At 56.4% G+C, this 230,686-nt stretch carries 180 protein-coding genes, 4 tRNA genes, 1 pseudogene and 1 riboswitch (2 of these 186 running past the window's edge); of the genes and pseudogenes, 55 read left to right on the forward strand and 130 right to left on the reverse strand.

From position 1 onward, the window contains the following. Positions 1-236 carry the 5' portion of an exodeoxyribonuclease I gene (gene sbcB, locus LRR79_RS15435; RefSeq protein ID WP_231758062.1) on the reverse strand. The gene continues 1,204 nt to the left of window position 1, outside the view, so only the first 236 of its 1,440 coding nucleotides appear in the window; its start codon is at positions 234-236; its stop codon lies beyond the left edge, outside the window. A 173-nt stretch (positions 237-409) separates the two neighbouring features. Here sbcB and argS point away from each other — a divergent pair, with 173 nt between their 5' ends. Continuing rightward, positions 410-2,146: an arginine--tRNA ligase gene (argS, locus tag LRR79_RS15440; RefSeq protein ID WP_231758063.1), complete on the forward strand. Its 1,737-nt coding sequence runs from the start codon at positions 410-412 to the stop codon at positions 2,144-2,146. Between the two features lie 12 nt (positions 2,147-2,158). Here argS and LRR79_RS15445 read toward each other — a convergent pair whose 3' ends face one another. After that, positions 2,159-2,416: a DUF2007 domain-containing protein gene (locus LRR79_RS15445; RefSeq protein ID WP_231758064.1), complete on the reverse strand. Its 258-nt coding sequence runs from the start codon at positions 2,414-2,416 to the stop codon at positions 2,159-2,161. Between the two features lie 236 nt (positions 2,417-2,652). Beyond that, positions 2,653-4,401, reverse strand: coding sequence for a diguanylate cyclase domain-containing protein (locus tag LRR79_RS15450; protein WP_231758065.1), 1,749 nt, complete (start codon positions 4,399-4,401; stop codon positions 2,653-2,655). A gap of 492 nt (positions 4,402-4,893) precedes the next feature. On the opposite strand from LRR79_RS15450, the gene gcvP reads away from it, so the two are divergent. Then, the gene (gene gcvP, locus LRR79_RS15455; protein ID WP_231758066.1) at positions 4,894-7,785 is read left to right on the forward strand and encodes an aminomethyl-transferring glycine dehydrogenase; all 2,892 of its coding nucleotides are present in this window, start codon (positions 4,894-4,896) and stop codon (positions 7,783-7,785) included. A gap of 85 nt (positions 7,786-7,870) precedes the next feature. Here gcvP and LRR79_RS15460 read toward each other — a convergent pair whose 3' ends face one another. The 5 genes from LRR79_RS15460 to purU form a co-directional block, all read right to left on the reverse strand. After that, positions 7,871-8,605 carry an MHYT domain-containing protein gene (locus tag LRR79_RS15460; protein WP_231758067.1) on the reverse strand — a complete coding sequence of 245 codons (735 nt, stop codon included), beginning with the start codon at positions 8,603-8,605 and terminating at the stop codon, positions 7,871-7,873. A gap of 192 nt (positions 8,606-8,797) precedes the next feature. Continuing rightward, a complete protein-coding gene (locus LRR79_RS15465) occupies positions 8,798-9,535 on the reverse strand; it encodes an MHYT domain-containing protein (protein ID WP_231758068.1) in 738 nt (245 codons plus the stop codon). A gap of 67 nt (positions 9,536-9,602) precedes the next feature. After that, positions 9,603-10,022: a V4R domain-containing protein gene (locus LRR79_RS15470; protein ID WP_231758069.1), complete on the reverse strand. Its 420-nt coding sequence runs from the start codon at positions 10,020-10,022 to the stop codon at positions 9,603-9,605. A 1,004-nt stretch (positions 10,023-11,026) separates the two neighbouring features. Continuing rightward, complete coding sequence (locus LRR79_RS15475; protein ID WP_231758070.1) at positions 11,027-11,386, reverse strand: hypothetical protein; 360 nt, start codon at positions 11,384-11,386, stop codon at positions 11,027-11,029. Positions 11,387-11,558: 172 nt separating this feature from the next. Beyond that, complete coding sequence (gene purU, locus LRR79_RS15480) at positions 11,559-12,395, reverse strand: formyltetrahydrofolate deformylase (protein ID WP_231758071.1); 837 nt, start codon at positions 12,393-12,395, stop codon at positions 11,559-11,561. Between the two features lie 111 nt (positions 12,396-12,506). On the opposite strand from purU, the gene pepQ reads away from it, so the two are divergent. The 5 genes from pepQ to LRR79_RS15505 all read left to right on the forward strand — a co-directional run bounded on the left by pepQ (position 12,507) and on the right by LRR79_RS15505 (position 17,781). Beyond that, positions 12,507-13,817 carry a Xaa-Pro dipeptidase gene (gene pepQ, locus LRR79_RS15485; RefSeq protein ID WP_231758072.1) on the forward strand — a complete coding sequence of 437 codons (1,311 nt, stop codon included), beginning with the start codon at positions 12,507-12,509 and terminating at the stop codon, positions 13,815-13,817. Positions 13,818-14,010: 193 nt separating this feature from the next. Then, positions 14,011-15,279, forward strand: coding sequence for a hypothetical protein (locus LRR79_RS15490; protein ID WP_231758073.1), 1,269 nt, complete (start codon positions 14,011-14,013; stop codon positions 15,277-15,279). Beyond that, positions 15,279-16,160: a hypothetical protein gene (locus LRR79_RS15495; protein WP_231758074.1), complete on the forward strand. Its 882-nt coding sequence runs from the start codon at positions 15,279-15,281 to the stop codon at positions 16,158-16,160. The genes LRR79_RS15490 and LRR79_RS15495 overlap by 1 nt, the downstream gene beginning before the upstream one ends. Before the next feature lie 108 nt (positions 16,161-16,268). Further along, complete coding sequence (locus LRR79_RS15500; protein ID WP_231758075.1) at positions 16,269-17,201, forward strand: LysR family transcriptional regulator; 933 nt, start codon at positions 16,269-16,271, stop codon at positions 17,199-17,201. Between the two features lie 31 nt (positions 17,202-17,232). Then, positions 17,233-17,781: a cytochrome b gene (locus LRR79_RS15505; protein WP_231758076.1), complete on the forward strand. Its 549-nt coding sequence runs from the start codon at positions 17,233-17,235 to the stop codon at positions 17,779-17,781. 312 nt (positions 17,782-18,093) lie between these two features. Here the strand turns inward: LRR79_RS15505 and LRR79_RS15510 are convergent, their stop codons facing one another. The 23 genes from LRR79_RS15510 to gltX all read right to left on the reverse strand — a co-directional run bounded on the left by LRR79_RS15510 (position 18,094) and on the right by gltX (position 48,166). Next, the gene (locus LRR79_RS15510; protein ID WP_231758077.1) at positions 18,094-19,854 is read right to left on the reverse strand and encodes a DEAD/DEAH box helicase; all 1,761 of its coding nucleotides are present in this window, start codon (positions 19,852-19,854) and stop codon (positions 18,094-18,096) included. A gap of 291 nt (positions 19,855-20,145) precedes the next feature. Then, positions 20,146-21,396 (reverse strand): capsule biosynthesis protein, encoded by a 1,251-nt coding sequence (locus tag LRR79_RS15515; protein WP_231758078.1) that lies wholly within the window; start codon positions 21,394-21,396, stop codon positions 20,146-20,148. A gap of 173 nt (positions 21,397-21,569) precedes the next feature. Beyond that, a complete protein-coding gene (locus LRR79_RS15520; RefSeq protein ID WP_231758079.1) occupies positions 21,570-22,601 on the reverse strand; it encodes a phytanoyl-CoA dioxygenase family protein in 1,032 nt (343 codons plus the stop codon). A 73-nt stretch (positions 22,602-22,674) separates the two neighbouring features. After that, positions 22,675-24,744: a capsular polysaccharide biosynthesis protein gene (locus tag LRR79_RS15525; RefSeq protein ID WP_231758080.1), complete on the reverse strand. Its 2,070-nt coding sequence runs from the start codon at positions 24,742-24,744 to the stop codon at positions 22,675-22,677. Next, positions 24,735-25,730 carry a glycosyltransferase family protein gene (locus LRR79_RS15530; protein WP_231758081.1) on the reverse strand — a complete coding sequence of 332 codons (996 nt, stop codon included), beginning with the start codon at positions 25,728-25,730 and terminating at the stop codon, positions 24,735-24,737. The genes LRR79_RS15525 and LRR79_RS15530 overlap by 10 nt, the downstream gene beginning before the upstream one ends. Positions 25,731-25,768: 38 nt before the next feature. Further along, entirely contained in the window at positions 25,769-27,235 is a 1,467-nt protein-coding gene (locus LRR79_RS15535) for an MBL fold metallo-hydrolase RNA specificity domain-containing protein (protein WP_231758082.1), read from the reverse strand. A gap of 60 nt (positions 27,236-27,295) precedes the next feature. Then, complete coding sequence (locus LRR79_RS15540; RefSeq protein WP_231758083.1) at positions 27,296-29,542, reverse strand: glycosyltransferase family 2 protein; 2,247 nt, start codon at positions 29,540-29,542, stop codon at positions 27,296-27,298. Positions 29,543-29,571: 29 nt separating this feature from the next. Further along, positions 29,572-30,525, reverse strand: a complete 954-nt coding sequence (locus tag LRR79_RS15545; protein ID WP_231758084.1) for a sulfotransferase family 2 domain-containing protein — start codon at positions 30,523-30,525, stop codon at positions 29,572-29,574. A gap of 249 nt (positions 30,526-30,774) precedes the next feature. After that, a complete protein-coding gene (locus LRR79_RS15550) occupies positions 30,775-31,860 on the reverse strand; it encodes a hypothetical protein (protein WP_231758085.1) in 1,086 nt (361 codons plus the stop codon). A 158-nt stretch (positions 31,861-32,018) separates the two neighbouring features. After that, the gene (locus tag LRR79_RS15555) at positions 32,019-33,224 is read right to left on the reverse strand and encodes a hypothetical protein (protein ID WP_231758086.1); all 1,206 of its coding nucleotides are present in this window, start codon (positions 33,222-33,224) and stop codon (positions 32,019-32,021) included. A gap of 36 nt (positions 33,225-33,260) precedes the next feature. After that, entirely contained in the window at positions 33,261-34,502 is a 1,242-nt protein-coding gene (locus LRR79_RS15560; protein ID WP_231758087.1) for a glycosyltransferase family 4 protein, read from the reverse strand. 10 nt (positions 34,503-34,512) lie between these two features. Then, entirely contained in the window at positions 34,513-36,375 is a 1,863-nt protein-coding gene (locus LRR79_RS15565; protein ID WP_231758088.1) for a glycosyltransferase, read from the reverse strand. A gap of 32 nt (positions 36,376-36,407) precedes the next feature. After that, the gene (gene rfbB / locus LRR79_RS15570) at positions 36,408-37,514 is read right to left on the reverse strand and encodes a dTDP-glucose 4,6-dehydratase (protein ID WP_231758089.1); all 1,107 of its coding nucleotides are present in this window, start codon (positions 37,512-37,514) and stop codon (positions 36,408-36,410) included. A gap of 152 nt (positions 37,515-37,666) precedes the next feature. Further along, positions 37,667-38,527, reverse strand: a complete 861-nt coding sequence (gene rfbD / locus LRR79_RS15575; RefSeq protein ID WP_231758090.1) for a dTDP-4-dehydrorhamnose reductase — start codon at positions 38,525-38,527, stop codon at positions 37,667-37,669. A gap of 158 nt (positions 38,528-38,685) precedes the next feature. Further along, positions 38,686-39,234, reverse strand: a complete 549-nt coding sequence (gene rfbC / locus LRR79_RS15580) for a dTDP-4-dehydrorhamnose 3,5-epimerase (protein ID WP_231758091.1) — start codon at positions 39,232-39,234, stop codon at positions 38,686-38,688. Positions 39,235-39,360: 126 nt separating this feature from the next. Further along, on the reverse strand, positions 39,361-40,275 hold the full coding sequence (gene rfbA, locus LRR79_RS15585; protein ID WP_231758092.1) for a glucose-1-phosphate thymidylyltransferase RfbA: 915 nt from the start codon (positions 40,273-40,275) through the stop codon (positions 39,361-39,363). A gap of 148 nt (positions 40,276-40,423) precedes the next feature. Continuing rightward, a complete protein-coding gene (locus tag LRR79_RS15590; protein ID WP_231758093.1) occupies positions 40,424-42,058 on the reverse strand; it encodes a polysaccharide biosynthesis/export family protein in 1,635 nt (544 codons plus the stop codon). A 45-nt stretch (positions 42,059-42,103) separates the two neighbouring features. Then, positions 42,104-43,315: a hypothetical protein gene (locus tag LRR79_RS15595; protein WP_231758094.1), complete on the reverse strand. Its 1,212-nt coding sequence runs from the start codon at positions 43,313-43,315 to the stop codon at positions 42,104-42,106. 19 nt (positions 43,316-43,334) lie between these two features. Further along, positions 43,335-44,030, reverse strand: coding sequence for an ABC transporter ATP-binding protein (locus LRR79_RS15600; RefSeq protein ID WP_231758095.1), 696 nt, complete (start codon positions 44,028-44,030; stop codon positions 43,335-43,337). Then, on the reverse strand, positions 44,027-44,818 hold the full coding sequence (locus tag LRR79_RS15605) for an ABC transporter permease (protein ID WP_231758096.1): 792 nt from the start codon (positions 44,816-44,818) through the stop codon (positions 44,027-44,029). The genes LRR79_RS15600 and LRR79_RS15605 overlap by 4 nt, the downstream gene beginning before the upstream one ends. A 284-nt stretch (positions 44,819-45,102) precedes the next feature. Then, positions 45,103-45,178, reverse strand: a tRNA-Ala gene (locus tag LRR79_RS15610). A 122-nt stretch (positions 45,179-45,300) separates the two neighbouring features. After that, on the reverse strand, positions 45,301-46,212 hold the full coding sequence (gene galU / locus LRR79_RS15615; RefSeq protein WP_231758097.1) for a UTP--glucose-1-phosphate uridylyltransferase GalU: 912 nt from the start codon (positions 46,210-46,212) through the stop codon (positions 45,301-45,303). Positions 46,213-46,690: 478 nt separating this feature from the next. Next, entirely contained in the window at positions 46,691-48,166 is a 1,476-nt protein-coding gene (gene gltX, locus LRR79_RS15620) for a glutamate--tRNA ligase (RefSeq protein WP_231758098.1), read from the reverse strand. Positions 48,167-48,503: 337 nt separating this feature from the next. Here gltX and LRR79_RS15625 point away from each other — a divergent pair, with 337 nt between their 5' ends. The 4 genes from LRR79_RS15625 to LRR79_RS15640 are packed head-to-tail and all read left to right on the forward strand — an operon-like array spanning position 48,504 to position 53,807. After that, complete coding sequence (locus LRR79_RS15625; protein ID WP_043318841.1) at positions 48,504-49,070, forward strand: hypothetical protein; 567 nt, start codon at positions 48,504-48,506, stop codon at positions 49,068-49,070. A 25-nt stretch (positions 49,071-49,095) separates the two neighbouring features. Further along, complete coding sequence (locus LRR79_RS15630) at positions 49,096-51,612, forward strand: TcfC E-set like domain-containing protein (protein ID WP_231758099.1); 2,517 nt, start codon at positions 49,096-49,098, stop codon at positions 51,610-51,612. Position 51,613: 1 nt separating this feature from the next. Next, positions 51,614-52,684 (forward strand): spore coat U domain-containing protein, encoded by a 1,071-nt coding sequence (locus tag LRR79_RS15635; protein WP_231758100.1) that lies wholly within the window; start codon positions 51,614-51,616, stop codon positions 52,682-52,684. A gap of 19 nt (positions 52,685-52,703) precedes the next feature. Beyond that, the gene (locus tag LRR79_RS15640; protein WP_231758101.1) at positions 52,704-53,807 is read left to right on the forward strand and encodes a hypothetical protein; all 1,104 of its coding nucleotides are present in this window, start codon (positions 52,704-52,706) and stop codon (positions 53,805-53,807) included. 3 nt (positions 53,808-53,810) lie between these two features. Here the strand turns inward: LRR79_RS15640 and LRR79_RS15645 are convergent, their stop codons facing one another. The 6 genes from LRR79_RS15645 to fliK all read right to left on the reverse strand — a co-directional run bounded on the left by LRR79_RS15645 (position 53,811) and on the right by fliK (position 57,248). Continuing rightward, entirely contained in the window at positions 53,811-54,509 is a 699-nt protein-coding gene (locus LRR79_RS15645; RefSeq protein ID WP_231758102.1) for a fimbrial biogenesis chaperone, read from the reverse strand. Between the two features lie 647 nt (positions 54,510-55,156). Further along, on the reverse strand, positions 55,157-55,723 hold the full coding sequence (gene flhC, locus LRR79_RS15650; protein ID WP_231758103.1) for a flagellar transcriptional regulator FlhC: 567 nt from the start codon (positions 55,721-55,723) through the stop codon (positions 55,157-55,159). A 10-nt stretch (positions 55,724-55,733) separates the two neighbouring features. Then, entirely contained in the window at positions 55,734-55,967 is a 234-nt protein-coding gene (locus LRR79_RS15655; protein ID WP_231758104.1) for a flagellar transcriptional regulator FlhD, read from the reverse strand. Beyond that, positions 55,921-56,064, reverse strand: coding sequence for a flagellar transcriptional regulator FlhD (locus LRR79_RS17415; protein ID WP_407665217.1), 144 nt, complete (start codon positions 56,062-56,064; stop codon positions 55,921-55,923). Before LRR79_RS17415 ends, LRR79_RS15655 begins: the two co-directional genes overlap by 47 nt. A gap of 516 nt (positions 56,065-56,580) precedes the next feature. Then, complete coding sequence (locus LRR79_RS15660) at positions 56,581-56,826, reverse strand: EscU/YscU/HrcU family type III secretion system export apparatus switch protein (RefSeq protein WP_231758105.1); 246 nt, start codon at positions 56,824-56,826, stop codon at positions 56,581-56,583. After that, entirely contained in the window at positions 56,823-57,248 is a 426-nt protein-coding gene (fliK, locus tag LRR79_RS15665) for a flagellar hook-length control protein FliK (RefSeq protein ID WP_231758106.1), read from the reverse strand. Before fliK ends, LRR79_RS15660 begins: the two co-directional genes overlap by 4 nt. A 319-nt stretch (positions 57,249-57,567) precedes the next feature. Between fliK and LRR79_RS15670 the strand changes: the two genes are divergently transcribed. Further along, entirely contained in the window at positions 57,568-57,708 is a 141-nt protein-coding gene (locus LRR79_RS15670; protein ID WP_231758107.1) for a hypothetical protein, read from the forward strand. Positions 57,709-57,722: 14 nt separating this feature from the next. Here LRR79_RS15670 and LRR79_RS15675 read toward each other — a convergent pair whose 3' ends face one another. The 3 genes from LRR79_RS15675 to fliD are packed head-to-tail and all read right to left on the reverse strand — an operon-like array spanning position 57,723 to position 59,895. Beyond that, positions 57,723-58,109: a flagellar protein FliT gene (locus LRR79_RS15675; protein ID WP_231758108.1), complete on the reverse strand. Its 387-nt coding sequence runs from the start codon at positions 58,107-58,109 to the stop codon at positions 57,723-57,725. Next, positions 58,099-58,518 (reverse strand): flagellar export chaperone FliS, encoded by a 420-nt coding sequence (gene fliS, locus LRR79_RS15680; protein ID WP_231758109.1) that lies wholly within the window; start codon positions 58,516-58,518, stop codon positions 58,099-58,101. Before fliS ends, LRR79_RS15675 begins: the two co-directional genes overlap by 11 nt. Positions 58,519-58,539: 21 nt before the next feature. Continuing rightward, on the reverse strand, positions 58,540-59,895 hold the full coding sequence (gene fliD / locus LRR79_RS15685) for a flagellar filament capping protein FliD (protein WP_231758110.1): 1,356 nt from the start codon (positions 59,893-59,895) through the stop codon (positions 58,540-58,542). Between the two features lie 257 nt (positions 59,896-60,152). Between fliD and LRR79_RS15690 the strand changes: the two genes are divergently transcribed. Then, complete coding sequence (locus LRR79_RS15690; protein ID WP_231758111.1) at positions 60,153-61,283, forward strand: FliC/FljB family flagellin; 1,131 nt, start codon at positions 60,153-60,155, stop codon at positions 61,281-61,283. Positions 61,284-61,359: 76 nt separating this feature from the next. Here LRR79_RS15690 and fliE read toward each other — a convergent pair whose 3' ends face one another. Continuing rightward, positions 61,360-61,710 carry a flagellar hook-basal body complex protein FliE gene (fliE, locus tag LRR79_RS15695; protein ID WP_231758112.1) on the reverse strand — a complete coding sequence of 117 codons (351 nt, stop codon included), beginning with the start codon at positions 61,708-61,710 and terminating at the stop codon, positions 61,360-61,362. Between the two features lie 237 nt (positions 61,711-61,947). On the opposite strand from fliE, the gene fliF reads away from it, so the two are divergent. The 14 genes from fliF (at position 61,948) to fliR (ending at position 72,914) form a co-directional block, all read left to right on the forward strand. Continuing rightward, positions 61,948-63,657: a flagellar basal-body MS-ring/collar protein FliF gene (gene fliF, locus LRR79_RS15700; protein ID WP_231758113.1), complete on the forward strand. Its 1,710-nt coding sequence runs from the start codon at positions 61,948-61,950 to the stop codon at positions 63,655-63,657. A gap of 40 nt (positions 63,658-63,697) precedes the next feature. Next, positions 63,698-64,684 (forward strand): flagellar motor switch protein FliG, encoded by a 987-nt coding sequence (gene fliG / locus LRR79_RS15705; RefSeq protein ID WP_231758114.1) that lies wholly within the window; start codon positions 63,698-63,700, stop codon positions 64,682-64,684. After that, positions 64,677-65,348 (forward strand): flagellar assembly protein FliH, encoded by a 672-nt coding sequence (locus tag LRR79_RS15710; protein WP_231758115.1) that lies wholly within the window; start codon positions 64,677-64,679, stop codon positions 65,346-65,348. The genes fliG and LRR79_RS15710 overlap by 8 nt, the downstream gene beginning before the upstream one ends. 17 nt (positions 65,349-65,365) lie before the next feature. Further along, positions 65,366-66,739 carry a flagellar protein export ATPase FliI gene (gene fliI / locus LRR79_RS15715; RefSeq protein WP_338146950.1) on the forward strand — a complete coding sequence of 458 codons (1,374 nt, stop codon included), beginning with the start codon at positions 65,366-65,368 and terminating at the stop codon, positions 66,737-66,739. Further along, entirely contained in the window at positions 66,736-67,200 is a 465-nt protein-coding gene (fliJ, locus tag LRR79_RS15720; RefSeq protein ID WP_231758116.1) for a flagellar export protein FliJ, read from the forward strand. Before fliI ends, fliJ begins: the two co-directional genes overlap by 4 nt. Positions 67,201-67,228: 28 nt before the next feature. Continuing rightward, positions 67,229-68,434: a flagellar hook-length control protein FliK gene (locus tag LRR79_RS15725; protein WP_231758117.1), complete on the forward strand. Its 1,206-nt coding sequence runs from the start codon at positions 67,229-67,231 to the stop codon at positions 68,432-68,434. Positions 68,435-68,657: 223 nt separating this feature from the next. Beyond that, the gene (gene fliL / locus LRR79_RS15730) at positions 68,658-69,143 is read left to right on the forward strand and encodes a flagellar basal body-associated protein FliL (RefSeq protein ID WP_231758118.1); all 486 of its coding nucleotides are present in this window, start codon (positions 68,658-68,660) and stop codon (positions 69,141-69,143) included. Positions 69,144-69,154: 11 nt separating this feature from the next. Beyond that, a complete protein-coding gene (fliM, locus tag LRR79_RS15735) occupies positions 69,155-69,943 on the forward strand; it encodes a flagellar motor switch protein FliM (protein ID WP_231758119.1) in 789 nt (262 codons plus the stop codon). Between the two features lie 44 nt (positions 69,944-69,987). Next, positions 69,988-70,203, forward strand: a complete 216-nt coding sequence (locus tag LRR79_RS15740) for a FliM/FliN family flagellar motor switch protein (protein ID WP_231758120.1) — start codon at positions 69,988-69,990, stop codon at positions 70,201-70,203. Beyond that, positions 70,200-70,667, forward strand: a complete 468-nt coding sequence (gene fliN / locus LRR79_RS15745) for a flagellar motor switch protein FliN (protein ID WP_407665218.1) — start codon at positions 70,200-70,202, stop codon at positions 70,665-70,667. The genes LRR79_RS15740 and fliN overlap by 4 nt, the downstream gene beginning before the upstream one ends. Continuing rightward, a complete protein-coding gene (gene fliO, locus LRR79_RS15750; RefSeq protein WP_231758121.1) occupies positions 70,664-71,077 on the forward strand; it encodes a flagellar biosynthetic protein FliO in 414 nt (137 codons plus the stop codon). The genes fliN and fliO overlap by 4 nt, the downstream gene beginning before the upstream one ends. A 35-nt stretch (positions 71,078-71,112) precedes the next feature. Further along, positions 71,113-71,850, forward strand: a complete 738-nt coding sequence (gene fliP / locus LRR79_RS15755; protein ID WP_231760044.1) for a flagellar type III secretion system pore protein FliP — start codon at positions 71,113-71,115, stop codon at positions 71,848-71,850. After that, on the forward strand, positions 71,847-72,116 hold the full coding sequence (gene fliQ / locus LRR79_RS15760) for a flagellar biosynthesis protein FliQ (RefSeq protein ID WP_231758122.1): 270 nt from the start codon (positions 71,847-71,849) through the stop codon (positions 72,114-72,116). Before fliP ends, fliQ begins: the two co-directional genes overlap by 4 nt. Before the next feature lie 15 nt (positions 72,117-72,131). Next, on the forward strand, positions 72,132-72,914 hold the full coding sequence (fliR, locus tag LRR79_RS15765) for a flagellar biosynthetic protein FliR (RefSeq protein ID WP_231758123.1): 783 nt from the start codon (positions 72,132-72,134) through the stop codon (positions 72,912-72,914). 33 nt (positions 72,915-72,947) lie between these two features. Here the strand turns inward: fliR and flgL are convergent, their stop codons facing one another. From flgL to flgB, 11 genes are all read right to left on the reverse strand, one after another. Next, positions 72,948-74,144 (reverse strand): flagellar hook-associated protein FlgL, encoded by a 1,197-nt coding sequence (gene flgL / locus LRR79_RS15770; RefSeq protein ID WP_231758124.1) that lies wholly within the window; start codon positions 74,142-74,144, stop codon positions 72,948-72,950. A 43-nt stretch (positions 74,145-74,187) separates the two neighbouring features. Further along, entirely contained in the window at positions 74,188-75,807 is a 1,620-nt protein-coding gene (gene flgK / locus LRR79_RS15775; protein WP_231758125.1) for a flagellar hook-associated protein FlgK, read from the reverse strand. Between the two features lie 77 nt (positions 75,808-75,884). Next, complete coding sequence (locus LRR79_RS15780) at positions 75,885-76,259, reverse strand: rod-binding protein (protein WP_231758126.1); 375 nt, start codon at positions 76,257-76,259, stop codon at positions 75,885-75,887. Continuing rightward, positions 76,259-77,374, reverse strand: coding sequence for a flagellar basal body P-ring protein FlgI (locus LRR79_RS15785; RefSeq protein WP_231758127.1), 1,116 nt, complete (start codon positions 77,372-77,374; stop codon positions 76,259-76,261). The genes LRR79_RS15780 and LRR79_RS15785 overlap by 1 nt, the downstream gene beginning before the upstream one ends. 30 nt (positions 77,375-77,404) lie before the next feature. After that, positions 77,405-78,079, reverse strand: coding sequence for a flagellar basal body L-ring protein FlgH (locus LRR79_RS15790; protein ID WP_231758128.1), 675 nt, complete (start codon positions 78,077-78,079; stop codon positions 77,405-77,407). Then, complete coding sequence (gene flgG / locus LRR79_RS15795) at positions 78,079-78,861, reverse strand: flagellar basal-body rod protein FlgG (RefSeq protein ID WP_231758129.1); 783 nt, start codon at positions 78,859-78,861, stop codon at positions 78,079-78,081. Before flgG ends, LRR79_RS15790 begins: the two co-directional genes overlap by 1 nt. A gap of 25 nt (positions 78,862-78,886) precedes the next feature. Continuing rightward, the gene (locus LRR79_RS15800) at positions 78,887-79,642 is read right to left on the reverse strand and encodes a flagellar basal body rod protein FlgF (protein ID WP_231758130.1); all 756 of its coding nucleotides are present in this window, start codon (positions 79,640-79,642) and stop codon (positions 78,887-78,889) included. A gap of 26 nt (positions 79,643-79,668) precedes the next feature. Continuing rightward, positions 79,669-80,859 (reverse strand): flagellar hook protein FlgE, encoded by a 1,191-nt coding sequence (gene flgE / locus LRR79_RS15805; RefSeq protein WP_231758131.1) that lies wholly within the window; start codon positions 80,857-80,859, stop codon positions 79,669-79,671. A gap of 42 nt (positions 80,860-80,901) precedes the next feature. Continuing rightward, positions 80,902-81,576 (reverse strand): flagellar hook assembly protein FlgD, encoded by a 675-nt coding sequence (flgD, locus tag LRR79_RS15810; RefSeq protein ID WP_231758132.1) that lies wholly within the window; start codon positions 81,574-81,576, stop codon positions 80,902-80,904. Next, positions 81,576-81,944, reverse strand: coding sequence for a flagellar basal body rod protein FlgC (gene flgC, locus LRR79_RS15815; RefSeq protein ID WP_231758133.1), 369 nt, complete (start codon positions 81,942-81,944; stop codon positions 81,576-81,578). The genes flgD and flgC overlap by 1 nt, the downstream gene beginning before the upstream one ends. Before the next feature lie 98 nt (positions 81,945-82,042). Further along, a complete protein-coding gene (flgB, locus tag LRR79_RS15820) occupies positions 82,043-82,477 on the reverse strand; it encodes a flagellar basal body rod protein FlgB (protein WP_231758134.1) in 435 nt (144 codons plus the stop codon). Between the two features lie 177 nt (positions 82,478-82,654). Between flgB and flgA the strand changes: the two genes are divergently transcribed. From flgA to LRR79_RS15845, 5 genes are all read left to right on the forward strand, one after another. Next, positions 82,655-83,353 (forward strand): flagellar basal body P-ring formation chaperone FlgA, encoded by a 699-nt coding sequence (flgA, locus tag LRR79_RS15825; RefSeq protein ID WP_231758135.1) that lies wholly within the window; start codon positions 82,655-82,657, stop codon positions 83,351-83,353. Between the two features lie 126 nt (positions 83,354-83,479). Continuing rightward, on the forward strand, positions 83,480-83,764 hold the full coding sequence (flgM, locus tag LRR79_RS15830) for a flagellar biosynthesis anti-sigma factor FlgM (protein ID WP_231758136.1): 285 nt from the start codon (positions 83,480-83,482) through the stop codon (positions 83,762-83,764). Then, a complete protein-coding gene (locus LRR79_RS15835) occupies positions 83,761-84,210 on the forward strand; it encodes a flagella synthesis protein FlgN (protein WP_231758137.1) in 450 nt (149 codons plus the stop codon). The genes flgM and LRR79_RS15835 overlap by 4 nt, the downstream gene beginning before the upstream one ends. Before the next feature lie 86 nt (positions 84,211-84,296). Beyond that, positions 84,297-85,541 carry an EAL and HDOD domain-containing protein gene (locus LRR79_RS15840; protein WP_231758138.1) on the forward strand — a complete coding sequence of 415 codons (1,245 nt, stop codon included), beginning with the start codon at positions 84,297-84,299 and terminating at the stop codon, positions 85,539-85,541. A 201-nt stretch (positions 85,542-85,742) separates the two neighbouring features. Continuing rightward, positions 85,743-86,129, forward strand: a complete 387-nt coding sequence (locus LRR79_RS15845; protein WP_231758139.1) for an energy transducer TonB — start codon at positions 85,743-85,745, stop codon at positions 86,127-86,129. 68 nt (positions 86,130-86,197) lie between these two features. Here LRR79_RS15845 and LRR79_RS15850 read toward each other — a convergent pair whose 3' ends face one another. The 13 genes from LRR79_RS15850 to motA all read right to left on the reverse strand — a co-directional run bounded on the left by LRR79_RS15850 (position 86,198) and on the right by motA (position 101,546). Beyond that, positions 86,198-86,980 (reverse strand): RNA polymerase sigma factor FliA, encoded by a 783-nt coding sequence (locus tag LRR79_RS15850; RefSeq protein ID WP_231758140.1) that lies wholly within the window; start codon positions 86,978-86,980, stop codon positions 86,198-86,200. Positions 86,981-87,043: 63 nt separating this feature from the next. Then, positions 87,044-89,128, reverse strand: a complete 2,085-nt coding sequence (gene flhA, locus LRR79_RS15855; RefSeq protein ID WP_231758141.1) for a flagellar biosynthesis protein FlhA — start codon at positions 89,126-89,128, stop codon at positions 87,044-87,046. 5 nt (positions 89,129-89,133) lie between these two features. Next, the gene (flhB, locus tag LRR79_RS15860) at positions 89,134-90,270 is read right to left on the reverse strand and encodes a flagellar biosynthesis protein FlhB (protein ID WP_231758142.1); all 1,137 of its coding nucleotides are present in this window, start codon (positions 90,268-90,270) and stop codon (positions 89,134-89,136) included. Positions 90,271-90,398: 128 nt separating this feature from the next. Next, on the reverse strand, positions 90,399-91,091 hold the full coding sequence (gene cheZ / locus LRR79_RS15865) for a protein phosphatase CheZ (RefSeq protein ID WP_231758143.1): 693 nt from the start codon (positions 91,089-91,091) through the stop codon (positions 90,399-90,401). 40 nt (positions 91,092-91,131) lie between these two features. After that, positions 91,132-91,518: a chemotaxis response regulator CheY gene (gene cheY / locus LRR79_RS15870; RefSeq protein ID WP_231758144.1), complete on the reverse strand. Its 387-nt coding sequence runs from the start codon at positions 91,516-91,518 to the stop codon at positions 91,132-91,134. 48 nt (positions 91,519-91,566) lie between these two features. Next, on the reverse strand, positions 91,567-93,330 hold the full coding sequence (locus tag LRR79_RS17320; RefSeq protein ID WP_269455087.1) for a methyl-accepting chemotaxis protein: 1,764 nt from the start codon (positions 93,328-93,330) through the stop codon (positions 91,567-91,569). 55 nt (positions 93,331-93,385) lie between these two features. After that, positions 93,386-94,441 (reverse strand): protein-glutamate methylesterase/protein-glutamine glutaminase, encoded by a 1,056-nt coding sequence (locus tag LRR79_RS15885; RefSeq protein WP_231758145.1) that lies wholly within the window; start codon positions 94,439-94,441, stop codon positions 93,386-93,388. A gap of 197 nt (positions 94,442-94,638) precedes the next feature. Then, entirely contained in the window at positions 94,639-95,475 is an 837-nt protein-coding gene (locus tag LRR79_RS15890; RefSeq protein ID WP_231758146.1) for a CheR family methyltransferase, read from the reverse strand. 5 nt (positions 95,476-95,480) lie between these two features. Then, on the reverse strand, positions 95,481-97,154 hold the full coding sequence (locus tag LRR79_RS15895; RefSeq protein ID WP_231758147.1) for a methyl-accepting chemotaxis protein: 1,674 nt from the start codon (positions 97,152-97,154) through the stop codon (positions 95,481-95,483). Beyond that, complete coding sequence (locus LRR79_RS15900; RefSeq protein WP_231758148.1) at positions 97,155-97,652, reverse strand: chemotaxis protein CheW; 498 nt, start codon at positions 97,650-97,652, stop codon at positions 97,155-97,157. Beyond that, on the reverse strand, positions 97,649-99,817 hold the full coding sequence (gene cheA, locus LRR79_RS15905) for a chemotaxis protein CheA (RefSeq protein ID WP_231758149.1): 2,169 nt from the start codon (positions 99,815-99,817) through the stop codon (positions 97,649-97,651). The genes LRR79_RS15900 and cheA overlap by 4 nt, the downstream gene beginning before the upstream one ends. Continuing rightward, a complete protein-coding gene (motB, locus tag LRR79_RS15910) occupies positions 99,814-100,686 on the reverse strand; it encodes a flagellar motor protein MotB (RefSeq protein WP_231758150.1) in 873 nt (290 codons plus the stop codon). Before motB ends, cheA begins: the two co-directional genes overlap by 4 nt. Continuing rightward, positions 100,683-101,546, reverse strand: coding sequence for a flagellar motor stator protein MotA (gene motA / locus LRR79_RS15915; protein WP_231758151.1), 864 nt, complete (start codon positions 101,544-101,546; stop codon positions 100,683-100,685). The genes motB and motA overlap by 4 nt, the downstream gene beginning before the upstream one ends. Positions 101,547-101,812: 266 nt before the next feature. Between motA and LRR79_RS15920 the strand changes: the two genes are divergently transcribed. From LRR79_RS15920 to LRR79_RS15940, 5 genes are all read left to right on the forward strand, one after another. Beyond that, positions 101,813-102,505, forward strand: a complete 693-nt coding sequence (locus tag LRR79_RS15920) for a glycerophosphodiester phosphodiesterase family protein (protein WP_231758152.1) — start codon at positions 101,813-101,815, stop codon at positions 102,503-102,505. Next, on the forward strand, positions 102,489-103,697 hold the full coding sequence (locus LRR79_RS15925; protein WP_231758153.1) for a glycerol-3-phosphate dehydrogenase/oxidase: 1,209 nt from the start codon (positions 102,489-102,491) through the stop codon (positions 103,695-103,697). The genes LRR79_RS15920 and LRR79_RS15925 overlap by 17 nt, the downstream gene beginning before the upstream one ends. Positions 103,698-103,907: 210 nt before the next feature. Then, complete coding sequence (gene dusA, locus LRR79_RS15930; RefSeq protein WP_231760045.1) at positions 103,908-104,843, forward strand: tRNA dihydrouridine(20/20a) synthase DusA; 936 nt, start codon at positions 103,908-103,910, stop codon at positions 104,841-104,843. Positions 104,844-104,886: 43 nt separating this feature from the next. Further along, positions 104,887-105,831, forward strand: a complete 945-nt coding sequence (gene tal / locus LRR79_RS15935) for a transaldolase (protein WP_231758154.1) — start codon at positions 104,887-104,889, stop codon at positions 105,829-105,831. A gap of 24 nt (positions 105,832-105,855) precedes the next feature. After that, entirely contained in the window at positions 105,856-106,326 is a 471-nt protein-coding gene (locus LRR79_RS15940; protein ID WP_231758155.1) for a tellurite resistance TerB family protein, read from the forward strand. Here LRR79_RS15940 and LRR79_RS15945 read toward each other — a convergent pair. The 7 genes from LRR79_RS15945 to hrpA all read right to left on the reverse strand — a co-directional run bounded on the left by LRR79_RS15945 (position 106,320) and on the right by hrpA (position 115,878). Next, on the reverse strand, positions 106,320-106,973 hold the full coding sequence (locus LRR79_RS15945; protein ID WP_231758156.1) for an STAS domain-containing protein: 654 nt from the start codon (positions 106,971-106,973) through the stop codon (positions 106,320-106,322). The two genes, LRR79_RS15940 and LRR79_RS15945, sit on opposite strands and share 7 nt — an antisense overlap. 286 nt (positions 106,974-107,259) lie before the next feature. Beyond that, the gene (locus LRR79_RS15950) at positions 107,260-108,519 is read right to left on the reverse strand and encodes a PP2C family protein-serine/threonine phosphatase (protein ID WP_231758157.1); all 1,260 of its coding nucleotides are present in this window, start codon (positions 108,517-108,519) and stop codon (positions 107,260-107,262) included. Beyond that, a complete protein-coding gene (locus LRR79_RS15955; RefSeq protein WP_231758158.1) occupies positions 108,503-109,453 on the reverse strand; it encodes an MlaA family lipoprotein in 951 nt (316 codons plus the stop codon). The genes LRR79_RS15950 and LRR79_RS15955 overlap by 17 nt, the downstream gene beginning before the upstream one ends. A 161-nt stretch (positions 109,454-109,614) precedes the next feature. Continuing rightward, a complete protein-coding gene (locus tag LRR79_RS15960; RefSeq protein WP_231758159.1) occupies positions 109,615-110,448 on the reverse strand; it encodes an HvfC family RiPP maturation protein in 834 nt (277 codons plus the stop codon). Beyond that, positions 110,438-111,322 (reverse strand): HvfB family MNIO-type RiPP peptide maturase, encoded by an 885-nt coding sequence (locus LRR79_RS15965; RefSeq protein WP_231758160.1) that lies wholly within the window; start codon positions 111,320-111,322, stop codon positions 110,438-110,440. Before LRR79_RS15965 ends, LRR79_RS15960 begins: the two co-directional genes overlap by 11 nt. Before the next feature lie 28 nt (positions 111,323-111,350). Continuing rightward, entirely contained in the window at positions 111,351-111,671 is a 321-nt protein-coding gene (locus LRR79_RS15970) for an HvfA family oxazolone/thioamide-modified RiPP metallophore (RefSeq protein ID WP_043318922.1), read from the reverse strand. Positions 111,672-111,954: 283 nt separating this feature from the next. Then, on the reverse strand, positions 111,955-115,878 hold the full coding sequence (gene hrpA / locus LRR79_RS15975) for an ATP-dependent RNA helicase HrpA (RefSeq protein WP_231758161.1): 3,924 nt from the start codon (positions 115,876-115,878) through the stop codon (positions 111,955-111,957). A gap of 172 nt (positions 115,879-116,050) precedes the next feature. On the opposite strand from hrpA, the gene LRR79_RS15980 reads away from it, so the two are divergent. Then, positions 116,051-117,532 (forward strand): peptide MFS transporter, encoded by a 1,482-nt coding sequence (locus tag LRR79_RS15980; RefSeq protein WP_231758162.1) that lies wholly within the window; start codon positions 116,051-116,053, stop codon positions 117,530-117,532. 333 nt (positions 117,533-117,865) lie between these two features. On the opposite strand, the gene LRR79_RS15985 is transcribed toward LRR79_RS15980, so the two are convergent. The 10 genes from LRR79_RS15985 to dnaX form a co-directional block, all read right to left on the reverse strand. Next, positions 117,866-119,047, reverse strand: a complete 1,182-nt coding sequence (locus tag LRR79_RS15985; RefSeq protein ID WP_231758163.1) for a vWA domain-containing protein — start codon at positions 119,045-119,047, stop codon at positions 117,866-117,868. A gap of 202 nt (positions 119,048-119,249) precedes the next feature. Continuing rightward, positions 119,250-120,095, reverse strand: a complete 846-nt coding sequence (locus LRR79_RS15990; RefSeq protein ID WP_043320331.1) for an AAA family ATPase — start codon at positions 120,093-120,095, stop codon at positions 119,250-119,252. Between the two features lie 137 nt (positions 120,096-120,232). Beyond that, entirely contained in the window at positions 120,233-120,928 is a 696-nt protein-coding gene (locus tag LRR79_RS15995) for a YEATS-associated helix-containing protein (protein ID WP_231758164.1), read from the reverse strand. A gap of 221 nt (positions 120,929-121,149) precedes the next feature. Continuing rightward, positions 121,150-121,515: a hypothetical protein gene (locus LRR79_RS16000; protein WP_231758165.1), complete on the reverse strand. Its 366-nt coding sequence runs from the start codon at positions 121,513-121,515 to the stop codon at positions 121,150-121,152. A gap of 35 nt (positions 121,516-121,550) precedes the next feature. Beyond that, on the reverse strand, positions 121,551-122,009 hold the full coding sequence (locus LRR79_RS16005) for a YcgN family cysteine cluster protein (protein WP_231758166.1): 459 nt from the start codon (positions 122,007-122,009) through the stop codon (positions 121,551-121,553). A 24-nt stretch (positions 122,010-122,033) separates the two neighbouring features. Further along, positions 122,034-122,327 carry a YcgL domain-containing protein gene (locus tag LRR79_RS16010; RefSeq protein ID WP_231758167.1) on the reverse strand — a complete coding sequence of 98 codons (294 nt, stop codon included), beginning with the start codon at positions 122,325-122,327 and terminating at the stop codon, positions 122,034-122,036. After that, the gene (gene rnd, locus LRR79_RS16015; protein ID WP_231758168.1) at positions 122,324-123,466 is read right to left on the reverse strand and encodes a ribonuclease D; all 1,143 of its coding nucleotides are present in this window, start codon (positions 123,464-123,466) and stop codon (positions 122,324-122,326) included. The genes LRR79_RS16010 and rnd overlap by 4 nt, the downstream gene beginning before the upstream one ends. Positions 123,467-123,469: 3 nt before the next feature. Beyond that, positions 123,470-124,084, reverse strand: a complete 615-nt coding sequence (recR, locus tag LRR79_RS16020; RefSeq protein WP_231758169.1) for a recombination mediator RecR — start codon at positions 124,082-124,084, stop codon at positions 123,470-123,472. Positions 124,085-124,170: 86 nt separating this feature from the next. Further along, positions 124,171-124,518, reverse strand: coding sequence for a YbaB/EbfC family nucleoid-associated protein (locus LRR79_RS16025; protein ID WP_231760046.1), 348 nt, complete (start codon positions 124,516-124,518; stop codon positions 124,171-124,173). Between the two features lie 89 nt (positions 124,519-124,607). Further along, positions 124,608-126,812 (reverse strand): DNA polymerase III subunit gamma/tau, encoded by a 2,205-nt coding sequence (gene dnaX / locus LRR79_RS16030; protein ID WP_231758170.1) that lies wholly within the window; start codon positions 126,810-126,812, stop codon positions 124,608-124,610. Positions 126,813-127,132: 320 nt separating this feature from the next. Between dnaX and LRR79_RS16035 the strand changes: the two genes are divergently transcribed. The 6 genes from LRR79_RS16035 (at position 127,133) to LRR79_RS16055 (ending at position 137,389) form a co-directional block, all read left to right on the forward strand. Further along, positions 127,133-127,663 (forward strand): RNA polymerase sigma factor, encoded by a 531-nt coding sequence (locus LRR79_RS16035; RefSeq protein WP_231758171.1) that lies wholly within the window; start codon positions 127,133-127,135, stop codon positions 127,661-127,663. 478 nt (positions 127,664-128,141) lie between these two features. After that, complete coding sequence (locus LRR79_RS16040) at positions 128,142-129,179, forward strand: FecR family protein (RefSeq protein WP_231758172.1); 1,038 nt, start codon at positions 128,142-128,144, stop codon at positions 129,177-129,179. 125 nt (positions 129,180-129,304) lie between these two features. After that, positions 129,305-132,211 carry a TonB-dependent receptor gene (locus LRR79_RS16045; RefSeq protein WP_231758173.1) on the forward strand — a complete coding sequence of 969 codons (2,907 nt, stop codon included), beginning with the start codon at positions 129,305-129,307 and terminating at the stop codon, positions 132,209-132,211. Positions 132,212-132,565: 354 nt separating this feature from the next. Further along, on the forward strand, positions 132,566-134,602 hold the full coding sequence (locus tag LRR79_RS16050; protein ID WP_269455088.1) for a TonB-dependent receptor domain-containing protein: 2,037 nt from the start codon (positions 132,566-132,568) through the stop codon (positions 134,600-134,602). Between the two features lie 4 nt (positions 134,603-134,606). Then, positions 134,607-135,341 (forward strand): TonB-dependent receptor domain-containing protein, encoded by a 735-nt coding sequence (locus LRR79_RS17325; protein ID WP_269455089.1) that lies wholly within the window; start codon positions 134,607-134,609, stop codon positions 135,339-135,341. A 305-nt stretch (positions 135,342-135,646) separates the two neighbouring features. Further along, positions 135,647-137,389 carry a TonB-dependent receptor plug domain-containing protein gene (locus LRR79_RS16055; RefSeq protein ID WP_231758174.1) on the forward strand — a complete coding sequence of 581 codons (1,743 nt, stop codon included), beginning with the start codon at positions 135,647-135,649 and terminating at the stop codon, positions 137,387-137,389. On the opposite strand, the gene LRR79_RS16060 is transcribed toward LRR79_RS16055, so the two are convergent. After that, complete coding sequence (locus LRR79_RS16060; RefSeq protein ID WP_231758175.1) at positions 137,344-138,306, reverse strand: transglutaminase domain-containing protein; 963 nt, start codon at positions 138,304-138,306, stop codon at positions 137,344-137,346. The two genes, LRR79_RS16055 and LRR79_RS16060, sit on opposite strands and share 46 nt — an antisense overlap. Positions 138,307-138,491: 185 nt before the next feature. On the opposite strand from LRR79_RS16060, the gene LRR79_RS16065 reads away from it, so the two are divergent. Further along, positions 138,492-140,030 (forward strand): peptide MFS transporter, encoded by a 1,539-nt coding sequence (locus LRR79_RS16065; RefSeq protein WP_231758176.1) that lies wholly within the window; start codon positions 138,492-138,494, stop codon positions 140,028-140,030. A 103-nt stretch (positions 140,031-140,133) separates the two neighbouring features. Here the strand turns inward: LRR79_RS16065 and LRR79_RS16070 are convergent, their stop codons facing one another. From LRR79_RS16070 to LRR79_RS16115, 10 genes are all read right to left on the reverse strand, one after another. After that, positions 140,134-140,958 carry a sulfite exporter TauE/SafE family protein gene (locus tag LRR79_RS16070; protein ID WP_231758177.1) on the reverse strand — a complete coding sequence of 275 codons (825 nt, stop codon included), beginning with the start codon at positions 140,956-140,958 and terminating at the stop codon, positions 140,134-140,136. 105 nt (positions 140,959-141,063) lie between these two features. Continuing rightward, the gene (pnp, locus tag LRR79_RS16075) at positions 141,064-143,181 is read right to left on the reverse strand and encodes a polyribonucleotide nucleotidyltransferase (protein ID WP_231758178.1); all 2,118 of its coding nucleotides are present in this window, start codon (positions 143,179-143,181) and stop codon (positions 141,064-141,066) included. Between the two features lie 190 nt (positions 143,182-143,371). Continuing rightward, complete coding sequence (gene rpsO, locus LRR79_RS16080) at positions 143,372-143,641, reverse strand: 30S ribosomal protein S15 (RefSeq protein WP_043318965.1); 270 nt, start codon at positions 143,639-143,641, stop codon at positions 143,372-143,374. Positions 143,642-143,841: 200 nt separating this feature from the next. Continuing rightward, the gene (gene truB / locus LRR79_RS16085) at positions 143,842-144,792 is read right to left on the reverse strand and encodes a tRNA pseudouridine(55) synthase TruB (protein ID WP_231758179.1); all 951 of its coding nucleotides are present in this window, start codon (positions 144,790-144,792) and stop codon (positions 143,842-143,844) included. Next, a complete protein-coding gene (gene rbfA, locus LRR79_RS16090) occupies positions 144,792-145,190 on the reverse strand; it encodes a 30S ribosome-binding factor RbfA (protein ID WP_231758180.1) in 399 nt (132 codons plus the stop codon). Before rbfA ends, truB begins: the two co-directional genes overlap by 1 nt. 234 nt (positions 145,191-145,424) lie before the next feature. Then, on the reverse strand, positions 145,425-148,247 hold the full coding sequence (gene infB, locus LRR79_RS16095; RefSeq protein ID WP_231758181.1) for a translation initiation factor IF-2: 2,823 nt from the start codon (positions 148,245-148,247) through the stop codon (positions 145,425-145,427). 142 nt (positions 148,248-148,389) lie between these two features. After that, complete coding sequence (gene nusA / locus LRR79_RS16100; RefSeq protein WP_231758182.1) at positions 148,390-149,892, reverse strand: transcription termination factor NusA; 1,503 nt, start codon at positions 149,890-149,892, stop codon at positions 148,390-148,392. Positions 149,893-150,045: 153 nt separating this feature from the next. Then, the gene (rimP, locus tag LRR79_RS16105; protein WP_231758183.1) at positions 150,046-150,516 is read right to left on the reverse strand and encodes a ribosome maturation factor RimP; all 471 of its coding nucleotides are present in this window, start codon (positions 150,514-150,516) and stop codon (positions 150,046-150,048) included. Between the two features lie 445 nt (positions 150,517-150,961). Beyond that, a tRNA-Met gene (locus LRR79_RS16110) sits at positions 150,962-151,038 on the reverse strand. A 54-nt stretch (positions 151,039-151,092) separates the two neighbouring features. Beyond that, a tRNA-Met gene (locus tag LRR79_RS16115) sits at positions 151,093-151,169 on the reverse strand. Positions 151,170-151,481: 312 nt separating this feature from the next. Here LRR79_RS16115 and LRR79_RS16120 point away from each other — a divergent pair. Continuing rightward, complete coding sequence (locus LRR79_RS16120) at positions 151,482-153,584, forward strand: TonB-dependent receptor (protein ID WP_231758184.1); 2,103 nt, start codon at positions 151,482-151,484, stop codon at positions 153,582-153,584. A 91-nt stretch (positions 153,585-153,675) separates the two neighbouring features. Next, positions 153,676-154,866: a PepSY-associated TM helix domain-containing protein gene (locus LRR79_RS16125; protein WP_231758185.1), complete on the forward strand. Its 1,191-nt coding sequence runs from the start codon at positions 153,676-153,678 to the stop codon at positions 154,864-154,866. 67 nt (positions 154,867-154,933) lie between these two features. On the opposite strand, the gene LRR79_RS16130 is transcribed toward LRR79_RS16125, so the two are convergent. From LRR79_RS16130 to LRR79_RS16230, 21 genes are all read right to left on the reverse strand, one after another. Then, positions 154,934-160,075 carry an OmpA family protein gene (locus tag LRR79_RS16130; RefSeq protein WP_231758186.1) on the reverse strand — a complete coding sequence of 1,714 codons (5,142 nt, stop codon included), beginning with the start codon at positions 160,073-160,075 and terminating at the stop codon, positions 154,934-154,936. A gap of 122 nt (positions 160,076-160,197) precedes the next feature. Beyond that, positions 160,198-174,177 carry an isopeptide-forming domain-containing fimbrial protein gene (locus tag LRR79_RS16135; RefSeq protein WP_231758187.1) on the reverse strand — a complete coding sequence of 4,660 codons (13,980 nt, stop codon included), beginning with the start codon at positions 174,175-174,177 and terminating at the stop codon, positions 160,198-160,200. Positions 174,178-174,451: 274 nt separating this feature from the next. Further along, positions 174,452-175,831, reverse strand: coding sequence for a TonB family protein (locus LRR79_RS16140; RefSeq protein WP_231758188.1), 1,380 nt, complete (start codon positions 175,829-175,831; stop codon positions 174,452-174,454). A 9-nt stretch (positions 175,832-175,840) separates the two neighbouring features. Then, a complete protein-coding gene (locus LRR79_RS16145) occupies positions 175,841-176,416 on the reverse strand; it encodes an ExbD/TolR family protein (RefSeq protein WP_231758189.1) in 576 nt (191 codons plus the stop codon). Continuing rightward, positions 176,413-177,006, reverse strand: a complete 594-nt coding sequence (locus LRR79_RS16150) for an ExbD/TolR family protein (protein ID WP_231758190.1) — start codon at positions 177,004-177,006, stop codon at positions 176,413-176,415. Before LRR79_RS16150 ends, LRR79_RS16145 begins: the two co-directional genes overlap by 4 nt. Further along, positions 177,006-177,797, reverse strand: a complete 792-nt coding sequence (locus LRR79_RS16155; protein WP_231758191.1) for a MotA/TolQ/ExbB proton channel family protein — start codon at positions 177,795-177,797, stop codon at positions 177,006-177,008. The genes LRR79_RS16150 and LRR79_RS16155 overlap by 1 nt, the downstream gene beginning before the upstream one ends. Before the next feature lie 102 nt (positions 177,798-177,899). Further along, the gene (locus LRR79_RS16160) at positions 177,900-178,199 is read right to left on the reverse strand and encodes a hypothetical protein (protein ID WP_231758192.1); all 300 of its coding nucleotides are present in this window, start codon (positions 178,197-178,199) and stop codon (positions 177,900-177,902) included. Further along, positions 178,199-178,795, reverse strand: coding sequence for a tetratricopeptide repeat protein (locus LRR79_RS16165; protein WP_231758193.1), 597 nt, complete (start codon positions 178,793-178,795; stop codon positions 178,199-178,201). Before LRR79_RS16165 ends, LRR79_RS16160 begins: the two co-directional genes overlap by 1 nt. Next, a complete protein-coding gene (locus LRR79_RS16170; RefSeq protein ID WP_231758194.1) occupies positions 178,795-182,061 on the reverse strand; it encodes a tetratricopeptide repeat protein in 3,267 nt (1,088 codons plus the stop codon). Before LRR79_RS16170 ends, LRR79_RS16165 begins: the two co-directional genes overlap by 1 nt. Beyond that, complete coding sequence (locus tag LRR79_RS16175; RefSeq protein ID WP_231758195.1) at positions 182,054-184,108, reverse strand: tetratricopeptide repeat protein; 2,055 nt, start codon at positions 184,106-184,108, stop codon at positions 182,054-182,056. Before LRR79_RS16175 ends, LRR79_RS16170 begins: the two co-directional genes overlap by 8 nt. A 2-nt stretch (positions 184,109-184,110) precedes the next feature. Next, positions 184,111-184,620, reverse strand: a complete 510-nt coding sequence (locus tag LRR79_RS16180; RefSeq protein ID WP_231758196.1) for a hypothetical protein — start codon at positions 184,618-184,620, stop codon at positions 184,111-184,113. Between the two features lie 415 nt (positions 184,621-185,035). Next, on the reverse strand, positions 185,036-185,530 hold the full coding sequence (locus tag LRR79_RS16185) for a molybdenum cofactor biosynthesis protein MoaE (protein ID WP_231758197.1): 495 nt from the start codon (positions 185,528-185,530) through the stop codon (positions 185,036-185,038). 2 nt (positions 185,531-185,532) lie between these two features. Continuing rightward, a complete protein-coding gene (gene moaD / locus LRR79_RS16190; RefSeq protein WP_231758198.1) occupies positions 185,533-185,781 on the reverse strand; it encodes a molybdopterin converting factor subunit 1 in 249 nt (82 codons plus the stop codon). Further along, positions 185,778-186,272, reverse strand: coding sequence for a cyclic pyranopterin monophosphate synthase MoaC (gene moaC, locus LRR79_RS16195; protein ID WP_231758199.1), 495 nt, complete (start codon positions 186,270-186,272; stop codon positions 185,778-185,780). The genes moaD and moaC overlap by 4 nt, the downstream gene beginning before the upstream one ends. 30 nt (positions 186,273-186,302) lie before the next feature. Further along, entirely contained in the window at positions 186,303-186,818 is a 516-nt protein-coding gene (gene moaB, locus LRR79_RS16200; protein WP_231758200.1) for a molybdenum cofactor biosynthesis protein B, read from the reverse strand. A 197-nt stretch (positions 186,819-187,015) separates the two neighbouring features. Continuing rightward, positions 187,016-187,999, reverse strand: a complete 984-nt coding sequence (gene moaA / locus LRR79_RS16205) for a GTP 3',8-cyclase MoaA (RefSeq protein WP_231758201.1) — start codon at positions 187,997-187,999, stop codon at positions 187,016-187,018. Further along, positions 187,984-188,123: riboswitch (molybdenum cofactor riboswitch) on the reverse strand. It overlaps the preceding gene by 16 nt. A gap of 43 nt (positions 188,124-188,166) precedes the next feature. Next, positions 188,167-189,642 carry a pyruvate kinase gene (pyk, locus tag LRR79_RS16210; protein ID WP_231758202.1) on the reverse strand — a complete coding sequence of 492 codons (1,476 nt, stop codon included), beginning with the start codon at positions 189,640-189,642 and terminating at the stop codon, positions 188,167-188,169. A gap of 99 nt (positions 189,643-189,741) precedes the next feature. Next, the gene (locus LRR79_RS16215; RefSeq protein WP_231758203.1) at positions 189,742-191,052 is read right to left on the reverse strand and encodes a glycerate kinase type-2 family protein; all 1,311 of its coding nucleotides are present in this window, start codon (positions 191,050-191,052) and stop codon (positions 189,742-189,744) included. 253 nt (positions 191,053-191,305) lie between these two features. Beyond that, the gene (locus LRR79_RS16220; RefSeq protein WP_231758204.1) at positions 191,306-192,616 is read right to left on the reverse strand and encodes an NCS2 family permease; all 1,311 of its coding nucleotides are present in this window, start codon (positions 192,614-192,616) and stop codon (positions 191,306-191,308) included. A 147-nt stretch (positions 192,617-192,763) separates the two neighbouring features. Further along, a complete protein-coding gene (locus LRR79_RS16225) occupies positions 192,764-193,507 on the reverse strand; it encodes a TetR/AcrR family transcriptional regulator (RefSeq protein ID WP_231758205.1) in 744 nt (247 codons plus the stop codon). Positions 193,508-193,623: 116 nt separating this feature from the next. Continuing rightward, entirely contained in the window at positions 193,624-200,181 is a 6,558-nt protein-coding gene (locus tag LRR79_RS16230; protein WP_231758206.1) for an outer membrane protein assembly factor BamB family protein, read from the reverse strand. 274 nt (positions 200,182-200,455) lie between these two features. Here LRR79_RS16230 and LRR79_RS16235 point away from each other — a divergent pair, with 274 nt between their 5' ends. Continuing rightward, complete coding sequence (locus tag LRR79_RS16235; RefSeq protein ID WP_231758207.1) at positions 200,456-201,178, forward strand: YebC/PmpR family DNA-binding transcriptional regulator; 723 nt, start codon at positions 200,456-200,458, stop codon at positions 201,176-201,178. 37 nt (positions 201,179-201,215) lie between these two features. Here the strand turns inward: LRR79_RS16235 and LRR79_RS16240 are convergent, their stop codons facing one another. Beyond that, complete coding sequence (locus LRR79_RS16240; protein ID WP_231758208.1) at positions 201,216-201,380, reverse strand: hypothetical protein; 165 nt, start codon at positions 201,378-201,380, stop codon at positions 201,216-201,218. A 135-nt stretch (positions 201,381-201,515) separates the two neighbouring features. Here LRR79_RS16240 and LRR79_RS16245 point away from each other — a divergent pair, with 135 nt between their 5' ends. Next, positions 201,516-203,153 carry a thioredoxin domain-containing protein gene (locus LRR79_RS16245; RefSeq protein ID WP_231758209.1) on the forward strand — a complete coding sequence of 546 codons (1,638 nt, stop codon included), beginning with the start codon at positions 201,516-201,518 and terminating at the stop codon, positions 203,151-203,153. A gap of 161 nt (positions 203,154-203,314) precedes the next feature. Here the strand turns inward: LRR79_RS16245 and LRR79_RS16250 are convergent, their stop codons facing one another. Then, entirely contained in the window at positions 203,315-204,244 is a 930-nt protein-coding gene (locus tag LRR79_RS16250) for an SGNH/GDSL hydrolase family protein (RefSeq protein WP_231758210.1), read from the reverse strand. A gap of 275 nt (positions 204,245-204,519) precedes the next feature. On the opposite strand from LRR79_RS16250, the gene LRR79_RS16255 reads away from it, so the two are divergent. Next, positions 204,520-205,335 carry a metallophosphoesterase gene (locus LRR79_RS16255; protein WP_231758211.1) on the forward strand — a complete coding sequence of 272 codons (816 nt, stop codon included), beginning with the start codon at positions 204,520-204,522 and terminating at the stop codon, positions 205,333-205,335. A gap of 314 nt (positions 205,336-205,649) precedes the next feature. On the opposite strand, the gene LRR79_RS16260 is transcribed toward LRR79_RS16255, so the two are convergent. The 9 genes from LRR79_RS16260 to rlmE form a co-directional block, all read right to left on the reverse strand. Continuing rightward, a complete protein-coding gene (locus LRR79_RS16260; protein ID WP_231758212.1) occupies positions 205,650-208,763 on the reverse strand; it encodes a DUF3427 domain-containing protein in 3,114 nt (1,037 codons plus the stop codon). Positions 208,764-209,199: 436 nt separating this feature from the next. Beyond that, positions 209,200-210,504 (reverse strand): IS4 family transposase, encoded by a 1,305-nt coding sequence (locus LRR79_RS16265; RefSeq protein ID WP_407665234.1) that lies wholly within the window; start codon positions 210,502-210,504, stop codon positions 209,200-209,202. Positions 210,505-210,669: 165 nt separating this feature from the next. Beyond that, positions 210,670-210,755 (reverse strand) — tRNA-Leu (locus LRR79_RS16270). 34 nt (positions 210,756-210,789) lie between these two features. Next, positions 210,790-211,221 carry a preprotein translocase subunit SecG gene (gene secG / locus LRR79_RS16275; RefSeq protein ID WP_043319027.1) on the reverse strand — a complete coding sequence of 144 codons (432 nt, stop codon included), beginning with the start codon at positions 211,219-211,221 and terminating at the stop codon, positions 210,790-210,792. A 56-nt stretch (positions 211,222-211,277) separates the two neighbouring features. Further along, positions 211,278-212,015 carry a triose-phosphate isomerase gene (gene tpiA, locus LRR79_RS16280; protein WP_231758214.1) on the reverse strand — a complete coding sequence of 246 codons (738 nt, stop codon included), beginning with the start codon at positions 212,013-212,015 and terminating at the stop codon, positions 211,278-211,280. A 129-nt stretch (positions 212,016-212,144) separates the two neighbouring features. After that, positions 212,145-213,491: a phosphoglucosamine mutase gene (glmM, locus tag LRR79_RS16285; RefSeq protein WP_231758215.1), complete on the reverse strand. Its 1,347-nt coding sequence runs from the start codon at positions 213,489-213,491 to the stop codon at positions 212,145-212,147. Between the two features lie 88 nt (positions 213,492-213,579). Continuing rightward, a complete protein-coding gene (folP, locus tag LRR79_RS16290; RefSeq protein ID WP_231760047.1) occupies positions 213,580-214,425 on the reverse strand; it encodes a dihydropteroate synthase in 846 nt (281 codons plus the stop codon). Between the two features lie 135 nt (positions 214,426-214,560). Further along, the gene (ftsH, locus tag LRR79_RS16295; protein WP_231760048.1) at positions 214,561-216,480 is read right to left on the reverse strand and encodes an ATP-dependent zinc metalloprotease FtsH; all 1,920 of its coding nucleotides are present in this window, start codon (positions 216,478-216,480) and stop codon (positions 214,561-214,563) included. Positions 216,481-216,651: 171 nt separating this feature from the next. Beyond that, a complete protein-coding gene (gene rlmE / locus LRR79_RS16300; protein ID WP_231758216.1) occupies positions 216,652-217,272 on the reverse strand; it encodes a 23S rRNA (uridine(2552)-2'-O)-methyltransferase RlmE in 621 nt (206 codons plus the stop codon). A gap of 71 nt (positions 217,273-217,343) precedes the next feature. On the opposite strand from rlmE, the gene LRR79_RS16305 reads away from it, so the two are divergent. Further along, a complete protein-coding gene (locus tag LRR79_RS16305; RefSeq protein WP_231758217.1) occupies positions 217,344-217,649 on the forward strand; it encodes a YhbY family RNA-binding protein in 306 nt (101 codons plus the stop codon). A gap of 78 nt (positions 217,650-217,727) precedes the next feature. Here LRR79_RS16305 and LRR79_RS16310 read toward each other — a convergent pair whose 3' ends face one another. The 5 genes from LRR79_RS16310 to mobA form a co-directional block, all read right to left on the reverse strand. Further along, positions 217,728-219,710, reverse strand: coding sequence for a hypothetical protein (locus LRR79_RS16310; RefSeq protein WP_231758218.1), 1,983 nt, complete (start codon positions 219,708-219,710; stop codon positions 217,728-217,730). 178 nt (positions 219,711-219,888) lie between these two features. Beyond that, positions 219,889-221,286, reverse strand: coding sequence for a Re/Si-specific NAD(P)(+) transhydrogenase subunit beta (gene pntB, locus LRR79_RS16315; RefSeq protein WP_043319039.1), 1,398 nt, complete (start codon positions 221,284-221,286; stop codon positions 219,889-219,891). Positions 221,287-221,298: 12 nt separating this feature from the next. Next, the gene (locus tag LRR79_RS16320) at positions 221,299-222,840 is read right to left on the reverse strand and encodes a Re/Si-specific NAD(P)(+) transhydrogenase subunit alpha (protein ID WP_231758219.1); all 1,542 of its coding nucleotides are present in this window, start codon (positions 222,838-222,840) and stop codon (positions 221,299-221,301) included. A gap of 672 nt (positions 222,841-223,512) precedes the next feature. After that, the gene (gene modA / locus LRR79_RS16325; protein ID WP_231758220.1) at positions 223,513-224,385 is read right to left on the reverse strand and encodes a molybdate ABC transporter substrate-binding protein; all 873 of its coding nucleotides are present in this window, start codon (positions 224,383-224,385) and stop codon (positions 223,513-223,515) included. 46 nt (positions 224,386-224,431) lie between these two features. Beyond that, entirely contained in the window at positions 224,432-225,058 is a 627-nt protein-coding gene (mobA, locus tag LRR79_RS16330) for a molybdenum cofactor guanylyltransferase (protein WP_231758221.1), read from the reverse strand. A gap of 697 nt (positions 225,059-225,755) precedes the next feature. Between mobA and LRR79_RS16335 the strand changes: the two genes are divergently transcribed. The 4 genes and pseudogenes from LRR79_RS16335 to LRR79_RS16350 all read left to right on the forward strand — a co-directional run. Beyond that, positions 225,756-226,358: an ANTAR domain-containing response regulator gene (locus LRR79_RS16335; protein ID WP_231758222.1), complete on the forward strand. Its 603-nt coding sequence runs from the start codon at positions 225,756-225,758 to the stop codon at positions 226,356-226,358. Positions 226,359-226,449: 91 nt separating this feature from the next. Then, positions 226,450-227,526 (forward strand): CmpA/NrtA family ABC transporter substrate-binding protein, encoded by a 1,077-nt coding sequence (locus LRR79_RS16340; RefSeq protein ID WP_231758223.1) that lies wholly within the window; start codon positions 226,450-226,452, stop codon positions 227,524-227,526. Between the two features lie 470 nt (positions 227,527-227,996). Further along, positions 227,997-229,191, forward strand: a pseudogene (locus tag LRR79_RS16345) (MFS transporter). A gap of 60 nt (positions 229,192-229,251) precedes the next feature. Next, on the forward strand, positions 229,252-230,686 hold the 5' portion of the coding sequence (locus LRR79_RS16350; protein ID WP_231758224.1) for a NarK family nitrate/nitrite MFS transporter. It continues 32 nt past the right edge of the window; the window shows 1,435 of its 1,467 coding nt (coding positions 1-1,435); its start codon is at positions 229,252-229,254; its stop codon lies beyond the right edge, outside the window.

Raw genomic sequence — 230,686 nt, forward strand, 5'->3', positions numbered from 1 at the left:
AATTCGATCTCCGGCAGGCCGTCCGCGAACGCCTTCTGCGGGGCTAATCCGGTCACCAGTGCCGCCATCGGCTGCGGCAGACAGTCGCTGGCGGGCCTGGCATAGATCATCAACGGGTCACCGACCTCGTTGAGGTCTTCGTCGGTACGAATACCGGCAAACTGGGAGGGCTTGTCTGCCCCCGGGTCGACACCCCAGGTTTCATAATCGTGCCAATACAAGGTTGTCCCAGACAAAGCGCTTCCCCTCTTCTCATTTTCCTGTCTGCAGGTGACTGCACGCACTGCGCGCCATGGTAACCCACCGGGCAATTGTCGCGCAGGTTGCAATGCCCTCACCGCCCATTAAAATCCCGCGTTCTTCGATATACTCGCATTTTCAAGAACCGCCACGGGATAACGCCCCCCTTATGAATATTCGCCAGCAGCTCAACGACATTTTCCAGACCGCCATGACCGCCGCGGGTATTCCCGCCGAGTGCAGCCCGGCGGTGGCGCCAGCCAAAAAAGCGGGCTTTGGTGATTACCAGGCCAATGGCGCCATGGCGGCGGCCAAGAAAGTGGGGACCAATCCCCGCGAGCTGGCGGCAAAAATCATCGAGAACCTGGGCGAACAGCCCATGATCGAGAAAGTGGAAGTGGCCGGCCCCGGCTTTATCAATATCCACCTGAGCGAATCCTGGCTGGCGGACACCCTCGCCGCTGCCCGTGCAGATGAGCGCCTGAACATCCGCAAGGCAGGCGAACCGCAAACCGCGGTTCTGGACTACTCCCACCCCAACCTCGCCAAAGAAATGCACGTGGGCCACCTGCGCACCACCATTATCGGCGATGCGCTGGCGCGTCTGCTGGAGTTTCAGGGCCACACGGTTATCCGCCAGAACCATATGGGCGACTGGGGCACCCAGTTCGGCATGCTGCTGGCACACCTGGCCGACAAAATGGAAAACCAGGACGCCGAGGTGGCACTGAAAGACCTGGAGGTCTTCTACCGCGAAGCCAAAGTCCGCTTTGATGAAGAGGACGGCTTTGCCGATCGGGCGCGGGAATACGTGGTGAAACTGCAGGGCGGCGACGAAGACTGCCTGAAACTGTGGCAGCGCTTTATCGACATCTCCATCAGCCACGCGGAAGAGATTTACGAGAAGCTCGGGGTTACCCTGCAGCGCTCCGATGTGTATGCGGAGAGCCAGTACAACGACGACCTGCCGGTACTGGTAAAAGACCTGGTGGACCGCGGTATCGCGGTGCAAGACCAGGGAGCCATTGTCGCCTTCCTGCCGGAAATGGCGGACAAGGAAGGCAACCCCAGCGTGGTGATTATTCGGAAGAAGGGCGGTGGATACCTCTATGCCACCACCGACCTGGCTGCCATCCGCTACCGTGCCAACGTATTGAACGCCGACCGTATTCTATACGTGGTTGACGCACGCCAGACCCTGCACCTGCAGCAGGCCTTCACCGTCGCGCGCAAGGCCGGCTATATCGCCGACAGCCAGACGCTGGAGCATTGCGCCTTCGGCACCATGATGGGTGATGACGGCAAGCCGTTTAAAACCCGCACCGGTGGCACCGTGAAACTGGCCGAGCTGCTGGACGAAGCGGTGGAGCGCGCCACCGCACTGGTCGCCGGCAAGAACCCGGAACTGAGCGCGGAAGAACGGAGCGAAATCGGCCGCGTGGTGGGCATCGGGGCGGTGAAATACGCCGACCTCAGTAAAACCCGCACCAACGACTACGTGTTCAACTGGGACGCCATGCTGGCCTTCGAGGGCAACACCGCACCCTACCTCCAGTACGCCTACACCCGTGTGCGCAGCATCTTCCGCCGCGCAGGCGTGGAACCGTCTGATTTACAGGGCGATATCCGTCTCGGCACCGACGCAGAACGCGCGCTGGCGATCAAGCTGAACCAGTTCGGTGAAGTGCTGGATCAGGTTGCCAAAGACACCTTCCCACACGTGCTGTGTACCTACCTGTACGAACTGGCGAGCGCCTACATGGGCTTCTATGAAGCCTGCCCGGTACTGAAAGACGGTGTTAGTGAGGAAGAGAAGGTAAGCCGTCTGCAGCTGTGCGACCTGGTAGCACGCACCCTGTCTACCGGCCTGAACCTGCTGGGTATCGAAACCCTGGAGAAGATGTAAAACCCGAGTGTGTCAGGCGCTTTCGCGGGAGAGTGCCTGCTGCAAAAGCTGCTGGGCGCTGGCCAGATCTGCATCGCGGATCAGCCAGAGCTCGGATTGCCAGTCCAGCTGTTCCTGCGGGCTGTGATCTTTCCCCGCCCCTTCTTCCCCCCCCATGGCAGGCTCCACTCGGGTTTGTTGCGTCAGTACCGGGTAACCGGCAGATTGCAGAAGATTGCGTAGATAGCTGCTGAGAAGCTGGTCGTCGGTGGTGTAGATTTTGCTCGCCATAGTGCGGACTGGTTAACCCTGCAGACCCTGAATACCGGGCTTGTGGCTCGGTGCCAGGTCGAACATCCGTTGTGAAAAAGTATTCCGCCGTTCCAACACTCTGGGGGTACATCCGCGTGGAAAAACGGATCGGGATAAATTAAAGATAGACCAGTCAGACAAACGCCGCTGCCTTATCGCGAAAGAAATTCGCGGCAGTCAGGACCGGACGACGCGCGGCCGCACACCGTGTAGTGTCAGCGGTGCTTCGAGGAAGTAACCAGCTCCAGCGGCCGTGCGACTTTGGTGAGCGACGGCTCTGCGCTCTGCGCCGAATCCGCCGCTAGCGATTCCGAATACAGCTGGTATTTATTTTTGCCGTGGCGCTTGGCGTGGTACATCGCCATATCGGCTTTCTGCAGAACCCCTTCCAGGGTTTCTTCCCGCTCCTCTACCGCAACCACCCCCACGCTCATGGTGACGGTAACGAGGTTGTCGACAATTTTTACCGGTTGCGCCACGGTATTCAGCAGTTTTTCTGCCAGGGTGCGATACGCCTTTTTACCTTTTACGCCACGCACCAATACACAGAATTCATCACCCCCGAGACGCGCGACAATATCACCGCAGCGCATCACACTGAGCAGGCGCCGGGCGATAACACACAGCAGCTCGTCACCACCCTGGTGCCCCAGGGTGTCATTGACCTGCTTGAAATCGTCCAGATCAATAAAAAACAGAAAACACTGTTCACGCACATCTGCCGGCTGGTGTCGCGCAAGTTCCAGATGAAACTCCAGCTGCTCCAGCAGGCTGAGCCGATTCGCCAGCCCCGTCAGACTATCGTGCATCGCAATCTGCTCCAGCTGAGCAGTCTTGCGCGTCACCATGTCATTCATGTCCTGCAGCTGATCGCAGACGGTCAGACCGGTGTTATCCAGCACATCCAGTTCATCGTATTTTTCCAGGCTTTTGTGCACCGGGCGAATCAACTGACGTGCATCGTCAAAGCGGCCATTGGTCAGCAGCGGCAGTGCCTGCGCCAGCCGTCGCAAACGTACGATCGGTCCCCACAGGGTGCCGGCGACTGCGGCACTGAAGATCAGTGCACCAAGCACCGAAAACAGCAGCAGTAACTGCAGCGAATCATCGATGTGCCCGACCTGGTCCGACACATCTTCAATAAATACAAACTGCGCGCCATCGTCCTCCGCGCCCACTGTCATGGTACGGATATCAAACTGGCGATTGTCCAGCTCGTACACCCGCGCGCGGTTATGCAGATTTTCAACAGCCGCCACCTCCCCGGCCAACTGCTTCAATAAAGGCAACATTCGCTCGCGGGACGTGAGAGACAGCACTTCCCGCCCCCAACCCGGCAAGTAAGCGCCACTCCCGCCGCTCACGGGCACCGCGCGCACCGCCGACAGAATACCGATGTCAGAACCACTCATTTCACGGAAACGCTGCAGTTGTTGCGCCAGCGGGCGCTCGATCTGCAGTACGTAATCCCCGCCGCGGGCGCGCATGGGCACGGACAGGCTCTGAACACAGCCCGGGTCACAGGCAACCCGCTCCAGTGGTTGGTTGCGCATCAATACCCGCGCGACCTGTTCCGCACTCAGCTGACTGTAAGGCGCCCCCCAGCTCAATACCGGCTTGCTGTTGGCATCGTAGATTTTTAACGAGTGCAGATCCCAGCTCTGCTGAAGCAGTTCCCATTGACGATCCAGCGCCTGCTGCAGTTCTTCCCGGGTGGAGATTCGCCCGCGCGGGCTGAGGGCAATCAGTTCTGCCAGCCGCGCCATTTCAAGACGGGACTGCTGTAACAGGCCAGAGACCTGAAACTGAAAATTGAGGTGCCGATGTTCGCGATTTTTCGCCAGCAGAGACTGCAGGTTGCCGTTGCCGAGCAGGATAAAAAACAGGCACATTGCCACGACCAGCAGTGCGGAAAGCAGGCAGGCTTTGAAGCGCAAAGTGTTGACGTTTGCCTGAGGCAACACGGTGAGTCCCCTTAATTCCCTGGGTCTATGGCTGTACGCAACTCCGGCAACAGCTTCTTATCAATCATTGAGTATGGCGCAAATCTTCAGGCCAGCCCGCTCAGGCGCATGCGCACAGACAAAAATAGCGCCACAATGCCAAAAACAGGATTTATGTCACAAAATTGTCCCGCTTTCAGCATAAGTTTGACCGCATAGTGCCCCAATTGCCCACACACACTGCGGTTGCTAAGATGCGCGCCTTCTGGCAACCGGTATTACCCCACCGCCCGTGCTTGTCTCTCTTACGCTGCGGTGCCGGTAACTGGGCATGTTCACTCTGCCACACCATTATTACCGAATGCCGAACGCAGGAATCGCCGGTCACCGGCCTGCGCGTCCCGCGAACTTAGACGGATCCGCTTTCCCGATCCACTTTGCTACTTTTGAGCGTTCGCGTTTACCGGCAATACTCCGGCAAGCGCCGTCAGCGTTTACAGGAATCCAACCACCATGACCCAACCTTCCCTCAAGCAGTTGGAACAGCACGACGCCTTTATCCGCCGCCATATTGGCCCGGACGCCGCGCAGACTCAGGCCATGCTCGACACCCTCGGCGTCGCTACCCTGGATGAACTGATTGCAAAGACCGTGCCCGCCGCCATTCGCAAGTCCGATGATCTTGCCCTGGCCGATGCGGTGGACGAGCAGGAAGCGCTGGCGGAACTGAAAGCCCTGGCCCAACGCAACAAGATCTTCCGTACCTTTATCGGTATGGGTTACCACGACACCATCACGCCCAATGTCATCCTGCGCAATGTGCTGGAAAATCCGGGCTGGTACACCGCCTACACCCCCTACCAGCCGGAAATCGCCCAGGGCCGTCTGGAAGGCCTGCTGAACTTCCAGCAGATGATCATGGATCTCACCGGTATGGAACTGGCCAATGCCTCCATGCTGGACGAAGGCACCGCCGCGGCGGAAGCCATGGCCATGTGTAAGCGCCAGGCCAAGCGCAACAAGTCCAACGTCTTTTTTGTGGACGCAGACTGCCACCCGCAGACGATCGCGGTGGTACAGACCCGCGCCGAACACTTCGGCTTTGAGGTGGTGGTGGGTAACCCGGAAAGCGACCTGCCGAAAGAACTGTTCGGCGCCCTGTTCCAGTACCCGGGTTCCACTGGTGTGGTACGCGACCTCACCGACCTGATCGCCAAGGTGCACGAGGCCAACGCCCTGGTCACCGTCGCCGCGGATCTTATGAGCCTGGTCGCCCTGAAAGCCCCGGGCACCATGGGTGCAGACGTGGTGGTGGGTTGCAACCAGCGCTTCGGTATCCCCATGGGTTATGGCGGCCCCCACGCCGGTTTCTTCGCCTTCCGCGAAGCCTACAAGCGCTCCGCACCTGGCCGCATCATCGGCGTATCCGTCGACAGCAAAGGCAAGCGCGCCCTGCGCATGGCCATGCAGACCCGGGAGCAGCATATCCGCCGCGAGAAGGCCAACTCCAACATCTGTACCTCCCAGGTACTGCTGGCGGTCATGAGCGCCTTTTACGCGATCTATCACGGCCCCGAAGGCCTGAAAACCATCGCCGCGCGCATCCAACGCCTCACCGATATTCTCGCCGCCGGCCTGAAAGAAAAGGGCCTGGATCTCACCCATGACAGCTGGTTCGATACCCTCACCGTTGCCGTGGGTGACAAGCAGTCTGAAATTTTTGATCGCGCCATCGCCGCAGAAATCAATCTGCGCAAAGTGGGCAGTGACGCGCTGGGCATCAGCCTGAACGAAACCACCAAGCTGACGGACGTATCCGAACTGCTGAACATTTTTGTCGGCGGCGACCACGGGCTGGACCTGGACAAGATCGACAGCGGACTGTCTGCCAAAGGCGTAGCCGGCGTACCGGCGAACCTGCAGCGCGACACCGAATTCATGACCCATCCGGTGTTCAACACGCATCATTCCGAAACCGAAATGCTGCGCTACCTGAAAACCCTGGAGTCCAAAGACATCGCCCTGAACCACAGCATGATTCCGCTGGGTTCCTGCACCATGAAACTGAACGCCACCGCGGAAATGATCCCGGTGACCTGGCCGGAATTCGGCAAGCTGCACCCGTTTGCCCCGGCCGATCAGGCCGAAGGCTACCGCGCGATGTTCACGCAGCTGGAAGCCATGCTGGCGGAATGTACCGGTTACGACGCCGTGAGCCTGCAGCCGAACGCCGGCTCCCAGGGTGAGTACGCGGGCCTCGTCGCGATCAAGAAATACCTGGAAGCCAAAGGTGAAGGCCAGCGCGATATCTGCCTGATCCCCGCCTCTGCCCACGGTACCAACCCCGCCTCCGCGATGATGGTGAGCATGAAGGTGGTTGTGGTTGCCTGTGACAATAAGGGCAACGTGGACGTGACCGACCTGAAAGCGAAGATCGAAGAACACGGCGACCGCATCGCCGCGCTGATGGTCACCTACCCGTCCACCCACGGTGTATTCGAGGAAGGTATTCGCGAGATCTGCGAGCTGGTCCACAACGCTGGCGGCCAGGTGTATATCGACGGCGCCAACATGAACGCGCTGATTGGTGTCGCGGCTCCGGGCAAGTTCGGTGGTGACGTATCCCACCTGAACCTGCACAAGACCTTCTGTATCCCCCACGGTGGCGGCGGCCCCGGCATGGGTCCGATCGCCGTCGGCGAACACCTGAAGCCCTACCTGGCCGGTCACCCGGTGACCGAGGTACCGGGCAACGATCCGGTCAACGGCACCATTTCCGCAGCCCCCTGGGGCTCTGCCAGTATCCTGCCGATCAGCTGGATGTATATCCGTATGATGGGTAAACAGGGCATGAAGCTGGCCACCGAGACCGCAATCCTGAACGCCAACTATGTGGCCAAGAAGCTGAGCGAGCACTACCCATTGCTGTACAAAGGCAGCAACGGTTTTATCGCCCACGAATGTCTGATCGACCTGCGTCCGCTGAAGGAAGCCAGTGGCATCACCGAAGAAGACATTGCCAAGCGCCTGATGGATTTCGGTTTCCACGCGCCCACCATGTCCTTCCCGGTAGCCGGCACCCTGATGATCGAGCCCACAGAGTCCGAAGCCCAGGAAGAACTGGACCGCTTCGTGGAAGCCATGGCGACCATTCGCCAGGAAGCGGAAGACGTGGCCAGCGGCAAATACTCTGCAGAGGACAACCCCCTGCACAATGCGCCCCATACCCAGGACGACGTGATGACCGACGACTGGACCCACCCCTACAGCCGCGAAGTCGCCGGCCGCCCGGCGGCCTGGCTGAAGCACCACAAGGTGTGGCCCGCGTCGAACCGTATCGACAATGTGTATGGGGACCGCAACCTGATCTGCTCCTGCCCACCGGTTGAGAGTTATATGGACTGAGTCCGGGACGACAGGCACAAAAAAGCCGGAGCATTGCTCCGGCTTTTTTGTTTGCGCTGTCCCGTCTTGAAATAGCACAAAATAATTATGCGGGGACTAACGGACGATTCCGGTACCAGTGATTGACCCGCAGTGCCAGCGCGATGATGCCGATACTGATCACCACCGTCGCCATGGTCAGGTATTCACTACTGAGCGCCCCCAAAAAACCGGATTCGGGAACGGTGTCCGTGTGCTGATAGCTGGCCGCCGCCATCCCCGTGTAATGCATCCCGCACACCGCAACCCCCATCACCAGTGCACTGCCAAATTTTTGCCAGGAGCCATGCAGATGGAACGCCATCCACAGCGCCGCAAATGACGCCGCCACCGCGATAAGCACGGAAATAAGCAGAATATTCAGGTCATACTCGATTTCCGCCGGCATCAGCATGGCGTCCATCCCCATGTAATGCATGCCAGCCACCGCGCCCCCCATAAACACAGAGGTAGGCATCAGCTTTTCCAGGGTAAAACGACGCGCGCCGAGAATCGCGAGGCCCGCAGTACAGGCGGCTACCGCAATGACGACTGAGAGCAGAGTTTTAAACACGTCGTAAGACATGGGCATATGCGACTCGAGCGCCAGCATACCCACAAAATGCATGGACCAGATAGCACCCCCGCCCATCGCCAGACCGGCAAAAGCGATAGCCCGCCAACGGTCGGCCTGGAGAATCGCCTCGCGGATACCGGTTACCAGTTGCAGCGCCGCAAAGGACCCCAAAACGGAAATTGCGTAAGACAGAATAACCAGTGGCAGGCTGTACTGATCAAGCATTAAGTTTTCTCCCTAAAAATTAGTGCCAAGGCAAAAAGCCGCGGATTATAGGGAGGGCAAAATGTGACCGTCGGGCCTTAACAGTTCTTTACACTAAACTGGTCGACCAGATGATCGCGATGCCAGTAAGACGATATTTGCGCCAGATCCGGAGCATGGCTCCGGCGAATTAGGCTGAGAAGTTAGCGACAGTCAGATCGCGAGCTCTTCCCGCTGGCGACGGCGGTGGCTGCCAATGGCCAGGGTCAGCACCAACGAAGTGGTCACAACCAGAAAGATGCTGATACCCAGATATTCACCGCCCAGCGAGCCGGCAAACCAGGCCTCATTGACAATATTGGTGTGCTCATAGCGCGCGGCCGCCATACCGGTATAGTGCATGCCGCAAACAGCCACACCCATGAGCAGGGAACTACCGATCATCTGTAACTTGCCGCGCATATGGAATGCCATCCACAGAGCGGCACAGGATGCGACTACACCGATAATTACGGAGATAATCAGGATGTTCAGGTTATAGGAAACCTCCATCGGCATAATCATTGCCGCCATGCCCATATAATGCATTCCCGCGACACCACACCCCATAAAGATACCGGCCGGTAAAAGCTTATCAAAACTGAATAATCCAATACCGGCAATACCAAGGCCAATAGAGCAGGCAGCCATCGCAATCACTGCGGACAATACTGTCAAGAATACATCGTAGGTAACCGGCATCCCCATGTCATACGCCAACATGGCAATAAAATGCATTGTCCAGATAGCACCGCCGCCCATCGCGGCACCGGCTTTTATAATTGCCTTTTTCTTTTCTGCTTCATCCTGCGCAGCGGGAATTGCCACTGCCAACTGTAAAGCGGTAAACGAACCTAATACCGCCACCAGAAACGAAAGTCCTACCAGTACTGGATTGTATTCTGCGACCATTTCCCTTCCCCATCTTAGGATTTATTTTTCGATCAAATAAGCAACCAACCACCCTGTTAAGAACCGGTCAATCAACCACTTCAAACACACATTCAGATGCACCCTCACTCCGACACTGCACTTCTCGCACCACCACCCGGCTACTTGCGCCCGATTCGTGCAGCAGGCCCTGCAGGAAGCCACAGAAGAAATCGCCATTGCGGCAGTGTGACCCCGGAAGACAGAATGGATTGTTTTTCACGTGCACCGCAAAATCGTGCGTTTCCGCGGGTAGCAAGGCGCGCAGAGCCGGTTGCGCAATCTGGCGCAGCGCACTTTTTAGATCCAGCTGGCCGCCCAGAGCGTAATCCCGCTTGTAGACCCAGGCTCCAACCCGCACGCCGATAAATTTCAGACTGGGGCCCCACTGGGCATCGCTGACCTGCTGCTGTAGCTCCAGGAGTTGAGGAAAAATTTTCGGATAGCTTTTCGCCAGCTTGGGTAACACCGGTTCAACGATGCTGATATCCGGTGTGGATGTGGCAGGCTTTCGACGCGGCGCGGGGGGCGTCTGTGCCGGTCTGGGCGCCGCTGCTGGGCTCCTACGCGCGGTCCCCCGTGCGGCCGGAGATGGAGCCGCACTCGTAGCAGGAGTCGTTTGCACCGCAGGAGCGTGGTCGGCTTCAAATCCGGTCACCAGGGGATGAGAGCTCAACTGATCTTCAAGCTCCAAAAGCCGGCTCCGGTCCCCGCTCAACTTCAACCACAATTGCACTCCGCTCGGAGTCGACATCATGCGCTGACGATGCAGGGTAAAACCGCACGCAATAACAACACTCCCCATTTCCCGCAATAAGCCATCTTTGATGTCAGAAAATACAGTTACTTCAATATCCATATTGCCGCCTGTTTCTTTTAATAATCTTTTTACTTCACGCTAATCGCTATTTTTGTTACTGCGTCCGGTAATGACACAAGGCCATACCTGTGACCGGAAAATACGTTCGATTCAAAAGAAATGACTTTACGGTGTTAACCAGCTCACTAATTTAATAATTAGTTATAGCACTTATTTCCTATTTTTTAGTCCGCGCTTTATCGGTCGTCAAATGAGAGGAAAAAAGCGGCGAGCGAGGTAATGATCGGCCGATAAAACCGAATATGACCAGACAGTCCAAGTTGACTTTCTATTAGCTACAAATAGCTACAAATGGTTCAAGTGGCAGCAAATTAATTAAAATAGCGCCACTTTTGTAAATTGAGACGCCGCAAAAAATGGCAAAAAAATAATTAAAAAAATATGAAAGCCGCGAAATCATCCTAAGGAGTGGACCGGAATGAAATTCGGGAGATAGAAATGCCCGTCTCAGGCAAACGAAATGACAATAATGGTAATAGCTTTTGGCTATCAGCCTCTTCCCACAGACGCGATCTGAACGCCACCTGCTCATTAATCGAACAGGCTTTAACCTGCCGTCAGGCAAACTAGTTAATCACTCCTCAGTACGGGGGTCACCTGACAACGGGGTCGCGGCACTCGCCTCTCACCTCACCACCCAGCTGTGAAACCGCGCGATCGATCACGAAATACCCATCCCGGCAAAAGCCGGTTTCCTTCAGTTTCAATTCCAGTGCGTAATCAAAGTTCACACGCTGCCCGCGCCCGGCACGCCCCCGCCCGAGATCCTGTTGTCGCACCATTCCGCCGCGCGTTTGCGGGCTTTCGGTATAAGGGCCACGCAGTTGCGGGGCGGCCATCTCCAGGGTGTAGGTAAAACGCTTGGACCCATTGGCCGCTACCTCCGTATGAAAAGATTCTTTCAGGCCCGGATTGGGTGCAGTGGGTTCACTGGCACAACCGGCCAAAATCAAAGCGGAACATGCGATTGCACAACGAGTAACCAAGTTAGCCCCCAATTCAAAAGTATCTCGACAACCTTCATGCCGGACCCGTTCCGGATTCCGGCTCCAATACAGCACATGCACTGTGCTGTGCTGTGCTGTGCTGAATACCGGCCTTCACCGACATGGCACAAATAAACGACTATTTAAACACCACGGTGCGGTTCCCGTGAATAAACACCCTTTCTTCCAGCACCAGCTGCAATGCCCGGCTCAACACCTGTTTTTCCACATCCCGGCCAGCGCTGGCCATGGACTCCGCTGAGTAGCCGTGGTCCACATGGATAATATCCTGCTCAATGATCGGCCCCTCATCCAGATCATCGGTAACAAAGTGCGCCGTGGCACCGATGATTTTCACACCGCGCTCAAACGCCTGCTGATACGGCTTCGCGCCAATAAATGCAGGGAGAAAAGAGTGGTGGATATTGATAATGCGGCTCTGGAAATGCGCAACGAACTGCGGAGTAAGTACCCGCATATACTTGGCCAGGATCAGGTAATCCGGCGCGTACCGGTCTACCAGTTCAACCACCTGCGCCTCGTGCTCAGCCCGCTCCAGGTTATCGGCAGGAACCCAGTGAAATGGGATATCGAACTTTTCCACCAGCGGCTGCAGCACTTGGTGGTTACCAATCACCGCGGCGATCTCCACATCCAGAGCACCGGAGTAGCACTTCATCAGAATGTCGCCCAGGCAATGTGATTCCTTGGTGACCATCAATACCAGCCGTTTGCGCCCGCTGGCTACCAGCTTACGGGTTGCGCCTTCGGGTAATGTCAGGTCCAGATCTTCCAGTAGCGTCGCATCGTTGAAAATGCCTTCCAGCGCAGTGCGCATAAAAAACCGGCCCTGGGCCCGATCGACAAACTCGTCATTCTTAATGATATTCAGCTGGTGCTTGTAGCAGATGTTGGTGATCTTGGCGATCAGGCCCTTCGCATCGGGGCAATCCGTTAGCAGTATCTTCTTTTCCATCGTCAAAAATCAGACTAATTGTTCAGAGGGCTGACTATACACTATGCGCATACCTGTACCTGCCTAACAGGACAAACTTTACACAATTTCGGGGTTAGAACCGGGAGATTTATGGATAAGCAACTCTTCGCCGACCATTTGGCCACACTCTGCAAGCGCTACGACGACATCCTCGAGCAGTGCGGGTTCGACACACTCAACGTCTTCAGTGGGGCACCATCAATACAGTTCCTTGATGACAATTACTACCCGTTCCGAGTGAACCCCCAATTCAAGGTACTGGTTCCGGTTACCGACAACCCCCACAGCTGGGTGATCTATCGTCGGGGACAGAAACCCAAACTGCTGTTTTACCGCCCGGTAGACTTCTGGCACTACGTCCCCCCCGCCCCCCAGACATTCTGGAGTGACGAATACGACATAGAACTGCTCGCCAAACCAGACGAAGCCAAAGCGTATCTCACCGGGGAAAACGCCGCGTTTATTGGCGAGGCTGCCAGGTTTGACGGCTGGGAAATCGGCCAGCGCAACCCGCAGCACCTGATCGCCCAGCTGCACTGGGCTCGCGCCTATAAAACCCCCTATGAGTTCACCTGCCTGCGCGAAGCCAACCGAATCGCCGTTCGCGCCCACCAAGCCGCAGAAGAAGCCTTCCGCGCTGGCGCCAGCGAATTTGAAATCAATCTCGCCTATCTGAAAGCCGCGGGGCAAGGCGAAAATCAGATGCCCTATGGCAATATCATCGGCCTCAACGAGCACGGAGCCATCCTGCACTACACCCACTTGTCGACGGAGCCACTCCCGGAAAGTGAAAGGCGCAGCTTCCTGATCGACGCCGGTGCAGACTGCAATGGCTACTGTGCCGACATCACACGCTCCTACGCCTACCGTGAAGGCGAGTTTGCGGAGCTGGTAAGTGCAATGCACGACAAAGAACAGGAACTGGTGGCGGGCCTCACCCCGGGCGCTTCCTATGTCGAGTTGCACAAAAGCTGTCATCAAAAGATCGGTCAGCTTCTGCAACAGTTCGGCGTAATCAAAACCTCTCCGGAGAGCGCAGTGGAATCCGGCCTCACCCGCACCTTTATGCCTCACGGCCTCGGCCACTTCCTCGGCCTGCAGGTTCACGATGTGGGCGGCCATCAGGCCGCTCCCGAAGGCGGCACCACACCACCGCCAGCGGAATACCCGTTCCTGCGTACCACCCGCACCATTGAAGAGAACCAGGTCTTTACCATCGAGCCCGGCCTGTACTTTATCGACAGCCTGCTGGGAGAGCTGAAAGAATCCCAACTGGCCGATGAAGTAAACTGGGACAAAGTAGAAAAACTGCGCCCGTTCGGTGGTGTGCGCATTGAAGACAACGTCATCGTACACGCAGATCACGTGGAGAATATGACGCGGGATTGCTACGGCAACTAATCCCCCCCCGTAGGGGGCCTGCTTGCAGGCGAACAGAGTGCCCCGACAGGTTCGCCTGCGGGGCAAGCTCCTATATCCGAATCTATATACGGCCCCAACCAAAACGGCCGTACCAATTTCGCGCAAATAATAGCCAAGAGTAACGCTCTTATATATGATTCCTCCCAATCAGAAATTCAAAGGGAGTTGAATCATGTTTGCCAAAAAAGGCTTCAAGCAAGATATCGTGATTGCCGGCAAATCCGCCGGTAAAATAGTCTCCATCACTCCACAAGCGGAACCCGTATACAACGAAATCCGCAATCTCGCCAAACAGGGTAACTACTGGGCCCAGATCACCGTCAATGCCCTGCACCAACTAACCTCCGGCCGCCTTCACCAAGATAATATCTTTATCAAACCCGGTCCCGTACACCGCGGTGGTGAAGAAGAGTTCGTGATGATCCTGCCCGGATGCAAAGTGACTGTGGAGAAGCAGTCCAAGGATGCGTTCAAGGTTGTTTACTTTGAGGCGGATGCTGGGTATGCGGAGTTGCAGAATAAAGATGAAACACCAGGGCTGTTTCATGCGACTCACCTCGCAAACAAAGGATGGACAGCCAAAAAGAGTAAAACAGGAACACTAAAGGGGAATGAAGGGAGGCTCGTCGCAATAGGGAATTCACGGTATTCGAATAGTACAATTGCCGCCCAAACAGCTGCGCCATATATAGCAGCAAGCCACTACAGCGCATCAGTGGGTGAACGAGACCTAAGACAGAATGGTTTTGACCTACATTACACACCGAGTGAAAAAAGAATTGGTGGGCTACGAAATCTCAAAGGTGCTTTAAAACCCCTGCAGGCGCAGGATATCCATTCATCGGCTTTACTTCTTGCGCGAACAATGTACAAAGCAAGAAAAATCGCCAATGTAAGCTGGATTTCCGAGAACGGCGGATCGGCAGTGCTGACACAAGCAATGAAGATACTGGCGGACCAAGGCGTAAAGCTCTCGAAGCACAATATATTCTTGTATCAGCCCAAGACTTCGCAGGTTGAAACTTTATCCGTTGCTCGTAAGCTTGAAATAAACGTAGAACGAAAGTTCACTGAAGTTTCCGCTTTAAATTTTGCCGGTGTGCTTGGACAACCAGCAGCCTCGTTGAACCGGCTCGTAAATGAAAAAAATTATAAACTTGGACATTTGATAGGTGACGGAGCAACCTTTAGCGGGCTTGTCGCTACTGCTGGAGGAGTCGCAGCCACCACAGCAGGTCTTGCTGGAGTTAATATTGGTGCAATTGCTGGAAGCCTTGGAGTTGCAGGTGCCGCTGCAGTTCCCGCACTTGGTGCTTTCTTACAAGCGCTCTCTAATGCCACTCCGTACTTCAAGAAAGCGAAAGAAATTGGAGACTCAGCGATGAAAGCAACTGAGCAGTTTTCCCCTAGACTGCACAACAAAATCAAGAGCAAATTCTAATGCTGAATTTTATCAAATATAACAGGATCAAGCTTAGGGACTTGAATACCCCCTGTGTCCCACATGGGCCTGACTTTCTTAAATCAAAAAAATTTTCCTACAAATTTCGCTCCAGTGAGCTAAAGTTTCAGGCTCCAACGCAACATCATCTTTTTCGATCCGGCATGGAACAGTGGACACCAAAATGGAAAGAGGATGAGTTAGATCAGCTACATAACAGTGATATCTATTCCCATGACTACACGTGGGAATCTCGAATTATTTTCCAACGAAAATATGCATTCTTCGGACCTTGGTTTAGCGGTGAAAAAGCTAGGGCGACCTTCGTTATAGGGGTCACTACGCCGGCAAAGCCAAATGGAAAAATAAACTTTCTGCACCCCAAAGCGTTCGAAGTGGCAATCTCAGGCTATTTAACCGCAACGGTCGGGCATTTACATCATGACTCGGATGGGGAACCGTACTACCACGGCCCAGTCAGTTGGAAGCCTCGCTTAGACTTTCCGGTTCCTGCGGTAGAATTTAAAATTGAAGACTTCGAGAGTCATCAACCAGATTACTACTTATGCTTCGCGATCGATAAAGATCGGATCATGACTGTTGAACTTACATACTCTCAGCATGCATCAGGAAGTATGAGTGAAGTAGATGCAGTTATCAGCCCAAAGCCAGCACAAGATTTGATTGAAAACATTATCAACAGCGTAGAGTTCTCGCCGTCCCCTACGCTAGAACATGAGCTGGCCGAGCTACGCAAGACCTGCCCGGATTTATCGGTAAGTAAAGACTTCCCACCCCTCAAGTGGCCAGCAACGGTTGATGAGACCGGTTTGAATATCGTGGAACTGAACGCGGAGCGCCGAAAGGCATTGGCAGGATAGAAATTAGCAGGCTCCTACATGATCCATAGACTTCAGGGTTGATTTTACTGGCCATGTAATATTCAATCATTTTCATGTTTTCCTCACCAAGCATGAAAATGGCTAAAGATGATTGAACTGCGACACCTGAAGGCTCTGGTTACCCTCCGAGAGACCGGTAGCATGGTGCGGGCGGCTGAGCGCTTGCACCTGACCCAGTCGGCCCTGTCTCACCTGTTCAGGGAGATGGAAGACCGCCATGAACAGGCGCTGTTTGTGCGTAAGTCCCGTCCCCTGCAATTTACCACTGCGGGATTGCGGCTGTTGCAGTTGGCGGACGAAGTACTGCCCCGAGTCGCCGTTGCCCAGCGGGATATCGCCCGGCTTGCCTCCGGTCAGGCGGGGCGGTTGAATATCGCCATCGAATGTCACAGTTGCTATCAGTGGCTGATGCCAACCCTGGATGCCTACCGTGACGACTGGCCCGAGGTCGAGCTTGACCTGTCCAGCGGCTTCCACTTTGCCCCCCTACCCGCCCTCACCCGTGGCGATCTCGATCTGGTGGTCACCAGCAACCCCGACGATTCACTGAAAGGCATCCACTACGAGCCGCTGTTCAGTTTCGAGATGTGCCTGGCTGTCAGCCGCAAGCACCCACTTGCTGACAAGAAGTGGGTCACACCGGAAGATCTGGAAGATGAAGTGCAGATCACCTATCCGGTAGAACGGGAACGGCTGGATATATTTCAGAACTTTCTCGACCCGGCGGGTGTGGAACCACATTCGGTGCGCACAGCGGAGTTGACGGTGATGACGGTACAGCTGGTAGTGAGTGGGCGCGGTGTGTGCGCGCTTCCAAATTGGGCACTTTACGAATATTTACAGAAAGGTTTGGTACAACAGCTTAGACTGGGCAAGAGTGGTCTATGGAGTACACTCTATGCGGCCGTGCGCGAAGAGATGCTGGAACAGGCGTTTCTGCAGGATTTTTTCACCACCGCGAGAGATACCTGCTTTGCCAACCTCAATGGCGTGCGCGCAGCAACCACTGGCGTAACCTGAACGATAAAACGAACACCATAAGGGGAAGTTTATGGCCTCCACTCCCAATAGCTGGAGCAAAGCACTCAAAACACTGCACTGGCTGATTGCCTTTTTTATTCTGTTTGCCTGGGCATCCGTCGAGCTGCACGAGTTTTATGAGAAAGGCGACCCCATGCGCGGCTGGTGGATGGTGGTGCATTTCTCTCTAGGCTTTTCAGTACTCTTCCTGGGCCTGTTCCGCCTCTACTGGCGCGCCACCCATGGGCGCCCGACTCTCTATGGCAGTGGGCTGCAGAAACCCGTATCGCTACTTGTACAAAGCCTGATGTACATCATCATGATCGGCATGCCCCTGTCCGGACTGATGATGCGTCAGTTCGCCGGCCGCGATACACCGCTGTTCTGGCTGTTTGATCTGCCGTCGTTTGTGGAGAAAAACATCGATCTGGCAAAGCAGCTGGCATTTATCCACAAGGAGTTTTTGTGGAACGCGCTGCTGGTATTACTGGTACTGCATATTGGCGGGGCACTGTGGCATCACTTTGGCACCAAGGACAATACCTTGCGGCAGATGTTGCCGTTTGGGAAAACGAAATAGCAGGTATGAATTTCGGATAAACAAAAAGGGCACCGCAAGCGGTGCCCTTTTTGTTTGGCTGGATACCGGCCTTCGCCGGTATGACGGAAGCCTGCGCCATGACGGGAGCGCGTCATCCCGGACTTGACCCGGGATCCAGATGACTCGAAGTGCGGAGCTTCGCTTCCCTGGATACCGGCATTCGCCGGCATGACGGGAGCCTGCGGCATGACGGGAGCGTGTCATCCCGGACTTGATCCGGGATCCAGATGATTCGAAGTGCGGAGCTTCGCTTCCCTGGATACCGGCATTCGCCGGCATGACGCTTGAGGCTTAATCCCGCGGTTTTTTCGGCTTGCGTTTCTTGGCCTCGAACGGCGGCTTGCCGCCCTTACCGCTACCGCCCTGCTCCGCAAACTTGGAGATATTCATGGGGCGGCCGTTTACGCGTACTTTTTTCAGGTGCTGGAAGATCTCTTTGGGCATGCCTTCCGGCAGATCCACGGTGGTGTAGTCCGGGTAGATCTCGATGCGCCCGATGTAGGAGCTGTCCAGGTCCACTTCGTTGGCGATGGCACCCACAACACTGCCGGGGCGCACACCGTGTTCGCGACCGACTTCGATGCGGAAGCGCTCTTTGCCTTCGTCCGGCGGGCCAACGTGCTTTTCTTTGTCGAAAGACTTTCGCTCGCGCTTGTTGCGCTTGCGATCGTCGCGGTCGCCACGGCGGTCATCGCGATCATTAAAGTCGCGCTGTTTGGGTTCGCGCTCGTCCAGCAGCAACGGCTGGTCGCCCTGTGCCATAGCCGCGAGGGCTGCGGCCACGTTCAGCGGATCGACTTCGTTATCGGCAAGAAACTGTTCCACCAGATCGCGGAACGGGGCCAGATCGCTGTCGCCTTCCAGGGTATCGCTGATACGCTGACGGAATTTTTCCATGCGCGACGCGTTCACCGCCTTGGCGGTAGGCAGCTCCAGACGTTCAATCGGCTTTTTGGTGGCCTTTTCAATCACGCGCAGCATACGGCGCTCGCGGGGGGCCACAAACAGGATGGCATCGCCCTCGCGCCCGGCACGACCGGTACGGCCGATGCGGTGAATATAGGCTTCGGTATCGTAGGGAATATCGTAATTGATCACGTGACTGATGCGTTTTACATCGAGGCCACGGGCGGCAACGTCGGTGGCGACCACGATATCGAGGCGACCTTTTTTCAGCTTGTCGATCACCTGCTCACGCAGATTCTGCGCCATATCCCCGTTCAGGGCGGCACTGGCAAAACCACGGGCGGCGAGCTTGTCGGCGATCTCTACGGTGGCGTTCTTGGTACGCACAAAAATAATGGTGCCATCCACCGGCTCGGCTTCCAGAATCCGGGTCAGCGCATCCATCTTGTGCAGTCCACCTACCGGCCAGTAGCGCTGGCGGATGGTATCGGCGGTCTCGGTTTTCACCTTGATTTTCACGTCCACCGGGTTGTCCAGGTGGTCACGGGCGATCTTGGCGATCTCCCGGGGCATGGTGGCGGAGAACAGCGCAATCTGGCGCTCGTCCGGAATCTGCTCCAGTACCCATTCCACATCGTCGATAAAGCCCATGCGCAGCATTTCGTCGGCTTCGTCAAGTACCAGGGTCTTCAGGTCGGACAGGTCCAGGGTGCCCTTACGCATATGGTCCATCACCCGGCCGGGGGTGCCCACAACCAGTTGCACGCCGCGCTTCAGCTGCTGGATCTGGCCGCGGTAGTCCGCACCGCCGTATATCGGAGCGACGTGGAACCCCTTCAGATTGGCCGCATAGGATTGGCAGGCTTCTGCCACCTGGATGGCCAGCTCGCGGGTTGGCGCCAGCACCAGTGCCTGGGGACGCTTTTTCTTCAGGTCGAGGCTCGCCAGTAACGGGAGCGCAAAGGCCGCTGTTTTGCCCGTTCCTGTCTGTGCCTGGCCCAGCACGTCGCGGCCTTCCAGCAGTGACGGAATAGTCTGCGCCTGGATGGGGGACGGGGTTTCGTAGCCAAGTTTGGTGACAGCGTCGAGAATTTCAGCGGGCAGGCCCAACTGGTCAAAACCAGTGGCCGTAGGGGTATCGGTCATATTGGAGTTCACTTGAATGTACATAAGGCCGGGCCGGGCCACAGGACCCGTCAAGGGTAACCATAGCGCACGGCGGAGGATTGCTGGGCAAGGCGAAGAAGCCCATTAATAGCACCGGCTATTTCAAGCTTTTTCAACTCTGAGACAGGGGCCTGTGGCGAGGAGGTCTGTTACCCAATACATCTTTTGTCCCGCTGGTGGCCACATCAGGGCTGGGGGGACAAAAGGCTGCGCAGTCTACCAGTTTGACAGCAGACTGCCAGTTTATTTTTTGACCGGGTAAGCCTAAGGTCACGCCGCCGCGTATTCTTTCTCGCCGGCAACTTCAGCGGCATCACTTTCGATATCAGCCACCAGAGAGGGAGACATACGCACCCAGGCGAGTGCGACCGCGTGGTCCAGGTTCCTGAAAAAGCTACCATCCAGCTGGGTCTGCTCATACAAATAGGTGCGAAACACCTCAAACAATTCACGGTCCACGGGCTGGGCGCACCGCCAGAAGCCATCAAGCCCACCTTGATGCGTCAATCCGCGCTGGTCGTACAGAGCGCGGCCGAGGGTGATGGTTGGCACGCCGTGCAACAGTGCCGATATACCGACCGTACTGTTTATGGTGATAAGCCCCTTGGCGTGATCCAGCAGGGTGGGGAGATGCAGGTCATGGCAGTACACAATCCGCCCGGAAACTCCGTGGGCGCGAGCCAGCCGCTCAATCAAGCCGCCATAGTGACAAAACCCCCGATCCATCGGGTGGTGCTTGATCACCAATAGTTCATTCTGGGCAGCGCCTTCAGCAAACGAACGGACGACTTCGCCAATAGAATCCTCTATGCCCGAATAATTCGAGTGCTCCCGGATCTGGAAATCATCCTGGGTCTGCAGCGCGTACAGATAAAACTCACCGCTATGACGCCCCGTCAACGCGCGCAGATACTTGCGCTGAGTGAGCTTGTACACACCTTTCCGGTACCCGCTTTTTAGCCAGCAGATACCCTCTTGAAGCCAGTTACGCGGGCGGTGGTGACGGTAATGGGGAAATTCTCGCTGGGCGATTCTGGCTGAAATGTAATAGGCGACCGCGAAATAGGCGCGCTGCCAGAAGGTGCGGCCAATATGCACATTGGTGCTACGGTTGTGGGGTTGGTAACGTCGAACGGTTTCTGGGGCCCAGTCCGTGGGAGAAAAGCCGTTGACACCGCCCTGTTCCAGGGTCACAAAATCCGGACGCAGGTATCCTTCCTCAAATACCCAGAAAGCCACCCCCAGCTGATCACAGACTGAGCGGGCGTCACGGTGGTATTCGCGGCAATCACCGTAGACCACCACGGAGCGAATATCATTCTGGCGCAGGTAGCCTGCAAAATACTCCGGCCAACTGGCGCGGCCACCGGTGTAGTCCACCTGGTGATCCGCCCAGGCAAAGAACCGATCTCCGCCGTTAAAATTGATCTTGTGCGTGGCAATACCACACGCAGAGAAATAACGGGCGCACCGCGCAAAAAATGGACCGTGCGGCCCCTGCAAGAATACGATCCCTGTCATTCCCACCCCCAATCCACCCCAATGTACTTATCAGTACTTAGCGGGGCGCAAAAAATACCGCTGGATATTAATTGGCCGATGAAAATCGAATATTCTTATTCACAGCACAATTAAGGTGCGAAACTATATCGCACAGAGTGAAACATGTCTCGCTTCAAAATGGCTCGTTAGAGCTATCGGGAAAATCGCCCGCTATAGCTTCGCTGCTCTCCACTCGCGAGTCGTGCACTATCCAGTTTTTGCAGCACCCTGGACCAGCCCCACTCAAACGCGCGCGCCGTCGATTTCGGCCACAACGTGAACAATGGGTTGAACGGATTGTCCCGTGCCTGCATCCATACGGTCATGCGATGCGAGCGTTCGGCCGCCTCACCCCGGCGGTGGAAGCCGTATACATTGGCCACCACCAGCGTATTTGCCGGCACATGAAAGGTTTTCGGCTGTAAACCCATTTTCTGAAGGTCTGTGGTACTTACCCGAAAGGACCCGTCCCAGTAGCGCGCAGGATCCCGTGCGGCCCCCTGCTTGCTGGCTTCCAGACTCTGGCGATACTCCCATCGCAGGCGTCGCCAGCTCAAGCGGTGGGAACCGGGAACATAGACGAAGGGGCCATTCCGGCGATCGGTATCGTCAACATACAGCCACCCCTTTACACAGGGATGAAATGTATCCGCGTGCATATCCCGTTGCGGATCGGGCCTCGGTACTACATTGGCCTGATTACACAGGTTCTCAATGTAATATAACGGCCTTCGGTTTTTGGACGAGCAGTAGCGCATCAGGCGATCAAGTGCTGGATTTTCAACCAGCGCCCGCATTTCAGGCATCTTCGCACGCTCAGCGCCGGTAATAAACAGCCGCTGAGTCAGTGTCGTACCCTCCACAAACTCGCGTACGGCGCCCTCGTATTCGTGCAATTCCTGCGCCAGGCGCTGGAAATCCGCGGCAGGCAGGAAGTCGCGTTTCAGAATAAACCCGTACTTGCGGAATTGGCGGCGGTCCGCCGCCGATACCAGCGGGGACAGTAAAAAAAGACGAAAACGGAACAGCAGATGCGCCATCACGACACGCCCCACATGCAACCCGCACCGATTCAGCCAGTAGCTGCCAATAATCGGGTTGTGCTTGAAGCTCTTGCCCCAGGACACCAACTCCAGCAACCACTTGGGTAACAGAACAAGCTTTTTAACAGATTTCGAACCCACGAGCCCTCCAATCCCCCGACACCGCTGCTTCCCGGTACACAACCGCCTCGGCCCATTCAGTGTTATTAAAATCTCATCGTTTAAAGAAGCGATTGCGCACCAACCGGTAGAGTCCGCGCTCCCAGCCACGCGGGTTTGATCTGGCGCGCTGCGCCTCCAGAATCTGCACAGCCGTTTCTGTATCCACAATATCGCCGCTTTTTGGGTCCACATAAGTGGGATACAGAATCAGGGTGGCCGCTACCAGTTCATCGAGGGTACGCCTGCGACCTCGCGCCTTCATGCAACGGCGCACGGCCGCAAGCTCCAGTAGGCCATCGGGTGCGGCATTGGCTCCATTGCCCAACAAGCGGTCCTCGGTCAGCCCCCAACCGGCATAAAACGGCAACCCGTAAGTGACCACTTTTACTCCCCGAAGCAACGCCTCAAATCCGCTCAGAGAACACAGCGTATGCACCTCGTCCACCTGTTCAAGGATTGCCGGCATGGGCACATCGGTCAGCAGCTGGTCGTACAGCTCGCCAGAATCTGCAGCCAGTTCCCCTACCCGGCCGCCGGCCAGCACATCCGGGTGCGGTTTATACAGAACATAGGCCTGGGGATTTGAACGACGCACCTGCGTCAATAATTGGCGATTACTCTTTAACCAGGGCGAGCCCTTTGCGATCGACGCATCGCTCTCCACCTGCCCGGGCACGAGAATAATGGTGCGATTTTCTGGCAGCACCAGTTTCGCCTCCTGGCCGGACAGGTTGTATTTGCTTAACTGCCGGCAAACCAATCGCTCGCGCAATGCCGCAGCACGCGTGCGCAGTTCCGAACTGATTTCCGAATTACGCAGAATCGACTCCAGGTCAGACGGTCGCGACGCATCGTAATAAATGCCCTGGCTATCCAACACCAGCGAGAGCGGCCGCACCAGGTCAGAGCCCAACCCCACAGAGCGTAAAAAACCATCCTCCAATTGCCATAAGGGCAACCTGAATTTTGCACACACCTCTCTCTGGGCATTGCGTAACCCACTGGCCCAAACCACCGCCCGGGTACCGGGTTCCTGGTCGGGAACAGAATTCGCATCGCCACCAACAAAACGCATCTGCCCCGGGCGGCCAAGAAAATCCGGCACGAACTTTCGCTTCCAGGGCGAAAAACCGAGCCCGAGCCAGGGGCCGGCCAACAGGCGATGTCGGCGCACCTGTTCCGCCAGCAGACGGATCGTGTCTTCCAGGGAACAGCGTTTGCCCGTATACGGGTTGATATACCGGCAATAGCGCAGGTAGGCCGCGGCAAACACCTGCTCCAGAGACCGCGCCTGACCACGTCGCGGGCATTTCTGTGCGTCTTCGGTAAGCCCCCAACCGGCAAAAAATGGCAGACCGAAACAGCGCACCGGTTTGCCGGCCAGCAATGCCTCGAAACCAAACTGGCTGGTTACCACGTAGACCCGGTCTACCGCATCCAGTAACGCCCAGGGATTGATATCCTGCGACCACACCCGGCAATTGTGGGTGCGTGCCGCATCCAGCAGGTATCCACGTTTATGGCCGGCAATCACGTCCGGGTGTACCTTCACCACCACCTCGGCGTTTGGGTTTTCCGCGATCGCCGTCTCAAGCATACGGGTGAACGTCGACGAATCCGCAGCGCCGCAGGTGACCGCCGCATCGCCAAAGGTCTGGTCAATCACCAGCACCCGCGGCCGGTCATCGGGCCAGGTGACGGGTGTATCCGGTGCACCGTTGTATTTTGACAGACGGTGTTCCCGTAGCAGGTCGATCCCGGCACGGGCGCGGCTCAGCTCCGATTCGGAAAACGCCGCCGCGAGGATCAGATTCTCCAGGTCACTGGGGCCGCTCGCGTCGTAATAAATTCCCGTGTGATCCACGATCAGGCTGTGCAGGGGGGCGCCCCCGACCCCCAGCCCGAAAGAACGCAGAAAACCATCTTCAAGCCGGATAAATGGCAGCCCGGACCGCGCGGCAATTTTGCGCGCGCGCGCCGCCGTGGGTTTGTGTCCCCAACCGGCGATATGGGTGGTGCCCTGGCTGGGCCGCAGGGCAAACCAGTAGCTGGACGCGTCCAGCAGGGTATCCAGATACGGGATGCGCTTGAGACCGCGGGAGCAAAAACCGACTAGAGACACGAGCGGGCCTCACTTAGCATCCGCGCGCGCGCACCCTTGTCGGCCGCCAGCCCCAAGATCCGTTCGATCCAGACGTCCTGTTCCATCGGCAACAGCAAACCATTCTCGGCGTGGCGCACGATACCGCCATACACCGGCCCGGCGGCATACACACCCACACCACCCGCCAGGGTGATATCCAGAAACTTGGTGTGGGCACGGGCGCGATTAAATGGCAGGTCCAACAGCGGTGCCAATCCAATGGTACGCCCTGGGCGTAGCAGTAGGGACTGGTAAGCGTTCCATTTCATGGGATGCAGCACATGCACTCTCGGCAACCCCTGAAACAGCCGATTGACGCTCGCATTACCAATGACCTCAAACACCATCTGCCCGTTGGCCGACAGAAGCTGTTCAATGACAGGGCGCAACCACTTGAGATCCTCACCGTGGGACGCGGAGCCGTGATAAAACAGCGTTATGGGAGCCCCGTCCGACGGCGCAGCATCATTGCGCACCAATAAAGGCGCGAGCGATCCCGGCACTTGCGGTGGCAACAACTGCGGATGCCACTGTGCGTATCGCTGTTGCAGATACGGTGTGGCCACTAACAGGTTAATTCCCATTGCACGCAACCAACGCTGGTGCCGCCAACTCAGGTGCAGCAGCTTCCATTGATAGCGCAGTGGCATACGCGCAAACGAAGACCAGTTGAACAGATCATCGTCCACAAAGAAGTGCACACTCGCCGGCGTGTCAGGGTGCGCCGCAAGCAAGCGACGCCAGCCTTTGGACATATAGCGAACGAAGACCAGGTGCCTGTCACGAAGCTGGTCCGCTTGCGGTACATCCGCCAAAGAACGGTATTCGACGGAATTACCCTGGGCCTCCAGGTAGGGGCGCAGAAAGTAGTCTGTTGAGGGGTTTGCCCCCTCCTCCACCACCACCCAGCGACCTTCCGGCAGTCGGGTATGCTGAATAGCCTGCGCGTTGTGATTGGCGTTCAAAATGCTAAGTCTTCAAATCTGGCTCGAACAAGTGCCAATTATGCCGAATCACATCGCGAAGTGCCCGCTCCGGGAACGACTACACATTCTGCCAGCCCCTCCTGCTCGATCTTCGCTTTCAACACAGCCTTCGCCCGATCATCACCGTGAACAACCCGCACCCGCTGCGGACGCTTTTTCATTTTGCGGATAAAATCCAACAGGTCATCCATATCCGCATGGGCGGAATAGCCGCTGATCGTGTCCACTCCCGCTGCGATCTGGTAACGCTGCCCATCGAGATCCACATATCCATTATCGGGACCATACGCCTGAATATCACGACCAGGTGTGCCCCGCGCCTGGTAGCCCACAAACAGAATATTGTGGCGCTTTTCTTCCAGCATCGCCTTCAGATAATTCACTACCCGACCGCCGCTGCACATACCGCTGGCCGCAATGACAATCGCCGGGCGCCGGCTATTGGCGAGTTCTGCCACCACTTTGCGGTGGGCACCGTGCTCGTCCACGGTAATCAACTGCTCAAAACTCAAGGGGTGGCGGCCACGGCTGAGCAATTGGCGCGCTTCCGCATCCCAGAACGGCCGCAGCCGCCGGTACACTTCGGTAAACCGGCTGGCCAGAGGGGAATCCACAATGACCGGCAGATCCCGCCACGGGTTCTGCCCGCGCTGACGCCCGGCCTGCGTGTGAAAAATGCCCTCCAGCTCGTACAGTAATTCCTGAGTACGCCCGATACTGAATGCGGGGATCAAAACACTGCCCCCATCTTCCAGGGCAGATTCCACAGCCCGCTGCAGGGTACACACCCGCCCCGCGCGGTTCTGATGCAAACGGTCACCGTAGGTACTCTCGATCACCAGCTCATCACAACCCCAAGGCGCCGTTGGGGCATACAGTAACGGGGTATTGGGCGCCCCCAGATCACCAGAAAAAATAATACGGCGTTTGGGGCGAGAAAGTTCACACTCCACATAGGCAGAACCAAGAATATGACCGGCGCGCTGCAGCCGAATCTGGAGATTACCCTCCGAATCACTCGCCACCGCTTGCCAGCGGTTATAGGCCAGAGGGCGCAATTGCTTTCTGATATAGCCGAGAAACTGCTCGATCAGCGCCCGGTCCCGGGTAAAACCGATCTTTAGAGCATCTTCCAGCACCAGAGGCAACAGCTCCGCCGAAGGCTCGGAGCAATAGATTGGCCCGCGAAAACCCGCCGCGATCAGATAGGGAATCCGCCCCACGTGATCAATATGTACATGGGTAACCACCAGCGCCCGCACAGTGCCGATATCAAACTCAATATGCAGACTGTGCTGCCCCCGGCCGCCAGGTGACGTCTCTGCGCCCTGGAATAAACCGCAGTCTATCAGTACGGAATTGTGTGCATCGACAAACAGCTGATGACAGGACCCGGTTACACCGGTTACGGCACCGTGGTGGGTGAAATGGCCGGGGGAATTGAGGCTTGTGGACGACGTACAAGGCGTTGCGATTTCGGACATGGCCAAATCCTTTTGGTCATTACTTAGGAAATGCAAGCTTACCTGATAGAGGCCCGTGGATCACGCCAGGGAGAAGTCTTCGTGAATCAGTGTTAGGTTTGGGTTGTACGCTGGATCGTTGTCCAGTTGCTCTCCCCATCGCTTGCGCATGTATTGCGCTTCACGCTGTGCGCGATTTCGCTTTGCATTCGTATTATCTGATCCCCGGGACACGGACTCATGGTGGTACAGCTCTGCCTGCGGGGTCCAAAGGTTCCTATAGCCAGCCTCTCTCACCTTCAAGCATAGATCGACGTCGTTAAATGCGATGGCAAGATCTTCTTCATTGAGACCACCAACTTCCTCAAAGACTGACTTTCGCAGTATCAAACATGCGCCAGTCACAGCAGAAAGATTCTGGACAAGGTGTAAGCGAGAGAAATAACCATAGTCATCGCGATGAAAATACTTGTGGGAATGACCTGCCACACCGCCTATACCTAAGATCACACCGCCGTGTTGGATAGTATCGTTGGGGTAATACAACTTAGCTCCGACGCAACCAATTTCGGGCCGACAGGCCTGACCTACCATCTCCCGTAGCCAGTCTGCGTTGATTGGTTCGATATCATTATTGATAAGCCCCAGGATCTCTCCCTTTGCTAGTCGCGCAGCAAAATTATTAATAGCAGAATAATTGAACGGATAATTCCAGCGATGTATGGACACACGAGAGTCGTGACTGACAGCCTCCAGATAATGAAGGGTTTTAGCACAAGAGCTCTGGTTATCTAAAATCAACAATTCGAAATTGGGATAATCCGTTCGGGAAAGGATTGCATCCACACAGGGCTGAAGAACATCGTAGCGATCTCTCGTCGGTACAATCAAACTAACCAGCGGTGCAGGCTCCGGGACAGACCAACGTACGCTATAAGTATTCGGAGTAGGGCCGGGTTCGACGCGAGCCGATAACCGCTCCCGCTGTAAGTAATCGGCTACAGCACGTAGCCCGGACTTCATCGTGTAGGCTTTATTTGCCCCTGCCAATGCCGTTGACCCTTCGGCCGCCCTCCAGTGATAAAGCACTTCGGGTATATGTACTACCGTTTCCTCACTAAGCTGAGGTAGGCATCGAAGCAGAAGATCATGATCTTGACTACCCTCAACCCCTACTCGAAACCCACCGACCTCTCGAATCATCTCCGTTTTCAGCACCATAAGGTGGCAGATATAGTTCTGTGATAGCAATAGGTCTGGATTCCAAGCGGGCTTAAAATGTGGTTCAAACCGCACACCTAGAGCATCAATCTTGTCCTCGTCAGAATACAGTAAGCTTACCCTTGGAGATTTATCTATCGCTTCGACCACTCTGGCTAACGCGTGGGGTGCTAACACATCATCATGATCTAAGAGTGCAACATAATCTCCAACTACCATCTCCAATGCGCTGTTACTTGCCGCACAAATATGTCCGTTCTCCTGACGAAACAGCACTTTAATCCGGTCATCACACGACGCAAAGTAACGTAAACTTTGTACCACCTCTGGATTGGTGGATCTATCATCGGCAATGCACAACTCCCATTTTCTATACGATTGATTTAAAACAGAATCAACACATTCCCGAAGTAATTTTGGATCAGTATTATATACAGGCAGCAATACAGAAATGAGAGGGCCATCTTCACACACGGCTGGAGCACCATGCGCAAGAGAAGACTCCACTTCCGAAATCCAGTCTCGATACATTCTCTCCTGTTTATTACGGACAAACGTTTCCCCGTAACGATCTAGTGCAAAATCAAGCCAACCTTGCTCACGTTCTTCACAATCACGCTTGATATCGTGGGCGACTTGGGATTTCGACCGTCCGCGGTACCGGATATGCATATTTGCAATTCGTTGAACCAATCGATTCTTTGCAAAAGATTCACTTAGCCAAACAATTTGGAAATGACTGATTGAAAATAATCCGGGGCACTCAAGTGGATCAAATCGCATCGAAGATACCGCCCTGCGGAAATAGACAATGCGTTTGGAAAGCTTACCTGTACGCAGCGGCAAAGAATACTTCTCGATCTCGTTAAAGTCGTCACCAGTATCCACATATAAAGAGGCATCACTATCACTGAGCTCACAGTCCAGCTGCAGCTCGATCATATACCAGCCAGCCCTGAGCTTTCCGGGAGAGACTAAAAACTGGGGATCCCCTCCCGTTGAACACCACTGATAACCTTCCGGGTTTTCTGGCGCGTGCAAATCATGGGCAGGCTGGAGGCGAGAAAGAAGGTCTTTACGGAAAATGGACTTAATTAATCTAATCACAAGGTTCGGCTTAATAAAATTCTAACAAATCACGATTTCGGGAGTAGCCGCGGAGACTGCACTAACGGCTGCCCCGTTTCAGCCACCAAACACTCGATGCTACTTCCGGGGCGATACCCTGAAACATCAAATGTAAAACCAACAAACCCCCCGCGCTTGACCCCTTTCTCCCTAAGCCCGGGGCGATCCTCATTCGCAATGGCCTCACCAACAACCTTACCGTCAATCTTGATATGTAGAGCGACCGGTTCATCTCCTTCATCGGCCACAGCCCAACCACCTAGACGACCATCTTTTGGCTTCATCACCACTCCTGCCACAAAGCTGCCCATTCCTGAAAGTGTTTTGCGCCATTCGAACTGCTCCCGTGCCAACCCATAAAAGTGCAGCTCGGCAGCGTTCAACTTGCGCAGCTCCATTTCTTGCTCTTCAGTGATTTCATATGGGTCAGCATAGGAATCACGACTTAGATTCTCGGTGAGCTCGGGGATTGCCAAATTAAACTTTCTATTCAGGAGGTTTAGCGATTGCTCATACTGATCCGTAAAACCGATAAAACCTAACCCCACCCAAGGCAAATTCCCTAAAATACGGAACTGACGATTGATATTCTGCTTAGCACGGTAAAACTCCTCAAACGTCCCTTCAAACCCATTATTGCGAACAAAGTGTGTGTACTCAGAAACCGTTCGCTGAAGTGGGTTCCGGAGAAACGTTACCATTCTCTGAACACCAAATACGGAGACATAACGTGCAGCGTGAAAATGCCCCGCCAACAATTGATAGCCTTCTCTCTCGAAAGCTTTTCGAAACATCCAGTTGTCAGGCGAAAGGTTCATCCACTGACGAACGATACCACTAGTTTCCGCGGCCTCTGCGCCGTAATCACGACAAACACGCCCGGAACCAAAGAAAGCATCCGCACCTGACCGAAAACTGGTTCCGGCGGTCTTTGGCACGTGAATAAATACAATAGGATCCACTACAGAAAGCGCCCTCTCAGAAAAAAACTTGAATTACCGGCAACGGCAATCTTTCTAAAAATCACCAAAAATAAAAACTAAATCACACCGAACATTCCGCACATAGACCGTCAACTTGAAACCAACAATATGCGTCACCGCGGTACGCCTAATAGCTTCACGCGCTCTAGTGACTGGGGCGGCCCCGTTTTGCCTACAGCCTTCAATCTAAGGGACAAAAGGGGCACAACCATCACTGTAATCCTTAAATCAGGAAACAGGCTCTTTCAACTCGCCAAGTTCGACCGAATCAACTTGGGGTTCAACATTCTCGAACTCAGAAACGCGACTCGATAGCTCTGCTATTTGAGACTGCTGCCTGACGATCATCTGAAGCGCAAATCCGAGCAACTTTTCGGGGTCGACATTCACGACGCGCGGTTCAATTGGAGTATTGTCTAGCTCTGGCTGCCCACAAGCTTTGAGTAGCGCATTAGTCGAATCAATATCATCTGATGCCTCTTCGACTACAGATCTCAGGTCGTCGGCAGTCGGCATATATGAACTCAACCACTCCCCCGGTCCTCTCGTCAGATCGATAGAATCCAGCTTAAATACCCGGTCAAACTCACGAACAGCTACCTTCTTACGCTTCGCGCTATTGAATAATGCTCTAAGATATAGCTCTTCATCTGAAAGCCTCTCATTAACACGAATGGACGGTAGTGAAAACGGGATTCTGGCCTCCAATTGGAAGCTTGCAACTACGTTCTCGACTTCATCAAAATTAACAACCTTGAAATCACCACGGAATGTGTCACTCCATGTCTTCAGTGAACTATAAAATGAAACAGGGGACCTTTTGATATAGTCCGAGAATCCGCGTAATGGCCCCAAGTAACTTTTATGTTTTAAGCCCCACTGCCCATAAGCTGATTCGGCCCAGGAGTCGTATTTCCGAACATAAGACAGCACTTTAAGGTTCACACCGACCTGTTTAAGCTTCACAAGTACTGGAAGAATGTTCTCATGCCTCTTCAACAGAAACTCACTACTCCAAATCGCCATGTTAAGGCCAGCCTCGATACTGGACTCTATTGACGACAGCAAAACATCTTCTAGCTCACGGTGCGCATCCACCGGATCCAAAGCCAAGAAAGGCTTTGTACCGCTTGCCTTCTGCCAATCATATTTTTTCTCAGGGGCAAACTCCAGCATAAGCCCCCAGTAATCGATCTTCGCACCGGCCAATTCAGCACGGGCCTCCTTAAGAGACTTTTGAATTGATGATGTTCCGGTTTTTCCGGCACCAATATGGACTAGCAATGTAAAATTTGAAAAATCAGCATTCTGCACAGTTAAAATCCCCTGATGATGTTAACGCTCGGATCGCCAGAAACCACTAGAACCACATGGCGCCAAACTAAATATCGGCTCAACCTAAACAGGCAAACCACCTTGTAAAAAAGCACAAACTGGGCGCAACGAAAACGCACCAGCTCGACCGTCGTAAATCAAGCCTTTGAAGCTTCTTTCAGCAACTTCTCGTAACTACGGAGCTTCTCCCTTATCTTCGGGCCTCGCGGCCTAAACATTGCTGCCAGCTTCATTAGTCGATAAGATTTTTCAACGTCTACTTCCTCCAATAAAATAGCGGCATCTCTAAGGTCATCGACAAAAGGAGAGGCCAAACCAGCACTTTTGGAGTTGACTACCATACCTAAAACGCTATCAAGCAGCTCTACGTGCTCCTCCGAAAGCATTCGATTTTCGTCACTCGGTAGTGCACACTCGAAAACATTAGATTCCTGTGAAAAATATTCTTTTGATAGGCAAAGATTGAGCTCATCGAAACGTGCTTGAAGTGCAGAGTACTCCTCCGCACCTAGCGATAACCCCTTCCCGGGGCACTCACTCGCAACTAAGCGACCTAAACTAAGATTAAGCTTATTAATCCCTTTATTGGGAAGAAATCGCGGCAGATGCCTATTTATCAACTTAATGAGAACTTGACCAAAATGATTTATGGATTCATTTTTTTTTGGAACATCAAAATCACACCGCTCCACGAGCGCCTCATTGATACTGAACGCAAAGTCTCTTAAGAGGTTACCTTGATAAAACCAATCTTTTCTAAAAACTTTGGGGGTAACGGATCCGTCACCAAATATCTTATTCCAACGCTCGAGAAGAGATTTATAGTCGTAATATTCATTACTCGGCACACACTGCCGCTCTACAACATCGGAGAACTCAGCATCATTCCCACTTCGCAAAGTAGTTGAATACAAAGACAATGCAACATCTGCCTGAGGGCGGAGATACACCAAAATCTGCACCGAATCAAAGTACCCATCGAGTATATTTTTTAGCTTTTTCACTTCATCCTCATAAGTCAAACGAGAGTGAAAATGCTCACTAGAACAGACTACTGTGTGGACATTGTTCGGGATTGTCTCTATCTCTTCCTTGAATTTTTTTAAAAACTCCTCCTCATAAGATTTCCGCTCATCAGCCGACACCACCCCTTTTTCAATGAAAAAGTCATCGGTCTTATCAGCCCGCATACAAATAGAAGGCAGCGCGCGGTTATTCTTCTGGCCCGGCGACTGCAAAAAATAATAACCGTTCCCACCCAAAACCGATCTATTCTTAAAAAGAAATTCCTGGATTGATGTCGTGCCGGTCTTTTCAGTTCCAATATGGAGTAGGATATTCATATCATTAGTTGCCCAAAATCGTAGAGCGGAGCAATATTAGCTCCCAAAATAGACTTTCAAATGACTTTCTGCACACTCACGCACCGACATTGGCTTCGGCAATGTCGCAACAACGTCATTGTAGACAGATTCGTCCAGTACCATCTCACTCAGCTTCTTCGCCAATGAGATCCCGCTACGTGCCCTGAATAGCAAATCGAAATGTTCACTCTTTATTTTTTCTGCCATACCGCCAATATCACTACCGATGACCGGCCGACCATGATTAAAGGCCTCCTGAATTACCATCGGGGAGTTTTCCCACCACACAGAGGGTATAACAACCCAGTCAACTTGCTCCATTAACAACCCCATTTCATGGGAATCATAGGAGCCATGGAGTGTAACTAAGCCTTCAAGCTCATCCAGAAGACTATGAATTTTTCGTTGAAAATCAGAACTTTGCGACTCAAGATTGGCGCCATGGATATCCAAGTGAACTTTATCTTTCAAGCTCTCGGGGATAGCTTTAAAAGCCTCAAGAAGAACGTCCACTCCTTTAAAAGGATTAATCTGGCCAAAAAACGCAAAGCGACCACGAAGCTCTCCTTTTGCTAACGCTCTAGGTCCAGGCAAAGGCACGTTGGGCTGACCATTCTCAATCATGTGCATTCTCTCTGGAGAGATACCCCATGCGATATATCGCTCGATCAAAAAGTGACTTGGAGAGATAAACTGATCCACCAAATCAAAAATTGACTTAATATATTTTTCACGCAGGAAGAAATCAGATGGAGAACGGTCCGGAAAACATTGCGCACAATCAGTGGGCGATGATTTATAGCAAAGTTTCATCTGTTTTCCGGGCTTCACCATCTGCCCATTGTTTGCGCAAATGGCAAGATATTCATGGAGAGTCAGAATAATACGAGCACCTGGAAGGGTGTTCTTCACCTCCCTGATTAGCTCCAAGCCCATATGTATATAGTGATGAAAGTGAACAACAGAAGGGCGATAGCGCTTCAATAAAGCTCGAAATTCCTGCCACACGTGCCTTTTGTTTCCAGACTGAAACAAAAAGAAATCCGACATATGTGTATGAAACAAGATCTCACGCTCAGAATTTACTGTTGAGAAAGCCGATCCGCCATGAGAGGGACGGTTAGTCCTAGCCAAGAATACACTATCTACCCCCTGCAACTTATATTCTTTAAATAGATTGTAGGCAGCCACTTCGGCTCCGCCCTTGCTATGGTCTGGGTGACCATGAGAAATCACCAATATTTTTTGTTCTCTCACTAATTTCACCCTATCGCATCAGATCTTCGATAACACCGCCCCAGCGAACTGTATGTTGCCATGCGTTGTACAGAGTAATTTTGAACTTCCAATCTCTATTTTCAAACAAGTCTTGAGACTGCCTCTCCAAGTGATATAACTTTTCGTTCGCAATCAAATAGTGGCGATATCCATTCTTACGAAGTTTTAGACACAAATCAGTGTCCTCAAAATCTCCCAAAACATAACTTTCATCAAGACCACCAACTGTCTCATACAGAGACTTGTCGATAAACATACAAGCACCTGTTACCGCCTTAGCTTCAGAAACATCCTCTAAGTCCAAAAGCCATTCGGGGTTACCTTTACCGGGGTACTCATTGAACCACAAGTCACCAAAGCTTGGATTCTTCGCAAAGCTAATTCCTACATGCTGAACAGTATCGTCCTCAAAAACGAGTTTCGGGGCAACTACCCCCACATCACTCAGAAACTGACACTTTCGCTCAATACGAGAAAGCCAACCTGATTCGCTCGGAATCACATCAGAATTAAGCAAAACTAATTTTTCTGACCTTGCGAACCTGGCGCCGAGATTATTAGCGCCTGCATAACCCTGGTTCCGCCCACTATAGATCACACGAAAACTTACAGGGAACAGGTTGGCAACATCATGACAAAATGGAATAAATTCATTGTGCAAGCGAGGATCATCGAGCACATAAATTAACTCGGTATCATCAAAGTCCGAATCTTTAGAAAACTGAGCGACCTGATGTAGTAAAAAGTCAAAACGCCCATAAAGCGGAACTATGAGCGTTCGCCTGGGGACTTCAATCTCTTCTCCGAATTGCAGCGTTTCAACCTTCGGGTCAGATAAACTTTCATTCCTGTGTTGCCACAAAGCAGCTAACGCTGGACCAACGTGATTTTGCATAGAATCTTTATAATCAGGATCTTCAACTTGAAAATTCACCAAAACTTGTTGACTAGCAAATGTAATATCAGAGCCTACTACTTCCGGCTCAAATGGAGCCTCGTAAATCGCCCCATCATGAGTTACGAATACAAGCTCCAATCTCCCCTTTTCCATCAAGTGGGGCATTTCTACCCAACTGTATAGGCCCGGCTTACAACTTGCATCACTACGCCCCGGAAACGCCTCAAGCACGTCATCACGAGGGTAACGAACAGAATTCTCAAGTAAGTTTTCACTGTAACTACCATCTGACGTCCGCACTACTACAGCGGATAAGTTTCGCTGACGATCGAGTAGCCATCCACTTAAGAACACCCCCCTTCCCGGCACACAAAGGAGGCTTTCCCAGTGCCAATTTAGCTGTTGTTTTAGCTGCTCCTCACTAATTTTTCGCAAACCCGGAAGCTCAAATAGCTCGCCCCCCATACTCTTATAGAGCACACGCTTCAACTTCCGCTTTTCTTCGCCACGCCAGTTAGCGCAATGACCAAACAAGTCCTCTCCTGAAAGGGGAGAGAATGGTTTCAATTTAGCTGGGAAGCTTCCTGTATCTGCTGCAACAACATTAAGATCAAATTTCTCATGGCTAGGCACATCACTACTTGGCCACTCAACAAGTAAGCTATATCCCCACTGGCTGTTCTTTGCATCGCATGAGAAGTGCTTACTGACATCCAAGCGTGTAGCTCGAATCACTGTATGAGGTACTGCGGTAACTATTTTTTCAGGAAGATTTTCGCCTTCCTCAATTAGCGTAAGGCTAAAATCTACGTCACTATGAGATGGATGATACGCCCAACCTTGAATCAACAGGTACCTCTCATTGACGACACCACAGACATCCACCCAAACCACCACTGGCTTCGGTTCAGATTTACCCTCAACATGCTCAGATGGACCGCCTAAACTGTTCACGCTACTCTCCATTTCCCAATCTCCCTGGCGAATTACAGCTGGTTATGTTCTTCGAACGTCCATGTTTGATAGCTTCCATCCAACACATCCTCCCACCATTCGCGACTATTAAGGTACCAGGCTATCGTTTTTTTTAAACCCGACTCAAATGTTTCTCTCGGCGAGTAATCAAGTTCACGAACTGATTTATCAGGGTCAATTGCATATCGTTGATCATGACCAGGTCGGTCGCGAACAAACTGGATCAAAGATTGTGACCTAGAGTGGGTAGCGCTTCTAGCCGCCGGGTACTTCGCTGCAAATTCACGGTTGCTCGCAAACTCTTCATCTATATATGCGCAGATCGAGCGAACGATATCAATATTCTTCCACTCATTGACGCCGCCTAAGTTGTAGCTATGCCCCAGCCGGCCTTTTTTTATTACAAGCTCGATTCCTCGCGCGTGATCTTCTACATAAAGCCAGTCGCGAATCTGCTGGCCATCGCCATAAATCGGCAGCGGCTTATCCTGAAGGATATTGGTGATCACCAGAGGGATCAGCTTTTCCGGAAAGTGGTAAGGACCATAGTTATTGGAACAATTGCTGGTGGTAACGTTCAGGCCGTAGGTGTGGTGGTAGGCACGCACCAGATGATCGGACGCGGCCTTACTCGCGGAGTACGGGCTATTGGGCGCGTACGCTGTTGTCTCGCTAAAGGCGGGATCTTCCGGCCCCAGGGTGCCGTACACCTCGTCTGTTGATACGTGGTGGAAGCGGTGGTTTTCTTTGTTGAGTCCTTCGTCCAGCCAGATTTTTTTGGCGGCCTTGAGCAGGCTGTGGGTGCCGATGATGTTGGTTTCAATAAAGGCATCCGGGCCGGTGATGGAACGGTCTACATGGCTTTCTGCAGCGAAATGCACCAGGGTGTCGATGCGGTGTTCTTTGAGCAGGGTTTCTACCAATTCGGTATCGCAGATATTGCCGTGGCTGAATACGAAGTTGGGGTTATCCGCCACTGGATCCAGGTTGGCTTTGTTGCCGGCATAGGTGAGTGCGTCGAGTACTATCACTTTGTCCTGGGGGTAGGTTTTCATCCAGTAGTGGACGAAGTTTGCGCCTATGAAGCCGGCACCGCCGGTTACTAACAGGTTGCTCATTTTCTTTTGTCGTTCCGTTGTGCTGGATTCCGGCCTTCGCCGGAATGACGGCACTGTTTAAATAGTTAACTCTTTCTTTTTTGGCTTGTGGCGGGCCCGCGATGGCTACGCTCCGTGTCTCTGGGTCCCGGCCTTCGCCGGGACGACGGGGGTCAGGTAGCGAGAATTTTGCGGAGCACCGGGCGCCAGTGATTTAGCTCGATGCCGGAGTCCTCTACCAACCGGGACTTATCCAGAACGCTGTAGGCTGGGCGTTTTGCCGGAGTTGGGAAGTCGGCGGTGGTAATCGGTTTGATCTGTACCGATTTTTCACTAGGGATCAGGCCTGCGGCTTTACCTTCTTCATAGATGGCTACGGCAAAGTCGTACCAGCTGGCGACGCCGGCGTCGGTGCAGTGGTAGATGCCCATTGCTTCCGGGTTCTGTGCCAGTGCGTAAATGTTGTTTGCCAGCGTGCCGGCCCAAGTGGGTGTGCCTATCTGGTCTGCGACCACACCCAGTTGGTCGCGCTCATTCATGAGGCGCAGCATGGTGTTGACGAAGTTGCCACCCTCGCGGTCGTAGACCCAGGCGGTGCGGACGATAATGGCTTCCGGGAGGATCGCCTCGATCGCTTCTTCACCACGGGCTTTGCTTTCGCCGTATACACCCAACGGTTTTCTGGTATCACCTGGCAGGTAAGGGTGGGATTGCTTGCCGTCAAATACAAAGTCGGTGGAGACATGGATCAGGCGGATGCCCAACTCACGGCAGGCCAACGCCAGGTTTTCCGGGCCGCGGGCGTTAACTCGGTGGGCCTGGTCAGTATCAGACTCCGCTTTATCTACGGCGGTGTAAGCGGCGGCGTTGATGACCAGATCGGGTTGCGCTTGCTGCAGGACGGTGAAAACCTGCTCTTTATCGGCAATATCCAGGGTGTCGCGACCGTGGGCAATGATGGTGGTGTGGGCTGGGGCCTGTTTTTGCAGTTGTTGGCCCAGTTGGCCGTTTTTGCCGGTGACTAGAATTTTCATATTTTTGGGGCTCCGGTGCGTGCCGGGGTCTCTATGGTTTTCCTGGATCCCGGATCTAGTCCGGGATGACGACGCGGTGCTTCTGGATCCCGGATCCAGTCCGGGATGACGACGCGGTGCTTCTGGATCCCGGATCCAGACCGGGATGACGACTCGTCCTAGTCGAAGGTGACGGCGTCTTTCAGCAGTTTGCCTTCGGCGTCTTTGGCGGAGAGTTTTGGGGGCTCTCCGTTGACCAGGGGCCAGTCGATGCCGATTTCAGGGTCGTCCCAGCGGATGGAGTGCTCGTGCTCCGGGGCGTAGTAGTCAGTGCATTTGTAGACAAACTCGGCGCTTTCACTGGTCACGTAAAATCCGTGGGCGAAGCCCTCCGGCACCCACAGCTGGCGCTTGTTCTCTTCATTGAGTAGCACGCCTACCCATTGACCGAACGTCGGGGAGCTGCGGCGCAGATCTACGGCGACATCGAAGACTTCGCCGGCGGTGACGCGGACCAGTTTGCCCTGGGTACTCTCAGTCTGGTAATGCAGACCACGGAGGATGCCCTGGCTGGATTTACTGTGGTTGTCCTGCACAAAAGTGCGTTCGGCACATGCGCGATCAAAAAAATCCTGGCGGAAGGTTTCCAGGAAGAAGCCACGTTCGTCCCCAAAGACTTTGGGCTCCAGGATTTTTACGTCTGGGATCCTGGTTTCAATTACTTTCATAGCGACCTCTTAGGGCCTGGCAGATTTATGCACTCTGCACAATTGGCATTCCGCTGGGCGGCACTCCGCTGGGCGGCATCCCGCCGTCCCTGGCGGTCAGGCTTCTACAACAATCTTTTGGGTGACTTAACGCGCAAATGCGTGGTCGATTTTGGATTCCGCCAGAGTCTGCATCAGATATTCCCCATAGCCACTTTTCATCAGCGGCTGGGCCTGGATTTCCAGAGTTTCTGCATCGATAAACCCTTTGCGGAATGCGACCTCTTCCGGACAGGCGATTTTCAGGCCTTGCCGGCGCTCGATGGTCTGCACAAAATGTGCGGCTTCCAGAAGGTTGTCGTGTGTGCCGGTATCCAGCCAGGCTGCGCCGCGGCCCATCAGCTCCATATTGAGCAGGCCAAGGTCCAGGTAGATACGGTTGAGGTCGGTGATTTCCAGCTCGCCACGGGGGCTCGGACGGATCTCCCGCGCCAGGTCGCACACCTGGTTGTCGTAGAAATACAACCCGGTAACGGCGTAGTTGGATTTGGGTTGTGCGGGCTTTTCTTCGAGGCTGACCACCTTGCCCGCGCTATTGAATTCGGCAACACCGTAAGCCCGTGGGTTCGCTACGTGGTAGCCAAATACCGTAGCCCCTTCATTGCGCTGGTCCGCGCGGTTGAGCGTTGCGGAAAAGTGCTCGGCGTAGAATATGTTGTCCCCCAATACCAGCGCACTGGGGTTATTGCCCACGTGTTCGCGACCAATCAGGAAGGCCTGGGCAAGGCCATCCGGTGATGACTGAACCGCATAAGACAGGTTGATGCCCCACTGGCTGCCATCTTCCAGCAAACGCTGGAACAGTGGTTGCTCATCGGGAGTGGTAATAATCAAAATATCGCGGATACCCGCCATCATTAGCGTGGTCAGCGGATAATAGATCATTGGCTTGTCGTACACCGCCATCAGCTGCTTGCTCACCCCTTTGGTGAGCGGATACAGGCGAGTGCCGGAGCCACCGGCCAGAATTATTCCCTTTCGTGACGTATTCCCTGTTTTCATTCACTCCCCCTATTAAACTTTAATTTAGAGCTTCCGTACCACGTTGCGCGAGCTTCGGGCAAAAGCTCCCCCCTCACCGACGTGACTCCGTTGTCAAAAAATTTAAAACCCTGCGGCCCTCCCCTTCAGGCCACAGAGCAATCCCCCATTAGAAAGACAGTACGGCCGCAGTGCCAACCGCAATACGGTAAAGTATTTCGGTTACATCTTTTGTGACCTGCAACTCGCTGGCCTGAATTTTTGGCATCACCATGATCTCATCACCGGGACGCAGTACGCCTTTCAGGCGATTATCAAATTTGCTCTGCTTGATACGGCTGATGGTGCCATCCATATGCAGTACCACCAGCTCTTTAGTGTCCGCATTGTTGGAAAAACCCCCGGCCAGCTCAATGTAGTCATCCAGTGTGTTGCGCTCGTTAAATACCAGCGAGGTTGGGAAGATAACCTCCCCAACCACGGAAACGGTCGAGGCCCGCAGCGGGACAACCAGTTCGTCACCGTCTTCCAGCAACATGTCACCGGCGTTGTCATTGTTCGCCAGTACCACCTGCCCCCGGGGCCGCGCCTTGCGCGCCTTGGTAATAAAATTCTGGATCATCGCCGCGGTGTCTTTTAACGAGGTTTTATCCGCAGTTGTTGTGGGCTGGCGAGTAAGCGCTTCCATTTCCAGGGCATCCAACGAGCGCTCCAGCGCGACCTTCTGTTTTTTGGCCACACTTTTCCGGTAGAGCTGAATGGCGAACGGGTCTGCGTTATTGCGATAGCGCAGTTTGTCCAGCAGATCTTGCAAGGTGGCGCCGTAAGGCAGCACATACGCAGCAGGGCCATCCACCTCACCATTGACTCGCACAGAAATACTGCTGATGTCACTGTCACTCACCAACTCCACATGGGCGCCCGGGTGCAGCGGCGCCAGCAATGCTTCCTGAAGCGGGATATAACTTGCCTGCTGTTCGTCGTCGATCACCTGGGTGATGCGTGCGTAGTTGGCTTGCGGGTCCGGCTTGGCAACCATCAGCATTTCGCCAAGCTGCGTGGTGGGGCCGATAAACTCGATCTGCCCGGATTCCTGCACGGCACCTTCAATACTGATAAAGCCCTGCCGCGCGCCTACAACGATGGAATCGCCGTTGCGCAACTGCAAGGCGGGCATACGCCCCTCGACCAGGAAGTTATACAGATTGATGCGCTGGAGCTCCTTCCCCTGGCGCAAGACCTTGATGTCGATAAAGCTTCCGCTCTCGCGGCTGATACCGCCGGCGCTATCCAGGTAATAGAGCACGGAATCGGACGAGAAGCCGGGATATAGCCCGGGGCTCTCCACATAGCCGGTAACAAACACTTTTACCGGCTGGCTGGCCTCAAGATTGGCGTAGGCCTGCACATTGTTTTTGAACACCCGCTTGACGTGGCGCAGCACGAAATTATTCAAGTCGCCATTCTCGACCCCGGCCACACGTACCGGCCCCACTTCGGGGATAAAGATATTCCCCTGGGCATCTACGGTGAGGACGGCATTAAAGCTGTAGGCTCCCCAAAGCTGCAGTGCGATCTGGTCGCCTACGGTAACCCGGTAACCCCCGTTGAACCCGCGAAACGGCTGGTCTTTGAACGCGCCCTTGAACAGGGACTCGCCAAACGCGGGCAGGTGATCGCCCAGTTCTACCTGCTGGTGTTTTTTGTCCAACTGCTGCGTGTCGAGAGACCATGCGCCCGCAGCCATCGCCCAGGATATCAGCAGTAAAAGTACCCGGCCCGTGTGAGTAAGGAGTGTTGCCATAGGGAATGCCGACGTTGATAAATCCATTGTTTTCATGTTTTGCCACTAAACGCGATGGTCGCGAATACTGGCGACCAGCATTTTTCCAATGCCATAGATCAGCAGCAAAATCACAGCCAGGCTGGCGAGGTTGTAGAGTTTATGCGGGTATTCCGCTTCCTCGGCCACGGAGGGCTGACTGATAACCATCAGGTGCTTGAGCCTGCCTGAAGCTTCCATACGCGCCGTTTCCAACGCCGTCAGTGATGCTTGATACGCATCCATTGCAAACTGGAGGTCTAACTCCAGATTCTGAAAATGGGCATTGAGACTGTTTAGCCGCTCTTCGCCGTCGTCGGCGGAGACGCCCACCAGGCGCACTTTTTCCGCTTCAATCTGTTGCTCGATCGAGTGGATTTCCGCCTGTAGTGAAACCACTTGAGAGGAGTCCGCGTGGAGATAGGTTTTTGCGGCCGTGAGCTTGGCGCGCCGCTCGGCAAGTGTGGCCTCCAGGCTCTGGATAATGGCACTGATGCCTTTGGTCAGTTCTTCCGGGCTGACGACCTGATTGCGGTTCTGGAAATCCAGAATACTCTGCTTGCTGGTGCGCAGTTTGGCCTGCGCCAACTCCAGCTCACTGCGCACAAACGCCACCTGCTTGTCCGCCAGCTGATTACTGATGGCGTTGACAAAATCCTCGGATTTACGCACCACGGTATCCACCAGCTTGCGGGCGAATTCCGGTTCAAATGCCTGCATTTCGATGGTGATGATGCCGGTGGTTTCATCGTGCCCGATTGCAATATGGTTGCGGTAGTACTCCAGGTAATCTTCCTGGGTGGCATCGACCGCCAGGCGGGAGAACATATCGTAGCGGTCGCTTTTGTAGTAATCGGCCAGCTCCAGCGTTTCATCGAGGTATAGGGCCATATCCAGCGACTGGATGTAATTAACAACAAGAAAGGCATCCTGGTTATCCGACCCCATGCCGGGCACCAGAAACCCCAGCGTTGAGGACATGTTCGGGGTGCTGCTGTTGTCCTTGACGATCAGCTGCGTGATGCTGACATAGCGGTCAGACACCCAGAACAGGTAGTAACCACTCACCACAAGCAACGGCATAAGCACCACCAGGGCGATGCCGCCGAAGCGTTTTACCCAGGCGGGACTCCGGCCACTGCCGGTCAGCCGCTGAATAATGCCATTTGTGGTCTCGGCCGCTTGCTTCTGCTCAGCAGGGCTCACACCGGGTTCCGTTTTTTCGATCGTACTTTCCATAACAACTCTTGCCAGGCTTTTATGCCGGTTGCTTCGGCGCGCCCTGTGCGGGTTTCGGGATACCCTGTTGGTAAAGGTGGATAGCCTCCTCTACCGTATCAAAAATCTGCAGGCCCGAAGGGCCGAGATAAAGCCCTACATCACAGTTTTTCTTCAAAATGGGCATAGCGTGCGCCACGATAATGAAGTTGGCTGTTTTTCGTTTCTCTTCGATTACCTGTTCACATTTGTGCTTGAAGTGCGCATCCCCCACCGACATCACTTCATCCACCAGGTAATAATCGAAATCCACAGCAATACTCAAGCCAAATGCGAGCCTTGAGCGCATGCCCGAGGAGTAGCTTTTTACTGGTGCGTCAAAGTAGTCGCCGATTTCTGCAAACTCCTGCACGCGATCCAGCACTTTGCGCTTGGCACTGCCCCAGATCCCGTGAATACCGCAGACAAACGCGGCATTTTCCCGGCCAGTCATGCTGCCCTGAAAGCCACCGGCCAACCCCATGGGCCAGGATATCCGCTGGTCGGTAATCACCTGCCCGGAGTCCGGGTAATCAATACCGCCCATGATCCGCAGGAGCGTTGATTTGCCGGCGCCGTTCCGCCCCAGGATGCCGATGTTTTTTCCCTCCGGGAAAAAAGCATTCACATTTTTGAACAACACCTTGCGCCCCGCCGGGGTACGGAAAGACTTGGTCAGGTCGCGCAACTCGATCATTGGCTGCGCACCAGATCGCGCCATTGGCTGCGGTACACCAGCAGACCAAATGCGAGCATGGTCAGCGAGCTCATGGCCAGATACGGCAGGTTTGCAAACATCCCGTGGAAGCTCGCAAACAATCCCTCACGGGTGAGTTCGATCATGTGCAGTATCGGGTTCCACGATAGGTAACCGTGGTATTCCTCTGGCACCTGCTCCAGGGAAAAGAACACACCGGAAATAAAATACAGCGGGCGCACGATCATCGGCGCAAAACGGGCGGCTTCTGGAAACTTGGTACCGACCACGCACATGGTCAGGCTGACACCCAGGCAAAAGCCCAGAAATAGCAGATTGATCACCACCAGCAGCAGGAAGTCGTTGAAGCGCGCACTGATGCCAAACCAGGCGAGAATGCCCAACAGGACAACAAGGCTGAACAGGTAGATGGCGAACTCGAGCAGTACACGAGTGAGCACCGCATCGAACGGGCGCAGCTGGCGGTAATTGAACAACCCGCGATTGGACTCGACCGCGGCCAGCCCCTTACTGAAACAGCTGCTGAAAAAGATAAATGGGGCAATGCCGCCCAACATGAACAGCATGGTGGGGATACCGGGATAAAACTCCCGCCCCATAAAACTGAAGAGGGCGGCCAACACCATGATGTGCATAGCTGGCTCCAACAACACCCACGCATAGCCGAGACGCCACTTGCCAAAGCGGGTCTTCATCTCGCGAATCAGCAACGCACGGATAACATCGCGCTGAATCAACCAGGGGTTATGTTGTGTGGCTGGGCCCATGAGGTCTTAACGTATTTATTGAACGACCGTACAAAATCTGTACCGAAGGCACCCCTGAATGATTAATTTCATCATTTGAGACACCCGTCTCAATAGAGGGAGGGCTTCATGCTGAAACTGTGACGCAGGTTTGCGCAAAGACGCGTCAGATTCTACCGCAACTTGGAGGCGGGAAACACCTGTAACTCAATTACAAACGATTACAGCGATACGGAAAAATATTTGTGGGCAGCACTGCCAAATCAAAAAAGGCCGCATCCTTTCGGATGCGGCCTTTTTTGATTTGGTGGAGCTAAGCGGGATCGAACCGCTGACCTCAACACTGCCAGTGTTGCGCTCTCCCAGCTGAGCTATAGCCCCAAAGTTGCTTTCTTGCTGAGGTTTCCCTCGAAAGCGGGGCGCATTTTAACAGTGCCCCGCTTGCTGTCAACAAGAAAAATAACTTTTTAATCAAATAGTTAGCCGCAAGCTTGAACGGTCAGTCAGGCCACGGTTGTCGCCTGCGATTTTTGACTGGCGAGGAACTGCTGCAGACCAGCTCCTACCTCCGCATGATGCAGGCCGTACTCAAACTGGGCTTTCATGTAACCAAGCTTGTTACCACAGTCGTGACTGTGCCCGACAATACGGTAGGCATCGACGGTCTGGATTTTGAGCAGTTCATCAATGGCGTCAGTCAACTGGATTTCACCGCCAGCACCGGGCGCGGTGCTCTCCAGCAGCGCCCAGATTTCCGCGGGCAGTACGTAGCGACCAACAACCGCCATATTGGAAGGCGCCGAGTCAACATCGGGCTTTTCAACCATCCCGTCAATCTTGGCGACTCCACCCACTTTCAGGTCCGCCCCCAGGCAATCCACAACGCCGTACTTGCTCACTTCGGCCCAGTCCACGGACTCCACCATAATCTGGCTGGCCCGGGTCTGCTCGAAGTTGCGCACCATGGCGGCGAGATTGGTGGCGCTCAGGTCGGACGCATACTGATCCACCAGAACATCTGGCAACAGTACGGCGAACGGGTTGTCGCCCACTACCGGGCGCGCGCAGGCTATGGCGTGACCGAGCCCCTTGGCTTCGGCCTGACGCACGGAGATGACGGTGACATCTTTGGGGACAATGGAGCGCACTTCATCGAGCAATTGCCGCTTGAGGCGGTTTTCCAGCTGGGCTTCCAGCTCGAAAGAGGTATCGAAGTGGTTTTCGATGGCATTTTTACTGGCGTGGGTGACCAGTACGATTTCTTTGATTCCGGCCGCGACCGCTTCGCTGACCACGTACTGAATCAGAGGCTTGTCGACGATTGGCAGCATTTCTTTAGGAATTGCTTTGGTGGCCGGCAACATACGTGTCCCCAGGCCAGCTACCGGTATGACCGCCTTTTTTACTGAACTCATTGTTTTTCCTTTTGCACTAAAAATACTGGTCGGCTCGTCCTTTAACCCGCCGTAAAGAGGAATTCTAACCCGACAATGTGACATACGTCACACACGAAGCAGCTTGAGGTTACATTCCGGTTTCATTTTTGCTCAACACTACCGGAAATCGGTTTACTAATGTACAGGCAAAAAAAATGCCACCCGGATTGAACGGGTGGCATTGATTGAGTGGGCTGGACTCTCACCAGTCGGTACGTGGTGACTGGTAAGTGAGCGGGTGTTATCCCGGCGCAGAGTCTGTGCCGGACTTGATCTGGTACGGGGCGCAGAGTTCCGTGGAGCTGGATCCCGGGTCGAGCCCGGGATGACGAAGCAAGCCCGCGGTATGACGAAGTAAGCCCGCGGCATGACGAAGTAAGCCCGCGGCATGACGAAGTAAACGCGCGGAATGACGGAGTCAGCCGCGCGGGAGGGCGTGGGTAATTACGACGGGGGCTTAGCCCAGCGCAGCGTATTCTTTTTCCCAGCGCTTGAGCACCTTTTTGCCGGCACCACCCAGAACATCAATGGCCTGGCGCAGACGGGCGCGACTGAGGTCGGGGCCCAGCAGATCCATGGCGTCCATGACCGAGAATGACGCAGTGGTGCCACTGATGGCGACAAACAGCGGCGCATTGAAGTCCTTCAGTTTTACGTCCATCCGCGTGGACAGCTCTTTCACCGTGGCGAAGATGTTGTCTTTGCTCCAGCTACGCAGGGCCTCCAGGCGCCACAGGGCGAATTGCAGCAGTTTCTTCTGCTCGTCCAGCGCCAGTTTGTTGCCGGCAAAGCTTTCTTCGGTCAGCGGCAGCTTACCGGCGGCAAGGAAGCTGACCAGTGGGGCGAAGTCGCCGAAGGTTTCCATACGCCCCTTGGCGTGCGGCAGAACCTTGAGCAGGTTTTCGCGATTGAGCAGCCACTGTTGCAGGCGATCGGCCAGCTGCGCGTCTTCCAACTCGCGAATCCACAAGCCGTTGAGCCAGCTCAGCTTCTCCACATCGAACACCGGGCCGCCAAGGGAGACACGCTGGATGTCGAAGTGCTTGAGCATTTCCTCCAAGGTGAACTTCTCGCTCTCGTCCGGCATGGACCAGCCCATGCGCCCCAGGTAATTCAACAGGGCTTCGGGCATAAAGCCGGCGCGCTGGTAATACAGGATGGAAGTTGGATTCTTGCGCTTGGACAGCTTGGTCTTGTCCGGGTTGCGCAGCAGCGGCAGGTGGCAGAGCACCGGCATTTTCCAGCCGAAGTACTCGTACAGCAGTTTGTGTTTGGGCGCGGAATTGATCCACTCCTCCCCCCGCAGTACGTGGGTGATCTCCATCAGGTGGTCGTCCACGACATTGGCGAGGTGGTAGGTGGGCATGCCGTCGGACTTGAGCAGGACCTGGGCGTCTACCTGAGCCCAGTCGATCTCGATGGTGCCGCGCAGCAGGTCTTCCACCACGCAGGTGCCAGACTCTGGCACATTCATCCGTACAACGTAAGGCTCTCCGGCAGCTTTGCGCTTTTCGACCTCTTCGGCCGGCAGTGCCAGGTCGCTGGGTTTCAGCGTCGCCTTGCCCGACTCCTGTAATTGCGCGCGCAAGTGATCCAATTCTTCCGCGGTGCGGTAACAATGGAAAGCGTGCCCGTTGGCGACCAGCTCATCGCAGTACTTTTTGTAGATATCGCCGCGCTCACTCTGGCGATAGGGCCCGTGAGGGCCTCCCACATCCGGGCCTTCCTGCCAGTCGAGCCCCAGCCAGCGGAGGCTGTCGAGAATGGCCTGCTCGGACTCCGGGGTACTGCGCGCCTGATCGGTGTCTTCGATACGCAGTACAAACTGGCCACCCTGGGCCTGGGCGAAGCACTGGTTGAACAGGGCAATGTAGGCGGTACCTACATGGGGATCACCGGTGGGTGAAGGCGCGATACGAGTTCTAACGGTCATTGGAATCCTGTTGTTAGGCGAGTGACTAATAACTATATAAAGGAAGAAAGACTTTACGGGGCGCGATTATATCGCTGGAGAAAGATCAACGCATCGACGTTTGGCACGGGTCACTCAATACCTGTACAAGCTGACCGGCAGAACACACTCGACCAAAGTGAAAATTTCTTTAGAAAATTTCTGTGACTAAATTCACAAAGTTGGTATGATCGCATCACAGTCGGCGAGATTGGTGAATTTTCCGCCAATTTGCTGTAGTCGACGCCAGGGCGTACCCAATACAATGCCCAGCCACAATGACAACACTATCGCACTTAAGAGTTCAGGGAGTCCCATAATGAAAAAGCGTATTGTTGCAATCTCCGCAGCCGCATTTTTCTGCGCTAACACCTTTGCCGCTACCCAGGGTACAGAAGACAGCGATGCTTCTTCTGGCAGCGTCGACATTACATTGAGCGTGGCATCTACGATCGTCGCCAAAAACTTTGACGACATCCCTCTCGATGCCAGCTCCGCGATTGCGGGCCAACCGATTGCCAGCAGTGATCCTTTCTGCGTAGGTGGTGTTGGCTTCGCGCAGTACGATGTTGCTTTCGCCAGCGCCAATGGCACCACTGCTCCAACCCCAGCTGCGGAAGCAGTGGCCCCGTTTGAGCTGATCAACAATTCCGACCGTATCAGCTACGAAGTTGGCTTCGCCAATGACGCTGCTGCTGCTTCCAGCTCCGTAGATGCAGACGGTACCGGCGCCATTGCAGGCACTTTCGCAAAAGCCGGCGACCTTACTTGCAGCGGCGACAATGCCAAGCTGTTCGTTAGCGTTCCTGCGGATCAGTGGGGTTCCACCACTGAGTCTGGTGACTACACCGACACTCTGACAGTCACCGTATCCATCGCTGACTGATTTGAGATGAGCTCTCGGCGACCTGGTGGTTGCCGAGCGCTTGTACGCCCCGATGCTTTTCCGAGTTTTCACCCGGTCTTCGCTGTGCCTGGGAATGTTGGCTGCGCTCGAGTCATACGCAGCAACGACGGCATTGGTACTGGAGACAGGTGTCCCTCCCGGGTTTTCAGATCTCACTGAAGCGCAGGAACTCGTCGCCGATATTTATTTCGGGGGCCGTCTCCTTGGCGGCGTTCCCGTTACCGTCACCTTGAATGAAGTGACCTTCCGCGACCCTGCTTACACCGCCGAGGTTCTACCCGAAACCGTGGACCCGCAGCGTCTGCTGGAACTGCTTTCCGGCCCGCTGGCGCGAAACTCATCCAAAGTCTGCTATACCACCCAGCAGCAAAACTGCGGTTTTCTGCAACCGGACGAACTTGGCATCATCTATGACGAGTCCCGATTCCGGATCGACATTTTCATGTCGTCATCCCTGCTCCCACAGCAGGATGCTATCGAAGCGCCCTACTTACCCGACTCCAAGTCTGAATTTTCGGTAATCCAGAACCTTACCGGCACCTGGTCTGGCGTTGAAGGTGATAACAGCGCCCAGACGGCATCCCTTTATGGGCAGACCATTGTGAGCTTTGGGGAAAGTGGCCTCCACAGCAACTGGACTGTTGACGACACCGGTAATACGCAAATTTACCGGATGCACTGGACCAAAGATTACCGAGGCCAGGCCTATTCAATAGGCCTGCTCCAGCCATATTCCGGTTTTGGCACCTTTGTGAGCGCCCCCTATCTGTATGGCGTCGAGTATAGAAGCAGTGATAACAGCCGAGTAGACCGGGAGTACCGACTGGGTTCGGCGGTGGACATCAACATGCCAACCCGCGGCCGAATTGAGGTGCTGCGAGATGGGCGCCTTATTCATAGCGCCCTGCTGGAGGCGGGCAACCAGTTGGTCGATACATCGACCTTCCCTGATGGTGCCTACGAGATCGAAATCCGCACTTATGATGAAAGCGGTCGACTCATCAACAACTATCAGGAATTCTTTGCAAAGGACTCCCAACTGCCCGCTCTCGATGAGTGGCAATGGAGTCTGCAAGCAGGCAAGCCTGCCCATGTTTCTTCCACTCAGACCCTGCCCGACCAGCTTGACGCTTATTTCGTGCAAGCAGGTGCTGCGCGCCGCGTGACCGACAACTTCGGCATGTTTGGCAATGTGGCCGGTACAGATAGTGACTCCGCTGTTGAAATTGGCGGCCGCTGGATACTTCCCTATGTCGAATTATCCCCAAGCGTCATCTTCTCTGATGGCCGTACAGGCCACCGGCTGTATGGCACTCTGCAAACGTCACGATTCACAATTGGAGTGAGCGAGACCAAATTGGATGAGGGGCCAAATTTGGCGGGTGGCCAATACACCCTTCTGCACAGCGGATTCAGCAATCGATCTCTAAATCTCAGTGCACCAATTCTTGGGGGCCAGCTGAGCGCACGCTATACCGAGCGCAGCCGCGCTGTGCCATTGGAAGATACCGATTTTACCCTTGAGTCCGATTTCACTGGTTCCAACCGCCTGAAAACACTGGAATTCCGTCGCAGTATTTTCAGCAACCGCTATTGGCGAGGTGACCTGACCCTATCCCACAGTGATGCGGATGGTGTTCCATATACCCGGGCCACCATTGAGTTTCGGCGGCACGGCGATCAGTGGAGCCACACCGTTCGCTCTCGAGTTGAGCAAACCGAAGACGGCACAACGCCATTCGCCGGATTCAATAGCTCCTGGAGTGACCGCGACAAATGGTCCATGGTGGTCGACCAGAACTTTTCGGCAGAGTTGGCAGAAAGCCAACAATATCTTCGTAGTGTAAGCCGTGTTGCGGGGCACCGCGGACAGGCAACCGCCACGTTCGATTGGAATAACAACGCCGTGAGTGATACCAACTCACTCAATTACCTCGGGACTTTTAGCACCAATCTCATGACCGATGGCAAGTCGTTTGCCTGGGGTGGGGAATCTGCACTCGAGAGCGCGATTCTGATCGATATTGACGGCAGCACCGCGCAGGATTTCGAGATCCTTGTAGACGGCGTACGCCGTGGCTACGCCCGAGGAGATGAAATTTCGGCAATCAATCTGCCTGCTTTCAATACGTATGACTTGACGTTACGCCCTCTGGGCGATGGATTCTACGACTTTGCGGAACAGACACAGGCAATCACGCTATATCCAGGAAATGTGTCGGCCTCCTCCTACGAGGTTGAAAGTGTCGTTCTTGTTATTGGCCGATTGCTGAAACAGGGAAAACCGGCCGGCGGCGTAAAAATTTCGTTCGGGGAGCGTAGCGCCGTTACCGATGAGTACGGCCTTTTCCAGATGCCACTCGTTCTGCCAAATAGCGCGCGTACCTCTCCTCCACTTCAGTGGGGCAATTGCGAAATTCCCATCACTCAGCAACAACACGACGAACACTGGATAAACCTGGGTGACATCGAGCTAGACCGCAACCATTGTCTGTCGGAGGTAGCCAATGTGGTCCGATAGAATGGCACAGGCCATGGCAGCCCGCATCACCGCGCTGCTCACTATGCTCCTGATCATATCGTGGTCAGGCGCTAGCAGCGCGGGTACCTCCTACAATAGCCAGCCATGCCTTGAGGGGCCCACTAACCAGCGGGGTAGCTGGTACTACCTGTTCTATCCAAACGCATTCAATTACGATCACTTTCTGGGTGTGTGTAACCTGGAAGGGCTAACCTCAGAGATTGAATATAGTGGTGATGCCACTTACGTGAACCTGTTCCCGGGAATGGGTATTCGAAGTTGCGGCCGCCAAAGCAACAGTCAATATCAGTGGGGCTGCCGGGAGCCGGTTGCCTTTCGAGTGCAAGTCATCGATCCCGACGCTGCCACCCAGTTTCAACTGCGGAACTCTGCCGGTGAAATACTCCCGGTAGATTTCACCCTCAGCCTGGACGGCAGCCCTGCCGTTGACCTGGCCCCCAATCAGTGGAGTGCAGCCGCCCCTCATTTACCGGGTAATGTGCGATTGACCCCTACAGCACTACAGTTGCAAATCCCAGACCCCACACGGATTCGCCCCGGCATCTACGAGAAGACCTTTCAATTTACCGTCGAGCAGGCTTCACATACCGGGCAATACTACTTTGACAGCGGAAGCACGCTCGCCCCGATCGACTTTACGGTGAGGCTCGTTATAGAACCCAAGATCCGGATCAGCGGCCTGTCCGACGTCACTCTTACAGCAGATTTTAGCGACTATACTTCATCAGACCAGGCGTTCTGCGTGTATTCCCGCAATGCGGAATTTACACTTCGAGCCCTTAGTTTGCAGGGCACTGCAGAAAGTGCCTTTTTACTCAGCGACGGTGCCGATACGATCCCCTACGAAGTGCTCGCAGGCCCTAAGGATCAAAACGCCACGCTACTGGATTACAACACGCCCTACGGACCGTGGCAGGGTGCACTGGTCGATGGTTGCACTGCAAATGGAATGAATATGTCTTTGGAAGTGCGTATCCACCCTACCCAGCTCAGCGATGCTCGCGCGGGTATTTATACCGATACGCTCACACTTGTGGTTGAACTGGAATAGTGTGGGAATACATCATCCCTTGACTGCTCAAGTCTTTTCCCAAACGTCAGGGCTGGCCGGGAGTTTTATTCGGGTAGCAGGGTTCACGAGTATCCTCTCGGCAACCGGCCTTTCCGAATCTGTACTCGCTCAACAGTCTTACACTTCCAATAACAGCTATCCCTGCTCGAACGGCTCAGAAGTTGTGGCTCCAGATCGTCTGGGAGACAAAGCAATTGGGATATGTGGCTTGAATTCACTCAGTGAAGCGAGCGGCGATATCCAGGAAATTATAAATTCTTTTACAATTCGCAGTTGCTGGGCCTGGTGGGAGGGCAATCAATACACCACCGCCTATTGTGAAGAGCCTCGTGGTTTTTCGGTCGAGCTTTATGGCGATACCAATGCCGATGGCGACTTTGTCCTTACAGGGCCCGCGGGAAGTATACCGGTTGACATTCGATTCCGGCATGAGCCCGACGGCAGTGAATACCGATTCCAGGCAAACAATCAGAGTCAGGAATTTTCCGGTGCGGCCAACGGCGCCCAGATTCCGGTCAAGATTATCGTAACCCCCAAATCCGGAACCTTCCCCCCCGGTGAATACGAGGGGAATTTTTCTTTCGCGCTATACCAATGCCGGGGAACCTGGAATGGCGGCGACTGTAGGGGAGCAGACTCCAATGGTAAAGCCAACCTTTCCCCGCCGCTCGACTTTGGCGTTCGCCTAACGTCGAGCGCTCGAATCCAGATTACCGGACTCGAGGATATGCAATTGATCTCTACCGGAGAAGACATAGATGCGAGCCAACGCTTCTGCGTTTACACCTCTGACGGCTCCGAATTTCGGATAAAAGCGGATAGTCAATACGGCAGTGGAACTTTCGCGTTAAAAAGCCAAACTTCCACTCAGACAATTGAGTATGACTTGAGAACCTGGGCCCTAATTGGCCCCAGAAGACGAGCGCGACTTGATGAGGGTGTGTTTACACGAAATACCTGGCATGGGCACCCGCAAAAAGCGTGCAATGCCGGAGCCGATGAGAATATGCTATTGGAGCTGCGCATTCCATCTGACCGCCTTCAGTCATTGGAATCAACATCCTACCATGACACGCTGACATTAACCGTCGAAGCGGAATGACCTTCAAGGAATGGCAAGCTGGACGGTGGTTGAGCCGTCTCCCGTAGCGGCATTGAAACGCAAAAATGCGGTACCCGGGTTCGGGCCTTGCTGCGCATAATTAATCGTCACTTTCTCATCAGGGTATACCCGGTTAGTAACATCCAACGGCTCACAGGATTCATCGTCTGTGCAGTAGAATACCTCGCTAACCTGTGCGTTGATATTACCGGTATTGGTAAGAATCAATTGCTCCCCGGAACGTAACAGCTCAAACTCATAGGATCCATTTTTGGGCTGAACAAATACTAATGCTTGATAAGCAATCAGTATTTTCAACGCCATTTTGTCACTCTTGATATCACCGACCACCGGTTTGAAGGTCACCCGGTAGACCTTTTCCCGATCCAGATTTTTATCCAGTGACATCAAGCGAAAACGCTTTCTTGTTCCAGGTGCCAACACCGCTTTTGCAGGGTTTACCAACAGGCGGAAATCTTTGGGGTCAGTGATTCGCACCCGCTGCTCATCGGGCTGACCTGGGTTATCGACCCGAAAGATCTCGGTTTGCAGGTAAAGAGGCTCCTGGTCGGGGTTTGAAACCAGAATATCATCTCGGGAGTTCGGTTGATCGTTCAGATAGACGATGATCTTGTCCAGGGACATTGCTGCCAATGCAGGGTTGGCAATGAGGAGGAGCAGGAGAAATGCAAACTTTTTCATAGCTTCTGAACAGCTTTCTATTCGGTCTGGAAGTGGCATCTATATATTCTATCGCCACAACTACATCAGAGCTACTATCGGCGCTTATTCCGCCACAATAAATATGACTTTACCCGCGGAGGATTCAGACACTGGCATGCAGTTTTGGCGCATATTTACCGCCACCATTTCAGGGCCGGCTGCTGCATCCAGGTCGCGAACAAAGAGTTGATATGTGTTGAAGGGCATATGGTGCAAACACAGTGTGCCGCCACTACTGGAAGTGGAGGTTGTAAAAGTCGCCCTGATCGGAATCCGCAATGTAATCTGCGCTGACGCCTGAGCCGTTGTCTGTGCCTGGCCATGCGCCTGCAGTATTGCTACCACTGACAGCAATGCCAACACTCGCCACCTTACAAACCTCATAGCACGGTTCTCCAGCCCGTTGCAAGCAGCCGAAGCCAATTCAACTTGTCAACCCACTACATCCAGTGTAGACAGGGATCTATTCAACAATCGAAAATGGCAGGCAGCTCAACGTCGATATTTGCATTATTAAAAGTAATATCGACGCTGAAAATAGAAGCTTTAGTCGGATTTGCGATAAAAACGAAATATCAGCGAAAAGTCTCGCGTCATAAAGAACATGACGCCTTCTCAGACAACTATTAAACCAATTGCTCTATAACATCTTGTTGGCGTTTGGCGAGTGCGGCACTTTTTTTCCGAGTCTTTCCCGCTCTAGAGGGCGGCTGACAGAGACCACAAACAAAATTCTGGCTCGGCGTGTGAGCATGATTCACAAACCGACCACTGCAGCTTGTGCAAGATGAAAGCTCGAATAATCCACTTTCGAAGAAGCGGATCAGGGTCCAGGCTCTGGTCAGGCCGAGTACTGGTTCATCGTTTTCATCGTCTGCGAGCTCCAGATACAGACGATACGCCTTGATGAAGCCCTCCATGCGCTCGCACCCCTGCTCTTCCGTCAACCGTAAATAGATTCCGTAGAATAGCGACGAGTGGATGTTAGGCATCCAGGTGGTAAACCAATCGGTTGAGAACGGCAACATTCCCTTGGGTGGGGACATTCCGCGCACTTCTTTATACAAGCGGATCAGGCGTCCCCGACTAAGGTCGGTTTCTGACTCTAGCACCTGTAAGCGGGCATTCAATTCAATCAACTCAATCGCAAGCTGAACTTGCTGCATTTCATTGAGCAGGCTTTTTTCCGTCATGACATACAACTCAATTGACACTCGAAGACATCAAAAGTGCAGCATGTATGTGGCTCAGGTTTTCCGCTCGCTTATTGCTGGTAAGCTGCTCGAGCTGGATCGGGTTTTCAAGATTGAGCCTAAACAAAAACTGGTTTGAACGTGCCAGCTGGGTAAGCTGTTTGGCAGTAAGAGAAACGATTTTTGTCGCAAGTGTTTCATCGACCTTTAGGCGAAAACGCGCTGTAGCAAAGTCTTCTTTCAAAAGGCGCTGTAGCAAAGTCTTCTTTCAAAAGGCGCTGTGCGAGAAGCAGGTAACTAAGATTGATCTCTTGAATTTCGTTGATTGCACTATCCTGCATGGCTATCGTACTCCTTCAATCTTTTTTATTGGCAACCAGAATTTCTGGCAAGCACTTAATGCATCCAAAGTCGAAGGGTACTTTGCATTTGACTCCTTTCTATTATGTAACGGCCCACTACCAGTAGGTGTAGGTGCCGCTCAACCGTCCTCTCAATACGAAACACACATCGTATTGACCTTCCCTGGTGTAAGTCTGACCATGTGCAGTACGAGGCAACTACTCCCCCGAAAACTTGCACAAGCGCCACACTCAACTAGCCACCACTTCGCCTCAACGTCCAACCGTTAATGGATGTTTGACGACGCTCCACAAACCCCTGGAGCTCCAGGTTCGAAATCGTATCTCGGTCGCTGGACAACCTGAGATAGCAAAATCAAAACCAAAACCGTTACATGAGTCACACTTTTCTTGTGCGCCCGTTCAACTTATGAGAAAAATTACCACAACTGTAATCCTTCTGCATACCACTTTTGTAGAAAATTTACGAAAAAGAGACTTAATTGACTTTCATTCTCAATATCCCATGGGCGATGGCAATTTACCGGGTTGCTGCGTATCGACCTCCAATATCCATACCACAATGTCAATGATCACTTGGTATAACTCGTCTGGGATTTTCTCTCCCCAATCCAACTGAGAAAGCAAGGCGACGAGTTCCGGCGATCGATGGGTAAACAGGTTCTCTTCAACCGCCGCAGCGATAATTTCTTGGGCAGTATGCGAAGTATTGTCCGTACCGTCCCCATACAGATCGCTCATTCTTCAACCACCACTTTTACCCTGACTTGCTGAAATCCGGTGGTTTGAAATTTCGACTTTAAGGTATTCACCGCAGCAGCAATTCGGTCTGCCGCAGTTTGGCTCGCGGCTCTCACTTCCAGTTGAAGCGATGAGCCAGTCACTTTGCATAGCAGGATTACTGGCCCGAGCGTCTCCATGGATAAGGAGACTTTAAGATCCCAATCTGTGGGCTGTTCAGGCACCGTAGCTGCACCGGGGGGAAGCGGTATTTGCTCCTCTAGTCGCGGTCGTACCTCGATCTCTGTAGCGATCCCAGGCCATAGCTCTCCCTGCCAAATGAGCTTGTTTGTCGTCAGTGCATCCAACTGCTTCGCCACCAACGCTTGCAGCTCTTTACTCCCTCCACTTTCAGTGCGACGGGAATCCTGCCAAAGCCTCATTTGAGGTTCCCGTTGAAGTAAAGACTTCTCCCGAAGACCGCGATGCCAGGCAGCCAAATGCGACTCATAGAAAAGGCCGCTGAAGACAATGTTATTTTTTGAGTAGCAAGGCCACTTCAGATGCCTCTGCGCCACTGGTAGCGATTGCACCTTTGGGTAAACCGATGCTGGCGCTTACCGCTTGCTCCGCGCGCATAGCGGAAATGTATTGCGCTACGCGACTCAGATGCACATTGTCCACAGGGTCGTGACCGCTAACTAAACCCGACCAATTTTCTCCAGCCTTTAACTGGGCGATCTGAGTATAGGGTGGTACCGTATGCTGATTCATGCGAGCGTCACTACGCACCGCCTGGACACCCTGTGCGGCGTCAATCGGCTTTACGGGCTGTATTTGTCGCTCACGAGAGACAGTTTCAACCCGTTTTCCGAGCACCTGGTGCAGAAGTGTGTCGAGTAACGTGTTGATTCCACTCATTGAGGCGAGGAGCTAAATGGTATCAGTGTGCCGTAAGCTCTAGACAGATCACGCTTTCGTGTGTTCGTACCAATCAACTCTTGGAGTTCATTCTGGCGTTGCTCGAGTCGCTGACGTATTTCAAGGTCTTGCTCCAGGATCTGCTCCAGCAACTCCATTTTCCGTTTCCGCTCGTGAGCGTTTAATTCAAACTCAGATTCCGCATTCGCAAGAGTTTCCACTTCAATGGCATAGCTGGTCTGCTCTTCAACCAGGTTAAACCAGTCTCGTGCATGTACATATGCGAGCATACGCGACGAGCGCGCAAGCAACGCTGTATACCCGGCTAAAATAGCGGCGGGAGAACTAAGCGCAACCTCACCCACTGATCGCTTATTTTTCATTAGACTTCCCCGGATCAATAGCATTCCAGGCTGAGGCAATTTCACCGAGCAAACGACGTGCTTCACTGAGTTCTTCTTCGCTATTTTTCAGATTTGCCACTAGTAGCTTTTCGGCAATATATTCGTACAGTGAGGCTAGGCGCTGCGCCAATTCACCGCCGGTTTCAAAATCCAGTGCTGCCAGAAGCCCCTTATTGATAATGTCGATTGCTTTCGAAATGGCCTGGCCCTTTTCTGCGAAGTTTCCATCTTTCAAGTGAACCATCGCCGTGCCCATTGCGGTGTCTGCGCCTTGAAATAACAGTACAATCAGCCGATGCGGGCTAGCTGATAGCACGTCACTTTCCAGGCCGACCCGTGCATAGCTAGCCGCACCCTGTGCGCGGCTATTCGCTCGTTTTGCGTACAATCTTATAACTCCTCAGTATTGTTATTGTTTCATCTGCGCAGCGAGTGCATCAAACTGCTGAGTAAGGTATGAACTTGTCGAATTCATTTGCGCGATCAGGCCGTCTAGCTGGCTAAATTGTGTGCGGTAGCGGTCAATGGTACTGTCAATCTGCTGCTCCATCCGGTCATACCGCTGCCCCATTGCTTCGACACTGGTTTCAAGGCCGCTGGTTGCGTTCTCAATCAGCCCTCCTTCTTCCATCATGGCGCCGAGTGCAGCCTCAAACCGATCGGCAAATCCATCCGACTCTTCAGATTCACCAGCGAAAAGGCTCGACAGCGCCCCAAGCTGATTGGCAACGAGGTCGCTGACTTTTTCATCGTCGAGCGTAAGCGTTCCGTCGACCTCAAGGGTGAGGCCTATATCGGCTAGTGAAGAAAAGGTATCGCTAAGCAGCGAACCACCTACCAGCTCCCTGATCTGCGATTCCACACCGCGGACAGTGGCGTTACCTTGCAGAACACCGCCAACACCCGTTGCGCCATCAAATGACGTAAGATCCGATAGTGCCCCTTGCAGGCTGTTATAAGCATCGACAAAATTTGACAGCTTCTTTTCGATACCGGCGGTATCCCTGGACACTTCCAGCGTTGTGGTACCGGTTTCCTCCAGGTTCAGCGTAACTCCCTGTATGGCGCCTTCTACACGATTTTTCTGTGACTGGATGGCGATACCGTTGACATTTAGTTGCGCATTCTGGGCCGCTACCTCAGTGGCTCCATCCAATGTCAGTACATCGCCAAAGCCGCCCGAGGAAAATGCAACCGAGTCTATTGCGGCATCTGTACCTGTCTGTGTAGAAGTCAATACCAGTCGATATGGTTGATCGCTGCCATCATTCACGATGGACGCAACCACACCCGTATCGGCACCGTTAATTGCATCCCGGATATCCTGGAGTGAGCTGTCCGATTCGTTCACAGATACAGTGAACTGCGCACCATCTCCAAGGGTAAAATCGATATTGCCCGCCCCCAGGTTAGTATCCTGCTCGCCGACACCCATCGTAGCGATACTGTAACTCTTGGCCCGCTGGGTAACTTCAATCTCATAGCTACCTACCGGCGTATCCTCGCTGGCACTGATACTCACCCCTTCCCCGCTTTGACTAGTCTTGACTCCGGAGAAGCTCTCCGGCTCACTGAGCGCAGAGGCGGCATCCTTTACTTTTTCCAGAGCGCTCTCCAATAGGCCAAACGCGGAGATCTTGGTCTCGTAACTTTTCTGCTGCTGCAAAATTGGGGTCAATTTTTGGCGCTCCGCGGACTCCAACTGATCCAGAAGACCACTCAGATCCAGTCCCGAACCAATTCCCAGGGATGAAATGGTGGCCATTACGCCCTCCTTATATAAAAAGATTCAGAATCACTCACAGGCAATCTACGGTTTGATAATCGCCATTGAGTACTACATCGGCCAGACAGGGTCAGACTTTAGCCGCATCTCCTCTAGTGCGCTCAATGGGTGTGTCCAGCCCAGGAAGCCAGAAACTTTCATAAAAATTAAAGTCCCGGAAAAGGCGGCCGAAATATGAGGTAACGGCCAGCGCCGTTGTCTCAATTCCAAACGGTGACACACAGAGGGACACAACAATGTCAGTGATCAACACCAATATCACGGCCATGATCGGCCAGCAAAACCTGAGCAAATCCCAGAGCGCACTCCAGACCTCCATGGAGCGCCTGTCTTCCGGTCTACGCATCAACAGCGCTGCCGACGATGCTGCCGGCCAGGCCATCGCCAACCGCATGAGTGCGCAGATCACCGGTCTGTCTCAGGCTCAGCGCAATGCCAACGACGGCATCTCTGCTGCCCAGACCGCGGAAGGTGCCCTGAATCAGGTGAACGACAACCTGCAGCGCATCCGCGAGTTGACGGTACAGGCACAGAACGACACAAACTCTCAGAGTGACCTGGATTCCATTCAAGATGAGATCAATCAACGCCTGTCTGAAATTGATCGAGTATCCTCCGAGACCAATTTCAATGGCGTGAAGGTTCTTTCCGAAGATCGCAGCTTCACCATCCAGGTTGGCGCCAATGATGGCGAATCGATCAGTATTGATCTGAAAGAAATCAATGCGCAGACTCTTGGAATGGAAAACTTCACTGTTTCCGGACTGTCTGACGAAATTACGGAACTGTCCGGTACCGATGCTAATGGCAATGAAGTCACCGCGGCTATCGACCTTTCCGGTATTGATGTAACCAACTTCGCAGCTACCGACGCTTCCGAACTCAAGCTCCGCTCATATACTGACGCCGGCGGCACTACTCAGTACGCGATTGAAGATACAGATGGCACCCTGGCGAAAATCGCTGCAGCGGATATTGATACCGATGCCACTTCCGCAACCTTCGGTCAGATTACAGACTTCGCCGATGCGGCTGCAGTGACAACTGCGAAAGACGCTTACGATACCGATGCAGAAGCCGGGCTGACCTCAACCGCGAATCCGCTGGCAGCTCTGGACACCGCACTTAGCGACGTAGACGCACTGCGCTCGGACCTGGGTGCCATCCAGAACCGCTTTGAATCTGCGATCAACAACCTGAGCACTACCGAGACCAACCTGTCCGCCGCGCGCTCCCGTATCGAAGACGCAGATTACGCGGACGAAGTTTCCAACATGACCCGCGCGCAGATTCTGCAGCAGGCCGGTACTTCTGTTTTGTCTCAGGCCAACCAGCTTCCCCAGAGCGTGCTGTCTCTGCTGGGCTAAAGCCTACCCCGGGCTAGTGGCCCATCCTCTCGGCCCCTTTTCAGGGGCCTTTTTTTAATTAAAAAAAAGCAGGGTTTTACACCTGCATATTCATTATGTCCTTGTATGCGGTCAGCAACCGGTTCCGCACCTGAACCCCGAGCTCAAAGCCGATACTGGCCTTCTGCCCCGCTATCATCACTTCGTGCAATGCCACATCCGGATCACCCGCCTGGAATGCGCGCGCTTTGGCAGTGCTTTCAGATTGCAAGGCGTTGATCCGCTCAAGGCTGTCTTTTAAAGCAGTCCCAAAACTGCCTCCCCCGACGGGGTCACCGCCTGTCATTGGAAGATCAAAGGTAGCGCGAGCGCTCGAAACTTCGTTCGTAAGCCCTCGCATCTGGTTCAGTAAGCCCTGCATTTCTACAGGGACGGTCGATATGGCCATGATCACACCTCTTCTATTTTCACCGCGCAAAGGTAGCAGCGGCAGTGGAAACTCCAATCACGTAATTAGGGGCTAAAAAGCGGGTTTTTCTTTCCTTTGCTCTCACAAAAGCTATTGATAATCAGGTCACTGTTCCGGCCCGCCTGCTTTGGCGGCCTCAAACAAAAAGGATGAACTCGCAGGAATGCCTTTTTCTATGCGTACAAAATCGCCGACCCGGTGTGGGGCCTCGTCACCATGAGCAGCAATCGACAGAGTTCCGGACAAGGCGCCACTACAGCGGTACAGAGCCTGAACCAGCTGCCATCGCGGTTGCTGGCAAACCCCTTGCTGATGCTACTGGTAGGAGGATCAGCGGCGATTGCGCTGGTGGCGGCAATCCTGTTGTGGTCTCAGGCACCGCAGTACCGGGTGTTGTTCAGCAATATCAGCGAAGCAGACGGGGGCCGGATTATCAGTGAACTGGAGAGCCGCGGGATTCCCTATGAGTTCAACGCGGGCGGCCGCACTTTGATGGTTCCAGAAGATCAGGTATACCGTCTACGGCTGCAATTGGCGGAGCAGGGCCTTCCCAGTGGTGGCAATGCGGGTTTTGAGATCATGGATCGGCAGGCGTTTGGTATCAGCCAGTTTGCAGAACGGGTGAACTTTCAACGCAGCCTGCAGGGTGAACTGGCAAGCTCCATAGAGTCATTGGGTCCAGTGGTTCGGGCGCGCGTACACCTTTCGATGGCCAAGCCCTCAGTTTTCATTCGTGAGCGGGAGCCGGCAAAGGCATCGATTATTCTGACTCTGGCACCAGGGAGAGTACTCAGTGAAGGCCAGGCCAGTGCCATTGTGCATCTGGTTTCGAGCAGTGTTCCAGACTTGATGGCCGATAATGTCACCCTTGTTGATCAGAACGGTCGCCTACTATCGCGTCCCGGCACCGACGAAGCCAGCCTAGATGGTACCCAGCTCGACTATGTCCGCACACTGGAAGCGAGTTATCAGCAGCGTATTGAACGCATACTCGAACCACTGTTAGGCAGCAAGAACGTACGTGCACAGGTCACCGCTCAGATTGATTTTGATCGTCGTGAAGAAACCAGCGAGCGCTATGCACCCAATCAGGATGGCCAGCCCGCATCGGTACGTAGCAAGCAGTACAACTCCGATATCAATGGCGACACACTGGACTTGGGCGGCATTCCGGGCGCTCTGACCAATACGCCACCCGGTACCGCCGCATCGTCGATCAACGCCAGTGACGAATCGCAATTGGAAGAGCAGGATCAAAACCAGATGCACAGCCGGGTTCGCCAGGAAAATCTGATCAACTACGAACTCGACCGCGATATCACTCATATCCAACGCCACAGGGGACGAGTTGAGCGGCTGAGCGCGGCGGTTGTTGTAAATTATCAGCAGGTTGTCGGCGACGATGGCACAGTAACGCAAGAACCCTTAAGCCCTGAAGACTTGCAACATATTGAACAACTGGTTCGCCAGGCGATGGGTTACTCCGAAACCCGTGGTGACGGCCTGGAAGTGGTCAATAGCCTTTTTTCAGTCGCTGAACAACAGTCCCTGCCGGAACCGCAATGGCATGAAGATCCCTTCTGGCGCCAGCTGATTCTCACATTCGGACGGTACCTGCTCGCCGCTGTGTCACTGCTCTTTATTTTCCGCTGGCTAGTGCGCCCGCTGGTGAACCGACACCTTCAGCTGCGTAATACGCCAGCTTCGATTCCATCACAGCAACCGTCACAAGCTCGTGCTGTACAGCCGGAGCAGGATCCAGGCTTGCCTGCAGAAGTGGAAGAAGAAATACCTGAGCCTATGCCCCGCCGAAAACGACGCTCTTCCATCTACGAGCAGAGCCTGATGGATCTGCAGGGGATGGCCAAGGATGACCCCGCCATGGTGGCAATGATTGTACGCAGCTGGATACACCGGGATGACTAATAACACGCATTTGCAAAACGCCGTTCAGAAACAGAAGGCTATGAGCAATATGCGCCGTAGCGCCATTTTGCTCTTAGCTCTGGATGAAGATAGTGCAGCGGAAGTATTCAAACACCTGAGTGCGCGGGAGGTTCAGGACTTAAGCCAGGAAATGGCTTCGCTGCGTTCGGTATCCCATGAAGAAATGCGCTCAGTGCTTCAGGACTTCAATACAGAGTCTGAAGAATTTGGCGCACTCAATCTGTACTCCAGTGAGCGTATCCGGGCCGTGCTCACCAAGGCATTAGGTAACGAGCGCGCATCAAGCCTGCTGGAAGATATATTTGATATCACCAGCGCAGATTCCGGTATTGATGCGTTGAATATCATGGAAGCAAATACGGTGGCGGAAATGATCCGCGATGAACACCCACAGATCATAGCGACCATACTGGTACACCTTGAACGCCGCCAGGCGGCCTCGGTACTTGAGTATTTTGAAGATAAACTGCGCGAAGATGTCGTACTACGCATCGCAACCTTTAGTGGCGTACAGCCCGCAGCGCTTCAAGAGTTGACAGAGGTCCTCACCAGTATGCTGGATGGTCAGAATCTGAAGCGCGCAAAAATGGGCGGTGCTCGCACTGCGGCAGAAATTCTCAACCTGATGAACTCGAGTGCAGAGGAAAATGTGATCGAGCGTGTGCGCGAGCACAATGAAGATCTCGCACAGAAAATCATCGATGAAATGTTCCTGTTCGAAAACCTGATTGATCTAGACAATCGCGCCATTCAGCTGATCCTGAAAGAGGTGGAAAACAAGCAGCTGGTCACTGCGCTTAAGGGCAGCAAGCCGGATCTTCTCGAGAAGTTTCTGCACAATATGTCAAGTCGCGCGGGCACACTACTGCGCGAAGAACTGGAGGCCAGTGGTCCACTTCGTATGTCTCAGGTGGAGCGCGAGCGAAAAGCGATTCTCCAGGTCGTGCGCCGCTTGGCTGACAGCGGTGAAATCGTGTTAAGCGGCGGGGAAGAAGTGTATGTCTGAAGCTGTTTCATGGCGCCGCTGGCAGCCTGACGACCTTAGCGGAGAACGGGAACGTCGCGATTCTGTGCGACGCTCATTGACCTCAGAGTTGAATGCATTGCGCTCACAGGCCCAAGAGGAAGGCCGTCAGCAGGGTTACGAAGCGGGCTACGCAGATGGCTATGAACAGGGCCTCAACGAAGGTCGAGAGACTGGAACCTCAGAAACCAATCAGCAGCGTAAGGTGCTACTGGCTCCACTCGAAGACCTCGCACGGAACTTCAGCGATGCGCTGACTTCCATGGATAAAGAAATAGCCGAAGACATCACTCGACTTGCACTGCTCGTTGGCCGCCATCTCGCAGACGACGCCTTAAAGGCCGAGCCGCAGCAGGTTTGCGGCCTGGTGCGCACCTTGCTACGCGAAGAATCCGCCTCCAAGGAACAGGTTCGGCTGTGGCTGCACCCAGAAGATCTACCTCTGGTTCAAGCCGACCTCGGCAATGAATTGAACAGCGTGGGCTGGCGATTGGAGCAGGATTCGCGGCTCACTCGCGGCGGCTGCAGGGTGACAACGCCAAGTGGTGAGCTTGACGCAACCCGTGAGATCCGTTGGCAAGAAGTTCTTAAATACAGCCTCCCCTTTCCCCGACGCACGAATCACAGACCCGGAGCGAAAGAGTGAACGCGTCGAATGAATCTGTGCATACGCAGCGTTGGCAACAGGAACTAAGCTGCATCGCAGAAAGTGTTGGCCAGGCACCACGCTTTCGAAGCAGTGGAAAAGTTGTGCGTGCTACGGGGTTGGTTCTGGAGGTAGTGGGACTGCGGATTCCTCTCGGTAGCGGCTGCTCGATCGAGCTCGATCGGTCTGGGGCATCGGAACCCGACTACGCCGAAGCCCAGGTCGTGGGATTCACCGGTGAACGACTGTTTCTGATGCCGCTGGAAGAAGTGAGTGGCCTCACCCCCGGTGCTCGGGTTTTCCCATTGGGCGGCAACGGCGCCCGCCGCTTCCCCCTTGGCGAGCAACTATTGGGAAGGGTAATGGACGGAAGCGGACGACCATTAGATGGCGGCCCAGAACTCGACTTCGTTGAAAGTGATGGCCTTTCGGCAACGCCGTTCAATCCGCTCAATCGCACACCCATACAGGAACAGATTGATGTCGGTGTGCGCACAATCAATGGCCTGCTTAGTGTTGGCCGCGGCCAGCGCCTTGGCCTCTTCGCGGGATCTGGTGTCGGTAAATCCGTGCTGCTCGGCATGATGGCACGTTACACCAGTGCGGACGTGATTGTGGTCGGCCTGATTGGCGAGCGGGGTCGGGAAGTAAAAGATTTTATTGATAATATTCTGGGTGAAGATGGGCGACGCCGAGCGGTGGTGGTCGCGGCCCCCGCGGATACCTCAGCCCTGCAACGATTGCAGGGCGCGGCTTATGCCACACGCATAGCGGAGCATTTCCGGGACACCGGGAAAAGTGTGCTACTGATCATGGACTCCCTGACCCGCTATGCCATGGCGCAGCGGGAAATTGCTCTAGCCATCGGAGAACCACCAGCCACCAAAGGCTACCCGCCCTCCGTATTCGCACAATTACCTGTCCTGGTGGAGCGTGCGGGGAATGGGGAGAATGGCGGCTCTATCACTGCATTTTATACCGTACTGGCCGAAGGTGATGATCAGCAAGACCCCATTGCCGATGCGGCTCGCGCGATTCTGGATGGCCACATTGTGCTGTCTCGGGGACTCGCGGAATCCGGGCACTACCCGGCAATCGATATCGAGGCATCCGTCAGCCGTGCGATGAGCGCCATTGTCGATGACAATCATCAGCGCCAAGCTCAAAGACTCAAGCAGCTTTTCTCGCGCTACCAGCGCAATCGCGATCTGATCAGTGTTGGGGCTTACAGTCCCGGGCACGACCCTGAGCTGGATCAGGCAGTACAGAGATATCCGTATATCGAGCAATTCCTTCAACAGCGTATGAGTGAGCGTGCCGATATCCACTCTTCCATCTCCGCGCTGAATGCACTAATACCTACAGCACAATCATCGGGAGCCGGAGAATGAGCCGCTCAGAGTCACTCGATATCCTGATCGACGAGAGCCGCAAGGCGCGCGACAACGCCGGGCGTGCTCTGGCGGAAGAGCGTTCTGCCAGCGCGCAGACCAACGGGCAACTTGACGCTTTGCAACGATATCGCAGCGAGTACTGCGAACGCCTGCAGCAGGCCATGGCCGAGGGGATCAGTGCGTCAACTCTCGCGGATTACAATCGTTTTATAGAATCACTTGATGGCGCCATTGCCCGAGCGAGAGATGTACTGGCCCAACAACAAGACAAGGTTGCCTCCACGAGCGAGCACTGGCGGCACCATCAGAGCAAACTCACCTCTTTCAGTGCGCTGGAGACCCGGCGCGCGCAACTGGAACAGCGAAAGGAAGCCCGCCGCGAGCTTCGTCAGGCCGACGAAATGACCCAGAACCTGATTGCCCGCCGCGCACTACGCAACGGAAACAACCCGTTTTAATTTCGCAATTACCACGGAGTAACTGCTCATGGATATCACAGCACTAATTGCCACGGCAACAATCAAATCGGCGGTCAATAGCCACACACAAGGAACATCGGGAACCAAGGCCGGTACTGATCCCGACACGGAATCGCTGTTTTCGCAAAGTCTGCAGTCAGCCATTCAGTCCACAACTCCGCACCCTCTGCCACCTCAGATGCCTTATACAGACGAGGTAAATTTGACAGATCTATCGGACAGTGCATTGCCTCCTACAGATCTGCGCCTGTTCCCGATTGGCGAGAATACCGCGAAAGATATCGAACAGATTTTGAAAACCGATCTGTCAGAACATCCAGATGAAGCGCTCTCCCCTGCCATGATGGTATCGCTACCTGGCTCGCTCCATACTGCACTTTCCGCAGAGGGAACCTCTAATGTTCATGAGGCGCAGATTGTTTTTAACTCTACACTGCGAGCGAACGGCAACCAGCAGGTGACAACACTAGCACCGCAAGCGCTTCCCGAGGTGACTGACGCTGGACAAGATGCCGAAATCACACACAATCAGCGCATAGTACTGCCGGAGACATCCCCACAACTCGCTGCGAACCTGCAACGGGATCGGCTGTCGGACAGCGCTACCGGAAAACCCGCGAATGCGGGGCCTGTCCAGACCAGCTTTATAACGAACGAAGGAATTCATTCTTCTGGCCCTGCCCCCCAGGCCGCGGAATTACTCACCACAACGACCGGGCTCGTCACTTCATCAACGTCAAATCTCCAGCCACCAAGCACCTCGGCACCCAGTATCAGCGTATCGCTGGGATCAAATGCTTGGGGAGAGGAGTTCAGTCAACATCTGTTGAGTATGGTACATCGAGGAGACAGACAGGTTGATCTGCATTTACACCCCCGTGAACTGGGCGCGCTATCCGTCAGCCTGAATCTGGAAGATCAGGGAATGCGGGCACAGTTTCTCACTGCAAATGCAGCGGTGCGCAGCGCGGTGGAACACGCACTGCCTCTACTACGAGAAACCCTGGCCCAGCAGGGTATTACTCTGGGCGAAGCCTCCGTGGGACAGCATCACCAGCAGGAATCTCAGCAAAAGGGTTCACACGCGCATTTGAGTGATGCTACTGGCTTTGCGAGTGAGATCGACTCTACAGGAGAATCCGGTGAGGAGATTCAGCGGGAGGTCCGGCTTCCACTCTCCGCCAGTCTAGGTGGTGTCGACCTCTACGCCTGACCGATAGAAGCTTTTCCCCTTCCCCGCGTTTTCCAATCTGCCTCTGGCCGGGACCCAAAGCCGGAAGATGGGCCTAATTTCTAGGCCTTTTCTTTCCTTCAATGCAGCACAGCAGCGGCATACTTTCTCTGTCGAAACAATCGAATATTCGGAGTGGGAGTGTGTTGCTTCTTTGCACAGTGACTCCCGTTCCCTCTTTTCGCTCACGTTAAAAAGGCGCCGTATGGCTGAAGACACGTCAGGAAAAAATCGCGGCCTGTTCTGGGTGGCAATTGTTGGGGTATCGCTGATCACCATTTTAGTGGGGCTAAACATCTACCTTCTATTGCGAGATAACGCCGACACGGCTTCTGTCGCAGTGGAACAACAGGACGCACCCGATCGCTCGGATAATCCGATTTTTGTCCGCATAGATCCCTTCACGGTCAATCTTCAGGGTGACCAGTTGGCCAATCGCCTTCTCTACGTCGGGATTTCACTACAGGTCGGCAACGACGAAACCCGGGATTTCCTGCTTGAGCACATGCCTCAGGTACGCAGCCGGCTGCTCATTCTGCACTCAGTCCAGTCGCCCGCGGGGCTTGCCACCCTGGAGGGAAAGGAAAACCTAGTGCAAGGAATTCTCAATACTCTCTCGGAACCGATGAGCAACAAACAACCACAGTTGCTCATTGATGATGTTCTGTTCACCGAGTTCATCGTTCAATAGGCAGCTCTCATATGTCCCAGGACGACCTCCTCTCACAGGAAGAAATTGATGCTTTGCTTCACGGCGGCGATGGCGATAGCAGCGATAGTACAATCAGCACTACCGCCGGCCCGGAGATGCGTCCCTACGATCCCGCCACACAGCAGCGCGTCATCCGTGAGCGACTGCACAGTATCGACGTAATTAATGAGCGGTTTGCGCGAAATTTCCGTGTGAGCCTGTTCAATCTGATTCGCAGATCCGCCGACATTACCGTTGAATCCGTGCGCTATCAGAGCTTTAAAGATTTTGCACGCAATCTGCCAGTACCGACAAACCTGAACCTGATCGCCATGAAGCCACTACGGGGCACCGCCTTGATGGTTTTCCCCCCTGCGATGGTATTTATGGTTGTTGACAGCCTGTTCGGGGGCGACGGCCGTTTTGTTACCCGCTCCGAGGGTCGCGAGTTTACCAACACCGAGCAGCGCGTGATTCAGCGTGTACTCGATCTCGCGATCAATGCCTATCAGGATTCGTGGCGGTCGGTTTACCCGCTAGAAATAACCTATTTACGCTCGGAGCTGCAAGCGCGATTCGCCAACATCACCAACTCGCCGAATGAAATCATCGTCAACACCAATTTTCACCTGGAGGTTGGCAATCTTTCGGAACGCTTCCAGATCTGCATGCCCTATTCAATGATCGAGCCATTGCGCGATCGGCTGGCAAACCCGGTGGTGGACGGGCGCGACCCTGGCGATCAGACCTGGAACCGACGTATGGCAGGGGAAATCCGCCAATCCGAGGTGGACTGGTAGCCGAGTTCGCGAATATCCCCAGCCGGATCGCCAAAGTACTGGCATTGAAACCCGGAGACGTCTTACCCATCGACCTGCCATCCAATGTGACCGCGCGGGTAGATGGCGTACCGGTTCTGGAATGCGAATACGGCAGCCGCAACGGACTGAGCGCCCTCCGTGTCAGTAAAGTTATCGAACGCACTGCGCCCAGGCCCACATCCCTGATTAGTAATTTCAACGCGGGCCTGGCTCCGCAACGAGAGGAGTCTGAAGCATGAGCGACAACGACCATAAGGAACAAGAGAACGAAACGCACGATACAGATAGCTGGGCCGCAGCCATGGCTGAGCAACTGACCGACAATGCAGATGACGCCTGGTCTGAAGCGCTTTCAGAGCAAGAAGCCACTAGTGGTAGCGCGCGCAGTGCTGCTGATGATGTGTTCAAACCGCTAGAGAACAACAGCACGGGCGGTGCGGCGCGGGACCTTGAAATGGTGATGGATATTCCGGTAAAGCTGAGCGTTGAGCTGGGCCGAACCCGCATCACTATCAAGCAACTGTTGGAGCTGGCTCAGGGCTCGGTGATCGAGCTCGATGGCCTCGCCGGTGAGCCCATGGATATCCTGATCAACGGCTACCTTGTTGCCCAAGGGGAAGTGGTCGTCATTGAGGAAAAGTACGGTATTCGGATTACCGAAATCGTGACCCCCCAGGAACGAATTCACAAGCTTAACCGATGAACGGAGCAAGTACGCCTGGTGGCGAATCCGTTATCGGTCTGGCAGTGCTGGGCAAGGTTGCCGGAGTACTGATTGCGCTGGTGGCTTTTATTCTACTGTGCGCCTGGCTGACCCGTCGGCTGGCGCCAGGGCTTTCCCACAATCGCACCGGCCCACAGATGGACATCGTGGCGTGCAAGACACTGGGGGCACGGGAAAAGGTGGTGGTGCTTCAGGTAGAAGATCAGTGGTTGATACTTGGTGTAGGAGGAGGGCAGATCAATTGTCTGCATTCACTCGCTGCGGCATCCGCTGACAAACCGGGCGCCACCATACCCTCCGGTGACCTGAACAAAGTCGATTCCGAGAGCTTCGCCGAACGCTTTGCGCGCGCGTTGGGACATAACCTCAGCGGTAAGGGAAAAGGCTAGTGAGAATATTGAAAGTCCTGAACACCCGATTCGCGCTGACAAGTGGACTGCTGCTTCTGTTCAGCGCGTGGTCTACTGACTCCTTAGCGCAAGGTGCGGACATCAGTGGTCTTGTAAGCCAGCCCACCGCAGACGGCGGCCAGCGGTGGTCCATCAAACTCCAGACTCTGTTACTGCTTACCAGCCTGGCCTTTCTGCCCGCTATTCTTCTGATGATGACCTGTTTTACCCGTATCATCATCGTACTGGGATTGTTGCGCACTGCCATGGGCACCCAGGCCGCGCCCCCCAATCAGGTAATTCTCGGGCTTACATTATTTCTGACGTTTTTTGTCATGTCACCGGTCCTGGAAAAGGTGTACGAGGAAGCGTGGCAACCGCTCACCCGTGACGAAATACAGTTCGAGGAGTTTCTAAAGCGTGGCAGTGCACCGATGAAGCACTTTATGCTGGCACAGACACGCGAGCCGGATATCGCATTATTTGCACGGCTGGCGAAGGTGGGCCCGCTGCCGGGCCCGGAATCAGTACCATTGCGTGTGCTGTTGCCGGCATTTGTCACCAGTGAACTCAAAACGGCATTTCAGATTGGTTTCACCATTTTTATTCCCTTTCTGATTATTGACCTTGTTGTTGCCAGTGTCCTTATGGCGCTCGGTATGATGATGGTGCCACCGGCCACCATTTCTCTGCCATTCAAGTTGATGTTGTTTGTGCTGGTTGACGGGTGGCAGCTGTTGATCGGATCGCTGGCTCAGAGCTTTTTCCCATGACTGCAGAAACCGTAATGAATCTCGCCTACCAGGCGATGCTGGTGGCTCTCTCTCTCGGTGCACCGATGCTGATTACAGCGCTTCTGGTCGGCCTGCTGGTGAGCCTGTTTCAGGCAGCGACGCAGATCAACGAAATGACACTGTCATTTATTCCAAAAATACTCGCAGTTTTCGCTGTGCTGGTAATCGCCGGACCAGCACTACTGGCACTGATCGTCGACTACACCCGCACCCTGTTCCAGAATATTCCGATGCTGGTTTCCTGATGCCGGTATACACACGTGATTGAGATTACCTACGCGCAACTCCACACCTGGCTGATCGCCTTCCTTTGGCCATTTGTGCGCTTGTCGGGTTTCTTTATGGCAGCACCGTTGCTCGGTCACCAGGGCGCTCCCACCCGGGTAAAAATCGGGCTCGCGGCGCTCATTACCTTTGCGATTGCGCCAAACCTTCCGCCGCTACCAACAGTGCCAATCTGGTCCTGGGCGGGTCTTGGTATTGTGGTGGAACAGACTCTCATTGGCGCGGCCATTGGCCTGGTTCTACGGGTCATGTTTGCGGTAGTTCAGGCAGCCGGTGATTTTATCGGGCTTCAGATGGGACTGGCATTCGCCACTTTCGTTACCCCCGACGGGGTCAACACCATGGTGCTATCACGGTTTCTACATCTGATTGCGATGATGGTTTTTCTTGCAGTGGACGGTCACCTCATCGTCATCGACACTCTGGCAAGCAGTTTTCATACACTGCCTATTGGATACAGCGGACTCAACCCTGCGGGTTTTGAAATGCTTGCACGCTTCGGCGGTACAATATTCTCTTCCGGTCTGATGTTAGCGTTACCGATGGTAGCTGCGCTGCTGATCGTCAACCTGTCCCTTGGAATCCTCAACCGATCTGCGCCGCAGCTTACGGTTTTTTCCATCGGGTTTCCGGTATCTCTGACCCTAGGGCTGATATTACTTTTAGTGTTGATGACTGACCTGGGGCGTTTCCTGCAGCTACTTTTTGAACAAGGGCTCAGCGCAATCGTGCAACTGCTGGCAATCCTAGCATCGTAACCCCGGATCCATCATTCCGGACTGCAGGCCAAATCACATGCGATCAAAAAGGCTCAGGCCTTTGATGTCGATAAATGCCTGTTGCGCAGCCTGCAACCCGACCTGACGCAGACTGTACTCCGCGATGGCGGAAACGTAATCCAGATCTACCAGCCCGGAGAGCTTTTCTTCGTAGTTCAGACTGCGGTTACCCGACACTGAATCCACTACATCCAGCTCATTCATGCGCGCACCAACGGATGCTCGCGTGGTCAGAACATTGTCGAGGCTGTTGTCAAACTCCCGCAACACACTACTAAGGGTGTTTTTACGGGCCGCAATTTCGGCATCTGACGCCGATGGTTGTTCCAGCACAGCCAACGCTTTTTCAAAGGTGCGGAACAGGTCAGTGTTCATGTTCTCCGCACGATCCAACTGCAGACTGTCACCATCGGCCGGTATACCGTCCAAGGTTACCGACAGCCCGCCGAAACGGATTGCCTCGCCCGGCTCATAAGTCTGTACCGCACCACCGTTGATCGAGTAACTGGTCACACCACCAGACACCGAAAAAGTGATATCAAAAGCGGTGCCATAACCCGGGTCATTGTCATCTACTACCTGAGGCCCCTTAAAGACGACACTGCCCTGATTTCCCGCTGCCGCTTCCATTACATAGCCCGCACCACTGTGCACACTGCGGAAAATGTCTTCACCATTGTCCGCAACCGGCATCAGTCGAGAGGCATCGACCCTTACCGCTCGGTTGTTGCTGTCCCCAACGTAATTCACATTTCCACTTGCGTCACGTACGAAAGGTTCACTGCTATCCTGATAGCCTCCGAATAGGTAGCGGCCATTGCCATCAGTGGCATTCGCCTGGCCGATGACTGTTTCATATATACCACGGAGTTCGCTGGCAATAGACGCGCGGTCTGCATCGCTTAACGTGTCAGTGGAAGCCTGGAGAATCAGTGTTCGCGCGCTGCCAATAGCGTCACTAACGCTGTTCAGCACACTCTCTTCCTGAGCCAGTGCATTGCGCGCGCCAATACGCGCATCGGCGTATTGACTGTTGATTGCGAGGGCCTGGGAGACCTGAACGGCTTGGGACGCAGCTTGCGGATCATCAGACGGATTGACCACACGACGGCCGGAGGCAATCTGCTGACTCACCTGCATCAGGCTACCCTGCTGGCGATTCAATGAACTCATGCTCTGTTCGTAAATAGTGAGGGTACTGATACGCATAGCCTATCTCTCTCTGTTCATACTTTTGTGCGTGTCCAACAGATCAGCGCAGGCCTAGAATTTCGTCCAATACAGTGGACGCGGTCTGGATGACTTTGGCGTTTGCCTGATAAAACTGTTGATAGCGAATCAGATTGGCGGCCTCTTCGTCGAGGTTCACGCCAGACTCGGATTGCTGCAACGCGTATAGTTGCTCACTCAACCCTTGGCGTGCATCGAGATTTACCTGCGCGATATTGGTGTGACTGCCTACATCGCTGACCATAATCGCATAGGCCCCGTTAAACGTCGCGTTACCACCAACCAGATTCTGCTGTTGTAGCTGTTGCAGAGCCAGGGCATTTTCGTTATCGCCAGTGCCTCCACCCGCACCCGCAGCGATCGAAGCAGTATCTCGGATTAAATTGTCCATGCTACCCGCGGCCCCACGTACTGGCTGTAGTTGAAAGCGGTCACCATCCGACAGCGCCGTGGCGTCATCTACCTGTAGTACAACGCCGCCCAGCGCGAGTTGGCCACTGGCATCCAGTGTCGCGGTATACCGCTCGCCGCTATCCAAGCGGGTTATCTGAAACTCACCAGTGGCCGCATCGGTCACTTTCAGCTCGTAATCAGTGGCAGCGAGCTGACTGAGATCGCCAAATGAAGCACTGAACACTGCGCTACCATTGTTACGCTCGTTGCCAAGAATTCGAGGCTCGGCCACGGAGAACATATCCCCCCCCGGTGTGCCTTCGAGATCAAACCCAGCGCGATGTTGTTCGTTTACCGCACTCGCTAGTGTGACCGCCAACTGGCCCAGCTGGTTTTGGGTTTTGTCCAGAGCTTCGCTACGGAAGCTCAACAGGCCCCCCAGGGCACCACCGCTGATACGACCATCTTTCATTTCAATCATATTGCCTGCAGAATCCCGATAACCAACCACCGAACGAGCCGGATCTGCACTACTGGCAATTGCCTGAAGCTCAAAGCTGGTCGTGCCAGCAACAATGGGCTGACCATTGCCAATAGAGAGGTTATAGGTTCCGCTTTCCTGTACAGTTAGCTCGACATCAAGATGCGTACTCAGGTCGGCCACCAGCTGATCCCGCTGATTAAGTAGACTGTTTGGTGCTTCACCGTGTTTGGCCCTGGCGAGTGCGATTTCGCGATTGAGGTTCGCAACCTGCGCGGCGGTATTATTGATCTGAGTGATTTCATCACGAATCTGTGTGTTGATACCGTCCTGCATGTCATTGAGGTATTCGTCAAAGGCACGGAATTGAGCACTCATGGTATCGGCGGCCCCGATTACCCCCTGACGAGCCGCGGGGTCCGAAGGTGCATTGACAAGGTCTTCAAACGATGAAAAGAAGTCCTGCATCAACGGCGCCAGACCTGCCTGCTGGTCCGCCAACAGGTTATCGATCTGGGAGACCTGCGTCACATAACTACTTAGTGCGCTGGTTTCGCTATTCGCGCGGTTTAGTTGGCCAGCTACGAACCCGTCAAACTGTCGCTGAATGTCTTCGACGGTGACCCCGCCCGCACCATTTCGTTCAGAAAGCAGCGTCAATTCCCGGTTGTAGCCGGGAGTATAAACATTACTGATATTGTTGCTGGTGGTATTCAGGGCATTCTGTGCGGCATTGAGCCCGCTCAGACCTATTGAAAAGATGCTCATCGTTGTAATTCCATATCACCGTTGATCCTATTATCGGCAGCAACGTCCACTATCTTGAGGCAATCTGTCGTTTTTTATCATATGCTTTTATCAGCGGAGATATTACTTCTTGATACCGGAGTCTCAGATGGCGTCGCCGGTGAAATTTCGCGGGAAAGCTGTCGAACCAGTTGCTCGGCGAGGCCCAACCCACGACCGGAAAGATGAGAGGAAAGCTGCTGGTCAAACATGGACTCATAAAAGCGGGTGGCGGAGCTGTCCATCAGACCGGAACGCGGTGTTGCTTCGCGCATACTTTTCATCACTTGATGTAGAAACAGTGCCTCAAACTGTTCCGCTGCGGCCTGCAATTGCCCGCTTCTGTCTTGACCTTGCCCCTGATTGCCTTGCTTCAGATGATTAAGCCCCTGTATATCCAGGGCAAATCCAGCACGTGCATCAATCGAGCCCATCAGATTACCTCCAATTCCGCGTGCAGAGCACCAGCCGCCTTGAGCGCTTCCAGAATCGTCATCAGGTCGGTTGGCGTAGCGCCAAGTGCATTGAGCGCATCCACTACTTCCATCAAATCTGCGCCTTCGACAAACTTCAGAGCACCAACCTGCTCTCTGACAGAAATATCGCTGTCAGGAACGACCACCGAGCGGCCGTCCCCGAACGGCGATGGCTGGCTTACGCCAAAGGCTGTATCAATCACTACCGACAAATTGCCGTGGGCCACAGCTGCGGGACCGAGTGTGACCTGTCCGTTCAATACCACCGCACCACTGCGAGCATTCAGAACCACACGTGCGGGAGGAGCCTGCGGGGTGACGTTAATCTGCTGTAGCCGCGCGATAAAGCGCACTCTTTCATTGTCATTGTCCGGACTGTGAACCCGCACCAGGCCGGCATCTACCGCGCCCGCCACCTGACTTCCAAAGCTGCGATTTATAGCCTGTACCATACGCTCTGCCGTGGTGAAATCCGCTTCTCGCAGCTGTAGGTCCAGATAACCCCCAGCCCCGAGTGCCACGGGCACCTCCCTTTCCACCAACGCGCCATCCGCAATACGGCCACCTGCCTGCTGGTTAACCTGTACGCTGGAACCACCTGACTCAGCACCGGCACCGCCAACCACCAGGTTACCCTGGGCTACCGCATAGGTTCTCCCGTCCACGCCTTTGAGCGGTGTCATCAACAGGGTACCGCCACGCAGACTACGCGCATTACCCACAGAAGAAACAACTACATCCAGCCTTTGTCCCGGCCGTGAAAAAGCTGGCAACTTCGCCGTCACCATGACACCAGCCACATTACGCAATTGCATGTTGGTCCCCTGGGGAATAGTTATCCCCAGTTGCGAAAACATATTGCTGAGGCTTTGCGTGGTGAATGGGGTTTGCATGGTCTGGTCGCCTGTGCCATCCAGTCCGACGACGAGACCGTAACCCACGAGCTGGTTATCCCGCACACCAGAAAAATCCGCAAGCTCACGGATAGGCCTGGCGTTCGCGAGAGTGCTCACCATGACACTCAAGCCGACAGCAATGAGCACAAGTAACGGTAGCGGCAATAATTTATTCATGAACATTTCGCCGTTTAAGGTTCGGGAAAATTAGTAGGGGGCGATATTCAGCAGAAGCCGCTGCAGCCACCCCATTGTCTGGGCTTCGTTGATATAGCCATCACCAACATACTCGATACGTGCATCCGCTACCTGAGTTGACAGTACCGAGTTTTCACCGGTGATTTCACGGGGGTCGACGATGCCAGAAAAGCGAATAAACTCGGTTCCCTGATTAATCCGGATCTGCTTTTCACCGCGAACACGTAAATTGCGGTTAGGTAATACTTCGAGCACGGTTACTGTCAAGGTTCCCGAGAAGGTGTTCCGAGCCTCGGCTCCGCCACTGCCTTCAAAGTTCGAGCTTCCGCTGATGTCTAGCCCGTACTCCGCGAGTTTTTCAAGCCCGAGGGGCGCGGTGTCGGCAGTAAAGGTGGATGCGCCCTCCCGATCTGCATTCACCTCCGAGTTTTTGGAGGCGCTGACCTGTTCGTTAAACACGACGGTAAGCAGATCACCGCTCATTCGTGGGCGATAGTCCTCAAATAGAGGACGATAACCTGCTTCTGGTTGATAAACAGCTCCATTCGCACGAGGTTCTGGAGGCAATGGAATTTCGACCCACTCCGGTTCGCCTGCCAATGAAGATTGCGGTATCTGCGCACACCCCGATGCAAGAAAAGTTGCTGCGAGCGCTAAACGCAATGTGAGTCGGACCCTACGCATTACAACTGGGCCAGTCGGGACAGCATCTCGTCGGAAGTCTGTACCGCCTTACTATTGATTTCGTATGCGCGCTGGGTCTGAATCATATTAACCATTTCCTCAACGACGTTAACATTAGAGGTTTCAACGAACGACTGATACAGACTGCCCGCACCATTCATACCCGGGATACTTTCGCTACGCATACCTGACGCGCTGGTTTCCAGAAAAAGGTTCTCACCGATGGCCTGAAGTCCAGCCGGATTTACGAAGGTGGACAGGGTTAACTGACCAACCTCAACACTCTGTGTGGAACCGGGCTCGGTAATCGAAACCAGCCCGTCTCTTCCGACAGTGACAGACAAGGCGTTTTCCGGGATTAGTACTGCCGGTTCCAGGGGATAGCCACTGGCAGTTACCATCTGGCCATTCTCATCCAGTTGAAAGCTGCCGTCCCGAGAGAAGGCCGTACTGCCGTCGGGCATACGCACCTGGAAAAAACCAGCGCCATTGATCGCCAGATCACGGGAGTTACCTGTATTTTCCAGCCCCCCCTGGGAGTGTAATCGTTCGGTGGCAACCGGACGTACACCCGTTCCAACCTGCATGCCAGATGGCAAGGTATTCTGAATATCATTACGGGCGCCGGCCTGACGCATATTCTGGTACAACAGGTCTTCAAAAACCGCACGGGATTTTTTGAAGCCATTGGTACTGACATTTGCCAGGTTGTTGGCAATGACATCCATCTTAACCTGCTGAGATTCCAGGCCGGTTTTGGCGGTCCATAGGGATTTGATCATTTAAAATTCTCTAATTATCCGACGGTTAATCCAGTGACAACAGGCTGTCGGCCTGACGGCCATTTTCATCGGCGCTTTCGATGACCTTGAGCTGCATGTCGTAGCGCCGCGCGTTGTCGATCATGGCCACCATGGATTCGACTGGACTCACATTGCTGCCCTCGAGAGAGCCGGAGATCAAACGCGCCTGCTCGTTCTGTGCCAGTGGAATTACATTGCCTGCCATATCCGGTACAGCGCGGAAAAGTCCATCTGTACCGCGCTGAAGCCCCCCATCATCCGGAGTCACGAGCTTCAGGCGGGCTACCTGTACCAATGCTTCAGGATCTTCGCCGGCCCCAATAGCGCTGATGGTGCCATCAACTCCGATAGAGATACGGGCACCGAGAGGCATTATCACCGGCCCGTTTTCTCCCATTACCGGGTGGCCGGCAGAAGAAAGCATACCGGTAGCATCAACCTGTAAATCACCGCGACGGGTATACGCCTCACTTCCATCGCTGCTTTGTACCGCGAGCCAGGCATTACCCTGTAATGCGATATCCAGCTCGCGTCCAGTGGCATTCACCGGACCCGAGCGAAAATCTGCTCCTGGTGTAGAAGCGACCACTGACGTCCGGGTAGCCAACAGCGCATCTCCCTGAACTGGCACCGCGCGCAACGCATACAACTGCGCGCGAAAACCAGAAGTAGTGGCATTGGCCAGGTTATTGCTCACCACCGATTGCTGCTCCATACTCTGGCGAGCACCACTCATGGCGGTGTACAGAAGGCGATCCATATTCTTTCCCCTCTATACCAGAGACATCAGCGCAGGTTCACCGCAGCCTGAAGCACTTCATCCTGCACTTTGATGGTCTGCGTATTCGCCTGATAATTGCGCTGAGCGACAATCAGGTCTACCAGTTCGCGGGTAAGATCCACATTGGAAGTTTCCACAGCGCCAGATTCCAGGGTACCAAACTGGCCAACACCAGCCAGACCCAGCAGTGGTTGCCCGGAACTACCGGTTTCTACCCATACATTATCGCCATTGGGGGAAAGGCCTTCTGGATTACGAAAATTTGCCAAGGTAATTACCCCGAGCACCTGACTTTTCTCATTGGCGTAATTGCCCCGCAGGGTTCCATCATCGTCAAATGTTATCCCGACCAACGCACCTGCAGCATAGCCATTCTGATCGAGGGAATTCAGGGCGAAGTCATTGCCGAATTGAGTGGATCCATCAAAACGGATATCGAAATCCAGGACATCGGCGCCGCCACCTGGTGCGAAACTATAGGTAGGAAACGTGCTTCCCGGTTCATTCAAACTGCCATTGTTGTCAAACACCAGTTGACCAACATTGGCAGAGTCGGCGTTGCCATCCACTGCCACACGGACTTCCCAGACGTTATCTGCGGTCTTGGTGAAATAGGTCGTCATAGTGTGCTGAATTCCAAGTGAATCGTACACAGTGCCGGTGTTGGCATAGGAATAGGTGCCGCTATCGGTGGTATCGAACGGAAAAGCCGTGCGGTCGACAGTATCGACTGTGGCGTCCAGATTCATAGAAATATCCACACCAGAGGTCGGCGTTGCGTTCATGGCGTCGGCGGGAACCCGGAGCTCCACTGGCTGGCCACCGGTGCCCACTCCAGCAGGAAAGCCGGTCAAGCGCGCTCCCTGCGCATTCTGCAGATAACCATCTGCGGTGAGAGTAAGTTGTCCATTACGGGAGTAAACTACTTCACCGCCCTGGGTAAAGCGAAAGAACCCGTTACCATTGATCCCGAGATCCAGGCTTCGCCCAGTGGCTTCCAATGTACCATTGGAAAAGTCCTGTAAGACTGCGGCCACACGGTTGCCCTGGCCAGCCAGTGCACCGGTGTATACATCAGCAAACTGAACACTGGACCCTTTAAACCCTACCGTCTGGGAGTTGGCAATATTGTTACCGACAACATCGAGATTGACCGCTGCGGAGTTGAGTCCGCTCAATGCCTGTGAAAAACCCATAATCAGTACCTGTTATTCTAAAAGTTGATGACGCGTTACCGCTCAGAGAATCTGGCGAATCTCATCTAGACTCACCGGGTCGGTGATACCACCGAGATCCAGTTTCGGAGCGCCCTGAGCGTCGAGGTTGACACCACTCACCAGGGCGTAATTCAAAGCACGGGCGACAAGAGATTCGCCATTGGCAGTCGCGCTGGCGGATACATGATAGGAACCTGCTGGTGCCGCTGTTCCCTCGTTGGTCATACCATCCCAGGTGAATGATTCCACCCCGGCCTCAAGCGAGAAAGGTTCGAAGGTACGTACCACTTCACCAGCCGCATTGCGAATGATGATATGCACTTCATCTGCCGCACTAGGGATTTCGATACCAAAAGGCGTGGTTGCCCCCTCCTCACCCACCAGCACACGATCACCTTCCACCAGTACGCCCTTGCCGATCATATCCGCGGCCTGCAACATCTGACTGGTATCCAACTGCCCATTAATACCCGCCAGGGTCTCGTTGAGACTTTCGATACCACTGACCGTGTTGATCTGGGCCAACTGGGATGTCATCTCGGCATTCTCCATCGGATTCATTGGATCCTGATTCTGGAGTTGCGCCACAAGTAACGTCATAAAACTAGACTGCATGTCCGCAGCCCCACTACTGGAACCAGCTGTCGCGTTCAATGCACTACGCACACCGCTATCAATAACATTTTCCACGGCCATTAATTTTCTCCCAACGTGAGCGTTTTCAGCATCAGCTGCTTGCTGGTGTTCATCACTTCCACATTCGCCTGATAGGAGCGAGACGCGGCAATCATGTCGACCATTTCATTGACCGGCTCCACATTCGGCAAACTGACGTAACCTGCCTCATCAGCCAGGGGGTGGTCCGGGCGATACTCCTGACGCAGCGGCGCTGAGTCTTCTACCAACCCGCGCACACGCACCCCACCAATGCCACCATTCTCTTGCTGACGCGCGGCAAAAATCAGGTGCTTTGCGCGGTAAGCTTCTCCATTTGGCCCTGCAACGCTGTCCGCATTGGCAAGATTACTCGCAGTCACATTCATGCGCTGCCCTTGCGCCGCCATCGCGGATCCTGATATCTCAAAAATAGAAAACATCGAAACGCTACACTCCTTCGAATTTATTAGGTATTGCTCTGATCGCACTGATCATCTGGTTTCATCTATTCCGGTTGCATTGCCGACTTGAGCCCACGAATACGACTATTGAGCAGTGTGAGGGCAGCCTGATAACGCACCGCATTGTCGGTAAACCGACTGCGCTCCTGATCCATACTCACCGTATTTCCATCCAGACTCGGCTGATCCGGCACCCGGTAAAGCATACTGGGCCCGCTGTTAATGCCCCCTTGTGTCGCGATGTGATTCGATGAAGTCATCGTCAGTGCCAGAGTATTACCCTCACGACTGATATTCCGACCCCCGATCTCCGCGCCAGCCGTGGCCTGAGCCAATGCACGGGAGAAGTTGAAATCTCGCGCCTTGTAATTCGGGGTGTCCGCATTGGCAATATTGTTAGCCAACACCTGTTGCCGCCGGTCGCGCAGACTTAGCGCTTCGCTGTCGAATTTGAGCGCTGCGGAAAGCCGATCAATCATACAGGTTCTCCCGGTTTTACCTTTTCAAGATAAAGACTACAGATAGAGCCGACTACGCAAAACTGAAAATAGGCGGCGCTTTTTCCTCTATTTCTCCCCTTCAGAAAAGTGGATGCTAAATACAATATGCCGTAATTCGCGACCCACCGCTTTGCACTGAGTAAACAGGTCATCGTCATGCATCGTGCGCTTTCCATCACTCTGACACTGCTCACAGTCATCCCCCTCCTTAGTGAAGCAAAAACAACACATGACGAACAAAAACCGGAAACGATGGCTCACCGGCTTCTCGCCGAGAGAACTACGCATCTCGGCGAGCGAGTGGAAATACAAGTACAGAAGGGTGCCCGCCACTGGGACCAATGCCACGCTCTTAGCGCGTTCCTGCCAGAAAACAGCACGGTACAGTGGGGCCGTATGACGGTAGGTATACGCTGCCTGAATGCACCACACACTCGCTATCTTCAAGCGCTGATCCGCGCTTTCGGACACTACTGGGTACCCAGGGAAAATCTACCAGCAGGTACTGAGCTTACAGCCGCAATGCTTAAGCGCGTCGAGGGCGAACTCAGCGCACTCCCACGGGGAGCGCTGCGCGAGCGTTCGCAGATTATTGGCAAGATAGCCAGTCGACCTTTGCGCTCAAGCAAAGTATTACAACGCCACCAACTGAAATCGCGACCGCTGGTAAGCCGCCGCCAACCGGTAACGCTGGTCGCTTCGGGACAGGGCTTTCATATTGCGCGCGAAGGACTGGCAATGGATGAGGGTACCCAGGGAGAAAAGGTGAGAGTTCGACTGCATAACCGCAAAATTCTCTCTGGCTATGTAACCGGCCCGTCACTGGTTGATATCCATCCACCTACAGGGCAATAGCTCCCGCCAAACGGGTTGCATCGAGCGGCCACCTCCGACCAAAGATGCGACATACGTCACAAAAATATATTCAAGTCGGACCTGCAAGCGCCGATATAGCGTAGGAAGAACAACGGAGACCGCCGCGTGAAAATCCAGAACATTACCCAACTGACGCCCGCCAACACTCCTCGCGAGAAGCCGGCAAGCGCACCGGTGGAGTCTGCAGCGAACCCCGGCGCCGCCGGGACACTCAAGAACGTTAGTCAGCTACACCAACCAGCTGCAGATAGTAGCCAGGATATTGACACACTGCGGGTGGAAGAGCTTCGTGAAGCGATCGCGTCGGGTACGTTTGAAATTCGCGTAGAACGAATCGCCGAAGGTTTGATCGCCAGTCTGCGGGAGCAGGAAGGCTTGGAAGAGCCGTGAACCTGCATCAATTTCTTCAACAATACCGGCTGAGCGTAGAGCAACTAAAACAACTACTGTTTGAGGAACGAGCTCAGCTCAGCGCGGGAACGGTGGATGGGCAGAAATTGACCGATATCGCCGAGCGCAAGCGCGACAGCCTACAAAGATTAAACCGCTATGAGCAGAAACGGCGCCAGACCTTACAACAGTTAGGCTATACGAATAGCCGCAAAGGCGACGAACTGGCCGCACGTGACGCCGGCTGCCTTAGTTTCTGGCAAGAGCTCATCGCGCTCACTGGTGAAGCCGAGCGGCTCAACCGGGCAAACGGTACCGTGATCGCGCTCCGTGCCGCGAGTAATCAACGTTTACTGAATGCTTTACAGGAAGCTGCTGGAAAGGGGCTTTACGGCCCAGACGGCCGCGCTCGCAATCAGAATAGTAAGGTTAGCTCGCGCGTATAAGCGTTTTAGAGAGAATATTCACCCTGCCGATTCTCACGCCATAATTACTGCCCCCGCCTCCCAATCTAGACTCAGGAGTCCTCAACGTGACATCACTTGCTCAAGCAATCAGTGACGACACTCTGGATGTTTTACTGGCCTGCCGGCCAGTATTCACCCGCAACCACGATGTCGCTGCATTTGAATTACTACTACAGAGCGAAACAGCCCGAAAAGGTGCCACTCTCAGAGAGATTGAGGCCAGTAGCCCGATCATAATGGGTAACTACAATCAAGTTTATCAACGGGGCCAAACAAAGAGCGTACCTGGCTTTCTGAAAGTAACAGACGACGTCATTTTTGCACCCGGCTTGCCGACATTGTCTCAACAGCACTACATACTGGAAGTGGCCGAGGATGTGCTTCTGACTTCCGAGCGGGTAGAGCGCCTTAAGGAAATGGCCAAACGAGGCTACCGCATAGCATTATCCAGCTATGACCCGGATGACGTAGAGCTGGACGCTCTGCTGGATGTAGTCCATATCGTCAAGCTGGATACAGATCAAATGAGCGATACACAACTGCGTACCGCTATAACGAAGCTCCGCACTCATGGAGTAGAAACGCTTGCGGACAATCTGAAAACCAGAGAACGCTTCGCTACCTGTGTAAAACTGGGCTTCACTTACTACCAGGGCGACTTTCTCAGTGTTCCTTCTCCGGTAAAAGGTAAAAAGATAAGTGGCAACAAAGCACTACTGCTTGAGCTTCTGAATGAACTGCAAAACCCAACCGCTTCTCCAGTGCGACTGGAAGAAATCGCATTGCAGGATGCCAAACTCACGTACCGCATTCTTAAACTGGTTAATTCTGCGGCGGTCAGTTTGCACCGGGAAGTCCGGTCGATCTCTCAAGCAATCGGTTTGCTGGGAATGAAAGAAATTCAGCGCTGGGCAAGCCTGTTCCTGATCGAAGGCGAGCAAGGTAAACCTGAAGAACTGACTCGCAAGATGCTGATTCGTGGACGCATGTGTGAAGTGCTCGCCGAAATATGTGGCAATGGGAACGCTAGTGACAACTTTATTGTCGGTCTGCTTTCACTCCTGGACGCGATGATGGACATTGCCATGGAAGAGCTGATGCAGCAAGTACCACTCAGCCAAGGTGTGAAAGATGCTTTACTACACCGAAACGGTAATTTGGGGAATATTTTGAATGAAGTCGAGCTTTACGAACAAGGCCGATTCTCAGAACTTTCGCTAATAGCAAGCCAGCCGATCTATGAAACCGCGTATCGCCATAGTGTTTCCTGGGCGAGACAGGCTCAACAAGCCCTGAACGGGGACCTTTAAGCGGGTACATAATGCAAAGCGCTTAATAAATTACGCTCTCACAGGGGCACATCAGGCCCGACGAAGGTCCCACTTCGCCGGGCTTTTCTATACTCTAAAGCTTTTCCAAGCATGGCCGATGATACTCATAGCGGGAGCAACTACCCTCCTGTATCGCAAACTCACAGTCAGTACCGAAACGCTAACTACCGGAAAACAGCCATGAAAGCTTTACATTTTGCATTGGCTCTGCCACTACTGGCAGCGAGCCTGTCTGTAGACGCCGCACCTCGCCTGAGTGGCGTCAAACAACAAGGCGATGTCGAGAGTTATTCCGATGCTCTGAACCGCCACACCGTCAAAAATATTCGATACCCATCTCGCGCTCAACAACGCGGTTGGGAGGGTGAAGTTGTTCTTAAGATCGTCGTCGATAAAAAAGGTGAGGTACAGGATATTCAGGTTATCGAAGAGTCCAGTTATTCCAGCCTGAACCGGGAAGCACTTCGCAGCGTCGAGCGCGCAAATCCATATCCTCAGATACCATCACATCTCGGTGTGGAAACGTTTAGTTTTACTGTACCGATCCGTTTCTCTCTTGGCAGTTGATTTACGATTGCGCTTATTCGACGGCGGTTCCTCCGACGTCTTTTTTACTTACGGAACATTCCTACGGCTTACTCAACGAGTCGCGCTCGCAGACGCTTGATTGCCTGGCTGTGCAACTGGCATACCCTTGACTCAGTCACTCCGAGAACAGCCCCTATTTCCTTCAGGTTTAGATCTTCTTGATAGTACAGTGCCATCAGCAATTTTTCTCGCTCAGGGAGCTTCTCAATCGCGTTGAGTAGGTCACGTTTACGCTCGCCTTCCAACAGTGCGGCGAAGGGTGTTGCTGGGGAGCCCGCACCCGCCTCTGGCTCTCCGCTTTCAGCAACTATCTCTTCGAAGGGTAAAAGGTGCCCGCAATTTGTGTCCTGTAAGAGCTGATGGTACTCATCGGCGGACATACCCATTGCCGAGGATATTTCCCGTTCATCCGCAGCGCGGCCAAGGCGCTGTTCAAGCTTCTGGAGCTGCTGATCAAGCAGTCGTGCGTTGCGGCGGACACTGCGAGGAAGCCAATCGCGGGTACGCAGCTCATCAATCATTGCGCCGCGCACACGCTGGTTAGCGAAAGTAGAAAAGCTGGCTCCGGCATTGGGATCAAACCGCTGCAAGGCGTCGAGCAACCCAACCATACCAGCCTGAATCAAGTCATCCAGGTCAACTCCAGCGGGCAGTTTCACCTGGAGTGACAAAGCCTGACGCCTCACTGCAGGAAGATGCTCTTCCAGTAGCGCATCACGATTGATCGTTCCCTGTGCTGTATACATTGCAACTCCCCAGCCACCTTTTAGATTGTGATGATGGCCCAACAGATTCTTTTTATAGCTGCCGGAGCCAATATCATTATTCACTCGAGGGGAAATTCCTATTCAGGGAATAGAAGTCGTTGCGTATGTCTTTTCAAGCCTTAAGTATCATGCGGGTGCCCCGGATCGGTCACCAATCAGGTTTGTAATTTTCACCATACGATCATCGGGAATTTCAGCTAATGAAAGCACCGCCATCCGCCTCAAGCGACGGCGCAGGAAATGTGCTAGCAATGGTCGCAGATTATGATTTACAACAAGCACTGGAGGATCTCCGGCGGTTTCCTGACGCTCGATGGCAGCGGCGGCCTGAGACATCAACGTATCAGCAAGCCCCGGTTCCAGAGCACCACCGCTTTCCAAAGCTTGAGATAGCACCTGTTCCAGCTGGCTATCCAAGCCCATAACTCTGAGCTCACTGTTACCGGGAAACCACTGGTGAGCAAGCACTCGCCCCAGGGCAAGACGTACTCTCGCGGTCAGCTCAGGGACATCGAGATTCTGTTCACCCTGATCCGCAAGCACGTCGAGAATACTACGCATATCACGAATGGGGACTTCTTCATCGAGCAGGTTCTGTAAAATTCGCTGCAGGGTTGTGAGGGATACGGTTTTCGGCACTACCTCTTCCACCAGGCTCTTACTGTCGCCTGACAGCTTGTCCAGCAGCTGTTGAACTTCTTGACGGCCAAGCATTTCTGCACAATGCCGATGCAGCAGGTGGTTGAAGTGTGTCGCCACGACGGTGCCGGCATCCACTACTGTGAAACCATATACCTGCGCCTGCTCGCGCTGATCTTGCTCAATCCATACCGCGGGCAAACCAAACGCCGGTTCCTCTGTGACCGTTCCTTTAAGCTCACCACTAACTTGTCCCGGGTTGATTGCCAGCCACTTACCCGGATGCGCCTCACCTCTGCCAACTTCAGCGCCTTTCAGGTTGATCACGTAGGTGTTCGACGATAATTCCAGGTCGTCACGAATATGTACAACAGGGGGTAGAAACCCAATGTCCTTGGCAAATTTTTTACGCACACTTTTAATTCGCCCGAGAAGCTCTCCCTGTTGGCGTTGATCTACCAACGGTATCAATCGATGGCCAACTTCCAGACCAAGAGTGTCAATAAGCTCCACATCGTCCCAACTGGCTTCTGGCGCTTCCGGCTCGATATCGGGTTCTGAATGCATCTGTTCCTTCACCATCTCCTCGTCTTTTCGCCGCCCCATCCACCAGGCAATACCTGCAAGAGCCGCAGTAAAAAGTAGGAACACCAGGTTAGGCATACCGGGAACCAGCCCCAGCAATCCCATCACCCCCGCAGCGAGATACAGCACCCGGGGGTTGGTGAGCAACTGCTCTATCATCTGCTGGCCAACATCCTGATCGGTGTTGACCCGCGATACGGTGACACCCGCGGCCGTAGAAATGACCAGCGCAGGAATCTGGGCAACCAGCCCGTCGCCGATGGTGAGCAAAGTGTATGTGCGGGCGGCCTCTCCAAACGAAAGGTCGTGCTGCATGGTACCGATCAACAGACCGCCGATCACATTCACTGCCATAATGACCAAACCGGCAACTGCATCCCCGCGTACAAACTTACTCGCCCCGTCCATGGACCCGTAAAAGTCCGCTTCCTGCGCCACCTCTGTGCGCCGCGTACGCGCTTCTTCCTCGCCAATCAGGCCCGCGTTCAGGTCCGCATCGATTGCCATCTGTTTTCCGGGCATCGCATCAAGCATAAAGCGTGCACCTACTTCCGCAATCCGCCCAGCACCCTTGGTAATCACCATAAAGTTGATTACAACAAGAATCAGAAATACAACCAGCCCCACGGCAAAGTTACCACCCACCAGAAACTGGCCAAAAGCTTCGATCACCTTGCCCGCGGCAGCCCCCCCGGTGTGCCCCTCCATCAATACAACGCGTGTCGATGCAACATTAAGTGCGAGACGCAAAAGCGTGGTAAATAGCAGCACTGCGGGAAAAGCCGCAAAATCCAGCGCGCGCAAGGTAAACATGCTTACCAGCAACACCATCAGGGACAGCGCAATGTTGAAGGTAAAAAACATGTCCAGCGCAAAGGGCGGTAGCGGCAGGATCAGCATCGACATGATCAGCAGGATCAACACCGGGCCAGCCAGGACTCTGCCCGCTGGCAGCGAAAATTGGTTGCTGCCAAAATAGGAACTCATGGGTTTCACGGATCTACCTCTAACTCTTCAGGTACCGGGAACTGCTCCGGCGTTACGGGTGGGGCTTCGCCCTGCTGTTTAGCGCGGCGCAACTGCATGGCCCAGGCGAGCACTTCAGCTACCGCGGTATACAGGGGGGCGGGAATCTCGTGCTCGAGATCAACATGGCGGTACAGGGACCGTGCCAGCGGTGGCGCTTCGAGACGCGGAATACCGTACTCGTCTCCCAAGGCGCGTATACGCGCGGCAACCGCTTCCACACCTTTCGCGACTACCCGCGGTGCAGTCATGCGGCTTTCATCGTAGCGCAGTGCGACTGCGTACCGGGTGGGGTTGGTGATGATCACATCCGCTTCCGGAACCTGAGTCATCATCCGGTTGCGGGCCATGGTCTGCTGTTGCTGTCGAATTCGTGCTTTAAGCTGAGGGTCGCCCTCGCTCTCCTTGAACTCACGGCGCACTTCTTCTTTGCTCATGCGCAGTTTCTTGGCGTGACTCCAGAGCTGATAGGGCGCATCAATTGCCACCACCAGAATCAAAGAAAATGCCATTAACCCGCAGGCTTCCGCAGCCAGGCGCAGGGCGGACGCCATGGCCCGTTCGGTTCCCAGATCCATCAGTGCGAGAAATTCACCGCGTCGGTCAAACAAAAACAGTGCGAGCACAGTGCCCACAAGTACAGATTTTGCGATGGCCTTGCCAAGTTCTGCCAATGCCTGGGAGGAAAACTGCCGTTTGAGTCCCTTGACCGGGTTAAGTTTGGAAAGCTGTGGTTTGAGAGATTTGGCGGAGATCAGGAAACCGCCCAAGAGGTTAGGTGCAAACAGAGCCACCGCAGCGAATAGCGCGAATAGCGGAACCAGAGCCAACAGGCTGTGGGCGGTGAGATGCGCACTGGTACTGACCATGACCGCGGGGTCAAATGCCCGCTGCCGGTCAAACAGGAAGGATTGCTCCATCATCAGTCCCAGCTGCGCGAATAGTGTCGGACCCAGCGCCCACAGGCCACCGAGGCCAGTGCACAGTAGCATGACCGTTGCAAGCTCTCTGGAGCGCGCCACCTGACCGTCCTCACGGGCCTTCTCAAGGCGCCGGGGAGTGGCGGCTTCTGTTTTGTCCTGATCCTGGCTATCGTCAGCCATCTCGGCATCCGGTGGTTATCGGGTGCCGGCCATTGTCGGCCAATAGGGAGACCACTAAAGGCCTAAAAAGGGGAACAACAAGGCGCTATTTCAGCGTAGCGCCCTCTACCCGAGATCGAGATGGGTACTCAGAAACCCAGCTCTTCCAACAGGTCATCCACCTGGTCCTGACTGCTGACAACGTCTTCGGCTTCAGCGTTGATCTGGGGGCCATTAACCAGAGACGACTCCTCCCTACGCTGGTTATCTGCGGCGGATCCGTCTTCAAGGCGACGCCGGAAAGCCTCCCGCTCATCGCCTTCCGGCACACTTTCCAAGAGTACCTGCAGTAACTGACGTTCGACTTCCTGAATGACTTCCATCATCTTCTTGATGACCTGACCTGTCAGGTCCTGGAAGTCCTGGGCCATCATTATTTCCAACAGTTCTTTGTTGGTCTCACGAGCCATGGTGGGTACGGCCGAGAGATAGTCTCGGGTTTCCCGAACCAACTCACGCGCCTCATCCAGCTCCTTGGGGTTTTCAAACCAGGACTGCCACTGCTGGTCCAGTGCCTGAGCGCGCGACTCGATTTCATTTTGCAGGGGCTGTGCGCGATCAACACAGTTAAGCGCACGTTCCGCAGCCTGTTCGGTCATAGAAGCGACATAATCAAGCCGTGCACGGGCATCCGGTATAGCCTTGGCTGCTTTCTCGACTTCTTTATCGAGGCCCAATTCGCGCATGCTGTCACGTAGCATTCTCGTCAACTGGCCGATTCGAACCACCAGCTCGTCGCTTTGCGCATTGTCGAAGCTGACTGGCTTTAACTCAGTATTCACGATCACTTCTCCTTCCCGGAAGAAGCGGGTATCAGCGCGCTCATTTTCCCAGCTTCTCAAAAATTTTAGTCAGCTTTTCTTCCAGCGTCGCCGCAGTGAACGGTTTGACGATGTAGCCATTGGCACCGGCCTGAGCCGCCGCGACAATATTTTCCTTTTTTGCCTCCGCCGTAACCATCAAGACCGGTAGAGACTTGGTAGCCTCGTTCGCACGAATATCTTTGAGCATGTCCAGACCATTGAGGTTTGGCATATTCCAGTCGGAAACCACGAATTCGAAGCCACCGCCGTTCACCTTCGCGAGCCCTTCCTGACCATCTTCTGCTTCGTCCACATTATTGAAGCCAAGTTCCTTGAGCAGGCTGCGAATGATTCGCCGCATGGTGGGGAAGTCGTCCACCACCAGAATCTTCATGTTCTTGTCCATTGACTGCACTCTCCGTCTTAACGCTTTCGCAAACCTTTCAGATCAAAGTTAAAATTCTTCCCATTCATCTTCACCGGCTGTCGCCAGCTCATGGGCACCCTTCTCTGGAACTGGGCTTTTCTTCAGATCACCCGATTCCTGTGTATCCGCCGCTTCTGTCGACGCCATGCGAGTCCCCTTTTCTTTGGTAGCAGAGATTGCCTCTGGATTGGCCGCTAAAGATAAAAATCCGCTTTCATCTTCAGATTCACTGGTGAGTCGGAAAATGGCCACAGCTTCTTCCAATCGCTGTGCTTGTGACTCCAGGGATGCCGCTGCAGCAGATGCCTTTTCGACGAGTGTTGCGTTCTGCTGTGTGGACTCATCCATTTGGCTCACGGCACGGCTGACCTGTTCAATTCCGCTGCTCTGCTCCTGAGAGGCCGCTGATATTTCGTCCATGATATCGGTAACGCGCTTAACCGCATCTACGACTTCTTTCATGGTATCGCCTGCCTGATTCACAAGGGACGCGCCCTGCTCTACTTCCAGTACTGAATTCTCGATCAGCGATTTAATCTGACGTGCAGCATCGGCGCTGTTACCGGCCAAATTACGTACCTCTCCGGCCACCACCGCAAATCCGCGCCCCTGCTCACCGGCGCGTGCGGCCTCTACAGAGGCATTCAGCGCGAGAATATTCGTTTGGAAGGCAATGGAGTCGATCATGCCGGTAATTTCCGCGACCTTACGGGAGCTTTCGGTAATTCCTTGCATTTTGCTGGATACTTGCTGCATTACATCGCCACCACGAATGGCTGTACCCGATGCATCATTGGCAAGGCCGCTGGCCTGACGCGCATTATCCGCATTCTGTTTCACGGTAGCCGTCAACTCTTCCATGCTAGTGGCAGTTTCTTCCAATGATGCTGCCTGTTGTTCAGTGCGTGCAGACAAGTCGATATTGCCGCGAGCAATTTCCGACGACCCACTGTAAATGGACGTGCTGCCGGTACGCACCTGAGTCACAATGCGACTCAGACTACGCTGTACTTCACGCATGGCGTTGAACAGCTGGCCGATTTCATTGCCACCGTGATCACTGATGGGACGAGAGAGATCGGCTTGCGCGATACTCTGAAGGTTTTCCATCGCCTCACCCAGTGGTCGCACCACGATATTGCGCAGTAACAGGTAGATCAGCGCCAGAGTAACGGCAATGAACGCAATGACGATGATACCGATTATGCCGTAGTGGCGGGTGGTATCCCTGTACCCCTGCATGATTGCTTCGCTCTGTACACCGGCCTGGTCCAGTAACGACAGCAATGCCACATTGAGATCATCACTGAATACACTGATATCTTCCTTGCGCTCGTTGTAACTTTCCAGGTCTGGTTTTTCCTGAACCAGAAGCTGGTACTCCGCATCCAGTTCATTGAGCATTTCGGTAAACACAAGAGAAAGCTCCGCAAACGCTTCTCTTTCTTCTTCCGTCATTTCAATACTCGAAAGCCGGTCAAACTCTGAATGCGTCTGCTTAAGGGTTTCACCTACGCCCTTCAAGTACGTTTTCGCACTCAGGTTGCGTCCGTGCTCCAGCTCACCAGCAGCAAGATTCATTTCAATCATGCTTTTATTCAGAGTTGAATACGCGCGAAATACGTCGTGCATCACCTGGACATTAACCCGGTGAAGTGTACGAATAGAATCATCACCAACCTGGTTAGTAGCCATTCGAAGGGCAACCAATGTGCCCATCAACAGGGTGCAACACAGCAGTACCCCGGCCACTACCGTGTTGATATTGAGGTTTCTGATCAGTTTCATCATGGCCGGCGTTTCTCCTCGTCGGTAATCCTGGAACTAAGTTTCATTTCGTACTTTGCTAAACACGCTGTGCGTGCCCAGATGCGGCTGCCAACGAAAGCATCTGCTCGGCAATGCGGTCCAAAGCCACTACGTTTTGAGCCCCTCCGATGGCGATTGCCTCCCTCGGCATACCAAACACCAGAGATGTGGATTCGTCCTGAGCAAGTGTGGCAGCGCCTGCCTCTCGCATGGCCAGCAGCCCAGCGGCACCATCCCGGCCCATACCAGTCAGCAACGCACCAATGGCGTTGCGACCGGCCAATTCCGCGGCCGACTCAAATAGAACATCGACCGAGGGGCGATGCCGGTTGACTGCCGGACCAGCATCCAACACCACCAAATAGTTGGCACCGCTTCGCCCCAATCTCAGATGCTGGTCCCCAGGAGCGATATACGCGTGCCCGGGCAGGACACGCTCTCCGTGTACCGCTTCTTTCACCTGTATCCGGCACAAGCGATTCAGCCGCTCGGCAAACGAGCGTGTAAACCCGCTGGGCATATGTTGAGCGATTAGAATCGCCGGGCTGTTGGCCGGTAATGGCTCAAGTACGCGACGAATCGCTTCCGGGCCGCCGGTGGAAGCGCCAATAATCATGAGCTTTTCACTCGAAACCATCACCGATTCCAGCGCGGGCTGAGGCTCCTTCTTTCGCACCATCTGACGGGCCGGCTGCGCGCGCACTGCTGCGCGGATTTTTTCAGCAATCTGCTGACCGTACACCAAAAGCCCGCTGCGAATCCCAAGCTGTGGCTTGGCGACAAAATCCACTGCTCCAAGCTCCAGTGCGCGCAGGGTAATTTCAGAGCCGGACCTGGTGAGCGATGAGACCATCACTACCGGCATCGGGCGCAGACGCATCAGCCGCTCAAGAAAATCCAGCCCATCCATCCGTGGCATTTCCACATCCAATGTGAGCACATCCGGATTCAGGCGTTTAATCAGGTCCCGTGCTACCAGCGGATCGGGCGCAACCGCAACCACTTCCATATCGGTTTGGCCATCTATAATTTCGCGCATAAGCCCGCGAATAAGTGCCGAGTCGTCGACACAGAGCACTTTTATTTTTTCCATGGGTAACGTCTGCTCTCCCGCTTTCGCTACAGCGCTATCTTTTACACGGACCTTGCATGCTGACGGGAACCGCAGCCATGAGATCGGGTATTAACTGAACCTGTAGTATTCATCGGCCGCTGCTCACAGGGCTTTAGGGAGGGAGAGAAGGTTTTTCCTCTGGCGCTATACCATCGTCTAGCGGCTGCCGTGGGAGATCAGGCGAGCGTATAGACAGTCTGCCCACGAAGACGGAAGCTCTGAGTAATATTTGTAAAATTCTCAGAGTGACCGACAAACAACAATCCGTCCTTCTTCAGTAACCGCGCAAAGCGCTCAAGTAGCCGGGTGTGGGTATCCCGGTCAAAGTAAATCATTACGTTGCGACAGAAGATCGCGTCAAAACGCCCCTGTACCGGCCAGTGCTGGCCAATCAGATTTAGCCGCTCAAAGCGAACCTGCCGGGCCAATTCCGGGCGCACGCGAACGTATCCGCTGCGCCGGCCACTCCCCTTGAGGAAACAGCGCCGCATGCGCTCATCAGACACTTGCCGTCGTACCTGTTCCAGCGAATAGATCCCACTGCGTGCCCGTGCCAGTGCTTCGCTATCAATATCCGAGGCAAATATTTCGAGCTTTGCCAGTGTTGGGAGAGCTTCCCCCAGTGCCATGGCGATGGAATAGGGCTCTTCACCCGTCGAAGCACCGGCGCTCCAGATCCTGACCGGATCCCGCCGGTCTTTTATATGTGAAACCAACAAATCAAAATGGTGGGACTCCCGGAAAAATGCAGTGAGATTGGTGGTCAGTGCGTTGACAAATTCCTGCCACGCCTCCTGTTCCGAACCATCAATCAGCCACTTGAGATAATCACTGAAACGCCGCAGACCGCGATTACGGACACAGCGCCCAAGGCGGCTGTACACCATATCCCGTTTATGCTCAGCGAGGACGATACCAGCCCGCTCGGCAATCAGCGCGCGAATACGCTGGAAATCCCGGTCAGTGAATTCCAGCTCTCGCTGATTGGCTGGCTCAACTGCTACCTGGTTCACACCGGTCAACCTGCGCTCGCCTGGCTTTCCGCAGGTATATTCACAGCAGGTTGCTCACAAAGACGACCGGCGGCTTTAGTAGACGCCAATCCCGGGGATTTTTTCTCCGAGACAGAATTGTCCAGAGAAAATACGGTCACAGCCTGGGAGAGACGCGCCATACGTACCTGTAGTGCTGCTGAAGATTCGGCGATCGCCCGCACCTTGTCCGCATTCTGCTTGGTAACTTCATCCATTTGTGCAACAGCCAGATTGATGTGGCCAATACCAGTACTCTGTTCCGCAGAGGCCGTGGAGATTTCTCGCATGATGTCACTCACGCGGGTTACTGATTCCACGACGTCAGCAATCGACGAACCCGCCTGCCTTACCAGCTCGGCGCCGCCGTTAACCTCCCGATTCGAACCGTCGATCAGTCCGCGAATTTCCTTGGCAGCGTCGGCCGAGCGCCCGGCGAGATTCCGCACCTCCTGTGCGACTACGGCGAAGCCTCGGCCGTGCTCGCCGGCACGAGCAGCTTCCACCGACGCGTTGAGCGCGAGAATATTGGTCTGAAAGGCGATGCCATCAATGGTCTCGATGATCGCCGCCATCTGCTTGGAGCTCTGGGTTATACGCTGCATGGTTTCCACGACCTGCCCCATGATTTCGCCACTCACTTTCACCTCTCGGGACGCGCGCTCCGCAAGACCAAATGCCTGCTGTGCATTGTCCGCATTCTGGCCTACGGTGATGGTGATTTCTTCCATACTGGAGGCCGTCTGCTGCAGCGATGCCGCCTGCTGATGGGTACGCGATGCCAGATCATCGTTGCCGTCCGCAATCGTACGCGCGGAGGGTACGGAAACCGCGACGCTCGCGCTTACCTCACTCACAATATCGTGGAGGCTCCGGTGCATGACGGTAAGGGCATGTGCAAGAGGCGACATTTCACCATTCGCTCCAGTGGGGGCCTGTGTACCCAGGTTCCCGGCGGCAATCTGCAAAATAAACTTCTGCATGTCCTGCACCGGACGCAGAACGCTGCGCGCCAGGGAAACGGTAAGCCCCGCCAATAGCGTAAACCCGGCAACCGCCCCAATAAGGGGCGTATTTGCTCCATACAGGGAGGTTGCAGACAGAGCTCCAAGTAAAAGTGAAATTCCGGACAGTCCCGCCAGGGCACCCAGGCGAATTTTGAGAGAGGCTCTTGTGGCGCGCTGCCACCAGCCTTTCGGACCGCGGTGCAGCAGTTCGCCACGGCACAGTGTCAAGTTACCGCCGCGGCCTTCACGCAGGTCCTGATACCAGGATTCTGCCTGTTCAATCTCTCGTCGCTCCGCCCTGAGACGCACGGATACATACCCGGTGACCTGCCCGGCATCCATAACCGGCGTGACATGCGCACGCACCCAGTAAAAACCGCCATCCTTTCGGCGGTTTTTTACCAGCCCGATCCAGACCTCTCCTTTGCGGATGGTCTGCCACAGGTTGGCAAAAGCCTGCGGCGGCATATCCGGGTGGCGAACAATATTGTGATTTGCTCCGATCAACTCATCCTGTGAATACCCGCTTACCTCCACGAAGGCGGAGTTTGCATACACAATCCGTCCACGCAAGTCGGTTCGGGAGATCAGAAAATCTTTTTCGCGCAGGGCGTATTCCCGGTTGGTTACCGGCTGGTTGTTTTTCATGGACATTTACTCTCCGGCTTCAGCAACCAGCGCCATTTCGCGGCTGGTCAGTAGCTTTTCAATATCCACAAGAACCAGCATGCGGTGCTCGAGGTTACCCAACCCGCTGATGTAATCCAGCGGCAGGCTGACACCAAATTCCGGAGCAGGTTTGATCTGCTCATCGCTGAGGGTCATTACGTCAGATACCCGGTCTACTACGATCCCCACCACGCGTTCGGCAATATTCACCACAATCACAACGGTTTGGTCATCATATACTGCGTCAGAAAGGCGAAACTTGATGCGCAGATCAACAATGGGAACGATTACCCCGCGCAGATTGGATACGCCCTTGATGAAGTCCGGCGCATTGGCAATCCGAGTGACATTGTCATAACCGCGAATCTCCTGAACTTTCAGGATATCGATGGCGTACTCCTCTTCGCCCAGGGAGAACACCAGAAATTCCCGATCCCTGGCCAGTGCCGTGGATGTTTTCTCAGCTACGCCAACATAACTCATGCGTTTACTCCCTCTACATTGGATACTGTCCGCTGGGCCGGTTGAGCGGTGGCGGATCGGGTCGAATTTGTGTGGCCGGACTCAAGAGTGGACGGGTGCGAGGACTGGGGTATGGAGTGGAAAGCCCCCTCGGTTTTCTTACTCTGATGCAGACGATGCAGGTCAGCGATATCCAGGATGAGCGATACACTGCCATCGCCCAGAATGGTGGCCGCAGAAATACCGGGGACCTTGCGGTAGTTGGTTTCCAGGTTTTTTACAACCACCTGCTGCTGACCGATCAGCTCATCCACCAGCAGTGCATAGCGGCGACCCTGACCGTGCACGATCACCGCGATCGCCTCTGTGGGGTCAGTAACAGCGCCGATCACGTCCAGTGCGGCATGCACAGAAAGTAGCGGTAGATAGTCATCGCGCACTTTCAACAGAAGGTCCTCTCCCGCCATGGGATAAAGATCCTCACTGCGGGGCTGTAGTGATTCGATGACACCACTCACTGGCAGTACAAAGGTTTCACTGCCTACACGAACGGACATGCCATCGAGGATCGCCAGTGTCAGCGGCAGGACAATGCGTGTGGTGGTACCATTGCCGGGCCGGGAATCGATCTCCACATGCCCGCCCATGGCTTCGATATTGCGCTTCACCACATCCATACCGACGCCGCGCCCGGAAACATCACTGACTTCCGCCGCAGTGGAAAACCCCGGGGCGAAAATTAACTGCCAGACATCCTCGTCGCTCATGCTTTCTGAAATAGAGAGCCCGTTAGCGGCGGCCTTGGCGAGAATTTTTTCGCGATTGAGACCGCCGCCGTCGTCGCTGACTTCAATCAGGATATTGCCACCCTGATGTTGCGCAGAGAGTAACAGGTTACCGGTGCGTGACTTCCCAGCGGCTTCCCGCTGTTCGGGCGACTCAATACCATGGTCGAGGCTATTGCGCACCAGATGCGTCAACGGATCGATAATGCGCTCGGTCAGCCCTTTGTCCAGCTCGGTGGACTTACCCTCGGTGATCAGTTCAATTTCTTTACCAAGTTTTCCGGCAAGGTCGCGCACCAGGCGAGGAAAGCGGCTGAACACGTAGTCCATCGGCACCATGCGCACCGACATTACGGCTTCCTGCAGATCCCGCGCGGTGCGCGACAACAGACTTAGGCCACTGCTGAGTTTACTATCGCGGTCACTGCCAGAATCCTCCACTACCTGATCGAGCATCGACTGGGTAATAACCAGCTCACCGACCAGGTTGATGATCTGGTCTACTTTGGAAACCGGTACCCGGATGGATGCACTCTCGCCGCCCCCCGCTGTTTTTGTCGCGGGCTTGCGAGCCGCTGGCGGTGTTACAGACTGTTCTTGTCTCGCCGCGCCTGGTTTTTCCGGTTCTTTAAGAACGGAATCTGGCACAGGGTTTGGTGTCTTTTCCTCGGGCCCGACAGCAGCCAGCGGAGCGATTTCCAACTGGTCCGGCTCGGTCACGAAGCACAGTACCGCTTCGATATCATCGATACCGAGTGACGAAACGAGCACAACTTCATAGCGATTTTCATCACCCGATTCGTTTTCCACACTGCCCAGGTGTGCCAGCTCTTCGATCAACAGACGGCGATCTTTCTCTGCGACCTTGAGCAGCGCAACCTGATAGCGACCGGTATCCGCTGGGACTGCAGTCTCGGCTTGCGCCGGTGTCTTGGCGGCCTCTATGGCCGCATCTTCGGAGCCGGTTTTAGCAGCTACTGTGGTTTCAGCTGCACCTTCTACATCTTCGCCAATCTCTTCCAGCGCAAGCTGTCGCAACACCTGACAAATGTATTCCAGAGCTTCCGGGTCCGGTTCGACACTCTGGCGATAGGCATCCAGTTGGTCATTCAGCATGTCTTTGGTTTCCAGAAATACGTCGATGAGATCGCGGCGCAAGGTGAGCTGCCCACAGCGCGCGTGGTCAAGAAGGTTTTCCAGCAGATGGGTCGTGCGCTGCAGAGCTTCGAACCCGAATGTACCGGCACCACCCTTGATAGAGTGCGCCGCGCGAAAAATTGCATTCAGCTGCTCCGGGTCCGGAGCATCCACATCGAGCTCAAGCAGGTGCTGCTCCATTTCTGTGAGCAGCTCGCCCGCCTCCTCAAAAAACGTGTCGTAAAAGTCTGTAATATCCATCATCGCTCCTGCAGGGCATGCAGTGGCTCGGCTCTACCACCCGCGCGGATACGCAGTGCGGCATCCGCGCTCAAAACCAGCAGACTGATCCGTCGATTCACCGCGTCGCCCGGGTGACTGCCAGGAATGGGATTTCGATCGCCCATGCCAATAACCCGCAACATCTTTTCACTATTGAGCCCGCCAGCAACCAGTTCACGGCGACAGGCGTTCGCCCGATCTGCGGATAGCTCCCAGTTGCTATACCCGGTATCTCCCGCGGCATAGTTCAGGCTATCGGTGTGGCCGCTGATACTCACGGCGTTCGGTAACTCGTTCAGCAATGGGGCCATCGCGCGAATCAACTTGCGCATATGCGATTCCAGGCGATCACTGCCGAGCTGGAACATGGAGCGTTGCTCGGTATCTAACATCTGTATACGCAGCCCTTCCGGCGTCATTTCGAAACGAACCTGATCGCGCAGTTCCCACAGCTCAGAATCGCGCTGAATGACACTCTCGATCCGGAACCGCAGCTCCATTAATGTGCGGCGCACGTCATCCGGCAACCGTTGACTGCGCAGATCCACGTGGGCGCGCTCACCACTGACATGTGCGGGGTCGGCCCCTCCGCCCGGGATGACGCTGGTGCTAGCGCTTTTGCGATCGCCTTTACTCAGAGCCACCGCGAGCGGCGTGCGGAAATATTCCGCCAGCCCCTGCAATTCTTGCGGTGACGCATTGGACACGATCCACATCACCAGAAACAGCGCCATCAAGGCGGTCATCAGGTCAGCAAGAGCGATTTTCCAGGCACCGCCATGATGAGCGGCATGCACTTTACGTGAACGTCGTACGACTATCCGCCGCTCACCTTTCGCTAGACTATTCATGCCGCGTTGAGGGTTGGCCGGACATGGTCTTCCAGTTCGCCAAACGAGGGGCGATCACTGGTATCAAGCGTCTTGCGACCGAACTCTACCGCCAGCTGCGGGGCGTAACCATTCAGGTTGGCAAGTAGTGTTACCCGGACACACTGAAGCACCTTTACCGCTTCCTGTACCTGCCGCTCAATACGACTGGCAAGGGGATTAACGAATCCGTAGGCGAGAAGAATTCCCACAAAGGTGCCCACTAGCGCATGTGCCACCATGAGGCCAATCTCACCCGCTGCGGCATCAGCCGACGCAAGCGCTTTAACCACCCCCAAAACTGCGGCAACGATACCGAAAGCAGGCAAAGCGTCACCCACCTTCAGTAGCGCGTCGGCCGGTACCCGAGCCTCGTGTTCGAAGGCTTCGATCTCATGGGTCATAAGCTCATCCAACTCCAGCGGATCCATACTCCCACTCACCATCAGCCGCAAATAATCCGTAGTGAAACTCATGATCATGGGGTCCCGGGCAACACGGGGGAACTCACCAAATATCTCGCTCTCCTGTGGCGCTTCGATATCCTTCTCAATGCCAATTGCGCCATCGCGACGCATCTTCCATAGCAATTTGTACTGCAGGGCCATGAGATCCATGTAAATGGACTTGTCATACTTCGCGGAACGTTTGAGGCGAGAGAGGCTACGCACGGTACTGCGGATTGCCTTGCCATTGTTCGACGCAAGAAAAGAACCCAGAGCCGCGCCACCTATTATCAAGAACTCCATCGGTTGATAGAGGGGCCCCAAATGACCGCCAGACATGGCAAAGCCGCCAAATACAGAGACGATAACGACAATAAACCCGATGAACACCAGCACAAAAAATCCCCCCTGCCTCACAAGCCATGTGGAAAGCTATCGGCATCTCTACGCCAATCTTGAGGCGCGAATTGAGGAGCTGTAGAAAAAACCGTCATGCTACCGACGCCATTGTTGACGCGCACTGGTTGCAAGGTGCTGTGCAGGAACTATTTTCATTAGGTATGCATCCTCTTTCACGGCGCTAACCCGACAGTTACCAGGCCCACCTATAAGGATGCGTGGAAGGAAGTACTCGAATAACCTTATCCCGGAAGCACGCAACCATGCTGATCGCGCATTTAGGCGACAAAATACACCACCCGGAAAACACCCTTGCGGCCTTCGAGGCTGCGCATGGTCTTGGCGCCTGTGCAATTGCCACGGAAGTGCAGTTCAGCAAGGATCAGACCCCCTGGTGTTGTGCCGGTGACGGGCTTGAGATTCCACAGGCAGCAATTTCAGCCCCACTGCGCAGACTGAAAGACAAGGATCTGCGAACGTTGCCGCTCAGTAACTTTCAGCAACTGGTGGACTGGGCCGGTCGCCATCGCCATCTTGAATGGTTTGTGGAGTTGAGCCCGGATACCCTCACACTGACAGCACCCGAGAAGGCGATTCAGCGTCTGCTGGACGAGATTCCAGGCTCCACCGACAACTTTGTCCTGCTCACTTCCGATCTGCGCAGCCTGCGCCTGGCGCGCAATATGGGGTTCGACCTGGTGGCCTTGCGGGTACCCAATGTATCCCGCTGCCTGTCCGCGGATGTGGTGACACTGGCGCCCGATTATCTGCTGATTGACCAGTCGACGGTGGACTGTCAGGAACTCCCACCGGGGCCCTGGCAGTGGGTGGTACATGAGATCAATACCACCCAGGGCGCCGTGCACTGGCGCCACCGCGGTGCCCACCACATACTTACCGGCAACCTCCCCTTACTCATGCGCTCGCGAGAGGCAAGCAATGTCTACGGAATATGATGTTCTTGTTGTTGGTGCGGGTATTCAGGGTGCCGGGGTCGCCGAGGCACTGACTGCGGCAGGGTATCGGGTAGCCATCCTGGAGCAGGAATCGGTTGCTTACGGTACCTCGTCGCGCTCGTCCAAGCTGATCCATGGCGGGCTGCGCTATCTCGAGAGCGGACAGATTTCTCTGGTTCGGGAATGCCTGAAAGAGCGGCGCTGGCTGCTCAATCACAAGCCGGATCTGGTACATATGGTGCCCTTTCTGATTCCGGTATATCGCCACAGTCGCCGCGCGCCCTGGAAAATTCGTGTGGGGCTGTCGCTGTATGCATTGCTGGCGGGCCTGTTCTCTTCCCAGTCCCGTTTCCGCAAGGTCGACATTCACGACTACGAGGCCCTGTGTGGCCTGAACAGTGATAACCTCATTGCGGTGTATCGTTACTTCGATGCGCAAACCGACGACGCTGCGCTCACTCAGGAAGTCATCCGCACTGCGGTACGCGGCGGGGCCGAACTGATCTGTCCGGGTAGCCTGGTTGGTGCAGAGGTGACCGACCGCTTTGTGCGTGCGGACTACTTCCATCAGGGGCAATTAAATACCCTGCATTGCCGGGCGCTGGTGAACTGCACCGGCCCCTGGATCGACGACACCAACAGCAAGTGCTCCCCCGGCGCGAAGCTGCCACCACTGGAGCTGGTGGCGGGTACGCATATCCAGGTGCCGCTGAAACTGGCCAACAAAATTTTTTATGTGGAAGCGGAAGACGGACGCGCCGTATTCGTGATGCCCTGGCAGGGTGAAACACTGGTGGGAACCACCGAGCGCCCTTACCACGGCGATCCGTCCGAGCTGACGCCCACGCTGGAAGAGAAAGCCTATCTGCTGCGTACCCTGAAGCAGTACTTCCCGGAGACCCGGCCACTGCAGTTGAGCGAATTGAGCGACAGCTTTGCCGGCCTGCGGGTCTTGCCGCACGCCAACAAAAACCCTTTCTCGCGTAGCCGCGAGACCATGATCTGCTGCGACAACGACAAGCTGCCGCGCATTGTGGCAGTCGCCGGGGGCAAACTCACCAGCTACCGTGCCACCGCGCGCAGTGTGCTGAAGAAACTGCGACCGCAACTGGAAGCCCGCCGCCCATGGCCCCAGGCCGCTGCCGCCTCGGCAGAGAGCAATCAGGAAGGCGCGAAAGAGCGCAACCTGTGAGCCCAGGCTCTACCTTGCCACCGAATGCGCAGGGTTGAGCCCGCCCCTGTTATACTGCGGGCCGTTTTTCCGCCTGATTTGCTGTTTATGTCCGACATCCCATCTGCCAATACTCCGGTCCTCCCATCCGCCGGGAAACCAGATCCCAATACCCGCTCCACCTCTGGCAGTGCCACGCCGGTGTCACACCGCTTCTGCACCGCGCCGCTGATGGACTGGAGCGACCGGCATTGCCGCTACTTCTGGCGTCTGTTCAGCAAGCACGCACTGCTCTATACGGAGATGGTGACCACCGGCGCGATTCTGTTTGGCGACAAGCACAGCCACCTGGATTTCAATGTGGAAGAGCAGCCGGTAGCGCTGCAGCTGGGAGGCAGCGACCCGGAGGATCTGGCGCGCTGTACCGAGATCGCTGAGCAATGGGGCTACAGTGAAGTAAACCTGAACTGTGGCTGCCCCAGCGACCGAGTCAAGAAGGGGCGCTTTGGCGCCTGCCTGATGGCAGAACCGGATCTTGTTGCAGAGTGCCTGGGGGCGATGCGCAGTGCGGTTTCGATTCCGGTGACGGTGAAACACCGCATTGGCATCGACGATATGGAAGATTATCCAGGGCTCACGCGTTTTGTGGAGGCCCAGGCGAAGGCCGGTATTACCACGTTTATTGTGCATGCACGCAAGGCCTGGCTGAACGGGCTGAGCCCGAAAGAGAATCGCGAGGTACCACCACTCAAGTATGAGATGGTGCATCGGCTGAAGCGGGACTACCCGGAGCTGGAAATTGTCCTCAACGGCGGCATCAATTCCATCGAAGAGTGTGAGATGCATCTACAGCAACTGGACGGTGTTATGCTCGGGCGCGCCGCCTACCAGACACCGACGCTGCTGGCGGACGTGGACGCCACCCTGTTTGGTGGGGACGCGGGGCCAACACCCGCGCAAGTGGTACGGCAGATGTTGCCGTATATTGAGCACGAGATGACCAGGGGCCAGAGTCTCAAGCATATTACCCGACACATGATGGGACTCTTTCAGGGTGTTCCCGGGGCGCGCCGGTATCGCCGTCATCTGAGTGAGCACGCACATACCGCCGGCGCTGGGCCGGAAGTGCTGGAACAGGCACTGGCCATGGTCACCGACGCCGCTTGATACAACAGAGAATTTTACTTTCTTAAAATAAGGATGTGGGGAAATGAACAAACTGGAACAATTGAAACAGCGCAGCCTGGTGGTCGCCGATACCGGCGATATCGAGGCAATTCGCCGCTACCAACCGCAGGATGCCACCACAAACCCCTCCCTGCTGTACAAAGCCGCACAGCTGCCGCAATACCAGCAGCACCTGAAAGACGCCCTGGCGTGGGCGGAGAAAAGTGGCGGTGACGTGATTGCGCAGGCCTCGATGAAACTCGCGGTTTCCATCGGCAAAGAGATTCTGCAGATCGTGCCCGGTGTGGTCTCCACGGAAGTGGACGCGCGCCTGTCGTTTGATACCCGCGCCAGTGTGGAGTATGCCCGCAAGCTGATTGCCCTGTACGAACAGGATGGTGTGGCCCGCGAGCGCGTTCTGATCAAGCTCGCCTCCACCTGGGAAGGTATCGCCGCCGCATCCGTGCTGGAGCGCGAGGGCATTCACTGCAACCTGACCCTGCTGTTCAGCCAGTGCCAGGCGGTTGCCTGTGCGGAGGCCGGTGTGACACTGATTTCGCCGTTTGTGGGGCGTATTCTCGACTGGTACAAAGCCAGTACCGGACGCGATGACTACACCGCCGCAGATGACCCCGGCGTGCTTTCTGTCACCCGTATTTATGAGTACTACAAATCTCGCGGCTACCCCACCATCGTGATGGGCGCCAGCTTCCGCAATACCGGTGAAATCGAAGCGCTGGCGGGCTGCGACAAGCTCACCATAAGCCCCCAGCTGCTGCAGGAGCTACAGGATGATGACGGTGAGCTGGCAGAGGGCCTGGGCGGCGAGACCACGGCGCAGTCCAAGCCGGAGGCACCGCTGTCGGAAGCCGAGTTCCGCTATCAGTTGAATGCCGACGCCATGGCCACAGAAAAGCTCGCGGAGGGCATCCGTAATTTCGTCGCGGACCAGCTGAAGCTGGAGCAACTGCTACAGGACGCGCGCTGATATCCACCTGGAAAGAGCAAAATCATGCTGCAACACATTCGCAAACTGTTCGATCAAATTGGCCGCGGCGAAAGCGTGGAGGTACGCCCCGAAAAGGACGTGCGTATGATCAGCGCAGCGCTGATGGCGGAGATCGCCACAGCGGACCAGAAGATCGACGACCGCGAGCGCAGCACCCTGCTGCAGTTGCTGATGAGCCACTACCAGCTGGACCAGGAAACCGCGCAGGCGATGGTGGAACGGGCGCTCAGCGAGCGCAACGAGGCCACCTCCCTGTACGAGTTTACCCAGACGGTGAACGATCACTTCAGCGAGCGGGACAAATACCTGCTGGTCAAGCAGATGTGGCAGGTAGCCTTTGCAGATGGGGAAATTGACGCATTTGAAGAGCACCTGATCCGGCGGGTGGCAGAACTGATCTATCTACCCCATGGCCTGTTTACCCGCGCTCGCGCGGAAGCGCGGGATACCGATCTACCCGATAGGGATCAGTGATTGACCAGCGACTTGTGACTGTGACGGGAGTGACCGCCTGACGCGTGGTTGTGGGAGGCACGGCCATGTGAATGGTGATTACCGGCGTGGGCATTGCGCCCGGTCTCACGGTCCTCCGGTTCACTCTCCGACACGCGATTGGAGGTTTCCGCCTTGCCACCACCCTGCTCACTTTCCAGTGCATGCACCAGATCGCGGAACGTATCGGCGTTTTCCTTGTTCATGCTCATTAGCACCCGGTGCGCTTCCAGTACCATCTCACGGGCACTCTGCTCATCGGGGGCGTCGCATTTCAGAGGAGCGGGCTCGGCCTGGTAGGCATCGGCCTCACTGGAGAAGTCCATCAGGTCATCGAACCCCATGGAGTCCAGCAGGTGCAGCAGGCCGCGGTCATCGCACAGCACCAGCGGCTTGCCGCCATCAGACGCTTCGCTGCGGAAGGCGATCTTGGCCATTAGACCCAGGGTCGTGCTGTCGACACCGTCGGTGTCGTGCATATCGAACACCACACTGCGAAAGTCGCTTTGCGAAAACATCCTGTCGATAAAACTATCGAAAGACGTACACAGGTTGAGGCGTACATCACCCACCAGCTTGACAACATAAATGCCCTGGTGGTCACCAACCATTATCTGCCCGGACTGCATAGTTGACCTCAATCACACCCTGCCCTTTTCCCGAGCGCGGATGCGAGATGGTTAAATTGCGGCTTGTGACCGCAGCACGCTTCCATGTGCATACCTTTGCATATCGGCCCTGAACTGGTGCCTTAGTGGTGCACCCGATGGAACGATTGCCCTAAAGTGGGCGGAGCTTACTCCTGCCCGACAGCGCTGACAAGACCACTGTGGTACTGGTGGGTCTTGCGGACAGTATGCAGCAATTTTCGGGCCTACTGGTGACTGGCTGGCCACCTGTTCGTCAGCAGAGAGGTCAGTCTGCCGCCAGATCTTGCCGCAGTGTGAGAATAGTAATGTCGTCGGGGAAGGACTCGGCGGTATCCACCTTGAGTGCGGCACACAGGCTGTCGAGATCACCGCGGCTGCGATCAATCATCTGCAGTAGCTGCGCTTCTTTCTGCAGCAGATCGCCGTCCAGTAATTCGAGCACGCCATCGGAGCAGGTGACCAGCCGCCAGCTGGAGGGAAGCGTGCAGTGGCGCACCTCCCAGCCTCCGCGATGGAACAGCCCCAGGGGCCGTCCTTTACCGGCGAGCCAGTGGGCGCCCTCGCTGGTGACCAGGGCGGGCATTGGCACCTGGCCGGCGACCGCGTAATGCAGCTGCCGTGCGCGGCTGTCCACCACCCCCACAAACATACTGGCATGCTTGTCGAGACTGGTGCCAATCAACTCCGCATTGATCATCTCCAGAATATCGGTGAGATCCTTGTCGATGGTGTTGAGCTGGCTGAACAGTGGGCGCTCGCGCAGCAGATGCATGATGCTGTGCTTGATCAGCGCGGTGACCAGTGCCGAGGAAACACCATGACCGGAGACATCCACCAGGTAGAAGCCCACAAAGCGCTCGCCAAACAGACCGTAGTCGATGAAGTCCCCACTGAGGTATAGGGACGGTTGCAGGCGGTAGGCGGCTTCGATTCCCGCCGGGTAATGGTAGGGGCTGCGTGGCAGCAAGTGTTGCTGCAACTGGCGGCCCGCTTCGTGATCCCGCTGCAGTAACTCGATATGTTCGTGCAGCTCCTGGTTGCGCGCTTCCAGTTGCTCCCGATAGGCGCGGTTTTCCCGCGCCAGATCCTGAGCTTCGGTCACCCGGGTAATGGCGTGGGTAATGACGTCTTCATCGGCAACGGGCTTGAGCAGGTAATCACTCGCTCCCAGACGCAGGGCCTGCACCACGTCGCTGACCTCGCTGTTGGAGGCAAGCACCACCACCGGGGTTTCCTCGCACATGGCCTTTACCTTGCGCAGTACTTCCAGCCCGCCCATGTCGGGAAGGTGCAGATCCGTTACCACCAGATCGTGACCGGCAGGATCAAAGCAGCCGATGGCCTCTACCCCGTTATCCACCAGGGTAACAGTGTATCCGAGCTTGGTCAGCGCTTTTTGGACCTGCTCCCGGCAAGGTTGATCGGACTCGATCAGGAGCAGGCTGTGACGCCCACCGGCGCTCTTGCTGGCACCGGCAGTGTCATCGGAGGAGGGGGCTTTGGCCGTGTCAGAAATCGTATTCATCCAGATCGCCGCCGAAATCGTCTTCCTGCTCGCCATCGTTGATCAGGAACTCCCGGCGCTGCAGGTAAGCGTCGCGCATGAGCACATAGCGGTCGCGATCCCCCTGTAGCAGCGACTCCGCCTGCAGCAGGCTCGCGCGGGACTGAATGACATCCACCATTTTAATGGTGTATTCCAACGAATTGGGGTCCACGTAGTAGGTTAGCGGGTTGGTATACCACATTACGATGTCACCGGGGACATCGCGCACGGTAAACGGCCCCAAAAACGGCACTACCACATAAGGGCCAGAGGGCACGCCCCAGACGGCGAGCGTCTGTCCGAAGTCTTCACCGTCACTGCGTTCCAGCCCCATATGCTGGGCCACATCAAACAAGCCGCCAATACCCACGGTGGTATTGATCAGGAAACGGCCGGTGTCGTTGCCGGCCTGCTTCCACTTCCATTGCAGCACGTCGTTCAACACATTGTTGAGCTCGTGCACGTTGGAAAAAAAGTTGGAGATGCCGGTCTGCATGAAGATCGGCGTAATCTGACGGTAACTGGTGGCGGCAGGCTTCAGAAACCAGCGATCTGCAGTGTCATTGAGGCGGAACATGGCGCGGTTGAACCCTTCCCAGGGATCGCGCTGTTCCGGCTCTTCGGCACTGGCGAATTCATCCGCCGGATCAAAACCGTATTCATCTTCCAGCGCCGAACCAAAACCATCGTCGTCGGTATCCTCGCCACCGCTGGCGGTATCCGCGCCGGATTCTGCAAAAGGATCCGCATCCGAGCTACCGTCTGCTGGTGTCGGAGACTGGGGAGCAGAGGTGGCCGCCGGGGTGTCATTGGGGATTTCGGCAAATGGGTCCGATGCATCCTGCGCCAGAGCCAGTGGAGCCGAAAGAAAAGTGGCCAATACCAAGGTATTGAGTGTGGTGCGCTCAAGCAAATCCCTGCTCCTCGCAAAAAAATGACGTTTCTTCAAACCAGAATCTTTTGTGTACGTTTGCACGATATTAACACTGGCTGTATTGCCAGCATAGCAGCTGGCAGTTTTGGCCAATGGCGTTGAGAGAGCACGCACTCTTTATGGGTGCGCCGCTACTGAATTCAATGGGGATCGAGGGGCTGGAATCCGGCAACAATATCCAGTTGATGCATTTTCTGCAGCAGCTCTGTACCAAACCCCAATAATTGCCGGGGCTCCGGATGTTGCATATCGGTCGCCAGCTGGAGAATCAAATCCCGCGCGCTGGCCAGTTTTTCCTCCTGCGCCTGCTCCATCAACTGCAACAGGTGCAGGGTTGCCGGGTTGGTCGCCATAAACCGCACATCGTCGCTGCGGTTGCGGTACACCACCAGGCAGGTTATTTCCGCCCCGGGTTCAGTGGGCTGAAAGGCCGGACCAAGTTCGTGCACCGGAAATTGATAGCTGAGCCCCCACGCCAGGGGGGATACCAGCGGGGCCATATCCAGTGCCGATTCCGCCGAGTCGAAACCACATAACCCCTGCGGGAACGCCTCCGGGCTCACGTCCAGTGCCAGCTCCACCCATTCGTAATGCGCCAGCTCCAGGGTGAAAGGCGGATCCTGTGTACTGTGCGGGTTCTGCCCCCGCTCGTTCTGCAAGTAATTCAGGAACTCTTCGCTGATCTGCAGAAAGTAGGGGCTGTGGGAGCAATGATGCTGTACAAAATCCCGAACCATGGCGTGCCAGTGATCATCGGCGATGATGCTGCGCAATACCGGAAAGCCACTGGCTATAAACGATTCGATGTTGTTGTAAATCAGGTCGCGGTATATCCCCATACGGCGATCTTCGATCTCCGCCGGCGCCGCCACCTGATCCGGCGCACGCAGATGCGCGGCGAAATACTGCTGCATTAACTGGAAGCCGGCTTTTGGCACCGGCTCCGCCTTGTCGTCCATGGGATCATCGCGCATTGAGCAGCTCCCCGGAATTTCCCGCGTTTTCCACAGGACCCACACCAGAGCTGGCGGCGCACTGGTACTGACGCACCCGCTCCACTTCCAGGCAGAGCTCCGGTAACGGGGGAATATTGAAATCCCGCTCCAGCAACGTGGGCATTGGGCCGAATACGGCGTAGGCTTTCTGCAGCAGATCCCAGACCGGATCGATTACCGGCGCGCCGTGGGTATCCACTTTGAGATCGTCGGCCTCGTCATAATGGCCCGCGACATGCACGTAGCGGATACGCTCCGCCGGCAGGCCGCGCAAAAATGTTTCCGCGTCGTAGCGGTGGTTGATGGCGTTAACGTAAATATTATTGACGTCCAGCAACAGATCGCAGTCCGCCTCCTGCAGTACGGCGTTAATAAAAGCCAGTTCGCTCATTTCCTGGCCCGGCGCCGCGTAGTAGGAAACATTTTCCATGGCGATGCGCTGCTCGAGAATATCCTGCACACGGCGTATCCTGTTCGCGACATAGTGCACGGCTTCTTCGGTGAACGGGATTGGCAATAAATCGTACAGATGTCCGTGATCGGAGCAGTAACTCAGGTGTTCGCTGTAACAGCGAATATTGTGGGTGTGGATAAATGCTTTGATGGATCGTACCAGGGCCTCGTCCAACGGCGCTGGCGCACCGATAGAAAGGGAAAGACCATGAGTGACGAACGGGAAACGCTCGGTGATTTCGCGAAACCAGCGGCCGTAGCGGCCGCCGACGCCGATCCAGTTTTCCGGTGCGACTTCGAGAAAGTCCACCACAGCCGGGTCCAGGGTTTCGCCCATCATCGAGCGTCGCAGCCCAAGGCCTGCGCCCTGGACCGGATATTGCCGTTGTCGATTACTCATGGTCTTGAGGAGAAGAGTACCGACTTATTCAGCCGCCGCACTTACCTTCGCCACATTTACCCTCTTTCTTTTTACCTTCACCACATTTGCCTTCGCCGCATTTACCCTCTTTCTTTTTGCCCTCGCCGCACTTGCCTTCGCCGCATTTACCTTCTTTCTTTTTACCTTCACCGCATTTACCCTCGCCGCATTTACCTTCCTGTGGTTTGTCCTGGGCCATTTTGAGGTTGTAGCCGGCAGACAGCTCGGTGGCGGTGAACGGATTGGCCGCAGTGGAAGTACTGAGGGTGGCGGAAGCGATAAAGGCAGCACCAACGGCGGCTGCAATCGGCAGGTTCTTCTTGTTCATGGTAGATCTCCAGTTGGAAAAGTTAAGGCTCTTCACGCTTACGGCGTGTACACCGCCGCTCCCGGATTATAGTGACTTGAGAGCGCAATGCCGTGCCTGTCAGACCAGTGGTTCAACTTTCAGGTTCAATGCCAATAGACGAAAACCCCGAAACTGTGAACCAGGCCCACCGCCCGAATGTGTGCGGCTGAGGACTAGTCGCCCGGGCCGCGGAGTTCTTACACCCGCAGGTTCTTTTTTTTGTACAGCGCTGTCAGAAGTGTGTCACGGTTCACAGGACCTTCTATTTCTGGATCTCGGACCAGATTTTACGCAGGCGCTTGATGGATACCGGCATCAGTGTCTTGAGCGTCTGCGCAAACAGAGAGACGCGAAATTCTTCCAGTAGCCAGCGATATTGCAGCAGGGCCGCATTTCCGGACAGGAGAAGAGGATCCCGCTTACTGGCGTAATCCGCGAACGGCTCCCGGGCCTCCTCAAATTGCGCGCTGAGTTTGCGGTCCCGGTTGGGATCCAGCGCGGCCTTCTCCAGTCGCAGTTCGATACCTTTCAGGTAACGCCCGTACTGACGCAGCCACTCCAGCGGTGTGTGAAACAGGAAGCCGCGATAGAACAGACCGCTAATCTGTTGATTGATATCTCCCACCGCCATGGCCACGGCGAGATTCTTCTGCTGCTTGATTTTCTTGCGCAGCGGCACCAGCTGGGCCAATGCCTTGACCAGCAGATCGCCCATTTCCTGGGCTACGGCGATCAGTTGCTCGCGGTTTTCCAGGGCCGCGAGAAAGTCCTGCTCGCTGCGTGGCCAGTTCTCCTCTTGCCAGAAACACTCGCGCACCGCTGCCATCAGAATATCGTCTGCCACCTCCTCCCGGCGGCCGAGATCCACGGCGCTCAGCCCTAGCTCTTTGCCTTTGAGGAGTTCCTTGCGCAGATATTTCACCGGCTCCGGTAAATGCAGCAGCGCCAGGCGGCAGATACCGGCGCGGGTATAGCTGGTGGCTTCATCCGGGTTGTCCAGCAACTTCAGATCGACGCTATCTTTGTTGGCAATCAGTGCCGGATAGGCGCGCACCTTGAGCCCGCCCTGATCGAGCTGGTGGGTGTGGGGCAGCTCGCCAAAGTCCCACTGGGTGATGCACTCGCGCTCGAAGTCGTCACCGGCACTGGCCAGCTCCTGCTGCACGCGATCCCGGTAACGGGCCTGCAGCGCTGCAAGGTCCCGCCCCTGATCCAGCAGGCGGCCGTTTTCATCCAGCACCTGGATATTGAAACGGTAAAAGTCCTCCACGCCCTGTTCGGCGGAAATCCAGGCGGCCTCCGGCAGATCCTGGGCAGTCTGGCGTTTCAGCTCGTGGGCCAGCACCTGCCATAAAGGCGTATTGTCCGGCTGCATGCGCGGCAGCGCCTTATCCACAGCCGCGGGCACCGGCACGAAATACTTGCGGTACTGCTTGGGCAGGTTTTTCACCAGCGCGATGCACTTGTCCCGCAAAATGCCCGGCACCACCCACTGCAGGCGCGCGGCGGGCACCTGATGCAGAGCGCCAACCGGCACCTGAATGCTCACGCCGTCTTCTACACTGCCCGGCTCAAAGTGATAACTCAGCGGATACTCGATGCCGCCACTGGTGAGGGAATCCGGAAACTGGGCCTCGCCCACGTGGCCGGCGTCCTGCTGCATCATCCACTCGCGGGGGATAAACAACAGCCTCGGGTCTTTCTGTTCGGCCTGCTTGCGCCACTTTTCAAAGCCCGCCAGGTTCACAATATCTTCGGGGACACGCTCGTCGAAGAAACGGAACACCACCTCGTCGTCCACCACGATATCCCGGCGGCGGGACTTGGCTTCCAGATCTTCCAGCTCTTCCAGCAGGTTCTTGTAGTGCTGGAAAAACTTGCCCTTGCCACGGTAGCGCTGTTCCACCAGCGCCTCGCGGATAAAGACTTCCCGCGCGGTGACCGGGTCCAGTTTGCCGAAGTGGATACGCTGCTTGTCCACCAATACCAGGCCGTACAGAGTGACCTTTTCAAACGCCATCACCGCGCCGGAGCGCGGGTTGTAGTGGGGCTCGAAATAATTGCGTTTGACCAGGTGCTCGGAGCAGCCCAGTACCCAGTCCGGTTCGATCTTGCCCACGGTGTGGGCAAACAGGCGGCTGGTTTCCAGCAGTTGCGCCGCCACCAGCCAGCGCGGAGGCTTTTTGAATTGTCCGGAACCGGGAAACACATGGAAACGGCGGTTGCGACAGCCGAGGAACTCCTTGTTCTCATCGCGCACGCCGATATTACCCAGCAGGCCGGGCAGAATCGCCTTGTGCACACTGGCGTAATCCGCCGGTTCCGGGTTCATTTTCAGATCCAGATCGCGAATGGCGATGCGCAGCTGGTGGTGGATGTCTCGCCACTCTCGCAGGCGCACCCAAGACAGATAGTTCTTTTGGCACCACTTGCGCAGCTGGTTCTGGCTCAGTTCCTGGCGCTGGGCTTCAAAGCCGTCCCACAGATTCACCAGGGTCAGGAAATCCGACTGCTCGTGCTGCCACTGCTTGTGCTTCTCGTCCGCCGCCTGACGTTTTTCTGCCGGGCGCTCGCGCGGATCCTGTACCGCCAGTGCACTGACGATAATCAATAGTTCACGCAGCGCTTTGGTGGGGCCGGACTCCAGCAGCATACGCCCGAGGCGCGGGTCCAGAGGCAGGCGCGACAGGGCGCGCCCCATTTTCGTGACACTACCTTTGCCGTCGACCGCTTTCAGTTCCTGCAGCAGGTTGTAACCGTCATTGATCAGGCGCTGGTCCGGCGGATCCACAAACGGGAAATCGCGGATATCGCCAATACGCAACTGCAGCATCTGCAGAATCACGGCGGCCAGGTTGGTGCGCAGGATTTCCGCGTCGGTAAATTCCGGGCGCTGGATAAAGTCCGATTCTTCGTAAAGCCGGATACACACACCGGCACTGACCCGGCCACAGCGGCCGGCGCGCTGGTTGGCACTGGCCTGGGAAATGGCCTCTACCGGCAACCGCTGGATTTTGCTGCGATAGCTGTAGCGGCTGATACGCGCGGTGCCGGGGTCGATCACATAGCGGATCCCCGGCACGGTAATGGAGGTTTCCGCCACGTTGGTGGCCAGTACAATCCGGCGGCCCTTGTGCGGGGCGAACACCTTGCTCTGTTCGGCCAGGCTAAGGCGCGCATAGAGCGGCAGCACATCGATATGGGGCAACTGGGCGTCCCGCAGGGCCTTGGCGCACTCGCGGATTTCCCGCTCGCCGCTCATAAACACCAGAATATCGCCGCCGCGCCGGGGGGAGGATTTTTCCTCGTGTAACAGCTCTTCTACGGCGCCGATAATCTGTTCATTGAGATCGGCATCGCTGTCTGCCGGTGGCCGGTAATGAATATCCACCGGATAGGTACGGCCGGAGACTTCGATGATCGGGGCATTGTCGAAATGCTTGGAAAACTTCTCCAGGTCGATGGTGGCGGAGGTAATGATGAGTTTCAGGTCCGGGCGTTTGGGCAGGACGGTTTTCAGGTAGCCCAGCAGAAAGTCGATGTTGAGGCTGCGTTCGTGGGCCTCGTCGATAATCAGGGTGTCGTAGCTGTTGAGCAGCGGGTCGCGCTGGATCTCCGCCAGCAGGATACCGTCGGTCATCAGCTTGATATGGGTGTGCTCGGTGCTCTGGTCGGTAAAACGCACCTGGTAGCCTACCGAGTCACCCAGGGGCTGGCCGAGTTCCTCGGCAATGCGGTTGGCCACGGTGCGCGCGGCGATCCGGCGCGGCTGGGTGTGGCCGATCTGGCCGAAGATACCGCGGCCCAGTTCCAGGCAGATTTTCGGCAACTGGGTGGTTTTACCGGAGCCGGTCTCACCGGCCACCACCACCACCTGGTTGGCCGCAATCAGTTCGGCAATCTCTTCCCGTCGCGCCACCACCGGCAGGCCTTCCGGCCACTCCACCCTGGGCAGTTTCTGCCTGCGTGCCTCCGCCAGAGCCACGGACTCTGCGATCTGGCGCTGCACCTGCCCCAGCATCCGATCCGCCGGCTTGCCCTCTTTCAGCCGCCGGCGCGTATTGCTCAGGCTGCGCTTCAGGCGATAGCGGTCCCGCCCCATACACTGGGGGAGCAACTGCTCACACTGCTTGAGCGTGGCCTGCGGGTCGAGAGGAACGGGGCTGCTGGGAGATTCGGGACGCATGAAACCGCTTATTTGAATGACTGGAGATTCGGACTTGCCGTGTAAGGGCCGAAATTATACCTGCTGTGGACGGGCAAGACCTGTCCCTAAACTTGCCCCCGGCGCGCCCCGTCTATACTCAGGGCAATGGCGCCTATTGCAACCCCGCGCCCCGTGTTTTCCTGGAGTCTCCATGCAAGACCTTAAACCAAGACCCCCCGCCTCTGCCGGGGAGATGATGGGACACCCCAAGGGGCTGTTTCTGCTGTTCGGCACCGAGATGTGGGAGCGCCTCAGCTACTACGGCATGCGCGGCATCTTCGTGTTCTATCTCACCTCCGCCGCGGCCGCGGCGGCCTTTGGCTGGGAGGCGCTGTCGGACACCGAGCTGCAGTCCAAGGCGCTGAGCTATCTGGGCACCTACGCCATGCTGGTGTACCTGACGCCGATCCTCGGCGGCTGGATGGCGGACAACATCTGGGGGCAGCGGCGTTGCATCATGTTTGGCGGTGTGCTGATGATGCTGGGGCAGTTTGCCCTGGGCTTCCCGCACAAGTGGATGCCCGAAGGTACGCAGATCTACGGCCTGTGGATTGGTCTCGCGCTGATGATTATCGGCAACGGCTTCTTCAAACCGAATATTTCCACCATGGTGGGGGATCTCTACGACGAGGGTGACAAGCGCCGGGATACGGCTTTCACCATTTTCTATATGGGGATCAACCTGGGCTCGATTCTCGGCTATCTGGTGATCGGCTGGATCGGTGAGAAGGTGGATTACCAGCTGGCATTTGTGGTGGCGGGCCTGGGGATGCTGTTGGGTCTGATTCTGCAGGCCACCCAGTCAGACAAGCTGCTGGGGGAAATCGGGAACCGGCCGTCGGCAAAGCTGGGACTGAAACCCAACCTGAGCGGTGAGGAGAAAAAGCGTCCACTGACCGTGGAAGAGCGGGACCGCATCAAGGTGATTCTGATTCTCGGCCTGTTCACGGTGATTTTCTGGGCCGGTTTTGAGCAGGCGGCGGGTTCTATGAACCTGTTTGCCAAGTACAACACGGATCTGCACATTTTCGGCTTCGAGATTCCGGCCAGCTGGCTGCAGATGGTGAACCCGCTGTTTATCATCATTCTTGCGCCCATTGTGGCGAGTATCTGGGTCGGGCTGGGTGACCGGGAGCCGACGTCGCCGGGGAAGTTCAGTCTGGGTCTGATTTTCCTGGGCCTGGGTTTCCTGTCCATGGTGGGTGCGGCGATGCAGATTGGCGACTCAGAGACGGCCAAGGCGAGCCCCTGGTGGTTGGTGGTGGCGTATATTTTCCACACCATTGGTGAGTTGTGCCTGTCGCCCATTGGTCTGTCGATGGTGACCAAACTTGCGCCCTTGCGGTATTTAAGCGTGATGATGGGTTTGTGGTTTGCGTTTATTGGTATTGCGAACAAGGGCGCGGCGGAGATTGGCAAGCTGGTGGGTGAATCGGGCCCACTGGCGACCTTTGGTGGTGTGGCGGCAGCGGCGATTATTGCCGGGCTGATATTGTTCTTTATCCGCGAGAAGCTGGTGGACTGGATGCACGGCGCGGAGGAAGAGCACACGGTGGTCAAAGACACTACCCGGGAAGAGATTGGCATCACCGCCGATCACGATGTGGCGCCTCAGAAGAAGTTTGGGGAGTAGCTTTTAAACCCCGGTGGCGGTAGCGCTACCGGGTACAGCCTTGTGAAACACGCCGTAAACCCATCCCTGGGGGCTCTTCCGCGAGGTCCCTCTCGCGGAAGGTTTCACAAGGCTGTACCCGGCATCGCCACCTTCAATTTCAACGAATCTACTTCGATCCAAATTTCTCGAAGCTCAATACGATGATGCGAAGGCAAGGTGCCGGGTACGGGTTTTCAGGAGCGTCGCAAACAGGATGTTTGCGCCGCAGCGCCCAGGGATGGGTTCACAGGGGGGCGCCTAGCTCGGTCCTGAAAACCCGCACCCGGTGCCTTGCTGCCACCGTAGAAATTCCTAGCGTCCCTTCACCAAGTATGCGATGGCCCTATCCAGCCCCTCAATGGTCATGGGGTACATATGTCCATCCACCAACTTCTGAGTCATGCCGGTGCTGGCGGTGTATTGCCAGTACTCTTCGGCGGTTGGATTGAGCCAGACCAGCTTTTCGTAAGTATTGGTAACCCGCTGCATCCAGGCCGCGCCGGGCTCTTCGTTCATGTGTTCGACACTGCCAAAGCGACTGGTAATCTCATAGGGGGCCATGGCGGCGTCGCCGACGAAAATCACCTTGTAGTCTTTGCCGTACGTGCGCAGCACTTCCACCAGTGGCGTTGCTTCGGAGTAGCGGCGGTGGTTGTCTTTCCACACGTGTTCATAGATGAAGTTGTGGAAATAGAAGTATTCGAGATGTTTGAACTCGCTGCGGCATGCTGAGAACAGTTCTTCGCACTGTTTGACGTACGGATCCATGGAGCCGCCCACGTCAAAAAAGATCAGCACTTTTACCGCGTTATGCCGCTCCGGCACCATTTTGATATCCAGTAACCCGGCGTTGCGGGCGGTGGAGCGGATGGTGTCGTTAAGGTCCAGCTCCTCCGCGGCACCAGAGCGGGCGAACTTCCGCAGTTTACGCAGCGCGACCTGGATATTGCGGGTTCCCAGACTGACGCTGTCGTCGAGATTGCGATACTGACGCTTTTCCCACACCTTGGAGGCGGACTTGTTGCGGCTCTGGCCACCAACCCGAATACCGCCGGGATGATAGCCGCTGTTGCCAAACGGGCTGGTGCCACCGGTACCGATCCACTTGTTGCCGCCACTGTGCTTTTTCTTCTGTTCCTCAAGACGCCTTTTAAACTCCTCCAGCATCTTTTCCAGCCCACCCATGGACTCGATTTTCGCCTTCTCTTCCTCGCTCAGCTGCTTCATAAACTCCGCGCGCAGCCAGTCCTCGGGGATCATCTGCTCCAGAATATCGTCGAGGGTTTCCAGGTCTTTGAAATAAGCGGCGAAGGCGCGGTCGAATTTGTCGAAGTGCTTTTCGTCTTTCACCAGACAGGTGCGGGCGAGAAAATAAAACTCGTCGAGGTTGGCGTACACCAGGCGCTGCTGCAGAGCTTCCAGCAACGAGAGCAGCTCGGTGATGGATACCGGGAGCTGGTGGCGGCGGAGGTTCAGGAAAAATCCGACTAGCATAGCGAAGGTTCGACGTTATTCAGCAGTTGGGGAGAAGGCGTCGATACCGGGTGCACCTTTGTGAAACCTTCCGCGAGAGGGGCCGAAGGCGCCGTGAAGGCTTGGAACGGCCGGGCCACCTCGCGGAAGAGTCCCCATGGATGGGTTCACGACGTGTTTCGCAAAGGTGCACCCGGTAGCGGCGCCGCCACATAACCAGGACTTAGCGCCCTTCCCTCCGCGCCATAAACGCAAGACGCTCAAGCATATGCACGTCCTGCTCATTCTTCAGTAGCGCCCCATACAATGGAGGAATCGCAGAGGACCCATCGCGATTTTTCAGCACGTCTTCGGAAATATCGTCTGCCATCAACAGCTTCAGCCAGTCGATCAGCTCCGATGTGGAAGGTTTTTTCTTCAGCCCCGGGACTTCACGGATCTGGAAGAAAACATCCATCGCCTCGGCCACCAGCTGCTGCTTGATATCCGGGTAATGCACATCCACGATCTTCTGCATGGTCGCCCGGTCCGGGAAGCTGATGTAATGGAAAAAGCAGCGGCGCAAAAACGCATCCGGCAACTCTTTCTCGTTGTTCGAAGTAATGATCACAATCGGACGGTGTTTAGCAGTGATCGTCTCACCAGTCTCGTACACATAGAACTGCATACGGTCGATTTCCACCAGCAGGTCGTTGGGAAATTCGATATCGGCCTTGTCGATCTCATCAATCAGCAGAACCACACGCTCGTCCGCCGCAAAGGCCTCCCAGAGTTTGCCTTTTTTGATGTAGTTGCCGATATCGTGCACCCGATCCACCCCCAATTGGGAGTCCCGCAGGCGCGATACCGCATCGTACTCGTACAGGCCCTGCTGGGCTTTGGTGGTGGATTTGATATGCCACTGGATCAGTTTCAGCCCCAGGCTGCTCGCCACCTCTTCCGCCAGCAGGGTCTTACCGGTACCCGGCTCTCCCTTGATCAACAGCGGTCGCTGCAGGGTAACTGCGGCATCCACCGCCATTTGCAGGTCATCAGTGGCTACGTAACTGTCGGTACCGGTGAACTTCATGAATGCTCCGAATGCCAGAATATCGCAGACGAACATGGTAAAGGATGGCCGGGTGGTGGCCAAAGGCGGAATCGGTCAGATTGGATGACGGCAGCGGCCCGGTTTACACCGGGCCGGGCGCGCCCTATAAAGACGGATCAGTCAGAAAGTGATTGCGCGGGCTGCGACCGGCGGCGGCGTACCACCTGGCGCCCCTTATCGGTGATATACCAGCGGATACCCAGGTGGCTGTGGATCTTGCCCACCATTTCCAGCACCAGCAGGCTGTTCAGGGCGCGGGCTACGGAGTTGGTCTCCATATTGCCTTCCTGCACCATCCCGGCCAGAGAGCGGAACACACAGTCGCCATTGTTCAGCAGGCTCAGTACATGCAGGGCGTTGTCATCCAGCTTGCGGATCTGATTGAAATCGAGGGTCGGTCCCTGATCCGGATCGCCTTCGATCTCGTGCTCCAGCAGCGGCATCATTTCCAGCTGCATGGCGCGGATTTCCTGCTCCAGATTCTCTACCCGGGCGCGGGCGATACTGGCGTCCCGCAGCTGACGGCGAGCGGCGTTGAATACGAACATACGCGAAGCGATGGCCGCGAGCAGGCAGTAACCGGTGAAAATGAGTAGCCGCGAGGGGTCGCCCTGAATCTCGATCAGCAGGTCACTCTGGGTGAACTTGAGAAAAATGGGCACCATCAACGCGCCACACAAGCCCATGATGAGGCACCGCGCCAGGCCTGCCGGGTCTTCTTCAGTGAACAGCATCTGGTAGTAGTTGACCAGGCCCCCGAGAATACCGGAGACCAGCATGACCGCGGTCAAAATCAGCAGGTGATCGAGCATCCCTGTCCCTTCATTCCATGCACAGCAAACGCCACGGCAGGCACTTATTGTGTTTGTTGATCATTTGCGCACAGCTGGTGTGAGCAGCTGTATTGCGACGGGCTTAATTAGATATAGCAGTTTGCGGGGCGGCGCGATGAAGCGGAACGAGCGGAAAGTAGCGAATGGCGCCAGTAACCGCTTGGGAGGCTATCTGGCGCAGGTAGATGGGATATGAACGATCAGTACTGGTCACTCTCTGTCATGGGGCGTTCCTTGCGCCGGCGCATCATCAGCATGACGATACCGACAATCAGCATGACCGCAAACGCACCTGCTGCGGCAAATACCAGACTGGCGGACACTTCCGGTGTGGCGCCCTCTTCCTCAAACAGGGTCTGATAGACAAACAGTGGCAGTACCGGCACCAGCGGGCCATCCACTTCACCGCCGCGGGCCGGAATCAGCAGAACCGAAGCGCCCACGAGCAGCAACAGGTTGCGCACCCAGGACCACCCCCAGTTCCGCATAAACCACCAGCCTGCCGCCAGCAATACCACGACACCCGCGACGTAAATCGCCCAGGCCAGCTTGAACTCTTCTGCCATTTGAATGCTCTTTATCTCTCTACAATAGTTAAGCGTCAGCCCTGCTCATCGCCGGACCAGACCACAATATGTTCTTCATAGTCATCCAGGTGCACTTCTGTTTCACTGATGACCTGCCCCCGCACCGAGATACCCGCGCTGTGTACCGACTCCGGGTTGCCACTCACCAGCGGATGCCATTCGGGCAGGGTCCCTCCGGCGGCGAGGATACGGTAGGCACAGGTGGCCGGCAGCCAGGTAAAATCCCGCGCGCCCTGCGGGGTCAACTGAATACAGTCCGGCACATGCTGTTTGCGATTGGGGTAATCCTTGCACTGACAGCTTTGGGTATCCAGTAATTTACAGGCTATACAGGTCGTCGCGACTTCTCCGCTGTCTTCATCTTCCAGCCGGTGCAGACAGCAGCGGCCACAACCGTCGCACAGGGATTCCCACTCTTGTGGGGTCATCTCCTGCAGGGTTTTTCTCTGCCAGAAAGGCCGCTGACTAACCATAGAATCTAACCACAGGAATACCGATCAGCCGCGCGAAAGCTTGCTGTTCTGCGCGGCGATGGCCCGCATCTCGTCGTCCACTACCGGAGGCATCTGCAGATAATAGCCCTGATCCTGCAGCGCGTGGATGACCTTGTCCACATCCGCACGCGCCAGTTTGCGCTCTGCGGTAATCAGCAGCGTGGTGACGTGCACCGGCTTGCCAAACAGTTCCTGTAGCTTTTCCGGTACCCGCTCCAGGCCCTCCTGCTTGGGAACGTACAAATACATTTCGTCATGCCGCGGGCTGCGGTAGATATCACAGATTCGTTTGCTCATCGTTTCAATTCTTTCAGTTCCTGCAGTAGCGGCTCACCCACTACCGCGCGACGCCATCCGCCGAGGCGCCCTTCCAATTCCGGTTGCCGCGCCAGGACCAGCACTTCCAGCTCTTTCTTGCGCACCAGGATTTCCGGTGGCAGTCCTGCCGCCTCGGCGAGTTCGTTGACTTTTTTACGCAAGAGTTTGAGCACTTCCCCCTGTTCACGGTTCAGGGGTTGGGGAAGCCGCGCCGGCGGGTCTTCCCGCTCAGCGGCACCAGCGATAATTCCCAGCAGCGTGTCCCCATACCGTCGCAGGGTTTTGCCTTCCAGGCCAGGCTGCGCCAGGGTGGCCAGATACTTTGGCATATTCTGCGCAAGCGCCAGACACACGTTTTCTTTCAGCAGGTGGTTGCGCGGCATATTGCGCGCCCGCGCTTCCCGTTCGCGCCAGGCGCACAGATCCTGCAGCACGGCGAGCTGATTGGGGCGCAGACGCCAGGCACCTTTGACCTTGAGGTAATACTGCTCCGGCGGCTCGGGCCGCCGGGCGGCTTCCACCATCGCGGCACAGTCTTCCCGCAACCAGTCGAGACGCCCCTGCTCGCGCAGTTGTTTGAGCTGAATGCCGTAAACAAAAGGCAGCCAGGCCACATCCAGTGCGGCGTAGTTCTTTTGCGAATCACTGAGCGGACGCTGCAGCCAGTCAGAGCGGGTTTCACTTTTCGGCAGGTCGATCTGCAATAACTGACTGACAGTGGCCGCATAGCCCAGACCCGCCCCTAAACCCGTGATCGCTGCGGCGATCTGGGTGTCGAATATGGGGTCGGGGATGGCGCCGAGTAGCCGGTCCAGGGTTTCCAGATCTTCACTGCAGGAGTGCATGATTTTTACCACGCGGGTGTCCTGTAGTAATTCCTTCAGCGGCTCCAGGTTTTCAATCGCGAGGTTGTCGATCAGGTAGCAGTGCTTGCCATCCCCGACCTGCACCAGAGCCGGTTGCGGATAGAAGGTGCGACTGCGCATAAACTCCGTATCCAGCGCCACCGCACTCTGGGTACGCCAGCGACTGCAGAGCTCAGCCAGTTGTGCGTCGCTATCCACCCAGATGGGCGTGGTGTCGACAAGTTGCTTTTCCGAAGTATTGATAGAACTCACCTTTTACAGCACCGTGCGACTGTTGAATGCGTGGGCCAGAGTGCCGCCGTCGATGTATTCCAGCTCCCCGCCAATGGGAACGCCGTGGGCGATACGACTGACTGCCACGCCCTTGGCACGAGCGCGTTCAGCAATAAATTGCGCGGTCGCTTCGCCTTCCACGGTGGGATTTGTGGCAACGATCAATTCGCGGATCCCACTGCCTTCCTGTTCGTCGCCTTTCTCAGACAAGCGCTCGCCCAGTACATCCAACCCGATATCTGCTGGACCAACGCCATCGATGGGCGACAGGTGACCGTGCAATACAAAGTACAGGCCGTGGTAATTACCGGCCTGTTCAATAGCGAGCACATCAGCCGGGGTTTCCACCACACACAGCATGGAATGATCGCGTCGGGTGTTACTACACAGCGCGCACACCTCCTGTTCGGTGAGGGTGCGGCAGCGGCTGCACCGACCGACCTTTTCCACCGCCTGCTGCAGCGTCGTGGCGAGCAGACCTGCGGCATCGCGGTCTTTCTCCAGCAGATACATGGCCATGCGCTGGGCCGACTTGGGGCCGACGCCCGGCAGGCAGCGCAGTGCGCGAATCAGGTCTTCAATCAGAGGACTGAACATAGTTTGCGTTCAAATATAAAAAGGGCCCATGCAGGGCCCCGAAAATTGTTGGGGACAGGTACAACCAGCCTGTTGCTGTGGGCCGCTCAACCGAACGGGAACTTGAAGCCCTCCGGCAGGTTCATACCTGCACCCAGGTTACCCATCTGCTCCTTCTGTACTTTCTGCGCGGCCTCTTCCACACGGCGCACGGTATCATTGACGGCCGCTGCAAGGAGGTCTTCCAGCATTTCCTTGTCTTCACCCAGCAGGCTCGCGTCGATATTCACATCCACCACATCGTGACGGCCGTTCATGGTGACCTTGATCATACCGGCACCGGACTCACCGATAACCCGCAGATCCGCCAGTTCCTGCTGCACTTTTTCCATGCGTTCCTGCATGTCGGCCTGCATCTTCTGGGCCTGCTGCATCAAATCGCCGAAACCTTTCATCATGGCAATTACCTGTATTTCTGATTGAGTCTACTTTCGTCTGAATTTCGATTACGGGGCGTCGCCGCAGCGACAGGCCCGGGCTTACTTCACCCGAGGTACTCGACCGAATCAGGCACCAACTGAGCGCCCAGTTCACTTTGCAGTTCCTGCACTACCGGGTCCTTGTTCAGTGAGTCCCTGGCAGACAGTAACTGGGCTTCACGGGTTGCCGCGATCAGCTGCGCCGGTGTCCCGCCATACACTTCGCCCACCTGAATCTGAACGGTCACCGGTTGACCGAAAAAATCGCCCAGTACATCGGCCAGGCGCCGCTGATGACCGTCGTCATACAGGCTGCTGCGAGTCTGATCCAGGGTGAAAGAAAGTATATTGTCCTGCCGGCCCAGTAACTCCAGGTTGGAAGCAATGGAGTGCAGGATACCGGTCACCCCCATTTGTGGATACATTGCCGGCCAGCTACCCGGCGTCAGGGCTTCCAGGCGCGCCGCAGGCGCCGCTGCCGCCTGTGCTGGCGTAGGTGTGTGTGAAGGCGTATGTGTAGGAGCCGGTGCCGGTGATGCAGGTTCAGCGTTCTGCGGCGGTGGCGCCGCTTGCACCTGAGCCACCTGCTGGCGCAGCTGCTCACGCACGGCGGCACGGTCGACCTGAGCCATCGCCGCTGCTGCCGGGTGCTCGGGCTCCAGTGACGGCTCGAGCTGCGGCGCCGGGTGCGCCTCTGTTTCTAACGGGGGTTGCGACTGAGGCTGAAGCGCGGACTGCGGCTCAGGGTCCTGCGCAGTTCCGCCTGCCGGTGCGGTTTGCACTGGCGCCGACGGCGTCTCCGCAGCAAGCGGCGCCGCCGGACCCGCTACCCGGGGCTCGGAAACGGATTCAGGGGCGGGCTTTTTTGCCGTATCTGCCCCCGCCTCCCCGGTTTGCAACGGCGAATGCGGTTCATCGTCCCAGGGCGGCGCATCGTTTACCGGTGGCGCGGACTGTCCGCCTGGCTCGGGCGGGGCCTCTGCTGCAGCGTGCGGCTGCGCCACAGCCGGTTGCGGTGATGATGCCGGTGCAGAAATCTGCGGCTGGGATTCAACTGGGGCATCTGCGGCCGCCGCTGAGGGCTGCGGTTCGGCACCCTGCGCGACCGGAACGGGTCGCTCGGTGGGCGTCGCCGTCGCCTGCGCGGACGCACCGGCCAGTGGCGCGGTGGGGATTTGCGCAACCCCTTGCGGCTTGAACGCGAGCATCCGCAGCAGCGCCATTTCAAAGCCACCGCGGGGGTCCGGCGCCAACGGCAGGTCCCGGCGCGCCAGCAGGGCCATCTGATAAAACAGCTGGACGTTTTCTCCGGCCATGGTCGCCGCGTGATGCTGGAGCAACTGGGCATCGCCAAGGGCGTTGTCGATGGACTCCGGCAGCACCTGGGCGATGGCGATACGGTGCAGGATCGAGGCGAGTTCCGCCAGCGCGGCACTGTAGTCCGGCGCCTGTTCAGAAAGCGCACTTACCGCATCGAACAGTGCCGCGGGGTTCTCTTCGGCCAGTGCCTGCACCAGCTTCCACACCAGAGTGCTGTCCAGGGTACCCAGCATGGCACGCACTTCTGCTTCGCTGATCTTGCCACCACCAAAGGCGATGGCCTGATCGGTGAGGCTCATGGCATCCCGCATGCTGCCGTCGGCGGCGCGGCCAAGGTGCCACAACGCCTGCTCTTCGAACGGCACCAGCTCCTTCTCCAGCACGAAGCGCAGATGCTCGACCACCCGCTCCGGGCTCATATTTTTAAGGTTGAACTGCAGGCAGCGGGACAGCACGGTCACAGGCAGCTTCTGTGGGTCGGTGGTGGCCAGCAGGAATTTTACGTGGGGCGGCGGCTCTTCCAGGGTTTTCAGCAGCGCGTTGAACGAGCTGTTGGAGAGCATGTGTACCTCGTCGATCAGGTAGACCTTGTAGCGGCCCCGCGTGGGCGCGTACTGCACGTTTTCCAGCAGCTCGCGGGTGTCCTCCACCTTGGTGCGGGAGGCGGCATCCACTTCAATCAGATCGACAAAGCGGCCGTCGGCGATTTCTGTACATACAGAACACTGACCACAGGGTTCCGAGCTGACGCCGGTCTCACAGTTCAGGCACTTGGCGAGAATTCGCGCTATGGTGGTTTTACCCACACCGCGAGTACCGGCAAACAGGTAGGCGTGGTGCAGACGGTTGTTGTCCAGGGCGTTGATCAGCGCCTGGAGCACGTGCTCCTGCCCGACCATTTCCCGGAACAGCCGCGGCCGCCACTTACGCGCCAGTACTTGATAACTCATTCGTTCTCCGCAGTGGCAACGGCCATAGAAGGTGCCACGATGTGATGATTGGTCACGGACCAGACACGGCTGGCCCGTCGCAAAACTCGAAAAGTCGGCCATTATACCGGCATCGCTGCTCAGGAGTAGAGATCCGCCAGCGGTCATGAAATTCCACCTTCCACCCCGAGTAGGCACGATGTTTGAAGACCAGTTGACAGGTTCAGTCATCTTATCGTGTCAAAACGACCACTCGTCGATTGCTGTGCAGCTGTGTTATAACTGGCAGTGCCCGCCTTATAACAAACACAACGAGCGCAGTACGGGGACCCCAGCAAGCAATGAGTAGAGCCCGGAAGTCACTTCTGGAAAAGCTGTTTGCCGACCATGGCCAGGCACTGGTGCGCTTTATTACACGCATCGTGCGCAGCACCGAAGACGCAGAGGATATTGCCCAGCATGCCTACCTGCGCCTGCAGAAACTCAGCGACGAAAAAGATCTCGAGAACCCCAGGGCTTACCTGTTTCAGATCGCCAATAACCTGGCGGTGGATCAACTGCGCCGCGGCAAGCTCCACATCGAATATGTCAGCCAGCAATTGCCCCCAGAAGGCGCCACTCCCGGGGATGACGATCACGGTTACCACCAGTCCCCGGAGCGCGTCCTCGCGGCCCGCCAGCAGCTGCAAGCCATCCACCAGGCCATGGACAGCCTGCCACTGAAGTGTCGCCAGGCGTTTCTGTTACACCGCAGCCGCGGTCTCTCCTACGCTGAAATCGCCCACGAAATGAACATCTCTGTCAGCAGTGTCGAGAAATACATCCTGCAGGCACTCAAAGTCTGCCGCCAGAAGGTCGGCGCTCCCGCATAGCGCCGTACCATCCGGCGCCCTTTCTTATTGCGGCCACATTGCCAGCCCCTTAGACCGGTCCGCTCACCGCATAAACCTCGCGCTCAGACGCACCGCTATTGCGAGATCAATGACCTTTGAACAAGCTTGGCGCACGGGTGACCCCAGGTGCACCGCAGTGCAGCAAAAAACCTGAAAAAGTATTGAGGGGGGAGGGCAGTCGCTCGTCTTATTTGTAAGTGGCGGCATCCGTACAAAAAAGAACGGAAACCACATAGATAATGTGCTAAATTTTGCAAACTTTTATTGCATAAATTGCGCAGGATGAACAGAGCGTTGATTTGAACGCCCCCAGGCAGCACCATATTGGTGCAAGAGGGCGAGAGTGGTTATGGAGATTAACCATTGCCTCAAATGACAACTCTGACAGGCAGCTCGATAGGTTATTGGAAAACAAGGTATTAGTGCGGTGAACCCTCAGGCAGTACAAGAAGTACCCATGGAAGACAGGCTCGATCAGGCGTGTGCCTGGATCGCGCGCCTGCGTTCCGACGCGATCAGCGATGCTGACCGCCGCGCTTTTGCCAGCTGGATGTCCGGCTCACCCGCCAACCGCCAGGCCTTTGACGAGATGACCGAGCTGTGGGGCGATCTTGGGGCCCTGTCGCACATGCCGCTGGATGAGCTCTACCCGGAAAGTGTTCCCAGCAGCAACTCCCGTGCAGGGTCCCAGCCAACTCCCCCCTCCTCTACTACCCGCTCAGACAGCACCGTGAGTACCGGGTGGAATCTGCCCCAGTGGTTACTTGGTGGCAGTGCCGTGGCTGCCTGCCTGGCCGTCGCACTGTGGGTCGGCAATGAGTGGCTGCAACAGACGCCGGTGCAGCAACAGATTTATGCCACCGCCGTAGGTGAAACTCGCACCCTGTCCCTCGCCGATGGCTCGCAGGTACAGCTGAATACGAATTCCGAGCTGATCGTCAACTTCAGCCGCGATGAGCGCCGCACCCAACTGCTGCGCGGTGAGGCTTTTTTTGATGTGGCCCGCCAGACGTCCCGCCCGTTTACTGTAGCGGCCGGCGAAGCCAATATTCGCGTACTGGGGACTCAGTTCAATGTTGAGCGCAATCCCGACAACACCCGGGTTTCCGTCACCGGCGGCACCGTGGCAGTGAGCGAAGCCCGTACGGCCAGTGGCCTGCAGCCGGAAAGTGTCAAACTGACCCGCAACCAGAAAGTCAGCGTTTCCAACAGCGGGCTTTCCGAGGTCGGCCGCACTTCGGCCGATGAGGCCCTGGACTGGACCCGTGGCCAACTGGTATTTGATCGCACCCCTCTCGACGAAGCCCTTGAGGAGCTGAACCGCTACCTGAAGGTACCCGCCGCTGCCGCGCCCAACGTGGGCGAACAGACCCTGTCCGGCACTTTCGAACTGACTGACCCCGAGAGCACCCTTGCAGCCATCGCTGCGGCACTCGACCTGGACCAGGATCAGAGCGACCCCAACCTGACTCTCTTGTCACCCAAGCGTAACTGAGATATAACTCTCGCCCGGGGAAACCGTACTTTTTTTAGCCAAAAGCTGACCGGTTGCCCAAACCACAACACGAATGAAATGAAGGCTGTGTTCACCGGTTGCTGATCGTACCGGACACGGGTGGGATGAGAGTATTGAACAACCGGCACTGGGCAACACTGTCTCTGACAGGGCTGATGCTACTCGCTCAGAGTAGCCTTGCCGCCTGCCCGAAAACCGGTGTGCAGGCACCGGCCGGTAGCCTCGCGCGGGCATTGATTTCCCTCGGTCGCCAGTGCCGGATATCCCTGGTGGTTCAGGCCGACAGCGCCGCGTCTATTCAGATTCCCGCACTGCATCTGGAAACGCCCGATGGCAGTATCACTCCCGCCTTGCACCAGCTGCTGGAAAGGACGGATCTCACCTTCACCCATACCGGCACCAACGCCGTCGCCATCATGGCGAAGAAGGAAGAAAGTACCGAACAACAAATCGCGGATAAATCGCTACTACTGGAAGACGAGGTCATCGTCACCGGTCGCAGCCTGACGGGGAGTCACCTGCGTCATCTGAAACTCGACAGCTACGCTCCAATCGACGTACTGGCGCAGCCGGAGCTCGAGATCACCGGTGCGCAGACCATTTCAGAGCTGCTGAAGTTTTTACCAGCCGTCTCCGGCAATTCAACCAGCACCTCGGTCACCAATGGTGGCAATGGTACTGCTACCGTCACCCTGCGCGGCCTGCCGGCCAGTAATACGCTGGTGCTGATCAATGGTCGGCGCATCGTCAGCAACGGCTTTGGCGGTGAAGCAGCGGATCTGAACACCATTCCGTTGTCGGCTGTCGATCGTATCGAAGTGCTCAAAGATGGCGCTTCCGCGGTATATGGCTCCGATGCCATTGCCGGCGTGGTCAACATTATCTTGCGCAGAGAATTCGACGGGCTGTCGGTGAATACCTACTACGGCCAGGCCGAGCGTGGCGATCAGGACACCAGCTCCTACAGTGTCACCTGGGGCGCGGGCAATGAGGACACCCATTTGATGTTCAGCCTGGCTGACTACCGCCAGGGGGGCATTCTTAGCCGCGACCGCGACCTCTCTGCCTCCGCAGACAACCGCCCACGGGGTGGCACCGATCTGCGCTCATCAGCCTCTCCCCAGGGATTTATTGCCCTGGCCGATGAAGTAGTGACCAATACCGAGGATGGCTACGCCCCGTGGACACCGGAAGATCTGTATAACTTCCGCGAATATACGTCCGCACGGGTTCCCTCGGAGCGTCAATCCCTGTACCTCGCTCTGAACCACCGCCTGAGCGGAGATACCCAGGGATTTGCAGAGCTTATGACGGTGCGCACCCGTTCCGAGGCCAAGCTCGCTCCCACCCCGGTATTTACCCGCTTTGACAATGGCGACCTGACCATCAGCAGCGACAACATCTACAACCCGTTTGGCGAGGACATCTCCGATGTGCGCAAGCGAGTGCTGGAGCTCGGGCCGCGCGTTCAGTACAACGGCACCGATACCTATCGCCTGAATACAGGCTTTAAAGGCCTGATGGATGACTGGCAGTGGGAGCTGACCGCGGCCACCCACTACACCCGTGCGCGCGAGAAACTCTCCAACCTGATTGATCCGAACCACCTCTCCCTCGGCCTCAAGGGCCCGGATATCTGCTCAGAAAATACCGACTGCACACCAATCAACCTGCTTGGGCAAAGCGGCAGTATCGATCAGGATCAGCTGGATTATATTCGCAGTGCCAATTATGTAGATGGCGCCAGCCGCATGACCTCAGTAACCTACATTGCCGACGGTCCATTAGGGCAAAACACCGCCGGTGATATCCTTGCCGCAGCCGGTGTCGAACTGCGCAGAGAAGCCATCGATTTTACCTCCACAGACGCCAATGGTTTTTCGCTCATCGGTGGTGTCGCCTCCGGCGCCGCACAGGGCAGCCGGCTGATCGGCGAAGCCTTTGCAGAAATTTCCCTGCCGCTCAGGACTGAACAACTTTGGCTCGACGGTGCAATTCGCTACTCCGATTACAGCGATTTCGGCAATACCGCCAACCCCAAACTCGCCCTGCGCTGGCGCCCCCTGCCGAGCGTACTGGTCCGCGCCAGCTACGCAACCGGGTTCAAGGCACCGACCCTGGTCGATATGAACCAGACCGGCTACCAGAGCCAGGAGTTTCTGTTCGACCCCTGCACCAACAGCGACGCCACAAGCCTGCCCGGCTGCAGCGGACGCGCCGACCAGGCACGCATTCAATACCTCACCGAGTTCGGGGGCAATCCGGACCTGCAACCGGAAACCTCCGACAACCGCTCCCTCGGTATTGTCTGGACGCCCGGGGATTTCACCGGTTTTCACGCCAGCCTGGATCTGTACGACATCCGTCAAAATGACGTCATTGACACCAGCCCGCAATACCTGATCAACGAAAATGCCACCAATGGTATCTTCGCCGATCGCGTGCAGCGGGATGAGCGCGGTGATATTACCCGCGTGATTGCAACGCGCCTCAATATCGGTGCCCGCGAAGTACGTGGCGTAGACGCCACTCTGCGCTACCAGCACCAGTCGAAGGAGTTCGGACTGATTCGCTGGTCCATGAACAGCAGCCATATGGCCCGCTACCTGAATCAGCTGGCACCAGGCAGCCCCGTGGAAGATCTCGCCGGCACCTTTGCCGATCCCGCCAGCGGCGGCGCCGGCTCGCTACCGAAATGGAAAGCAAACACCGGTTTGTACTGGCAACGCGGCCGCTGGGAAAGTGGCTACACAATCCACTTTGTCAGCGAGCTGGAAGAAGCCTTTACTCTGGATGATGCCAACGTATCACGCAAAATCCCCAGCTGGGCCACCCACGACGTGCAGCTGGCATATGCGGTACCAACCGGGTTTCGCGTTGCGATCGGCATCGACAACCTGATGGACAAGGCTCCGCCCTTTGCAGCGTCGGCGTTTAACGATAATTTCGATGCGCGCACCTACGAGCTGACCGGCCGCTACTGGTACACCACCTTCAGCTTCAACATGTAAAGCAGCGCGTGCCAATCGATTTCACACCCGGCCCAATTTACCTCTATTCTGTTCCCTGAACATATCCCACTCGATTTCACCGAGTACTCAATCTCCTCTGTTACCCGCGGTTCTCAAGGCACATCGCACCACTGCCTTTTTAGACCCCGCGCACACACTGTTCGTTTTTTGCACCACTTTTGACGTCACAATTGGCGCAAATGTACCAAAGGCGCAATTTCATTCACGAAAAACCTTGAACTTGAAAAAATTGTTCTAGGGTTGTTAGCAAGCCTCTTGTTGATAGATGTTTGTAGTTGTCAGGAAGGGCATGGCCAATTCGGCGAACATCACCGGTATCAGGAGAGGTATACCATGGACAAAACCCGTCTTTCTCGGGCAATCAAGGGCGCGATCGCGGCTGCCGCCGTTACATCCAGCTTTTCTACCGTTTCTCTTGCGCAGGATGTGCAGCAAGAAGTAGAAGAAATTGTTGTCACCGGTTCACGCATCCAGCGTGCGACAGACGCCAATAGCGCCACGCCAATCAGTGTGTTTGATGCAGCCCAACTTGAGCAGTCAGGTCAGACAACGCTGGAAGACTTCCTGCAAAACATTCCTTCAATGACTGGTGGCCAATTGGGTTCATCGGTCAACAACGGCAGCGGCGGTCTCGCCACGGTTTCTCTGCGCGGCCTCGGCTCTTCGCGCACCCTGATTCTGATGAATGGACGCCGCCTCAGTTCCTCTGGCGGTGCCACCGGTGTGGTTGACCTCAACACCATTCCGACCTCAGTGATCGAACGTGTAGAAATCCTGCGCGATGGTGCTTCCACGATTTACGGCTCGGACGCTATCGCCGGTGTAATCAACATCATCACCAAAAAAGGTTTTGAAGGCGCCGAGCTGACCTTCGATTACGGCGCCTCTACCCACGGCGACGGTGACGAGTACCTGGCGGCGATGACCATCGGTACCGGCAACGACAAAGGCCACGTGATGCTGAACGCGCAATACACCAAGCGCGAAGATATCTGGCAGGGTGATCGTCGGTTCTCTGAGTGCCCGCTGGGTGAGTCTGGTGGCAATGTCGTTTGTGGCGGTAGTCCTACTACCACGCCAGCGCGCTTCTCACCGACTGAAGACGATCGACAGCTGATCGTAGATCCGGTTACCGGTGTTGTGCGTAATTTCAACTCCACCACAGACGGGTACAACTATGCCGCGGCCAGCTACCTGACCACACCGCAAGAAGTGGCCTCCATTTATGGGTACGGAACCTACGAACTTTACGACTGGAAAGACGTAACTGACGTGCGAGCTTTCAGTGAGCTTTCCTACGTGAACCGCCGCTCAGACCAACTATTAGCTGCGGAAGGTACCTTCTGGGGACCGGAAGTCCCCGTTACCAACCCCTACAACCCGATAGGCGAACCAGTGAATATTGGTCGTCGCTTGGAAGAGACCGGTGGTCGCGCTTTCAGTCAAGACCTTAGCACCTGGCGCGGTGTTGTCGGTCTTGAAGGGGAATTCTGTAACGAGTGGACCTGGGACCTGTCCTACAATTACTCCCGCTGGGTCGACACCCAGATTGACCGGGGGCGCGGTAATACCGTGCGCTTCGAGAACCTGCTGGACCCCGTTGCCTGTGCGGCCGACCCCGACTGTGCTGCTGCCGTAGGTGCGACTGGTGTAACCGCCTGGAACCCCTTCGCGGCCGGTACTCTGACCGAAGAAATGCAGAACTATGCGCTGGTGACCAATTCTCCGGTTGAACGCTCTTCACTGCGCAGCTTTCAAGCCAACCTGGTAGGTGACTTTGGCGAATGGGCCCTCACCGGTGAAGCACCCGCATGGGCCATCGGCTATGAAAACCGTGCAGAGCGTACCGAGATCATACCGGATGGTGCGGCTGAAATTGGCCAGATCTACTTCGTAAACGGCGATGCCTGGGGCGGCAACTATAGCGTGGATGAGTTTTACGGCGAGGTGCGCGTACCTGTACTGGAAGGTCGTCCCTGGGCAGAAATCCTCGCTTTCGAGGCATCTTTCCGCTACTCCGACTACAGCACCATTGGCGATGACACCACCTTCGGCGCAGTTGTTGAATACGCACCACTGGATGAGCTCCGTTTCCGCGGCACCTATTCCGAAGGGTTCCGAGCTCCAGGTCTGGATGATCTCTACCTGACCCCGACGGTGTCCGCCGAGACCTATTCGGACCCCTGTAATGGCTGGGACAGCAGCTTCAACGCCAATGTCCAGGCCAACTGTGCTGCGGACGGTATCGCCCCGGGAACCGCAATCGTTTCCCCGCAAGCCACCGGTCTGTTTGGCGGCAACCCGGATCTGGAGGCCGAGAAGTCTGAGAGCTGGACACTGGGTATGTGTGTGGACACCATCCTGGACTGACAACATGGGTTTCACCGTTGATTACTTCAACATCAACATCGATGACGCGATTGGCACTCTGACCACCAACACTATTGTACAAGGTTGTTATGAGAGCCCCGGGTTCAGTTCACCGCTGTGTGACCTGATCACCGGTGCCGCAGCGGTAGGCAGTAGCCCATCACCTACCAGCCCATATCGCGCGAACGACAATACCATTGCCGGGCAGCTATTGAATAGCCAGAACGTGTCCACCTTTGAGACCTCCGGTGTCGACCTGGGCTTCGACTACAGCATGGATGCGGGCCCCGGTGTAGTGAGCGTGAACCTGTCTGCGACTTATCTGCACGAGTGGAAATACCGCGGCAGCGCAGAGGATCCGACCATTGATCTGGCGGGTTACTTCGGAGCCGACCCGGTAACCACGGCGATCGTGGCCTTCCCCGAGTGGAAGTTCTACGGAACCTTGGGCTATGAATACGACTGCTGGAGTGCATTCACCACCGTGCGGATGCTGGGTGAAGTCGATGACTTCGATCCATCACCTGCGGCTCTCGCAACCCATATTGATACCACCTGGTATCAAGATGTGAACTTCAACTACTTCCGCTGGGAAAATGTCACCCTGACCGGTGGTATCCGCAACATGTGGAATCAGCAGCCTCCCTATGTCACCAACTACGATGACATGAACACCCTGATGAGAAGCTATGACACCGTCGGCCGCTTCTTCTACGGAAGTGTGACGCTGCAGTTTTAAACCTTTAAAACCTCTCTTGAAAGCCCTGCCTCGCGCAGGGCTTTTTTTTGCCAGCTACTGTACCTGCCCCGAATTCAACGTCCCGCCGCGAAGTTTTTGGACGATCGTCTTCAATAAAAGCAAGCTCAATATGACTAACGTGACTTTTGTTCTCGTGTGCAGTTTTTTTATTTTTTTTTGAGGGAACTTATTCCCAGTCCGTTAAATACACGTTGGGAAGGAAATGACCGCTTGGGGGTAGTCATTTCCGCACACGCCAAACCTGGCAACACACTAAAAATCCAACGATCAAGAGAGGATTTAGAATGAAAAAGAACCTCCTGTCCGTAGCCGTAGCCGCTACGATCATGGTTCCAGCCCTGCCTGCGTTCGCACAAGAAGATGCTACGATGGTGGAAGAGGTAGTGGTTACCGGTTCTCGCATTAAGCGCACTAACTTTGACGAAGCGGCGCAAGTAGTAAGCATGGATCGTGCAGACATCGATGCTCTCGGCAACCTGATGATCGCCGATACCCTGCGCAACACTCCGCTGAACTCTTTGGGTTCTTTTAACGAGCGCTCCGGTAGCTCCGCCCAGTCCAACGCTACTGTTGACCTGCGTGGTCTCGGCTCTCAACGCAGCCTTGTCATGATCAACGGACGCCGTATGCCGGGCTCCCCGAACTTGGGTGCCGCATCCATCAACTTGAATATGATCCCGATGGCGGCTGTTGAGCGTATTGACATTCTGGCTGACGGCGCTTCTGCCGTGTACGGTTCAGACGCAGTAGCTGGCGTTGTCAACCTGATGATGCGCGAGAACTTCGAAGGCATTGAATTCACCACTCGCCGTGGTGATCGTGCTAACGACGACGGAATCGAAGAGTCTTTCAGTTTTGTAACCGGCCTTTCAAGCGACCGCGGCAACATCACCTTCTCCGCTGAGTACAATCATCGCGACCCAATTTTTGACGGTGATCGTGAATACACTTCTGCTTGGATTCGCGACAATGGTGACGGTCGGCTTGATGCCTACCTAGATACCGATGGCTACTCTTACTACGGTAAGACCATCGAGATTTACGATCCGAATACAGAGTATTACAGCATCGAAGCCGCCACCAGCTGCGCTGATGACTCCACGTTTATGGAAACTGGAGCTGCGGCCTTTGGTGAACCTGATGGCACTCTGTGTACTTACCCGTATGCAAATATTTCTGCCAACAAAGCAGAACTGAGTCGCATCAATACCTTCCTGAGCGCAAACTACGAAATTTCCGACAACGTCGAGTTCTACGCGAATGCGCTCTTCTCGAAAGTTGAATCGTTTGGTCGCTACGCACCGCCTGCGGCTGCATGGTCTGACATGCCAGCTGACTATGCGGACGTTCCCTTCGATGTCGATGCCCTTTTGGCCGATGGCTCTATCACTGACGACTACGAGATCACGGGCTACTACCGCTGGACCAACATCGGCCCGCGTGACAATAACGTTACTGACACTCAGTACGACTTCACTTTGGGCTTCCGCGGCGACCTGCCGAACGGCATGAGCTATGAGACTTATGCACAGAAAGGACGCTACGAGGTTAAAGAGTTCGGTTCATACTACCTCTCCTATCCAGGTCTGGACTATGTCTTGAACAATGGCATTGACCCATTCTCGGATGAAGGTGCGGCCGCCATGCGCGCCCTAACCTCTCAGAACAACTTCACCGATCAAACCAAAGTTTACGGTCACCTCCAGTTCGATGGTGGCGACTGGTTTGGTGCAGGCGAGACCATCGTGCTGACCGGCGCGGAAGCATATACAGTTTCGTATGCTAACCAGTATGACAACGCCTCCGAGGCTGGCTTGGTGGGAGGCAGCTCCGGCAACTCGGCTGCAGGGGAACGTGATGTCGCCGCAGTGTTTGCTGAAGCGATTATCCCAGTCATGGATCAAATGGAAGTAAATGCTGCTGTTCGTTACGATAACTACAGTGACTTCGGTTCCAATGTTGCTCCCTCCCTGTCTGCGAGCTACAACCTGACCGACTCCCTGACTCTGCGGGCCTTCTCGGCGTAGTGGTCGGCGAGGTCAAACTTTTCCTGTTTGCGATACAGGCGCTCCAGGTTGCTTATGGCAATGGTGTGATTACTCTTCAGCTGCAGCGCCTGCTGATAACTCTGCTCTGCGGCGCCATACGCCCGGTTGCGACTGTAAAGTGCCCCGAGGTTTGCCCACAGATCCGCATCTCCTGGCCTCAGGTCCAACGCCTTACGCAAATAGCGAAACGCATCGACCATTTGCGCCTGCTGCATCAGCTCGAGACCGCGATTGCTGTAATACTGAGCGAATGCCTCGGTGTCCGACAGCCTGCGCTGGTCGTAGATGGGGTCGTAGGCCTCGAGATTGAAATCCACCACGCGGCGGCCCCGGGGGCTCTCGCTCACCATATTGATATGGCGGTACACCACAAAGGTCTGCGACTCCTCATGCCCCCATACCGGTGGCACTTCCACCTGATTGAAGTAGGCATCCGCCCCCAGTTCCCGCGCCATGGCCACCATCATCACGGTAAAGGCCATACAGTTGCCCACCTGCTCGCGGTATGTGTCACTGGCGGTCAATGTCTGATCTGCCTGATACTGGACGGTGAAGTCGCGATTCTCGAAGCCTTGCAGCAGCGCAGCCAGACGCTGCTGGGGACTGGCCTGCGGGGCGACACGAGCGAGGTACCTGCGCATTTCCAGAGAGAGACCGAGAATATCGTCTTCCGGCAACGCCATTCGCGGTACCGGCTGCTCAAACAGCGCCTGACCTGAGAGCAGCCAGCCCACATCTGCCGGGGCTGGGGGATCGACCGGGTTGCTGGCGCAGCCGGCCAGTAGAACCGCGGCAATCGCCGTACAGGCAGCGACCCGCCTGGGCTGGAAACGCGGGCGGTTCGCGGAATGTGACCGTTTGATTTCTGGCAGTCCAGAATTTTCCGGGGTTTTCATGGTTATTCTCCCCATAACGTGTTCTGAATCTCTGATTTTCCACAATTCCTGTCGCGTAGGAATACCTTTCGCAGGTTCATTTCCTGTTTCACCTGTAACCATTCGCCAGTTTCCGGGACCGCTGTTACACTCGGAAAGGTCTCAATTAAAGCTATAACGAGCAAATAACAATCGGAACAACTGATATGTCGTCACAGCCACAACAAAACAGCGATGGCTTTTTTGGCCATCCCAAGGGGCTTTCCACCCTCTTCTTTACCGAGATGTGGGAGCGGATGAGTTACTACGGCATGCGGGCTCTGCTGGTCCTGTTTATGACCGCCAGCCTGCAGCAGGAAGGCCTGGCCTTTACCTTTGCCGCCGCTACCGCCATCTACGGCCTCTACACCGGCGCGGTGTACTTTCTCGGCCTCCCCGGTGGCTGGATTGCGGACCGCCTGCTCGGCGGGCAGCGCACCGTCTGGTACGGCGGCATCATCATCATGTGCGGCCATATCGTGCTCGCCATTCCCAGCGAACACACCTTCTTTATTGGCCTGATACTGGTTGCCACCGGCACTGGCCTGCTCAAGCCCAATATCAGCGCACTGGTTGGCCACCTCTACGCCGACGACGATGTGCGTCGCGACAGTGGCTATGCCCTGTATCACATGGGTATCAATATTGGCTCCGTGCTGGGCTACATGATCTGTGGCTACTTCGGTGAGAAAGTCGGTTGGCACTGGGGCTTTGGTGCCGCTGCGGTAGGTATGGCAATTGGCCTGGTTCAGTACCGCAAGACCATCGGTAACCTGGGCGATGCGAGCCTGAAGCCGGAGCACCCGATGACACCAGCGGGCGAAAAGAAAGCCTGGAGCACCATCTGGGCGATCGTTGGTACCGTCGTGGTGATTACCGCCCTGACCATGAGCGGCGTGATCGCTTTTGACCCGGTTGCCGTAGCCAAGTACGTGGCCATTGCCTTTACCGTCATCTTCTTCGCCTACTACGCCTACATCTATTTTGGCGGCAAGCTGACCCAGGCCGAGAAGAAGCGCATGTGGGCCCTGTTCCTGGTGTGTGTGGCTTCCGCCTGTTTCTGGTCCGGATTCGAACAGGCGGGCTCCTCCCTGAACCTGTTTGGTCGTGACTTTACCGACCGCATGATCGGGTCCTTCGAGATTCCGGCATCCTGGTTCCAGAATGTGAACCCGATGTTCATCATCATTCTGTCTCCCTTCTTCGCCGCCCTGTGGATCAACCTGGGCAAGCGCATGATCTCGCCATCCTATGGCATGAAGTGCGCCATCGGCCTGATCATTATGGCCACCGGCTTTATCGTGATGTTCTTCGCCGCCCAGCAAGCCGCGGCAGGCCTGAAAGTCGCGCCGATGTGGCTGGTAACCACTTACTTCCTGCACACGGTGGGTGAACTGTGCCTGAGCCCGGTGGCCCTGAGTGCAGTGAGCAAGCTGTCGCCGCGTCGCTTTGCTGGCCAGATGATGGGTGTGTTCGTACTCACCTACTCCATCGGTAACATTATTGCCGGCCTGTTGGCGGGTAACCTCGATCCGAACAATGTTTCCGAGCTGCCGAACCTGTACCTGCAGATCGCCATCTTCAGCATTGGTATCGGTGCCGTGATTGCGCTGATCAGCCTCAAGTCCAAGTCCTGGGAAGGTCAGGGTGAAGAGCACATCGAAGCAATTGAGCCGGCCGAGGCGCCTGCGAAGACGGTTGGATAATCGGCTTAGCCCGAACGGAAAAGGCCGCTGCGGGAAACCGCAGCGGCCTTTTTTTTGTGGTGGGTGAACCACCCTGTGGGAGGCTGCCTTACAGGGCCCGTTATTAGCTGGCGACCACTGCGTAGTTCAGCCAGATAAAGCGGGCACCGATAAAGAATAACAGCCCGGCAAAGCAGTTCTTCAGTAACTGCGGAGACAGCTTGTGGGCCAGCAGGGCACCGAAGCGCGCAAACCAGGTGCTGGCGAGTACGATACCGAGAAACGCGGGCCAGTAGATATAACCACCGCTCCACTCCGGTAATTGCGGGTTATTCCAGCCCTGCACCGCAAAACTGAGCGCACCGGCAATGGCGATGGGCAGGCCGCAGGCGGCTGACGTCGCCACCGCACGCTGCATGACCACATGACAGCGGGACAGGAAGGGCACCGTCAGTGAGCCCCCACCAATCCCGAAGATGGCGGAAACCCAGCCGATAAAACCACCGGCAATGGACAAACCCACTTTTCCCGGCACCTTTTCACCATTGGTGGGCAGCGGCCCCTTGCGCAGTCCATCCAACCACATCTTGAGTGCAATACCGACCGCAAACAGCCCGATCAGCAGCTGCAGCCAGGCGCCGCTCAACCAGTCTGCGGTCACGCCTCCAATCCAGGAGCCGAGCAGAATACCCGGCGCCATGGCGGCGAAAATGGCCCAATCCACCGCGCGTTTACCGTGATGAGTGCGCACTGAGCTGATGGAGGTAATGATGATGGTCGCGAGCGACGTGCCGACGGCCATATGGGTGAGAATCTCGGGGGCGATCCCCTGGGCAGTAAATACCAGCACCAGCGCCGGCACGATAATCAGGCCTCCGCCCACGCCGAACAGGCCGGCAATGGTCCCTGCACCCATCCCCACCAACAGGTAAATCAATAACACTTCCACTGCGCACTCCCGTCCCGTATTTCAATTTTCTACCAGCAAAAAAAACGGCGGCATATAGCCACCGTTTTCCGTCGCTTGCAAGCAAGCGTGCCAAACCGGGAGGAATTACTCCTCGCCAGTGGCCTCATCCGCCTGCTCGGCTTCTTCGGCTTTGGCTTCCTTGATGGACAGCTTGATGCGGCCGCGCTGGTCTACGTCCAGCACCTTCACTTTGACCATCTGGCCTTCGCTCAGATAGTCGGTGACCGCATTGACGCGCTCTTCGGCGATCTGGGAGATATGCACCAAGCCGTCTTTGCCCGGCAGGAAGTTTACGAATGCGCCGAAGTCGACGATACGTACCACCTTACCTTCGTAGATGGCTCCGATCTCGGCTTCCGCGGTGATTTCCTCGATACGAGTAACTGCCGCTTCCAGGCTCTGGCCGTCTTCACCGAATACCTTCACGGAACCATCGTCTTCGATGTCGATGGAGGCACCGGTTTCTTCGGTGATGGAGCGGATGGTCGCGCCGCCTTTACCGATCACGTCGCGGATTTTATCCGGATGGATCTTCAGGGTGGCGTAACGGGGGGCGTTTTCATTCACTACGGAACGGGACTCGCCGATTACCTTGTTCATTTCCGCCAGGATATGCAGGCGCGCATGCAAGGCCTGCTCCAGGGCAGTTTCCATGATCTCTTCGGTGATACCTTCGATCTTGATGTCCATCTGCAGCGCAGTTACACCAGAAGCGGTACCGGCTACCTTGAAGTCCATGTCGCCCAGATGGTCTTCGTCACCCAGGATATCGGTCAGAACCGCGAAGCCTTCGTCTTCCTTCACCAGGCCCATCGCGATACCGGCAACCGGCGCTTTCAGCGGTACACCTGCGTCCATCAGTGCCAGGCTGGAACCACACACGGAAGCCATGGAGCTGGAGCCGTTGGATTCTGTGATCTCGGAAACCACTCGCAGTGTGTAGGGGAATTCTTCCGGGTTCGGCAGAACAGCCGCGATACCGCGGCGGGCCAGACGACCGTGGCCGATTTCACGACGGCCGGTCGCACCCACACGACCTGCTTCACCTACAGAGTAGGGAGGGAAGTTGTAGTGCAGCATAAAGTAGTCTTTACGCTCGCCTTCCAGGGCGTCGATGATCTGTGCATCGCGGGTAGCGCCAAGAGTGGAAACCACCAGTGCCTGAGTTTCACCGCGGGTGAACAGCGCAGAGCCGTGAGACTTCGGCAGTACGCCGACTTCTACGGAGATCGGGCGAACGGTTTTGGTGTCGCGACCGTCGATACGGGGCTCACCGCGCACCACGGCGCCGCGTACGGTTTTCTTCTCCAGCTTGCCGAAGTAGCTTTTCACTGTGCCGGCATCCAGCTCTTCGGTGGACAGGGCTTCGGCCGCTTCGTTGCGCAGCTCGCCCAGACGGGCGGTGCGCTGCTGCTTGTCGGTGATCTTGTAGGCTTCTGCCACTTTCTCACCGAACTGCGCTTCCAGCGCGGATTTCAGATCTTCGTTGACCGCTTCAGCCTGCCAGTCCCAGGTGGGCTTGCCAGCTTCGGCTTTCAGCTCGGCGCAGACTTTAACAACGGCCTGCATTTCCTGGTGGGCGAACAGTACCGCGCCCAGCATGATGTCTTCCGGCAGCTCGGCGGCTTCGGATTCCACCATCAGAACCGCGTCTTTGGTACCAGCCACAACCATGTCCAGCTCGGACTCTTTCAGAGCCGCGTAGCCCGGGTTCAGGATGTAGCCATCTTTTTCGGTGTAACCCACACGCGCGGCGCCAATCGGGCCAGCGAAAGGAATACCAGATACGGACAGTGCCGCGGAGGTGCCGATCATGCCGGCGATATCCGGATCTACGTCTTTTTCCGCAGACAGTACGGTAATCATCACCTGTACTTCGTTCATAAAGCCGTTCGGGAACAGCGGGCGGATCGGACGGTCGATCAGACGGGAGGTCAGAGTTTCTTTCTCGGACGGGCGGCCTTCACGCTTGAAGAAGCCACCGGGAATCTTGCCGGCCGCGTAGGCCTTTTCTACATAGTGTACGGACAGCGGGAAGAAGCTCTGGTCTGGCTTGGCTTCTTTGGCACCGACAACGGTACACAACACAACGGTTTCACCCATGGTGACCAGCGCTGCACCAGTGGCCTGACGTGCGATACGGCCAGTTTCAATGGTGACTTGCTGATTTCCGTACTGGAATGTTTTGGTTACTGGATTCACTAGTTTCTTTCCTGTTTCCTTACGGCTGCTGGCCCATTCCAACAGCCCCTACAGTTGTTCGCCTGCACCGCAGACGAATGTGCCGAGCCTGTGTTTGCCGGCCCGACATTCCCGAAACAAACATCGCGTTTCGGAAAATTCGAATTCTATAAAGAACAATGCCCGCCAGAGGGCGGGCATTGTCAGGGTCTTAGCGACGCAGGCCGAGCTTGGCGATCAGCTGAGCGTAACGGTTCAGATCCTTGCGCTTCAGGTAGTCCAGCAGCTTACGACGCTGGTTTACCATGCGGATCAGACCACGACGGGAGTGGTGGTCTTGCTTGTGAGAAGCAAAGTGACCCTGAAGCTTGTTGATGTTGGCAGTCAGCAGGGCTACCTGGACTTCCGGAGAACCGGTGTCGCCTTCAGCTTGGCCGTGCTCTTTCAGGATGGCTGCTTTTTCATTTGCAGACAGTGCCATAACGAATTACCTCGTTCGTAACATGCTTTGAAAATTCGGCTGGCCCGTGCATGTTTACAGACCAGCTAGTTGCGGTTGCGGGTTACCCCGCTCACAGTACCTTCCCATCGTCATTCCAGACATTTTGTCATTACCGGACTAGATCCGGTGCGGAATCCACTGGATACCGGCCTGCGCCGGTATGACGACGTTCAGGAGTGCTACTTTACCAGACGGCGCGGGGCGACCCGCCCATCATCAGTAATCTCTCCAACGCCTAGAAATTCACCACTTTCCAGGAAGAGGCGCACCATATCACCTTCATCGCCCAAACGATAGACCTGCAGATCCATTACCGGCTGGCCCTGACGCAGATAGTAACCTGTGTCTTCAGAAAGGGTCATTCTGGGCAGATCGGAGGCGGGGGAATCCGCCGGAAGCAGGTGGTGGTCCAGTACTTCCGCGCGCCCTTCTCCGCGCTCCTCGGTCAGTGTATCCAGCGTGACCGAGTCGTCTTCGTGATAGGGGCCGGCGGCGATGCGGTGCAACTTCTCAACGAAGGCACCTACGCCCAGCGCCTTGCCCAGATCTTCCGCCAGACTGCGCACATAAGTGCCCTTGGAGCAGTGCACCTCGACCACCGCACGCGGCAGCTTGTCCGGTGATGCGGATCCCGGGGTGAAGCGCACCAGCTCGTAGGAAAAGATCTCGACCTGACGCGCCTCGCGCTCCACTTCGATGCCCTGGCGCGCCAGCTTGTACAAAGGCTGGCCATTGTGCTTGAGGGCAGAATACATGGACGGAACCTGACTGATGGTTCCGCGGAATGCGGCCATCGCATCAGACACCTGTTGCTCCGTGAGGCCTGAGGCGTCACTGGTCGCAACCACGTCACCATCCGCATCCCCGGTTTCGGTGGTCATGCCGAAACAGAAGGTACTGCGGTAGCGTTTGTCCGCGTCCAGCAGGTACTGGGAGAATTTGGTCGCTTCGCCGAAACAGATCGGCAACACGCCGGTCGCCAATGGGTCCAGCGCACCGGTGTGGCCGGCGCGGTTGGCGAAGAACAGGCGTTTGGCTCTTTGCAGGGCGTCGTTGGCAGAAATCCCGGCGGGCTTGTTCAACAACAGCACACCATCAATCTGCCGCCCCCATTTTGGTCTGCGGCCCATCAGTCGTTCTGTTCTTCCGGATCGTCGTCAGATTTTTTCTGGTCCGACTTCACCGCCTTGTCGATCAGCGCCGACAGGTGCTGACCACGCACGGAGGTTTCGTCGTAGCGGAATTGCAGACGGGGAATGGTGCGGATCTGGATTTCCTTGGCGAGCTGAGTGCGCAGAAATCCTGCGGCCTTGTTCAGCGCCTCCATGGAAATATCGATTTTGTTGCGATCATCCTCGCCTACCAGGGTGACAAACACCTTGGCGGTGGTGAGATCGCGGCTCACTTCCACGTCGTTGACATTGACCATGCCAACCCGCGGGTCGCGCACTTCGTGCTGGATCAGTCGGGCCAGCTCGCGACGCATGGCGTCGGCTACCCGGTCAGCACGGTGGAATTCTTTGGCCATTGATTACCTATGAAAACGGCTGAAACAACGTCGTTCCGGCGCAGGCTGGAACCCAGAAAACCACGGTGGTTAACTGAACCCCGGGCTGTGCCGGGGCGACGGTTCATTTCCCCCTGGATCCCGGCCTTCGCCGGGATGACGAAATATATTCGCCGGGATGACGAAATACACTCGCCGGGATGACGAAATATATTCGCCAGGGTGACGATCTATCTTCGTCAGTGTGACGGTCAATTACAGCTCGCGAGCTACCTTAACGATGTCGAACACCTCGATCTGGTCGCCCGGCTTGACGTCATTGTAGCCTTTAACGCCGATACCACACTCCATTCCGTTGCGGACTTCCTGCACGTCATCTTTGAAGCGACGCAGGGACTCCAGCTCACCTTCGTAGATGACCACGTTGTCACGCAGTACACGGATAGGCTTGTTGCGGTAGACGGTACCTTCGGTGACCATACAGCCGGCGATCGCACCCAGTTTCGGCGAGCGGAATACGTCGCGCACTTCGGCGATACCGACGATTTCTTCGCGCTCTTCAGGATCCAGCATGCCAGACAGGGCCTGCTTCACTTCGTCCAGCAGGTTGTAGATCACGCTGTAGTAACGGATTTCAACGCTCTCGGTTTCCGCCAGCTTGCGCGCGGCTACATCGGCACGGGTATTGAAACCGATCACGATGGCGCCGGAGGTCAGGGCCAGGTTGATATCGTTCTCGGCGATACCGCCCACACCACTGGAAACCACGTTGACGGACACTTCTTCGTTACCGATTTCCGCCAGAGCAGCCTGGATCGCTTCCAGGGAGCCACGCACGTCCGCTTTGACGATGACCGGCAGAACCTTCTTCTCGCCGGCTTCCATGTTGGCAAACATGTTTTCCAGTTTGGCAGCCTGCTGACGCTGCATACGCTCGATGCGCTCTTTGTCCGCGCGTTGCTCGGCCACTTCACGGGCCTTGCGCTCATCCGCCACCACCAGGAATTCATCACCGGCATTCGGGGTAGAGTCCAGACCCAGCAGCTCCACCGGAGTGGACGGGCCGGCTTCCTTCACGGATTTGCCCAGCTCATTGGTCATGGCACGTACGCGGCCATAGCTCTGGCCCGCCAGTACGATATCACCGCGCTTCAACTCGCCGCTCTGTACCAGCAGGGTCGCAACCACACCGCGGCCTTTTTCCAGGCGCGCTTCAATCACAACACCGTTGGCCGGTACGCCAACTTTGGCTTTCAGTTCCAGCATTTCGGACTGCAGGGAGACGGCTTCCAGCAGCTCGTCAATGCCCTGACCGGTATGCGCGGAGACTTCGATAAACTGCGTATCGCCACCCCAGTCTTCCGGGATAACGTCTTTTGCGGCCAGTTCGTTCTTCACCCGATCCGGATCGGCGGCTTCCTTGTCACACTTGTTGATGGCGACAACCATCGGCACGCCCGCCGCTTTCGAGTGGGCGATGGCCTCTTCGGTCTGCGGCATCACACCGTCGTCCGCGGCGACCACCAGAATAACCACGTCGGTGGCCTGAGCACCGCGGGCACGCATGGCGGTAAACGCGGCGTGTCCCGGGGTATCCAGGAAAGCGATCTCGCCCTGGCTGGTTTTCACCCGGTAAGCACCGATGTGCTGGGTAATACCACCGGCTTCACCGGAGGCGACCTTGGTCTCGCGGATGTAGTCCAGCAGCGAAGTTTTACCGTGGTCTACGTGGCCCATGACGGTGACCACCGGAGAGCGGGAAACTTCTTCACCTTCGATATCGGCGGTCAGCGCGACCAGCTTTTCTTCCAGCTCGTTTTCGGAGCGCAGAACCACTTTGTGGCCCATCTCTTCGACGATCAGGGTCGCAGTATCGCGATCCAGGCTCTGGTTGATGGTGACCATTTCGCCCATTTTCATCAGGCGCTTGATCAGCTCGCCGGCCTTGATATTCAACTGCTTGGCCAGTTCGCCGACGGTAATCGTCTCGCCCAGTTGTACTTCGTACACTTGCTTTCCTGTCGGCTTCTTGAAGCCGTGTGTGTTCTTCACTTTCAGCGTCGGACGAGAGAGAGAGCGGGTACTGCGTTTCTCGTCTTCGGTCTCGAAGGCTTCCAGCGCGGCATCGTACAGGGAGGTCTTGCTGGACTTTTTCGGGCCGGATTTGCCGCGACGGCTGCGTTTTTTGCGCGGCTCGTCGTCATCGCGGTCGTCGACAACCGCTTCCTGTTTACGGCGCAGGGAGGGCTTGACCGCAGCGGCGTCGGCGGCGGTCTTCTGCTTGGCTTTTTCCGCGCGCTCTTTCTGCTCTTCCTCAACGCGCTTGCGCTCTGCTTCTACGCGGGCTTTTTTCTCTTCCAGCTCCGCCGCTTCGCGTTCCGCTTCTTTCTTGCGGCGCTCCATGGCGGCAATACGCATAGCTTCGATATCGTCGACGTAGCTGGAGCGGATAGGTGCCGGCTCCGGCTTGGGTTTCTTGGGTGCCGGTGCAGGCTTGGCTTCTTCCTGTTTGGCTTCTGCAGCTTCTTTCGCCGCGGCTTCTTCAGCGGCGGCTTTGGCTTCCGCTTCTGCCTTGGCAGCGGCCTCGGCTTCCTGCTTGGCCTTGGCTTCCGCCTCAGCGCGGGCTTTGGCTTCCGCCTCTGCGGCCTCCTGCTCAGCGAGGGCGCGATCAGCGGCGGCTTTCTCTGCCGCGGCCAACTCTTCTTCCGCTTTCTTCAGTGCGGAGGTATCCACATCCGCTTCCGCCGGTGCCTGCTCCCCTTCCGCTTCCGCGCGTTTTACATAGGTGCGTTTTTTACGCACCTCCACATTCACGGTCTTGCGGCCAGTGCCAGAGCCGGTTTTCAAGGTCGTGGTGGTTTTGCGCTTGAGGGTGATTTTACGAGGTGCGGCGCCCTCTTCCCCTTTACTGCTGCCGTGGCTGCTTTTCAGAAAATTGAGCAGGACCTGCTTTTCTTCCGCAGATACCTTTGCATCCGCTGAAGTGTGGGGCAAACCCGCCTCCTGCATCTGCTTGAGCAGACGCTCTTCGGTGGCACCAACCGATTTGGCGAGTTCGCTAACTGTTACTTCGGCCATTCTCTCTCCTAAAAAGTCACTTTGCAGCGGAGCGGTATTAATTCATTTTACCGCTCCACCCTTGGCCTGCACGGCAGGCAATTGGTGGGCGCGGGCGCTGTGCGCCACGCGCAGTGCCGGGCGATGGCCCGGCACCTTGACATTACGCCTCTTGATCACTGTCGTCGGCGAACCAGGGTTCGCGCGCTTTCATGATCAAGGCTGCGGCACGTTCCTGGTCCATGCCTTCGATATCGAGCAGGTCGTCCACCGCCTGCTCTGCCAGGTCTTCCATGGAAGACACACCGCGGCTGGCCAGCAGGAACGCCAGTTGACGGTCCATGCCTTCCATATTCAGCAGGTCTTCCTGAGGCTCGGACGCCTCCAGCTCTTCCTCAGAGGCCAGGGCTTGCGTCAGCAGCGCGTCTTTGGCGCGTGCACGCAGCTCTTCGGCGATCTCTTCATCGAAGCCTTCAATACCCAGCATTTCTTCGATGGGTACGTAGGCCACTTCCTCGAGGGTGGTGAAGCCTTCTTCCACCAGTACGCCAGCCACGTCTTCGTCGATATCCAGGCGCTCCATGAACGTTTCCATGATGCTGCCGGATTCGGCTTCCTGCTTGGCCTGCCACTCGTCAACGCTCATGACGTTGATCTGCCACTGGGTCAGCTCAGACGCGAGCCGTACGTTCTGACCGCTGCGACCGATGGCCATCGCCAGATTCTCTTCGGCCACCGCGACATCCATCGAGCCGGCATCTTCGTCGACGACGATGGACTCAATTTCCGCAGGCGCCATGGCGTTGATTACGAACTGAGCGGGGTTTTCATCCCACAGCACAATATCAACACGCTCGCCAGACAATTCGTTGGAAACCGCCTGCACACGTGCACCACGCATGCCAACGCAGGCACCTACCGGGTCGATACGCCCGTCGTTGGTGTTGACCGCGATCTTGGCGCGCAGGCCGGGGTCACGGGCAGCGCCCTTGATCTCGATCACCTGCTCGGAGATTTCCGGCACCTCGATGCGGAACAGCTCGATCAGCATTTCCGGGCAGGAGCGGCTCAGCTTCAATTGCGGCCCGCGGGCTTCCGGCTCAATTTCCAGCAAAATGGCGCGCACACGGTCGTTGAGACGGAAAATCTCACGGCCCACCAGCTGGTCCCGGGGCAGACGCGCTTCCGCATTGTTGCCCAGGTCCACAGCGATGAAATCGCGGGTCACCTTTTTCACGGTTCCGCTCACCAGCTCGCCGACACGATCGCGATACTCGTCGACGATCTTGGCACGCTCGGCTTCACGTACCTTCTGCACGATGACCTGCTTGGCGGTTTGCGCAGCAATACGGCCGAACTCGACGTTTTCCACCTGCTCGCGATAGACATCACCGGCTTTCAGCTCGGGATCTTTCTCATGGGCTTCTTCCAGGGTGAACTGGGTGCCCAGCTCGGCGAGGGTGTCGTCATCGACCACTTCCCAGCTGCGGAACGTTTCGTAGTCACCGGTGCGGCGATCAATGATCACCTCAATGGTGGAATCTTCGTCGTAGCGCTTCTTGGTGGCAGTCGCGAGGGCCACCTCAATTGCCTGGAAAATAATATCCCGGTCAACGCCTTTCTCGTTGGAAACCGCCTCGGCTACCAGCAAGATTTCTTTGTTCATGCAGCTGCCTCTTTAAAAAACGCTACGTGCTGACTAATCAATGCTCTGGTGGGACTCATACCGCTATTCCCACCGGCTACTTCCGCATTGCCCTAACATGGTCGGCCCAAACCCGGACCCGAAAATCTGAAACTGTGTTCCTTGCAAGCGCGATTACTTCTCGCTATCAAACTGCGGAATGATATTGGCCTTCTCGATACTGTCGATTGGCAACAGGTATTCATTTTCGCTGTCGATACGCAGGACGATTTCGTCCCCTTCGACTCCGGCCAGCAAGCCCCGCCATTTGCGCTGACCATCCAGCGGCATGCGCAAGCGTAGCTCGACCTGGGCGCCAATATAGCGCTGATACTGTTCCAACTTGTACAGGGGGCGATCCATCCCCGGAGAAGATACTTCAAGGGTGTATTTGCTGCTGATGGGATCTTCCACATCCATCACCGCGCTCACCTGGCGACTGACTTTTTCACAGTCATCCACGGAAATACCGCGCTCGGAATCGATGTAGATTCGCAGCAGGGCGTTGCGGCCGTGGGTCTGATAATCGATGCCCCACAGCTCGCAGCCCAGTGACTCAACCACCGGAGCCAGAAGCTCTTCCAACAGTTCGCGCTTACTTGCCATATCACCTGTGTCCCCATTTCGGGGCGGATGTGCAACCGGCCCAGCCGATCGCAAAGAACAAAAAATGGGCAGCGGAGCTGACCCCACGGTCCGAATGAGAAACCGCGGCGCCGACTCCCGGCCCATTCGGATGGCAAACCGAGAGACTCTCGCTTGCCGCAGATACGAAAAAGCCCCTAACAGGGGCTTCAACTGCGTAGTCACATAACCTTTATATGACTACAGAATTTGGTAGCGGGGGCAGGATTTGAACCCTAGACCTTCGCCGGCTATGCCGCCAGAGGTAGATAGCGAGCCCGAGTCGGGCATCTAGCCAAGAACCAATGGTACCTGAAATTGGTAGCGGGGGCAGGATTTGAACCCTAGACCTTCGCCGGCTACGCCGCCAGAGGTAGATAGCGAGCCCGAGTCGGGCATCTAGCTAAGAACCAATGGTACCTGAAATTGGTAGCGGGGGCAGGATTTGAACCTACGACCTTCGGGTTATGAGCCCGACGAGCTACCAGGCTGCTCCACCCCGCAACAACATCTTGGGAGTTAACAACCATCTACACATCAGAAGTATAAGATGGAAATTGGTAGCGGGGGCAGGATTCGAACCTACGACCTTCGGGTTATGAGCCCGACGAGCTACCAGGCTGCTCCACCCCGCACCGACACTTCCCAGAGACCGGATCCTGGTAGAGACCGGCCCCTCGCGATGGGTTGCCCCAACCGCTCAAGAGGCTGCGCATTCTATTGATCGCCCCCCGGGGAGTCAAGTCACTTCTGGCATTTAATCACACCCATTTGTAACGGGGCGGGACCGACAGCACCGTGCATCTTTTATATAGACACTTTTACCGCTTCTATCACTTCCGTATCGCACCTTAACCAAACCCACAACCCAAGAAACAGCATTGATAAACATTCTCATTTTACTTAAGATCGCGCCACTTTTAAGCCTTAGCCCCAAGGAGCTCAGAATGCGCGGGACCCGCACTACTCTTGCCCTAGCCATTGCCGCGACCAGCACGCTTTCCGTTGCCGCCGAAAGCAACTCGCAGATCGAAGAAGAAGTGGTCGTGACCGCAAGCCGCACGGAGAAGCCTCTCAGTGCCATCCCGAATACCGTCACCCTGATCGACCAGCAGGCGCTGTCGGATCAGATGGCCGCCACCAGTGACCTGTCCACCATTCTGGGTAACCTGATTCCGAGCTTTTCTCCCAGCCGCCAGAAGATGACCAGCTCCGGCGAAAGCCTGCGAGGCCGCAAGCCACTGTATCTGATCGATGGTGTACCCCAGTCCAACCCTCTGCGCAACGGAGGCCGCGATGGTCACACCATCGACCCGCTGGTTCTGGAGCGTGTGGAAGTGATTCACGGCGCCAATGCGATCCACGGTATGGGGGCATCTGGCGGTATCATCAACCTGATTACCCGCACACCCAGTGATGACTTCCAGCAGAGTGTGCGCGTGGAGTCTGCGTTGCAGACCGAAGAGCTTAGCGACACCCTGGGTTACAACGGTAGTTACAGTCTTTCCGGCAAAGTGCGCGACATCGACGTTCTGGCCAGCGTGACCTATCGCAACAGCGGCGTCAGCTACGATGCCAACGGCGATATTGTCGGCTTCGACAATACCCAGGGCGATACCATGGATAGTGAGACCACCAACGCCTTCATCAAGACGGGTTATAGCTGGGATGATCAGCGCGTGCAGCTGACCATCAATCACTTTCTGGTGGAAGGAAACAACAACTGGCGGAGTGTGGACGGGGATATTGACGCCGGCATTCCCACGACAGCGGTAGAGGGCGACGTTCCCGGCAAGTCGCCCTCCAATGAAATCACAACGATCAACCTGCAATACAGCAACGAAGACTTTTTCGGGCAAAAGCTGCGCACCCAGGTGTTTTCTCAGGACTTTGCCGGCACCTACGGCGCCACCAACAGTGGCACTTTTCAGGACGTAGATATCTACGGGCCAGATCTTTTTGACCAGTCGCAAAACAATTCTGAGAAACAGGGCCTCAAGCTGACGCTGATCAAAGACGATATCGCCGGCGCACCGGTCAGCCTCGCCTACGGCGTGGACCTGCTACAGGACGAAACCTGGCAGCAGCTGATTCTTACCAGCCGCGCCTGGGTTCCTCCTACCCAATACAAGAATATCGCACCCTACGCACAGGCAGAATTCAGCGGTATCGAGCACCTGACCATCACCGCCGGCGTGCGCCATGAAATCTCCGAGCTGCAAGTGGATGACTTCACCACCCTGGCCTCATACGGCAGCCAGTTCGTCAAAGGCGGCAACCCGGAATTCAGCGAAACGCTCGGCAATATTGGCGCGACCTACGCGGTGACCGATAGCCTGCGGGTGTACGCGAACTATTCAGAAGGCTTTTCCATGCCGGATGTCGGGCGGGTTCTGCGGGGCATCGACGAGCCCGGGCAGGAAGTGGAGAACTTCCTGGATATGCAGCCCATCCTGACGGAAAACCAGGAACTGGGCCTGGAGTTCGATAGCGAACAGTTTGCCGCACAGGTAGCCTACTACTCATCCGATTCCGATATAGGTCAGCGTCTGGCCCTTGGCGACGACGGTATTTACAGCGTGCAGCGGGAAAAAACCGATATCAACGGTTTCGAGCTGCGCGGTCAGTGGTTTGCCACGGATACAGACACACTGGAAGCCCGCTACGCCTACACCAAAGGCCGTTACGACGCCGATGACGACGGCAACGTGGATACCGATCTGGACGGCCGCAATATCGCGCCCAACCGTTTCAACCCCAGCTGGGCGCGCAACTGGACCGACGTACTGAGCACGCGCATTCAGGCTAACTGGCTGCTGGACCGTGATTTCGAGAACGCAGAAGGCAACGTCACTCGTGAATTCGATGGCTACACCGTCATTGATGCCAGCGCGCAATTGCAGGCCATGAGTGGTGAGTTTGCCCTGGGTATTCAGAACCTGACCAACGAAGACTACTTCACCTACTACTCCCAGACCGCGGGTAACGACATCCGCAATTTCAAGGGTATTGGGCGCAGTGTGAACCTGTCTTATTCCAGGGTATTTTAATAATTAACGAATGTTCGCCTGTAATCAGGCTCCTACTAGAGGATATTCACTAGGGGCCCGCTTGCAGGCGAATCCAGCAATACGTCATTCCATGCGCAAAACATTTTTCGTCCTGCACAAATACACCGGCCTGACCCTGGGTCTACTGGTGTCATTGATCGGCCTCACCGGTAGTCTGCTGGTGTTCGATCACGCATTGGACGAAACACTCACGCCGCAAACGGTGACCTTCAAGCCGAGCGCCAGACCCGCCAATTATTCGGAAATTCTCACCGCAGCGCAGGCCGCCGTGCCCGGCAATCCCCCCCCCACCCGTTTAATGACCCAGCGCCAACCCGGTAGCCCGCACGTGGTCCGCTTCCCCACACCGGAAGGAGCACCGGGCCCCATTGAGGTGAGTGTTTCACCTACCGATGCCGAAGTACTCGCGGTGCGCGGCTGGGGCACAAGCGCGTACACCATGACCTGGCTGTACCGCCTGCACTACACCTTGCTCGCCGGTAAGAATGGAAAAACCGTCGTGGGATTGATGGGCCTGTTGACGATGGTGTTCTGCATCACCGGTGCGGTGCTCTGGTGGCCGAAACGCAAACGCGCGGGAAAGCGAGACTGGAAACGGGCTTTTTCTATTGCGCGCTCTGGCAATCGGTTCCGGTTTTACTTTGATGTTCACAAGGTTTTCGGCATTTATTTTTTGCCGTTGCTGCTGATGATCAGCTTTTCCGGTGTCACGCTGGTATTTCCGACCCAGGTGGAAGCGGTCGTCGGCAGTCTGTTCAAAGTAGAACCCCGCCCCGCCCTCCCCGGCTCAAGGGCCGCTTCCGGCACGCCAATCTCCCCCGATCGGGCGGTCGCGATTGGCGAGGAGGTGTTTCCCGACGGGGTGCTCAAGCGCATCTACCTGCCGCGTAATAGCGAAGACAGCTACGGCATGACCTTTCGCGCGGAAGGGGAAGTCTGGACCAACTACGGAGCCAGCTTTGTGCGCCTGGACCAGTACACCGGCGAAGTGCTATTGACTCAGAAGGTTACCGAGATACCACTCGGCAATAAAATCCTGCGTTGGCAGTTCCCTCTGCACAACGGGGATGCGCTGGGAATTGTCGGGCGGTGGTTGGTGTTGCTGGCAGGTTTCGCACCCGCACTGCTGTTTGGTACCGGCCTGTATCTTTGGTGGCAGAAGCGGCGTTTGAAAACGCAGGCTCAACGAAAGCAACGAGCAAGCACTACCAATACCACAATCACAGAGCCCGCCAGGGGAATCACAGCCGGAGCCAAGTGACCCCCTTACATTCCTCGCAAACCCCCATCATTCCACTCGATGGGGGTTACTCGCCGGTAACGAGACTTTAGAACTTGCCCACCATATTGATAAACACCCCCTGACTGTCGTAATCCAGGTCCGTCAGATCATCGGAGAAGTCGGTGAAGTTGTAGCCGATGCCCGCCTTGAAGTTGCGTCCCATCTGTCGGTACAGAGCGAGCAGTGCACCGCTGCGGCTGTCGCCGGCTTCCGGCAGGTCAAGCAGGCGGCCTTCGATCAGCAGATCCCAGTGATTGACGAAGTGCCAGTCCGCGCGCACTACGTAGAGATGAGCAGTACTATCGAAGAACTCGGGGTCTTCCCGCTCCATACTCAGTTGCCCCAGACGATAGGCGTACTTGGCGCCGACAGTCCAGCGCTGGGTGAGATCGTAGTTGGTGTCGACGGAGAAGATGTGACTCTTCTGAACAAACTCGATGGCGCTACTGTTACTGCTTGAGGTCACCAGTACCTGGTCGTTGGTGGGTACGTTGTAGAAGTAGGTGTACTTCAGCAATGTGTTCCAGCGATCGTTATCCACAGGGCGGTAGGCGTAGCCCATCACACCTTCGGTAAATTTACCGTCGTAGAACTGCCCCGCGGAACTCTGGCTGTCGGAGTAGTTGAGCTTGCCGACTAAACGCCAGTCCGGACTCATCTGGTAGCTCAGGGTATTTTTCAGTAGCCAGGTCTTGCGCTCGTTTTCCAGTACACTCTGGGGGTCATCCTCGGTGCCTGCACCCGACAGGGTCTGCATATTGTCGATGCGGTATTCCACCGCGCTCGCCACACGCAGCGCGCCATCGTTAAAGCCCATGCTGGCGCCCATGGCGCGGCGCTCGGTTTCGGCACCGGTACGCGGATCTTCCAAAGTACCGGCCTCAAGGCTGGTGCCATAATTCCATTGATCACTGGGCGCCAGGTCCACACCCAGCGCGTGGGTCAGGCCGGTGGACACATCCCCGTGGGTGTAGCGCTCTTCGCCGCAGATACTGGTAGTATCGGAGAAGCGGCTGCGGAAACCACTGTTCAGGTTACCCTTGCGCGCGCGCACCCCGGTATCGGTGCGCTCGTTGTCGAGGGTGTAATTCAGATAGAGATTGGTGCGGTCGGTTACCAGGAAGTCGGTCCCCAGACGGGCTGCGGTACCGGTGTCACCACCGGACAGTTCGCTGTCGACAGTCAGGCGATCACTTACCCGGTAAGCGCCACCAAAGCCGATACGATTGTTCTCATCCCGGTTCCCGGAGACTTCTGCGGTGCGCTGCACAAATCCAAACGCATTCCAGTTAGCACCTGAATCGTAGCCTGCCTGGATCGCCACATCGGTACGCTCCCCCTGTTTCTGGGTCAGTGGGACCACCGGCGAGAGATCTTCACGGGTGTCCGCGCGCGCCGCTGCGGCGATGCGCCAGCGGTCACTCAGACGATACCCCAGCTCCACATCGGTGGCTTCCGTCTGCAGGCCGTATTGCTGTTCCTTGCGGTCGGTTTTCAGGCCCACGTCAAAGCGTTCGCCAACAGGCAGGTTGATGGTTGCACCATATTGCTCGGTTTCGTGGGTGGCCAGCTGGCCAGGGCCGGAGAAACCCGCGTCCCGCTGCTGCGCGTAAACGGACATGGAGCCGCGCGCGCCTTCAAAGAAGTCGCCCACCTGCATGGCCGCCTCGACCTTGTTGGCACCGGCCTTGGCCTGAGGGTCGATCGGGGCGCTCTGCCCGAAAACACCCTGTTCAAAGCCACCCTGATTAAAGCTGTAGCCGCCGTCGAGGGAAGACAGACTTTCCAGGGTGTTGCCCTGACTCTCCGCCACTTCCACCTTCATCCAGGTGCCGGCGGTTTTGCGCAGGGTCAGGTCCACACCGTGCAGGGACGATTCGTTGTCCTCCTCGTCCTGCTGGCTGGCACTGACACCGATGCGCACATGGTCGCCGGCCCAGTACTGGGCGCGGCCGCCCACTGCAAGGGTGTCGAGGTCGTCGAAGCCCGGCGTGTATTCGTAGCGGGCAACCAGGTACTGTGGATTCCCGTTATAGGAGCCGTCCTGCACGATCAGATTGTCGTTGGCGATGGCGGACAGCGGACGGTTCAGCAGCACCCGGCCCTGAATGTAATCCACATCGTAATCGATCACCGGCGTCAGGTTTTTCACCCCCAGTACCAGGCCGGAATTTTTGTCCCGCACTTCCACCCGCAGGCGCTCGGAGCCGGTGAGAATATCCTGATGGCGCAGGTAGTAGAGAGAACCTCCGGTTCCGCGGAATTCATCGCGCCCGGCAATGGTGCCGGGCTCCGCACTGAATGCATCCACCTCGAAACGCTTGTCGCCAAAGTCGGTAACGTCGTCGGTTTCAAAATGGAAATTGGCCCCATACAGCGCACGGTCAATCTGGGCCAGTTCGTTGTCGGTATAAGACGCCTTGAAGTTACCCCACAGGCCGTAATCGTCATAGTTCTCCAGCTTGATGTAGAACTTGCCGGAGGTGGGCGCGTCTTCCACTACGGTGGAGTCATCGCCAAAGGTAGGGTAGTAAAGATCGCTGTCGAGACGACGGAACAGGGCGTCCGGCGTTTTCTCCATAAAGTTGCTAAACAGCTCGTCGATCGGCCCCTCTTCGGTGTCCGCACTGGCGGACAGACGCCAGCCGTCCCCGAAACTGCCGCTGGTATAAAACGCCAGGCGACCGTCGTAGCTCGCAGAGTTGTCGTAGTGGGTCTGATCCCCGGTGACCAGTGCCGCGGGGCCGTTGGTATCGTCGCGGGCGATGGTGAGATCCGCAATGCCCACAGTAAACCAGTCGTCGCTGGTGAATTCCAGGTCCCTCAGGAAAAGTTCGCCGTTGCCCTGCTCGTCGAGCACCGCCACTTCTACAGTGTGCAGCCCTTTGGCAAAAATTTCTTCCGCGACAAACGCACCGCTGTTGCTGACAGGAATCTCGCGGCCGGCCAGCCATACACTATGATTTGAGGGGATATCCGCCCCGTTCACCAGTACTGCATTGCCATTGACCGGGATGTTCTGCTCGGCGAGGCGGTTTTCCCCGTAACCCACCAGCAACTCCTGCTCGGTAGTGGTCTCCTGCAGCTGGGGCTCGAAGTTATCCACCAGCCACAGAGTCTGTGGGCGGGTTTCATCGAAGCGCTGTTTCCAGTCGTATACCCGCAGTACGTATTTCAGTTTTTTCAGCGGTGCCTGGAAGCTGTCAAAGTCCGCTTCCCAATTCCCTTCGCCATTCTGGTCGAGGGTCACCACCGCCAGAGGTTGGTCGCGCAGGGATTGCGCTTCTTCAAAAATCCGCACCTCGGCGCGGGTGATAAACGAGGGATAGTTGGTGTAGCGCTTGAATACAACGCGGCTTTCCACCAGCTCGGTCTCCGGATCATCCGCGTAGCGGACGGTGTTCGGGAAAGCGGTGACGTTCAGTCGCGGCTGCATGGTCTGATTGTCGAAGCGGAACTGGATATTGGCGTTGTCCAGTGCCACATCCGTACAGCGCTGCAGGTCCGCGGAATTCTTGTGCGGGTCGTATTCCGGTGCACCGTCAACGGTAATCCGCATCAGGTTCAGCGCATAGGGATTGTGCGCAACCGCCTCCTGTTGCAGGCGTTCGATTTCCAACCGGTCCTGTTCCGCCAGAATGGCCAGCTCGTCGTAGAGCACCTGCACTTCCACGCGGGCGCCATCCATGTGGATAAAGCCGGTCTGTACCACGTCTTTGGATTCCACATAGCCGCGCCCTTCAAACGCTACCTGATCGTCTTCGAGGCCGAGCTTTTCCTGTACCAGCTGCATGGTCTTCCTGGCCCGTGCAGACGACAGCCCTACGTCATCGCCATAGACCATGGCCTCGCGCCGCTCCATGCGCTCGTTATCGCTGTAACCGACAAAGCTCAGGCGCACGTTCTGTTTGCCCGCCACTTCGTCCATCAGGCGCTGCATCTGGGACAGCTGTGCATCGGTGATCTGTGGCTCACCACTGTTCAGGAAAATCGGCGGGACTTCCCCGGTGGGTGACTCGTGCTCGATGGTGATGGTTTCCGCAGACGCGGCTTCCGGGCAGGCCTGCACGCCATCGGCGGCGGTTTCCAGGAGGTCGTCGTACCAGAACTCCACTTCCACACGGCGGTTCAGAGAGCGTCCCTTGGCGGTATCGTTGGCGGCAATCGGCTGAGTCGCCCCCTTGCCGCTGCTGGTCACCATGTAACCCGGCAGATTCAACTGATCTGCCACTGCCAGCGCCACCCGCCGCGCTTCTGCGCGAGACAGCGCCATCTGATCGTCGTACAGCTCCGCGGGCCCTTCCGGCAGGGCACCACCGTCAGTATGACCCACAAAGTGAATGGTCAGATTCGGCTTATCCTGCAGGGTATTGCGCACCTCCTGAATACGGCGCACGAAAGGCATTGGTAAATCGGCCTGCCCCGGTTGCAGCCGCAGCGGAGATACCAGATTTTTGAGACGCGCACGCTGATCGGAACCTGCGGTATAACGCAGCTTACACACGGTTTCCTGACGGCAGACCTGTACGCGATTCAGTTGCAGGGCCTCGGCGCGACGTTGGGCATCGCGCGCTTCCTGGTCCTGCTCGAAATAGCGCACCGCCAGCTCCACCCGCCGGTTCTGTTCGCGCCCTTTCTCGGTGATATTTTCTGACAGGGGCTCGCTGTCTCCGCGCCCCTCCACCAGGATGGCTTCCTCTGGCAGTTCCAGCGCGGTTTGCAGGTAGTCCGCAACCAGCTGGGCACGAGCCTGGGTGAATGCGGCTTTATCCGCGTATTCCGCCAGTTCATCGTCATTCAGCGGGTGGCTGTCAGTATGACCGGTAACGATCAGCTGCATTTCATGGGCAGACTCCAGCTCCGCGAGCTTTTCGCGCAACTGTTCCACCAGATCCGGATCGATTTCATCTTCTACTGCACGGAACGGGAGCGGAGGCAGGATGTTGTTTTCCACAACCGCCTGTTCCGGCGCGATAAAGGATTCCGCATCCTGTACCCACAACTGGCCCGCAGCGGGAATCAGCGTGGTTTCCGTATTGCTGCCCAATGGTTTTTCTGTGTACTCGCCAGTGGACTCAGTCTCTGGTCCAAGCCCGGGAATCAATTGCCACCAGGCGGCTTCCTGTTCCGATTGCGTATCTATTTCCTGCGCAGTAGCGGGGACAATAGGTAACAGTGCGAGAGCCAAAACTGCATTGCGGACTTTGACTGTGAGTTCCGCTGAGCTGGATCCCGGCATTCGCCGGGATGACGATGTCGTCGGTATCCAGTTTTTGGCGATGACACGGGCTAATTTTGAAGGACGGAACATCACCGGACACCTCCCTGATCTTCACTTCCGATCATGCGGTTAATACTGCGTTTGAACCCGTCCAGCACATTGCCACGCTCGGGCGGCGCACCACGGCGCCAGAAAATTTCGGTTTCGATATTCAGCGGGTAGCAGCAATCCAGTGCCGCCCAATCCTCGGCGATGCGCGCCTTGATGGTCTCCAGTCGCGCTTCCACCAGTGCCGGATCTTCGTTCTCCGCCAGGTAGGACAGTCGCAACAGCGATGGAGCCTCTTCCAGGCGCTCCAGCAACAGCTCGGTGCGGGACTGCCACTGCGGACGCAGCTCGGTGGACCCCGGTTCGAACACCGCCTCTGCCAGATCCAGGCGCACTACCCGGTGCAGGCTGGTACCGAAGTTGAACTCGAGCACTTTGCCTCGGGTGGCACGCTGAACCCGCGGGTTTTCCGTGGTCAAGCGGTAACCGCTTGGCAGGCTGCGATCGTCCAGCTTCAGCACGAAGTTGGAACCGCGATCCGGATTTGGCACCGCCGCACAGGTAATGTGGAAGCGCCCGTGGGCATCGGCGGTCGCCTTGAGACCATTGGCGGTCACCACACGGGCCCCGGGTACACCACCCTCACCCGGATCCTGATAACCGTTCAGGTTGGTATCGTCGAAGACCTTGCCGATGACATCGGTACAGTCAAAGGTCGGGTCCGGTACCACACGCACGGTGGCCGATGCCTCACCGGAGGTCTGCTGACCGGAAAGTTCGTTAAACATCCGTGCACGGTTGACGTACTCCCCTTCGCCCACACCGGAGCCCACCACCAGCAGTAGTTTCATGCTGTGCGTCTGCTCCGGCTCGGCACGCAGGTGCGGCCACTGCAACTGCAGTCCGTTCACCTGCGGCTCCACGGGCATCCCGTCCAGGTTTGCGGAACCAGCCACGTACTTGAAGCCCGCAGGGAAATAATCCACCAGTTGCAGGTCGGTCAGAGGCACCGGCAGCGAGTTGCTGAAGGTGATGGTGTAGGGCACCAGCTGGCTGCGTGTCACATTCAACATGGCCGCGGTCTTGGTCAGTGCAAGTGCGCCTTCCAGTTGCGGGTCCAGTGCAATGTGGTTATTGAACAGCTGGCTACTACCGGGCTGATTGGAATCGTCCAGATTCAGTCGCAGGTAGTAGTCCGTCTCGCTACTGCGGGCGTCGGCGTCGATCGGCGGAGGCAGAATCGACAGCTGCACCTCACAGTGATCCGGGGTACCCGGGATCATGTCTGCGGCGCTGCCGATACAGGCGGCCACATCAAAGCTGCCGGTGTCCACGCCAGTCTGCGGCGGAATGATCTGGGACGGCCCGGACACATAGTCCTCATTCGGCACATCCACTTCGATCAGGTAATCCCCGTTGACCGCACAGGCCGCACTACTGAAGTTCACGTCGAACTTGTAGAAGCCACCGGTGAGGGTGACCTGATTCTGCTGCTTGGCATCGTCAAAACAGCTATCCGGCAGCGGCTGCCCACTGGATGCACCCAACATACGCACGCGCGCGCCGTTGACCGGTGCACGCAGCACGGAATCATAAATCACACCGTTGGGCGTAATCGGCAGATTCAGGTTCTGCGGGTTGGCCCCGGACTCCACATAGATATTCTGAATCTGCTGCGGGCCGTTGGTGTAATCGGAGCTGGCGGTACCCAGTGACGCCGTGTTATCCCCTGCATTGGGGGCAAGATAGCGCAACTCATAGCTGGCACCGGCCATGTCCGCACCGTCCATATTCGGCACCAGGCCATCGAAAACGAAGTAGCCGTTGTCATCGCTCTGGACGGTTTCCAGCAGGGCATTGTTGAAGTACAGCTCCACGTTCCAGTTCACCAGCAGCTGCTCTTCCGCATCCGCCGTTTCACTGAAGTTGACATCGTGCCAGAGGTAACCGGAAAGGTTCGCAATCCCCGGGGTACCACCGATATCGATCGACACGGTGGCTTCGTTATACATTGCGGGATCATTCCACTTCACCTGCGCAGTGTTCACCACCGGGTACCCCATGGCCAGGTTTTCACCCAGCTTGGCTTCAAAGCGCAGGGTGATGGTTTCCTGGGGCTGCAGGCCTCCGTAATTGGTGCTGTAGTCCACGGTGATCAGCGGGCCATCGACCATTACGCCATCCGGCTGGCCGTTCAGACGTGCGGAATCTTCCACGTACGTCAGCACACCCTCACCGGCGACCAACAGATCGTCGTAGATACTCACCAGGCTCGCGGGCACGGCGCTGATGTTGGTAACGCGGACGATGTATTCCAGCACCTTGCCGGACTCCGCCGCGCCGCCGCCAACAACCGCCACTTCCTTGGTGATGGAAAGCTGCTGGGCATCACCGACCACCACCTCAGTGGGCTGGGCACCATTGCTGCTGTTGCCATCCGCATCGGTCAGGGTCAGCGGCAGTTCGAGACTGTACACATTGCCCTGGTTGCTGATGATGGTGCCGCGCTCGGTATCGGCGTTGACCATGACATCGAACACGATGGTGGCGGTTTGCGCGGTGGTCAGAACACCTTCACCTTCCGCTGGCAGCGGTGGAGTCAGGTCGTCTGTACTGATCGCGATACCGGAAATCAGCGGTGAATCTTCCCCATCATCCGCGACGGAAACACCATTGAGCATGGTACTGCCGGCAACGTAGGTCGTGTGTTCCGGCACCAGATCCACAAAGCGCGCCTCGGTGGCATCCTTACCGCCCATGTTGCTGACGGTAATGGTGTAGCGCAGCACGTCTTCCGGGTCGACGATACCGGCGGTCATGTTATCCACCACCAGCTCCACGGTTTTCTGTGCGCGGATCAGCGGCACATTACCGACGATATCGATGGTCGGATCGTCGGCGACTTCGGTGGTGGGGTCGTCGGACGGCTTCTCGTCCAACGGCATATTTTCGCCACCCGCATCGACGCCCGCACCGGCACCGTTGGCGAAGCCCTGGTTGGAAATCACCGTGCCATCGTTGACGTCATTGATGGTGACATCAAAGGTAATCAATGCCGCCTGGGCACCAGACGCCGCCGGATCGGCCATCAGCTGACCGGCTTCCGCACCCGGAGACTGGATGATCAGGGTCTGCGCCAGTGGCGTACTGCCATCGATATCGTCCAGAGCAACACCGTTCAGCGTGGTCGAACCGGCAACGTAGGTGGTATTGGCGGGCACCTGATCGCGCAGGGTCGCCTCTACCATGTTCTCGTTACCGATATTTTCTACCCGCAGGGTGTAGCGCAGGGTGTCGCCCGGCACCAGGCTGTCCGGTTCACCGGTCATGTCTTCGGAGATTTTTTCCACCTTGAAGACCGGGGCGGATTCGATGATGACCTGGGTGGGGTTTTCAGCGCCCGGCGCTTCCGGATCTGCCTCACCATCAATGTTTGGATCATCACTCACCGCCAACTGCTGGCCGTAAGCGAGCACCCGCGACTGATTGAGCACCGCAGTGCCGCTGTCGATCACCGCCGCCAATTGCACGTCGAAAGTTACGCGAACACTGTCACCGGTCTCTCCCTGTTGAGCGAGGCTGAGTCCGTCGATGCGCAGCAAGCCACTGGCCGCACCGCCGCCGGCTGCATCACTGTTATTCACAGCATCTACCGGGGTATCGATGACCGTCAGGGTACCCGGGGTAAAGACCTGCTGTGTATTCAGCGTGCCGAGCGCATCCTCGATGGCAAATTCTGCCAGCGGAATTTCACTGACATTGCTGACGGTAATGGTGTAGCGCAGAGTATCCCCGGGGCTCGCTTTCTCAGCGGGTGCCTCGCCGGTGGTGATATTTTCCACCTCTTTCAGCATCTTCAGGGTCGCACTCTGAGATACCAGAGCGTGCGCATCTTCGTGGTCGAGCACATCCGGGGTGCCATCGGTTGGCAGTGCGCCATAGGCGCGACGATTCTCGCGATCATCACCCTGACTGAACCACTGTGCCGCCGCCACATTGACCAGGGTCTGGTCGCCAGCGGTGTCCTCGTCCAGCCACGCGCGATACTCGATCGACATACGCTGGCTCGGCTCAATGGCCACACCTGTGGTGGTGATGGTCAGCGTGCACTCCTCAAATACGGACTGGAAGTCGGTATCTGCGGTAAGTGCGCGTACCAGGGTGTCGGTGTCCGCATCGAAAATCTGGATCGTATCCACTTCCGGCGGCCGGGCACACATACCGCCCTGCTCCACATCCGGCAACAGGTCGACCACAGTGGTATCCCAGGCGGCACTATCACCGATGTTATTGATGCTGAGGATAAACTCGCCGGCAATCCCCGCGTGCAGAATCTCCGGGCCGGATTTCTCCAAGGTAAGCTCAGGCTCGACCAGCGTCATTTCCGGCGAGGTATCCGCGAGCAGATCCAGATCGCCGTCAAATGTACTGAAGCGGTAACTGGCGGTATTGGTAAACGTCAGGCCGGCTACATTGGTTGCGGTGTCGAGCACCTCCACAATGAGTTCCAGCTCAATCTGCTCGCCGGCCGGGATATCAATCCCATCGACGCTATCCACAATTTGCAGTTCGGTGTCGCTACCGATGTTTTCCGGTGTCCAGCTACCGGAGCCGCTGACTTTGTTCACCGAGATCAATCGCAAATCCGCGGCAGATGCCGTCAGATCGTCAATGACCTGCACTCCATACAGCGCGGTGTCCGCCGGAGTCGCGGGTACGGTGATCCGGTAAGCGAACTGCTCGCCAATGGCCGCCTCGGGCTGGGTGATCGCTTTATCCAGAGCAGCCGGCAGCGGGGTAGTCAGGGCGACGCTCACCGCCTCGTCGAGCCGGTAATCCTGCCGCTCCTCTGCCAGACCATTGGTGGGAACCACGTTGTTATCGAAGGAGTAGTAAACCGGCAGGGTCACACCATTGCCCAGCGCAAGCCCGGCACCCAGGGTGTCGTCCGCGGTAACCGTGTACACCAGGCGCAGCGTTTCACCCACCGGAATGGTGTAGACGTCACTGTCGTCGAGATCCCAGAGCGCAACACCGGTGGTCGCATCAAAACTTGGCATGCGTACCGGCAGACTGCCACTTCCCAGTAACTCGATACTTTGCGTGGTGACACCGCCACCGTTGCGCAGCCCCTCTGGCAGCAGATCCTGAATCTGCAGGTCGTAGGCTGGCGCCTCGCCGTTGTTGGTGATTTCGACCGTAAAGGTGGCCTCCTCACCCACGGTGATTTCCGCATCACCACCGATCGCGGTGGCAACGTCTACGCGACTGATGGCAAGCAGGGGCTGAATCGCTTCTACGGTCGCCTGCGCATTGATGGTGTTGGCCGGCCCCGAAGGCAGCGCATAATCCAGTGCGACCGCGTTTTCCAGTGCCTGCCTGCTTGGTAATTGCGCCAGGACACTGCCATTTTGTACACGGACTTCGTAGACAATCTGCAGGGTATCGCTGGCGGCACTTGCCGGGTTGATTACGTCGCCCAGATTGAACGCAACCTCGGCACCATTCACCGTCGCTGCACTCGCCACCGAAGCGGTTTCATCCGTGCCGAAGAAGTCCGCACTGATCACGCTTTCAAATACCAGCCCAGTCGGCAGAGTATCGGTAATCACCACGTCGGGGTATGTACCTTTCTGCAGGGTCGCAGTCACGGCGAAGCGCGCGCGGTCACCCACGCGGACACTGCCGGTACCGTCGAAGGTATCGCTGAACAGCTGTTTATCCAGGCTGGTGTTGTCAGACAGGGTCACCGCGGCAGTGGCGCTACTGAAATAGTCGTTGAACGCGGGTGTTTCACTGCCGTCACGCTCCCAGTCGGAGTCACCGGCGACACTGGTCCAGCGCACTTCCGCGGCGTTATTCAGAACCTGACCGGGGCGAGCGTCGTCCCGTACTACTGCCTGATAGTCCAGATTCAGGCTGTCGCCTGCAGCGATACTGGTCAGGTTCCACTGCAGGGTGAAACCACTGGCGGCATCACCGCTGATCACCGGCTCTCCGGCACTCGCCGAGCCGGCGACATATTCCAGCCCGGGGTCCAGTACATCGGTCACAACCAGGTCGTAGGCGGCGGCGGAATTTCCGTTCCCCACTTCGGTCATGCTCAGGCGGTAATCCAGCACGGTGCCCGCAGAAATATCCACCGGCGGAGCCAGTACTTCTTTCTGCAGCGCAACCTGCGGTTCGACGATGGTCAGCGGATCGGTGGCCGCACTGGTGTAGGTAACCCCACCGGTGCTGTAGCTGGCCTGGTTGATCACACTGTCTCCGGCATTACTATCGGCGCTGTTGGTCACCCGCAGCAGAAGCTCGATCTGCGCGGTCTGACCCGCCTGGAGTGTGCCGAGGTCGAAACTCAGGTCGGTGTCATTACCTGTATTCAGCAATGCACTGGCAGTGCCCCCGTTGATACTCAATGTGGCACTGACAAAATCGAACTGAGGTGCCAGAGAATCCGTCAGGGTGACGTCTGTACGGGCAATATTGTCTTCCGGGATAGTAATGCGGTAGCGCACCTCTTCACCGATGGCGGCGGTGGGTGCAGTGACCAGCACTTTTTCCGGCGGCATCGCGTTGCTGGGATTCTGCATCCACACAGACGCGACGGTGCCGTCGTTATATTGCTGGCCCGTTGCTCCTGGCAGCGACCAGTAGGTATCAACACTGGCACTGTTGTTGAACAGTTCGCTGGTGCCAATATCCGCGTGGAAGCCGATGCTGTAATCCACCGTCAGACATTGGTCGGGCAACAGCGGTTCGTCGTCGTTCAGGGTCAGTGTAAAGCTGCCTCCGCTGACCGGTTGCCCGCTAAACGTAAATGCACTGGTGGCCGTACCATCAATGGCCACGGTGAAGACACTGGCATCCGACAATGCTGTCTCATCCAGTTGCGGGGCCAGCGTATCGGTGAGCTGCACATTGTACGCCGGGGCATCGCCCTGGTTACAGGACTGCAACTGGAACTGCATGGTGTCTGACGCCAGTACCACCAGGTACGGATCAACCTGTGTGCCACTGCCAGTGCGCCCACTCAGTGTGTCGGTTTTTACCAGTGGACTCAGCACCGGTTGGTGGACCGCAATCGAGGCAGTTGCCGCAGGCAGCGTTACGGTAGAGCCATCGTAGGCATCGAAGCTCAGTTCCGCCTGGTTGTTCAGGGGACCGAGTACATCCTGATGCGCTAACACATCAGCCACCACACGGGCGCGATACACAATAGCGAAATCATTGTTGCTATCGTCACCATCCACGGCGTCCACGTCACCGAGGGCGAGTGTCAAAACCTGTCCCGCGCTGGCGTCACCGGCCAGACTGGTGGTAAGCGGGCCGTGAGTGAAGGCACCGGTATTCTCAAACGGTGCGCTGGTCTGTCCATTAACACTGACTAATTCGACAAACTCCAACCCGACGGGCAGCGTATCGGCAATGGCCACATTGGCCGTGACGCTTTCGTTCAGTGTCAGGGTCAGACGATAGTCCACGGTATCGCCCACGCGAAGCTGGGCATCGCTCGCATCGCTGCCATGCAGCACCCAACTGTCGGACTCAAACGCCTTGATCAGCGCGGTATTGTCTTCCGCGGCGGCGTCGGTGGTTTCGCTGGCCGTGAGGCAATAGTCGTTTGGCGCCGCCGGGCAGTCTGCACCGGTACGCTCGTAGTCACTGTTGGACGCAACGTCGTCCTGCAGGGAAGTCCAGTCCGCCGTGATCTCGTTGGTGAAGGGGCCACCGTTGGCCGCCACAGTCGCCCGATAGATCAGTACCAGCTGTTGACCGGCAGGCAGATCCAGGGAACCATCGGCGTTGCCGCGCCCCCAGATCAGAGTATTTTCGGTGCTGGTATCCGGCGTTGCTTCAAATCCACCCACAGGGCTACCGCCGATGGTAACGGTCGGAGTAAAGCTGCTGTCCCAGTCCAGCTGCTCCGGCAGGCTGTCCACCAGATTTAGATCGTAGGCGGTGGCATTGCCGTTATTGGTCAGCGTTACCACGTATTCCAGCACCGCGCCGCGGGTCAGCTGCCCCGGGGTAATCTGGGTTACGTCTTTTGTGGCATCGAGCGCCGACTCCGTTACGGTGATCGCCGGTGTATCGGCAGTCTCTATGACCGTGGTAAGAGATTCGCCGTGCTGGTAGCGCAGTTCCGCACCGTTTTGCAGGCTGCTGCCCTCACCGCTATCGGTGCCAGTACTGGTGTCATTGTTGATCCGCGCAAAATAGGTGATAACGATCTGCGGGTTGATTGCACCTGCAGCTGGCAAATCACTTTCCGACTCGGTAAGCACGGTGCCGATATCCCACAGGATCACACCACTGGCGCCATCCGCCGGTGCCGGTGCGCGGAATGCGCTCTCACCCAGAGCCGTGTTGCCATCAATACTGACAATGCCGGTGAAGGTGTAACTTACATCGTAATTGCCATCGCGGGTCAGCACATAACTGGTACTGCCGCTGTCCAGCAGATCGCGCAGTTGTAGGTCGTGCGTAGTACCTTCCGGCAGGTCGATGGTGATCTGGAATTGCTTGTGCGCACCGATCTCCGGCAGCACACCCGGTGTCAGGTCCTGTTTATCCAGGGTGACAGGATCAAGATCGGCAGTGACCCGATTACTGTCGAGACTGTAATCGTTGACCGCGTCGGCACCGGTTTCCAGAGGTAGCTCACCAATACGCATACCGTCCGCTGCACCATTGGCACCGATCTGGCCGGTACGCGCCGAGCCACTGTTCTGATCAATGGGGTTCAGTGCGGTACTGCGTGTGGGCAGCGACGTCCATGCGGCGTGCGCTGTATTCTCCAGCTGCTGTTGGGGTTGCGCACTGTCGTCCACCCGCACCTGGAAGGTAAATTCGAGGGATTCACCAGGAAGCAGCGGGTTTTCCGGTTCCCAGACAAATACCGGCTGGTTCTCCCCGAACGCATCGGTATCCACCAGGGGAGGATCGGAGCCGGTCACGCTGCCGGCAATAAAGGTCATTTCGCTGTCGACCAGATCTTCCAGAATACGCAGGTTGTAAAGTGCAGCGGAGCCATTATTGGTTGCCTCGAGTGTGACGGTCACTTCGTCACCGGCATCCCGAGGATCGGTCCAGCTTTTATCCAGTTGCAGCGCCGGCTCGGTGACCCGCACCGCCACGCTGCCAAAGCTGAGTTCGGTCTCATTCCCCATGGCATCGGCGTAGCGCAGATAGGCGGAATCACCGCTGCCATTTTCCAGCACAGTGCCACTATTGCCTTCGCCATTATTGTTGGAAGGAATGTTATCCACACGGGCGATAAAACTGACCGGGAAACTGAACAGTGACTCGGAGCCCGGCGTGGTCAGCGTGACATCACCAAAATCCCAGGACACCTGGGTGCCACTGCACACCGGGGTAATAATCGGCACCGGACTGAGATCCGGGCGACGGAAGCCCGCTGCCGCATAGGGAGGGGCATTCAGATCGATTGCCGGAGCGTCGACACAGGTGAGACCGGTCGGCAAGGTATCGCTCACCACCAGTCCGCGCAGTTGTTGATAAGGCAGTTGACCGGTGAGGGTGTATTCAATTTCCTCACCGATTTTGACCGCCTGATAACCGCCAATCATTTCACCGAGAATCGTCTCGGACAGCGCAGTAATTTCTTTGGGCTCAACCGCCGGCGTAATAAAGGTAATCGACGCATCGGCGGGGCCGGCGCTGTACACCCGGGCACCGCCAATATCGCCATTTCCGCGCAGTTCTACGGTCTGGTTACCAAATTCATTGCGATCGCTCGCATCACCACCTTCGAGGGTGTCGTAATCGATCAGGTATCCGCTCTGCAGTGTCTGGTTGGGCGCGATCCGCTCATCCGGATTGACCTTGTAGTAAAGGTTTAGACTGCGATCATCTTCCGAACTACCCGTACCGCCATTCAGACGGCGTAGGCCATTGTTGGCCGCACTACCCACAGGCGCGCCGGTATCACTGTGTGAGTGGGAAAACACCAGGGTTGCATCCACACCGTCATTGGGTGTGTTCTCAATCAGGCTCAGGTGCTCGCCGTCTTCATCGATCAGCCCGTCGCCGTCGTTGTCAATACCATCGCTGGCGGGGTCCACTACAACCAGCAGGTCCGGCACGGTATCGGTTACCACAAAGTCGTAGGCCGGGGCATTGGGCTCGCCATTGGTCTCGTTGGCGTTGACTAGCCGCAGACGCACAATGTAGTCGCGGGATGTATCGGCACCGGTCAGGTTTTGCTGCCAGCCACCGGAACAGTCGCCGGTGGCCGTATTGAAGCTGCCCGCTTCACAATAGGCTTTGGTTGGGGTGATTTCGGGCTCGGTCACCACCACATCGACACGGCGAATACGCTCCCAGGGGTAACCTACGATATTGCTGCCAAAATCGAAGTACTCGTCCTCACCGGTATTTTCATTGTGGTAGGCCGCTTCGAAGCTGGAATTCAGGATGTTGTTGCGGTCAGCGCCCTGCACATTGGGTGCGTTGCGGTCATTGATGGCCTTGTTCTGTACCCGGGTGGTCGCGTTGACATGGAACCACTGGTCGATGGTGGTAATGTAATCATTGCGTCCGTCACTACCAGGCTGATTACCGCTGAAGTACCAGCCAAAAATCCCTTCGTCCAGTGGGCCCTTATTGGGCTGATTGGGTGTCGAGGTGGCACCGGCAATCTGCAGGCCGGTTTGAGGTTCGGTATTGGAGATATACGCGAGCCCGTCTTCGACCTCATCCTCTACCAGAACCTTGCTCACACCAATAAACGAGAAGCCGCGGGACTTGAAGCCAAACCAGCCACCGGTCTGGATGCGATTGGTACATTCCTCACCAATCTGCACCAGCTCCCGCTGCTTGCGGGCAAAATTGGGGTAGCCGTCGGACATGGCACTATCCGGCAGTGCCGCATTTCGTGTTGCCGGACTGGCCTCGTTACATTCCCCCAGTGTGGGTATCACGCCATTCAGCGCAGAAATATCGCCGCCGGTGGCACTCCAGGCTACCTGATCTTTCAGCAGGTTAAAGCCAATACCGCGGGACCAGTTGGCGTCCAGAGAATACAGATTGCCACGATCTACCTCGCCGTCGCTGCGCGCATTGTTCTGGCTGGCATTGCCCGGCTGCGGGAACCACAGGGGCTGATCATTGTTGATTGCCGTTGGGGTATTGGTGGTTGTGTAGCTCTGTACAGCCCGGTTATTGGTGTTACCACCGGAATTGCTCATGCTCACGGTGGGGTCAGCCAGGTCCAGGCTACCCACGGTCCAGATCTCACCGATTGCATCCACACGGAAGGTGACATCGTCTTCTAAAATCCGCGCCGGGTCTGACGCCTTACGCACCTCGAAGTGGAACTCGACCGCATTACCAGCACCGGGGGCGAGTACACGATTCAGCGGGTTACTGTGATCCGCGTAGCAGCGGTAGACCGTGCCGGTGGTGGTCAGCGGCAAGTGCAGTTTGGTTGGATCCCCCGGTGGATTCACCACCCAGGTTTTATACGGGTTAGGCTGGGGTACCGGTGCGCCACTGACGTTTGTGATATCACACTGCCAATTGCCATTCTGCTCATCCACCGTCACTACTTCGAGGGTGGGTCCAAAACTGATGAACACACTGGCATCACGGGCGTTTACCCCGCCGTTATTGGTGGCGCGCACACGCAGCGGTGTAGTCTGCTCCGGGTCATTGGTAACAATAAATGACTGATCGAGGATTTCGACATCGATGTCTTCCGGGTTGAACTCTATGCTTGTGCCAGCGGTATTATCCGCCGGACTGCTGCTGACACCGTTGCCGGTAAGGTCGTATTCCTGAACGCCCTGGGAGTTACACAGTGTTTTGAATTCCACCTCGAGAGTGTTCTGCAGGCTCGAGGAAAGTGCGGGCGGATCGGTGGGTTCCGGGCGCTGGAACAGGTCTACGCTGGAGCTCTCGGGAACCACATCCAGATCGGCAGCGCGGTCAAAGTGCTGGGGATCTTTGTGAATAATGGCAAAGCGGATCACCACCACGTCACCGTGGCGCATCAGATCGCGATAGGTTTTACCGCCGTTATAGTCACCGGCAGGATTGCTCTCCGTATACTGGGTCGAACTGGAGAGCTTGAATTCCGGGGCGGTATTCAACAGATAGTCGGTATGATTGCCGGTATCAACGGTATCGACACCGTTTGCCGGGTTGACCCACTCCAGGCGATCCACCCGGCCGTCATACTGTCCGTACAGTGAACCCTGTGTATAACCGTTATTCCCTGTGGGACGGAGTAATTGCGGCGCATAACTCGGGTCCAGTACGTAACCTTCCGGCAGCTGGTCGCGAATATGATAGGCCATGCCATTGTCAAACCAGACGGTACCACCACTCTGGTTGGACAGAGTGATGGTCATCAGGCCGCGCATACCCACGGTGGCACTGCCATCAATACCGGTCAGCGTGCGCTCCACTTCCAGCGCGGTTGCGCCACCGGCAACAGAACCCTGGCCGTACCAGGTACGGAGCTCGGACGTTTCCTCACCTAGACCGGGGTCGATACCACCGGGCGGTGTCTGTACCGCACAGCCGAACTGCACATTTTCAAGACTGTTGATCAGCGGTGCACCATTACGACAGGACGCGCTGCCCTGTAACTTGCCCACCAGATAAAGATTGATCGAGTCGTCTTCGGCGATATCGATGGTGCCACTGGACGACCCCGGTGTTTCCGCCTCCACGGTTCCCGCATAGGGCGAAGGAATATTGTCACCTTCGCCAAATGGCGGTGCCACATCCCAGTTATCGAGTACTCTACCGGTCAGGTTATCGGTGGCAATACAGCTTGTGGGGCCGCTCGGCACACCGTCATTGGCTGCGATGTCGTTGGCCTCTGAGACACTGGGGCAGACGTAATGCACGTTGGCGACATCCGCACGAGACAGCACATCGTCGATTCGCAGGTCCTGTAAAGGCGCACGGGCATTGGTGCCGTTATTGGTGATATTGAGGCGCCACACGATATCGTCATCGCTGTGGCCATAAACGGTGTCGCTGCGCGTGTTCTCGCGCTGGCCGGCGTCGTAGTTCCAGCCCTGCTTGTCTACCTGCACAAACGGCTTGTTGATATAGATTCGATCGGTGCTATCCAGATCGCGATTGAAGTCGCTGATATCCGCAGGGGTATCTGGGGTACAGTTATCTGCGTATCCCGGATAGCCGGGGTATGACGGCGCAGGATTATCCCACGCCGTCCAATTAGTCCAATTAGTGGGACAAGTGCCACTGTTGGTCGGAGCGCGCTTCGCCTGCCCACCCGAGGTACAGCTATCCGTGGTTACATAATTCAGCTCGGCGGTAACACCGCCGATAAAATCCCCTTCATCATCCAGTTGCTCCGGGCCATTAGTGGGGGAAACGAGAGGACGATGGATGGGGATTCGCACCGTCATGGTGGGGCTATTGCCGTCCGGCAGGGTGGGCAGCCCCCCGATCCGGATCTCCCAGCTACCCCCGACCTGGGATTCGCTCACGCTGCCAACATTACCACTGCTTACCGCCCCGGTGACCGTGACATTGACACCGGTGTACAGCCGTATACCGGCATCAACTGGGATACGGACAACCAGACCATTGCTGTTGTCAAAGTTCATATTGGGGTTGGCAGAGCCATAATCCCCGTTACTGGAATAGGTGTAATAGTTACCGGAGCGGCGGCGATACTCGCGATCAAACCAGGACCCTCTTTGCTCCTCCTCCCGAGTCTGTTGGAGCCCGGACGTGTTATACGCAAAGTCGTCATTACCGGCACGGTACGGGTTGGTGATGTCCACCTCGATAAAACCGTAACCACAGAGATCACAGTATGTATTGCCCCTTCCTCGCTGGATATTCACCAACTGCTCGGGTGCACCGGGGTTCGCCACACAATAATTGGTCGGCGCCGCCCACACCTCGCCGGATATTGAAGCCAGTAGCAAAACTGACAGCCACAGCCGCACGGATTGCGCGATTGCCGCAATTGCATTTTTGAAAGATTTTCGCCCTGTTACTTCAGACTTCATTGCTTTCCGCTGCCAGTCAGTTTTATTTTTGCCAACTGCCGCACAGGCGACAGCACCGGGGAAGGAGCCGGTCGCGGAACTTTATGGGAAGGGGAGAGTCGGCACCGTGAAGCAAGTCAAAATTGCTGCGCCAGGAGGGGAACTTTTTCTACGTTTGCCAAACAGTTCTCAAGTAAAGCTCACGTAGATTCTTAAGAACGGAAGGAAGTCGCTGCGAGAGCAACAAAACAACCACCCGGTGCAGTATCCGGGCGGTTGTTTTTTGATCCACTTTCTACGCTGCCGGCAGGAAGTCGATCGGATACAGGATGGTGATGGTGGGTACACCTTCCTTGGGCCCGAAGTTGAACCGCTTCACGCGCGCAACAATTTTGCTGTCGAGGGTGGGCGAGTCCATATCGCTGCTCTCGACAGAGGCCAGAGATACGGTGCCGTCCGGTTCGATGGTGATTTTCAGCACCATCTTGCCCTGCAGCGCCGGGTTATTACGCAGTTCGCGGTTGTAGATCCGGTAGAGCGCCGACTTGTAACGGTCGAATACGATCTGGATCTCTTCGTCGGTACGAGATGGACCAACACCTTCGCTGAGCGGGCGCTCTTCGCCGGCGAAATCACCTTCGGTACCGATACCACTGGATACCCGCGAAAAGCTGACACCGTCCAGGGCCGTGCCCACGCCACCGGCATCGCGGCTGAGGGCTGCGGTATTGATGCCATCGGAGCCAGTCTTGGCTGCCGAAGTGATCAGTGAGCGCTGACTGCGGTTCTCCTGCTTGCCGGCAGTACTGAGCTGCGTCTGTTTGCCCAGACGATTATCCAGATCGTCTTCGATCAGATCCTGGAAATTGTCCTTGAATGCCAGCAGACCCGCGCGCTCGACTTTCTTCCGTACCTGCTTTTTCTCCACATTCGATGGCTTGGGTTCTTCCTTCGCCACTTCCTGCTTCGGTTTTTCAGGCTCTTTCTTCTTCTCTTCCGGCTTCTTCACCGTCTGCTCTGGCGGCTTGGGCTTGGGCTTTTTCTTCTCCAGTACCAGCTTGGCCAGACGCTCGGGCACTTCCACCACTTCGTTTTCATCGGGCTCCGGCAGCTGCCAGATATGCACACCGAAACCGAGGAAGAAGGCCAGAAACAAACACGCAAGCAGGCTGATGCGGAATCGACGCTCATCCTCGCCATTGGTATTCCACGGCATGGTGCCATCGCGGAAGGCGGACTGCTCCAGCTCCCGGGTGACTTCATACTCGTAATGGACATCCTCTTCCGCCTGACGAATCTCGCGGAATTCAGCATCCAGATCAAACAAATCATCACGACAGTCTTCGATCTGCTCCTGCAGCTTTTGCTTACGCTCCTGCAACAGGTTCATGTTGGCGTGATAGATGCTGACGGTTTTCTGCAGGCGATGGATCAACGCCTTGGACGCGTCCTGCTTATAGTGCTCCGCCCAGAACAGGTCACCGGCACCGGCCTCCTCCAGCTTGCCAAGACGATCTGAAATCTCGTCCAGCAGCTGATGCTTGGCTTCATCCCGGTGCAGCGCTTCCAGCTTGCCATCAACCTGGTCGCACTCCGCCTGAAGCGCCTCCAGCTGTTGGCGAACCGCTTCCTGCTTTGCGGTCAGTGCCTGTTTTTGTTGATGAAAATTATTCACAAACGCTCACTAACTCTGAGATGCTTTTTGAATCACCGCCAGGGAAATTCGTGTGTATCCGGCGTTGGTACAGCTGGACATAACCTTTTTCAGAATGCTGAACGGCACCGTACGGTCCGCAAGAATGTTCACTTCCGGCGGTTCCGCCAGTAGCGCCGCGGCCTCGGCGGTTACGTCTTCCCCTGCGGCGGCGCGCTCGGCCAGTGCGGCCTTGGCTTCTTCCAGCTCACTGTCAGCCATAGTCATGGCTTTGCCCACTTCGGCAATCATGGCCTGCTGAATCGCCTCGATGACCAGTGTCTCACTCTGGAACAACTCTTCTGTGGTCATCACGGGCTTGGCCTCGATCAACACCTCATCGTGCGTCACCATCAGGGTAACGGTCTCACGGGGCTTCGATTCCACCACCGAGTCCGGCAGGGTGATGACTTTGGGCGCCTCAATGGCTTCGTTACTGGAGCTGTTGGTCAGCAGGAAGAACACCAGGATGGTAAATACGTCCATCAGCGAGGTGAGATTCATTCCCGGCGTCTTGCGCTTGCGGCTTCGCGCCATGCGCTTCATGCGTCTACTTTCACGTTTCACGGCGCATCCCCCAGGGAAATATCGGGAAAGAGTTCCATCTTCTCAGGTGTTGCATCCGGATCCGGTGCACTACCGTCTTCCGGTACCGGCATAACCTCCGCACTGCGCACGGTGTCCATGACCCCCACAAGGTGTTCATAAGCCACATCCGGTTCCATCAACAGGGTGGAGTCGGTTTTATCCGGATAGGTCTCCTTGATTCGCAGCAGGTACTCCCGCAACTGAGCCAGATCGTAGACCTCATCCGTTGGGGGAATAACCGGCAGGCCATTCTCGTCCACCGGGACTTCACCCTCGCCCTCGGCCTGCTCGACCTCGCCCTCCTGCTGGTTCAGGTTCGGGAAACGGGCGAGGACCTTTTCGCCATCGCTGATTTCCAGCACATCTTTTCGAACCACCACCTCAAGGGATACGCCAGGGTCTTCCGATGCGCCACCGGCGCCGGTTGGCATATTCAGCTCGAGAATGGTCACTCGGGAAAACACCGCAGAAACCAGCAGGAACGGCACCAGTACCACCATCAAGTTCAGGAAGGCGGTGATGTCCAGTTCCGGCGCTTCTTTGGCTCTACTGTGACGCCTGCTTCTCATTACGCAGATTCCGGTTTGGCGCTGTTGTCGGAGCTTGCTTCAGTATCGGCGTCGTCATCGGCATCCGCTGCTTCCGCCTCTTGTGCCTGTTTGGTCTGTTCGATATCACGGTTCACCGGCTTTTCTGCCGGCGCGTCTTTCGCAGATTCACTGCGGCGACGGGTACCGGAAGACATGATATTCAGAGCCTTGACGGAAACCATTTCCAGGCTGTCGACGATCTGTCCGGTCAGGGAGTTCAGCAGCGCATGAACGATCAGCAGCGCAATACCGACCATCAGACCGAACGCGGTGGTGTTCATCGCAACAGAAATACTGGCGGAGAGCAGGTCGGCCTTTTCCGCCGGGTTGGCATTGGCTACCGCCGTAAAGGCTTCAATCAGACCCATAATGGTACCGAGCAGGCCGAGCAGCGTAGCAATATTGGAGCCAAGCGCCACATAGGGGGTGCGCTTTTCCAGCTGCGGAATGGTCTCCATGATGCTTTCTTCCATGGCGATCTCGATATCTTCACGACGCCGTACAGCGCCCTGACGCTCGAGCCCCATGGCGAGGAGACGGCCCACGCCGGTATTGTCGTCTTTGACCAGGTTGCGGGCGCGATCGAAGTCACCGGTTTTGAGCACAGGCTGCAGTTTTTCCCAGACCGCGCGGTTGGTGTGACGCTCATAAATGAGGCGAACATAGCGCTCAATGGCTACCGCGGCGCCGAGCGCGAATACCACCAGAATGGGGTACATGAATGCACCACCAGTCTGAAAAAACGCGATTACGCTGTTAAAGAAATCCATCACTTATCCTCTTGGTTTTCTTTCTCGGGTCCGCGGGTACTTCCGCTTTGCCTTCAGGTTTTTACTTTGTGTGTATTTTCAAGCCCCGCATTACTGCGACGCTCAATCCTCCGGGAGGCTAAGTTCGTAGAACTCAAGCTCCCTAGAGAAAACTTCTTTGTCCAGTGGCTGCAGACGTGGGTCCAGCAGGCTGGAATTGAGCCCGCTCTCCACTCCTACTTCGGAACTCTTCCAGGGGACAATATAAAGAGACTTGGGCGCCTCCTCATTGCCGATAATGGAAATACCGGAAAGCTCTTTCACTTCGGTATCCACTTTCTTCTCACTCTCTTCCTGGGCGACAGCGGCGAGGGAGCCCAGCAATACAGGAAATAGCAGCAGGAATTGCCGTACGCTACTCATCAATTCGCTCTCCGCTTGAGGTCGGCCACCCAGATGGCAACCTTGCGATCTTCAGGTTCATATTTCAGGTACTGCTCAAATTGTGCGAGTGCACAATTCACATCCTGAAGATAGAGGTCACACAGAATGCCGAGATTCTTGATCAGGGGCAGACTGTCCGGATGCGCCTGCAGTGCTTCACTGTAGGTTTTTCTGGCTTCATCGAAACGCCCCTGATGACGATAAAGTACACCCAGTTCACTACTGGCAACGGGATCCAGTGGAGCTGCGCGCAGTGCCTCCAGGAAGGATTCCTCTGCGTGCTTCTCGTCACCAGTTTTGAAATACGCAATTCCAAGGTTTACATAGGGTGCAGACAGGCGCTGTTCGCGTTCGACAACCGACTGCAACAGTTCAATGGCCTCAGGGTAGCGCTCGCCCTGCAGAAGCTCCACGGCCTGGGTAAAGTCCCGATTGACACCGCCGGAGACTTTTACATTCATCGGGTCCACCGGCCGACTGGAGGTTTGTGGACCACTGGCACAGGCACCGAGTAGCAGCATGGCACCACACAGCGCAGCTCCTACAACCCGGCGCATATTGCAGACAGTTTCCATCAACCCTGCCCCTCCTCAGTGGTATTTTCTGCGATGACTGCAGGCTCCGGCTTCATCGGGCTTGACGGTTCCTTTGTTTCACCGAGTTCTTCACCCACCGCTTCGTCAGCGCCCTCTGTACTCTCTTCCGCCACCTCGGGTACTGGCACGATGGTCATTACGATATTGCCGGCATCCTCGGGGCGCTCGTAGCGCGCGGGCACCAGCCCGGCCAGCTGGCCGATACTTTTCGCAACCCAGTTGTTGTAAATGCCCGCAGCCATCAGGTCGATGTTCTTTTCGTGCACGGAAATAGCGCGCTCTTCGAACGGATAGATCTGCTCTTCCAGCGCCAGCTCGTATTCTTCCAGTTCCAGTGCGCTGAGGTTGGTTGGGCGCTCAGAATCCTTCAGGGCGCGGCTGAAATGCAGATAGATTTCGCCGAGATAGTAGGTGGCCGCCGCGGTGACATCCGCCACCTGATAGTCGATCAGGTCACTGAAGGCTGCCGTGGCCGCTTTCATACGCGCGCGCTTGGTATTGAGGTTTTGCTCCAGCGGCGCCACCAGTGCGACCTCCGCAAACGAGGCGAACCTGGGCTCCGCCAGTTTCAATGCCGCATTACCGCCCAGGTAGCGCGTGCGATCGTTGCGCTCATCGCCACCGCGCAGCTCGATACGGACAATATCGTCCAGGGTGTTGAAATAGGCTTTCTGGTTACCGGTATTGAGATAGATGTCAGCAATTTTCTGACGGGTCTCCAGTGCCGGCTCCATCGGGTGCGGGAACAGCTTGACGTAGCGGTTGAGCACCGTCAGCGCTTTGTCATAACTCTTGGCAGCGCTATATAGATCGGCCGCCTGAGTCAGCGCTTCCCGACGTACATCGTCGTCTTCCGATTCGCGCTCGATACGCTCAAACTCTGCGGCCGCCAACAGGAGTTGGCCGCTCTCCTGATACACCACCGCCAGCTTTTTGGTGACCTCTTTCTGCAGTTTGTGCTCCGGGTGATTACTGCGGAAGGCCTTCAGTACTTCTGCAGCACGGGCCCAGTTTTCCAGCTGGATCAGAGACGCTGCGGCGTCGTACTCGGCGGTGGCGAGAATGGTCGCCCCCGGCGCTGCGTTGCGAATGCGCAGGAAATGCTCGGCGGCCGCCAGGTGATCGTCGGCCTTCCGGGCCTGATCGCCCTGCTGATAGATGGCACCGGCCAGGTTGTCCACCAGTGCCGCCCGATCTTCGGCATCGGTTGCCGTCAGGTTCAGCGCCGCGCGATAGCCCGCTTCCGCGTCCACGTACAGCTCGGTATCAAAGGACGCATGTGCCACCAGCAACCAGGCGGAACGCTGAATCTGCTGATCCGCCCCCGGGAATTTTTCCAGCAGAAGGCGACCGTTCTGGATGGCTTCGGGGTAGCTTTTCAGCTTATACAGATCATCCACGGCCCCCAGCAGAATCTGCGGTGCCTTGGCGTGCTGCGGGAAGGTTTCAGCAAAAGCCAGAGAGGATCGGATAATTTCCTTCTGGATCGCCACTTTATCAGCGCTGCTGGCCTCGGCGAGATCTTTGGCCAGATACTCACGGTAGGCAAATACCGCAGCATAGCCCGCCTCACTGGTGTTCTCATTGGCCGCGTGATTCGGGTAGTGATAGGCGGTGCGCTCATACTCGCGGGCGGCGTTCAGGAAGTCTTTGTTTTCCAGCATCAGCCCCGCCAGCTGATAGTTGATTTCCGGCGCTTTGGCTTTATCGGCAAATGACGTGAGGTAGCGACGGTACCAGTGAATCGCCTCCACATAGTTTTCGCCGCGTTTTTTGGCGAACTCTTTATCCTTCGGCTTCACGTTCTGGTACGCCGCGTGATAGTGGCTGGCGAGATCAATCAGATTCGTCTGCAGGAATTCCACTACCGTGGCGTATTCCGCAATTTCAAACACAGTCCAGTATTCGGCATCCAGAGCATAGGTATTGGCAAAGGCCTTCTTGGCCTCCAGCACCAGCCGGGGGAAGCCACCCTTCTGGTAAATTTCGATCACGCGAATGGAAAAGTCTGGCGCCACTTTGTGCAACGGATTGCGCTCCACAAAGGTGTCATAGGATTTGGCGGCATCCTGGTAACGACGCTTATCCAGGTAGTATTCACCCAGGTGGCTGTACACGTAGGATTCATACCCTCGCGCGCCCTTGCGGGTAAAGTAGTCCACAATGGAGTCGGCACCACCCTGATAGGAGAAACTCAAACTGACGACGCGGAAGGTATCCTCGACGTGCTTGCGCTCCGTCTCATTGGTCTGCTGCTCGAAGTCATAGCCCTGCGCCACTTTGTAATCCAGCATGCGGACGAAATCGTCCAGCGCCATTTCATACATATCCTGCTTGAACAGCGCCCAGCCGCGCTTGTACAGCGCCAGCTCATAAAAACTGGAAACTTCTCCCATGGCAATCACCCGGCCATAGGACTCTTCCGCGTCGAGAAACTTCTTGCGGGTAAAGTAGTATTCACCGAGTCGGAAGTAGGCTTCATCCAGATGGCGTGACGCCGGGTATTTGGCAACCAGCTGCCGCAGTACCGCCACCGCTTCATCCACCTCACCGGTTTCTTCATATGCGCGGGACAGCTGGTACATAACCTGGTCATTGCGCTCATATTGCGGGTACTGCACCAGCAGTTTCTTATACAGTGCAATAGCCTCTCGCGCATTGGCCGCCAGCAGGGCATCCGGGTCGTCGCCGGGCACGGAAACTTCCGCTTCACTGGCAACGCCGCTGATATCCATTGCACCACTGGCACGGGCTTCGAAATCGGACTGACTTTCTCCGCTACTGGCGGTGCCACTATCCAAAGCAGCTGGTGTACCCTCGGCAGATGCCTGAACCCCGGCCACCTGTGGCGCATCCAGCGCACCCATGGCCGCAGTGGTCTTTTTACGGGCACTCAGGTTGGCCGAAGCGATTTCCTCGGCCGACAGGATTCGAGTCTCGGTACTGCTCGGCAGAATACCCTCTTCCGCTCGGTGGGCCTGCTTGATCTTCAGGTCGGCTATACGGCGGATGGCTTCCGGGGTCAGCGCCGTCTCCGGGGTTTCCTGCAGGTATTTCTGGTAACTGGCCAGCGCCTTCTCCAGGCTACCCTCGATATGGGTTTCCTGAATTTCAATATCCACACGCTGCAGGCTACCGATGGTCTTGCCACTGTGGCTGGCACAGGCGCTGAGCAGTAACGCGGCAGAGGCCGCTGTTGCCAGCCCCAGATGATTGAATACGGCCGAGAGACGCGTTTTATTCATTGTCCGCGCCCTCCCCTTTTGGTGCCGGCGCTTCCAGCTCCGGAGGGTTATCCGTAGGCAGTGGCTCGCTCCGGGAATCCGGTGCAGCCTGCTTCATCTGCTCCACCTGACGCTGATACTCTTCAACCTTGCGCGCATCCGCACGGCGCTCCTGCAATTCATTGGCCCGGTCGTAACTATCGGCCAGGGCAAAGCGCGCTTTAATCTGGTAACTCTCCAGCTGCCCACGGCGCTCTTCCAGTTCACTGATGGCCAACTGCTCCAGCATACGCCCCTGGCGCGACATCAATTGATCAATACGCTCCTGGGCCCGGTTCAGGCCTGCCCGCAGGCTGGCGATCTGATCGGTATAGCCTTCGTAACTGTGGGTCGCGGCCTGACGGGTACGCACATACCGCTGGTAGCTTTCCTGCAGCGTCGCGATGACCTCATCCAGCTCCTGCAGGTTTTTGTACGCTTTGGTGAGTCGATCATCGAACTCTCGGGACAGACGAAACTTCAGCACACCTTCCAGGCGCGCGATGCGATCTTCGGTTTCCTCGCTCTGCAGGCTGGGGTTGTAGTCGAGAATGTCGCGAATCTGCTGCAGGATCAGGCGGGATTCGGTTTCATCGCTTTTCGCGAGAAGCTCGGGGCGACGGTTCACCAGCAGGTTCTCGATCCGCATGGCGAGGCGCTGGCGCTGCTCCAGCCGCATCTTGATGCGCGCGTCAATCTGGCGGAACTGTACATCCAGCCCCGGAAGAATCGGTTCGTAGTAGCTGCGACGCAGGGCAATAATTTCGTCGAAGGCGTCGAGACTTTGCAACCAGTCTTTGTTGCGTTCGAACAGGTCGTTCAGATCCTGGTAATTGCGCAGAAACTCCTGATAGTCATTGGACGCCATCAGGTCGAGCAGGTAATGGGTTTCCGGTGCATCCGGCAGCTTGCGCAGCTCTACCACCCAGTTCTTCACCTGGCTGGCCTCCTTGCGGCGCAGCGCTTCGAGCAACTTGCCTTCGCGGATACTGTTGATGGACCGGGTAAGTACGTCCACCTGATTGCCAAACAGATCCAGAGCCTGGCCATAGTTCACCGCAGCGGTACTGTGCACTTCCAGTTTGCCGTACGCATAGGGTACGGCGAGCATGGCTTCCTGCACCGCCGCATCGGTGGATTTGCGCTGCTTCAACAATTGCCAAGGCACCAGTGCGCGGTCGTAACGGCCCGCATTGGCCTCCACCCAGCCGGCGCCGAGCAGCGCCTGATTGGAAAAGGGCCCACTCAGCTGCACGCGGTCAAAATAAGTGCGTGCGCGCTGGTACTCCTCGGCCTCCATCAGCTGGAAACCGAGCAGCAGGTTGGTTTTGTCCTGCAGAGCGCGCATGGCATCGCCACGGCCGGCCTTGCGCCCGAGACCATCCAATTCCACGACACCCCGCTCGGTTTCACCGGCCTTCAATAGCGCGATGCCGAGGTTGTACTCCACAAACCCCGCGAGGGATTTTTCGCCCTTCAGGTCTTTTAACAGCTCAACCGCCTCTTCAAAACGCCCCAATTGCATGTACACCCGGGCGCGCAGAAACTGTTCATCGGCGCGGACACGCTCCGGCACACGCCCTTCGATCAGCTCCAGGGCGTGTAGGGCATTGGCAAACTGCTGCTTGTGGTAATGAATCTTGGCCAGGCGATAGGCCGCTTCATTCTTGATAGGTTGCGGAACGTCACCCTGCAGCACCTGTTCCATCGCACGGCCGGCTTCCAGATGCATCCGGTACGAAAGCTCAAGATCCCCTACGGCAAACTCCGCCTGACCAAAATGCATGGAGAAGGGGTCGAGCTCCGGGTCATCCAGCAGGCGAAACTGCTGCAACTCGGTATCCAGCCTGGTGATCGCATCGAAATACCTGTCCTGATGCGCATTGAACAATGCTTCGCCAAAGAACAGGTCGCGAAGGTTATCAGTATGCAGTGCGCTCGGATCTTCGGGCGTTTTGGCCTGCACAGGCGCGGCGCACAGCACAGTCAGTGCTGCACCGGCAACCGCGCGGGCCAGACGGGAATTCATGCTTACCAGTCCTTGAAGTTGATGGCGGACTGGTTGCCGGCAATCTGGATCTCAACGAACTTGGGACCCACCGCTTTTTCCACGCTATAGCTGGCGGTCGCACGGTATTCCTTGCCGGATTTGGACTTTCCGAAATAGGTGACTTCGAGGGGGTGAGTCCCGGTCTGCACGTTGGCAGTATGGATACGCTGCACACCGCCGAGCTGCAGGGCTTCAATTTCACGGTAGGTATACAGGTGGTGGGCGACAACCTGATTATTGAGCTTTACTTCGACGGACTCGAGGCTGAACTCGGCACTGTCAGGCAGAGAGACAAACAGCGCCACCTGCGTATTGGAGGGAAACAGCAGTTTTTCTTCCAGACGATTGAGTTCGGAGGTGAGGCTGATCACATCCTTCTTCACATCCTGAATCTGCTCATCCAGGCCGCGAATCTCTTCACGACTGACTTCCTGCGCATTGGTCATCACCGCAAGCATCAGCAATACGGTCGCCAACAGAATTCTGCACATATCCCTTAAACCTCGAAACTGACCCGGGGACGGCATCCCGGGAAGCCCTGCCCTGATATCCGGGCTCTTTTTATAGGTCGTGATCTCTCGACCGATTTTTATCCGACTAACGTCGAATACAAGTACTTAGCGGAGCGATTGTATTGCAACCGGCAGGGGGGGATATGTGAGGCGCTTCAAAACTCGCGCAGAGAGTTAGAGAACAATTTTTTCTTAAAATTCAAAGGACAAGAGAAAAAAGCTCGATTATGTGACAGGTTTCACGGGCGCTAATGCGATGCCTCCCATGAACACCATCACATTTTTTGCGGAATTGGCGGAACCAGATCAAACTACAGGCAGAACAAAAAACAGCCAGCCAAACGAGACAAGGGCTGCAGCGGGAGCGAGTGCTCACTCTATGCATGAGTATGCGTCACCACTTTTTCAATGCGTCCTGGTCGCTGGCCCTGGCCTCTACCCAGCTGCCATCTTCCGCCCCGGCCGCGATTTCTTTTTTCCAGAAAGGCGCGCGGCTTTTCAGAAAATCCATAATAAAGGCACAGGCATCGAGAGAGGCCTGACGGTGGGCAGAGGTAGTACCGACAAACACAATTTCTTCACCGGCAGCCAGCGGGCCATAGCGGTGGACGATACGCACCCTGCCCAGGGGCCAGCGCTCGGCGGCCCGACGGGCGATGTCGGTGAGTGCCGACTCCGCCATTCCCGGATAATGCTCCAGCTCGAGTACCGCGACGGTTTTTTGTTCAACGGGTTCGAGTGCGGCGGCATCGGCCGGGGAGAAGTCCCGAACGGTGCCCACAAACATCGTTGTGGCGCCATCGCTGTAATTTTCGCTGCGCAGCAGGTTGTACTCGGCACCGGGATCGAAGCCTTCGGCCTGTACGGAGATGGAAATTTCCAGTGGCATACTCAGCCCCCGGTAACCGGCGGGAAGAAGGCGACTTCATCGCCATCACAGATGGCGGCGTCCATGGTGGACAGCTTCTGATTGAGGGCTACCTGCAGCTGATCGTTGCCGAGAGCGCGCTGCCAGACTGCACCCTGCCCGGCCAGTTTGCTGCGCAGCTGGGCCACATCGGCCAGGCCTTCCGGCTCGACTTCCATTACATCCCGTTCCAGTTGTTCGCGCAGGCTGGCAAAGAACAATACCTTGATCACGATTTTCCCCCTGCACTCTGTTCAGGTGTCCAGTGACCGCGCTTGCCACCCACTTTCTCCTGAAGCCTGGTAGGGCCGATGACCATGGCCGGATCTACGGCTTTACACATGTCGTAGATGGTGAGCGCGGCGACGCTTGCTGCGGTAAGCGCTTCCATTTCTACGCCGGTGCGGCCGGCGAGACGGCAGAAAGCCTGGATGTTGACGGTTTGGCTGGCTTCATCCAGCTCGAAATCCACCTGCACTTTGGTCAGGGCCAGTGGGTGACACAGGGGTATCAGGTCTGCGGTTTTCTTGGCGGCCTGAATACCGGCAATGCGCGCGGTGGCGAGCACATCTCCTTTTTTGTTGTTGCCGGCTTTCAGCTGTTCAAAGGTTTCCGCAGACATGGAGACGGCGGATTCGGCCCGGGCGGTGCGGTCGGTGATGTCTTTGTCGGTGACATCGACCATGCTGGCTTCGCCCTTTTGGTTCAGGTGTGTGAGGGTCATGGTGTTCTTACTTGGGCAGCATTGAGCGAATTATTTAGTTAGATAGCCTACGAAATTGCAGGGCATGTGGGTTGCAGTCAGTTGTTCGCGCAGCAGTTTGGTCCAGCCGGTTTTGCAGGCGCCGGTGGAGCCCGGAAGACAGGCGACCAATGTGCGGTTGGCGATGCCGGCGAGTGCACGGGACTGGATGGTGGAGGAGCCGATTTCCTCATAGCTGATGGATCGGAATATTTCGCCGAAGCCGTCGATGTGTTTGTCGAGCAGGGGGACGAGGGCTTCGGGGGTGGAGTCGCGGCCGGCGAAACCGGTGCCGCCGGTGGAGATGATGACCTGGATTTCGGGGTCGGCGATCCATTGGCTGACTTTGGCGCGCAGGAGATATTTGTCGTCGATGACGATGGCTTTGTCGGCGAGGTTGTGGCCGTCTGCTTTCAGGGCTTCTACGAGGTAGTTGCCGGAGGTGTCGTTTTCTTCGGTTCTTGTGTCTGACACCGTAAGAATGGCGATGTTGAGTTTTTGATCTGGGTTTGTTGGGGCGTGGCTCATTGGCTTTTTGTGCTCCGTAGCTTTTTTGCTCTGACTAAAGTTCTGAGGCGAGCGGTCATCGGGTGAAAGGTTTCAGGACCGCTGTAGACCCATCCCTGGGCGCTGCGGCGCAAACATCCTGTTTGCGACGCTCCTGAAACCTTTCACCCGACGCCCGCTCTTCAATTCTGATTTATGTACTTCGTAAGCCTAAAAGCTCAACCACCGATGATCGAAAGGTTCTGGGTTCCGCCGGTATTCCCTTGCTGCAGATAGTGACTGACTTCTTTATTGCCAATCAGTGCCCGCACTTTTTCGGCCAGTGCGTCGGCCTCGCCTGTACGGATGGTTTCGCGCAGGTCGAGGCCAGCATCGCTGAACAGGCACAGGTGCAGTTTCCCCTGGGCGGAGACGCGCAGGCGGTTGCAGCTGTTGCAGAAGTCTTTGCTGTAGGGGGTGATGAGGCCGATGCGGCCTGCATAGTCGGGGTGGACGTATTCGCGGGCGGGGCCGGCGTCTATGGCTCTGGGGAGGAGTTGCCAGCCGGTTTCGATCAGCTGCTGTTCGATGTCGCTGCCGCGCAGGTGGTTACTGGCGAAGTAGTCGCGGTTGTCGCCGGTCTGCATGAGTTCGATAAAGCGCAGGGTGACGGGGGTGGTTTTTAGCCAGTCGAGGAATTGATGCAGTCGGGTCTGAGCACCATCGGAGAGCAGGACGGCGTTGACCTTGGTCTGGATGCCCAATTCCAGTGCGCGGTCGATGCCGGTACGGATTTTGGGCAGGCAGTTGTGGCCGGTGATGCGGGCGAATTCCGCATTGTCGAGGCTGTCGATGCTGATATTGAGCTGGTGGAGGCCGCTGCGGTGCCAGGTGTCGATGACACTGGGGAGCTTGTAACCATTACTGGTGACGGCGACGCGATGGATACCGGGGGTAGCACTGGCGGCCTGAATAAGCTCTGGCAGGTCTTTGCGCAGCGAGGGTTCACCGCCGCTCAAGCGCACTTTTCGGGTGCCCAGTTGGGCGAAGGCGCGCATAACGGTACCGGCTTCCGCGACACTGAGGTCGGGGGCTTTTGGGGTGGCCTGGTAGCCGTCGGGCAGACAGTAGTCACAACGGAAGTTGCAGACGTCTGTTACGGACAGGCGCAGGTAATAGAAGCGACGGCCGTGACCGTCCTCCAGGATGTTGTTCTGTTTCATCACCTTTCCAAATGCGGGAGGCCGTTCGGTTTCCCTTGCGACCCTGGCGGGCTGGCTGCTGCCGCCCGCGGCCTGAGCCCCATATCTGTGACGTAGGGGAGCAGGCTCGGTGTTTTCGTTCACTTCATGATATGCAATTTAGCGGCCAGGCGCTGCAATTTCTGCCTCTATTCCACTTCCAGAATTTTGAGGGTATTGGTCCCCCCGTGGGATTGCATGAGGTCGCCGCGAATCAGTATGACCTGGTCGCCCGGCTTGACGATTTCTCTGGCTTTGAGTGTATCCAGGGCCCGCTGGTTCAATTCCCGGTCCCCTTCCTTCTCTCCCGGCACAAACAGCACCGAGATGACGCCACGATACAACGCCATACGCCGCTGGGCCACTGGATCGTGGGCGAGACCGACGATGGGCAGACCGGAACGGATGCGGGAAGCGATCAGCGGGGTATAGCCGGTCTGGGTCATACAGGCGATGGCGGTGACGCCGGCCAGATGGTTGGCGGCATACATGGCAGACAGGGAGATGGTTTCGTCGATGCGAATGAAATCCTGGTGCATACGGTGCCCGGACTCCTGCGCCGAGCGCTCCCGTTCCGCGCCGAGGCACAGGCGGGTCATGGCCTCTACCGCCTCCACCGGGTAGTCACCGGCGGCAGTTTCCGCCGAGAGCATGACCGCGTCTGTCCCATCCAGCACCGCGTTCGCCACGTCGAACACTTCTGCGCGGGTAGGCAGCGGTGCGGTAATCATGGTTTCCAGCATCTGGGTGGCGGTGATCACCGCGCGATTCAGCTGACGGGCGCGCAGGATCATGCGTTTCTGCACGCCGATCAGCGCTGCATCGCCAATCTCCACCCCCAGATCGCCCCGGGCCACCATTACCGCTTCCGAGGCGCGAATGATATCGTCGAGGGTTTCCTCATCCGCCACGGCTTCCGCGCGTTCCACCTTGGCCACCAGGCCGATATGCCTGCCCGCCTCACCAAGTAACGCGCGCGCTTCCTGCATGTCTGCGGCGGTGCGCGGGAAAGACACCGCCAGATAATCCACGCCGATGTCGATGGCGGTTTTCAGGTCGGCTTTGTCTTTATCGGTCAGGGCCGCGGCGGAGAGGCCGCCTCCCTGCTTGTTGATACCTTTGTTGTTGGACAGTTTGCCCCCTACCACCACGGTGGTGTGTACCTCGCGGTCACTGACACGGTCTACTTCGAGTACCACACGGCCGTCGTCCAGCAACAGCACATCCCCGGCAGAGACGTCGCGAATCAGATCCTTGTAGTCACACCCCACCCGCTTCTCGTCGCCCTCATTGGCGTCCAGGGACATATCCAGTACAAACGGCTGCCTCTCCTGCAGGTTGATGGCATTGTCGCGGAAGCGCGCGATGCGGATTTTGGGGCCCTGTAAATCGCCGAGAGCGGCGACGGTTTTGCCGAGGCGATCGGCGATTTCCCGCACCTGTTGCAGGCGGCGGCGGTGGTCGTCGGCGGTCCCATGAGAGAAGTTCAGACGCACCACGTCCACCCCGGCCTTGAGCATTTTCTCGAGCACACCCTGTTTGTCACTGGCCGGGCCCAGGGTGGCCACAATCTTGGTGCGGCGGACAGGGTTGGCTGTGCGCTGGTTGGCAGGTTTCTGGCTCATCAGGACCTCTGTTTATCCACTCTGGCGTCATTCAATATTGTGTTGTTTGCCGTGTATGCACTGATGTCCCACACGGGGAAAGCCCTCCACCCCCTCGCTCTATTTCGCCGTGGGCAAAATCAGAATCGCACGAAAATCATTCACATTGGTGCGTGTGGGGCCGGTGATGATCAGGTTTTCCAGCTCGGCAAAAAAACTGTAGGCATCGTTGTTGGCGAGGTAAGCGGCGGGGTCCAGCCCCTGCGTCTGCATACGCGTCCAGTCGCCGGGGGCAAAGAGTGCGCCCGCATTGTCTTCGGACCCGTCGATACCATCGGTATCCACCGCCAGGCCATAAATACCCTCGGCACCGGCAAGGGTGGAGAACAACCCCAGCAGGTATTCGACGTTGCGCCCGCCCCGGCCGTTGCCGGTGACCGTCACACTGGTTTCACCACCGGAGAGGATCAGAAGCGGCTCGCGGCTGTCACGCTGTGCAGCGAGGGCCAGCAGGCCGTGTTCGGCCCCCAGGGTTCGGGCTTCTCCCTCGAGGTTATCGCCCAGTACACGCACCTTGATACCGGCAGCAACCGCCGCACTGCGGGCGGCCTCCAGCGCATCACTGGCTTTGGCCAGCATTACCGGGGTATCCCTTGCAAAGGCGGGATCCTCAGGGTGGGGTGTACTTCCCTCTCTCTGCAGATGCGCGCGCAGGCTCTGGTCAATTTCAAGGTTGTAGCGCCGCAGAATTTCAAGAGCGTCTCTCGGCGTCGAGTCATCGGGCAGGGTGGGACCGGAAGCAATCAGTGTGGGGTCGTCCCCTGGCACATCGGAAATCAGATAGGTCACTACCTGCGCCGGGTGGGCGGCAGCAGCAAGGCGACCACCTTTGATGGCTGACAGATGCCGCCGTACTGTATTGATTTCCCGAATGGGGGCACCGCAGCGCAACAGGGCCTTGTTGACGGACTGTTTCTGCGCCAGCGTGAGTCCCGCTGCCGGCAGTGTCATCAGGGCCGAACCGCCTCCTGAAATCAGCGCGATCACGAGGTCACTCTGACCGAGTTCAGTGACCGCTGCCAGCATCCGCCTCGCCGCCACCTCTCCCATGTTGTCGGGCATGGGGTGTGCTGCTTCCAGCACATCGATCATTTCACACTGCGCTCCGTGCCCATAGCGGGTGACCACCAGCCCTTCGAGGTCCGCGTCGGGATAATTCGCGGACCAGGCCTTTTCCAATGCGGCCGCCATGGCTGCAGCGGCCTTCCCGGCACCGATCACAACTGTACGACCACTGGGTGGCTCAGGTAGCCGGGCGGGTAGCAGCGTATCCGGGTGCACAGAGGCAATAGCCACATCCGCGAGCGCGCGTAGCCAGGCAGTAAAATCGTGTGGACGTTTGAGGGTCGACAACTCGGGCAGTCTGTTCATCGAAGCGGGCCTCATACCTGTTATCTAATTATCGTTTCATCAATGCCCTACCCGGGGGGTCGCGTTCCGATCGCCAGCTGTGATCCATTCCATTCAGACGGCACCGGGTATGCTGCACACCGGATCATTTTCGTCAGTGTAGTGCAAGTCGGAGCGTGACCGAGGGCGCTGGATGCGGTACCGGCAGCGGGCAGGCAATTCTTCTTCACAGGCTTTAATGCAAGAAGGGTTCCGAAGAAGGCATCGGACAACATTAGAGAAATGCGAATTTGGCGATAAAGATCGCACTCAGAACATACAGGCTGATCGAGATCTTCTCGTGCTGACCGGTAAACAGCTTCATCGCCGTGTAGGTCACAAACCCCAGCGCGATACCATTGGCGATGGAAAAGGTGAGCGGCATCATGACCGCGGTGACAATGGCAGGAATACTGTCGGAATGATCTTCCCAGTTGATATGGGCCAGTCCGCCCATCATCAGCATGGCCACGTAGATCAGTGCGCCAGCGGTCGCATACGCCGGAATCATACCGGCGAGTGGGGCAAAAAATACCGCCAACAGAAACAGCAGGCCAACCGTCACAGCGGTCAGCCCTGTGCGACCACCCGCAGCGACACCGGAGGCACTTTCCACATAACTGGTGACGGGTGGACAGCCGACGAAGGCCCCCATCACACTGGAGGTGGAGTCCGCTTTCAGTGCCCGCGGCAGATTCTTGATCTGGCCATGGTCATCCACCAGGTGCGCGCGGTGAGCAACCCCCATCAACGTCCCCGCGGTGTCGAACATATTCACAAACAGAAAGGCAAGAATGACGCTGATCATGCCCACGTTGAAAGCGCCCTGTACATCCATTGCCAGCCAGGTCGGCGCCAGGCTCGGCGGCGTGGACACGAGGCCCTGATATTCCACCAGTCCGAGGGCCCAGCCCAACGCCGTCACCCCCAGCATACTGAACAGAATTGCGCCAAACATATTGCGGTAGCTGAGGATCGCGATCAGCAGGAAGCACAGGGCCGCGAGCAGCACCGAGGGATCACTGAAACTGCCCATGGAAAGTAGCGTGGCCGGGTTATCCACAACGATACCGGCCGTTTTGAGACCGATCAGCCCGAGAAACAGGCCGACACCGGCGCCCATGGCAAAGCGCAGACTCATGGGAATACTGTTCAACAACCACTCGCGAATGCGCGACAGGCTCATGATCATAAATAGCACGCCGGAGATAAATACCGCCCCCAGCGCGACCTGCCAGCTATAGCCCATTTCCCCCACCACGGTGTAGGTAAAGAAGGCGTTGAGCCCCATTCCCGGAGCCAGCCCCACCGGCCAGTTGGCGTATAGCCCCATCAGGAAGCAGGCCAGCGCAGCACCGATACAGGTTGCGACAAACGCCGCCCCGTGATCTACACCGGCTTCCGCCATAATATTGGGGTTAACAAAGATCACGTATGCCATGGTAAAAAAGGTGGTGACACCCGCCACCAGCTCGGTTTTTACCGAGGTCTTGTGCGCGCGCAGTTTGAATACGCGGTCGAGAAAACCATTGCTCTCTAAATTCACAGCGCTCTTTGCCGAGTGGTTCGGCCGGTTCTGGAAACGCCCCGGTGCCCGGCGTTTCAGTGAATGATGATGTCAGTATCGTTCGCTATTCCTCAGAGCAGGCTCTGTGCTCATCGGCGTCGCTGACCGACTGCCTGTTCCGGCCTGTCATTCCGGTTCTGGCTCCGGCTCCTGATTGAGCCCATCCTGGGGTACCGATTCAAACGGCGGTACGTCGAGACCACAGCCTCGCAGTATCACGTCAATCAGGAATTTCGCCGCGTGGTCGAAGTCTTCCTGGGTGTACTCGGCCTTGCCCTCAATCACCAGAATCTGCGTCTGGAAGTCCGCATAGTATTGCGTGGAAGACCAGATCAGCAGGATCAACTGCACCGGGTCAACGGGTGCCATCTGCCCATCGTCGACCCATTGCTGGATCACCCCGGCGCGGTCGCGCACCCAGTCCCGCAGCCCCGAGCAGATATGCTCCTTCAGTATCGGCGCCCCTTTGATGACCTCCAGCGCAAACAGGCGCGACGCCTGTGGGTGGGTGCGGGACATTTCCACCTTGACGCGAATAAAACGCGCCAGTGTCATGGCGGGGTCATCTTCTGGTCTGATCGACGCGAGCATCGCATCCCAGCGCTCGATGATTGACTCGAACAGCGCGATGTACAGACGCTGCTTGTTGCTGAAATAGTAGAGCACATTGGACTTGGGCAGTGCCGCACGCTCCGCGATACGCTGAATGGTGGCACCGCGGAAGCCATGCAGGGCAAACTCTTCTTCCGCTGCCGCCAGGATCAGCTCGCGGTTGCGCACCCGGATTTTACCCGCCCGCTTTGCGGGAGCCGTTGTGGGCTCGGCTCGCTCTGACGAGAGATTGAACGATGAACTGGTTGACCGGGACATGGATCCACCGCGGTTTTTGACACTTGTTTGACAATAGTGCAACTGGCGGAGAGTGGCAAAGCAGGGCCCCAACTAAAAAGACCGGCCAACTGGCCGGTCTTTGCTGTGAAATCTGCTCAGTCTGCCAACAAATCAATGGCGGTCAATGCCGAGCCGGAGACATACAATACCCCCTCGTCGCTGAGACTGAGTGCACCGGAGGCCGCGTAGGACCACACGGCGTCCCGGCTCTGCAGATCAATGGCGTAGGTTGTGGTGGCGCCCCCCACAAACACGTGCGTACGGGTAATCACGATATTTGACGTCAGGGATTCGCTTGCCTCGTAATTCCACAAGACCGTACCCGTCGATTCGTCAATGACCTTCAGTATTCCGGATTCAATGGCAAAGATCTGGCCCAGATGTGATGAGGGCTGCCCGGTATAGTTCCCCGAACGCTCCCACAGAATGGCTCTCTGCTCCAGATCAAATACCACCAGAGTACCGCGCTGGATTGCTACCGAGTTTCCAATCCCGGTCAGCACCGTCGCCATCCCCACGTCATAGCCACCCGAATCGAAGCTGGGGAAATCAATGCGATAGGCGAGCTCACCGGTCAGCCGGTCGTAGGCGGCAAAATCCGTGATAAACGCATACACATACTGATCATCCACCGCGGGTGTAAAGCCGTCATATTGCGCCGTATAGGCAAACCAGTTTTCGCTGCCGGTTGCTGCATTGTGGGAATACATGCCCCCGTAATACCCACCCGCGATGTACAGCTGCCCCGCGAAAGGTGTGGGAGCCAGGTAGCTGGACCACTGATTTCTGTACGCGGTAGCAAAGTGTAGAGCCCCGGTCTCGGCATCGACGCCACGGATAAAGGAATCCCCGTGGCCTCCGCTCTGGAAGTACACGCGGCCATCAGCATACGCCGGGGGATTCAGGCTGTTGATATCGTCGTAGGCTTTTTCCCAGCGTATTTCACCGGTTTCCGCATTCAACCCGTATATCCGTTGATTACTGAAGTAGCTGTCACTGGAGACAAAAACCCCACCATCGCCCGCGGCCACGGAGTGAAGCCTGGAAACATCCGGAAAGCTCTTGCTCCAGCGCAAGGTGAAATCGGCCTCGTCCAGATCCCACGGTGTATAGCCGGTATGATCTGCTCCCCCCTGGGCACTCCCCCAGACCACCGGCATCGGGAAGTCCAGCTCATCCGTCGGTGACGTATGCGCGACATACTCCTCGAGATTGGTAAAGGTATCCGAATCGAGATCTCCCGCCGCGTCTTCCGGCGCGTTCGGATCCAGCGCAAACTCGACCTCCCAATTGTCTGGCATGATGTCGCCATCGGTGTCTTTCAACAGCGGTGAAGAGGCATGCACGACGTATTCATCGTAATCCGTCAGGCCATCACCATCGGTATCCGCCAGAATCGGTGAGGTTCCGAGTACGGATTCCTCGAGGTTGGTCAGCCCATCGTCGTCGGCATCATCAGCGGCGTCATTGACCAGCACATTCAGACCGTGGGTAACCTCGTAAAGGTCGCCCATGCCGTCCTGGTCGGAATCACTGGCCAGGGGATCAGAACCATGAACCTCCAACTCCTCCTGGTCGCCAACACCATCACCATCGGAATCCGTGAGATTAGGGTCGGTACCGGCGGCCAGCTCTTTGTCGTCGGTCAGACCATCCCCATCGGAATCCGGGTGCAACGGATCCGTGCCATGCACCAGTACTTCATCTCCATCGCTGACGGTATCTCCATCGGTATCGGCCTTGTTCGCACGGGTGCCGAGAGAGAACTCCTCCAGGGCGGTCAGATTGTCCAGATCATAGTCCGATGACGCATCCGCAGGGTTGTTGGCATCAAGCCCATTGGCGGCTTCCCACCAATCCGGCAGGCCATCGCTGTCGCTATCCAGGTGCGGGGTGAAATCGACAAACTCGGCAAAGACCGGCAGACGGGAAAACCCGCTGAGATCGCCATTCACTAGTGCCACATTCTCGAAGCGGGAAGACAACAGCAGGTCACCGTTGCTCCGCAGAGAGATGTCATAGAAGCTACCGCCCACCTCCAGCTCAGCCTGATGATTTCCGAAGGCGTCATACTTGTGGACATCCCCGCTCCAGTCCGCAATGAACAGCTCGCCAGCGGTATTGACGGCAATAGAACGGCCCTCATCCACCGTGAGCTCCGATACTAACGTCATGGTGTCCGGGTCGAACTTATCGATGACGCGCCCGGTAAAACCATAAAGATATCCGTCTTCGCCAACGGTCAGGTCGATATAACCATTGCCACTGACAAAATTGAACGAGCCGTCACTCAGGTCAAACTCAACAATGCCCTGATTGGGGCTTCCCGAGGTCGCCATATTGGTGACGAATACCCGCTCTCCGATTGCATCGATCCCTCCGTAGGTACCGTTGTTGATGGTGGACCATCCCGGTGCGGTGTAATGCTCCCACTGGTGATCCCTGGGCGAATAAATACTGAGCTTCGGCTCGAAGGTGCCATTGAAGACGGCCACACGGCCATCAGCGAGAACCGCGATATCCCGCGCCTCTTCGCTGTATGCACCCTGACCAGCAACCTCCACCTCCTTCAGAAGTGTGGCGTCGTAATCGTAGAACTGAATTTTGTTGTCATTGGACGCGACAAAGCTCGCCCCCATTTCAAATACGTTGTCCAGCGGTGCCACAACGAAATTATCCAGATACACCGAGCAGTCATCACTGCTACTGGTGATGGAAATTGTCAGCTCTCTATTGCCGGCTGCCAATGACAGTTTCTGGGTCTGCCAGATTGACTGCGGAGGGTAACCACTAAAGACCTGCTCACCATCCACCCGGATAGACACATTTTTGTCGTAGTAGTTGTAGCAATCAGACACCATATCGAAACGGACCTCCACCGGGGCAAAGGTTCGCTGCCAGGTGATGGAGGCATCGCCACCAAATGAAAGCGCGTAGTCACCATGACTCGCCGTACCTTGCGCCACGGACATGCTGTCCGGCGCCGAGGCCACCGCCAACTCCGGCGGCACAGTGCCATCCTCGAACGAGAAGTACGCATCGTCTACGACTTCAGGTAACGAATTGATGTCCGCTGCATCAGTCCCGTTAATGTACTCGATGTAGTTGGCAACCCCATCCCCATCCAGATCGCCTTCCATATCGCCGGCACTGGTCGGATCCAATCCGGCAGCCAGCTCCCATGCATCGGACATGAGGTCGCCATCCGAGTCCTGCGCATTCGGATCACTACCGACAACAAGCACTTCATCGCCATCACTCAGGCCATCCCCATCAGAATCTGCTTCTGTTGCAGAGGTAGACGCAGCGAACTCATCCAGATTCACCAGGCCATCGTCATCCGGGTCCAGCGCTGCATCTGAGGCATCCTCATCACTCAGGCCATATTGAAGCTCCCACCAGTAGGGAAGCCCGTCCTCATCCGCATCGCCCAAAAGTGGTATTTTGCCGAATACCATTCCGCGGGTAGCGTCCTCTTGCAGATAGACAAGACCTTCGTCGTATTGCTGGACCTGCCGGGCATCCACTTCTCCTAGTTCCAGGGTGAACAAGGGTGCTTTCAAGTCAGCATCGTATGCCACCAACCACAGGTCGCCCTCGTTCTGAAACAGAATCACAGCCACGTCCTGCCACCAGAACCCCTCTACCGGATAAAACGCGCTACTCAGCGCTGGCCAGGATTCGGAAACGGGTAACTGCTGCATGTAAGGCAAACCATACAAATCACGTACCACCGTGTTACCGCCTGCGAGAATACGGGATTCATCCGGAGATACAGCAACAAATGCTGGCAAGCCTGGGCTGTCAAAACGCGCGCTTTTGGTACCTCTGAGATACCCGCCCTGCGGATCAATAATTCCGCTATTTAATTGGCCGCCTAGACTGTATCGGTTCCAGAATATACGGCCGCTTTCATGATGATATTCAGGCTCGACTGCCTCGCCATAGAGCGAGAAATCACCGAGCTTGTCAAACATTGCATCAAGCACATTGAACTTGCGGTCCCCATAGGGGGTGGATTCCGTCACCAGAAGATGCGGACCGGCACTAATCAGCCCAAGGACCGTTCCACTTGCGCGGAATACGCGTTCTGTCGACAGGGGTAACACGCTGACAACCCGATGCACCCCGCCCTCGATATCGGCAATCAGGATATCGCCCGCATCCGTCACCACTGCAGATATAGCGTGCACATCACCCAGCACACGGGAAAGCGGAATCGGATTCAGGAGTGCCTCGGTACTCACATCCCAACGGTAAATCGACTGGTCATCGGCAGAAAATGCGTAAGCGATATTCTCGTGTAAGACTGATTGCTCTATCTCACCGATATCCAGAGCACTGGCAACATCGCAAATAGAACCACTGCCCTGGGACGCTTCCTGGCACGCCGAATCTTGCGGATAGGCATCCAGAGACAGCCCGCTCGTCGAGTCGGATGCACTGTAGCCAGTGTTCCAGCTATCCGGCCAGCCGTCACCGTCCGAGTCCAGTGAGGCGGCAGGGTCCGTCGGGAAATGGTCTGCGAGATTCTCCACTCCATCGTTATCTTCATCACGATCGGTCGTAAAGGTATGGAAGAGGTAGATGCCAGACGCTTCGCGCGTAACAAGAAAGTAATCCGTACCCCGATCCAACAGAGTATTGGCAGCACCATTAAACGTTTGCGTCTGGTAGAGCGCGCTGTGCGATGTATACGCACTCACCGTAGTGGCGCCCTGCCCATTGGTAGCCGCCGTCACCAGATCACTGCCGTTATACAGTCCGCTGGCAAAGGCGTTCACCGTCCGATCGGAACGCTTGTGACTGAACATGTCATATTGCACGCCCGAGCCGGAAACAACCTGATTGACGTTGTCGAGCACGAGCAGCGGACCGTCGGGAAAATACTCCCAGTCGTAGGAATAAACAAAGGCACTATCGAAATGCCCCGAATTCGAGTTGATTGCGTAATATGCCAGGCGATAGGGCGTAGAATAGCCATAACGGAAATACAGCCGATCCTGTGAATCCGACCAGGCAGAAGCGAGAATTTCAGATTGGTAATCCATCCGGTGCATCAGCTGCCCGGACTTGGACAGCGTCAGGTGGGTATTACCTTTGCCATCGTTACCTGTAACAAAAAGATAATCCCCGGCCGCCGCGAGATTGACCGCGGGAAAGCCAATATTGGTCAGCAACTGCAGCGTGTTTTCATGCAGATAGCGGATAGCGCCATCCGGATACGCGATATAGGTTCTGCCGTGATCCTCGTGGGCGAGAACGGCGTTGGGGGACAACCCACCTACAGTGAGATCGATTTCCTCTTCAATTCCGCCGGACGCGGGCACATAGCGGAACATCGCCAGCTCGGTGTCATCCCGGGCCACCAGCAGTACACTGTCATCGGCACCGGTAATACCCTGCGTCACCTCGTAATCGGCAAGCGCAGTCAGGTAACACTGGCTGCCATTACCATGCGCCGCGACACTACAGCTGCCATCGAGCGGATAGGCATCGCCATTGTCACCGACACCATCGTCGTCGCTATCGAGCGACTCTGCCGGGTCGCGCGGGAAAGCGTCCGCGACATTCAGGATGCCGTCCCCATCAATATCCTCATCCACCACATCTGGCCGGCCATCACCGTCCATATCCGGGCCCAATGCGGCCAGAACAGCTACAGAGGGAGCATCCACCAACACATCCACATTGGTCGAAGGTGCGATATCCGCGGCTTCATTCAACAGAATCTGTGCAGTCTCACCGGCCAGGTAATCGTCCTCACCCCGCAAAGCGCCAGTACCGGGAACAGGCAACTCACCGATCACCTGTTGCGCCGCTACTGCGAACACCTGCTGGCTTCCGTCCTTTGCTTCTTGTCCTGGCAGCGGACTGTTTCCGTCATACTGGCCGTCGAGCAGATCAGCAGCGATCCATTCGATCACCTGAGTGACCGGCAGCCCCAGCTCCTGGGCGACGGCCCAGATCAGAGCAACCTGCGCTTCCATTGCCGTGCGGTAATCAAGCACCTCCTGAGTAACCGGTACTCCGGAAATAGGCAGAGGTTGCTGGGCAAACAGATCAATGCCTTCCAACTGCCCGAATCCCAAGGCGGTAGCAACGTTAGTAGAGAACTGTTGCAGATTATCCGTAACCGGTTGTGAATTGCCCTGTGCGCCATGCAGCCGCATCATCTCAAGCACCAGCGTGGTGCTGATCGTGGCATAGACGGGTTCAGCGCTTTCCAGGGCCTTGCGGGAAGCGAGTGTAATCAGAGTACTGATCACCGGAGCCTGCCCGGTAGAAATGTCGATGGTGTCGACGTCTGCGGCAACCTCTACTAGGAAGTAGTCACTACCGTCCAGCTCGAATTTGACACCGTCAAATGCGCCGGTGCCCCCGGTACTGCCACTGGCAAGCAGATCACCCTTGAGGCTTCCACCACTATTGAGCAGGGTATAAACACTGACTTCTGCGTCACTGAGAGGGCCCTTGATCGCATGACCATTCAGGATTACAGGCTCTGCTGTGGGCGGAGGTGGATTGGTGCTCGGCCCAGAAGGGTCGCCAGAGGAGCTGCCGCCCCCGCCGCCCCCGCCACAGGCAGCCAGCAGTCCCACAGATAGCAGCAACAGGCCGCGAGAAAAGATCGTTTTTGTTTTGATTATCATCGCCCCAACCAGAATCGAAGTACGTTTTTTGCACAAAGGCCCCCAAAACCGTACCTCAGGTATGGAATCCCCCACTAAAAGCAACCACATAAATTACGCCAAACCGGACCCTGAGCGCAATTACAAGTGATTACACACTTCGCCCATAGCCCTCATCAGGCGGCCACACCGGTATGCCACGGAAAATCCTTTCGGCTGGATAACTTCTCTTACCAGAACCGTGCCAGTAAAATCCGCCCTCTTATTGACAGCATCGATACCGGAGCACCCCCCCATGGGCCGAGCCTACCAGAACCGCAAAGAATCCATGGCCAAGACCTCAAACATGAAGGCCAGGATCTACAGCCGCTACGGCCGCGAGATCTACGTCACCGCCAAGTCCGGCGGCACCGACCCCAACGGTAACCTCGCGCTGCGCAGCCTGATCGACCGCGCCAAGAAAGACCAGGTGCCCTCCCACGTCATTGAAAAGGCCATCGACAAAGCCAAAGGCGGCGCCGGTGAAGACTTCTCCCGCGCCCGCTACGAAGGCTTCGGCCCCGGCGGCTGTATGGCCATCATCGAATGTCTCACCGACAACCCCAACCGCACCTTCGGCGATGTGCGCCAGGCGTTTACCAAAACCAAAACCAAGATCGGGACCGAAGGCTCCGTCAGTCACAGCTTCGACCACCTGGCCATCCTCGCCTTCAAACACGACGACGAAGAAGCGGCGCTGGAAGCACTGATGGAAGCGGATGTGGACGTCACCGACATCGAAAACGAAGACGGCAAACTCACCGTCTTCGCCCCGCATACGGACTACGCCAAGGCCAAACAGGCCTTGACCGAAGCCTTTGGCGAGATTGAATTCGATGTGGATGAGATCCAGTTTGTGCCGCAGACCTATACCCAGGTCAGCGGAGATGACGTGGCACTGTTTGAGAAGTTCTTGAATATGCTTGAGGATCTGGAGGATGTGCAGGCGGTTTATCACAACGTGGAGAATCCACAGTAAACCTTTTTCATATCACAATTAAAGGCCTTGCCGCGCCTCACAGAGGGTGGCGGCCACCACATGCTTCCGCCACCTTCAGAGCCGGGCCATCGATTCCAGACGGCGAAAAAATCCCTTCTTCGCGATCGCCAGCGCCTTCGGCCTGGCTCTGAACGGCCGACGCCCGATTGAGAATACCGTTCATGTCTCGACTGGACGGCATCTCGACACGCCTGATACAGGTTTCCGCTCCATCGCGCTGAACGCTGCGCCATAATCCTCCCGACGCCACCCTCTTGGTAGAGCATACGAAGGCCCTGTGATAGAACCAACGCAATAAAAAGAATCAGAGGATCACATGGCGATGGAAGTAGCAGGAACAGAACCCAGAGAACCACTGAGAGAAGGCCGCACACACCTCAGGCTGCGACTACTGACACTGTTGGCCGTGACAGTTCTTACCGGCTGCGGCACCGATACGCAGCAGAGCTCCGGGGTACAAGCGACAGCAGATCCAGTCGTGGCGCGCATCGGTGAGATCGCGATTACCTTGGCGGATGTGGACAGGGAACTTCAACTCGAGCGCCACGACCTGGCACTGGCCGAGTACCAGCTGCGATTCAACACACTGAAATCCATGGTGGACGCCGAGCTCACCACCGCTGCCACCGCAGAAGCACAGCCCGCCGTCGACTGGCTACTCCCCCACCCCACGCCTCCCCGACTGGACATCAACACCGCCGGACGCCCCCTGCGCGGCAACCCGGATGCACCCGTGACCCTCGCCGTATTCTGCTCCTACCAGTCGGTGCACTGCGCAAACACCAATCTGGTCTTGCGCGCGCTGCTGGAGCGGTATGCCGGCTGGATCGCGGTGGCACCTTTTGACTTCCCCATGCACTACCACCGCCAAGGCACGCAGGCGGCCGCCGCCGTACAGTGCGCCGGCCAGCAGAACGCCCCCTGGAGCTACGCCGATGGCCTGTATACCCGGGCTAAAAACCTGGAGGGAGAAGTCTTCACCCAGTTGGCGTCGCAGCTCGGGTTTGCCCGGGACGCCTTTGACCAGTGCCTCGGTGAAACCGGGGGCAGTGACCGGATTACCGCCGATACCACCCTCGCCCGCAATCTCGGCCTGCAGAGTGTGCCAGTGGTATTTATAAACGGCCTCTACGTGAAAGGCCCGCAGTCCCCGGAGCACTACGCCATGTGGATCGACCGGGAACTGCAGCGCCTCGGTCACGACCCCGCAACGCCTCACATTCACGCCGCGCGCTGGCGACCATCCTCCGATGGCATTGCCGAGACCCAGCTGCCACTGCAGCTGAACGGCACCAGCGTGTCCTCAAAGCCCGCGCAGTCCACCGCCCTGATTCGCGTCCGCGATGCATCTGCCAGCCGCTTCTCCCCAGGGGATGCTCTACTACCGGGCGCCACCCTCAAGCGGGTACACGAGCGCCATGTCATGCTGCAGGTCGGGGATCGCCTGGAGCGGCTATCCCTCCGCAGCGACGATGGAAATTCGGTACCCGTGCCCAAGACCGACACCACCCCACGGGATGAGGCCACCATGCGGCGCATCGAACAGCCGGAAGGCGAGTCCCGTAAACTCATTCCACCCTCCGGCGTGCTGCCACTGGGGCAGGAGTGGCTGGAGCAACAGTTACTGAACCGCGAAGAACTGGAAAAGAAATTCGTGGATGCCGAGCACGAAGTAGACGGCTACAAACTGCAGCGGCTCGAGGGCATCGAGAACAGCGAATTCTTCACCGCACTGGGTTTCGAGGAAGGCGATGTGGTGGTGCGGGTCAACGACAGCTGGGTACACAGCGGCCAGAACCAGCTGTGGGATGCGCTCACCAGCGGCCAGGTGGTCGACGTGACCTTTATGCGCAACGGCCTGCCGCAGCGGGTGCAGTATGTGGTGCAGGAGAAGGGGTATTTCGAGGGAAGCGGCGGTAAGGGGAGTTCCGGTAATGACGGCAAGAATGAATGAGTTCCCTTACCACAAAGTCAACTCACCACCGCCGTTTTAGCTGGCGGCCAGTGTAGGGCTCCCGCAGGAGCCCTGTTCACCGCCCGGGGTGACTTACTCCGGATGTCTTACCCCGAATGACTCACCCCGAGTGACTTACCCCAAAGGTATTCATACGGGGTTTACTTATCCGGGTTACCGTTCCACATCAGGTTCGCCACGGTATTCTGCCCGCGCACGCTGGGGTGGAAGCAGTCGCCACCATCGATATCATCCTTACCAAACTGGAAGGTGCCCACATTGGACTGGTTGGCCCCGGAGTACTCCGCCACCACTTCCACGCCGTTGACGCCGTTATAGGCAGCGGCCTCCTGCTGCAGCACCTCGTTGTACAGACGCTGCGCCGCATCGATGCCCGCATAGCGCGTGGCAAACGATTCTCCATTCATGGTACCGCCATTGGTGGCGATCCGGCAGATCCCAAAGGTCGACCAGACACTCTCACAGTTCACCCGCCAGTTACCGGTCTGCTTGGCGATACCCGCGGCGCGCAGATCCTGCACCCGCGGCACCGAGCCCAGCAGCACCGTAGAGCCATTGGGCAGACCATCCACCAGCTTGTCGAGCCCCGCTTTAACAGCCCCGCGCCACTCACTCTCGGTCAGTAGCGGATCCGAGCAATTGGCCGGGTCAACGCAGTCTCGGTTGCAGATATCGTTGCCACCGAGCACCACCTCCACATGGTCTGCAACCACCGTCTCGGAAAGAATCCGGTCCGCCTGCACACTGAAACTGTCACCACCGCCGCGCATCTCGGCACCGGAGCGGGCCGCGTTCTTGTTGGCGGCAACGTTTGGGTCTACTGCCTTGTACTTGTCGTGCACACTATTGACGCGACTCGAGTAGCCATCAAACCAGCCGTGCTCCGGCTGGTCTCCGCCCAACAGGCAGAAAAAACCGCCAGTAAAAAAGGTATTACCGGTACAGTCTGCCGCAAAGCCCATGGTGATACTGTCACCGGCGGCCGTGCCCTTGGCAGGCGCCGCCGTGGTCCCCACGGAACACAGCGCGGATGTCATGGCAAGAGAAACGAACAAAGGGAATTTGAGCATGAGGTTATCTCCGATCATCAGTTTATGGTTTATTTTTTGTTAATACGGTGAACGGATATAGGTTAACTGGTCACACTAATCTCCGGCAGAACGGGCGTAGAATTGAACGCACTGTGTCGAAGTCTGGGAAGTAACTCCCAGGTTCGTCGCCAGAAACTTTTCCCGCAGCAGCAGGCTCTGGAGCCACTAGCGCCCGAGCCTCACCTCCCTGTCCTATCCTGCAAAGAGTCGGAGTTCATTCGGCTCCACAAGTAACAGCCCACACAGTCTGTCCCATGCCAATTTACCGAAAGATCAGCCAAAACCGCACCGGACGCGACTTCGTCGTCGGCGATGTGCACGGCCACCTCAAGCAACTGCAGAAACAGCTGAACGCCCTGGCATTCGACCCCGACAGCGACCGCCTCTTCTGCCTGGGCGACGTAATAGACCGCGGCCCCGATAGCAGAGCGATGCTGGACTTTATCGACCAGAAAAACGTATTCAGCATCCTCGGCAACCACGAGGCCATGATGATCGCCGGCTTCGAAAGCCCCACCGATGTACAGCTGCACTTCTCCAACGGAGGCAAATGGTTTTACGAGCTCAACCGCAGCGAACAAAGCCGCCTGGTGGACAAGGTGCGCCAGTGGCCCTGGGCGATGGAGATTGAGACCGCACAAGGAACCGCAGGCCTGGTCCATGCGGATGTGCCCAAGCGTAGCTGGGAGATGGTGCAGAAGCTGGCAAAGCTTGCCAGCACGCCATGGGCTGACGGCGCGCCCATGTCAGAACCACGTATTACTGCCGCTGCGCAGCCATTGCTGTGGAATCGCGGGCTTATACAACACCTATATAAGGAGGTACTCGGCCTCGATCGCAGCAAAATCACCGATGCACAATATGAGGATGCGTTTCAGCAATGGGCGACAAAACTGGTTGATATCGATTCAGAACAGAGTCGTCCATTTCATATATCGGGGATTGGATCTGTCTATCTTGGGCACTCTTATGTGCCTGTTGCGACTCAAATAGGTAACTGCCATTTTCTGGATACGTTTCGCGGGGAGGAGGATGAAGCACTGAGTGCCGTCAACATTAACAGTATTTAAATCACTTACACAAAGCACAACGAGCGGCTCGCGATCGACCTGAAACCGGATATAGCTTCTCTCCAATCCGCATTAAACAAGCTCAACCCACCCTGAGGCGGACAAGCTCAGACCAAATCTGACACAGATCCTTGAAATGGGTAGGCTTGTCGGTTCAGATGAAGGTGGCGACTATGCGCTCAGTAAATTGAGAAGGGCATCCCCATCGTTATCAACAAAATCTCTGCGCGATTTTGTAAAACGAATCACAATTTTCTGAAAGGCTCTGTACAGCTTGAAATGACGATTGTGAGACGTTTTTTAGCCTAATTTCATTAGGCTACAGCCGCCGCAAATGTCGAGTATAAATCACCCGGAAGATCAACATCTAACTTCCATGTAATACCCATCGGCCTTTCGGACTCATGCTTAACATAAGTTGCTGGCCCCAAAAACCAAAACGCCCGTTCACCCGCATTTTCTCGAGCGAAGAGCATGATCGAAGTTCCTCGCTCAACATGATTACAATAGCGTCTTCCTGTAGGGCTAGTCTCTGTAGTTGACGACTGAGACTCCCAATGGATTAGCTCACGGCTAATAGCATAATCACGGTAACGTGTCGTTGGAGAAAAGTTCCCTTCAGACTTATCGAGGGTAAAAGCAAAGATATCCGCTTTCTCACCATCAATCCACAACACCCCTTCCCGCCACGGTCGCGTCTTCGCATTGTCCCCAACGCCAAAAGCTGCCAACATTTCGATTCGTGTATAGCGACCATGAATTTGGAGAGGCACATCATCATGCGAGATGATCGGTTCGTGAAGATGGTCAATTTCATCACGCAGCAATGAGAACAACTCCCGTAGCTCCTTCAATATCTGTGGGTGTTTCCACAACAATTCCACCCCCTCACTAAGCGACATATGCCTATCTAATACTTGATCGCATATCGAAGCCACTAGCATGCGGATCATTCGTTGATCACGCACTGATAGCACAGATAAATTTGGCGCTTTCGCTGCCTTCAGAATACCAAGGTAAAAATCTAACCTTTCTTCATCATCAATATGAAGACATCGCCCAATCGCCCGTCGCAATACGTTCTCGCTGGGACCGGCATCTAACACATTAACATCTACTGCTTCCAAAAAATCTGACCATGATTTGTTTTTAGCGTAGACATCTGACAGCGTTAAACCGGTTTCATCGAGGAAAATCCTAATTTCCGGTGACTTTCCAGCCGCTATTAATTCTCGCAGCTCTTGCACTTGATCATTCCAGCGAATAGGCATTGATGATTTCAAACTTTCTAATACAATTTCTTTAGAAACCGAATCTAGTTCCATATGGCAGCCGGCAGGTAGGTAGGGAAAACCATTTTCAACTTGCGACTGCACATGCTTTCTAGAACCACCCAAAAGAGCAGATAGGCGCCTATCGAAACGAAACTCTCTGCGATGCATACCAACAAAATCGAGCACCGTACAGCTTAATTTACCTTCACTTTTACGCAATCCACGACCCAGCTGCTGTAAAAACAGGGTGGCGCTTTCTGTAGGCCGCAGTAGTAACAAAGTATCCACAGTGGGTATATCAACACCCTCGTTAAACAAATCCACTGAAAAAAGAACCTGGACTTTCCCATCCGCCAGCATTCTTAGTGCATCACGCCGTTTTCCTTCTGGGGTATCACCCCATATCGCGGCGGCAGCGATTCCTGCCTCAATAAATTGGTGAGCCATAAATTGCGCGTGCTTTATGCTGACACAGAAACCCAAAGCCTTCATCGAAAGGGGATCATCAACGCGCTTAACGACTTCTTGTACTACTAGTCGAGCCCAGGCATTGTTAGATGTATAGAGATTACTCAATTCATTAATGTCATAACCTGCTCCCCTCCGCCAGGGAATACCCTTCAAGTCCAACCCATCATGAATACCATAATAGGAGAAAGGCGCCAGGCGATGCTGGTCAATGGCATCCCACAAGTGAAGCTCTGCAGCAATACGACCATCGAACCATTCAAGTATCGACAGACCGTCGGAACGCTCGGGGGTTGCCGTTAAACCTAAAAGCTCTACGGGCGCAAGGTGAGACAGTAAATTTCTATAGGAAGGAGCAGCTGCATGGTGGAACTCATCAACAATCACAACATCGAAATGATCAGAATCAAGGTGGGAAAAGCCCACTGCATTTAGGGATTGTATAGATGCAAAAACATGCTCAAATTTTGAAGGGCGACTTCTACCAACCCACTTTTCCCCAAAGGTAGGCTCACGCAGAGCATGCCTAAAGGTCGCCATGCTTTGGTCTAATATCTCTTCCCGGTGGGCTACAAATAGCAGTCGAGCACGAGGAAGTGCGCCTCTTAATCTCGAATAATCAACCGCCGCCATAACCGTTTTTCCGGTACCCGTAGCAGCCACTAAAAGATTGCGGTTATGGCCTTGGCGCCGAGCAACAGTGATCTGTTCAAGGAGCCGTTCCTGAAATGGCTCTAATCTAAGCTCAATTGGACTTAGAATAATGGCGGGACCGGATACACGGGTAGGCTGTGTTTCCTTAATGAATTCGTCGCGATCAAATGGGCGGAAGTCCCCGCCCGCCCAGTAAGAATCAAACATCGAACTCATCTTACGAAGCACATCAGGATTACGTAGACCCGAGATTCGCACATTCCACTCCATCCCGCTCACCTGAGCTGAATGAGTCAAGTTGGAGGAGCCGATATAGGCCGTTGATGCACCTGAATTTCGGTAGAAGTGCCATGCCTTAGCGTGCAGGCGAGCCATCGTAGTATCGTAAGAAACTTTAATTTCGGCCCCCAACGCCTGCAGCTGCTCTAAAGCCTCCAACTCAGTTGAGTTCGTATATATTGTTGTCAATACTCGCAGACTAGGCTGCTTATTTACCCGCAGACAATAGCTCTTCAATTTGTCGATAAATGGCCGGATACCACTGCGCCGAATAAAGGCCATGACAATGTCGATACGATCTGCCGAGTCGATTTCATGCAGGATTTGCTGCCCTACTCGTGGTTCACCGGGCGCATTGGTCAACAATGTAGTGTCAAGCAGAGGAGTTAATGGGCGTCCTATTTCAGTTACAGAACCATCTGGATTAAACGGTAATATTGATGATAAAAATTCGCCACTCTTAACCGGCCGGTCGCCTAAGACATCCGCCCTGGTAATAGCATTCTGGATGTGAGACACCAACTCACGCACCAAGTGAGCACCAACATCGACCCGGTCTTTTTCACCTACAGACAGTAGCGCCCTCTCCACCACACTCCCCAAATGCAACGCTAAACGATCGGCTACTTCAGCAGGAAGGATTTTTTGGGTTTTTACAGAAATCTCTCCGCCATCCAAAATGGCTAAACTCTGACTTAGTGAATCAGTAACAATCGATTCATAGAGCCCAACTTTATGCTTATTTTTATCCATTTTTTACAGCCTATTGATTGAACTCTATCTATCCGACATCTGTGGTCAAAGCATTGTGCTTTTAAATTGTTCAACCAAGGGTATATATGTAGTGGTCTACAAACCCTGGGCACCAATCTAGGTGGTAAGGTTGCCACCTTAAACCGAGGTGTTCAATTAGTAGGAGATGTCGCCCTTTCCCCCTAAGCCCAAGCTGGGTGATGCTCTGTTGGGGCGGGGCAAAGACACTCAACATCGAATGCAGGTTGCCCAATAAATATCGACACAACCGTCAGGAGTTGGAAAGTCGTCTGACGAGGTAGTTTCACACCTTTCAGCATAAGATAATAGCGAAGGTCCCTGAAAATCCGTTTTAGAGACTCACTAAAAACTCAACTACAGCGCTTAAATTGAGGTTGATCAGAAACACAAAAGCCCCGCAATGCGGTAATGCTGTTCACTTAAGCGGAGCGGCACGACGATTCACCGGATAGCGGGTTTTGCTGATCTTTACCGTCCTCGGCCTAGAAGGCCGAGGACGGTCCTCTAAAAACAGGTTCCCAATCCCCGCCCTAAGCTCCGATAAGCGCGCTCCAGTCCTTGATAATGGCTGAGCCGCGGCCATGACAATCAGCTGCGCAGCAATATACTGGCATGCGAACTTAAAGCGTATCCTGGCTGGGTTTCCCCCGTGAGCGACCGCTGCCTGGCTTGCCTCTCGACGTATCACGTTGTACGCCAACAGTAGCCCCCACACTTCCTGATAAACCAGTTCCACGGTCTTGCTACGTAGGGTGACGGCGTTGTGCTGCATGGAACTTTTGATGTCACGGAAGCCGATTTCGATTTCCCAGCGCTCTTGGTAGAGCTTCGCAACGGCTTTAGTGCCATAAGTATCTGCCGGTAGCCAGGTAAATACCGTTTTGTTTTTGCCATTATGCTTGTAGCTCACTGCTCGAACTTCCCAGTACTCGGGAAGGGCCGGATTGCGCTTCCGAGCCTGGGGGGAGACCTTCATTCGCAGTAGTCGATCATTTTTGTTGTAGACCTCCACTGTCTCACTGACCAGGCCTTTGCGCTCGGGGATCAGCCAGTGGCGTTGCGTGTTCTGATCCGCCCACCGCAGCAAAAGGTCTGCACTCCAAAAACCCTTATCAAACAGGGTTACGGAGGCTTCCGGCACCTGATTCATAAACTCATCGGCCAGGCGTATTTCGCTGCGTCGGTAAGGGCTTAGCTCTGCATTCAGAAGTACATGTGAACGTACGTTCATTAGAGCAACCAGGCGCATAAGAGGGTACGGAGTTTGCCGGTTTGTGCTCGTGTTACCGGAGCCAAAATGATCTCGCAGCTCAGGAGTATCTTGAGTGCGCAACAGCGCGCCATCGACAGCGAGAACTTGCAATCCTCGCCATTCATCTTCGGGGTAACGCTCATGTCCCCAGTGCACCCCGGTACGTTGAAATAGCCACTGAACGGGGTTAGCACCAAGACGCTGTCGCGCCTTTGATACCCCGCTTGGGGCCAACAGGCTATCGTTCGCGAGCCCCTGAGCACAGATATTGAGCCTGCGGGCAACTTCTGAGACCGGTTCATTCCTGAACAGGGCCATGCCCAGCACGAGCCAGAGTACCTGATCGGCGGGAAGTCGACGGCGGCGAATAGTGGCTTGCGAGGATAACTGCAGAGCGGAATCCACCCATTCAACGGGAATGTTCTGGGTGAAGGTACTCAGGTCACAGAAGGACTGGAGGGCATCAATATCGAAGAGAGACTGCTGAAGAGACACAAAAAAATCCGGTTTCCTGATCTGGAAACCGGATTTTCCGGGGCCCCACCTTAGGCTGCAATGCTTAAGTGAACAGCATTACCGCAATGCGGGGCTTTTGGAAGGATACCGAACTCATGAAAAGTCCGGCTTTCAATGTGGTGCCCAGGGCGGGACTTGAACCCGCACGAGCATAGCTCACTACCCCCTCAAGATAGCGTGTCTACCAATTCCACCACCTGGGCAAAAACTTAGCAGTTTTTGATTTCGCCTTTCGGCTTACTGAGGCTGTTCCTCAGTTCCTGCTTCCGGCAGTTCGGCCTGGGGGGCTTCTTCTGCGGAGGGCAGGTCGTCAGTGGCCGGGGCTTCGTCCTGAACTTCAGGGATGTCGCTCTCGATCACTGCGGGGATTTCGTCCTGCTGTTCGCGGGATTCAATCGCTGCGGGTACCTGTGGGATACCATCAACTTCCGGTGCTTCGTTGTTGCTGGCGAGGTAGGCCAGGCCGAAGCTGGTGACGAAGAATACCGTCGCCATAATTGCAGTCAAGCGGGAAAAGAAATTTCCGCTGCCCTGGCTGCCGAATACGGTCTGGGAAGCACCCGCACCGAAAGAGGCGCCGGCTTCTGCACCCTTACCCTGCTGAATCAGGATCAGGCCAATGATGGCCAGAGCGGTAAGGATGTGTACGATTAATACCAGTTTTTCCATTGTCCAGAAAACCTGCTGTTGGGCTCGGGCCCTTGCTCAAAAATTTCTTGCTGCGCTCAGTCGGCGGCGCGGCAAATCTGTATAAACTCTTCGGCCTTCAGTGAGGCTCCGCCTACCAGTGCACCGTCGATATCGGGCTTGGCAAACAATTCTGCGGCGTTGCCGGCTTTTACGCTGCCGCCGTAGAGGATCTGAACCTTGTCACCGTCTTCGCCCAGCTGCTGGCGGATAAACTGGTGCACTTCCTGCGCCTGTTCCGGGGTGGCGGTCTTGCCGGTGCCGATGGCCCATACGGGCTCGTAGGCGATAACCGCGCTTTCCCAGCAATCTTCCAGACCCAGTGCAACAACCGCCTGAATCTGTTCGGCAACCACTTCCAGGGTGTTGCCGGCTTCGCGCTGCTCGAGGGACTCGCCCACACACAGCATTGGAATCAGGCCGGCAGACTTGGCGGCGGCAAACTTGGCCGCAACCAGCTGGCTGCTCTCGCCGTACAGGCTTCTGCGCTCGGAGTGCCCTACGATGACGTAGTGCGCGCCGCAGTCCTTCAGCATCTCCGCGGAGACTTCCCCGGTGAATGCGCCGGAAGGTTGCTTACTGAGATTCTGTGCTCCCAGTTGCGCCTGTCCGATCCTGTCGGCAACCCACCCTAAATACGGGTAAGGAGGACAGATCACCACTTGAGAGGAGCCGTTACCGGACTCGAGTCCGCTGTTCAACTCCGCCAACAGTTGCTCGGCAAATGCTTTGGTGCCGTGCATTTTCCAGTTGGCAGCTACCAGGGTTTTACGCATGGGTGCTCCTCCAAGGGGCGCAAATCTTAGCGGTATTGCCGGTAACATACAACCAGCGATTCCGGATATTTATTGGTTTTTCCATTGCTTTTCAATGGCTTCCGGTTGGCGGTACCGGCGTTGGTGCAATCAGGCGTTGCCGATCCGCTCCACCACCTGGGCGATCTCACCCGCCAGCTGTTGAACGAGCGACGGGTCCTTACCCTCAACCATGACCCGGATCAGCGGCTCGGTTCCGGAAGGGCGCAACAGCACCCGGCCGGTGTCGGCCAGAGTGGATTCCGCCTTGGTCACAGCGGCCTGCACATCGCCGTGCTCCAGTACGCCATCGCGGCTGGCGAGGCGTACATTGATCATATGTTGCGGCAGCATTTCCATTCTGCGGGTGAGCTGATCGAGAGATTCCCCGAAATCGCTGACTGCGCGCAATACCTGCAATGCAGAGATGATGCCATCGCCGGTGGTGGTGACGTCGGTACAGACGATATGCCCGGAGGATTCGCCACCCAGGGTCCAGTCGTTTTTGTGCATCAGCTCCAGCACGTAGCGGTCACCCACTTTGGCGCGGGCGAAGGGGATATTGCGCTCCTTGAGAGCCAGCTCAAAGCCGAAGTTGCTCATCTGGGTGCCCACCACGCCGCTACAGCCGTTGAGGAATTGCTGGCGGTGGATGGCGATCAGGAACAGCAGCTGATCCCCATCCACCAGATTGCCGTCTTTATCCACAAACATCACCCGGTCGCCATCGCCATCAAACGCGATGCCGAGGTCGGCGCCGCGCTCGACCACGGCCTTCTGCAGCTGTTCCGGCTTGGTGGAACCGCATTCCAGGTTGATATTGACGCCGTCCGGCTGCACTCCGATGGCGTGTACTTCGGCACCCAGCTCGCGGAAGACTTTGGGCGCGATGTGGTAGGTGGCGCCGTTAGCGCAATCCAGCACGATGTTCAGGCCTTGCAGAGAGTAGGCCCAGGGGGTGCTGGCTTTACAGAACTCGATATAGCGGCCTACTGCGTCATCGATACGCCAGGCCTTGCCCAGGTCTTTGGCGGTTTCCATGGGCAGGTCCAGAGCGGCTTCAATCTGCGCCTCGACGTCATCCGGCAGTTTGCTGCCATCGGCGCTGAAGAACTTGATGCCGTTATCCTGATAGGGATTGTGGGAGGCACTGATCACGATTCCCGCCTGGGCGTGGAAGGTACGGGTGAGATAGGCGATAGCCGGGGTGGGCATGGGACCCAACAGGCCCACGTCGACACCGGCGTTGATCAGCCCCGCTTCCAGAGCGGCTTCAAACATGTAGCCGGATACGCGGGTGTCCTTGCCGATCAGGATGCGGCCGCGGCCTTTACCTTTCGGGTTGGCACCGAGGACTTTGCCGGCGGCATAGCCGAGGCGCAGCATGAAGTCTGGGGTGATGGCGCCTTCGCCGACCAGGCCGCGGATGCCGTCTGTGCCGAAATATTTTCTGGTCATCGTAATCTTGCTTCTCTTTCTCTAATCGCTAATTTTGGTCTGGGTTGCTGCGCTCTGAGACACCTGCTCGCAGGGCAGGCTCCTACTCCTATAGGGCGGTATCGACTAGCTGTTGTAATTTCAGCACATCTGCAGTGGCCGCGACGTCGTGCACGCGGATTATGGCGGCACCGCGCTGGGCAGACAGCATGGCCAGCGCCAGGCTGCCGGGCAGGCGCTCATCCACTTCACGCCCGAGCAGGCGACCGATCATGGATTTGCGCGACATACCCACAAGAATCGGAACCCCTTCCGGGGCCAGCTCGGGCAGATGGCGCAACAGGGTCAGGTTGTGGTCGTCATTTTTGCCGAAACCGAAGCCCGGGTCGTAGAGGATTTTCTCTCTCGCGATGCCGGCTTGCTCACATGCCTGCAGGCGGGCATCGAGGTAAGTGCGTACTTCGGCTACCACATCGGTGTATTCCGGTTTGACCTGCATGGTGCCCGGCTGTCCCTGCATATGCATGAGGCACACGGGCAATCCCGTGGCGGCGGCAGCCTCCAGGGCGCCGGGGCGAGTGAGTGCTCGCACATCGTTGAGCATACCGGCACCCACACGGGCGGACTCCCGCATGACCGCGGGGGTGCTGGTATCTACGGAAATCACCACGTCCAGACGACTGGCGATGACCTCCACCACCGGCACCACCCGCTGCAACTCTTCCGTCTCAGAAACCGGTGCCGCACCGGGGCGGGTGGACTCACCGCCGATATCCAGGATTGCTGCGCCGTCGCGCACCATCTGTTCTGCGCGCTGTAACACCAGATCGAGATCCAGGCCGCGGTCGCCGTAATAGCTGCCGCCATCGGAAAAGGAGTCGGGGGTAGTATTGAGGATGCCCATGATACGGGGGCGGGACAGGTCCAGGGTACGCTGGCCACAGACGAGCTTCATAGCATTCATATCACTTAGCCCCGGCTCAACAGGAATTGGGGGCAGCGGGAATAAACAAAGCGGGCCTACTGGCAACAGCAGGCCCGCTTGGAAGCGGCACACTATAGGCGTGCGCCGCACAAGTTCAAGATGGGGTCAGTGGCCGTTGACCGGGCCGCCTACCGGGCTTTCTCCGTCTTTCGAGCCACCTTGGGTTTCGTCTTTCGGCTCCACTTCTTCCGGTGTACCGCCGCCGGTATAGTCGTTGTCGTGCCAATCCTTGGGCGGACGCACTTTCCGGCGCGCCATCAGGTCGTCCACCTGCTCGGCATCCAGAGTCTCGTATTCCATCAGCGCGTCTTTCATCGCTTCGAGAATATCGCGATTCTCTTCCAGCAGTTTTTCCGCACGCTCGTAACAGGTATCGATGATGCGGCGCACTTCCTCGTCGATCTCGTTGGAAGTCTTGCCGGAGATCGGGTTGCCGTGGCCGGGCTGACCGGTCTCGTCTTCACCATAGTGGAGCGGGCCGAGCTTCTCGGACAGACCCCACTTGGTGACCATGTTGCGGGCAATGTCGGTGGCGCGCTCGATATCGTTGGAGGCACCGGTGGTGACCCCGTCGACACCAAGAGTCATCTCTTCCGCGATACGACCGCCGAACAGGGAGCACAGCTGGGATTCCAGCGCGCGCTTGCTGAGGCTGTATTTGTCTTCCTCGGGCAGGAACTGGGTCACCCCAAGGGCGCGACCGCGCGGGATGATGGTGACCTTGTGCACCGGATCGTGCTCCGGTACCAGGCGGCCAATAATGGCGTGGCCGGCCTCGTGGTAGGCGGTATTGGTCTTTTCCTTCTCGTTCATCACCATGGACTTGCGCTCGGCACCCATCATGATCTTGTCGCGGGCGCGCTCGAACTCTTCCATGGACACCATGCGGCGGTTGGCACGGGCGGCGAACAGAGCAGCTTCGTTCACCAGGTTGGCCAGGTCCGCACCGGAAAAACCGGGGGTACCGCGGGCGATGGTCTGCGGGTCGATCTTTTCATCCAGGGGCACTTTGCGCATGTGCACCTTGAGGATCTGTTCGCGGCCACGGATATCCGGCAGGCCGACAAAGACCTGACGGTCGAAACGGCCCGGGCGCAGCAGGGCCTTGTCGAGTACGTCCGGACGGTTGGTGGCGGCGATCACGATAACGCCTTCGTTACCTTCAAAACCGTCCATTTCCACCAGCAGCTGGTTCAGCGTCTGCTCGCGCTCATCGTGGCCACCACCCATGCCGGCACCGCGGTGGCGGCCGACAGCATCGATTTCGTCGATAAAGATGATGCACGGCGCCTGTTTTTTGGCCTGTTCGAACATGTCGCGTACTCGGGAGGCACCCACACCCACGAACATTTCCACAAAGTCCGAACCGGAAATGGAGAAAAATGGCACTTTGGCTTCGCCGGCAATCGCCTTGGCCAGCAGCGTTTTACCGGTACCGGGAGGACCCGCCATCAGTACGCCGCGGGGAATATTGCCTCCCAGACGCTGGAACTTCGACGGATCGCGCAGGAACTCCACCAGCTCCTGCACGTCTTCCTTGGCTTCATCCACTCCCGCCACGTCGGCAAAGGTGGTCTTGATCTGGTCTTCACCCAAAAGGCGCGCCTTGCTCTTGCCGAAGGCCATGGGGCCGGAACGGCCACCGGCGCCGCCCTGCATCTGGCGCATGAAGAACATGAATACGGCGATGATGATCAGGATCGGGAAGCTGGCCACCAGCAGCTGCTGCCAGATACTGGGAGACTCGGGCTCGCGACCATTGAACTTGACGCCGCCACGCACCATTTCATTGGTGAGTTCATCGTCGATGATCTGTGGCTGAATGGTTTTAAAACGGCTGCCATCGGCCTTTTCGCCAGTGATGACCAGCCCGTCGACCAAAACATTTTTGACCTGACCGGACTGCACGTCCTGCACAAAGTCGGAGTAGCTGAGGGATTCATCCCGGGATTGCGGCTTGAAGTTCTGGAAGACCATCAGCAGCACCGCAGCGATGATCAACCACAACACCAGATTCTTTGCCATATCGTTCAAAGGGTATGCCCTCTTGCCTGTGCCCTGGCTTTCGCCGGGCAACGTATTCCATTTCACCCAGTATAGGCGGCGAAAATCGTAAATCTGTCGCCCCGGTCATCGGGGACTTTATCAAATCTCGGCCCGTGGCGCTTGGCGCCTTGGTCCGAGTCGCCTCGCGGCTTAACCCTTGAAGCCCCGAGCAACAACATAGACCTCGCGGGAGCGGGGACGGGATGCACCGGGCTTGCGGGTGACGACTGACTGATACTGACTGCGCAGATCGCGAATCAGCTCATCAAATCCTTCGCCCTGGAAGACTTTGGCCACAAAAGCGCCACCTGACTTGAGGGTCTGCCGCGCCATATCCACCGCCAGCTCCACCAGATACATCGAGGCCGGCTGATCGACAGCGCGCACTCCACTCATATTGGGGGCCATATCGGAAATCACAAGGTCGGCGCGCTCTTCGCCGAGCTTTTCCAGCAGCTCATCGAAGACTTCCTGCTCGGTGAAGTCTCCCTGCACAAAGTCCACGCCGGCCAGGGCGTCCATGGGCAGAATGTCCGATGCAAGAACCCGGCCTTTGTGGCCAACCAGTTCTGCGGCCACCTGGGACCAGCCCCCGGGAGCGGCGCCGAGATCCACAACGGTCATGCCCGGTTTGATCAGGCGGTCCTTTTCCTGCAGCTCCTGCAGCTTGTAAGAGGCACGGGAACGGTAGCCATCTTTCTGGGACTGTTTGACGTAGTGGTCGTTAAAATGTTCGCGCAGCCAGCGGTGGCTGCTCTTTGATCGGCCCATCAGTTACAATACATCGCTAATTTCTGGGGTTGTCCGCGCGCGGGTTACCCGATTTAAGGATGGAGTATTGTATGCCTTTAAACGCTGACCGCAAAAAAGCCTTGCGCGCTCGTGGACATAGCCTCAAACCAGTTGTCACTGTAGCCGACAAAGGACTGACCGACGGGGTGCTCGAGGAGCTGAATCGCGCCCTGGAGGATCACGAACTGATCAAGGTGAAACTGGCGGTCAATGACCGCGATGTGCGCCGCGAACTGATCACCGAATTGTGCGCCCAGAGCAAATCCGAGCTGGTGCAGGAAATCGGCAAAATCGCGCTGATCTTCCGCAAGGCGGGCAAGCCCAACGCGCGCCTGTCCAACCTGCTGCGCCCCTGATCCACTCACCCAGCCTCATCCTCGAATACAGGCTGGGGTCTCCTCTCTGCGAGATCCGCGTGACAACCCGCTCCCCGCTCAAAAACGGGTGGGCGGTATAAAACTGCGCGGACGCTCCACCGGCATCGGGATACGCTGGCTCGGCGCCGGTGCGGCAAAGCGCCGCAGACCGGATTCCCCTTCGCAGGCGGGGGTCAGATTCTGTCCCCACCCTTCCCCGGCGCACAGAGCCATGGGCAGCATACTTTTCAGGTGCGCGTCCGCCTCTGCCCAGGCCTCTGGCAGCAACCCTTGCACCGCAGTGCTGGCACGAGGGCGAATGCGCTCGGAAGCAATTCGGCCGCGCTGCCCACGGGATACCACATAGTCATCCGCAGACATTGGTGATACCGGGCGATTGGTCACCGCGATATCCCGCTCGATGCCGTAACGCAGACTCATCATGGTTTCCTCAAACAGCATGGCGGTGTCTTCCCAGGGAGAGCTGTAGCTGTAGAAATCATTGGCCGAGTCCGGGAAAAAGAAGCCGGCAATGTCCGCTGGCGTGTACTCGCGCTGCGTGCCACTGGCCTCGGCGCCGCGATACCGCACCTCCGCCAGTGCATAGAGCTCGGGGGAGTACATCGGGTTCACCGCCGTTACCGATTTGTTGACGAAACTGGCGGACTGCGCCTGATTGAAGAAAATATCGTCGCGATCCAGACCGCTATTGAGCTTCGCCGGCGACATGGCATCCGCCGCATGGGCCAGCTCGTGGTATAGCAGCGACCCCAGATCCGCTTCCAGCTCGTAGAAATCCCGGTGGTGGCGGTCCTTCACCTCGTAATAGGTGAATACGTAATTGTTGTTTTTCACGTAGCGCCAGGGGGTGACGAAGTTCAACGCGGAACTGAAACCGCTGCGGTAGTCCGGCTGCTCATTGATCAGGTCGCGCTCGGCGGGCGACAGCCACAGACTATCCGGGTCCAGATAGATGGCACCGGTCAGGGACCAGTAAAAAGACGGGCGCACATCACTGGAAATCACCACCGCAGTCACCGAGCGCAATAGCCGGGCGAAATCCTCGTGGTTGTCCAGCTGGGTCAGGAAACGCTCGAACCGCTCTCCCATCCAGTCGTGGGACACCAGCACATGATCCATGATCTGATCCACCGTGGGCGCACTGCTGACCAGCCCGATCGGTGGCAGCGTGCGCAGGGTACACAGATTGCTGTCGTTCAACTGATTGGAATAGACACAGTCTTTCAGCACGTCGCGGTAGGGGCTATCGGTGCGGTAGCTGTATACCGGCATCAGGGGCTCGTAGGTCGCACAGGCCTGCCCGTCGCCATCACAGAAATAGTCGCTGTTGGTAGCCGGGCGATCCTGCACCACCACGTACGCGGTATCAGAGAAACTGCCCGCGGTGGTTTCCAGGGTGGCGCGCAGGGTGATTACCTGATCGCCGCTCACCCGCGGCGCTGTCACAAACACGACCGGCTGACCGGAGTCGTCTTCCACCAGATCCGCCTGGGGGCCAGAAAGCTGCTCAAAGTGCCAGGAGTTGACGGTACCGGTGTAGTCGCTGGCATTGAGTCGCAACGAGAACTCGGCACCTTCACTCACCGCGCGGTCCGCGCGGAACTGTACACGGGTGCTGGCACTGCTGGGCGCCACGGAAATGGTGAAAGTGTCCTGCAGGCGCTCTCCCTCCGGGTTGGAGGCGGTCAGGCGGAAACTGTATTCGCCGCTGAAGACCGCATCGAAACTGATACCAGCGGTACCGTTACCCGCCAGGGGCATGACGTCGGGGCCGGACAACTGCTCCCATTCAAAGCGGTTGTAACCCTGCTCACTCAGGCTCGCCACCACGCCGACACTGTCGCCCTGGCTGGCGCTGCTGTCGCCGGTCAGCGTCAATTGCGCGGGAGCCGGGGCAATCGGTGCGCCGCCACTGCTGTTGCCGCCAGGGTTGTCGCCACCACCCCCACCGCCACCACAGGCAGTCACGGAGAGCGCCAGTAAGGAGGCAGATAATACGCGCAGTGCAGTGGCGGGCAGATGGTGGAGGATAGCGGTCATGGCTCTTTCTTATTCTGCAGATCACTTTGTTGACCCGTAGATTACCACCGGTCTGAGCGCAGAGAGAAGCTTGCGCCAGCTTCCCCCTGCCCCACACACTCCCCGAGCGCCGGGCGAAAAAAAACGGCCCTCCTTGCGGGGGGCCGTTTTTTGATCAAATGGGATACTGAGCGCCGGGTCAGGCCGGGTTCAGTTTGCCCAGTACGCTCTGCAGGCTCTCTTTCGCATCGCCAAACAGCATGCGCGAGTTGTCCTTGAAGAACAGCGGGTTGGAGACACCGGCATAGCCGGAGGCCATGGAGCGCTTCAGCACCACCACTTTGCCGGCCTTCCACACTTCAAGCACCGGCATACCGGCGATGGGGGAACCGGGCTTTTCAACGGCATCCGGGTTAACGGTGTCGTTGGCACCGATCACCAGTACCAGGTCGGTTTCCGGGAAGTCGTCGTTGATCTCTTCCATCTCCAGCACGATGTCATAGGGCACGTTGGCTTCCGCCAGCAGTACGTTCATGTGCCCGGGCAGACGGCCGGCAACCGGGTGGATACCGAAGCGTACGGTCTTGCCCGCCTTGCGCAGTTTGTCGGTGAGGTCGCTCACCGCCTGCTGGGCGTGGGCGACCGCCATACCGAAGCCCGGTACGATGACGATGTTCTTGGCCGCTTTCAGATCGTCCGCCAGCTCGTCGTGGGTAGTCGCTACCGCTTCACCCTCTTCCTCGCCATCGGCGCTGGCCACGGTGCCGTCGGAACCGAAACCGCCCAGGATCACACTGATAAAGGAACGGTTCATACCGCGACACATGATGTAGCTGAGGATGGCACCGGAGGAGCCCACCAGCGCACCGATCACGATCAGCAGGTCGTTACTCAGCATAAAGCCGGTGGCCGCGGCGGCCCAGCCGGAGTAGCTGTTCAGCATGGAGATCACCACCGGCATATCCGCACCACCGATGGCGGCGATCAGGTGGATACCCAGCAGCAGCGCGATACCGGTCATCACCAGCAGGTTGATGATGGTGGCATTGCTCACGTCCGCCGGGATGAACTGGGCACCGAGCACCACACAGATGGCCAGGGCAATCAGGTTCAGCCAGTGGCGCGCCGGCAACATCAGCGGCTTACCGGAGATCAGCCCCTGCAGTTTGCCGAAGGCCACAATGGAACCGGTCAGGGTGATCGCACCGATAAATACACCGATATAAATCTCGGAGTTGTGCACGATATGCGCTGCGCCTTCGAGATTGATACGCGGGTCGAGGTAACCACCCCAACCGATCAGTACCGCGGCCAGGCCAACAAAGCTGTGCAGCAAAGCTACCAGCTGCGGCATCGCGGTCATTTCGACCTTGCGCGCCAGGTGGATACCGATCACCGCACCCACGCCCATGGCGATGCCGACAGGCAGGTAAGCGCCGGAAGTGATACCGGCGACGGTGGCGATGATGGCAACCGCCATACCCACCATGCCGTAGTAGTTACCGCGACGTGCGGTTTCGTGTGTGGACAGTCCGCCGAGGCTCAGGATGAACATCACCGCGGAGAACAGATACGCCATAGAAATTACACTATTCATGTCTGTCTCTCCTTATCGACGGAACATTTTCAGCATACGGTGGGTTACGAAGAAGCCACCGAAGATGTTGATACTGGCAAACAGTACCGCGATAAACGCCATTACAGTCACCAGGAAGGAACCGGTGGCCCCCACCTGAAACAGGGCACCGATGATCACGATGCCGGAGATGGCGTTGGTCACACTCATCAGCGGAGTGTGCAGGGCGTGGGATACGTTCCAGATCACCTGCCAGCCGATAAAGATGGACAGCACAAACACGGTAAAGTGGGCCACGAAGTCCGCCGGGGCGGATTTACCCAGGGCCAGCAACAGCAGGCCAGCAACGGCCCAGAAGGCCACCAGGGAAAGCGGAGAGGATTTCTTCTCCGGCTTCGGCTCCACTTCAATCTGCGGCTCCGGCTTTTTCTGCTGGGGCGCGGCAGAGATTTTTGGCGCGGGCGGCGGCCAGGTGATTTCGCCCTCCTTCACCACGGTGGCACCGCGAACCGCTTCGTCTTCAAAGTCGATGACGATCTCGCCATTTTTCTCCGGCGTCATGTCGGTCAGCAGGTGACACAGGTTGGTGGCGTACAGGGTGGAGGACTGGGTGGCCGCGCGGCTCGCCAAGTTGGTGTAACCGAGAATGGTCACGCCGCTCTTGACGACTTTCTTGTCCGCTTCGGTAAAGTCACAGTTACCGCCCATTTCCGCCGCCAGGTCCACAACCACGGAACCTTCGGCCATGGTTTCCACCATGTCCGCCAGCCACAGTTTTGGCGCAGGCTTACCGGGGATCAGTGCGGTGGTGATGACGATATCCACTTCCTTGGCCTGTTCGCGGAACAGGGCCATCTCCGCTTCGATAAACTCCTTGGACATCTGCTTGGCGTAACCGCCAGTGCCGGAGCCGTCTTCCTCGATTTCCACGGTGAGGAATTCCGCACCCATGGATTCGACCTGCTCGCGTACTTCCGGGCGGGTATCGAAGGCGCGCACGATGGCACCCATGCTCTTGGCGGTACCGATGGCGGAAAGACCCGCAACACCGGCGCCGATCACCAGCACCTTGGCCGGCGGAATCTTGCCGGCGGCAGTGATCTGGCCGGTAAAGAAACGACCGAACTCGTGGGCCGCCTCGATCACCGCGCGGTAACCGGCGATGTTGGCCATGGAGCTCAGAGCGTCCATCTTCTGTGCGCGGGAAATACGTGGAATGGATTCCACCGCCAGCGCGTTGATGTTCTTGTCGGCGAACTTCTTCAGCAGTGCTTCGTTCTGCGCCGGCTTGAGGAAGGCCACCAGGGTGGCGCCGCTGGGGATCAGGTCCAGCTCCGCGTCAGTGGGCTGCTGTACTTTCAGTACGATACCCGCCTGGCTCAGGCACTCGGCGGCATTCGCACACAGCTTGGCACCGGCCTGTTCGTATTCGGCATCCGGGAAGCTGGCTGCTTCGCCGGCCCCCTGTTCGATCACAACGTCAAAGCCCAGCGACTGCAAACGCTTTACGCTGGCTGGCGTTGCCGCGACCCGCGACTCTCCAGGCGCGGTCTCCTTTGGTATGGCAATAATCACCGTTTGTGCTCCCGTTAAATATTTCGTTGTTATAAAACTCTTCGTTACAAATGGCTGCAAAGAGTCGACCCGGTTAACCGGGTCATTTATGTACCGCTGACATTTAATCCTGAACTTTCCTGTCCGTCATCAGGCTTATCTGATTTTGGCGTGAAAGCGGTCCCTTCCGGGAAAAACAAATTCCCGGAAAAATTAAATCCGTTTCGGTAGGACGATGAATTAAAGGGAATAAAACAGAGCAACGGAAATAGAGGATTCTTATTACTCGGTTAGTGGAAATTTATTGAAAATGCTGGAAATCGGTTAAAAAACAGCATATTAGGTTACATGCGTAACGGAAAACAGGAAAACCAGGCTGACTTTCGTGCATTTCGACTAATTCATGACAGCAGCAATCACTGGGGAGCTTCGGGCACAAAAATACCGCAAGTGCCGATTTATTCAGTCGTATAAGAGAATATTTGGTTAACTATTCCAAAGGGTTTTTATTTAACAAAAAACGCATTCCCGAAATAATAACGCATTGATATGGGAATAATTCACCAATGGAATAGGTATCAATTAAAACCATTTATCCGCCGCCGGATTTACCCTATTCGAACACGTGAAATAAATGGGATTAAGCGTAACCATTTCTGCTGAAACCAATTTATTGATCCTGTTTGCAGAATATTATTCTGCGGCACGAAACCCCAGTTCCGGTAATTTCTGCTGAACAGGTGTGGAGCGCAGATATTGCAGCAGGCGGATCGCCAGTGTGCGCTGGCGGGTATCCCGCAGGATCACCATCTGCAGCTCGATGGGAGGGTGGAACTGCTCCGGTATGCGCATATATTGGCCGCGGCGCCCGGAGGCCAGGGCCTGGCTATAGGGAATCACCCCCAGATCCCCCTGCCCCTGGTGCAGCATGATCTGGGCATGGCCGGAATGGCCCGCATACACCATGCGATTCTTGACCCTGGGCCAGAGTCGCAGCTTTTTAAGCATCTTCACCGCAGCATCCCCATCCGGTGCCAACTGCGGGTCGGCCACCACCAGCTTGTGCTTGCCGCGCCCCAGCAACAGGATCAGCTGCCGCGGCGTCAGGGTCGCATCGCTTTTCGCCAGCTCCATGGAAAGCCGGGAAAAGCCCGAGGATTTGCTTTTCGAGACCACGGGGTTCGCCCACACCGCCAGTTGCCCGCGGGCGAACGCCTGACGACTGGCGGGCACAGTGAGCCCCGCCTTTTCCAGTAATACCGGGCGCGCGCTGTCCGCAGACAGCATAAGATCAAAGGATGGCTGCGCTGTGTCAGCCCGGATCTGACTGTAGAGAAGACCGCTGGCACCGGCGGTCGTCTGCAACCGGCATCCACATGCCGCTTCAAACTCCGGTCGCAAGGCCTCCAGGGCCGGCTGGAAGCTGGCGTCCACGGCAACCCGCAGCACGGGTTGTGCCCGCTCACCACAAGCGGCAAGCAGTAGCGAGACCAGAAATACGGCCAGGGTCACCCCAGTACGGCACAGGAGCCGGGGCCGGAAGAAGTTGCCTGTATGCTCCGTCATTCGAAATCGATACCTCTTTTCGAATTGCACGTATCCACCGGCCGGGCTACCCCCGAAAGCGCTGATAGTCCTCCGGGCGATTCACGTTCAGGTGCCAGTCACCATCCGGTTCCGGCAGCGACAGGCAGCCGATAAACCCGAACAGGGCGCGCACTGAGGCCACTGCGTTGCCCGCAGCCGCCGCATCCAGATAATCCCGGCAGCGCTGCCCCAGCGGCAGCCAGCAGGGCAGATAGTAGCTGCCATAACATACCGCCTGCTCTACGGATTGCCCGGCAACACACAGGCGCCGCAGCAGGCCCGGGGTGAGCAGTGGCATGTCCACCGGCGCGACCAGCAACGCATCACAGGGCAGATCCCACTGTTGCAGGTGCCGGTAAATGGCCTGTAGCCCACCGAGAGGCCCCGCGGCCTCGATCTCATCCGGAATACCACCGGGGCGGCGCCCGCTGACCAGAGTCGGCATGATTTCAAGGCCACTCACCGGGCGCATCTGCGCGAACTGCCCTTTGGCCTGCTCGAGCATCGTGCGCCCATTGGATAATTTTAGCAGCGCTTTGTCGTGCCCCATGCGACTGGACAGACCGCCGGCGAGCACCACCGGACAGACCCGCACGACCTGCCGACCGCCGCGGTCCTCACCGGCAGGGAGCCGGGATGATCGAGATTCCATCGGAGTGTTCATTGAATACGGCTTCCTGGCACCAGAAACTTCTCCGTGAGATATCCTGAAAGGCGCAACAATACATCAAATGTGTGCACCGCATATTACCTGGCCGGACTCACCTGCCCGAAAGGGCTAACGCTCCCTACCGCAGTGCAGCCGGCCCACAACAAAAAACAGCACATAACCGTTTGCACCAAATTGCCGCCTCCCGACACACCGCCGCACCAAGTGGACGCATACAGCCATCGCGGCCTGCGCCACTATCGGGCGTTTCCCCACCGCTCTCAGACCCGCGCCCGCCAATTCCCCCGCACCTGCGGTGGGGTTCATTAAATTTCTACAGTTGGTATGAGTTTTGATTGTCCAAAGAACACAGGCAACGAAGCCCGGCTGCACTGACCGTGCCGCCGGGCTTTTTTTATGCCTGCCGCCAGCAGGAAGGACGTTTATGACGCCCCGCTATTGGCGGCGCATTCGTTGCTTCTGGCATCAAGATTGCAACGGCTGTGTATAAACTTTATAGCGATCACTCCGCCCATCGATAGATCAAAGTACGGTACCCGGGCAGTGATCGATATAGGCCATAACAAAAATATCGGACTGCTTGACCGGTTTTCGGGACCGACCTGCTAATACGCGTGATACGTTTGGTAGCCAGTGAACCGAATCCGACAATTGTCCGAGCAAAAGTTTTCACGAAGCGATGACCACCACTTCAGTACCCGCCCCTGTCAGCATTCTGCTGGTCGATGACCAGACCGAGCGCGCTGCCATGGTGGCCGACCAACTCAGCGCTGCCGGTTACAACCTGCTGGCAAAGCTATCCAGCGCCGAAGGCCTTCTTTTTCAGGTGGAAAAGCATCGGCCGGACATCGTCCTGATCGACATCGAGTCTCCGGACCGGGATATTCTCGAAAGCCTTTCCGTGATCAACCAGCATAACCCCACCCCGGTGGCGATGTTTTCCGCCCGCGGTGGCTCAGAATTTATTACCAGTGCGGTGGAGGCCGGTGTCAGCGCCTATATGGCAGAGGGCCTGTCCGCGGAACGGGTGGCTCCGGCGATCGAGATCGCCATGGCCCAGTTTCGCAGTTACCAGCACCTGCGCCAGTCCCTGCAGCGCACGCAGCAGCAGCTGGACGAGCGCAAGATCATCGAGCGCGCCAAAGGACTGTTGATGGCGCGCAAAAATATCAGTGAACAGGCCGCCCACCAGACCCTGCGCACCCTGGCCATGAACAGTAACTCCACCATGCGCCACGTGGCAGAGCAGATCGTCACACACCTGCAGGCGCCCGCCCAATAAGGCGATGGGTACGCGCACAAGCGCATGCCGCCGTACACCTGAAATGATTACCGAGACGAACTACAGAGACGAATTACAGAGACAACGCACCGTGAGCAGCCTGCAAGCCGAAAAGCCAAACCTGAAACTTCTCTACCTGCGCCTCACCGACAGCGCACCATTGATTATTGCCCGCGAGCTGGGCCTGTTTGAGCGCTATGGAATGAACGTGGAACTGCAGCGGGAAACCTCCTGGGCCACCCTGCGGGACAAACTGATCGGCGGTGCCGCTGACGCCGCCGCCATGCTGGCGCCCATGCCCCTGACCCTGAAACAGACCCTGCCCCACTGTGAGGAAGAACTGCTGAGCGGTCTGATTCTGAGCTGCAACGGCAACGGCATTACCCTGTCGAGATCTCTTCACGACCAACTGCAACCCGCAACCAGCGATGCCATCGGCACCGCGCTCAAACAATTTATCTTCCGCCGGACTGAAGGGGATACGCCACTGACGTTTGCCAGTGTCTACCCGTTTGCCAGTCACACGCTGCAATTGCGTCATTGGCTGAGTCATGCCGGTATCAACCCGGATAGCGACGTGCGCCTGCTGGTGCTGCCGCCGGAGCAGATGGTGGACCATTTGCGCCGTGGGGATATCGACGGCTTCTGCGTGGGGGAGCCCTGGAATACCCTGGCGGTGCAGGAAGGTATCGGTATTATTGCCACACCCAGCAACACGCTGATGCCGGCAATGCCGGAAAAAGTACTGGCGGTCACCCGCAGCTGGCACGACACCAATCCGGCCACCCACCTGGCCCTGCGCGCCGCCCTGCTGGAAGCCTGCGGCTGGCTGAGCGATCGCGACCACCGCCGGGATGCGATCGGCATTCTGGCCCGGGCCGACTACCTCGACCTGCCCGAAGACACCGTCGCCGCCTCCCTGAATGATCAGCTGCTGCACCCCGAGGGCCCGGTACAGAATACCGGCTGGCACCTGTTCGCCCACCCGCAATCAGACCACGGCCGCCCCACGGAGAAAAAAGCCCGCGAACTACTGGCGCTGTGCAATGAAATTGCACCCGTGGATACCAACACCGCGCAACTGTTCTGCGCAGACTTATACCAGCAGACTCTGGACTATCTCCGCCACCAACAGGTCGCAACGCCGAGACAGGCTCGCACCGTCTGATCCCGCACAGCATCGCCCACCCCCGGTGCACAAGTGTGCATTGGGGGCACGCTGCACCCCAAAACGGGGCGACCACCTACCCGCTGGCCCAGGACCAGCCGCCCGGGCTGGCTATTTCGTGAAGCGCGGAGAACGTCTATCCGCCCAACCCCGCCCCTGGCGCCCCACAAAACCTCACCCTCCCGCACCACAATCGCGACGCTGCCCAAAAATGGCACAGTTATTGAATACCTATTTATGTGCGCTCAACGCCGCGGGATAAAAAACAACAGACCCGAGCCAGACTCGGGCAGAGCCCAACGCTGAAGTCACTAGCGCCAGTTCTCACTGAGAAACCATAGCGAAACCGAAATTCAGGACAGCGAAGTCCACCGGCGGCAGCCAGCTGCGCCCGTGGGCTTTTTTTGTGTCTGCGATTTGGCCCCGCCACCGCAAACCCAGCTGCTCCGATGAGAGAATTAGAGTTACCGATGTCCGAACACAGTCAATCCGAACGCCTGAACCTGTTGTCGTTCACCGGCAATGTCAAAATCCTGCACATGACCTGGCTGGCCTTTTTCCTGTGCTTCTTTGCCTGGTTCAGCCACGCCCCGCTGCTGATGGCCATCGCCGAGAGCCTGGCACTGACCCCGGACCAAGTAAAAACCCTGCTGATCCTGAACGTGGCACTGACCATTCCCGCGCGCATGATCATCGGCATGCTGACGGACAAATACGGCCCGCGCCTCACCTTCTCCGCGCTGCTCGCCATCGGCAGTATTCCCTGTTTCGTGTTTGCCCTCGCGGATAGTTTTGTACAGGCGGCCATCGCACGCTTTTTTATGGGCTTTATCGGTGCCGGCTTTGTGATCGGTATCCGTATGGTGTCCGAGTGGTTCCCGGCCCGCCACCTGGGCACCGCGGAAGGTGTCTACGGTGGCTGGGGCAACTTCGGCTCCGCTGCCGGCGCCATTCTGCTGCCGTCCCTCGCACTGATGTTTGGCGGTGACTCTTTAGGAACCGAGGGCTGGCGCTACGCCATCGGCCTCACCGGCGTAATCGCGCTGCTGTACAGCGTGGTCTACTACAACAGCGTGACCGATACCCCCAAGGGCTCCACCTATTTTAAGCCGAAAAAAATCGGCGCGATGGAAGTCACCAGCAGCGGCGATTTTTTCCTGCTGCTGTTTATGAAGCTGCCCATGTACGGCGCCCTGGCGCTGCTGACCTGGAAACTGTCGCCGGCGGAAGTGGGCCTGCTGAGCCCGTTCTGGACCTACGCCATCTACTCAGCCCTCGCCGGACTTTATCTGCTGGAGCTAAAGAAAACCTGGAGCATTAACCGGGAGATTTTCACCAATCCACCGGCGCCGATTCACCGTTACAAATTCAAACAGGTGGCGATTCTAAATCTGTTGTACTTCGCCACCTTCGGTTCCGAGCTGGCGGTGATCTCCATAGCGCCGCCTCACCGGCCAGATTGCCGGTATGACCGGTGCCTACGGCAATGTGGGCGCGGTATTTTTTCTGACGGTGCTGACCCTGGTGGATTATCAGACGTTTTTCCTGGTGATCGCCGGCACCGCGGTTTTCAGTTTTATTATTTTGTTGCTGATGGAAGAGCCGGAAGGCCATATGGTAGAGGTGATGCCGGACGGCAGTGTCTCCCTGATCGATGTCGCCTGAGCTTCTCCACTTCGGGTATCCAGCAACAGAAAAAAGTTTCATAACTAACGGGATAAGACCATGTCCAGTGATTCTTTAAATCTGTTTTCCTTTAAAGGAAAGATCCGGGTGCTGCACCTGACCTGGATTGCTTTCTTTATTACCTTTTTTGCCTGGTTCAACCACGCACCGCTGTTGATGGCGATTGCCGGCAGCCTGTCGCTCACCTCGGACCAGGTAAAGACGCTGCTGATCCTGAACGTGGCGTTGACGATTCCCGCGCGGGTCATTATCGGGATGCTGACCGATAAATACGGCCCGCGCCTGACTTATTCCCTGTTGCTGGCCGTTGGCAGTATCCCCTGCTTTATATTCGCGCTGGCCGACAGTTTTACCGCGGCGGCCATCGGCCGATTCCTGCTGGGCTTTATCGGTGCCGGCTTTGTGATTGGTATCCGCATGGTGTCCGAGTGGTTCCCGGCCAAGCAGCTGGGCACCGCGGAAGGTATCTACGGGGGCTGGGGCAACTTCGGCTCTGCCGCCGGCGCCATGACCCTGCCAACCATTGCGCTGTTGTTCGGTGGTGAGGATGGCTGGCGCTACGCCATCGGTATTACCGGTGCGATTGCCCTGGTGTACAGCGTGATTTACTACCGCTCGGTGACCGATACGCCCAAAGGTGGCACCTATTTCAAGCCGAAGAAAATCGGTGGCATGGAGGTTTCCAGCCCATCCGACTTTGTGCTGCTTTTGATCATGAAGGTGCCCATGTACGCGGCGCTGGCGCTGCTGACCTGGAAGCTGTCTCCAGCGGGCGTGGGCATGCTGGCGATGCCGGTGGCGATCGTGATTTATGTTTCCCTGGTCGCCCTGTATGTGTTTGATGCGAAGAAGTGCTACGACATCAACAAAGAGATTTTCGTGAAGTTGCCGGAGCCTATTCACCGCTACAAGTTCAAGCAGGTTGCGGTGCTGAATATTCTGTACTTTGCGACCTTCGGTTCCGAGCTTGCGGTGATTTCCATGCTGCCGCTGTTTTTCTCGGAGACCTTTACCCTGGATCCGGTGAAGGCGGGCCTGCTGGCTTCGGCCTACGCGTTTATGAACCTGATGTCGCGCCCGGCAGGTGGTCTGATCAGTGATCGGTTTGGGCGCAAGAGTACGCTGCTGATTCTGACGGCGGGTCTGGCGCTGGGTTATCTGACCATGAGCATGATTGATGCGGAATGGCCGCTTTATCTGGCGGTGGCTGCGGCGATGGCGTGCTCTTTCTTTGTGCAATCCGGTGAGGGGGCGGTGTTTGCGGTGGTGCCGCTGATCAAGCGTCGTCTGACCGGGCAGATTGCGGGGATGACCGGTGCTTACGGGAATGTGGGTGCGGTGTTTTACCTGACGATTCTGAGTATGGTTTCTTACCAGACGTTCTTCCTGGTGATCGCGGGTACGGCGGTGCTTGGATTTGTTACGCTGCTGTTCCTGGAGGAGCCGGAAGGTCAGATGGCGGAAGTCATGCCTG

The sequence above is a fragment of the Microbulbifer elongatus genome, assembly GCF_021165935.1.
Lineage (GTDB): Bacteria > Pseudomonadota > Gammaproteobacteria > Pseudomonadales > Cellvibrionaceae > Microbulbifer > Microbulbifer elongatus.

What these genes read in the sequence shown, in the direction of transcription:
- moaB (WP_231758200.1), bottom strand. Translation starts at nt 186,818, where the DNA reads ATGAGCCACGCCCCAACAAACCCAGATCAAAAACTCAACATCGCCATT.
- LRR79_RS17320 (WP_269455087.1), bottom strand. Translation starts at nt 93,330, where the DNA reads ATGATGAAACTGATCAGAAACCTCAATATCAACACGGTAGTGGCCGGG.
- hrpA (WP_231758161.1), bottom strand. Translation starts at nt 115,878, where the DNA reads ATGCGTCCCGAATCTCCCAGCAGCCCCGTTCCTCTCGACCCGCAGGCC.
- flhA (WP_231758141.1), bottom strand. Translation starts at nt 89,128, where the DNA reads ATGAGTTCCTATTTTGGCAGCAACCAATTTTCGCTGCCAGCGGGCAGA.
- flhB (WP_231758142.1), bottom strand. Translation starts at nt 90,270, where the DNA reads ATGGCTGACGATAGCCAGGATCAGGACAAAACAGAAGCCGCCACTCCC.
- flgC (WP_231758133.1), bottom strand. Translation starts at nt 81,944, where the DNA reads ATGGCGGCGCAAGGGCAGCGCATGAATGTGACTGCGAGTAATCTTGCC.
- argS (WP_231758063.1), top strand. Translation starts at nt 410, where the DNA reads ATGAATATTCGCCAGCAGCTCAACGACATTTTCCAGACCGCCATGACC.
- LRR79_RS15920 (WP_231758152.1), top strand. Translation starts at nt 101,813, where the DNA reads ATGCTGATCGCGCATTTAGGCGACAAAATACACCACCCGGAAAACACC.
- flgD (WP_231758132.1), bottom strand. Translation starts at nt 81,576, where the DNA reads ATGGCCGTGGAAAATGTTATTGATAGCGGTGTGCGTAGTGCATTGAAC.
- LRR79_RS16165 (WP_231758193.1), bottom strand. Translation starts at nt 178,795, where the DNA reads ATGGAAACTGTCTGCAATATGCGCCGGGTTGTAGGAGCTGCGCTGTGT.
- LRR79_RS15950 (WP_231758157.1), bottom strand. Translation starts at nt 108,519, where the DNA reads ATGAATACGATTTCTGACACGGCCAAAGCCCCCTCCTCCGATGACACT.
- fliO (WP_231758121.1), top strand. Translation starts at nt 70,664, where the DNA reads ATGAACGGAGCAAGTACGCCTGGTGGCGAATCCGTTATCGGTCTGGCA.
- LRR79_RS16005 (WP_231758166.1), bottom strand. Translation starts at nt 122,009, where the DNA reads ATGGTTAGTCAGCGGCCTTTCTGGCAGAGAAAAACCCTGCAGGAGATG.
- flgL (WP_231758124.1), bottom strand. Translation starts at nt 74,144, where the DNA reads ATGCGTATCAGTACCCTCACTATTTACGAACAGAGCATGAGTTCATTG.
- LRR79_RS15675 (WP_231758108.1), bottom strand. Translation starts at nt 58,109, where the DNA reads ATGAAAAATAAGCGATCAGTGGGTGAGGTTGCGCTTAGTTCTCCCGCC.
- LRR79_RS16245 (WP_231758209.1), top strand. Translation starts at nt 201,516, where the DNA reads ATGGCGATGGAAGTAGCAGGAACAGAACCCAGAGAACCACTGAGAGAA.
- flgB (WP_231758134.1), bottom strand. Translation starts at nt 82,477, where the DNA reads ATGATTGATCGGCTTTCCGCAGCGCTCAAATTCGACAGCGAAGCGCTA.
- LRR79_RS17415 (WP_407665217.1), bottom strand. Translation starts at nt 56,064, where the DNA reads ATGCAGGATAGTGCAATCAACGAAATTCAAGAGATCAATCTTAGTTAC.
- rfbC (WP_231758091.1), bottom strand. Translation starts at nt 39,234, where the DNA reads ATGAAAGTAATTGAAACCAGGATCCCAGACGTAAAAATCCTGGAGCCC.
- LRR79_RS15535 (WP_231758082.1), bottom strand. Translation starts at nt 27,235, where the DNA reads ATGTCCGAAATCGCAACGCCTTGTACGTCGTCCACAAGCCTCAATTCC.
- LRR79_RS15945 (WP_231758156.1), bottom strand. Translation starts at nt 106,973, where the DNA reads ATGCAGTCCGGGCAGATAATGGTTGGTGACCACCAGGGCATTTATGTT.
- LRR79_RS16215 (WP_231758203.1), bottom strand. Translation starts at nt 191,052, where the DNA reads ATGAACAGACTGCCCGAGTTGTCGACCCTCAAACGTCCACACGATTTT.
- LRR79_RS16045 (WP_231758173.1), top strand. Translation starts at nt 129,305, where the DNA reads ATGAGAGTATTGAACAACCGGCACTGGGCAACACTGTCTCTGACAGGG.
- LRR79_RS15600 (WP_231758095.1), bottom strand. Translation starts at nt 44,030, where the DNA reads ATGATCGAGTTGCGCGACCTGACCAAGTCTTTCCGTACCCCGGCGGGG.
- LRR79_RS16040 (WP_231758172.1), top strand. Translation starts at nt 128,142, where the DNA reads ATGGAAGACAGGCTCGATCAGGCGTGTGCCTGGATCGCGCGCCTGCGT.
- LRR79_RS16120 (WP_231758184.1), top strand. Translation starts at nt 151,482, where the DNA reads ATGCGCGGGACCCGCACTACTCTTGCCCTAGCCATTGCCGCGACCAGC.
- secG (WP_043319027.1), bottom strand. Translation starts at nt 211,221, where the DNA reads ATGGAAAAACTGGTATTAATCGTACACATCCTTACCGCTCTGGCCATC.
- LRR79_RS15725 (WP_231758117.1), top strand. Translation starts at nt 67,229, where the DNA reads ATGGATATCACAGCACTAATTGCCACGGCAACAATCAAATCGGCGGTC.
- LRR79_RS15885 (WP_231758145.1), bottom strand. Translation starts at nt 94,441, where the DNA reads ATGGAAAAAATAAAAGTGCTCTGTGTCGACGACTCGGCACTTATTCGC.
- LRR79_RS15845 (WP_231758139.1), top strand. Translation starts at nt 85,743, where the DNA reads ATGAAAGCTTTACATTTTGCATTGGCTCTGCCACTACTGGCAGCGAGC.
- LRR79_RS15960 (WP_231758159.1), bottom strand. Translation starts at nt 110,448, where the DNA reads ATGCGCGATGATCCCATGGACGACAAGGCGGAGCCGGTGCCAAAAGCC.
- LRR79_RS15925 (WP_231758153.1), top strand. Translation starts at nt 102,489, where the DNA reads ATGTCTACGGAATATGATGTTCTTGTTGTTGGTGCGGGTATTCAGGGT.
- LRR79_RS15965 (WP_231758160.1), bottom strand. Translation starts at nt 111,322, where the DNA reads ATGAGTAATCGACAACGGCAATATCCGGTCCAGGGCGCAGGCCTTGGG.
- LRR79_RS15625 (WP_043318841.1), top strand. Translation starts at nt 48,504, where the DNA reads ATGAAAAAGCGTATTGTTGCAATCTCCGCAGCCGCATTTTTCTGCGCT.
- LRR79_RS16055 (WP_231758174.1), top strand. Translation starts at nt 135,647, where the DNA reads ATGAAAAAGAACCTCCTGTCCGTAGCCGTAGCCGCTACGATCATGGTT.
- rfbD (WP_231758090.1), bottom strand. Translation starts at nt 38,527, where the DNA reads ATGAAAATTCTAGTCACCGGCAAAAACGGCCAACTGGGCCAACAACTG.
- folP (WP_231760047.1), bottom strand. Translation starts at nt 214,425, where the DNA reads ATGAAGCTCGTCTGTGGCCAGCGTACCCTGGACCTGTCCCGCCCCCGT.
- LRR79_RS15800 (WP_231758130.1), bottom strand. Translation starts at nt 79,642, where the DNA reads ATGGATCGCCTTCTGTACACCGCCATGAGTGGTGCTCGCCAGAGTATG.
- LRR79_RS16250 (WP_231758210.1), bottom strand. Translation starts at nt 204,244, where the DNA reads ATGCTCAAATTCCCTTTGTTCGTTTCTCTTGCCATGACATCCGCGCTG.
- LRR79_RS16000 (WP_231758165.1), bottom strand. Translation starts at nt 121,515, where the DNA reads ATGGCAGAAGAGTTCAAGCTGGCCTGGGCGATTTACGTCGCGGGTGTC.
- LRR79_RS15690 (WP_231758111.1), top strand. Translation starts at nt 60,153, where the DNA reads ATGTCAGTGATCAACACCAATATCACGGCCATGATCGGCCAGCAAAAC.
- fliD (WP_231758110.1), bottom strand. Translation starts at nt 59,895, where the DNA reads ATGGCCACCATTTCATCCCTGGGAATTGGTTCGGGACTGGATCTGAGT.
- LRR79_RS15495 (WP_231758074.1), top strand. Translation starts at nt 15,279, where the DNA reads ATGCTGAATTTTATCAAATATAACAGGATCAAGCTTAGGGACTTGAAT.
- fliK (WP_231758106.1), bottom strand. Translation starts at nt 57,248, where the DNA reads ATGAGGCTTTGGCAGGATTCCCGTCGCACTGAAAGTGGAGGGAGTAAA.
- LRR79_RS16155 (WP_231758191.1), bottom strand. Translation starts at nt 177,797, where the DNA reads ATGGATTTCTTTAACAGCGTAATCGCGTTTTTTCAGACTGGTGGTGCA.
- LRR79_RS16305 (WP_231758217.1), top strand. Translation starts at nt 217,344, where the DNA reads ATGCCTTTAAACGCTGACCGCAAAAAAGCCTTGCGCGCTCGTGGACAT.
- flgG (WP_231758129.1), bottom strand. Translation starts at nt 78,861, where the DNA reads ATGATCAAATCCCTATGGACCGCCAAAACCGGCCTGGAATCTCAGCAG.
- tal (WP_231758154.1), top strand. Translation starts at nt 104,887, where the DNA reads ATGAACAAACTGGAACAATTGAAACAGCGCAGCCTGGTGGTCGCCGAT.
- dnaX (WP_231758170.1), bottom strand. Translation starts at nt 126,812, where the DNA reads ATGAGTTATCAAGTACTGGCGCGTAAGTGGCGGCCGCGGCTGTTCCGG.
- LRR79_RS16065 (WP_231758176.1), top strand. Translation starts at nt 138,492, where the DNA reads ATGTCGTCACAGCCACAACAAAACAGCGATGGCTTTTTTGGCCATCCC.
- fliN (WP_407665218.1), top strand. Translation starts at nt 70,200, where the DNA reads ATGAGCGACAACGACCATAAGGAACAAGAGAACGAAACGCACGATACA.
- nusA (WP_231758182.1), bottom strand. Translation starts at nt 149,892, where the DNA reads ATGAACAAAGAAATCTTGCTGGTAGCCGAGGCGGTTTCCAACGAGAAA.
- LRR79_RS16230 (WP_231758206.1), bottom strand. Translation starts at nt 200,181, where the DNA reads ATGATAATCAAAACAAAAACGATCTTTTCTCGCGGCCTGTTGCTGCTA.
- fliL (WP_231758118.1), top strand. Translation starts at nt 68,658, where the DNA reads ATGGCTGAAGACACGTCAGGAAAAAATCGCGGCCTGTTCTGGGTGGCA.
- fliJ (WP_231758116.1), top strand. Translation starts at nt 66,736, where the DNA reads ATGAGCCGCTCAGAGTCACTCGATATCCTGATCGACGAGAGCCGCAAG.
- flhC (WP_231758103.1), bottom strand. Translation starts at nt 55,723, where the DNA reads ATGACGGAAAAAAGCCTGCTCAATGAAATGCAGCAAGTTCAGCTTGCG.
- tpiA (WP_231758214.1), bottom strand. Translation starts at nt 212,015, where the DNA reads ATGCGTAAAACCCTGGTAGCTGCCAACTGGAAAATGCACGGCACCAAA.
- LRR79_RS15460 (WP_231758067.1), bottom strand. Translation starts at nt 8,605, where the DNA reads ATGCTTGATCAGTACAGCCTGCCACTGGTTATTCTGTCTTACGCAATT.
- LRR79_RS16260 (WP_231758212.1), bottom strand. Translation starts at nt 208,763, where the DNA reads ATGGATAAAAATAAGCATAAAGTTGGGCTCTATGAATCGATTGTTACT.
- LRR79_RS16010 (WP_231758167.1), bottom strand. Translation starts at nt 122,327, where the DNA reads ATGAGCAAACGAATCTGTGATATCTACCGCAGCCCGCGGCATGACGAA.
- recR (WP_231758169.1), bottom strand. Translation starts at nt 124,084, where the DNA reads ATGTTCAGTCCTCTGATTGAAGACCTGATTCGCGCACTGCGCTGCCTG.
- galU (WP_231758097.1), bottom strand. Translation starts at nt 46,212, where the DNA reads ATGAGTTCAGTAAAAAAGGCGGTCATACCGGTAGCTGGCCTGGGGACA.
- LRR79_RS16125 (WP_231758185.1), top strand. Translation starts at nt 153,676, where the DNA reads ATGCGCAAAACATTTTTCGTCCTGCACAAATACACCGGCCTGACCCTG.
- LRR79_RS17325 (WP_269455089.1), top strand. Translation starts at nt 134,607, where the DNA reads ATGGGTTTCACCGTTGATTACTTCAACATCAACATCGATGACGCGATT.
- LRR79_RS16335 (WP_231758222.1), top strand. Translation starts at nt 225,756, where the DNA reads ATGACCACCACTTCAGTACCCGCCCCTGTCAGCATTCTGCTGGTCGAT.
- motB (WP_231758150.1), bottom strand. Translation starts at nt 100,686, where the DNA reads ATGAATAGTCTAGCGAAAGGTGAGCGGCGGATAGTCGTACGACGTTCA.
- LRR79_RS15790 (WP_231758128.1), bottom strand. Translation starts at nt 78,079, where the DNA reads ATGCGTAGGGTCCGACTCACATTGCGTTTAGCGCTCGCAGCAACTTTT.
- LRR79_RS15980 (WP_231758162.1), top strand. Translation starts at nt 116,051, where the DNA reads ATGCAAGACCTTAAACCAAGACCCCCCGCCTCTGCCGGGGAGATGATG.
- LRR79_RS15645 (WP_231758102.1), bottom strand. Translation starts at nt 54,509, where the DNA reads ATGAAAAAGTTTGCATTTCTCCTGCTCCTCCTCATTGCCAACCCTGCA.
- fliG (WP_231758114.1), top strand. Translation starts at nt 63,698, where the DNA reads ATGAGCAATATGCGCCGTAGCGCCATTTTGCTCTTAGCTCTGGATGAA.
- LRR79_RS15490 (WP_231758073.1), top strand. Translation starts at nt 14,011, where the DNA reads ATGTTTGCCAAAAAAGGCTTCAAGCAAGATATCGTGATTGCCGGCAAA.
- rpsO (WP_043318965.1), bottom strand. Translation starts at nt 143,641, where the DNA reads ATGGCACTGTCTGCAAATGAAAAAGCAGCCATCCTGAAAGAGCACGGC.
- LRR79_RS15900 (WP_231758148.1), bottom strand. Translation starts at nt 97,652, where the DNA reads ATGAGTTATGTTGGCGTAGCTGAGAAAACATCCACGGCACTGGCCAGG.
- ftsH (WP_231760048.1), bottom strand. Translation starts at nt 216,480, where the DNA reads ATGGCAAAGAATCTGGTGTTGTGGTTGATCATCGCTGCGGTGCTGCTG.
- truB (WP_231758179.1), bottom strand. Translation starts at nt 144,792, where the DNA reads ATGGGCCGCAGACCAAAATGGGGGCGGCAGATTGATGGTGTGCTGTTG.
- LRR79_RS16180 (WP_231758196.1), bottom strand. Translation starts at nt 184,620, where the DNA reads ATGTGCAGAATTCTGTTGGCGACCGTATTGCTGATGCTTGCGGTGATG.
- cheY (WP_231758144.1), bottom strand. Translation starts at nt 91,518, where the DNA reads ATGGACAAGAACATGAAGATTCTGGTGGTGGACGACTTCCCCACCATG.
- flgK (WP_231758125.1), bottom strand. Translation starts at nt 75,807, where the DNA reads ATGAGCATCTTTTCAATAGGTCTGAGCGGGCTCAATGCCGCACAGAAT.
- rfbA (WP_231758092.1), bottom strand. Translation starts at nt 40,275, where the DNA reads ATGAAAACAGGGAATACGTCACGAAAGGGAATAATTCTGGCCGGTGGC.
- purU (WP_231758071.1), bottom strand. Translation starts at nt 12,395, where the DNA reads ATGGAAAAGAAGATACTGCTAACGGATTGCCCCGATGCGAAGGGCCTG.
- fliQ (WP_231758122.1), top strand. Translation starts at nt 71,847, where the DNA reads ATGACTGCAGAAACCGTAATGAATCTCGCCTACCAGGCGATGCTGGTG.
- gcvP (WP_231758066.1), top strand. Translation starts at nt 4,894, where the DNA reads ATGACCCAACCTTCCCTCAAGCAGTTGGAACAGCACGACGCCTTTATC.
- rimP (WP_231758183.1), bottom strand. Translation starts at nt 150,516, where the DNA reads ATGGCAAGTAAGCGCGAACTGTTGGAAGAGCTTCTGGCTCCGGTGGTT.
- LRR79_RS16160 (WP_231758192.1), bottom strand. Translation starts at nt 178,199, where the DNA reads ATGAGTAGCGTACGGCAATTCCTGCTGCTATTTCCTGTATTGCTGGGC.
- rfbB (WP_231758089.1), bottom strand. Translation starts at nt 37,514, where the DNA reads ATGAGCAACCTGTTAGTAACCGGCGGTGCCGGCTTCATAGGCGCAAAC.
- LRR79_RS15895 (WP_231758147.1), bottom strand. Translation starts at nt 97,154, where the DNA reads ATGTCCATGAAAAACAACCAGCCGGTAACCAACCGGGAATACGCCCTG.
- LRR79_RS15710 (WP_231758115.1), top strand. Translation starts at nt 64,677, where the DNA reads ATGTCTGAAGCTGTTTCATGGCGCCGCTGGCAGCCTGACGACCTTAGC.
- LRR79_RS15500 (WP_231758075.1), top strand. Translation starts at nt 16,269, where the DNA reads ATGATTGAACTGCGACACCTGAAGGCTCTGGTTACCCTCCGAGAGACC.
- modA (WP_231758220.1), bottom strand. Translation starts at nt 224,385, where the DNA reads ATGACGGAGCATACAGGCAACTTCTTCCGGCCCCGGCTCCTGTGCCGT.
- glmM (WP_231758215.1), bottom strand. Translation starts at nt 213,491, where the DNA reads ATGACCAGAAAATATTTCGGCACAGACGGCATCCGCGGCCTGGTCGGC.
- LRR79_RS16240 (WP_231758208.1), bottom strand. Translation starts at nt 201,380, where the DNA reads ATGCCGTCCAGTCGAGACATGAACGGTATTCTCAATCGGGCGTCGGCC.
- LRR79_RS15785 (WP_231758127.1), bottom strand. Translation starts at nt 77,374, where the DNA reads ATGAATAAATTATTGCCGCTACCGTTACTTGTGCTCATTGCTGTCGGC.
- fliE (WP_231758112.1), bottom strand. Translation starts at nt 61,710, where the DNA reads ATGGCCATATCGACCGTCCCTGTAGAAATGCAGGGCTTACTGAACCAG.
- LRR79_RS16035 (WP_231758171.1), top strand. Translation starts at nt 127,133, where the DNA reads ATGAGTAGAGCCCGGAAGTCACTTCTGGAAAAGCTGTTTGCCGACCAT.
- LRR79_RS15780 (WP_231758126.1), bottom strand. Translation starts at nt 76,259, where the DNA reads ATGGGCTCGATTGATGCACGTGCTGGATTTGCCCTGGATATACAGGGG.
- moaC (WP_231758199.1), bottom strand. Translation starts at nt 186,272, where the DNA reads ATGACCCTCACACACCTGAACCAAAAGGGCGAAGCCAGCATGGTCGAT.
- LRR79_RS15990 (WP_043320331.1), bottom strand. Translation starts at nt 120,095, where the DNA reads ATGAAGTTCACCGGTACCGACAGTTACGTAGCCACTGATGACCTGCAA.
- LRR79_RS15505 (WP_231758076.1), top strand. Translation starts at nt 17,233, where the DNA reads ATGGCCTCCACTCCCAATAGCTGGAGCAAAGCACTCAAAACACTGCAC.
- LRR79_RS16255 (WP_231758211.1), top strand. Translation starts at nt 204,520, where the DNA reads ATGCCAATTTACCGAAAGATCAGCCAAAACCGCACCGGACGCGACTTC.
- rlmE (WP_231758216.1), bottom strand. Translation starts at nt 217,272, where the DNA reads ATGGGCCGATCAAAGAGCAGCCACCGCTGGCTGCGCGAACATTTTAAC.
- LRR79_RS16135 (WP_231758187.1), bottom strand. Translation starts at nt 174,177, where the DNA reads ATGAAGTCTGAAGTAACAGGGCGAAAATCTTTCAAAAATGCAATTGCG.
- LRR79_RS15670 (WP_231758107.1), top strand. Translation starts at nt 57,568, where the DNA reads ATGCTGATTCATGCGAGCGTCACTACGCACCGCCTGGACACCCTGTGC.
- LRR79_RS16170 (WP_231758194.1), bottom strand. Translation starts at nt 182,061, where the DNA reads ATGAATAAAACGCGTCTCTCGGCCGTATTCAATCATCTGGGGCTGGCA.
- dusA (WP_231760045.1), top strand. Translation starts at nt 103,908, where the DNA reads ATGGACTGGAGCGACCGGCATTGCCGCTACTTCTGGCGTCTGTTCAGC.
- LRR79_RS16235 (WP_231758207.1), top strand. Translation starts at nt 200,456, where the DNA reads ATGGGCCGAGCCTACCAGAACCGCAAAGAATCCATGGCCAAGACCTCA.
- LRR79_RS15660 (WP_231758105.1), bottom strand. Translation starts at nt 56,826, where the DNA reads ATGAGCGATCTGTATGGGGACGGTACGGACAATACTTCGCATACTGCC.
- LRR79_RS15510 (WP_231758077.1), bottom strand. Translation starts at nt 19,854, where the DNA reads ATGACCGATACCCCTACGGCCACTGGTTTTGACCAGTTGGGCCTGCCC.
- LRR79_RS16150 (WP_231758190.1), bottom strand. Translation starts at nt 177,006, where the DNA reads ATGAGAAGCAGGCGTCACAGTAGAGCCAAAGAAGCGCCGGAACTGGAC.
- LRR79_RS15995 (WP_231758164.1), bottom strand. Translation starts at nt 120,928, where the DNA reads ATGCTCGATCACCTGCTGATTTTGACCGCGGTCATGCTGGTCTCCGGT.
- LRR79_RS15635 (WP_231758100.1), top strand. Translation starts at nt 51,614, where the DNA reads ATGGCACAGGCCATGGCAGCCCGCATCACCGCGCTGCTCACTATGCTC.
- LRR79_RS15985 (WP_231758163.1), bottom strand. Translation starts at nt 119,047, where the DNA reads ATGCTAGTCGGATTTTTCCTGAACCTCCGCCGCCACCAGCTCCCGGTA.
- flgA (WP_231758135.1), top strand. Translation starts at nt 82,655, where the DNA reads ATGCATCGTGCGCTTTCCATCACTCTGACACTGCTCACAGTCATCCCC.
- LRR79_RS15515 (WP_231758078.1), bottom strand. Translation starts at nt 21,396, where the DNA reads ATGACAGGGATCGTATTCTTGCAGGGGCCGCACGGTCCATTTTTTGCG.
- gltX (WP_231758098.1), bottom strand. Translation starts at nt 48,166, where the DNA reads ATGACCGTTAGAACTCGTATCGCGCCTTCACCCACCGGTGATCCCCAT.
- cheA (WP_231758149.1), bottom strand. Translation starts at nt 99,817, where the DNA reads ATGATGGATATTACAGACTTTTACGACACGTTTTTTGAGGAGGCGGGC.
- LRR79_RS16310 (WP_231758218.1), bottom strand. Translation starts at nt 219,710, where the DNA reads ATGACCGCTATCCTCCACCATCTGCCCGCCACTGCACTGCGCGTATTA.
- infB (WP_231758181.1), bottom strand. Translation starts at nt 148,247, where the DNA reads ATGGCCGAAGTAACAGTTAGCGAACTCGCCAAATCGGTTGGTGCCACC.
- moaA (WP_231758201.1), bottom strand. Translation starts at nt 187,999, where the DNA reads ATGAAACAGAACAACATCCTGGAGGACGGTCACGGCCGTCGCTTCTAT.
- pepQ (WP_231758072.1), top strand. Translation starts at nt 12,507, where the DNA reads ATGGATAAGCAACTCTTCGCCGACCATTTGGCCACACTCTGCAAGCGC.
- pyk (WP_231758202.1), bottom strand. Translation starts at nt 189,642, where the DNA reads ATGAGCCAGAAACCTGCCAACCAGCGCACAGCCAACCCTGTCCGCCGC.
- LRR79_RS15555 (WP_231758086.1), bottom strand. Translation starts at nt 33,224, where the DNA reads ATGAATATCCTACTCCATATTGGAACTGAAAAGACCGGCACGACATCA.
- LRR79_RS16225 (WP_231758205.1), bottom strand. Translation starts at nt 193,507, where the DNA reads ATGTCCCGGTCAACCAGTTCATCGTTCAATCTCTCGTCAGAGCGAGCC.
- LRR79_RS15445 (WP_231758064.1), bottom strand. Translation starts at nt 2,416, where the DNA reads ATGGCGAGCAAAATCTACACCACCGACGACCAGCTTCTCAGCAGCTAT.
- fliM (WP_231758119.1), top strand. Translation starts at nt 69,155, where the DNA reads ATGTCCCAGGACGACCTCCTCTCACAGGAAGAAATTGATGCTTTGCTT.
- mobA (WP_231758221.1), bottom strand. Translation starts at nt 225,058, where the DNA reads ATGGAATCTCGATCATCCCGGCTCCCTGCCGGTGAGGACCGCGGCGGT.
- LRR79_RS15590 (WP_231758093.1), bottom strand. Translation starts at nt 42,058, where the DNA reads ATGGCAACACTCCTTACTCACACGGGCCGGGTACTTTTACTGCTGATA.
- LRR79_RS16060 (WP_231758175.1), bottom strand. Translation starts at nt 138,306, where the DNA reads ATGAAAACCCCGGAAAATTCTGGACTGCCAGAAATCAAACGGTCACAT.
- LRR79_RS15465 (WP_231758068.1), bottom strand. Translation starts at nt 9,535, where the DNA reads ATGGTCGCAGAATACAATCCAGTACTGGTAGGACTTTCGTTTCTGGTG.
- LRR79_RS15970 (WP_043318922.1), bottom strand. Translation starts at nt 111,671, where the DNA reads ATGAACAAGAAGAACCTGCCGATTGCAGCCGCCGTTGGTGCTGCCTTT.
- pntB (WP_043319039.1), bottom strand. Translation starts at nt 221,286, where the DNA reads ATGAATAGTGTAATTTCTATGGCGTATCTGTTCTCCGCGGTGATGTTC.
- fliF (WP_231758113.1), top strand. Translation starts at nt 61,948, where the DNA reads ATGAGCAGCAATCGACAGAGTTCCGGACAAGGCGCCACTACAGCGGTA.
- LRR79_RS15605 (WP_231758096.1), bottom strand. Translation starts at nt 44,818, where the DNA reads ATGGGCCCAGCCACACAACATAACCCCTGGTTGATTCAGCGCGATGTT.
- flgE (WP_231758131.1), bottom strand. Translation starts at nt 80,859, where the DNA reads ATGGGTTTTTCACAGGCATTGAGCGGACTCAACTCCGCAGCGGTCAAT.
- LRR79_RS15595 (WP_231758094.1), bottom strand. Translation starts at nt 43,315, where the DNA reads ATGGAAAGTACGATCGAAAAAACGGAACCCGGTGTGAGCCCTGCTGAG.
- LRR79_RS16025 (WP_231760046.1), bottom strand. Translation starts at nt 124,518, where the DNA reads ATGAAAGGTTTCGGCGATTTGATGCAGCAGGCCCAGAAGATGCAGGCC.
- LRR79_RS16050 (WP_269455088.1), top strand. Translation starts at nt 132,566, where the DNA reads ATGGACAAAACCCGTCTTTCTCGGGCAATCAAGGGCGCGATCGCGGCT.
- LRR79_RS16175 (WP_231758195.1), bottom strand. Translation starts at nt 184,108, where the DNA reads ATGAATTCCCGTCTGGCCCGCGCGGTTGCCGGTGCAGCACTGACTGTG.
- LRR79_RS15940 (WP_231758155.1), top strand. Translation starts at nt 105,856, where the DNA reads ATGCTGCAACACATTCGCAAACTGTTCGATCAAATTGGCCGCGGCGAA.
- rbfA (WP_231758180.1), bottom strand. Translation starts at nt 145,190, where the DNA reads ATGGCCAAAGAATTCCACCGTGCTGACCGGGTAGCCGACGCCATGCGT.
- LRR79_RS16185 (WP_231758197.1), bottom strand. Translation starts at nt 185,530, where the DNA reads ATGCCACTGGAAATTTCCATCTCCGTACAGGCCGAAGGCTTCGATCCC.